The organism is Aliivibrio friggae (genome assembly GCF_057368515.1).
The window spans coordinates 287,463-518,148 of record NZ_CM170648.1; the positions used below are offsets into that span (position 1 = coordinate 287,463).

Genomic DNA, 230,686 nt, shown 5'->3' on the forward strand with positions numbered 1-230,686 from the left:
ATGGTGTCACAGGGGTATCGACTGGCTTTACTGATTTAAATAAAAAAACGGCAGGCCTTCAAGGCTCAGATTTAATCATTGTTGCAGCGCGTCCATCGATGGGTAAAACAACCTTTGCGATGAACTTATGTGAAAATGCGGCAATGGACCAAGATAAGCCAGTGCTTATTTTCTCTCTAGAGATGCCCGCAGAACAACTGATGATGCGTATGTTAGCTTCGATGTCTCGTGTTGACCAAACTAAAATTCGTACCGGTCAGTTAGATGATGAAGATTGGGCTCGTATTTCGTCTACGATGGGCATTTTGACGCAAAAGAAAAACATGTACATCGATGACAGTTCAGGTTTGACGCCAACTGAATTACGTTCACGCGCTCGTCGTGTGGCTCGTGAAGCGGGTGGTCTAAGTATGATCATGGTCGATTACCTTCAATTAATGCGAGTTCCTGGTTTACAAGACAACCGTACTCAAGAAATTTCTGAGATATCTCGTTCTTTGAAAGCGCTTGCGAAAGAGCTGAATGTACCAGTGGTTGCACTGTCTCAGTTGAACCGTTCCCTAGAGCAACGTGCCGATAAACGCCCAATTAACTCGGATCTTCGTGAATCTGGAGCGATCGAGCAAGATGCCGATTTAATCATGTTTATTTACCGTGATGAAGTTTATAACCCTGAGAGTAATCGTAAAGGCATTGCTGAAATTATTTTAGGTAAGCAACGTAACGGTCCAATCGGCTCAGTAAGCCTTACATTCCAAGGACAATTTTCACGCTTTGATAATTACGCAGGTCCTGCGTTTGATGATGAATAAGGCAAATAGTATGAGCTATATGAAAGCGGCGGCTGCCCAAGTTGATATGTCAGCTTTAGCACATAATTTGCAGAAGATTAAGCAGCAAGCACCAAACAGTAAGCTTCTTGCTGTTGTTAAAGCAAATGGTTATGGCCATGGGTTATTGAATATAGCAAAAGGCGCACAGGATGCTGATGCATTTGGTGTTGCTCGTATAGAAGAGGCTTTACAGCTTCGTGCTGGTGGTATTGTTAAGCAAGTATTGTTACTTGAAGGTTTTTACTCTGCTTGTGATTTGCCTATTTTGGTCGCAAATAATATTCAAACAGCGGTACATTGCAAAGAACAATTAGAAGCACTGGAAAGTGCTGAACTTGAAGGCCCAGTAGTTGTTTGGCTAAAAGTAGATTCAGGTATGCATCGTTTAGGTATTCGTCCTGAAGAATATCAAGAGTATGTTGACCGTTTGCATGCATGTAAAAACGTAGCTAAACCATTACGTTACATGAGTCATTTTGGTTGTGCGGATGAATTAGATAACCCGACAACCAATAAGCAAATAGAAACCTTTATGTCGTTAACTCAAGGTTGCCAAGGTGAGCGTTCATTAGCAGCATCTGCCGGACTGTTAGCATGGCCCGATAGCCAGTTAGATTGGGTTAGACCGGGTATTATTATGTATGGTGTTTCTCCTTTTGCTAATCAATCAGCACAAGAGTTAGGCTATTTGCCTACCATGACTCTTACCTCTCATTTGATCGCGGTTCGTGATGTAAAAGCAGGTGAAAGTGTGGGTTATGGTGCAATGTGGACCAGTGAACGAGATACTAAAATTGGAGTGATCGCAATTGGCTATGGTGATGGTTATCCTATTGCTGCACCTAATGGTACGCCGGTTTTAGTTAATGGACGTAAGGTATCAATCGCGGGTCGAGTGTCTATGGATATGCTTACTGTCGATCTAGGACCTGATGCTCAAGATAAAGTGGGTGATGAAGCTGTTTTGTGGGGACGAGATCTTCCTGCAGAAGAAGTTGCAGAACACATAGGAACTATTGCTTATGAGTTAGTGACTAAACTAACATCACGAGTACAGATGCAATATATTTAATGAGATCTACTTTGAATTTGTTTTCACTTAAAAGCGCTACTGGTTTAGCGCTTTTTCTTATTTTGCCTTTTTCTTTTTTGAGTAACGCGATTGCTGAAGAAGATATTTGGCCAACCTCGTTACCTGAAACCTCAGCAGTTCCTTTCATGTTTTCGTCAGAGAGCTTAGGGACTACGATAGGCGCAGCCGTTGTAATGAAGGGGGTAGGCCAACCTCAAGCGACATTATTTGCTGCAGGACTCTATTCAACCAAAGGGTCCTACATGACCTATTTGTCTGCTAATAACTTTCAAATTGGTCATTCATGGCTCGTTGGTGTTAATGCGTATAATGCTAATTTTAAAGATATGGATTATCACCTTGGGGCTGCAGGTAGCAACAGCTCCAATGTAAACGAAGAAGTTTTCACCGACAGTGTTGAAGCTCAATATCATTTAAGTGCTAATTATATCTTACCTATTGGTAATGCAAAGACGATTGGAGCGAGAGCTGCTTATCTTCCTGAGAGAAAAGTAAAAGGTTTTAATCCATTAGAAAGTGGTGTGTCGAGCATTGAACTGAGTCCTTTTTATTATTCTCGAACATTTTCGGATGTGGCTGGTTGGAATGAACCTGAGTCTAACTGGGGCATGAAAGTTAACCTAGATTGGGATAATAGAAATAGTGTAAGAAATACGACTCACGGCTCGCGGACAGAACTAGATTTTACCTATTCACCACAAACCAGTTCACAAGAAGAGTGGTGGACATGGGAGTTTCAGCAAAGTGCCTTTTTTGATTTAGGTAATTTAGGTGACATCATTAATAAGCAAGTATTAGCATTAGATTTCTATATCGCTGATACACCAAGCTGGCAAGATGACGCTCATCAACCACCCGAGTATGCAGGAATAAAACTGGGTGGATTATATCGACTAAGAAGCTACAGCAGTGGGCGTTTCCATGGTCGTTCAGCCATTCATTATTCAGCGGAATATCGAGTAATGCCTGATTGGCAACCTTTGGAAGAGTGGCCTATCTTTAATCTTTATGACGTGCCTTGGTGGCAGTGGGTTGCATTTGTTGATGCGGGTCGAGTTGCGGATGAGTTTTCACTATCAACATTACATGAAGAGATGAAGTGGAGTGCGGGTGGTGCCATACGTTTTCAAGTCGAAGGCATTGTTGTTCGAACAGAAATGTCTAAAGGCAGTGAAGAAAGCCTATTTAGAGTAATGATCAATCAACCATTTTAGTTTTTATAAAGAAAAATGATCTCAACACTAGTGTTCCGTAGTTTTGATAGAGATAATGTTCACTGCTAGAAGTTTAAATGTGACCTAACTCAAGAAGGGTGAGCGTAGTTTTGGTCATAATACCTAAATATAAAGCTCACTAAATAATACCGAGCACCAATTTTTAGATTCGTATAAACGGGGCGTTCAGAAATTCACTTTTGAGCCAACAAGTATATTACACGGGATATTTTCACCATGTTAAAAAACATCAACCCAACAGAAACTCAAGCGTGGGCAGACTTAACTGCACACTTTGAAACAGCACAAGATTTCAGCCTATCTGATCTATTCGCTGCGGATGCACAACGTTTTGATAAATTTTCAACGACGTTTGGCCAAGACATTCTAGTGGATTTTTCTAAAAACTTAGTTACCGAAGAAACAATGAAAAAATTGTTCGCATTAGCAGAGCAGACTGAATTGTCTTCAGCAATTAAAGCGATGTTTAACGGTGAGAAAATCAATAAAACCGAAGATCGTTCAGTACTTCATACAGCACTTCGTAACCGCAGTAATACGCCGGTAATCGTTGATGGTGAAGACGTAATGCCTGCGGTAAATGCAGTATTAGAAAAAATGAAAGGTTTCACTGAGCGTCTGATTTCTGGTGAGTGGAAAGGTTACACGGGTAAAGAAATTACCGATATCGTAAACATCGGTATCGGCGGTTCAGATCTTGGTCCTTACATGGTTTCTGAAGCATTAGCACCATACAAAACACGTTTAAACATGCACTTTGTTTCAAACGTAGATGGCACACACATTGTTGAAACATTGAAGCCTCTAAACCCTGAAACAACGTTATTCTTAATTGCATCTAAAACATTCACAACTCAAGAAACCATGACGAATGCACATAGTGCTCGTGATTGGTTCCTTGCTGAAGCTGGCGATCAAGCACACGTTGCTAAACACTTTGCTGCACTATCAACGAATGCACAATCAGTGTCTGAGTTTGGTATCGATACTGATAACATGTTTGAATTCTGGGATTGGGTTGGTGGTCGTTATTCTCTATGGTCAGCAATCGGTCTTTCAATTGCACTAGCGGTTGGTTTTGATAACTTTGTTGAGCTTCTTGAAGGTGCTCATGAAGTGGATAACCATTTTGCTACTACCGATCTTGAAAATAACGTGCCGGTTATTCTTGCACTTATTGGTCTATGGTATAATAACTTCCACGGTGCTGAATCAGAATCAATTCTTCCATACGACCAGTATCTACACCGTTTTGCTGCGTACTTCCAACAAGGCAACATGGAATCAAATGGTAAATGTGTAGACCGTAACGGTAATCCTGTTGATTACCAAACGGGTCCAATCATTTGGGGCGAACCTGGTACAAATGGCCAACACGCGTTCTACCAATTGATTCACCAAGGTACAAAATTAATTCCTTGTGACTTTATTGCACCTGCAATCAGCCACAACCAAGTGGGTGATCACCATCAAAAACTAATGTCTAACTTCTTTGCACAAACAGAAGCATTAGCATTTGGTAAAACAGAAGAGACGGTTCGTGCAGAATTTGCAGCGGCTGGTAAAACAGAAGCAGAAATGGCTGAGTTGGTTGCATTTAAAGTATTTGCTGGTAACCGCCCAACAAACTCTATCTTAGTGAAACAAGTAACACCTAAAACATTAGGTAACTTGATTGCAATGTACGAACACAAAATCTTTGTACAAGGTGTGATTTGGAATATCTTCAGCTTTGACCAATGGGGTGTAGAACTAGGTAAGCAACTGGCTAACCAAATTCTTCCTGAACTGGCTGACGATAGTGCGGTGACTTCTCACGATAGTTCAACAAACGGCTTAATCAACGCATTTAAAGCATACAAAGCTTAATCGTTAAGTTATAAAATTTATTAATTAAAAGAGCTGATTTCGGTCGGCTCTTTTTGTATTTATTATTTATCGATATTACAGGCAATAAAAAAGGTTGAGATATTTCTACCTCAACCTTTAATTTTCCTGAATCCTAGCTCTTGCTTTTGCTCTTATAGAAGCGCAACGTTCTAGTCTCTGTTACTCAAAACAGATCTCAATAAACGCATTACCCCACTCAGAAGTAAATGGCATGATAATAATCGCACCATCGCATTTATGAGTAATAGTATGACCTTTACCAGAAACAACCATAGGGGTTGCCATACTAAATTCAAAGCCACTTTCAGAAAGAATACGCTTAGCACCACCAGTAACCATATTGGTGATTTCACCTACCATGTCAGTAACTTCTTCATTGATACTGTTTGGGCGCTCACCAAGCATATTTTGCATGATTTGCAGAGCAAGTTGTTCATCAAAAGTAATAGACATTGAGCCCTTACTTTGTGGAGCAACCATACCTATTAAACCTGAAACATCACCACGAGCAATTTCGTCTTTTTTAATACGAGGTTTTTGTGGTTTCAATTCCATCGAAGCCATCGTTTTAAGTACATTCATCAGTGAAGCTAAGAATGGGTTTACAAATTCAGCGCGCATGGTAAATAGTGTCCTTCAAATTAATTTTTATTATCGCTAGTTAAACAAGCTTTGCAGGTACCATGAGTTTCAACAATATGGTTCTCAACAGAAAATCCAATTTGCTCAGCATGCTTGGTTAGCTGCTCTGTAATTTTAATATCATGGAACTCTACAACATCATCGCAAGTGCGACAGATGAATAATTGTGAAAAATGGGCGTGTTCACCGATCACACAACAAGCAATGTAACTATTTATTGATTCAACCTTATGAACAAAACCCTGAGTAACCAAAAAATCTAAGGCGCGATAAATTGTCGGAGGTTTTGCCTGAGGTTCTATTTTTTTTAGTTGTTCTAAAAGATCATAAGCACTAATAGCACCTTGATAGGCAACAATTAGCTCTAAAACAGTTAATCGTTGTGGGGTTAATCTAACACCACGTTGCTGGCATAATTGCTCAACTTTTTGTTTTTGGGTACGATTCAAGGATTATATGTCTTATTTTCTGAACAAGATCCGCAAGTTTAACATAATTATTCCGATGTTTTAGTGACTATTTTTCAGAATCTCATGCTTTTACTGAGTATTTAATCATGGTAATAGGTTGGCTGTTTATGTTCTGGTTATGTTAGAATTGCGGTATTGATCACTGAACGAATTTATTTATGAGCTCTTACCCATTACAACGTTTTTCTGTTGCCCCTATGCTTGATTGGACGGATCGCCACTGTCGTTATTTTCATCGTCAACTATCTGAACATGCTTTGTTGTATACAGAAATGGTGACAACGGGTGCCATTATTCATGGTAAAGGTGATTTTCTTGCGTATAACGAAGAAGAGCACCCACTGGCATTACAGCTAGGCGGCTCAAACGTTAAAGATTTAGTACATTGTGCCAAATTAGCAGCAGAACGTGGTTATGACGAAGTAAATTTAAATGTGGGCTGTCCATCTGATCGTGTTCAAAATGGTCGCTTTGGTGCTTGTTTAATGGCAGAACCGGATCATGTTGCTGAATGTATCGCTGAAATGAAAGCGGTTGTTGATATTCCTGTAACAGTGAAAACACGTATTGGTATTGACGACCAAGACAGCTATGAGTTTTTAACTAAATTCGTTTCAACGGTTCATGAGAAGGGTGGTTGTGATCAATTTACTATTCATGCTCGTAAAGCATGGCTGAGTGGCTTAAGCCCTAAAGAAAACCGTGAAATTCCACCGCTTGATTACCCTCGCGCTTATCAAATTAAAAAAGATTTCCCTCAGTTAATTATTGCAGTCAATGGCGGCATTAAAACATTAGATGAAGCGAAAGAGCATTTAGCGCATTTAGATGGGGTAATGATTGGTCGTGAAGCGTATCAAAGCCCTTATTTATTAGCAGAAGTTGATCAACAACTTTTTGGTAGTGATAAGCCAATTAAAAAGCGTCGTGAAATTGTAGAATCAATGTACCCATACATTGAACGTCAATTAGAGAATGGTGCACATCTTGGTCATATTACTCGTCATATGCTTGGTTTATTTCAAAGTATGCCGGGTGCTCGACAATGGCGTCGCTATATCAGTGAAAATGCGCACAAGCCAGGTTCTGGTATTGAAGTGGTTGAAGCTGCATTAGCTAAAATTCCAGCTGAGTTAGATGTTTAAGCTTTTTTAACTTTAGTGAAATAGCGTTAAATAGAAATAAAAAGAAAGTACATAAATAAACCAGATCGTTTATTATTACTGCATATGAAACAAATAGCGTCGCAAATGGAGACTACGCATGAACAAACTATCCCTTACCGCTGTTGTTGCTTCGGCTGCCTTAGTATTGGCACTACCTGCACATTCAACAGAGAAGGAATTTACCACTAAAGTTGAAATTGATGCGTGGTTCCCTGATGCAAAAGTGGGCTCTAAAGATGATGCTATTCGTAAAAATGATGTAGATGCATCGCAAGCGTTCTCAATCGCTTTTGAACACCCATTTGCTTATGTACCAAATGTTAAAGTGCGTTATACCCCAGTAAAAGCAGATCGCTTTGAGTACGACCAAATTGACTACACCGGTTACTACAAGTTATTAGACACTAACGGTCTTCAGTTTGATGTCGGTTTAACCTTAACGCAGTTTGCTAATGGTGAATTCAATAAAGGTGGCTCTGTTGATTCAGCTCAACCACATGATCAAAGCTTTAGCGAAACAGCAATGAACATGTATGCCGATGCATCGATGCATATTCCAAACACACACTTCCACATTTTTGGTCAATACGATTTTGGTAGCGGTAGTGGTACTCGAACGATGGATGGTCAAGCAGGGGTTAAGTATATTCTTCCCGTTGATGCTGCGGTAGATGTTGAGTTTAAAGTAGGCTATCGCGTAATGGACCATGAGTTTGGTTATTTTGAAGGATTTGATAGCGACCAAGCAAATGTCATGGTTGATGGTTGGTTCGGTGGTGTGTCATTTGATTTCTAATCAAAATAAATAAAAGTTAATAAGATAGCGATTCAGGTGACTGGGTCGCTATTTTTTTATTTTAAATTTGCTCAATCCTTATTTTTTGACCATGCTTATAGAATGGATATTACTATGATATTCATATTTGGTAAGGATGCAGTTATGACGACATTAAGTGAATTGAAATTGATGTACCAAGAAGAGCAATTAGTAGAAGCTGTAATTGAGCCCGTAATGGTTGAAGGCCCTTGGATTGTTGAATTTCGCCATGTGCGTGGAGGCCTTGTCCTGCTTACCGATATGAAGGGAGGAGAAATGAAATACAGGGATTTAGAGTCTGCTTCAAAGAGTGCGCTAGCGGTTGGATTTAATCAAGTCAGGATTAATGATTAATCTCATTTTTAGCTGAATTAATTAACGCAAACATTTCTTTCTTCCAAAAAGTTATAAAACATACCTATCTATTCTTTCTTGTTATAGAAAAGAGTCGCTAATCTAATATGACGCAATGAATAGGGATGTCGTCATGTTATTAAAGGAACTCTCCGCACTCGCTAGTCCACTTAATGATCAACAAATAGGTCAATTACAGCTAGCGGCTTCAGAATTATCTCCACAACAACTTGCTTGGGTAAGTGGTTATTTTTGGGGTGTAAGCCAAACTTCTGGTGCTGCACAACCAATCAATCAAGCCGCTGCGGCGGTATCAAGTGAGCCTGCTGGTAAGCTATCAATCATTTATGCTTCGCAAACAGGCAATGCTAAAGGGGTTGCTGAAGCATTAAAAGCAGAAGCGTCTGCCTCTGGGATCAGTGTTGAGCTATTTGATGCCAGTGACTACAAAGGTAAAAACCTCGCTAAAGAAACTCACGTTGTTATTGTTGCGTCTACTAATGGTGAGGGGGAAGCCCCTGACAATGCCATTGAGTTGCATGAATATCTTCAATCTAAAAAAGCACCAAAATTAGATAACTTAAAATACGCAGTGATTGGTTTGGGGGATTCGAGCTACGAGTTCTTCTGCCAAACAGGTAAAGATTTTGATGCGTACTTATCTAAGAAAGGCGCGACGCCATTTATTGAGCGTATTGATCTTGATGTTGATTATGAAGCTCCAGCGGCTGAATGGCGCAAGCAAGCGTTAGAGAAAGTAAAAGAAACCTTATCAACCGGTGATGATGCTAAAAATGGGCAGGTAGTGCAATTACCTGTGGGTCAAGCCGCGCATAGTCAATCTCAATATTCAAAACAAAACCCTTATACGGCAACGTTATTAGCAAGCCAAAAAATAACGGGCCGAGATTCAGGCAAAGATGTTCGTCACATTGAAATTGATTTGGAAGATTCAGGCTTAACTTATCAACCGGGTGACGCACTTGGTGTTTGGTTTGAAAATAGTTCAGAGTTAGCTGCTGCTATCTTAAAACAAGTAAGCCTTACTGGTGAAGAGCAAGTTGATGTGGATGGAGAGTCAATCTCTCTACAAAAAGCGTTAGTTGAGAAATATGAAATTACCTCATCAAACCCACAGCAAGTAGCTAAATTTTCAGAGTTATCAGGCAGTAAAAAACTAGAAAAATTGGCACAAGATAAAGATAAATTACGTCATTATGCAGCTAACACTCAAGTTATTGACCTGCTATCAGAAAAGAAAACCAAATTAACGGCAGACCAATTAGTTGGTTTACTTCGCCGTCTAACTCCTCGTTTATATTCTATTGCTTCAAGCCAAACAGAAGTGGATGAAGAAGTGCATTTAACGGTTGCTGTTGTTGAATACCAACAAGGTGATGATACTCGATTTGGTGGTGCTTCTAGTTTCCTATCTCATCGTTTAGAAGAGGGTGATGAAGTAAAAGTATTTATTGAACACAATAATAATTTCAAACTTCCTCAAGATGATAATGCCCCAGTGATCATGATTGGTCCTGGTACGGGTATCGCACCATTCCGCTCATTTGTACAAGAGCGTGACAACCGTGATGCAGAAGGTAAAAACTGGTTATTCTTTGGTGATAGAACCTTCACGCAAGATTTCTTATACCAAGTTGAATGGCAAAAATACCTTAAGTCAGGCGTTGTAAATCAATTAGATGTTGCATTCAGCCGTGATCAACAAGAAAAAGTCTATGTACAGCATCGTATCTTAGAGCATTCAGCACAAGTGTGGCAGTGGCTACAAGATGGCGCTTATATTTACGTGTGTGGTGATGCAACTCGCATGGCAAAAGATGTACATGACGCGTTAATTACCATTGTTGAACAGCAAGGCAAGAAGAACAGAGAAGAAGCAGAACAGTTTGTAAATGATCTGCGTAAGGCGAAACGTTACCAAAGGGATGTGTACTAATGAGCGAACAAATTGCAGTAAAAACAATCTTATCAGGCACTGAACTTGGCCCATTAGCGGATAACGAACGTCTAAAACGTGAAAGTAACAACCTTCGAGGTACGATCGTGGAGGATCTTCAAGATCGCATTACGGGCGGTTTTACTAAAGATAATTTCCAGTTGATCCGTTTCCACGGTATGTATCAACAAGATGATAGAGATATTCGTGCTGAGCGTGCAAAACAAAAATTAGAGCCTCTGCATAACGTAATGCTACGTGCACGTATGCCGGGGGGAATCATTACACCAAAGCAGTGGTTGGCGATTGATAAGTTTGCAGAAGAAAATACCTCGTATGGCAGTTTACGTTTAACCACTCGTCAAACGTTTCAATTTCATGGTGTTCTGAAACCAAATATTAAGTTAATGCACCAAACATTGAATAGTATTGGTATTGATTCAATTGCAACAGCGGGGGATGTAAATCGAAATGTTCTATGTACCACGAACCCTGTTGAATCAGAGCTTCATCAAGAAGCCTACGAGTGGGCGAAAAAAATCAGTGAGCACTTATTACCAAAAACGCGTGCCTATGCTGAGATTTGGTTGGATGGTGAAAAATTAGAAACAACTGATGAAGAGCCTATTTTAGGCAGTAATTATCTTCCTCGTAAATTTAAAACGACTGTTGTGATCCCACCGCAAAATGATGTCGATGTGCATGCGAATGATCTCAACTTCATTGCCATTGCTGATAATGGAAAGCTAGTTGGTTTTAATGTTCTTGTGGGTGGTGGCCTTGCGATGACCCATGGTGATACTGCGACTTATCCACGAAAAGCGGATGATTTTGGCTTTGTTTCACTAGAAAAAACGTTAGACGTAGCCGCTGCAGTGGTGACGACTCAGCGTGATTGGGGTAATCGTTCAAATCGTAAAAATGCAAAAACAAAATATACGTTAGATCGTGTGGGTGTGGATGTATTTAAAGCCGAAGTTGAAAAACGAGCGGGGATTCAATTTGAAACTAGTCGCCCTTATGAGTTAACAGAGCGTGGTGATCGAATTGGTTGGGTAGATGGCATTGATGGTAAGTATCATTTGGCGCTATTTATTGAAAATGGGCGTTTATTAGATTACCCGGGTAAGCCATTAAAAACAGGTGTGGCTGAGATTGCTAAGATCCACCAAGGTGATTTTAGAATGACAGCCAATCAAAATTTAATTGTTGCAGGTGTACCTGCTGAGCAAAAAGATCAGATTGATAAAATTGCTCGTGAGCATGGCTTAATTGACGATGGGCATTCAGAGCAACGTAAAAACTCAATGGCGTGTGTCGCGTTTCCTACCTGTCCATTAGCAATGGCTGAGGCTGAGCGTTTCTTGCCTGAGTTTGTAACTGAAATAGAAGACGTACTAAAAAAACATAAGCTACCAGAAGAAGACAATATTATTTTCCGTGTCACGGGATGCCCAAATGGTTGTGGCCGTGCAATGCTTGCTGAAATAGGTTTAGTCGGTAAAGCACCAGGGCGTTATAACTTCCATTTAGGCGGTAACCGTAGTGGTACTCGTGTACCTAAAATGTATAAAGAGAACATTACAGACCGTCAAATCCTATCTGAAATCGATGAACTTGTTGGTCGTTGGGCTACTGAGCGTCAAGGTAATGAAGGCTTTGGTGATTTTACCATTCGAGCTGGCATTGTAGATGAAGTGATAGTATCAAAAAGGGACTTTTATGCCTAAATTGCAATTGTCAGAGCTGTTGCCATTAACTAAAGTTGAGCAAATTTTACGCTTATCTGAAGTTAATGCAGAGCTTGAAGCGCTGACCGCTCAAGAGCGAATTTTGTGGGCGTTAGAAAACTTAGAAGGAAACCCTGCGGTATCCTCAAGTTTTGGAATTCAAGCAGCAGTGATGTTGCAATTAGTCACTGATGCAAAAGCGGATACTCCGGTTATTTTGACCGATACCGGATATTTATTTCCTGAAACTTATCAGTTTGTTGATCAACTCACTGAGCGCCTTAAACTCAATCTGCACGTGTTTACTGCACAAGAGAGTCCAAATTGGCAAGAAGCACGTTATGGTAAATTGTGGGAAAAAGGCGTTGAGGGGATTGAACAATATAATAAGCTAAACAAAGTTCAGCCTATGCGTCGAGCGCTTGATCAGCTTGAAGTCGGGGTTTGGTTTTCTGGTTTACGCCGTGAGCAATCAAGTTCTCGTGCCAATCTGCCAGTACTTAGTATCCAAAATGGGGTATTTAAATTTTTACCTGTATTGGATTGGAGTAACAAAGATGTACATCATTTTTTAGAAGAGCGTGATTTACCTTATCATCCATTGCGTGATGACGGTTATCTCTCTGTCGGTGACACGCACACAACTCAAAAATGGGAACCTGGAATGAAAGAAGAGGAGACTCGATTCTTTGGTTTAAAAAGAGAGTGTGGGTTGCATGAAGATGATGGTGAGACTGCTGGCTCTGGAATATAAATAGTTTGTATGATGATAAAAAGACAGCGTGATAAGCGCTGTCTTTTTATTTACGGCTGAAAAATTATTTCCACAATGAAGTCAGAGAGCTAAGTAGACCTGAGCTTGCGTCTTGTGATGTTAAGTATTGGGTAATTAAAGGGGTAAATTGAGCAATAAGAGCAGGGTCTAGGCCCAGTGCAGAAAAGGCCGTTTTCACACTGTCCATATTCGATATCATGCTGCCTAACCCGCCTGGGATTGCACCTGTTAATGATTCAAGACCTGGGATCATGCTATTTAGTTCAGAGTTTTCAGAACTTGATAAACCATTACCTGCCATTGCCAATAGTGCCCCGGCACCGCCAGCAGCTTGATCCGCAGAAATACCTAGATTATCCGTTAGCATTCCCACCAGTGGATTCGATGCTGTTGCTTGTTCTGTAGTTGCTTCTTCATCGCCGCCGCCAAATAGGTTTGAAAGAAAAGCATTGGCAGGCGCTGCAGCAGTAAGAGAAAGCGCTAGAGTTGATAAGATTAGAGTTTTTTTCATTGTCATTTCCTTTTAACATTATGGTTTTGTTTTTCTAACATATTAACTAGAGTATGACATAAAAAAAAGCGATACCCATAGGCATCGCTTTCTAATTTTATTTTTAATCTTTTTTGAGAAAGATTAGATGATGTCTAGTAGTTCTACTTCAAATACTAGTGCAGCATATGGAGGGATTGCAGCGCCAGCGCCACGTTCACCGTATGCAAGGTCTTGTGGGATAGCAAGCTTCCACTTAGAACCTACAGGCATTAGTTGAAGAGCTTCAACCCAACCAGCGATAACGCCAGTTACTGGGAATTCAGCAGGTTGACCGCGCTCTACAGAGCTGTCAAATACTGTACCGTCAGTTAGCATACCGTGGTAGTGAACACGTACTGTTTTATCAGAAGTTGGAATTTCACCAGTACCTACAGTTAGTACTTCATATTGAAGACCAGATTCAAGTACAGTTACTTCTGAACGAAGAGCGTTATCAGCTAGGAAAGCTTCGCCGTCAGCTGCTGCTGCTTTAGATGCTTCAGCACGAGCTTCTTCAGCACGCATGTGAAGTGCTTGAAGTGCTTCGTTGATAGCGTCAACTTCGATTTCTGGCATGTCGCCAGTTAGTGAAGTAGCGATACCTTTAGCGATAGCTGCAACGTTTAGGCCTTCAAGACCAGATTGTGCAAGTTGTTGACCCATTTGAAGGCCAATACCGTAACTTGCTCTTTGCTCTACTGTTTCTAATTTAACTTCAGACATGCTGTCTCTCTTTCTTTATATGGTATAAACGAAAGACTAAAGGATACAGAGATCTAAGCTTAAGGTAAACTTTTGTACTTCTTTGCACTCTGATATTAGAATAAAACGTGAGCTAACCAGTTTCGCATGAGGCGATGGCATGAATAAAAAGAAAAAAATGAATATAAAACGTCCAGACTTCTCTGAGCAGCTGGCAATTATGAAGGATAAGTGCGAGCCGCTTTTAAAGAAAGTCTCACCTTATTGGCAGCGCTTACCTGCCTTTCATCAAAAGGCATTACAAATTTTAGTTCCTGTTACTTTTGTTTTAATTTTATTGCCAAGTGGTGCAGAAGAAGAGATTGAGAGTATTCAGCCTACAGTGATCCCTGCACCTGAAATGGAGAGGCAAAGTGTCAGTTTGAATCTTGAAGGATTGAGTGAGCAAGAGGCTGCACTTCGTGATGCCCCTTCTGCTTATGAAGTAGAAGTAGAACAAGAAAAAGAAAAAAGAGAAGCAGAGCCAGTAAAGAAAACAGAGGAAGTGAAAACGTCACAACCAACTCAAAGCTCTGCAAAATGGCATGATTATCAAATTCAAGCCGGCGATACGCTTTATCAAGTATTTAGAAAAAATAACCTTCCGCTTACTGAACTAAATAAAGTGGTAAAAATAGAAGGTGCTGATAAACCTCTGAGTAACATAAAAAAAGGTCAGCTATTTCGTTTTAAACTGAATCAACAAGGAGAGCTAGACATTCTTCAGATAGAACGAGATAACCAAGCAATCATGTATTTTAGAATGTCTGATGGTAATTTCGGGCGCAGTAAGTAACGCCCTATTCGAATGTTCTACAATGATTATCTTCCTCTTATTTTCTTTAACCACGTTTTAGGCATAAGAGGGAGGATGATTAATGCAATACCCATTACCGTTAATAAATCCGGCACCTCATCAAACCACATCACTCCAAATAGAACGACAAAAATTAATCCTGAATATTCAGCCAGAGATATTTGGGTTGCTGGTGCTTTTTTATATGCCATGGTTGCTAGGCCATTGTAACTAATAATAAAAGTAGCACTTAATGCGATCCAAAATACTTCATTATGAGTTAATGGCTGCCAGTAAAACCAAGCTAACCCTCCTGATACTGGTAGAGATAATAAGGTTGTCCAAAATAGGGTGGTGATCACCGATTGTTCATTAGGTATTTTTCGAACCAGTATATTATACAAGGCTAAAGTCATTGCCGTTCCTAGTGCAAAAATAGCGGCCCAATGAAATTGAGAGGGACGCAAAATAATAACAACGCCAATAAATCCAACGATGGTTTGAAGTACTTTTTTAGCTGAAGGTCTTTCATTGAGTAACAGCATTGAAAGCGGGATCATCAATAATGGAGCGGTATAAAAAACGGCATTGACAGTAGCAAGAGATAAATAAGTAATAGATACCACCATGCAACAACTGCCAATTAAGAGAATATGAGATCTTAATACCGTTATTTTCGGGTTACTTAAATTTCTTGATGTTGAAGACTGACGTATCCAAAAAGGAAAAAGAAGGGCGAGAGAGACCAGCTGGCGAAGAAAAATATACTGAAAAGGTGACACTCCACCATCAAGAACTTTTACTGCCACATCAGACAGAGATGCCAATAAATTACCTAATACAAGTAAGATAATTGCAAGGTTGACTGGTGTCATCATAGGTTTCATTTTCGTACTACTTAGCTAATCGCATGTCGACATGAGGAATATCATCCTCAAGATACATATCAGAAATAACGTTAAAACCATGTTTTTGATAAAAGTGGCTTAAATGTTCTTGAGCGCCAATATCAATAGTTTCCCCTGGCCATAATTCTTCACATAATATTAGAGCTTGTGAGATAAGCTCATGCCCTAGGCCATTACCTCTGGCTGTTTCTTTTGTTGCCACGCGACCAATACTGACATTGCTATAACTAACCCCTGCTGGCAGTAATCGAGCACAAGCGACCATTTCATTATTTTTAGTCCCAATTAAATGATAGACACCTTCATGGCAATCTTTCCCATCTAATTCAGGATATGGACAGGTTTGCTCTACGACAAAAACATCGACTCTTAAACGAAGCAGTTCATACAATTGTGCGGTAGTTAAGTCATTAAAAAGTATTTTTTGCCAATGGATCATAGAAATTATCTCGTTCAAAAAAGAAGAACATCAAGATACCTATTTTCACTTTTTTAGGCATTAACTTATGTTAACTTTTTTAATTCTATTTTTAATACGACTTAAACTGATGTGAGTGATACCAAGATAAGCGGCTACTTGATAATCACTTAATTGTGAGTGAAGATCTGGATAGTTTTGACAGAAAATTTCGTAACGAGACTGAGGGGAGTAAAGCAACATAAAACGCTCTTTTCTCTCCTTATAAATTAATTGAGTTTCGATCAGTTTCAGATAGAAAGGATGTGGTTGTGCTCGCCATTGATGTATATATTCAATAGGTAAGGATAAGAGTGTTGTTGCTGTTAGTGTTTCTAACGTATAGGGTGACTTCTCATTAGCGATGACGCCTTCAAATCCTACTACCCAATCTCCTTTCCAGTAAAACTCCTTACTAAATTCCTTACCATGCTCAGTTAAATATGAAGCATGACAAAGCCCGTCTAATAAGAAATAGAAAGACGTTGAATTGTCATTTTGTTTTATAACGACGTGTTTTGGTTTTAAATACTCTAATTTACTATTACGGATTAATTTTTCAATCTCATCAGCCGTAAAATTATAGTCTTGAAGTTGGGTAATAAAGTCTGTGAGCATTAGTTATTATCGACCAGAGAATTTGAGTTATCTTGATGCTTTTTAAGGTAGCACATCGCTTCTTCTTTCCCCATGTATTTACTTAATGTTTTGTGTGGCACATTACTCATATCAACTACGATTAATCCATCCAGAGCATCATTGAAATCAGGGTCTACATTAAAGCAGACTAACTTTCCATTTAGCCCTATGTATTGACGTAATAAAACAGGTAACCCTTTTCCTTTCTCAATGCGGCTCAGTACTTTGGATAATAGTTTTAAATCGCCGAGTAGAGACAGCATATCGCCATTCCATAGTTTTTTAATTGCAGGCTTTAGTGGGGTTGTTGCTGAAACGAGTGCTGCTTTTTTATTATCATAATGATGAATGGTAAGCGTTGAGGCGATTAGTTGGCGGGCCGATAGACTGTAATCATTACTGATACTCACAGGGCCAAATAAATGGGTGTATTTAGGTCGCTGATAAACGAATGTTGAAATCCCTTTCCACAATAAAAGTAGAGAGCTGACGTTTCGTTGATATTTTTTAGCCACAACCGATCGTCCAACCTCAATTGAATATTTGAGCGTCTCAATAAACGGCTGTTGATAATTAAAGAGGCTTCGAGAATACAGACCATCTAATCCAAATTCTGCGATTAATTCATCAACGAGGCCTAATCGATAGGAGCCTACTATTTCTTTGTTTTCTTGGTGCCAAATAAATAAATGATAATAGTGTGCGTCATATTCATCTAAGTCGCAATTTAGCCCTGTACCTTCTCCAACGTCTCTAAAAGTGATTTCTCTGATCCGTCCTATTTCTTGCATTATATTAGGGATCGCTTGGCTCTTACTGCAATAAACTGAAAGTCCATTTTGTTCCAACAACTTAGCATTACTGGCTAGTGACTCTATGTCATGTTCTAAAAGTGCAATGTCGATGGGTGCAATGACAGGAGATAAATGTGGAGATGGTATTTCTTTTCGAGTTTCGGTGTCAGTGTTGGTCGCGAGTAAATAAGTATTCAGTCTTAAATAGTTAATCGTTTCAATAGGAGAGCGAAAACCTGAGAGTTCTTTATGAGGGATCGCAGAACCAATAGATAAGTGAATTGTATTTTCTTTTTTATTGAGCATTTCTCGTCCCAGCATTAATGTTCTTAATAGTGGGTGTATTTTTCCGGCAAGATAAAAAGTGTGGCTATTTTTACCATCAATATAGATAGGTATCGTGGTGGCATTGTGCTTCTCAATAAATTTAGCCGCGGAGTAACTCCAACGTTTATCTTCAAGTAATTTTGTTTCTTTGTTATAGGTAGAGACTTCTCCAGCAGGGAAAATAATCAGTCCCCCCTGATTAGCTAAATGTTTATGGGCATCACGTAATGCTTTGGCATTGGTCTTTTTAGCTTGCTGAGTTTCAAAAACATCAACGCCAATAAACAGCTCACTTATCTCAGGAATTTGCTTTAGATATTCATTCGCTAATACTTTTACATCGGGTCGAACACGGCCTACCATTTCCGCTAATATGACACCTTCTAAAGCGCCTAATGGATGATTAGCAACAATCACGACAGGTCCAGTTTTGGGAATTGAATTGAGTTCACCTTGATGAATATCATAAGTTACATTCAAACGTTGAAGGGTGTAACGCATAAACTCAAAACTGGTTAATTCTAGAGGACGGTCTTGATAATGGGCATCTAAACGATGTAATCCTGTAGCCCATTCAGCAAGTATTTCTCCAATGCCAAAAGGGGTGACTCTAGGCAGTCGAAATGGACTTTCAATCATAATTACACTCCTTTAATTAAGTCATTAGCACTCGTCTATTTTTTTAATAATCGAGGCCAATTTTCATTACCTTGTGCAATAAAAGTCGAGATGCTCTCTTCCCATAACGCTTTTATCTGCGCGTCATAATTGAGATACAGTTTTCCATCTACAATTGAATATTGATTCGGATCGCCAGGTGCTCGATCATTTTTTTCAGCGACCGCCCAAGCACAAAAACCACCGTATTGAGGAGCGTATTGTGTTGGGTTTGCGCTAAATAAATCTAAGTTTTCTTGAGAGATAAAATACCAATCAGCATCCATATAAGAGATGACAAATTCAGAGTTTCCTTTTTGTGGTTTATCTGAAGTGAAGTAGCTAACACTGTCATAGCCGTCAATGGCTTTATTGCTAAAAAAGCCGGTATAAATAGCGTCTGCTGCAAACGTAGCGTGGCTAAATAAGAAGATAAATAAACATAATAACTTTTTCATAATCATGACCTTATTGTGTTAATTGTATGAGTGAGTGTTATCGTAAAAATGGAAAGGATCATCATAGGCCAAATACTTTTTGATTTGGCATGGAGAACCTGGGAAATAATGTAGTGAATTATTTTTATTACTTACAATGATGTGAGTAAAGCTGACGGTTTGAGCATCTTGGCGATGCATACAAGGGGAGCGATGCCCTAGTTTTGAGTGATGGTGTTGATGAAATTGATTCAGTGTTTGCCGATTTACCCCTGAGTTTGTTAATTCTTTATAAACTGATAAGCGATGTTCAATCACATTATCGGCATCGACAGAAGAAGAGATCATCGGTGAGCTAGGGTTTATTGATTCAAAGGTTCGTCCATCCCAACGAAATCCATAAACCCTCTCATTTCTTACTGATCCACTCGCGTGAAATATCAATAAAGTAAAAGCGGCAAAGCGAGATAACTCTATGTTGGAAAGCATTTCCTGAATCGAGTCAATGTGTTCGCAGGGGGCTAATTTTTTTATCAGTAGCCCACGACTTAATGCGTTACTGGGAGCCGTTTCTCCTTGATAGTAATTTAAAAGGCAAAGTGAAATGCCATTATTATTAAGTGAAACCCAACTCCCGCCGCCAACAGGGTCAATTGGCATAATGTAATCCACATTATTTTCTTGGAAAACTTGAGGGGTTAAAGCATCTGAGCGCGAACGTTGTTCATCTCGATTAAAAAATAATTCATAGCCTGTAGAGGTAGTAAACCAAGAGACTGTGCACATTAAGCCTCTCCTCGTAAATAGGTTGTTGTCGTTGGAGCTAAACCAAAACTTGATTGAGTATTTATGCCAATTGAAAGGGTTATCACTTTGATTAGGGCGTAATGATGAGAGGTATGGAGAGAAGCAAAAGTAATTTCTCGCTCAATACTTGAAAGCATAATATGGTCTTGTTTTTTATAAGGGCAGACTTCGGTAATTAATGACACTGGAGCCGTGAGGTATTCAAGAGGAAAAAGCTCTAACCAGTGGATCACATCACCAAGCTCTGTAATGGCGAGCGTTTTGTTTGTCTCGATTTCATGACCTCGACGACGGACATTATAATTGATGGGTACATGGTGATCTTTTTGAATAAGGGCTTGAAATAGATCCAATATGTGTCGGAAATGTTCACCGATAGAACTTTCGACATAAGGTAATGCAAGGTGAATATAATCACTGTCGCTAATGGCGTTGAGTAAAGATATTCCTTTTTTCAATTCATCAATACAACCGCTGATCACAGGAGATTGATGTATTTGTTGTGATGTTGATATAGGCATTAAAACTCCTTTTATCTAGTCAGTCGGTGGGTATTGAAGCGTCAGTTGTTTCTCTTCTTTCCATGCAGCCAATAGTTCTTTTATTTTCGGGGAGTTGTGACCTTGTTTTTTTTGTAGGGCACCAATTTCAAATAAGATTTTGTATTGAAGCAATAAGGTTGAAAAAATGGTTTTCAGAGGCGTATTTCTATCCCAAATATGAGCCGCTTCACTGCTCGCGCCATTAATTTCTAAAATGGTAAAATCATCTCCCTTCATTAAAGAGTTAATATCTTTAAATTTCACATCTAGCCTACCGTAGTGAAATCCCTCTAAATCATTAAATATGTGGTCTAGTTGCTCGGCTAATTGCTCAGTGATGTATTGGTTACCATCTCTAAAAATAGATCCTCGACTGTGACTACCTGCAAAGGCGAGTTGAAATTCTTTTCCCTTCTCTAAAATAGTATTTAATTTTTCTTTATGACGAGGCAAATACAAGTGAGCCAATTGACCAGTTCTGCTGTCATTTTCTATTAACTGTTTTAATGTGCTAATCCCATCACCAACAACAAGTGGAGAGTATTTAAGAGTAATAGAAATTATTTTCCCTTTTTTCTGATTAGGGTAGCGAACATAAAAAATCCCAGCCTCTGCTGAGTAAGGCGCTTTCTCTTGAATTAAAAATCGAGCGTTGGTTGGAAAGGAACTAAAATATTCACTTAGTTGATTTGGTGATGTAATTAATTTAACGCCTACCCCACGGCAGCCTAAATCAGGCTTTGCAACGATAGGAAAAAAGAGGTCCTTTTTGTTCATTATCTCAAGGGCATGTTTAGTTTGATCTAATACAGGCTTACTAGTTGTTGTGATTGTCGTAAATGGGGATATCCATTGCTTAGCTATCGGGCCTGCAAGGCTTAAAATATCATGTTTAGATTCTCCAACCATGCCGCTTAATTTAATTGATGGATTAGCTATAAGAGGAAGGGCGAAATCAAAATGTTTTATGCCAAGAAAAAAACTTTGGATAACTACGGGAGTATAAAAAAACCAGCTTGGTAAAAATTCATAAGGGGACACACTGCGATGAGTGTCTGGCTCCAGCTGTGGCATGCCGGCATTGATATGACCGGTTGCAATCGTTTTGATCTGATTATCCATTACGTCAGTTCCTTTGATATTTTCTTTCTTGCTAGTCGATTTGTAGCAAATAAAACGAATGTCATTATTGGGATTAATAACCACTGATGTTCACTGGTTTTAACCCATGAGCTGCTACCCAAAAAGAACACACTAGGAAAAACAATCGCTGTCCACACCGCAGTAGCGCTCATTACAGAGATAAAAAAGGTGCTAATACGAATATGAAATACGCCACTTAATGTAAAGCCTACGGTTCTAAGTCCTGGGATAAATCGAATAATGAATAAATTAAGCATAGGATTAGATTGCAGTTTTTTCCTTATGTAGCGTAAATGAGTGTTAGTTAATGTTTTATATCGGAGTAAACGAAAACGAGTAGATAGGCGACCTAAAAAATATAAGCCGAGATCGCCACTCGCAATACCAATGAAAGCCGCCAGTAAGCCCATGGTGGGCGTAATGACATCTTGAGCAGATAAACTTGCAGCGGTGATAATCGCAAGATCTTCTAATAGGTAAGACAGGAGGATAATTCCGATAAAAATAGAGATTAGAGAGGCCGATTGAATAAAAAATATATTTTGAATCGCGTGAATCATCTCGTTCATGAATCCCCCTTTTATTGGTATTTATTAAGCGTGGCCTTGTGTTGCTAAAATGTAAAGAAATATTCAGTTATTGATTTTTGAGCGTCTGATTAATAAATAGTTCAAATTTAAATCGGGGCGTTATGAATGTATTTTGGTGCCTGAAAATGAGGGTGTATTTATTAAGGAAGGTGTTTTTCAGACTATAAAGAGGGAGTTTGTTTTTGATATAAAAAAATAGCACAGTTAAAGAATAACCATGCTATTTTTGAATTGACTATGTTTTTAGTATAACTAAAACATTATCGTTCGCTGTATTACTTACTTAGATCAATGTTATAAACGGCAAAACCGACTTCATCAGTCGCAACACGTTTCATTGGGTATTGACCCTTGTCTTTAATAAACTGAGCGGCTTTATCACTTGGTGATGTTTCAAAGCGAATGTCTAGCTTCTTATTGCTCTTAATTGGAGCGAAAGACCAGTTGTTGTCTGCTGCTGGCTTCACTTGGCCTTCTTCTTTACTTACACGTGAAATGTAACTAGAAAGAACCGTACGGTTTTCATCTGGTGCATCAAATGCAATGAAGTCAGTACCTGTGCCTGGGAATTTGTTGCTGTAAGCGCGGTAGTTGTTAGTTGCGATAAGGAAGTCTTGCTTCATATCAATCGCTTTACCTTGGTAAGTTAGACCAACAATACGCTCCGAACCTTCGTTAATTACGTTACAGTCACCATCATATTTTGCTGGTTGAGTAACATCGATTTGGTAGTTAACGCCATCAATAACATCAAAGTTATAGGTACGGAAGCCATCCCAATCAATTAATTGTTGTGGCGCTGTGCTATTAATGTCGATTTGTTTAAATTGACCAGCAGAACATTCAAGCCACTCTTTTACTTCGTGACCAGTAACCTTCATTGCCACTAGAGTATTTGGGTATAGGTATAAGTCAGCTGCATTACGGAACGTTAATTGGCCCGACTCAACTTCAGTGAAGTTAGTAGGATCATTGCCACGACCACCTGCTTTAAATGGAGCAGCAGCAGAAAGTACCGGTGTGCCATCTAAATCAGGGTCACCTTGAATGAAGCGTTCTACGTAATCTTGTTGTGCAAGGTTAACGATTTGAACAGTAGGGTCATCTTGCACTAATGCTAAGAAGCTATACATAACATCGTCAGCTTTACCGATAGGTTGGTTAACGAAATTACGGGTGCCTTTATGGTCAGCTTCTAGTGCTTTAACAATGCCTTCATCAGCCGTTGCTAATGATTTTTTCTCTTTCTTATCAAAGATAGGGCGAGCTTCAGATTGGCCTTTTACTACAGCCCATTTACCATCTTTTTGCTCTAGAGTTAAATCCATCACACCAACGTGGCTACCCCAACGTCCAGGCATTACAGCAGCAACGCCATTCATCGTACCATTTTGGTTATCGATGCCTTGCATGTCATCAAACCCTTTACCAGGGAAAACAGCATGAGCATGGCCGAATGCGATAGCATCAATGCCTTCTACTTCAGATAGGTAAAAAGTAGAGTTTTCTTCGCCTTGTTTGTATGGGTCAGTAGATACGCCTGAGTGCGGGATCGCAACAATAACATCAGCGCCTTCTGCTTTCATTTGAGGAACAAGTTCATTGGCTGTTTCGATAATGTCACGAGCAATGACTTTGCCTTCAAGATTCTTTTTATCCCACACCATGATTTGTGGTGGAACAAAACCGATGTAACCCACTTTAATTTCGTGCTCTACACCAGCAGTATCTTTAAACGTATGCGTTTTAATGATGTAAGGCGTAAAGTAATGTTCTTTTGTTTCAGCATCGTATACGTTTGCACTGATGTAAGGGAAGTCAGCGTCGTTAATTGATTCTGCTAAGAAATCTAGACCGTAGTTAAATTCATGGTTGCCTAGGTTAGCTGCATCATAATCGAGTTGATTCATTGCTTTATATGCAGGGTGAACTTCACCCGCTTCAATGCCTTTATCTGCCATGTAGTCTCCCATTGGGCTACCTTGCAGTAAATCACCGTTATCAACAAGAACACTGTTTGTTACTTCACTGCGAGCTTCTTTTACTAGAGTCGCTGTGCGCGCTAAACCAATTTTTTGAGATGGTTTATCTTTGTAGTAATCGTAATCCATTAGGTTGGTATGGATATCTGTTGTTTCTACAACACGTAGCTTAATTACTTCGTTTGTGTCTTCAGTTGTTGTGCAACCAGACAAAGTCAGTAAGCCTAGGCCAGCAAGAACGGCAAGTGATACAGGTTTAGCAGAGAGTTTCATCGTGTTCTCCAAAAGGTGATAATCATAAAAGCGCCAATAAGATAACAGATTGGTTATGTTATAAATGTAACTGGCCTCTTAATCTGTGCGCTTGATCTTCTTTCCGTGTGCTTTACGGTAACAAGATCACAGCTTAAACAGGTATTTACAGGTTGTTTTCTGTGTTTCGTTTTATTTCAGGAAAACTTCGTTAGCATTAAATCGAATAAAAAATGAAATTTTAGAATTTCAGGTAATAAAGCAACCCGTCTATAGTGACTTTATTGGAATGAAAAATAGCCATCGCTAGAAAAGAGCATTGATGCTTGTTAGAGCAATTAATGCCATTAGTGATGTCATTGCCAAATTTAGCCTAAAGGACAAAACACACATGGACGCAAAACGATTAACCCACCTTCAACAGCTTGAAGCTGAAAGTATTCACATTATTCGTGAAGTCGCTGCTGAGTTTGATAACCCAGTAATGATGTATTCGATTGGTAAAGATTCTTCTGTGATGCTGCATCTTGCTCGTAAAGCTTTTTATCCAGGAAAAATCCCATTCCCTCTTTTACACGTTGATACTGATTGGAAATTCAAAGAGATGATTGAATTTCGTGAGAAAACCGCAAAGAAATATGGTTTTGACCTATTAGTACATAAAAACCCTGAAGGTATGGCAATGGGAATTAACCCATTTGTTCATGGTTCATCAAAGCACACCGATATCATGAAAACTCAAGGTTTAAAACAAGCGCTAAACAAATATGGTTTTGATGCGGCTTTTGGTGGCGCGCGTCGTGATGAAGAAAAATCTAGAGCCAAAGAGCGTGTGTATTCGTTTCGAGATAAAAACCATACGTGGGATCCAAAAAATCAGCGTCCAGAGTTATGGAATACCTATAACGGTCAAGTAAATAAAGGCGAAAGCATTCGAGTTTTCCCATTATCGAATTGGACTGAGTTGGATATTTGGCAATATATTTATTTAGAAAATATTGAAATTGTTCCACTTTATTTATCTGAGAAACGCCCTGTGGTTGAGCGTGATGGCATGTTGATCATGGTAGACGATGAACGTTTAGAGCTAGAAGAAGGCGAAGAGATCCAACATAAAGACATTCGCTTTAGAACCTTAGGCTGTTATCCATTGACTGGTGCAGTGGAATCTACCGCAAATACCTTACCTGAAATCATTGAAGAGATGTTGGTTGCTACCTCAAGTGAGCGTCAAGGTCGAGCGATAGATCATGATTCATCTGGTTCAATGGAACTGAAAAAACGCCAAGGTTACTTTTAATATCAAGCATCTAAGGAAGGATTAAATAATGAATAGTGCAGTAGAGCAACAATTAGAAGAGCTTGGTATTGAAGCTTATTTAAAAGAACATCAATACAAATCATTACTTCGATTTTTAACTTGTGGTTCGGTGGATGATGGTAAAAGTACCCTCATAGGCCGATTACTCCATGACTCAAAACAAATCTATGCAGATCAGTTAGATGCCGTTCATGCAGATAGCCAACGCGTAGGCACAACAGGTGAGCGTCCTGATTTAGCATTATTGGTTGATGGCCTGCAAGCTGAGCGTGAACAAGGCATTACTATTGATGTTGCGTATCGTTATTTCTCAACTCAAAAACGTAAGTTTATTATTGCAGATACTCCGGGACATGAGCAGTACACGCGAAATATGGCAACCGGCGCATCTACCTGTAATGTTGCGGTTATCTTGATTGATGCGCGTAAAGGGGTGCTTGACCAAACTCGTCGTCACTCTTATATCGCGAACCTGCTTGGTATTCGTCACTTTGTGGTTGCAGTAAATAAAATGGATTTAGTAGATTACTCTCAATCTCGCTTTGAAGAGATTAAAGAAGAGTACTTAACTTTCTCCAAGAAGCTAAATAATCCAAATCTAGATATTTCTATCCTACCGTTATCAGCCTTAGAAGGAGATAACGTGGTAAATCAGAGTGAGGAGCTATCTTGGTATCAAGGTACGCCGTTATTAGAGGCGCTTGAGAATATAGATATCGATTCAGACAGAGATAATGGAGAGTTTAGATTTCCAGTGCAATATGTGAATCGTCCAAATCTAGATTTTCGTGGTTTTGCAGGAACTGTTTCTGCGGGTGGAATTTCTGTTGGTGATGAGATTGTTGCTTTGCCATCGGGTAAAAAATCAAAAGTGGCGCGCATTGTTACCTTTGATGGTGATTTAGATTCAGCCCAAGCAGGTCAAGCGGTGACATTAACGCTTGAAGATGAGATTGATATTAGCCGCGGTGATTTACTAGTGAAGGCGAACTCTAGCTTACAAGCTACGGATCAATTTAAGGCTGAGATTGTATGGATGACAGAAAAAGGGCTAGAACCAGGTCGTCAGTACGATATTAAAATTGCAGGTAAGAAAACGGTAGGCCAAATTGATGCGATTCATCATCAGGTAAATATTAATAGTCTGGATACGTTTGAGACACAAGAATTGCCTCTAAACGGCATTGGTTTGTGTGATGTCTCCCTGACAGAAACGGTGAGCTTAGATCGTTATCAAGATTGTGCCGATACGGGTGGCTTTATCTTTATTGATCGCTTAACGAATGTCACGGTAGGGGCTGGTATGATCCAAAACCTTTCTGAACTGAGTGATGCGAAACCTATCAATGATAATGTCAGTGCTTTTGAGGTGGAATTGAACGCGTTAGTTCGTAAACATTTTCCTCATTGGAAAGCACAAGACGTTTCTAAACTTTTAAGTTAATGGCTTAAAAAGGAATAGTCTATGGCATGGGAACAAGGATTCGTTCTAGCTTTATTAGCTCTTATTATTGTGAGCTTATTAGCAAGTAAATTAAAACCAAGTGTGATTTTTGCAGGGGCGGCGTTTATTGCTTTTATGCTAGGGATGATTGATTTACCTAGCTTGGCAAAAAACTTTACTAACTCGTCACTGCTAACTTTGGTGTTATTGATTTTAAGTTCTTGTGCCTTAGAAAAAACACGTCTTATCAGTTGGGTAGGGCGCTATATTTCAGAAGGAAGGTTAGGGAGTGTGGTAGGAAAATTGGGTCTATCTACTGCTATTCTTTCTTCTTTTACTAATAATACCGCCGTGGTGGTGTCTTTAATTGGTGCGATAAAGCGTAATCAACGCCACGCGCCTTCTCGTCTGCTTATTCCTCTCTCTTATGCTGCAATCTTAGGTGGCACATTAACCTTAATCGGAACATCAACTAATTTAATTATTAATAGTTTTGTGGAAGATGCGGGTTTACCAAGTTTAAGTTTCTTTGCACCAACAACGATTGGTATCGCGGTACTGCTTGGCGGCCTGTTAATTTTAATTCCATTAAGTTATTTGTTACCTCAATACGATGAGGGGCATCAAGATGAATTGCCCTACTTTTTAGAAGCTAGAGTTCAAGGCGGCTCACCATTAGTTGGAAAGTCGATCAGTGAAAATAATTTAAGAGCATTACGTAAACTCTTTTTAGCTGAAGTGATTAGAGAAGGGAAAACTATCGCTTCGGTTGACCCTGATATGGTGCTCTTAGCTGGAGATAGATTACTGTTTTGTGGTGATATTGAAAGCGTCACGACTCTACAAGAAATTAATGGCTTAACACTGTTTGGGCAGCATCATTTAAATGGTCAGAATTTAATAGAAGTTATTGTCAGTCAATCTGCATCTATTCGTGGAAAAAGTATTAAGTCTTCTAAATTTAGAGATCGTTTTGATGCTGTGGTTGTCGCAATTCGACGAGGCCATGAGCGCCTTGAAGGTGGTTTGGGTAAGATTGAGCTACAGGCGGGTGATACCTTAGTTTTAGTACCAGGAAAAGATTTTGAGCAGAGTAAGCAGCAACTAAAACGTGAATTTGTCATTATTAGTGATCTCGATTCTGCTGCAAAATTGGATGGTGACAAAAGTGCATTGGTTTTATTAGGTTTTGCAGGTGTTATTGCTGCTGAGTTATTGAATGCATTTCCGATTATCAAAGGGCTGTCGGTGTATCTTTTGGCTCTCTTAGCGCTTGGTGTGATTAATATTGGAGAATTACGTCGTCGTTTTCCGATTGATATTGTCGTTATCGTTGGAGCGGCACTTTCGATTGCTCAACTAATGTTGTCATCAGGTTTATCTGTACAGCTTGGCAATATGTTCATGGAGTTATTTAATGGCTGGGGAGTGATGGGAGCCTTGATTGCTGTTTATCTGATTACTTTGGTATTAACGGAATTAATCACCAATAATGCGGCGGCAGCGTTGGCGTTTCCTATTGGCTACAGTATGGCGCTAGGTTATGGCGTCGACCCTATGCCTTTTATTATGGCGGTATTGTTTGGAGCCAGTGCGAGTTTTATTTCTCCTTATGGATATCAAACCAATTTATTAGTATTTAGTGTGGGTAACTACACGCTGCTTGATTACGTAAAAGTGGGATTACCGATGTCGATTATTTATTCGGTATTAGTGCTGACGTTAATCCCTTATTTTTTCCCATTTTAATTCAAGGATGAAACATGACAGTCAAAGACGCAGTGAAAGATGAAAATATTGTTTGGCACCAACATTCAGTAACTAAAGACACTCGCTCTACATTGAAAAACCAGAAGCCAGCAGTACTTTGGTTTACTGGGTTATCTGGTGCAGGGAAATCGACTATCGCTGGGGCGCTAGAAATTAAGTTAGCTGAACTTGGTTATCATACTTACCTATTAGATGGAGATAATGTTCGTCATGGTTTATGTCAGGATTTAGGCTTTTCGGATCATGATAGGCAAGAAAACATTCGACGTATTGGTGAGCTTGCAAAACTAATGGCAGATGCCGGTTTGATTGTATTAAGTGCCTTCATCTCACCGCATCGAGTCGAGCGTCAAATGGTTCGAGAATTATTACCAGAAGGCGAGTTTTTAGAAGTCTTTGTGAATACTTCTCTGGATGAATGTGAAAAAAGAGACCCTAAAGGATTATATAAAAAAGCACGAGCAGGAGAGATAAAACACTTCACAGGAATTGATTCAGAATACCAATCCCCGGTAAATCCTGAGATTGATTTACCGGCCGGAAGTGAATCTATTGATGCGTTAGTTGAGCAGTGTTTAGAAGAGCTGAAAGCAAGAGGAATCATTAAATAGATCTATTTTTACATTTAAGTTAGACCATTGTTTTAAGTCTTTGAATCTTTAAAAAGCCCTTAAATATTGATGTATTTAGGGGCTTTTCTATGTATGAAGCAAAAAATTATGCCGTCGTTGAAATGGTTTTTTTTACGTCTGTTTCAACAATGAACTTTTGACTTAATAACCCTATTAGGTTGTCGTAATAATTTTCGTTAGGCTTATTACCTAATAATTTGCACAGTTCCGCACCTGTAGGACTAAAGCGATAATAGACAAAACGAGATCCTTTTTGCATTGGCTTTATAGCAATGTTCTTTCCTTGATATTGCAGTGGCAATGCGGGTTCAAACTCTATTTCTCCGGATTCTAATTCCGTACCAAGCAACAGGCCTAGTTCAATTAATAGTAATAAACTTGAGTAGGGGAGCTTGTAATTACCTAAATGAACTAATTGTGGGCCATCGGTTTTATACAGATTAAAAAGGGTGCCAGCACACTTATAACCGAGCAGTAATTTCTTACTGTTATCTTGCCCAAAACTACAAGCTAATGAGGCTGCTCGCTGGAACGTTTGTGCTTCACGTTGTGTCATATCTTTCAGCACTTTTAGTGCTTTCATGGATGTTGAGCCGGGGGTAATTACTTCTTGTTTAAAAATTTGACTCCATAATCGCTGCATTGATGGGTCATGAATATCTTTAGCCATTTCAAAGAAACGATGAAGCCAATCAGGATCAGGCTCGCCAGCGGTTTCATCATTACAATAATCATGAGCAAACTTAATAATTTGTTCTAAGTTTTGTTGTTGTTGCTCTCGTAGTAATTTCTCTCGATATAAAGATCGCTTTAAAAGGGTTTCTTCTGGTTTTGGTGCGTGTAGTTTTGCAGCCAAACCTTGTTTTATTGCGATCTCAGTGAGTCGACGAGCACTACTTATCACGTAATGTTCTTTTTTGTGTGTTGGTTGTTCTTTTACATTTTCATCTTTAGGGATGATTTTTTGTGATGAGTTCATTGATTGACCTAGCCCTGAGTAACGGTTCTTCCTTTATATTATCGGTATTAGAAAATAAAAACTTTAATATCAAAACAAGAATTAAGAAAAAATCAAAAAAACAGTAAGAGTAAATATGGCTAAATGCTAAATTTTTGTTAAAATAATGAGTGTTGATTAGTTTTCAAGTCGAGGGATAGAATGAAAGGCTTAGGTTTTAGAAAAATGCTGTTTAGCGTAGTGCTTGCTTCAGGGTATACAGCAACACTGGTCTATCTTTCTCATTATATATAATAATTCCAATAGACCAGTGATTACATTCTAGTTACATTTACTCGTCGTCATACTCTTCTAAACGAACGCCTTCAATAAGATAACCAGTCTCTGCAAGTTCGCTATTAATGGTTTCTGTCTTTAGTTTTCCTACGATATAAATAACATCCCACAATTGCTGTATTGGAGCGCCTTTTTCAAACTTAACATAAATGATTTGGTTTGGCGGTGGTGGTGGTACGTGGATACAAGCGCCAAAGTAAGGCACTAGCAAAAACTCAGTGATCATTGTGTCATCACCTTCTAAAGGAATAACAAATCCAGGTATTTTAACCATACTGCCATTCAACTCTTGTCGAACACCACCTACAAGAGATTGCTGCATTTGAGAGCCATTATGATCAACTTTAGGCATGCCTACCGCATCGAATTGATTTCTTTCTTGTTCAGGAACTAAGTCAATCCAATCGAGTTTTAATACGTCATTACTTATAGCGCTAAAGGGCAGAAGTAATAAAAAACAGAGTAAGAATTTCTTTTTCATATTTATCCTTAAAGTCTAATTGTCATACCGTCACTCAATGAATGTCGATACGCTTGAATTGCTGGAATGACACCAATAATAAAACCAGAGCACAGAACAAGAGCTAACAGTTTTAATTCGTATAAGCTTGGTAAGGTAAGTTCAATGGCGATACCATAATATTGCTGGATGATAGGCTGCAATATAGATAAAGAAAGGTATAAACCGAGTAGGCCTACGATGATCCCAAAGGTTGTTATTACGACCGCTTCACTAATAAGTAGGGCAAAAATGTGTTTAGGTTGAGCTCCCATTGATCTTAGGATCGCCATTTCTCGTCGCCTTTCTTGTAGGCTGGTTAATAAGCTAGTGAGCATTCCCATTAAGCCTGCAATGACAACAAAAACAGAGACGGCCAATAAAGCTTGCTCTGCCATCGACATCATTCCCCATAATTCATGTAATGCAATGCCTGGAAGAATGGCACTTAGTGGCTCTTTACTATAATCATTAATATAGCGTTGTAGCGCAAATGTTTGAATTTTTGAGTTAAGCCCTAGCATGAACGCGGTAATTGCTTTAGGTTCAAATTGATGCTGTTCCAATATTTCTGCATCTGGTGTATTTCCTAAATGAGCACCACTTTCCCAGCCAACATGTATAGCTTCTATTGCACCTAAAGAGACATGTAAGGTTTTGTCTACTGGTGTTCCTGTCGGTGCTAAGATACCAGTGACAGTAAAGGGTAAATTATCATGACGAGTAAAAGACTGATCACTAATTCCATGAGCGATAACCAATTTATCACCGAGTTGGTAGTTCAGTTTATTTGCGACATCGGCACCGAGAACAACATCAAATAAATGTGAGAATGGTTTACCTTCTTTAAAGGTTAATGGTTGTTTTTTTCCGTATTGATAAAAACGAAAATAATCTTGATTAGTTCCCATGACTCTAAAGCCTTTATGGGAATCACCTAGAGAGATTGGAATTGACCATTTTACTGATTTTTGATTGCTGATCTCTTGATAGCTTTTCCAGTCAATATTGTTGGTGGCATTACCAATGCGAAAAACAGAATAAAGCAGTAGGTTGACCTGGCCTGAACGGGCACCAACAATTAAGTCGGTATTCGAAATAGTATTGGCAAAGCTTGTCTTTGCTTGTGTTCTAATTCGTTCAACTCCCATTAATAACATGACAGAAATAGCGATAGTTAATACCGTTAATATGACCGTCGTTTTTCGGTTTCTTAGGCTTTTCCATGCTAACTGAGCAATACCAATCACAGCGTATCTCCTGCATTATTTAATGTTCTTAAATCAATACAACGATCAAAAAGAGACTCCAAACTTGGGTCATGACTCACAAAAAGTAATCCTGCACCACTGCTTTCACATTCCTCCATTAAGAGCTGAATAAAAGCAAAGCGAGTTTCGTGATCTAATGCTGAGGTAGGTTCGTCTGCAATGATCAGTTTAGGTTTACCAATGAATGCTCTTGCTGCTGCGACTCGTTGTTGTTGACCGATACTTAAGTCAGTAATTGGTTTACTAAAGTGAGAACTTGGCAATTGAAGTTGATTTAGTAGGCGCTCTGCTTCTTTTATTAGTTCTGGCTTTGAGAACTCTTTTTTTGATGAAAACTGGTATGGCAAAATAACATTATCAATAACAGAAAGATAAGGCAGTAAATTAAATTGTTGAAAAATATAACCAATATTATCTGCTCTAAATCGGTCTCGTTGATTTGAGGTCAATTGATTGATATCAGTACCATTAATACTCACCGTTCCTTCTGTAGGGGACAAGATCCCAGTAAGCAGGCTAAGTAAAGTAGATTTACCACTGCCACTAGGGCCTTTGATAAATACTTTTGTTCCTTGTTGTTGCTGATAGCTTGATATATCAAGTGTTCGCTCTGTTTGATTTGGCCAGCAAAAAGTCAGGTTTGATAATTCAATAATATTCATAAAAATTATGACGGTGTTGCCACCGTCATACCTAAATTATAGAGCTAAAACTGCTTTTTTAGCGGTTAACGTTGCTGCTTTCTGTCCTGAGTTACCTAAATACTGAACTGTCATTTTTTGAGTATGAGAAAATACACTAAACCACTGTGTTTCTATTTGATTTAATTCCGACATTGTTTCGCAATGATATTCATATTGAGCAGTAAATTCACCATGTTCACCTTGATGAGAATCATCATCATGATGGTCATGGTCATGGTCATCGTGGTCTTCGCTTTTCATATTATGAGAAACATGTATATCCGAAACTTCACAGTTGGCAGACTCAGGTAGAGAGAAAATTGCATTTGGCTTTTTTAGTTTAGCAATAGCTTGCTCTAATAACTGTTCTTGTTCTTTGTTTTTAGGGGCGTGTTCAAATCCTACAACATCAGAGCCAGGAGCTGTGATTTCAAAAAGTAAATGTTCGCCATCTTGAGCTATATTGGTTTCAACTACACCATGAACGTGTGCGTCGTGTTGACGATGCTCTGAGTGTTCAGAATGCTCTGAATGATCGTGTCCATCATGATCGTCATGGTGATCAGCGGCATAAGTCATTAGTGGTACTGAAAATAATGTAGTAGAGATGATTAGTCGTAGTGCATTTTTTTTGTTACAGATAAGCATAATGGCTTCCTATTATCTAAGAGTTATAAATGTGATGTAATTTATTAATGTTAGACGATAGAGAGGGGAGGTGCTCGCGAGTGAACGGTAATTGAAAACGGAGAGCTATTTTCTACAGTAGAGAATTCAAAATGAATAATAACTTGAGGAATAATAGAGGGAGGGCTGACATGAATAACAAGACCAGAGCCAATAGAATGAAATAATTGACAGTGGTGGTGTTCATGATGTTGTGTGTTGGAATCAATTTGATGATAAGCAACCAAGACACTAAATAGCGCTAGAGTAATTGCTAAACTCCAATTTAACCAACGCTGTTTAGTAAAAAAGTACGATTGCATTGTACCACCCGAAAGAAACTTGAGTGGTAAATGTAATAATATAACAATTTATAAGCAAGGCATTTATTTATAGCTGAGCGTGAATTAAGCTAATGACTTGTTTTATTTCATCAGAAGTTAGTTTGCCTTCTTTTACAAAAAGTACATTCCCTTTTTTATCTTGGACAATGATTGCAGAGCTTTCAGGCTGAAGATCCCAAGCTGTAGCTACCTTGCCATTTTCATCAAGAACCATCGATGACCATGAAAATTCTTTTTTGCTTTCCTCAGCAGAAGATTTTACAAACCCACCAGTACCCCAAATAGAATCGTCTTGATTAATAATTGTTGTAGTTTGATATTTTGATTCAGGGAACTTTTCTAAGGTAATGGCACTCATAAGATCAGCGTTCATTGCTTTAGCACCACTTCGACCAGCAATGGCCTGTAATACTCGAACTTTCCCTTTTAATTGTTCACTGTTCCAATTTTGGTATACAGCAGCATCGTTGGCGTAAGTAATTTCACCATATTGTTCAACAGAGACTGAAGGAACGCTTTTGTTTAATGAAATGTTGTGAGCAAAAGAAAGTGATGGTAGTAGGCAAGCGCTAAGGGTAAGTAGTTTTACTATTTTCATTTTTATTATCCTTGGAAATGAGTGTTTGTAGTGTAGTGCAGAGCTTAATAAAAAGCGATTCGACCAGTAGAAAGTGTGCAGTTGCTAATTGTTGCTAAAAAGTAAAATCCAACTTGAGGCATACTGTTTTGTATTCTATAATGTTAATCAAATGTTTCGAACGCATTTTTTAGATAAAACATAATAATAAAATCAGTATGTTTTGATGGACTATGAATGAACACCTTATATGGATTATTGAGGTAATGGCTATGTTTAGAAATTTTAAGGCTTATCGACCACTTCAAGTGGCTCGTTTTGTAAAAACGTTATTTAAAGGGCAGATTCACATTGAAGGTATTGGATCTTTTGAATTTGATGAAGGCAAACTATTGATGCCAAATAAAGAAAATAGAAAAATGTTATCGGTGATGAGTGAAGTGAATCAACATATTCGTCAACTTTCAGCAATGCCAGCTTAAGCAGATTAAATTAAGAGGTGCTCGTTATGAGCACCTTTTTTATTATAAGAAGCACACACCAGTACCACCTAATCCACAGTAACCATTGGGATTTTTAGCTAAGTACTGCTGATGATACTCTTCGGCAAAATAGAAAGGTTTTGCTGGTATTATTTCAGTGGTTATAGGATCTGTAATACCTTGTTTTTCTAATGCCTTTTGATATTGCTGTTGTGTTTTTTGGGCTATTTGCAGTTGTTGGTTTGAATGTGTATAAATTACCGAACGATACTGTGTACCAATATCATTACCTTGGCGCATTCCTTGAGTGGGATTATGGCTTTGCCAAAAAGAATGCAATAGTGTCTCAAGTGAGATAAGGGTAGGGTCAAATACAATTTTTACTACTTCGACGTGGTTTGTCGTTCCAGTACAAACTTCTTTATAGTTTGGGTTTGGTTGTTCTCCACCGGTATATCCTACTGCGGTTGAATACACGCCAGATAATTGCCAAAACAATCGTTCAGCTCCCCAAAAGCACCCCATACCGAAATAGATAACCTCATGATTTAAAGGTACCGTTTCTAAATCAACATGTGAAAGAAAGTGAGGTGATAATGTATTTTGTTTATTCATGGTCATGTCGCATCCTTCAACTGAGTCATTTGGAAGACTTTTACCTTGTGCTACTCTACAAAGCGAGTAAATTACCATTACATAGAACGCATTCATGAATCAATAGAATAATTAATTAAGTATGACAAAGAAGTTACCCCTCTTATTGATGTGCTGCTTGACCTTTTTTTCAACAAGAGTGACAGCACAAACGGAACTAGAGATCGAGGGTTTAGAAGGATCTTTGCTGAGTAACGTCGAAGCGTATATTTCAGCCATACCAGAAGAGGAGTACTCAACTTCGCTTCGTTTCCAGTCTCGCCTTGAAAACAACACTCGTGATGCACTTAAAGCGTTAGGTTATTACCAGCCATTGATGAGTTTTTCTATTGAAGGTGAAAAAGGGGAGCACACCTTAGTGCTGACGGTTAATCCTGGAGAGCCTGTTTATATCTATGTCAGTGATATCTTGATCACCGGTGAAGCGAAAGATGATATTGATTTTATTAATGCGGTTGATAATTCAGGGTTAAATCTGGGGCAAGTGATTAATCATGGTAAATATGAAAGCTTAAAAAGCACTTTGCAAAATCTAGCATTAAGAAAAGGCTATTTTGATGGTGAGTTTACTCTAAGCCGCCTAGAGATTGCTCCTGGTCGTCATCAAGCTTTGGTGCGCTTGCATTATCAGAGTGGTCAACGTTACCATTTTGGTAAAACAAAAATTGATGGCAGCCAAATTGAAGAGAAACGCGTCCGTTCTATTATTCCTTTCAAAGAAGGAGACCCATACTTAGCAAGCCAAATTGGTCTACTAAACCAATCTTTATCTAATACGGAGTGGTTTTCTTCTGTTTATGTTGAGCCAGATCTTGAGGCTGTTGGGTCTAGTCGACAATTGCCAATGAATGTGCATTTATCCCCTCAGGTTCGAAACCAATTGGAAACCAGTATTGGTTACTCTACAGATGTCGGTGTTAGAGGTAAGGTCCGTTGGAAAAAACCATGGCTTAACGATTATGGACATAGTTTAGACACAGGCTTTTCTATTTCAAAGCCAGAACAAGAAGCAACTATATCCTATAAAATCCCTTTAGAGCAGGTACTTAAAGATTACTATATCGTTAAGTATGGTTTAAAGAATGTGGATAATAGAGATACAGACAGTTTAGAGTCAAATTTGGCCGTTGAAAGACACTGGGTATTTGATTCTGGTTGGCATAGAACGCTTTATACCCGTTTTCTTTATGAAGAATTTACCCAAGGTTCTCAAGATGGTACTGCAAGATTAATACTTCCTGGTGTGTCTTTTTCTAAAAGTCGTTCTCGTGGTGGCACTATGCCTATGTGGGGCGATAAAAAAGCATTTACTATTGAGGCGACCGATCAGGGCTTAACTTCTGATGTGAAATTACTTCGTATCTTAGCGCAAGGAGCTATTGTACGGAGCATTGGTGAAAATCATCGCGGAGTTGCAAGAGCTGAGATTGGAGCTATGTATACGGATGACTTCTACAAGCTGCCTCCTTCGATTCGATTTTTTGCTGGTGGTGATAATAGTGTTAGAGGTTATGGTTATGAAGAAATATCCCCTAAAGATGAAGAAGGCTATTTAACGGGTGGTCAATTTATGGCGACCAGCAGTGTAGAGTATCAATATCGAGTGGTTGGTAATTGGTGGTTGGCAACGTTTGTTGATTATGGTGATGCATGGATATCAACACCTGATTGGAAGATGGGAGCGGGTTTAGGTGTAAGATGGGCATCACCTGTTGGACCGGTACGACTTGATTTCGCTTGGGGACTTGATGCTGAGCCGGGAGATGAATTTAAAATACATTTCACTTTAGGGCCTGAAGTATGAGTTCTTTAGAAGAAAATCACGAGCAGAATATCGATAGTAAACAAAAGAAAAGCCGCCGTCTTAGTCGTCATTGTATTTGTTTAGCGCTTTTTTTACCGATGTTAGTTCTTGTGTTTCTCCTGTTGGTTGGAGCGATTGTTTTTACTAATCCAGGTTTAAAGCTTCTTGTATGGGGAGCGGAGAAAGCATTACCCTCTTTATATATAGATAAAGTAGAAGGCAGTTTATTGCCTGAGTTTTCTTTATCTGGAATATCTTACCAAGATAAAGCATTCATCAATGCTAAGATAAATAACTTGCATGTTGCCTCTACTCCCAAATGTTTAATACAACCAGCGCTTTGTATTGATGATATATCGATTGATGGTTTGAAATTAAACTTACCAGAGTTACCTGAAACTCAAGCGACAGAAGAGCCTGAGCCAGCGGAGCAAAAGCTGTTATCTATTCCCATCCCTATTAATGTAACGAATATTAGTTTGAATAACATTGATATGAATATTTTAGGTAATCATATTCAATGGCGCTCATTTAGTACTGGTGTAAAACTACATCATAGTGATTTGATAATAACTCCGCTTGCTTGGAAGAAGATAAGCGTTGAGTTAGCTAAGTCAGCAGTTCCTCAGGAACCACCTGAAAAGTTATCAGAAGAAAAACCAGCATCAAGAATAGTACTTCCTTCGGTTTATATCCCTCTGAATATTAGTATTGAGCAATTTGCCTTACGAGACTTTACCCTTAAACAAGAGACTCCAATTCAAGTTAACCAACTCGATTTTATTGCGAAGGTCAGAGAGCATAACGTTCATATAAAAGATTTTTATTTAGATATGCCACAAGCAACTTTAACGATGAATAATGATATCGAACTTGATGGTGATTATCCGTTAACGCTAGATGCCAGCCTAAAAGTCAAAGATACGGAATTAAAAGGCCATACAGTTATATTGGATGCAAAGGGAAGTGTTGCTGATCTGACTGCTTCACTTCAATTGAGTGGTGGGTTGCAGGCTCATGTTAATACAAGGATAAAACCATTAGAACCGACACTTCCATTCGATATTAAAATTTCAAAAGGTGATGTTTATTGGCCGTTAAGCGGTGATAAAACGATAACGACATTAATACCAAACTTCAGAGCTAAAGGTGACTTAAACCAATATCAATTTTCAAGCTCTCTATATATAGAGGGAAAAGGGATCCCGCAAACGGATATTCGTCTTGAAGGTAAAGGTGATATGGGCTCTGTAAATTTATATGATTTACTTATTGATACCTTGGGCGGACAGATTTCAGGTAAAGCTGAAGTTGATTGGCGATCGCTGGTGCAATGGAAAGGGGATATCAATCTTCAAAATATTCAGCCAGGACTTGAGTGGGAAGCCGCAGAAGGAAATATTAGTGGAAGAATTGTCACTAGTGGCTCGCTTACAAAGAAAGGTGGCTGGAATGCGTTAATACCAAATATCGATATTAACGGTATCTTTAGAAAGTACCCACTAGATATCAATGGTTCTCTCTTTGCTCATGATGAGGATGGTAAGGGAGATATAAACATCAACATTCCAAGTTTAGAGTTACATCATGGTGATAATGGTATTGAAATCTCTGGTGGCGTGAATAAAGAGTTGAACTTGGATGTAGATGTTAACTTCCCGGAGTTGTCTGATAGTGTTCCTGACTTACATGGCAAGTTATTCGGTGATATTGAATTAACCGGAAAATTAACAGAGCCAAAGATAGATCTTGATATAGATGCACTTGGATTAAAGTGGGACAAAGAAGCTACATTAAAAAAAGCCTCGATTAAGGGCTATGTGGTTCCAATGCCAAAGCTGAATGCAGACCTTAGTATTGATTTAACTAAAGGCAAATATAAAAAACAGTTGCTTGAGGCTCTAAATATTAAGTTTAGTGGCAAAGAAGAAAATCACCGCTTGAGCGTAAATTTGGATTCCAACGTTGTTGATTCATACCTAGTCATTGATGGTGCTCTAAATAGAAAGAAAGGTTGGAAAGGTGAGTTATCAAAAGCGGAAGTTAAAACAGAGATTGGTCCATGGAAATTAGATAAAAAAGCAGCACTGGCCTATGACATTCAGACATCAGAAGCATTTATTCAAGCAAACTGTTGGAGCCAAGGAGCCACCTCTATTTGCTTGAATAAAGATTTATTAGCGGGTAAGTCAGGAACGGTTGATTTAAGCATTAATCATTTTGAATTTAGTAAGCTAAAAAACTTTTTACCAGAAGAAACGACAATTAATGGTGAAGCGAATCTAAATGTTATTGCAAAATGGGAGAAGCAAAAGGCTCCTTACGTTAAAGCAACTCTGTATTTACCAACAGGGAGTGTCCAACAGCAGATGGAACAACCGCTTATTATTGGTTGGGATGATATTAACGTTAATGCTGAAATGAAAAATGATGAGCTCAATGCCGATTGGCTCATTGCATTGACCGATAATGGTCAATTAAAAGGACAAGCTGTCATTGATGATTTGACTGGAAAGAAAACAATAAAAGCGACCTCTAATATAGAGGAGCTTTCATTATCTATGTTTCAACCAGTATTAGGTGAATACAGTCAACTTCAAGGCTTCATTAATTCAAGGATTAATTTTTCAGGACCGATACTGCACCCTAAGTCAGTCGGTGACCTTGAGATTAGTAAAGTAATAGTAAAAGGGGAGGTGTCTCCTGTTGATGTTGATAATGGTGACTTTAAAATCAAGTTGAATGGTTATGATGGAGAGCTTGTTTCTAAGATAACGACCCCTGATGGTGATTTACATATTAATGGTTCAGCTGATTGGCGTGATTTGAAAAATTGGAAAGCAGGACTTGATGTTTTTGGTAATGAACTTCAAGTAAACGTCCCACCAATGGTCAAATTGAAAGTTAAGCCAGATATGAAGATCCGCATCATTCCTACATTAGCGAAGATCACAGGCAGTATTGGTATTCCGTGGGGAAGAATTGTTGTGAACGATTTACCCGAAAGCGCAATCGGAGTATCAAAAGATGAAGTGATTTTAAATGATGACCTTCAGCCTGTGGAAACTGAAACTACGCTTCCAATGGATATAGAGACTGACATTAACATATCGATTGGTGATGATGTGCTTCTTTCAGCATTTGGTTTAGAAGCAGGATTGGTTGGCAAATTAAATGTAACCCAAAAGAATAAAGGTCCATTCATTACTGGAGAGGTAAACATTGAAGATGGTACTTATCGCTCTTTTGGACAAGATCTACAAATAAGAAAAGGGAAGATTCTATTTAATGGCCCTGCAGATCAACCTTATGTAGATATAGAGGCGATTCGAAATCCAGAGAATACTCAGGATGATGTGATAGCAGGAGTTAAAGTGAGTGGTCCTGCTGATACTCCTAGAGTTGAAATATTCTCATCTCCGTCTATGCCTCAAGCCAATGCTTTGTCTTATCTGTTAAGAGGACAGGATATAGATAGTGAATCTGGTGGTAATGCCATGACGACGACACTGATAGGCTTAAGTCTTGCGAAGAGTGGGAAGGTTGTTGGTGAAATAGGGCAAGCATTTGGTGTTCAAGACTTACAATTAGATACGGCAGGTTCCGGTGATGAGTCGCAAGTAACAATTAGTGGCTATATAGCGCCAGATCTCCAAGTTAAATATGGAGTCGGTATTTTTAATTCACTGGGTGAATTTACGCTAAGGTATCGAATTATTAGTGATCTCTATTTAGAGGCTATTTCTGGAGTAGACAATGCGGTTGATTTGATTTATCAATTTACATTTGATTAAAACAAAGTAATTGTGGATAACTTTGTGCACAAGCTGTGTCACAGGTAAGGGTAATAAAGTATAAGTTTTCTATCGTTTAAATAGCGCTCAAACGGAAAGAAAACATATAAAAAAACACATTTAAAGCTTGCTAATGTGATCGAACTCCCTATAATGCGACCTCACTGACACGGAGCGCTCAACCAAGAGCAGCAAAGGGTTGGTAGCAGGATGGTTTAGAAATTAAGTTTCAAATAAGTGCTTGACACTGAAACTTAAATCGATAAAATGGCCGTCCTCTTCACAGAAAAGCGAAAACGCTTTGAAAGTAGAAGAAAAGCTCTTTAACAATTTGAAACCTATTAATCTGTGTGGGCACTTGTGAATTGATAATCACTAGTTTGCTTTTACTTTTCGAAGTGAATTCAAACAAAATAATCAATGAACTGAGTGACTACACAAAATTACTTTTATGTAACAATCAGTATTAATCATTGAGCCGGTTTTGTTTCTGCTGAAACAAACCAAAAAACTTTAATTGAAGAGTTTGATCATGGCTCAGATTGAACGCTGGCGGCAGGCCTAACACATGCAAGTCGAGCGGTAACAGAAATTAGCTTGCTAATTTGCTGACGAGCGGCGGACGGGTGAGTAATGCCTGGGAATATGCCTTGATGTGGGGGATAACTATTGGAAACGATAGCTAATACCGCATAATGTCTTCGGACCAAAGAGGGGGATCTTCGGACCTCTCGCGTCAAGATTAGCCCAGGTGAGATTAGCTAGTTGGTGGGGTAAGAGCTCACCAAGGCGACGATCTCTAGCTGGTCTGAGAGGATGATCAGCCACACTGGAACTGAGACACGGTCCAGACTCCTACGGGAGGCAGCAGTGGGGAATATTGCACAATGGGCGAAAGCCTGATGCAGCCATGCCGCGTGTATGAAGAAGGCCTTCGGGTTGTAAAGTACTTTCAGTCGTGAGGAAGGGTGTGTAGTTAATAGCTGCATATCTTGACGTTAGCGACAGAAGAAGCACCGGCTAACTCCGTGCCAGCAGCCGCGGTAATACGGAGGGTGCGAGCGTTAATCGGAATTACTGGGCGTAAAGCGCATGCAGGTGGTTCATTAAGTCAGATGTGAAAGCCCGGGGCTCAACCTCGGAACCGCATTTGAAACTGGTGAACTAGAGTGCTGTAGAGGGGGGTAGAATTTCAGGTGTAGCGGTGAAATGCGTAGAGATCTGAAGGAATACCAGTGGCGAAGGCGGCCCCCTGGACAGACACTGACACTCAGATGCGAAAGCGTGGGGAGCAAACAGGATTAGATACCCTGGTAGTCCACGCCGTAAACGATGTCTACTTGGAGGTTGTGGCCTTGAGCCGTGGCTTTCGGAGCTAACGCGTTAAGTAGACCGCCTGGGGAGTACGGTCGCAAGATTAAAACTCAAATGAATTGACGGGGGCCCGCACAAGCGGTGGAGCATGTGGTTTAATTCGATGCAACGCGAAGAACCTTACCTACTCTTGACATCCAGAGAATTCGCTAGAGATAGCTTAGTGCCTTCGGGAGCTCTGAGACAGGTGCTGCATGGCTGTCGTCAGCTCGTGTTGTGAAATGTTGGGTTAAGTCCCGCAACGAGCGCAACCCTTATCCTTGTTTGCCAGCACGTAATGGTGGGAACTCCAGGGAGACTGCCGGTGATAAACCGGAGGAAGGTGGGGACGACGTCAAGTCATCATGGCCCTTACGAGTAGGGCTACACACGTGCTACAATGGCGCATACAGAGGGTTGCAAGCTAGCGATAGTGAGCGAATCCCAAAAAGTGCGTCGTAGTCCGGATCGGAGTCTGCAACTCGACTCCGTGAAGTCGGAATCGCTAGTAATCGTGAATCAGAATGTCACGGTGAATACGTTCCCGGGCCTTGTACACACCGCCCGTCACACCATGGGAGTGGGCTGCAAAAGAAGTGGGTAGTTTAACCTTCGGGAGGACGCTCACCACTTTGTGGTTCATGACTGGGGTGAAGTCGTAACAAGGTAGCCCTAGGGGAACCTGGGGCTGGATCACCTCCTTAAACGATAGATTACGATTTATGAGTGTTCACACAGATTGATTAGGTTTTAATAAGTTGAAGTGACAGAGCTTTAATTAATGATTTCGATTATTGATTAAAGCTTTTTGCTTTAAGCTCTTTAACAATTTGGAAAGCTGACTGATTTAACTGACTTACGAGTTAGATAAATCAAAATTTAAAAGTTCTTAATATCTTTTGTTTATCTTAGATAAACAAATTAAAAACACATTCAAGTGTTCTTGTATTTTGAATCCGGCGAAAAACCAGAACTCGCAATGACGAGTTCAACCTTGGTTGCTGTTTTGTCTTCACTTTGAAAAGTGAAAGCAAACGGTCCATACGAAACCTCTTGGGGTTGTATGGTTAAGTGACTAAGCGTACACGGTGGATGCCTTGGCAGTCAGAGGCGATGAAAGACGTATTAACTTGCGATAAGCGTAGATTAGGTAGTAAAAACCATTTGAGTCTACGATTTCTGAATGGGGAAACCCACTAGCATAAGCTAGTATCGCTGCGTGAATACATAGCGCAGCGAGGCAAACCGGGAGAACTGAAACATCTAAGTACCCCGAGGAAGAGAAATCAACCGAGATCCCGAAAGTAGCGGCGAGCGAAATTGGGTTAGCCCTTAAGCTTTTAATGAGACAGGTGAAGGCTCTGGAAAGTGCCGCGATACAAGGTGATAGCCCTGTAACCGACATCTCATCATCAGTGAAAACGAGTAAGGCGGGACACGTGATATCCTGTCTGAATATGGGGGGACCATCCTCCAAGGCTAAATACTACTGACTGACCGATAGTGAACCAGTACCGTGAGGGAAAGGCGAAAAGAACCCCTGTGAGGGGAGTGAAATAGAACCTGAAACCGTGTACGTACAAGCAGTAGGAGCATACTTGTTATGTGACTGCGTACCTTTTGTATAATGGGTCAGCGACTTATATTCAGTGGCAAGGTTAACCGTTTAGGGGAGCCGTAGGGAAACCGAGTCTTAACTGGGCGTTCAGTCTCTGGATATAGACCCGAAACCAAGTGATCTAGCCATGGGCAGGTTGAAGGTTGAGTAACATCAACTGGAGGACCGAACCGACTAATGTTGAAAAATTAGCGGATGACTTGTGGCTAGGGGTGAAAGGCCAATCAAACTTGGAGATAGCTGGTTCTCCCCGAAATCTATTTAGGTAGAGCCTCGGACGAATACTACTGGGGGTAGAGCACTGTTAAGGCTAGGGGGTCATCCCGACTTACCAACCCTTTGCAAACTCCGAATACCAGTAAGTACTATCCGGGAGACACACGGCGGGTGCTAACGTCCGTCGTGGAGAGGGAAACAACCCAGACCGCCAGCTAAGGTCCCAAAGTTATAGCTAAGTGGGAAACGATGTGGGAAGGCTCAGACAGCCAGGATGTTGGCTTAGAAGCAGCCATCATTTAAAGAAAGCGTAATAGCTCACTGGTCGAGTCGGCCTGCGCGGAAGATGTAACGGGGCTAAGCTATACACCGAAGCTGCGGCAGTGCAATTTATTGTGCTGGGTAGGGGAGCGTTCTGTAAGCCGTTGAAGGTGGTCTGTAAGGGCTGCTGGAGGTATCAGAAGTGCGAATGCTGACATGAGTAACGATAAAGGGGGTGAAAAACCCCCTCGCCGGAAGACCAAGGGTTCCTGTCCAACGTTAATCGGGGCAGGGTAAGTCGACCCCTAAGGCGAGGCTGAAAAGCGTAGTCGATGGGAAACGGGTTAATATTCCCGTACTTCTTATAATTGCGATGGGGGGACGGAGAAGGCTAGGTAGGCTTGGCGACGGTCGTCCAAGTTCAAGTGCGTAGGCTAAGAGTTTAGGTAAATCCGGACTCTTGTTAGGCTGAGACACGATGTCGAGCACCTACGGGTGTGAAGCTATTGATGCCATACTTCCAGGAAAAGCCTCTAAGCTTCAGATTATAAGGAATCGTACCCCAAACCGACACAGGTGGTCGAGTAGAGAATACTAAGGCGCTTGAGAGAACTCGGGTGAAGGAACTAGGCAAAATGGTACCGTAACTTCGGGAGAAGGTACGCTCCTAGCGGTGATGAGACTTGCTCTCTAAGCTGCCGGGAGTCGCAGATACCAGGTGGCTGCAACTGTTTATTAAAAACATAGCACTGTGCTAAATCGTAAGATGACGTATACGGTGTGACGCCTGCCCGGTGCTTGAAGGTTAATTGATGGGGTTAGACTTCGGTCGAAGCTCTTGATCGAAGCCCAAGTAAACGGCGGCCGTAACTATAACGGTCCTAAGGTAGCGAAATTCCTTGTCGGGTAAGTTCCGACCTGCACGAATGGCGTAATGATGGCCACGCTGTCTCCACCCGAGACTCAGTGAAATTGAAATCGCTGTGAAGATGCAGTGTACCCGCGGCTAGACGGAAAGACCCCGTGAACCTTTACTACAGCTTGGCACTGAACATTGACCCTACATGTGTAGGATAGGTGGGAGCCTTTGAAACCAGTACGCTAGTATTGGTGGAGGCAATCTTGAAATACCACCCTTGTATGCTTGATGTTCTAACGTTGGTCCCTTATCGGGATTGCGGACAGTGCCTGGTGGGTAGTTTGACTGGGGCGGTCTCCTCCCAAAGAGTAACGGAGGAGCACGAAGGTGGGCTAAACACGGTTGGACATCGTGTGGTTAGTGCAATGGCATAAGCCCGCTTGACTGCGAGAATGACAATTCGAGCAGGTGCGAAAGCAGGTCATAGTGATCCGGTGGTTCTGAATGGAAGGGCCATCGCTCAACGGATAAAAGGTACTCCGGGGATAACAGGCTGATACCGCCCAAGAGTTCATATCGACGGCGGTGTTTGGCACCTCGATGTCGGCTCATCACATCCTGGGGCTGAAGTCGGTCCCAAGGGTATGGCTGTTCGCCATTTAAAGTGGTACGCGAGCTGGGTTTAGAACGTCGTGAGACAGTTCGGTCCCTATCTGCCGTGGGCGTTGGATGATTGAAAGGGGCTGCTCCTAGTACGAGAGGACCGGAGTGGACGAACCTCTGGTGTTCGGGTTGTTACGCCAGTAGCATTGCCCGGTAGCTAAGTTCGGGATCGATAAACGCTGAAAGCATCTAAGCGTGAAGCGAGCCTTGAGATGAGTCATCCCTGATACTTTAAGTATCCTAAAGGGTTGTTGAAGACTACGACGTTGATAGGCAGGGTGTGTAAGTGCTGCGAGGCATTGAGCTAACCTGTACTAATTGCCCGTGAGGCTTAACCATACAACACCCAAGGGGTTTTGAACGGATTTGAAGTTGCAAGAAACGTATTGAATGTGATTAAGAACACATACCAGCTTTCCAGATTATTATTTATCTCTTATTGAGGTAGATAGAAAGAATTTGCTTGGCGACCATAGCGTTATGGACCCACCTGATCCCATGCCGAACTCAGAAGTGAAACGTAATAGCGCCGATGGTAGTGTGGGGTTTCCCCATGTGAGAGTAGGACATCGCCAGGCTTGAATTTGAATAAGTGCCCGTTCAATAGAACGGGCTTTTATTTCGCTCCCAGTTTGTCACTGTGAGCCAAGTCAACATAACGTTTTTAAGTCTTTCATAAATAAATGAAAAAGTTGAAAATATTATCTTGACTTTCAAATCAGAAAGCGTATTATACGCAGCCTGAAGCGACGAAGCGGTAACGCTAAGTGGTTGAAAGACAAGCTCTTTAACAATTTAACCAAATCAATCTGTGTGGGCACTTGTGAGTTGATAATCACTAGTTTGCTTTTACTTTTCGAAGTGAATTCAAACAAAAATAATCAATGAACTGAGTGACTACACAAAATTACTTTTATGTAACAATCAGTATTAATCATTGAGCCGGTTTTGTTTCTGCTGAAACAAACCAAAAAACTTTAATTGAAGAGTTTGATCATGGCTCAGATTGAACGCTGGCGGCAGGCCTAACACATGCAAGTCGAGCGGTAACAGAAATTAGCTTGCTAATTTGCTGACGAGCGGCGGACGGGTGAGTAATGCCTGGGAATATGCCTTGATGTGGGGGATAACTATTGGAAACGATAGCTAATACCGCATAATGTCTTTGGACCAAAGAGGGGGATCTTCGGACCTCTCGCGTCAAGATTAGCCCAGGTGAGATTAGCTAGTTGGTGGGGTAAGAGCTCACCAAGGCGACGATCTCTAGCTGGTCTGAGAGGATGATCAGCCACACTGGAACTGAGACACGGTCCAGACTCCTACGGGAGGCAGCAGTGGGGAATATTGCACAATGGGCGAAAGCCTGATGCAGCCATGCCGCGTGTATGAAGAAGGCCTTCGGGTTGTAAAGTACTTTCAGTCGTGAGGAAGGGTGTGTAGTTAATAGCTGCATATCTTGACGTTAGCGACAGAAGAAGCACCGGCTAACTCCGTGCCAGCAGCCGCGGTAATACGGAGGGTGCGAGCGTTAATCGGAATTACTGGGCGTAAAGCGCATGCAGGTGGTTCATTAAGTCAGATGTGAAAGCCCGGGGCTCAACCTCGGAACCGCATTTGAAACTGGTGAACTAGAGTGCTGTAGAGGGGGGTAGAATTTCAGGTGTAGCGGTGAAATGCGTAGAGATCTGAAGGAATACCAGTGGCGAAGGCGGCCCCCTGGACAGACACTGACACTCAGATGCGAAAGCGTGGGGAGCAAACAGGATTAGATACCCTGGTAGTCCACGCCGTAAACGATGTCTACTTGGAGGTTGTGGCCTTGAGCCGTGGCTTTCGGAGCTAACGCGTTAAGTAGACCGCCTGGGGAGTACGGTCGCAAGATTAAAACTCAAATGAATTGACGGGGGCCCGCACAAGCGGTGGAGCATGTGGTTTAATTCGATGCAACGCGAAGAACCTTACCTACTCTTGACATCCACAGAAGAGACCAGAGATGGACTTGTGCCTTCGGGAACTGTGAGACAGGTGCTGCATGGCTGTCGTCAGCTCGTGTTGTGAAATGTTGGGTTAAGTCCCGCAACGAGCGCAACCCTTATCCTTGTTTGCCAGCACGTAATGGTGGGAACTCCAGGGAGACTGCCGGTGATAAACCGGAGGAAGGTGGGGACGACGTCAAGTCATCATGGCCCTTACGAGTAGGGCTACACACGTGCTACAATGGCGCATACAGAGGGCTGCAAGCTAGCGATAGTGAGCGAATCCCAAAAAGTGCGTCGTAGTCCGGATCGGAGTCTGCAACTCGACTCCGTGAAGTCGGAATCGCTAGTAATCGTGAATCAGAATGTCACGGTGAATACGTTCCCGGGCCTTGTACACACCGCCCGTCACACCATGGGAGTGGGCTGCAAAAGAAGTGGGTAGTTTAACCTTCGGGAGGACGCTCACCACTTTGTGGTTCATGACTGGGGTGAAGTCGTAACAAGGTAGCCCTAGGGGAACCTGGGGCTGGATCACCTCCTTAAACGATAGATTGCGATTTATGAGTGTTCACACAGATTGATTAGGTTAAAAAATAAAAGAGATGTTATGTGGGGCTATAGCTCAGCTGGGAGAGCGCTTCGCTGGCAGCGAAGAGGTCTGCGGTTCGATCCCGCATAGCTCCACCATTTTTAAGTATTCTCCTTGAGAGTCTTTAAAAATGGTTTATAAACCTTTAACTAGGTTGAAAAACAATTGCTCTTTAACAATTTGGAAAGCTGACTGATTTAACTGACTTACGAGTTAGGTAAATCAAAATTTAAAAGTTCTTAATATCTTTTGTTTATCTTAGATAAACAAACTAAAAACACATTCAAGTGTTCTTGTATTTTGAATCCGGCGAAAAACCAGAACTCGCAATGACGAGTTCAACCTTGGTTGTTTATGCCATACGAAACCTCTTGGGGTTGTATGGTTAAGTGACTAAGCGTACACGGTGGATGCCTTGGCAGTCAGAGGCGATGAAAGACGTATTAACTTGCGATAAGCGTAGATTAGGTAGTAAAAACCATTTGAGTCTACGATTTCTGAATGGGGAAACCCACTAGCATAAGCTAGTATCGCTGCGTGAATACATAGCGCAGCGAGGCAAACCGGGAGAACTGAAACATCTAAGTACCCCGAGGAAGAGAAATCAACCGAGATCCCGAAAGTAGCGGCGAGCGAAATTGGGTTAGCCCTTAAGCTTTTAATGAGACAGGTGAAGGCTCTGGAAAGTGCCGCGATACAAGGTGATAGCCCTGTAACCGACATCTCATCATCAGTGAAAACGAGTAAGGCGGGACACGTGATATCCTGTCTGAATATGGGGGGACCATCCTCCAAGGCTAAATACTACTGACTGACCGATAGTGAACCAGTACCGTGAGGGAAAGGCGAAAAGAACCCCTGTGAGGGGAGTGAAATAGAACCTGAAACCGTGTACGTACAAGCAGTAGGAGCATACTTGTTATGTGACTGCGTACCTTTTGTATAATGGGTCAGCGACTTATATTCAGTGGCAAGGTTAACCGTTTAGGGGAGCCGTAGGGAAACCGAGTCTTAACTGGGCGTTCAGTCTCTGGATATAGACCCGAAACCAAGTGATCTAGCCATGGGCAGGTTGAAGGTTGAGTAACATCAACTGGAGGACCGAACCGACTAATGTTGAAAAATTAGCGGATGACTTGTGGCTAGGGGTGAAAGGCCAATCAAACTTGGAGATAGCTGGTTCTCCCCGAAATCTATTTAGGTAGAGCCTCGGACGAATACTACTGGGGGTAGAGCACTGTTAAGGCTAGGGGGTCATCCCGACTTACCAACCCTTTGCAAACTCCGAATACCAGTAAGTACTATCCGGGAGACACACGGCGGGTGCTAACGTCCGTCGTGGAGAGGGAAACAACCCAGACCGCCAGCTAAGGTCCCAAAGTTATAGCTAAGTGGGAAACGATGTGGGAAGGCTCAGACAGCCAGGATGTTGGCTTAGAAGCAGCCATCATTTAAAGAAAGCGTAATAGCTCACTGGTCGAGTCGGCCTGCGCGGAAGATGTAACGGGGCTAAGCTATACACCGAAGCTGCGGCAGTACAATTTATTGTGCTGGGTAGGGGAGCGTTCTGTAAGCCGTTGAAGGTGGTCTGTAAGGGCTGCTGGAGGTATCAGAAGTGCGAATGCTGACATGAGTAACGATAAAGGGGGTGAAAAACCCCCTCGCCGGAAGACCAAGGGTTCCTGTCCAACGTTAATCGGGGCAGGGTAAGTCGACCCCTAAGGCGAGGCTGAAAAGCGTAGTCGATGGGAAACGGGTTAATATTCCCGTACTTCTTATAATTGCGATGGGGGGACGGAGAAGGCTAGGTAGGCTTGGCGACGGTCGTCCAAGTTCAAGTGCGTAGGCTAAGAGTTTAGGTAAATCCGGACTCTTGTTAGGCTGAGACACGATGTCGAGCATCTACGGATGTGAAGCTATTGATGCCATACTTCCAGGAAAAGCCTCTAAGCTTCAGATTATAAGGAATCGTACCCCAAACCGACACAGGTGGTCGAGTAGAGAATACTAAGGCGCTTGAGAGAACTCGGGTGAAGGAACTAGGCAAAATGGTACCGTAACTTCGGGAGAAGGTACGCTCCTAGCGGTGATGAGACTTGCTCTCTAAGCTGCCGGGAGTCGCAGATACCAGGTGGCTGCAACTGTTTATTAAAAACATAGCACTGTGCTAAATCGTAAGATGACGTATACGGTGTGACGCCTGCCCGGTGCTTGAAGGTTAATTGATGGGGTTAGACTTCGGTCGAAGCTCTTGATCGAAGCCCAAGTAAACGGCGGCCGTAACTATAACGGTCCTAAGGTAGCGAAATTCCTTGTCGGGTAAGTTCCGACCTGCACGAATGGCGTAATGATGGCCACGCTGTCTCCACCCGAGACTCAGTGAAATTGAAATCGCTGTGAAGATGCAGTGTACCCGCGGCTAGACGGAAAGACCCCGTGAACCTTTACTACAGCTTGGCACTGAACATTGACCCTACATGTGTAGGATAGGTGGGAGCCTTTGAAACCAGTACGCTAGTATTGGTGGAGGCAATCTTGAAATACCACCCTTGTATGCTTGATGTTCTAACGTTGGTCCCTTATCGGGATTGCGGACAGTGCCTGGTGGGTAGTTTGACTGGGGCGGTCTCCTCCCAAAGAGTAACGGAGGAGCACGAAGGTGGGCTAAACACGGTTGGACATCGTGTGGTTAGTGCAATGGCATAAGCCCGCTTGACTGCGAGAATGACAATTCGAGCAGGTGCGAAAGCAGGTCATAGTGATCCGGTGGTTCTGAATGGAAGGGCCATCGCTCAACGGATAAAAGGTACTCCGGGGATAACAGGCTGATACCGCCCAAGAGTTCATATCGACGGCGGTGTTTGGCACCTCGATGTCGGCTCATCACATCCTGGGGCTGAAGTCGGTCCCAAGGGTATGGCTGTTCGCCATTTAAAGTGGTACGCGAGCTGGGTTTAGAACGTCGTGAGACAGTTCGGTCCCTATCTGCCGTGGGCGTTGGATGATTGAAAGGGGCTGCTCCTAGTACGAGAGGACCGGAGTGGACGAACCTCTGGTGTTCGGGTTGTTACGCCAGTAGCATTGCCCGGTAGCTAAGTTCGGGATCGATAAACGCTGAAAGCATCTAAGCGTGAAGCGAGCCTTGAGATGAGTCATCCCTGATACTTTAAGTATCCTAAAGGGTTGTTGAAGACTACGACGTTGATAGGCAGGGTGTGTAAGTGCTGCGAGGCATTGAGCTAACCTGTACTAATTGCCCGTGAGGCTTAACCATACAACACCCAAGGGGTTTTGAACGGATTTGAAGTTGCAAGAAACGTATTGAATGTGATTAAGAACGCATACACAGCTTTCCAGATTATTATTTATCTCTTATTGAGGTAGATAGAAAGAATTTGCTTGGCGACCATAGCGTTATGGACCCACCTGATCCCATGCCGAACTCAGAAGTGAAACGTAATAGCGCCGATGGTAGTGTGGGGTTTCCCCATGTGAGAGTAGGACATCGCCAGGCTTGAATTTGAATAAGTGCCCGTTCAATAGAACGGGCTTTTATTTCGCTCCCAGTTTGTCACTGTGAGCCAAGTCAACATAACGTTTTTAAGTCTTTCATAAATAAATGAAAAAGTTGAAAATATTATCTTGACTTTCAAATCAGAAAGCGTATTATACGCAGCCTGAAGCGACGAAGCGGTAACGCTAAGTGGTTGAAAGACAAGCTCTTTAACAATTTAACCAAATCAATCTGTGTGGGCACTTGTGAGTTGATAATCACTAGTTTGCTTTTACTTTTCGAAGTGAATTCAAACAAAAATAATCAATGAACTGAGTGACTACACAAAATTACTTTTATGTAACAATCAGTATTAATCATTGAGCCGGTTTTGTTTCTGCTGAAACAAACCAAAAAACTTTAATTGAAGAGTTTGATCATGGCTCAGATTGAACGCTGGCGGCAGGCCTAACACATGCAAGTCGAGCGGTAACAGAAATTAGCTTGCTAATTTGCTGACGAGCGGCGGACGGGTGAGTAATGCCTGGGAATATGCCTTGATGTGGGGGATAACTATTGGAAACGATAGCTAATACCGCATAATGTCTTCGGACCAAAGAGGGGGATCTTCGGACCTCTCGCGTCAAGATTAGCCCAGGTGAGATTAGCTAGTTGGTGGGGTAAGAGCTCACCAAGGCGACGATCTCTAGCTGGTCTGAGAGGATGATCAGCCACACTGGAACTGAGACACGGTCCAGACTCCTACGGGAGGCAGCAGTGGGGAATATTGCACAATGGGCGAAAGCCTGATGCAGCCATGCCGCGTGTATGAAGAAGGCCTTCGGGTTGTAAAGTACTTTCAGTCGTGAGGAAGGGTGTGTAGTTAATAGCTGCATATCTTGACGTTAGCGACAGAAGAAGCACCGGCTAACTCCGTGCCAGCAGCCGCGGTAATACGGAGGGTGCGAGCGTTAATCGGAATTACTGGGCGTAAAGCGCATGCAGGTGGTTCATTAAGTCAGATGTGAAAGCCCGGGGCTCAACCTCGGAACCGCATTTGAAACTGGTGAACTAGAGTGCTGTAGAGGGGGGTAGAATTTCAGGTGTAGCGGTGAAATGCGTAGAGATCTGAAGGAATACCAGTGGCGAAGGCGGCCCCCTGGACAGACACTGACACTCAGATGCGAAAGCGTGGGGAGCAAACAGGATTAGATACCCTGGTAGTCCACGCCGTAAACGATGTCTACTTGGAGGTTGTGGCCTTGAGCCGTGGCTTTCGGAGCTAACGCGTTAAGTAGACCGCCTGGGGAGTACGGTCGCAAGATTAAAACTCAAATGAATTGACGGGGGCCCGCACAAGCGGTGGAGCATGTGGTTTAATTCGATGCAACGCGAAGAACCTTACCTACTCTTGACATCCACAGAAGAGACCAGAGATGGACTTGTGCCTTCGGGAACTGTGAGACAGGTGCTGCATGGCTGTCGTCAGCTCGTGTTGTGAAATGTTGGGTTAAGTCCCGCAACGAGCGCAACCCTTATCCTTGTTTGCCAGCACGTAATGGTGGGAACTCCAGGGAGACTGCCGGTGATAAACCGGAGGAAGGTGGGGACGACGTCAAGTCATCATGGCCCTTACGAGTAGGGCTACACACGTGCTACAATGGCGCATACAGAGGGCTGCAAGCTAGCGATAGTGAGCGAATCCCAAAAAGTGCGTCGTAGTCCGGATCGGAGTCTGCAACTCGACTCCGTGAAGTCGGAATCGCTAGTAATCGTGAATCAGAATGTCACGGTGAATACGTTCCCGGGCCTTGTACACACCGCCCGTCACACCATGGGAGTGGGCTGCAAAAGAAGTGGGTAGTTTAACCTTCGGGAGGACGCTCACCACTTTGTGGTTCATGACTGGGGTGAAGTCGTAACAAGGTAGCCCTAGGGGAACCTGGGGCTGGATCACCTCCTTAAACGATAGATTACGATTTATGAGTGTTCACACAGATTGATTAGGTTTTAATAAGTTGAAGTGACAGAGCTTTAATTAATGATTTCGATTATTGATTAAAGCTTTTTGCTTTAAGCTCTTTAACAATTTGGAAAGCTGACTGATTTAACTGACTTACGAGTTAGATAAATCAAAATTTAAAAGTTCTTAATATCTTTTGTTTATCTTTTAGATAAACAAATTAAAAACACATTCAAGTGTTCTTGTATTTTGAATCCGGCGAAAAACCAGAACTCGCAATGACGAGTTCAACCTTGGTTGTTTATGCCATACGAAACCTCTTGGGGTTGTATGGTTAAGTGACTAAGCGTACACGGTGGATGCCTTGGCAGTCAGAGGCGATGAAAGACGTATTAACTTGCGATAAGCGTAGATTAGGTAGTAAAAACCATTTGAGTCTACGATTTCTGAATGGGGAAACCCACTAGCATAAGCTAGTATCGCTGCGTGAATACATAGCGCAGCGAGGCAAACCGGGAGAACTGAAACATCTAAGTACCCCGAGGAAGAGAAATCAACCGAGATCCCGAAAGTAGCGGCGAGCGAAATTGGGTTAGCCCTTAAGCTTTTAATGAGACAGGTGAAGGCTCTGGAAAGTGCCGCGATACAAGGTGATAGCCCTGTAACCGACATCTCATCATCAGTGAAAACGAGTAAGGCGGGACACGTGATATCCTGTCTGAATATGGGGGGACCATCCTCCAAGGCTAAATACTACTGACTGACCGATAGTGAACCAGTACCGTGAGGGAAAGGCGAAAAGAACCCCTGTGAGGGGAGTGAAATAGAACCTGAAACCGTGTACGTACAAGCAGTAGGAGCATACTTGTTATGTGACTGCGTACCTTTTGTATAATGGGTCAGCGACTTATATTCAGTGGCAAGGTTAACCGTTTAGGGGAGCCGTAGGGAAACCGAGTCTTAACTGGGCGTTCAGTCTCTGGATATAGACCCGAAACCAAGTGATCTAGCCATGGGCAGGTTGAAGGTTGAGTAACATCAACTGGAGGACCGAACCGACTAATGTTGAAAAATTAGCGGATGACTTGTGGCTAGGGGTGAAAGGCCAATCAAACTTGGAGATAGCTGGTTCTCCCCGAAATCTATTTAGGTAGAGCCTCGGACGAATACTACTGGGGGTAGAGCACTGTTAAGGCTAGGGGGTCATCCCGACTTACCAACCCTTTGCAAACTCCGAATACCAGTAAGTACTATCCGGGAGACACACGGCGGGTGCTAACGTCCGTCGTGGAGAGGGAAACAACCCAGACCGCCAGCTAAGGTCCCAAAGTTATAGCTAAGTGGGAAACGATGTGGGAAGGCTCAGACAGCCAGGATGTTGGCTTAGAAGCAGCCATCATTTAAAGAAAGCGTAATAGCTCACTGGTCGAGTCGGCCTGCGCGGAAGATGTAACGGGGCTAAGCTATACACCGAAGCTGCGGCAGTACAATTTATTGTGCTGGGTAGGGGAGCGTTCTGTAAGCCGTTGAAGGTGGTCTGTAAGGGCTGCTGGAGGTATCAGAAGTGCGAATGCTGACATGAGTAACGATAAAGGGGGTGAAAAACCCCCTCGCCGGAAGACCAAGGGTTCCTGTCCAACGTTAATCGGGGCAGGGTAAGTCGACCCCTAAGGCGAGGCTGAAAAGCGTAGTCGATGGGAAACGGGTTAATATTCCCGTACTTCTTATAATTGCGATGGGGGGACGGAGAAGGCTAGGTAGGCTTGGCGACGGTCGTCCAAGTTCAAGTGCGTAGGCTAAGAGTTTAGGTAAATCCGGACTCTTGTTAGGCTGAGACACGATGTCGAGCACCTACGGGTGTGAAGCTATTGATGCCATACTTCCAGGAAAAGCCTCTAAGCTTCAGATTATAAGGAATCGTACCCCAAACCGACACAGGTGGTCGAGTAGAGAATACTAAGGCGCTTGAGAGAACTCGGGTGAAGGAACTAGGCAAAATGGTACCGTAACTTCGGGAGAAGGTACGCTCCTAGCGGTGATGAGACTTGCTCTCTAAGCTGCCGGGAGTCGCAGATACCAGGTGGCTGCAACTGTTTATTAAAAACATAGCACTGTGCTAAATCGTAAGATGACGTATACGGTGTGACGCCTGCCCGGTGCTTGAAGGTTAATTGATGGGGTTAGACTTCGGTCGAAGCTCTTGATCGAAGCCCAAGTAAACGGCGGCCGTAACTATAACGGTCCTAAGGTAGCGAAATTCCTTGTCGGGTAAGTTCCGACCTGCACGAATGGCGTAATGATGGCCACGCTGTCTCCACCCGAGACTCAGTGAAATTGAAATCGCTGTGAAGATGCAGTGTACCCGCGGCTAGACGGAAAGACCCCGTGAACCTTTACTACAGCTTGGCACTGAACATTGACCCTACATGTGTAGGATAGGTGGGAGCCTTTGAAACCAGTACGCTAGTATTGGTGGAGGCAATCTTGAAATACCACCCTTGTATGCTTGATGTTCTAACGTTGGTCCCTTATCGGGATTGCGGACAGTGCCTGGTGGGTAGTTTGACTGGGGCGGTCTCCTCCCAAAGAGTAACGGAGGAGCACGAAGGTGGGCTAAACACGGTTGGACATCGTGTGGTTAGTGCAATGGCATAAGCCCGCTTGACTGCGAGAATGACAATTCGAGCAGGTGCGAAAGCAGGTCATAGTGATCCGGTGGTTCTGAATGGAAGGGCCATCGCTCAACGGATAAAAGGTACTCCGGGGATAACAGGCTGATACCGCCCAAGAGTTCATATCGACGGCGGTGTTTGGCACCTCGATGTCGGCTCATCACATCCTGGGGCTGAAGTCGGTCCCAAGGGTATGGCTGTTCGCCATTTAAAGTGGTACGCGAGCTGGGTTTAGAACGTCGTGAGACAGTTCGGTCCCTATCTGCCGTGGGCGTTGGATGATTGAAAGGGGCTGCTCCTAGTACGAGAGGACCGGAGTGGACGAACCTCTGGTGTTCGGGTTGTTACGCCAGTAGCATTGCCCGGTAGCTAAGTTCGGGATCGATAAACGCTGAAAGCATCTAAGCGTGAAGCGAGCCTTGAGATGAGTCATCCCTGATACTTTAAGTATCCTAAAGGGTTGTTGAAGACTACGACGTTGATAGGCAGGGTGTGTAAGTGCTGCGAGGCATTGAGCTAACCTGTACTAATTGCCCGTGAGGCTTAACCATACAACACCCAAGGGGTTTTGAACGGATTTGAAGTTGCAAGAAACGTATTGAATGTGATTAAGAACGCATACACAGCTTTCCAGATTATTATTTATCTCTTATTGAGGTAGATAGAAAGAATTTGCTTGGCGACCATAGCGTTATGGACCCACCTGATCCCATGCCGAACTCAGAAGTGAAACGTAATAGCGCCGATGGTAGTGTGGGGTTTCCCCATGTGAGAGTAGGACATCGCCAGGCTTGAATTTGAATAAGTGCCCGTTCAATAGAACGGGCTTTTATTTCGCTCCCAGTTTGTCACTGTGAGCCAAGTCAACATAACGTTTTTAAGTCTTTCATAAATAAATGAAAAAGTTGAAAATATTATCTTGACTTTCAAATCAGAAAGCGTATTATACGCAGCCTGAAGCGACGAAGCGGTAACGCTAAGTGGTTGAAAGACAAGCTCTTTAACAATTTAACCAAATCAATCTGTGTGGGCACTTGTGAGTTGATAATCACTAGTTTGCTTTTACTTTTCGAAGTGAATTCAAACAAAAATAATCAATGAACTGAGTGACTACACAAAATTACTTTTATGTAACAATCAGTATTAATCATTGAGCCGGTTTTGTTTCTGCTGAAACAAACCAAAAAACTTTAATTGAAGAGTTTGATCATGGCTCAGATTGAACGCTGGCGGCAGGCCTAACACATGCAAGTCGAGCGGTAACAGAAATTAGCTTGCTAATTTGCTGACGAGCGGCGGACGGGTGAGTAATGCCTGGGAATATGCCTTGATGTGGGGGATAACTATTGGAAACGATAGCTAATACCGCATAATGTCTTCGGACCAAAGAGGGGGATCTTCGGACCTCTCGCGTCAAGATTAGCCCAGGTGAGATTAGCTAGTTGGTGGGGTAAGAGCTCACCAAGGCGACGATCTCTAGCTGGTCTGAGAGGATGATCAGCCACACTGGAACTGAGACACGGTCCAGACTCCTACGGGAGGCAGCAGTGGGGAATATTGCACAATGGGCGAAAGCCTGATGCAGCCATGCCGCGTGTATGAAGAAGGCCTTCGGGTTGTAAAGTACTTTCAGTCGTGAGGAAGGGTGTGTAGTTAATAGCTGCATATCTTGACGTTAGCGACAGAAGAAGCACCGGCTAACTCCGTGCCAGCAGCCGCGGTAATACGGAGGGTGCGAGCGTTAATCGGAATTACTGGGCGTAAAGCGCATGCAGGTGGTTCATTAAGTCAGATGTGAAAGCCCGGGGCTCAACCTCGGAACCGCATTTGAAACTGGTGAACTAGAGTGCTGTAGAGGGGGGTAGAATTTCAGGTGTAGCGGTGAAATGCGTAGAGATCTGAAGGAATACCAGTGGCGAAGGCGGCCCCCTGGACAGACACTGACACTCAGATGCGAAAGCGTGGGGAGCAAACAGGATTAGATACCCTGGTAGTCCACGCCGTAAACGATGTCTACTTGGAGGTTGTGGCCTTGAGCCGTGGCTTTCGGAGCTAACGCGTTAAGTAGACCGCCTGGGGAGTACGGTCGCAAGATTAAAACTCAAATGAATTGACGGGGGCCCGCACAAGCGGTGGAGCATGTGGTTTAATTCGATGCAACGCGAAGAACCTTACCTACTCTTGACATCCACAGAAGAGACCAGAGATGGACTTGTGCCTTCGGGAACTGTGAGACAGGTGCTGCATGGCTGTCGTCAGCTCGTGTTGTGAAATGTTGGGTTAAGTCCCGCAACGAGCGCAACCCTTATCCTTGTTTGCCAGCACGTAATGGTGGGAACTCCAGGGAGACTGCCGGTGATAAACCGGAGGAAGGTGGGGACGACGTCAAGTCATCATGGCCCTTACGAGTAGGGCTACACACGTGCTACAATGGCGCATACAGAGGGCTGCAAGCTAGCGATAGTGAGCAAATCCCAAAAAGTGCGTCGTAGTCCGGATCGGAGTCTGCAACTCGACTCCGTGAAGTCGGAATCGCTAGTAATCGTGAATCAGAATGTCACGGTGAATACGTTCCCGGGCCTTGTACACACCGCCCGTCACACCATGGGAGTGGGCTGCAAAAGAAGTGGGTAGTTTAACCTTCGGGAGGACGCTCACCACTTTGTGGTTCATGACTGGGGTGAAGTCGTAACAAGGTAGCCCTAGGGGAACCTGGGGCTGGATCACCTCCTTAAACGATAGATTGCGATTTATGAGTGTTCACACAGATTGATTAGGTTTTAATAAGTTGAAGTGACAGAGCTTTAATTAATGATTTCGATTATTGATTAAAGCTTTTTGCTTTAAGCTCTTTAACAATTTGGAAAGCTGACTGATTTAACTGACTTACGAGTTAGATAAATCAAAATTTAAAAGTTCTTAATATCTTTTGTTTATCTTTTAGATAAACAAATTAAAAACACATTCAAGTGTTCTTGTATTTTGAATCCGGCGAAAAACCAGAACTCGCAATGACGAGTTCAACCTTGGTTGTTTATGCCATACGAAACCTCTTGGGGTTGTATGGTTAAGTGACTAAGCGTACACGGTGGATGCCTTGGCAGTCAGAGGCGATGAAAGACGTATTAACTTGCGATAAGCGTAGATTAGGTAGTAAAAACCATTTGAGTCTACGATTTCTGAATGGGGAAACCCACTAGCATAAGCTAGTATCGCTGCGTGAATACATAGCGCAGCGAGGCAAACCGGGAGAACTGAAACATCTAAGTACCCCGAGGAAGAGAAATCAACCGAGATCCCGAAAGTAGCGGCGAGCGAAATTGGGTTAGCCCTTAAGCTTTTAATGAGACAGGTGAAGGCTCTGGAAAGTGCCGCGATACAAGGTGATAGCCCTGTAACCGACATCTCATCATCAGTGAAAACGAGTAAGGCGGGACACGTGATATCCTGTCTGAATATGGGGGGACCATCCTCCAAGGCTAAATACTACTGACTGACCGATAGTGAACCAGTACCGTGAGGGAAAGGCGAAAAGAACCCCTGTGAGGGGAGTGAAATAGAACCTGAAACCGTGTACGTACAAGCAGTAGGAGCATACTTGTTATGTGACTGCGTACCTTTTGTATAATGGGTCAGCGACTTATATTCAGTGGCAAGGTTAACCGTTTAGGGGAGCCGTAGGGAAACCGAGTCTTAACTGGGCGTTCAGTCTCTGGATATAGACCCGAAACCAAGTGATCTAGCCATGGGCAGGTTGAAGGTTGAGTAACATCAACTGGAGGACCGAACCGACTAATGTTGAAAAATTAGCGGATGACTTGTGGCTAGGGGTGAAAGGCCAATCAAACTTGGAGATAGCTGGTTCTCCCCGAAATCTATTTAGGTAGAGCCTCGGACGAATACTACTGGGGGTAGAGCACTGTTAAGGCTAGGGGGTCATCCCGACTTACCAACCCTTTGCAAACTCCGAATACCAGTAAGTACTATCCGGGAGACACACGGCGGGTGCTAACGTCCGTCGTGGAGAGGGAAACAACCCAGACCGCCAGCTAAGGTCCCAAAGTTATAGCTAAGTGGGAAACGATGTGGGAAGGCTCAGACAGCCAGGATGTTGGCTTAGAAGCAGCCATCATTTAAAGAAAGCGTAATAGCTCACTGGTCGAGTCGGCCTGCGCGGAAGATGTAACGGGGCTAAGCTATACACCGAAGCTGCGGCAGTACAATTTATTGTGCTGGGTAGGGGAGCGTTCTGTAAGCCGTTGAAGGTGGTCTGTAAGGGCTGCTGGAGGTATCAGAAGTGCGAATGCTGACATGAGTAACGATAAAGGGGGTGAAAAACCCCCTCGCCGGAAGACCAAGGGTTCCTGTCCAACGTTAATCGGGGCAGGGTAAGTCGACCCCTAAGGCGAGGCTGAAAAGCGTAGTCGATGGGAAACGGGTTAATATTCCCGTACTTCTTATAATTGCGATGGGGGGACGGAGAAGGCTAGGTAGGCTTGGCGACGGTCGTCCAAGTTCAAGTGCGTAGGCTAAGAGTTTAGGTAAATCCGGACTCTTGTTAGGCTGAGACACGATGTCGAGCACCTACGGGTGTGAAGCTATTGATGCCATACTTCCAGGAAAAGCCTCTAAGCTTCAGATTATAAGGAATCGTACCCCAAACCGACACAGGTGGTCGAGTAGAGAATACTAAGGCGCTTGAGAGAACTCGGGTGAAGGAACTAGGCAAAATGGTACCGTAACTTCGGGAGAAGGTACGCTCCTAGCGGTGATGAGACTTGCTCTCTAAGCTGCCGGGAGTCGCAGATACCAGGTGGCTGCAACTGTTTATTAAAAACATAGCACTGTGCTAAATCGTAAGATGACGTATACGGTGTGACGCCTGCCCGGTGCTTGAAGGTTAATTGATGGGGTTAGACTTCGGTCGAAGCTCTTGATCGAAGCCCAAGTAAACGGCGGCCGTAACTATAACGGTCCTAAGGTAGCGAAATTCCTTGTCGGGTAAGTTCCGACCTGCACGAATGGCGTAATGATGGCCACGCTGTCTCCACCCGAGACTCAGTGAAATTGAAATCGCTGTGAAGATGCAGTGTACCCGCGGCTAGACGGAAAGACCCCGTGAACCTTTACTACAGCTTGGCACTGAACATTGACCCTACATGTGTAGGATAGGTGGGAGCCTTTGAAACCAGTACGCTAGTATTGGTGGAGGCAATCTTGAAATACCACCCTTGTATGCTTGATGTTCTAACGTTGGTCCCTTATCGGGATTGCGGACAGTGCCTGGTGGGTAGTTTGACTGGGGCGGTCTCCTCCCAAAGAGTAACGGAGGAGCACGAAGGTGGGCTAAACACGGTTGGACATCGTGTGGTTAGTGCAATGGCATAAGCCCGCTTGACTGCGAGAATGACAATTCGAGCAGGTGCGAAAGCAGGTCATAGTGATCCGGTGGTTCTGAATGGAAGGGCCATCGCTCAACGGATAAAAGGTACTCCGGGGATAACAGGCTGATACCGCCCAAGAGTTCATATCGACGGCGGTGTTTGGCACCTCGATGTCGGCTCATCACATCCTGGGGCTGAAGTCGGTCCCAAGGGTATGGCTGTTCGCCATTTAAAGTGGTACGCGAGCTGGGTTTAGAACGTCGTGAGACAGTTCGGTCCCTATCTGCCGTGGGCGTTGGATGATTGAAAGGGGCTGCTCCTAGTACGAGAGGACCGGAGTGGACGAACCTCTGGTGTTCGGGTTGTTACGCCAGTAGCATTGCCCGGTAGCTAAGTTCGGGATCGATAAACGCTGAAAGCATCTAAGCGTGAAGCGAGCCTTGAGATGAGTCATCCCTGATACTTTAAGTATCCTAAAGGGTTGTTGAAGACTACGACGTTGATAGGCAGGGTGTGTAAGTGCTGCGAGGCATTGAGCTAACCTGTACTAATTGCCCGTGAGGCTTAACCATACAACACCCAAGGGGTTTTGAACGGATTTGAAGTTGCAAGAAACGTATTGAATGTGATTAAGAACGCATACACAGCTTTCCAGATTATTATTTATCTCTTATTGAGGTAGATAGAAAGAATTTGCTTGGCGACCATAGCGTTATGGACCCACCTGATCCCATGCCGAACTCAGAAGTGAAACGTAATAGCGCCGATGGTAGTTTGGGGTTTCCCCATGTGAGAGTAGGACATCGCCAGGCTTGAATTTAGTTTTTATCTTTTTTAAAGATAAAGATAAAAATAAAATAAAACATATTATGTTTTATTTAAGTAATAGCATTATGCTGAATAGACACTGCGGAGTGGTAGTTCAGTTGGTTAGAATACCGGCCTGTCACGCCGGGGGTCGCGGGTTCGAGTCCCGTCCACTCCGCCACTATACCAAGAAAGCCCTAATCGAAAGATTAGGGCTTTTTTACGTCTATCTAAAAGTAAAATGATGCGGAATAGATACTGCGGAATGATAGTTTAGTTGGTTAGGCTTTCTATTGGAGAGCTTAGCGGCCAGTCACTCCAGGGGACGTGCCGCTCTCAAGGTTAATAGAAAGTCCCGTCCACTCCGCCACTATTTACGTCTATCTAAAAGTAAAATAATGCAGAATAGACACTGCGAAGTAGCAGTTCAGTTGATTAGGCTTTCTATTGGGGATCTTAACGGTAAGTTACGAGTGGAGTATATCGCTACAGAGAGGCTAGAAAGTCCTGTCAACGATAGAGGAAATAAGTTTAAGCTAAATAGTACCAATACTTAATAAGGTATGAGGGAATCAGATTAATGGGTGTTATTAGTGATATAAAAAATGGAGATACATAAGATGCATCTCCATTAAGTAATATATGACGAAAAAGATTAAGTATCTTTTTCTAATTTCTTTGCTTTTTCAATCATTGTTGTAATGGTAGAGCCTTGAACCAAAATAGAGAAAACAACAACAGAATAAGTCATGACGAGGATGATTTCTCTTACATCTATATTCTTATCTGGGATGATGATAATGCCCGATGGGATAGCCAGAGCCATCGCTAAAGCCAATCCTCCTCTAAGACCACCCCACGTTAAGATATTAACGGATAATGGATTATAAGTTCTGAATCGTTTAAAACCAATGTACGAGACGAAAACACTTAAATAACGACTTGCTAATACCAGCGGAATAGAAATAGCCATTAATATCCAATCTTCTTGATGGAATTGGAATAGTAGCATCGACATACCAATAAGAAGAAATAACACGCCATTTAAGAACTCATCAACAAGTTCCCAGAAATGATCTAAATGATCTTCACTCTCTTTTGAAAACCCAATATAACGGGTCCAGTTACCGATCATGATACCCGATACAACCATAGCTAAAGGACCTGAAACATGGATAACTTCAGCAAAAGCATAACCTGATGTAGGGATACCGATGGTTAATAATAACTCCATTGAATGATCATTAGTTGAACTTATGAGGTAATGGAAAATTAAACCCAGAAGGAAACCGTAGATAATACCGCCAATAGCTTCCTGTAAAAACAGTGCCGTTACACTACCAATTGTTGGTGTTTCTGAACCAAAAGCAATGGTAAATAATGTAACGAAAATAACTAAACCAAAACCATCGTTGAATAGTGATTCACCTTCGATTTGGGTAGAAATACGTTGTGGGGCATTCAGTTTTTTTACTATAGCAAGCACGGCAATAGGATCGGTTGGAGAGATAAGTGAGCCAAATAGTAAGCAGTAGATTAAATCAAGATTAATACCGATTAGATTACATATACCCCATAGAGCAAAACCAATAAAGAACGTTGAGAATAAGGTCGCACCTAATGCAAGTACGGTTATTTCCCATTTTTGATCTTTAAGGTTTTGAAGTTTGATCCCTAACCCACCAGCAAACAATAAGAAGCCTAATATTCCCTTCAATAGAAAATCTTCAAAATTTATCTCTGTTAAGGTTTCTGTAGCCACTTCTCTAAGGTTAAACCAATCATTTTGACCAGCGATAATGATCCCAAGCGATAGCATCATTGAACCTGCGGTGATCGCGATTGTTGTTTGCATCTTTCCTATTTTGCTATTAAAAAAAGCAATTAGCATAGCAGCCGCTGCTAAAAAGCAGAGTGTGTTATACACAGACATTGTTTAACCTCTATATATGTTATTTGTGTAACAAAATGTGATAGAGGTCATTTTCCACTCAAATTGATAAATATCAAACTTTATTTCGAATTTGTGAAAATAAAAACATTTTGGACGTCTAGATTTCTATTAGATGTGTGATAGGATTGTAACAGAAACGTATTATGGATGAGGCAGTACCGTGGCAGGAAGCAATAAGAAAACTGAAATAGAAAAGCAGCTTCTGGAACGTATACTTTTAATTGATGGTGGTATGGGTACCATGATCCAAGAGTATAAGTTTGAAGAACAAGATTATCGTGGAGAGCGCTTTAGTGATTGGCATTGTGACTTAAAAGGTAACAATGATCTTCTAGTGCTTTCTCGTCCTCAAATTATCAGAGATATTCATTCCGCTTATTTAGAAGCGGGTGCCGATATCCTAGAAACGAACACCTTTAACTCAACAACGATCGCAATGGCTGACTATGATATGGAAAGTCTGAGCGAAGAAATGAACTTCGAAGCGGCTAGGCTAGCAAGAGAAGTAGCAGATGAATGGACATTAAAAACGCCTCATAAACCACGTTATGTTGCTGGTGTTTTAGGCCCGACGAACCGAACGTGTTCTATTTCTCCGGATGTGAATGACCCTGGTTATCGAAATGTATCTTTCGATGAATTAGTCGAAGCCTACTCAGAATCAACTCGTGCCTTGATTAAAGGTGGTTCTGATTTAATCCTTATCGAAACTATCTTTGATACCTTGAATGCAAAAGCCTGTTCTTTTGCTGTCGAATCTGTTTTTGAAGAAATGGGTATCATATTACCGGTAATGATTTCTGGTACGATAACTGATGCATCAGGACGTACGCTTTCAGGTCAAACAACAGAAGCGTTCTATAATGCTTTACGTCATGTTAAACCAATCTCATTTGGTTTGAACTGTGCTTTGGGGCCTGATGAGTTACGTGAGTATGTAAGTGAGCTATCTCGTATTTCAGAATGCAGTGTGTCTGCGCACCCTAACGCCGGTTTACCTAATGCCTTCGGTGAGTATGATCTTTCTCCAGAAGAAATGGCAGAGCATGTAAAGGAATGGGCTGAAAGTGGTTTCTTAAATTTGATCGGTGGCTGTTGTGGCACGACCCCTGAACATATCCGCCAAATGGCACAAGTGGTTGAAGGTGTTAAGCCTCGTCAATTACCAATCCTTCCAGTTGCTTGTCGTTTATCAGGTCTAGAGCCATTAACGATTGAGAAAGACTCTCTTTTTGTAAACGTTGGTGAAAGAACCAATGTTACTGGCTCGGCTCGCTTTAAACGTTTAATTAAAGAAGAGTTATATGATGAAGCATTGAGTGTTGCTCGTGAGCAAGTAGAAAACGGCGCTCAAATCATCGATATCAACATGGATGAAGGCATGCTTGATGCTGAAGCGTGTATGGTTAAATTCTTAAACCTATGTGCTTCAGAGCCAGAGATATCCAAAGTACCGGTGATGGTTGATTCTTCTAAGTGGGAAGTAATTGAAGCGGGTCTTAAATGTATTCAAGGTAAGGGTATTGTAAACTCAATATCCCTTAAAGAAGGTAAAGAAAAATTCTTACAACAAGCTAAGCTAATCCGTCGCTATGGTGCGGCTGTAATTGTGATGGCTTTTGATGAAGTAGGCCAAGCGGATACGCGTGAGCGAAAAATAGAAATATGTACTAACGCTTATAACATCTTAGTGGATGAAATTGGTTTCCCACCAGAAGACATTATTTTTGACCCAAACATCTTTGCTGTTGCAACAGGGATTGATGAACATAACAACTACGCTGTTGATTTCATTGAAGCCGTTGCTGATATAAAAAGAACGCTTCCCCATGCCATGATTTCAGGTGGCGTATCTAATGTGTCATTCTCATTCCGAGGTAATAATTACGTACGTGAAGCTATTCACGCCGTGTTCTTATATCACTGTTTTAAGAACGGTATGGATATGGGTATCGTAAATGCAGGCCAATTAGAAATTTACGATAATGTACCTGAAGATTTACGCGAAGCGGTAGAAGATGTCGTACTTAACCGTCGTGATGATTCAACAGAACGCTTACTTGATATGGCAACAGAATATCTAGAACGAGCGGTCGGAAAGGTTGAAGATAAATCGGCTTTAGAATGGAGAACATGGTCGGTAGAAAAACGCCTTGAACATTCTTTAGTTAAGGGAATTACAGATTTCATTGTTGAAGATACTGAAGAAGCTCGAGTTAATGCCTCTCGTCCTATTGAAGTGATCGAAGGTCCTTTAATGGACGGCATGAACGTAGTAGGTGATCTATTTGGTGAAGGGAAAATGTTTCTTCCTCAAGTAGTAAAGTCAGCACGAGTGATGAAACAAGCCGTAGCGCATTTAGAACCTTTTATTAATGCAACTAAAGACGTCGGTTCAACCAATGGCAAAATCTTATTAGCAACGGTGAAAGGTGATGTTCACGATATAGGTAAGAATATCGTTGGGGTTGTTCTTCAATGTAATAACTATGAAATCATAGATCTTGGCGTGATGGTTTCTTGTGAGAAAATTCTAAAAGTAGCGAAAGAAGAGAATGTCGATATTATAGGACTTTCTGGTCTTATAACGCCATCACTTGATGAGATGGTTCATGTCGCTAAAGAGATGGAACGTCAAGGATTTGATTTACCACTTTTAATTGGTGGGGCAACGACTTCTAAAGCGCATACAGCGGTGAAAATTGAGCAAAACTACTCTCAACCTGTAGTTTATGTTAATAACGCTTCTCGTGCGGTTGGTGTTTGTACGTCATTGCTTTCTAATGAATTGAAACCAGCATTTATTGAGAAGTTGGATTTAGATTACGAGCGTGTGCGCGATCAACATAGCCGTAAAACACCACGAACGAAACCTGTTTCACTAGCAAGAGCACGAGCAAACAAAGTCGATATTGATTGGATAAACTACACGCCTCCTGCACCTGTAAAGCCGGGTGTGCATATTATTGATGATATGAATGTTGCGACGTTACGCCAATATATTGATTGGACACCTTTCTTTATGACATGGTCTTTAATGGGCAAATATCCTGTAATTCTAGATCATGAAGAAGTGGGTGAAGAAGCGAAGCGTTTATATAAAGACGCGAATGATTTGTTGGATCGTGTAGAAAAAGAAGGTTTACTAAAAGCGCGAGGAATGTGTGCTCTTTTCCCTGCTAACAGTGTTGATGATGATATTGAAGTGTATACCGATGAATCACGTACTGAGGTATTGAAAGTTCTACATAACTTACGCCAACAAACAGAAAAGCCAAAAGGGTTTAACTATTGTCTATCTGATTATATCGCGCCGAAAAAGAGCGGAAAATCCGATTGGATAGGTGGATTTGCTGTTACTGGTGGTATTGGTGAGCGAGAGCTTGCTGATGATTATAAAGCCAAAGGTGATGATTATAATGCCATTATGATCCAAGCGGTTGCTGACCGTTTAGCTGAAGCGTTTGCCGAGTATCTGCATAAAGAAGTACGTAAAGATATTTGGGGTTATTCTCCAGATGAAGACCTTTCAAATGATGATCTGATCCGTGAAAAATATCAAGGTATTCGCCCTGCACCTGGATACCCAGCTTGTCCTGAGCATACAGAGAAAGGAACATTGTGGGAGTTGATGGATGTTGAAGAAGCAATAGGAATGTCGTTGACTTCTAGTTACGCTATGTGGCCAGGGGCATCAGTTTCGGGTATGTATTTCTCACACCCAGATTCTCGTTATTTTGCTATTGCTCAGATCCAAAAAGATCAAGCGGAGAGTTATGCAGAGAGAAAAGGGTGGGATATGTTAGAAACTGAAAAGTGGTTAGGGCCAAATCTAAACTAATATCTTTTTTATAATAAAAATTAAAAATCCCATTAATAATCAATTAATGGGATTTTTTAGTTTAGAGGTTTAAACGTAATTTTTTATTTTTCAAATAGCTCTTTATGTAGAACTTGAACCGCACGTTTGGATTCAGATTCATGCAACAAGAAACATAAATTATGCTGGCTTGCTCCGTAACAAATCATACGTAGATTGAAGTCTTCTAAAGCTCCAAACACTTGCTTAGCATATCCTTTTGAGTCACTCATTTGATTACCAATAAGAGCAATTAGACATAGATTGTTTTCAATTTCTACTGTGCATAGTTTTTCTAATTCTTGTTGGGCTTCAAAAGGCAATTCTGGCGCTTTACCATTGGTATTAGTTTGATCAAGAGTAAGAGCGACACTGACTTCAGAGGTTGTAATTAAATCGACTGAAATCTGATATTTAGCTAAAATTTTAAATACTTCAGCTAGAAAACCATAAGCATGGAACATGTTTGGACTATGTAATGTCACCATCGTTTGATTGCAACGTAAGGTTAGCGCTCTAAACAATGGAGAGCTATCTACTTTTTGTTTTATCCACGTACCGCCTTTTTCTGGTTCTTTTGATGAACCAACAAACACAGGAATTTGATGACGTAGAGCTGGTAATAGTGTTGATGGGTGTAAAATTTTAGCACCATAGTTTGCCATCTCTGAAGCTTCACTAAAGCTAATTTCTGGGATTGGAGATGCAGCAGGTGCAATGCGAGGGTCGGTAGTATAAATACCAGGAACATCAGTCCAAATTTCTAATCCACAAGCATTTACAGATTCAGCTATCAATGCCGCACTATAATCACTGCCACCTCGACCTAATGTCGTTGTATTTCCTTCATTATCAGACCCAATAAAGCCCTGTGTAACGACAATATGCTTCTGGCAAAGAGGAGCGAGTTTAGCTTGAGCTAGTTGAGATATTTCTTCAAGTTGTGGCTCGCCTTTACCAAATTGTGCATCGGTGCGAAGAACGGTTCTGATATCAAAGCGGACGGCAGAGTTACCGCGTTCAATTAATAGTTGAGTAAATAGGTGAGTTGACATGAGCTCACCGCAAGAAACAAGATGATCAGTGAGTTTATCACTTGATTGAAATGAAGCTGCATCGGCCGTTTTTTTTATTTCTTCAAGGATTTCAAGAATAGCTTGCTCTGGATAAATAGGATCAGAGAGTTGATCTAATACAGAAAAGTGAATTGATTTTAACTCTTCAAAAATATCTTTTTTTCTTTGGTTATCTTGTACACCGTTAGCGAGCTCTACCAATAAATTAGTAACGCCAGAACAAGCACTGATAACCACAAGGTGAGTTTTTTGATTTTGCTCGATAACATGAGCGCTGCGGCTCATTGCTTCGAAATTGGCAACGCTAGTGCCACCAAATTTAGCAACATTAATAGGGTTCACTTTCCTGTCTCCCGACTACATCCAATGTGTAAAATAATGGTGAAGGGGTGATAGCAAGAAATAAATAGTTGCTAGAAGCCCTTCACTTAAAAAATAAGTGACAATCGTTAGGATTCAGCCTAAACGACCGACGAATTTTTCCCAATAAAGTTCGTCTCGGCATTACTCTCCCTCACTTAGTTGACTAGGAGTTTGGACTCCACAAATTAAGCTACCTAGGTAATGCTCCTCTTCTTTATGTATTTCAAGGAACAAAATACGTATTAATAATGTGCTTTTTTATGGCTCAAATGTCAATAAGTGGTAACAACTTTATTTGTATTTCTTCTCTTTAAAGTAAAAGTAGGTGCTTTGATGGTATTTTTTCTAGTTTAGTCACTCTAATTACTTCGTCTAATTGAGTTTAATTATTTTTGTGTCTATTCTTTGTGCACCCTATATTTCAAGGAGTGAATAATGCAAAGTTTTATCCCACCAAGAAGAACCCTTATGGGGCCTGGTCCATCAGATATTTCACCACAAGTATTACAAGCTTTAAGCCGACCTACGATTGGCCATCTTGACCCATTATTCATAAAAATGATGGATGAGGTTAAAGAGTTACTTAAATACGCATTTCAAACAGAAAACGAGTTTACAATTGCAGTATCTGCCCCTGGAAGTGCAGGAATGGAAACTTGTTTTGTTAACTTAGTTGAAGCTGGTGAGAAAGTTTTAGTTTGCCGTAATGGTGTTTTTGGCGAACGAATGCGACAAAATGTTGAGCGTTGTGGTGGCACTGCGATTGTTGTTGATGATAAGTGGGGAGAACCGGTTTCGTTAGATAAAGTAAAGCAAGCATTAGAACAGCATCCTGATATTGCTATTGTGGCTTTTGTGCATGCAGAAACGTCTACAGGGGTATTGAGTGACGCTAGATCTATTTCTGAACTTGCACGTAAGCATGGATGCCTAACCATTGTGGATGCGGTGACGTCATTAGGTGGCGTTCCATTATTGGTGGATGAATGGCAATTGGATGCGGTGTATTCTGGTTCTCAAAAATGTTTATCTTGTACACCTGGTTTATCTCCTGTGACGTTCTCGAATAAAGCCGTTGAGAAGATGACATCGAGAAAGACGCCCGTACAGAGTTGGTTTTTAGATCAAAGTTTGGTGTTAGGCTATTGGAGTGGTGAAGGAAAAAGAAGTTATCACCATACTGCACCAGTCAATAGTTTATACGCCTTACATGAAGCATTATTAATGCTAAAAAGCGAAGGGATAGAAGAAGCATGGAGTAGGCATGCTCACTATCATCAAGAGTTAAAACAAGGGTTAGAAGTTCTAGGTATTCAATTTATTGTTGATGAAGCGTCTCGCTTACCGCAACTGAATGCGGTTTATATCCCTGAGGGTGTTGATGATGCTGCGATTAGGTCGCGTTTATTGAATGAATACAATTTAGAAATTGGAGCCGGACTGGGTGAGTTAGCGGGGAAAACATGGCGCATTGGTTTAATGGGCTATGCGGCTAAAAAAGAAAATGTTGCCCTTTGCCTTAAGGCTTTATCTGATGTTCTTTAAGGGTTAACTAAAAAAACCGCTGAATAATCAGCGGTTTTTTATGAATTGTTTATTTGTTTTTCTCTTTTAAAACAGAATTATTTTGGCGAAGTTTTTCATCTAATTCTACTGATTCAAATTTATTGTTTGGAAATAAGAAAATTGCTTCTCTTCTTATGTCTTCTGCATGTTGTTCTTGCCCAAGAGCTTGATAAGCGATGATTAAGTTTTGATAAAAAGCAGGTCTTGGTTTTGTTTTTATAAGCTCTTTTGACCAGCTTATATAAGGTGTAATTAATTCTGGTTTTTTATTAATGATCCCAATAGTTAATTGAGCGGAAAGCACGTCCCAATTAAATCTGTCTTCCCAAACCACAGGATTCGTTACTTGATTCAATATATCAGGATTCATTGGTCGAGTGGTTTCAAATTTAGTTAATACCCAATTGGTATGCAAGGCTGAAAGCATGTAGAAAGCCGTCACAATAGGGATAACTAATGAACTTACTCGTAAAGTAATCTTTGTGATATCACCGATTCGGAGTTTCTTGTATTTACAGCTGAGTTGATCTATCCAAAAGAGAAGAATGATAAAAGTAAACCAATGTATCATTGAGTGATAAAACGGATACTCTAATTGGCTATGAATAAAAATAGGCGCAATTAAGGCAAGCAGGGCAAATTGGGTATCGAGCTTACTTTTTCTTATCTTTAGCAGCACGCCACCAGCGGCAATAAGCAAGCCTAGAATAGCGACGACGCCTCCTTCTACTCCCCAATATAGAACTTCATTGTGAGGGTGATCCATTGAAGGCAGTCCAGGTTTATAGCTAGAAGAGATCTGGTGCTGTTTTGCTGTATATAGCGTGTATTCCGCTTCAAAATTTCCGTAACCATAACCTGTAATAGGTTTCTCTAAAAACATATCGAGAGCTTGAGGAAAGGTGTATCTTCTTGGGCTTTCTAAATCCGCTTTTTGGCTAATTAAAGATACTTTTGATAAATCATCATTTTGAGATAGGTGAAAAAGAACAAAACTACCACTGAAGCCTATAACTAATGCTAGCACCCAAGAAAAAAATCGCTGTTTAGTGCAGTACTTCCACATGTATGGGGTCAGCAAAGCAAGACTAAAAATAGTCGCAATCCAGCCTGTTCTAGAGGCTAATATCACAATAAGCGGCAAAGTGAATATGATAGTTGCGTAAAGTAGAGTAAGTGCAACAATATTCTCTCGATACTTTATCGGTTGACGAGCAAGGAAGTACGAGGCTATTGCAAGGCCAGTAGCTAAGAAGCTAGCCATTACATTCGGTTGTTGAAATATACCGTAAGGGCGATTAGCTATTACGTTATAACCAAATGAATTTCCAGCATCTAAAAATAGATATTGAATGTAACCAAAAAGCGTTTCAATGAGCACTGAACCGATAATACACCACAGTAACCACTGCTTTTGTTTATTGGAAAACGCAAATTGTTGAAGGGCGATGAAAAAGAATAATCCTCCCCACAAGCCTAGAAATTTGCCAATAGCCAGTTGAGGAGATGCGTCGTGATAAAGTAAAGGTAAAGACAGTAGGGTGACTGCAAACAGTAAAATAAGCGTCAGTGTTGAGTATTTAACTAATCCTTGCTTAGCAACATGAAATAAGGCTATCGCAATGGCAATACTTGCAGGGATCCAAGAGGCTGCATTAAAGGCAAGGTGTAGACCTGAGCCGCCAGGGTTTGGTTGGAAGAAGTGAGCACAGACAAAGAAAAGAATACTAAGGCTAAATAAAAACGATTTGGTTAATGGTTTTCTAACCTTTCTTGCTTCTAGTTGCGTTCCTTGGGTAAGTAGCGTTGCCATGGGTTAATCAGTTCCTTGTTGCGAGCATGAATATAAAAGTAAAGCCAGCAAAGTGCTGGCTTTATTCTATCGTATTCGCATTATAAAGTGCGGACTTTATTACTTATTCAGCATCGGCTTTAAGAAGCGTGCGGTATGAGAGCCCTCAACCAATGCAACCTCCTCTGGAGTTCCTTCTGCCACAATTTCACCACCACCTTGACCACCTTCTGGACCAAGATCAATAATCCAATCCGCTGTTTTTACAACATCAAGGTTATGTTCGATCACGACAATGGTATTACCTCGTTCACGTAAGCGATGTAATACGTTCAATAGTTGCTGAATATCGTGAAAATGCAGGCCTGTTGTCGGCTCATCTAGAATATAAAGCGTTTTCCCTGTGTCTCGTTTTGAGAGTTCACGAGCCAGTTTAACTCGTTGAGCTTCACCACCAGATAGCGTTGTCGCAGCTTGTCCTAAACGAATATAAGATAGCCCTACATCCATTAGAGTTTGCAGTTTTCGTGCAATTACAGGGACAGGTTGAAAGAAAGTATGAGCATCTTCAATTGTCATTTGAAGCACTTCATCAATACTCTTACCTTTATATTTTACTTCTAACGTTTCGCGGTTATAGCGTTTACCTGTACATACGTCACAAGGTACATAAACATCTGGTAAGAAATGCATTTCTACTTTAATTACACCATCCCCCTGACACGCTTCACAGCGACCACCGCGGACATTAAAACTGAAGCGGCCCGGCTTATACCCACGAGAACGAGATTCTGGCGTACCAGAAAATAGCTCACGAATAGGGGTAAAGATCCCTGTATAAGTTGCAGGATTTGATCGAGGCGTTCGTCCAATTGGACTTTGATCAATATCGATAACCTTATCAAAGTGTTCAATACCTTTGATCTTTTTATAGGGTGCTGGTTCTGATGTGGTGGCTCCATTTAACTGTGTATGAGCGATCTTAAAGAAAGTATCGTTGATCAGTGTTGATTTGCCAGAGCCTGAAACGCCAGTAACGCACGTAAATAGACCAACCGGTAATTTGAGTGTGACATTTTTTAAGTTATTGCCAGTGGCGCCAATCAGTTCAACTTGTTTTTTAGGATCTGCTTTAATTCGTTCATTTGGAATGGAAATTTCTTTAGCACCACTAAGATATTGACCTGTTAGCGATTCTGGATTTGAAATAATGTCTTGGTAACTGCCTTCTGCGACAATGTGGCCACCATGAATTCCCGCTCCAGGACCGATATCAATAATATGATCTGCACTTCTTATTGCGTCTTCATCGTGCTCTACAACAATAACGGTATTACCTAGATCACGAAGATGGTTAAGGGTTTTCAATAGGCGTTCATTATCTCGTTGATGAAGACCAATGGAAGGCTCATCAAGAACGTACATAACACCAACTAACCCGGCACCTATTTGACTTGCCAGACGAATACGTTGAGCCTCGCCACCAGAAAGAGTATCAGCACTGCGTGATAAATTAAGATAATTTAAACCAACATTGATAAGGAAATGCAGGCGTTCATTAATCTCCTTCATTACTTTATCTGCTATTTGAGCTTTCTGTCCTTTCAACTCTAATGAACTAAAAAAGGCCATTGAATCTTGAATACTCATCTCACAGATTTCAGGTAATGTTGTGTCACCAACAAATACGCTACGGGCTTCTAAACGTAAGCGAGTACCGTGACAGCTTGAACATGATTGAGTTGAAATATACTTTGATAGATCATCACGCACAGAGCTTGATTCGGTTTCTTTATAGCGGCGGTCAAGTGTATTTAATATTCCTTCAAAAGGATGGCGCTTAACGCGTAGATCGCCGCGATCATTGCTGTATTGGAACTCAACTTCTTCCGCTCCTGAACCATTAAGAATGATATTTTGAAATTTCTTTGATAATGATTTAAATGGTGCAAAAAGATCAAATCCATAGTGCTTGGCTAATGAACCTAACATTTGAAAGTAATAATAGTTTTTTTGATCCCAACCTTTAATCGCCCCTTCAGCAATACTGAGCTTATTATCTAAAACAATACGATCAGCATCAAAATACTGCTGAACCCCTAAGCCATCACAAGTACCACAAGCACCTGCTGGGTTGTTGAATGAAAACAGGCGAGGTTCAAGTTCAGACATGCTGTAACCACAATGTGGACACGCAAAATTGGCAGAAAAAATTAGAGGCTCATGATCGGTGCCATCCATATGATCAACAACAGCAATACCACCAGTGAGTTCTAGTGCGGTCTCAAAAGATTCGGCAAGACGTTGTTTTAAATCATCTCGAACTTTAAAGCGATCAACAACGACTTCAATAGTGTGCTTTTTATGAAGTTCTAATGTCGGAGGATCAGAGAGATCACATACTTCACCATCAATACGAGCACGAATAAACCCTTGCGCGGCTAAATTTTCTAACGTTTTAACATGCTCACCTTTACGTTCTTTCACAATAGGTGCTAACAACATCAGCTTTGTGCCTTCAGGCAACTCTAACGCTTTATCAACCATTTGGCTGATGGTTTGTGCTGTTAATTCGACATGATGCTCAGGACAACGAGGTTCACCAATACGAGCATACAAAAGACGTAAGTAATCGTAGATTTCAGTAATGGTACCGACAGTCGATCTTGGGTTATGAGAGGTGGATTTTTGTTCGATAGAAATCGCAGGAGAAAGCCCTTCAATGTGGTCAACATCTGGTTTTTCCATTAATGATAAAAATTGACGAGCGTATGCAGACAAGGATTCAACATAACGACGTTGTCCTTCTGCATACAAGGTATCAAAGGCCAAAGAGGATTTACCTGAGCCAGATAACCCTGTTATAACCGTTAGCTTATCTCGTGGGATCGTTAAGCTAATATCTTTTAGGTTATGGGTTCTTGCCCCTCTAACTTCAATCTTATCCATGGAACTCTCTCTACTTAAAGAATAACTAGAGGATAAGTATTGCACAGAGTGTTAAAACAGCAAAGGGATACTGGGTAAAAAAACAGTGGTTTTATTAGAAGAGAGATTCTATAGGGGATATAAAAATGCCCTGTAATGAATTACAAGGCATTATTCTAGCTAGCAAATTAAGGGTTATTTTTTACCTGTTTTTTGCTTTGCAAGTTCAGCTGATTTTTTGTCTTTTAAATAAACATTCTCATAGCAGTAGTTGGTTGCTTCGATATAACCTTCAACGCTACCACAGTCAAAACGCTTACCTTTAAATTTATACGCAAGAACACAACCTGATTGAGCTTGTTTTAGTAGTGCATCCGTAATTTGGATCTCACCGCCTTTGCCTGGTTCTGTTGTTTCTAGGATCTCAAAAATATCAGGAGTTAAGATGTAGCGACCAATAATAGCAAGGTTACTTGGTGCTGTGCCTGGCTCTGGCTTTTCTACCATGTTATCTACACGGTAAAGATCATCTTTGATCATCTCACCTGCAATAACACCGTACTTATGAGTTTCGTTATCTGGAACTTCTTCAACAGCAACGATAGAGCAGCGGAATTGCTTATACAGCGCAACCATTTGAGAAAGAACACCTTGCTCTTCGTTAACACATAAATCATCCGCAAGTACGACAGCAAAAGGTTCATCACCGACTAGCTCACGACCAGTAAGAATAGCATGGCCTAAGCCTTTCATTTCACGTTGGCGGATATAGGTGAAGTGAGCGGCATCGATTAGTTCACGAACATCTTCAAGTAATTCTTCTTTGTTTGTACCGCTAATTTGGTGTTCTAGTTCGTAGTTTTTATCAAAGTGGTCCATTAATGAGTGTTTACCACGACCTGTTACGACACAGATCCCGTCCATACCCGCATTAATCGCTTCTTCTACGCCATATTCAATCAGAGGTTTGTTTACAACTGGCATCATCTCTTTTGGCATTGATTTAGTTGCTGGTAAAAAGCGAGTGCCGTAGCCTGCGGCAGGGAAAAGACATTTCTTGATCATAACTGAGTCCTAGATAGACGAAATTTTAAATTAGTAGAAAGCTCTTAGAGCATCATCATTATTGTTGCAGTTTAGCGATTAAACATAATGAAATGAAGTGCTTTGATTAAAAGTATCGGCTCGTATCATTATTAATGTGATTTCTCTATTAATATTCATAGAAATTAAACGCAATACTAATGTGGCATAAGCGATTTAAACCAATCCCAAACACCAAATGAAAAGTTATGAAAAATATCGATGCCCATTGCAGATTTAATTAAGTACAAAGCAAAAACAGCCAAGCCTAATATACCAAGTACACCCATCGCAATTAAAAGAGTGAGCATAAATAAGGCAAAAGGGGACTCTTTACGTAATTGCTGACGATAATCACGACCGAGAAGAAGCACAAAAAAGTAACGTTTATTGAAAATCGAAATGCTTTTTCTGATATCAACTCGATTGTTGGAACCTAATCCAGTCGCAATTATTGCGCGTTCAATGGATTTTTTTTGTTCTTCTGAAAGCGAATCAATGACATTTTCATCGAGAGATGAATAGAAATGAGCAAGTAGCTTTTGCTGTTTTTTATCGATCACTTAATTGCCTCTTTTGTGAGTGCATTTTGATAAACCCCCATTGTTTGAGCTGCAATTTTACCCCAATCATAATGTTCAAGATAGGACGCATAGCTAACTTGAGAGTGTGAGCTATTCGTATGTTGAATTAATTGTTCTCTTAATTTATTTATATTTCCAACAGGAAAGTAAGTCTCAGGCTTTAACTTTACCTCTAAGTTGGCAGGGATATCACTGACAATTGCAGGTAACGAATAAGACATCGCTTCAAGAAGAGCAATAGGTAAACCTTCGTGATAAGAAGGCATTACAAAGGTTTTGGCTTGAGAGAAAATAGCTTGTAGTTGCTCACCTTTTAGAAAACCAGTAAGGATGACACCATCAACTTTACGCGCTTGTTCTTTTAGCTTGTCGCTATAAGAAGTTGGGTGATCGGTATCTCCCATTATAACCAATGGCATATCTATATTGGCTTGTTGATAAGCTTCAATAAGATCGTGAAATCCTTTCTCTTCCACAAATCGTCCAACAGCAACAAAATAATGACCAGAGGTTAATGAAAACTCACTTAACGTTGAGTCTATTTTATCTTGTGTTAATGGGGTTGGTAGTTCTACACCATTATAGATAAGATGGGCATCATGACGATTGTATTTATCTTTTATAATGTCATTAATTACTTCTGAAATAACAATCACTTCATTTGCGTAAGTAGCCGCTAACTTTTCTCCAAGTTGAAGAATACGTTTAGCAAAACCTCCCCATTTTTGGCGATCATAATCAGGACCATGGTGAGTAAAAACGACTTTTTTTCCTAACAAGCGAAGTAATGGCACAACAAGACCAGGACCAATGGCGTGTACGTGTACAATTTTCGATTTATCAAAAAGTGTAGAAAAAGAAGCGAGAGTTGAATGAATAATAGCTTCTAATGATTTCTTTTTTGGTGCCCAAACAGATTTTGTATTAACCCCTTTGTAGCTTGATTTTTTATAGTCGACATAAGGTGAGCGAGCGATAACGCAAACCTCACTACCAAATTGACGATGAATTTCAGGATAAAGGTGCTGACAATGGGTTTCTACGCCACCCAATACATTTGGGATCCCACGAGTGCCTATGACGGTAATTTTATCTGTCATCTTGTTATCCTTTTAATAGTTCTTGATATAGGCTTAATAGATCGTGCTTATGTTTAGTTAGTGTGTACTTACTTAAAAAGCGTTCTCTTGCATTATTTCCCATATCAATGGTTTTATTTGGTTCTTTTACTAGCAAATCTAATGTATTAGCAAGGACTTGTGCATTCCCTGCTTCAAATAAATAGCCATCAATACCGTCTCGGATCTGTTCAGGAATGCCACCAATTTTAGAGCCGATGACAGGTTTGCCATAAGACATCGCCTCGATAACTGACATTGAGCAATTTTCATAGCATTCCGATGGCACTATTACCGCTTTAGCTTCCTTAATCAGAGTAAGTAGTCCCTCACCGCTTTTAAAGCCTAGTAATTCCGCGCTTGGGTAAGTCGCTTTTAATTGATTAAATTCTGGGCCATCCCCCACAATTTTCAAACCTGCTTTTTCAGACATTAATTGATGAGCTTTCGCTAAGGTAGGGACGCCTTTTTCTTGGCTTAATCGACCAAGGTAAAGGAAGTAACCTTGGTCACTTGTTCCTTCTAAAGAAACGTCTTCATCAATACCATTTACAATTACTTCGATGCGGTTATCGGGCAGTTTTTGCTGAATAAAGCGACTAAGAAAGCGACTTGGAGATACGATCGCATCCAGTTGTTGATAGTTTTTACTGACTTTTTGATAGGTCGCTTCAGCTGAAAGTAGAAAGCTTTTTATTAACGAACCTTCTTGGCAACGATGTTTTGTCGCATTCCACACAGAACCATGCACACATTCTTCACAAGTATGGCCATCGCGATACATGGTGTAGCTTGGGCAGGCAATTTTAGTATCGTGAGCGGTAAGTACGGTTTTGCAACCAAACCGTTTGGCTACCTTGATAATGGATGGCGTTAATTGATGGTAAATATTATGAAAATGGACTAGATCTGGTTTTTCTTGTTCTAGTAGTGCAGTGAGCTTCTCGCAAGCTTGGGCATTGTGAATAAAATTAATTGCGGTTTCAATTTTATCTTTAATGGATTGCTCTTGGTAATAATCTACATTTGGTACAAAAAAATCGGCGTAGTCAGATTCAATGTTCTTTTCATGTTGCATTGAAAATTCAACGATCTCAACACCTTCAGAAAGTAACATTTCACGCTCTTGAAAGTAGACGGTTTCTGCACCACCTTTCATAAAGAAAAATTTATTAACTAATAGAACTTTCATTTTTTAGCCTCACTAATCACTTTATGCGGTGGTGGTTGTTTTGGATCTTTTAATGGTAAGAACAATCCTCGAATAAGTCCTGCAGAGAAGACGGAGAGATTGATTACACTGTGCAATGCGTCCTTTAGCGAGCGATTCTTAACGGCTTTTAATCCAATGAATGCAAGCAATGGTAATAAGGCACAGCCAACAATAAATGGATTTACAGTAACTAAACTAATAAACAGTATTATTAAATAAAGCGTGAAAATGGCTTCATTTTTGATCGTACCTAATGCTTTTTTAAATAGTGGTGTTCCAAACGAGCCTTTAAGTAGTTCGCCTGATGCAAATAAATAGCCACCTTTCCAACGATGTTTCATGAGCTCTAATGAGGACATGGTATAAGAAGTATGAGAGAAGTAGGGTACTTCAAGTCGATGTAGCTTATAACCCGCCAAACCTAAACGCATACCCAGCTCTGATTCTTCATAAGCGTGAAGATTACGATTGGTTAAATAGCCAATATCATCAATGGCACTTTTACGATATAAGCCACCGCCACCTAAATGAGAACAATCCCCTAGTGGGTATATTTGGTGAAGTCGTTGTTTTCGAGATTTGAATTCATAACTGTCAACATCATCCATTTCTACAACGCCAGCAACGCCAGCGTAATCAGGGTGTGTTGAAAGGAAATTAATACCATGGCGGATGAAGCCTTCTTCTAGTTCCATATCCCCATCAAGAAGAAGTAAATACTCGCCTTTACTATGAAGATAGCCAAGTTGATGGCCTACGCCGCAGCAACGATCTGAAGCATTAGTCAAGGATACAACGGTGACCCCTAATGCAGTCGCAATTTCTTGGGTTTTATCTGTTGATAAGCTATCTGCCACAATGATTTCGTGATGAAAATCGCCTATATGTTGTTGAATGCTACTAATGGTTTTAGCTATACCTGCTTCTTCGTTATAGGTTTTAATAATAACCGAGATGAAAGAGTGATCAGTCATGGTGTTTAGCCGCCGTAATTAGAGATTTTCGGATCACTAGATTAGATCCTAGCGATAGATAAAAAAGAAATTGAAGCATAGGAACTAGCATTAATATTTGGCTATATGGCAGACTTAATAAACAAGCAATTGCAAACGCGTTAAATGCAGGAGGATAGCTCATCAACCTAATATCTTCTGTTGCCACATCATCTCGATTAAATAGAGGTGTAGGTTTACAGACTCGGAGAATATAAAGTGTCATTGAAATGAAAAATAAGGTACCAATAATCCCTAATTCCCACAAAAGAACACTTAGCGCAGTAGTATCGAGAATGACATTAAAAAGGATATTTAGAAAACCAGGAGAGACCGCACTACCGTGGTTTGTGGTATTTAATCCATAACCAAATAGTACATTGGGAAGACCATAAAAATCATTGTTGTCTAGCCAGAAAAAGATGGTGGTCATTCGACCTAATTCACCTGTCGGCATAATGTAGTTTGGATCAAATATATACTCTAAAGAATCGATGAAAATATCTAACGGTCCTTTGCTTGGATCGCTGCCAAAAGCGGAAGAGTAAGAGAGTGAGAGTAATAAAATAGCGATGCTCATTAGAACTAACATCCCCCCAATGATGGCGAGAATAATTTTAATATCATAACTCTTCATTCCCTTGATGTAGCTAGGCGCTAGCCATACGTAAGCTAGTAGGATAGGAGATAATAAAATCACAAATTTAACTTCACCTAAGATACAAAGAGTGAATGCGGTACCAATATGTAAAATAGTCGATTTTAATGAACAGAGTCCATGTTTGTATTCTGAGAGTTTAAGCAACATGATAAGTAGGCAAAACAGTCCCATCGCAGCGGTATTCCCGCCTCCCATAGGGTCCCCGCCAAAAGTACCCACGACAGAATCCCATTTTTCAAATTCACCATGGGCAGCTACTCGCTTAGGCAGGATGACAAAAATTTGGAACAGGACCACTGGAAATTGAGCGTAAAAAATCCAATAGAGTGTTTTTGTTACTCGGTATATTTGGGATTCTCGGCAAAACCTTAGTAATAGGCAGAATAAAATTAGAGAGAGTGCGAGCTCATTTTTTAAGCCTACGATAGTGGTGGTCACCCCATTTTGCAGAAAGGTACTCAGCACCGCTTGAACGAAAAAACCACTAAACAAGACGAGTATAATAATTTCTTTATGATCAAGATCGAGTGGCGTATATCGATTCTGTAAAAAGAGTAGGCCGGTCATGGTGAAGGCTAATAAGAATGGCAGCCATAAAATAGCGGAAATACCCGTGAAGTATTGAGTTAACCCGCAAAGAACAAGGCTAATAGCTGCATATAATTGTAAAAATAAACCGGTATTCAATGGCATCATTTATTATTTTCCTGTGCTAATAAATGAGCTCGTTTATTAACCTTTCTATAGATAAATGCGTAACGAACAAAAGAAAGGACGGCAAATAAAAGAACAGAATAGGCGTAATCTTTATGGAAATAAGGGAGTACGACAAAAGCAACGGTGATAACCAGTAGCTGTTCAATTTGAATACGTAAGAAATATTTTGGTGAACCAAATACCAACTCAATGACCGTTAAAGGACAAATAGCCAATGCAGGGAACAGGTAAGGCAGCATATAGCGAGAGGTTGGTACTGAGCTTAACCATTCATCATTGAAGCCTAATTGCATAACTAAAGGATAAAAAATCAACACGCCAACGGTCGCTATCAATCCTAGAACAAAAAGCATTAATCGTACTTTTTTAAATTCTTGGAAGTTAAAGGTGTTGTTTCTAAAATCGATAGACCATTTAGAGAAGATAGAGTTACGAACGGCATTACCAACAATCGTAACAGGGGCTAAGCAGAAGCGATTTACCACAGCAAAATAACCTGCGATGAGTGGAGAGAACCAGAAATTAATTAGTAATGTGGGTAAATTATTATTAGCCATTGCCAAAACTTCTGCGCTACCAATACCGCTAAGATGAGCTCGATTCTCTTTGATAAATTGAAGGTTATTCGACAAAGATAAATGTGACAATGTGATCTTTGAAAAAGAGACTGAGTGGAAAAGCCAAGCAGAGATAAGGGCCAATAACCCCATAGCCCAACTTAGATAGAACTGTTCAGTTGTTGGTGTTAGAAATACAGCGGCGATGACTAACAGCGAGATTGAAATACGTTGAAATGCCAACAAGCGAATATTTTCGACTCTAAGTAACAAGTTCTCTGAGACAAGGATCCAAGCATGACAAAGCGTTAAGACATAAAGCAAAATTCCATTTAACTCAAAGAACTGGGTCATTATAAAGCTATAAGGAAGAGCAATAATTAAACTTTGCAATAATGAAAAAATAATATTTTGATTTAGTTTGTCATCGTCTTGTTTTGGTAGTAATAACTGAGAAGCAAAGGTACTAATTTGAGCGCCAATTAACACAATGCTGTATACCAATGCATAAGTTCCCACTTGTGCCATATCGTACTTATGAGAAATAAGCCAAATAGAAATAGCCCCGATTACTTGAGAAATAACCGATGCACCCGCAATGGTAGAGACGCTTTTAAATAAACTCATCAGTAACCTAGCTTAATAAATCTTCATTTTGATGAATTAGTTGCTGTTGTGCTTCCTCTGTCTCTAACTCATCATCTGCGACATTATTTAATACGACGCCGATGATAGGGGTTTGTAGTTGCGTTATCTTGTCAACATTAGCAAGAATGTGGTTTGCACTTAACCCTCCAGCTTGAACGGTATAGATCACGCCAGATAAATAACGAGCAATAAGTTGAGCGTCTTTACTTTCTGATAATGCAGGTAAGTGGACAATCACCTGTTCAAACTGCTGATTTAGCTCTTTCAGTGTTAATTCTAGTTCAGCGGAAGACAGCGTCAGCAAAGGCGTTGAAGTTAGTGTTCCCCTTGGTAAAAAAGAAAAATTATCAGCTAATGAGATTAAACAATCATTAATAGGATGATTCTTTTCAAGAACTTCAGCCATCCCCATTACTGTGAGTGTAGGTAATACTTCTGAAGTATCACTCTCTTTTTTAGTGGTTGTCGATTTCTTATCTAAAGGATAAGTTGTTAAAATCTCTTCGGTTAGAGAGACTTCTTTTCTAAAATCTAAATCGATTAATAAGGTCGAATGATCTTGTGATAAAGAGTGAGCTAGAAGATAGCTGCTTAATTCATTACCTTCTTTAGAGTCGGTTGAAACCAAACCAATAGAAGGCCAGGAGGTTTCATCTAAAAGGATACTTGTTCTTATTGCATGAACTGTTTCACCTGAATAAGTATTAGCAAAAAATCCTTTAGTAAATAGAGATAATTCTTCAATGTAATTGAATGGACGCAGTTCACCGATGGCTTGTAAACCTAAGCGAGTGTTCACTTGTGTTAGGTTATTGATTGATTTATTCAGAGCGGACTTAATAATAATGAAAAGCAAACTTAAGATAAATGTCATCACGAAAATCATAATAACAAATAGCGCTTTATTAGGTTTACTTGGCTTATGTGGTGGTGTTGCAGGATCGAGTAAGGTAGCAGCAGGCTCTCGGTATAGCACCGTTAATTCTTGCTCTTTACTGCGAGTAAAGATCTTTTCATACAACTCTTGCGTCTTATCTAAATCCGCTTTCATTGTGTTGTAGGTATCTCTTTTTGAAGCGAGTTGAGTAAAGTTTTCTTTTTGAACTTTCAACAAAGCTTTGTATTTATTTTCACGCTCAATAGATGCTTGGTATTCTTTATATAGCCCTGTTTTAAGCTCTTTTAATAGAGACGTTGTTTGTAGTTCAATTGCATGAATTTGAGCATTAGCCTCAATAATAATTGGGTTTTTAGGGCCGTATTTCTCTTGAAGATCAAATAAGTTACGTTTTGCCTGAATAAGAGCAATGCGTAAATCTTGTAACTGAGCATGATTTGAAATAGAGGGTAGAGTTGCAACATCTTCGAGTGAGTAACCAAGAGCTTCACTTATGGTGTTATAACTGGCTTTTGCTGTAATTCTTTTCTCTTTTGCGGTCGCTAAACGATCATTAACTAGCGCTAACTGTTCAGTTTCAAAGCCATCAATACCTTGGTAGGTTAATAAACCATTATCTTTAAGGAATTTATCTATATCTGCTTTTTGTTGTGTGATCTTCTCTTTTAGCTCAGCCATTCGAGTGTTATTCCACTCTTGAGCTTGCTTGGTTTTCTCTATTTTTCGCTCTTCTTCTAGCTGAATATAAGCTTCAATAACAGCATTTGCTACTGTTGCTGACATTTCAGGAGATGTTGATTCATAAGAGACTTTAATCAGTTGGCTAAAACGAACTGGCGCAATAGAGAGCTTTTTACCAATCGCTTTTACTATTTGACGAATATGCTCATCTTCAGAAATGGCTTTGTCAGTGTCTTTTATTTCAAACAATGAGTCATGCTGTAAGTCTAATTGACGGACAGCTGCTTCGATAACTGCTTTGGATTGTAATACTTCAGCTTGAGTTGGGTAATACTCAGCCTGAGTAGCGTCAAAATCTTCAACCTGATCGATAGGGGTTGAATTATCTGATTGTGCTTTTAATACCATCGTCGCTGTTGCTGAGTATTGAGGTGTCATTGAATAAATTAATGGTGTAGCAATTAAGGTTACACCTAAGACGGTCAGCAGAACTCGCAGGCGATACTTTTTAAATTCTTTTAGGAAATTAGAAAAATCGATCGTACTTTCTAGCTTTTTGCCATTTTCAATAATTGACTGTGCCATAATTTAGAAAAAACTCTGTTCAATAATAACTACATCACCCGGACCTACAGGATAGGTTGGACCTACATCTTCAATTAATTCATTTGTTGCGGCTAAGCGAATATTTATCGCGTCTCTGTCAGATCTATCTGTAAATCCGCCAGCCATCGCTATCGCTTGTTCTACTGTTAAGCCTGGCTGAAATTCGTAACCATTAGGGTTGGCAACTTCACCACTAATAAAGAACTTTCTAAATTCTTCGATACTGACGGTTACCATGGGTTGCATGATATAGCCATCTTCGAGCTTAAGTTCTATGTCTTTTTCAACTTGTGCGGGTGTTCTGCCTAGAAGTTGAACATCTCCAAGATAAGGAAAGTTTACAAACCCACCACGGTGAATTTTTAAACGTAAAGTCATCTCTGGCTCTTTAAATACTGAGATTTGAATACTGTCACCAGCACCTAGTACATAACCTAATTCATCTTTTGGAAGAGCGGATTCTGATTGTTGACTTTTAGTATCTTCTACAGGTGGTGTATCTGATGCGTAGACCTGAGAGATCACCGAGATGAATAAGCAAAAAGACATAAAGAGGGATTTCATCTAAATTTGCACCTTAGTTGTAAACATTATAATGGATTTGTTATAGCCGACTTGTTGGGTTACGGATGTAAAACCACCTTTCATATCGGGGATAGTAAAGTCGTCAGAGTCTTTATTTGATTTACTGATAAGTTGTTGGTAACTAAGCTCAAATAAAACTGAAGGCCTAAATTTGTATTTTAGGGCGATAATAGCATCAGTATCTGTGGTTACTTTATCGTCATCCTTATTTTTATCAGCACTGGTTTTATAATTAAAGCCTAGATTTGTTGAGAGCCTATTAGACCACCAAAAATGCTCCCAGCGTGTCCCATATGTGGTATTTAAAACATATCCACCGACTTCTGTCGGGTCTTCAACGTTTTGGTCAGTAAATAGATGAAACGTTGAATGTTTTACAGGGCTCCAAGCTAAATCTATATCCCAGTTAAGACCGGAGAACTCTTGGTAATCAGGCTGATTTGGAAAAGTTTTATATAGCCAAGCAATATTGGCATCAATCGTTGTTTTTCCTGTTTGCTGAGTTTTTATCCCTGCAATAAAGAAGGTCTCATTAGTATCTTTGAGGCTATTTTCATCATAGTTTCTAAGATTACTGACAATAGAGTAGCGGAATCGAGTTCGGCTAGATGCCTGATCAAATAACTCAAGCGTAAATGTCGTTTGATCCCAGTTCTGGTCTTTTACATAGAGATTAAAGCTATCTATATTATGGTTGCCAGTATTGGTTGGTCTATCATCATAGTTAAACTCTTTATATTGAACGGCAAAGCTTAATTTACCAATACTATCTTGTTTATCAATACTATAGCGTAATGATGTGTTAAACGTATTGGTTTTTAATACTTCATCTATTCCATATTTCTCAAAACTACCTGAGTTATTCGTAGGGTCATTCGGGTCGTCTGTATTGTAAGTAGTGAAACCATCAGTAAGACCTTCACCTCTGTTTTCATGACCAAATTGATTTTCAATAGTAAATAATAAGTCACTATTGAAGCCTTTTTTCCAGGCGCCAATAAACTTAATTGTGTGATCATCATAATCGTCAGAAGTGCTTTCTTCTTGGTATTGGCGATAATCTCCAGAATATTGAAGAGTATAAACGTCAGCGCCACGAACGCCTTTTAATTGAATAAATGGTTTTACATTAAAGAAATCAGACTCTACTTGTGTTGTTTTTTCAGATTGAAAATTCACATTATCGTCATAGCCATAATCAAGGTCGACGTTGCTTTGAAACTCAATACCGGCAGGTCCAATATGAGGTTTTGGTGTTAAATAGGCGTAAGCAGTACTGCCAAACATATAAAAGTTTAGCAATAAAAGGCTTAAGGTGTACTTAGGTTTAATAAGCGGTATCACTTACAAACCCTTTAAATACGGTTAAAAAGATGATTTTAATATCCAGAGGAAGCGACCAATTTTGAAGATATTTAATATCATACTCAACTCGCTTTTCCATTTTATCTAATGTATCTGTTTCACCACGGTAGCCATTAATTTGTGCCAAACCTGTAATGCCTGGTTTGATTTTGTGCCTTACCATATAGTTATCAACCAATACACGATATTCCTCATTATGGGCAACAGCGTGAGGTCTTGGTCCTACAATTGACATACTGCCTTGCAGTACATTAATAAATTGAGGCAACTCATCTAAAGAGGTTCTACGAATAAAGCTCCCAAAGCGAGTCACACGCGGATCGTTTTTGGTTGCTTGAGTTACTATTTCTGAATTTTCCATGACTCTCATGGAACGAAACTTCCAAACCTTAATCTTCTTCCCACCTAAACCATAGCGATCCTGTTTGAATAGGATAGGACCTGGAGAGCTTAATTTCACCCCTAAAGCGACAATACATAAAACAGGTAAGATTAATAATGTAATAAGAGAGCCAACGACAATGTCTTCGATACGCTTTGTTATTGCTCCTAATCCTTCAAAAGGAGAGCTGAAAATACTGAATGTGTGTACATTACCAATACGTGAAATTTGAGAAACACTTAAGTTATAAGTGTATAAATCAGGGACAATATAAGCATTAACTGTTGAGTTTGATAATTGCAAGATAGCGGCTTTAATGCGGTCTTTTGCTACCATAGGTAGTGCAATATAGACGTCTTTTATTTCATTGTTTTTTACTTTTTCAATTGCTGCTGATACTTTGCCTGCATATTCACTTTTTGCGACATAACTAAAGCGCTCATCAGAACGATCATCGTAAAACTTAATGTTAACTTTTTGATTTTTATACTTTTCAATTAACGCTTTCTCAATTGAAAGCCCAGCAGGAGTTAACCCTATGATAGCAATATTTTTAATTTCCATCTTCGGTAGAATGAATAATCGATAGAAGCAAGTACAGACAATGCGAGATAGCGATAAAGAGCCAAATACTATTAGGTACCATTGTAAGTATATTGAAGGTGATAGGTTGCTGATATTAATCCCTTCAAATTGAAGAAATCTCAGTTTTAGAAAGGAGAACGCAGCAATAGTAAGAGTTAATGAAATTATTACTTTTAAAAGGTATTTAGCTAGTTCTCTTTTAGGGTTGATCGTGTATAGACCAATATACTCACTGACTAAAAGGTAAAGAGTTGAAAATAATAACCCAGCACTAAGATCAATCGCAGTTTCTGTTGGGATAATAAAAGAAAGAACAGCATTAATAATTATAAAATCAAATGTCTTTATTAGGGTGCGATAGCTATTCGTCAGCACTTGAATATTTTGTTGTTTCATATCGCTCCAATTTAAGCATTTAAATTATTGTATTCATTATAAAGGATGGATTGCTGATTAAAGTTAGCTTTTCGTCAAAAAAATGACATCCTACTCTTTTTTATTTGCGGAGGGTGTCTCATATTTTTGAGTAACTCAAAGTTTTTAGTCGTTTAAGGGGTGAAGCCTGCTTTAAAGGCTGTTCAATTGTGATGCTTTATGAAATGGATCCTATTTTTAGGGGTATCAGAAATAACCTTGAACGTGTTAGACTGAAGACTACTGTATATATAACCGGGTGCTATGAATGCGCCCCTAATCTATCTGGAGCAAACTATGGCCAGCCGTGGTATTAATAAAGTTATTCTTGTTGGTAACTTAGGGCAAGATCCTGAAATCCGTTACATGCCAAGTGGCGGTGCGGTAGCAAACATTACAATTGCAACGTCTGAATCATGGCGTGATAAAGCAACTGGCGAACAACGTGAAAAAACAGAATGGCACCGTGTGTCTTTGTTTGGTAAGTTGGCGGAAGTTGCGGGTGAGTATTTACGTAAAGGCTCTCAAGTTTATGTTGAAGGTCAACTTCAAACACGTAAATGGCAAGACCAAAATGGTCAAGATCGCTTTACTACAGAAGTTGTTGTTCAAGGCTTTAATGGCGTAATGCAAATGCTTGGTGGTCGTGGTCAAGGCCAAGGCGCTCCAGCTGGTGGTCAACAACAGCAAGGAAATTGGGGTCAACCTCAACAGCCTGCTCAGCAAAATAATTTTGCACCAAAGCAACAGCAGCAAGCCCCTCAACAACAAGCACCACAGGCTGCTCAGCCTCAATATAATGAGCCGCCAATGGACTTCGATGACGACATTCCGTTCTAATCATAGAATGTAGATGTTGTTATAAATAAAAAAGCCTCGAATTTATCGAGGCTTTTTTTATCGGCGTATCCTGGTATTACTTGCTGAACTTTAAGGTTAAATTTGGAAATTGCTCAGCAATGTAACTACTGGCGGTATAAATTAGAAAAGCGATACCAAGCATCTCTAATGTTTCTTCAATGGTATAGCTAACGGCATAATTTAATGAGTTAATACCGTGTAACTGAGAGATTTTACCCCCAATCAGCTCAAATCCTAATGCCCCTGAAACGTAAATAACACCAGATAAGATAAGAAGATTGCGGGTTTTGGTTGGCAGTCTAAACAAGAATTTAAAATAGGTTAACGTAAAAATGAGCAGTAAGGCCGCATAAGGAATTACCCAAGCAAAATAAAGCACACCGCTTGTATTTAAAGAATTACGAACAGGGCCTACTAACATTTCATGAAGCTCTGTCATTTCATCGAGAGCAAGAAAAAGAAATATGCCACTTAAGCCAGCCCAAGCCAAATAGGCGTCATGCTGTTTTGCATGAATATGAGCAACAAGACCGAGTAAAAGGCTGGCAACGATCATTGCACAAGAAGAGTACAGTGTTGGGATATTCATTTCTTTATCGACATTAAATAAACGGATAATTGTTTCAATGTGAGAATACGTTAAGTAATGTTCGGAAAAGATAGCAAAGGAGTTTGCCACGAAAAGTAGAGTAATAATGGAGAGGAAAAAAGTTAATAATTTTTTAGCATTGAATTCAATATTCACGTATCTACCTTGTATGATCTAGGGTTTGTGCAGATTTATAAGTGTTCTGTTACTGACTTTGGGCATTGTATAGAGATGTTGGTGAAATATTTGTATTATATCTAATACGCATTTAGAGATAGTTCTAAATCTTACATGTTTAATTGTGGCATTATTCACAATCAGATTTTTTCAAGGAAGAAAAGTTTAATGAGAAAGACCCCAAGTTTACGCCTAAGCAATCGCTTAATATCATTTGTCACATTAATGGTGTCAGCTGCAATCTTCATTTTGTTTATTGGTGGAACCATCTCATTTAAGCAAATTGGTAATGAATACCTTGAGCATTATTTGACTGGTGTAGTGAATGTTGTAGATGAAGAGTTACTACATCCAGAAGAAGCAGAATCAATGGCTAAGTGGCTACCTAAACTATTGAAAGCAAGTAGTGTAGTGAGTATGGAATTATCTTCTCCTACTGGTGTTGTTTATTCGTTTCAAACATTAGCGGTTATCCCTGATGGCAGTTTACTCTCTACAAACACGCTACCTCTTCAGATGAATAAAGGGTATTCAATTACCTTTAAATCAGTACCTCCCTATAGTGCATTTGCCTACTCTTTAGGTGCTCTATTTTCAATAACAGCAGCTATTGCTGTCATTATCGTCTCATTATTATGGGGAGTGGTCTGGTTAAGGAAACAACTGCATGGTTCTGAATTATTAGAAGAACGAGGCAGAATGCTATTAGCTGGGAAGTTAGATGATTATGCTGTTGGTAACGAAGAAGAATGGCCAGCAACGGCTAGTTTAGCGCTTGATAGTGTGATCACTGAATTAAAAGACGCACGAAAAGAGCGCAGTCGCTTCGATACGTTTATTCGTACCCATACTTTTTTAGATCAATTGACAGGCTCTGCGAATCGAGTTTTATTCGACAGTAAACTCGAATCGACATTACAAGAATCAGACAGTCAAGGTGTTCTTTTATTATTGAAAATAAATGGTTGGGAAGACTTAGTTGAAGAACAAGGGAAAGCGGTTGGTGATGAACTCATTGTTGAAGTCGGTAAGCAACTGAATAATTTAATCCAGCGTTACAGTGATAGCGTTCTCTCTCGTTATTATCAATCTGATTTTGCATTACTTATCCCTCAGCAATCTCTTAAAGAAGCAAAAGTAATCGCGGCTCAATGTTTAAAAATTGTAGAGAAAATATCGCCGCCAAAAAGCTTGGATTCTGATAATTGGTGTCACATAGGCGTCAGTATGTACGTAAGTTCAGAAAGAAGAGGTCGCTTAATGGATGAGTTAGATATGGCTCATCGTAGTGCACTATTACAGAACAATAACAGTTGGTCTCTATTTAAAAAGCAACAACAACTGACTGAGAGCTTAGGTAGTGTTCGTTGGAGAAACCTATTTGATGCTATTTTTGAGCAAGAACAATTAGTGCTGTATAAGCAATCAACTTTTCTTTTTAAAGATAATGGGCTTGAGACTCTTCACTTTGAGCTTTTTTCTCGGATAAAAGATGAAAATGGAGTGCAAATTAAAGCCTCTCGTTTCTTACCCGCGATAGAACAAGTTGGTTACCAAATAAAGTTAGATATTGCAGTATTGAAGCAGGTATTCCCGTTGCTTGCTGATCCTGATTTTTCTCAACATCATTTTTCTGTACACCTACAAGTTAAGAGTTTACAAAATCCTGTATTTGTACGACAGCTTAAAAATAGGTTATTACAAACTCCTAGAGCTCAACTTCAACGACTGAGTTTCGAGTTAACTGAAGGTCAGGTAGTGACGTATTTAGATGCGGTAAGACCTATCGCTAAGTTATTAAAAGGATTTGGCTGTCAATTAGTTGTCGAACAAGCAGGAAGAACAATAGTAAGCACTCACTACATTAAAGACTTGAAGGTTGATTATATTAAGCTTCACCGTAGCTTAATGAAAGATATTCACCAGCGATATGAGAATCAGTTATTTGTACGTAGTTTATTGGGCGCGTGCGAGAATACCGGCGCTAAAGTATTGGCAGTGGGAATTGAAAGTAAGAAAGAACTTAAATTATTAAAAGAGTTAGGTGTTGAAGGAGGGCAAGGCCGAATTTTTGAAGCAGAAGTTGCTCTATTCCACCAACAGGAAAAAATATCAATACCAAAAAGAAGAAATCGATGGGGAAAGTAGGAACTTTCTTAATTTGTAGATAATCTCATATCAGACAGGAATAGAATGTTGTATTATCTTGCGCTATATGTCTTGGCTTGTTAATACCATTGAAATAACGCAGTAGAGAAATGAGCAATATAATGAATATGATGGATGCATTAAAAAAACTGAAGCTATCTCGTTCAGTAAAGACAACAACATCGATTGTGATATTGCAAGGTGGTATTTATATCGCAAAAAGTGATGCTAATGATGAACTTAAATCACATCACTTTACTCCTGTTGAACAATCACATAATTGGAAAGAAGCTCTAATTAGTGCTTGTCAGGATATGGCTATATCAGATTGTAATGCGAATATTGTGATAGGTTCGCATTTATACCAATCTTTCCAAATTGATAACCCGAATCTACCAAAAGAAGAGTTGGTTGGCGCTTTACCTTTTTTAGTTAAGGATCTGATCTCTGATCGTGTTGCAGATATTGTCGCTGATGGAATCGAGACGATTAATGGCAAGATGCAAGTATACATTTCTCAATTAGCTACGATTCAAGCCCTACTTGAGTTACTAAAGCCGCTTTCAATTAATATCGTCAATGTCACCCCTGATGAATTGGTTTGGGGGCACGCCAAAAAAGAAGACGATAGCTTCATGCTATTAACCCACAATAAATCAGCTGAATTTAAGTTACTTGCTTTTAGTGAAGAGCGTTTGCACCTCAACCGTTCTTTACGTGGAATTATGGCTCCATTAACGGGTGATAATGCAAATAGCTTTCAATTAGATAGCTTAGCATTGGAATTACAACGCTCATTGGACTATCTCAGTGCTCAGCTGCATAGCGTTAATATTAACCACTTATACTTTCGTTGTGATGATGAAGACGATGCGATTTTAGCATCAGAATTACAGAATCGTTTAGGTGTGAAAGTTGCTTCACTTTTGGTTGATGAACCACGAGTATTTCGATCTGGAGAATTGCTAGCTTGGCTTGGATTATTTAATCAATCAAGTGTCAATTTATACAGTGATAGATTAAAACCGAAAGCGGATTATTTCACTCTACAAAATGTAATGATTAGCTGGGGTGTAGGCCTTGTTATTGCGGCGATGATTGTTGGTTTTTATCAGTGGAAATTAATCAATTTAGAAGAACGCACGCAATTGCTCGCATCTCAAGAAAGTCGCCATAAACAAGAATTGTCAGTATTAAATAAAAAACTAGAAGGGCATAAACCTTCTGCTGCAAAATTAGCGGCAATTAAGCGCTTAAAAGAAGACATTGAATCGAAACGTGCATCGTTGAAAGTGATTGATAATTTTGATGAGGGAATGCAGATCGGTTATTCCGGTGTTATGAGTAACTTAACTCAACTCGGAAAAGGAAATATCTCTCTGACAAAAATCTATATTTCAGGTGAAGATGTTAACTTTACGGGTTATGCACGAACGCCAGATGTTATCCCTAATTGGGTGCAAAGCTTTGAAAGTGAACTGCACTTAGTGGGCAGAACCTTCGACCAATTAGAAATCAAAACAGATGAGAAAGGCTTAGTGTCATTTATCTTAAACACTAAAGTGGCAAAGGAATAATCATGGAACATTGGATTAAAGCCAAAGAGGCATTCTCTGCACTTTCGCAAAGAGAAAAAATACTAATTACTTTAGTTGGTTGGGTTGCTGTGATTTTTATTTCATTAACCTTTCTTGTTGAACCTAAAATCGCCCAATATCAAAAAGTGGAACGAGATATTACCCGTTTAAACAACTCGATTTCATCGTTAAAGCAACAAATTGAATTGGCTCAATTTAGGCTACAAAAAGATCCAAATGTAGAGATTAATGAACAATACCAAGCGTTAACGCTAGAGAGTCAAGATCTCGCAGAATTGCTTTCAAATCGAGTGGCTGCTTTAGTATCGCCTAGTCAAATGGCTCAGCTGCTGGAAACCGTGCTACAAGAATCATCAAAGTTAACCTTACTTTCAATGAGTACGCTACGTTCAGAGCGTTTATTGGATGAAAATAATGTTGCTGGCTATTACATTCATCCTGTGAAGTTGGTTTTATCAGGAAACTATTTTGATATAGAAGCTTATTTATCTAGTTTAGAAGCGTTGCCTGTGAAGTATTATTGGCGAAATTTTAACTATGAAGTTAAAAAATACCCAATAGCAGAACTTAGCATAGAGGTTTATACGCTAGGTTCGAGTAAAGGATTTATTGGCGGCTAATATGAAAAATATTTTTTTAGTTTTATTGCTATTCTCAGCTTCGTCTTACGCATCAGATGCTACGGTTGGGCATGATCCTACTGAGCCTCTAAGTTGGATAAAACCAGAACCAGTAAAGAAAAAAGTGGTTAAGAAACGCCAGTATTTTCCTTCATTACAAGCAATCAGTTGTACTGGGCAGTCAAATTGTTATGCCGTGCTGGATGATAAGTCAGTGACAAAAGGCGACAAAATATCAGGTTACACTTTATTAGCGATTAACGAAGAAAGCGTTTCGATTGGCCGTTCTGGTAAGCAGTGGCAACTTTCTCTATTTTCACAAGATATTAAGAATTAAGGTTTGTAATAATGAAAGTACGTAATGTCATCATTAGCTTCATGGTAGCGTCATTAGCGGGCTGCTCAATGGGGCACCGTGATCCCGTTGAAATTAAACAGACTTTAGATCAATCTATTAATGAAAATGGTGGCCAGTTATTAGCTGATTTGCCAGCTTCAGTACAGGCTGATTTAATGCCTGATTTGAATGCGCCGAGTATTGAAATAGATGAACCAGTTAAACGTTTTAGAGTAAAAGCTAACGGAGTCAGCGCTAAAGCTTTCTTTACTAGTCTCGTTAAAGGCACTGAATACAGCGTTGTAATACATCCTAAAGTTTCTGGTCGTATAACAATGAATGTTAATGATGTTACCTTAGACGAAGTTTTATCTTCGGTTGAAGATTTGTATGGCTATGAAATTGTAAAGTCAGATAAAATATTACAAGTTTATCCAGCGACAATCCGCACAGAAACAATCCCTATTGATTATTTGCAGCTTACTCGTAAAGGTCGCTCATTAACGACGATAACAACGGGCTCTATTACTAATTCTGATAGCAATTCATCATCAAGTAATAGTGATAACTCAAATTCAAGCGGTAATTCGTCTTCATCATCTTCTGCTACTGGCGGAACTGAAATTGAAACCACCAGTGAAAGTGACTTCTGGACAGAATTAGAGAAAGCAGTATCAGTGATGATCGGAAATGGTTCAGGTCGTAGTGTTGTAACCTCTCCACAAGCGAGTGTTATTACTATTACCGCCTCTCCTGATGAGTTACGTAAAGTTAAACAATTTTTAGGTGTTTCTCATAAACGCTTGCAACGTCAGGTTATTTTAGAAGCTAAATTGCTTGAAGTAACATTAAGTGACGGCTATCAGCAAGGTATTAATTGGTCAAATTTAACCGGTTCAATTGGTGGTACGGATATTATCTTCGGCCAAACTCCAGGAACAACAGCTGGGGCTTTACCGGGTATGGATGCGATTGGGTCCTTATTAGGAGGCCAAACTAACATCACTGTTTCAGATGGGAATTTTGAAGCGGTTCTTAGTTTTATGGATACTCAAGGTGATTTGAATGTACTTTCGAGTCCTCGTGTTACTGCTGCAAATAATCAAAAAGCCGTAATTAAAGTCGGTCGTGATGAATATTTTGTTACTGACGTATCAAGCGTTACAGGCAGTGGTGATAATTCAAATGCATCACCGGAAGTGACTCTAACTCCATTTTTCTCTGGTATTTCATTAGATGTGACTCCTCAAATCGATGACAAAGGCAATGTAATGTTGCATGTACATCCTTCTGTTATTGATGTTGAAACTGAAATTAAAGAGATCGGTTTGGGTGATGTAGGTGGTGTGCTTCAGCTACCGCTAGCGAAAAGCTCAATCCGTGAGTCTGACTCTGTTATCCGTGCAAAAAGTGGCGATGTGGTGGTTATTGGTGGTTTGATGAAATCTCAAACTGTTGACCAAGTATCTAAAGTTCCATTCTTAGGTGATATCCCTGCATTAGGTCATTTATTCCGTAATGTAAGTCAACTTACTCAAAAAACAGAACTGGTTATTTTATTAAAACCAACGGTTGTTGGTGTTGATACTTGGCAAGAAGAGTTAGAGCGTTCTCGTGATTTATTGCAAGAATGGTTCCCTGACGAGTAATCACAACGTTTATGTATGAACAACATTTCGGTTTAAAGCAGTTACCTTTTACCTTAACGCCGAATACCTCTCTTTTTCATGGATTATTGCCTCATTATGAGGCGATAAAAATGGTATTGTCTGCCATCTCTATGGGAGAGGGAGTCATTAAAGTTACTGGTGAGATTGGCACGGGTAAAACGCTAGTTTGTCGAATGTTGATGAGTCAGTTACCTGCGAATGTTGAGTTACTTTATCTTCCAAATCCGATGATGAATGGTCATGAGTTACGTCAAGCATTAGCTAAAGAGCTATGGATTGATCAAGGCGGTGATGGTGTCGCATTGACTGACCGCATTCATGATCGGCTGATTGATTTACAAGCGGAAGGAAAAACCGCTGTTGTTTTTCTTGATGAGGCACAAGCACTCAGTGATGACGCTCTAGAAACCTTGCGTCTATTTGGAAATCTTGAAACTGACTATACCAAGTTATTGCAAATTGTTTTGTTTGGACAGCCAGAACTAGATGAGAGATTACAGCAATACCACTTACGTCAGCTTAGACAGCGAATTACTTTTTCTGCATCGCTACGCACATTAAATGTGAGTGAAACCGTAGCCTACATTAATTATAGAATGTCTGAATCTGGCTGTGAGAATAACCCCTTTACGCTTTCACTGATGAAAGCTATTTGGCGAGCAAGTGGTGGCGTACCACGATTAATTAATCAACTATGCCATAAAGCGCTACTTATTTCTTTTTCTGAAGAGTTAGAGACAGTATCAGCTAAGTCCGTATTTAATGCCATTTTAGATACGACTGATACCGCCAAACCTACGTATTATTTCCCCACATTTTGGGGTTGGAGAGCATAGTGAGTGCCACTAATAAAGCCTTGTTGAATATTACTAAACAAGATGTAAATGAAGGTGTTCAAAAGAGCATTTCTCCAGCACATATTCCAAATGTTGAATCTAAATTTAAAGCCTCTTTCTTTTTTGCTATTGGAGTGATTAGTTCACTCTCTCTTATTGGCTGGGCGAGCTTAGGTGATACTTCAAACCCTATTCAAGAAGAGGTGCCCGCTACACGAGTATTGACAGGAGCACCTATTTTATCTCTCTCGCCTACGCAAAAAGTAGCCAATAAAGAGATCAGCTCTATTTATAAAGATAAAGCACTTGAGCCCATTTCTATTGCGAGAGAACAGAAATCAGAAAATAGAGAAGCGCAGCCTGCAAAAGTTACTACATCGGCTGTTAGCTATACCGCGAATACAAAAACAGCATCAGTAACACCTAAAAAAGAGTCGGTCATCCCCAAGACCCCACAAGAGAAGGCAACAGAAGATTTTTTTGTGGAAGAAGTTGAATTATTACCATCAGATTTAGCTCAAAAAAGTCGTGAAGTTGCTAAGAATGCTTTAGGTAGATCTGATTTTAAAGAGGCAATGAAAGCGTACTATACGGTTTTAAAATATCAGCCTAGTGATGAGGAATCACGAAAGAAACTCGCGGCATTATTGTATGGCAAGCGAGAAGTACAAGAATCTGCGGCGGTATTACAACAAGGGATTAAGCTTGACCATAACAGTGTCTCTTTGCGTTTAGCGTTGTCGAGTTTATTGCAAAAAGAAAAACAGCCTGAAGCCGCTTTGTCAGTGTTAGAGTTCATACCTGTAGAGGCCGATGTTGATTATCTTGCTACTCGTGGCGGATTGGCTCAACAGCTAAAGCTGATGGACTTGGCAAAAGAAAGTTACCAAATGCTAGTAGAGAAAGAACCCGATAATGGTCGCTGGTGGCTTGGCCTAGCGATAGTTTATGAAAGAGAGGCGCAAGTAAAGAAAGCGTACGAGACTTATCAAGCCGCATTGATTAAACCTGGATTATCTCGCTCATCTCAGGTGTTCATAAGAGATAGAATTAAATTATTAGCAACAATGGAAGGAAATGAATAATGCGTCTTAAGTTAAGAAAAAGACTTGGTGATCTATTAGTCGAAGAAAACATTGTTACTGAACAGCAGATAGAGCAAGCCCTGTTAGCACAGAAGAAAACAGGACGAAAACTGGGTGGTACGCTAATACAGTTAGGCTTCTTATCTGAAAAGCAAATGTTGGCCTTTCTATCTCAGCAATTAGATGTTCCTTTGGTTGATTTAAACCGTGCAGATATTGATGCTGCTGCAGTACAGCTATTACCAGAGGTTCATGCTCGTCGATTACGAGCACTAGTGATCAGTCAAAAGGGAGATACCATTCGTGTAGCAATGAGTGATCCTGCCGATCTCTCCGCTCAAGAAGCACTGTTTTCGCAACTTCAGCGCTATCAAATTGAAATGGTTATCGCATCAGAAAGACAATTAGTTGATAGCTTTGACCGTTTTTATCGTCGAACTAAAGAGATCGCCTCTTTTGCTGAACAATTACAATCTGAACATCAAGATACCAATGACTTTAATTTTGGTATTACAGATACCGATAATGATGAAGTTACCGTTGTTAAATTAATTAATTCTTTATTTGAAGATGCAATTCAAGTTGGTGCATCGGATATTCATATCGAACCTGATGATAAAGTATTACGTTTGCGTCAGCGTATTGATGGTGTTTTACACGAAACGCTACTTAATGAAGTCAATATCGCTTCTGCTTTAGTACTTCGTTTAAAGCTTATGGCTAACTTGGATATTTCTGAAAAACGTTTACCTCAAGATGGGCGCTTTAATATAAAGTCCCGTGGTCAATCGGTTGATATTCGTCTCTCAACCATGCCAGTACAATATGGCGAATCAGTAGTAATGCGTTTACTTAACCAAACATCAGGTATTCGTGAATTAGAATACTCAGGCTTACCTGAACATCTTTTAGTTCGATTACGTAAACAACTACGTCGCCCTCACGGTATGATCTTAGTAACAGGGCCTACAGGTTCTGGTAAAACGACAACGCTATATGGTGCGTTGAGTGAGCTTAATCAGCCAAGTAAGAAGATCATTACTGCGGAAGACCCAGTAGAGTATCGTCTACCTCGAATTAACCAGGTTCAAGTAAATAGTAAGATTGATTTAACGTTTGCTAAAATTTTAAGAACCTTCCTACGTCAGGATCCTGATATAATTCTTATTGGTGAAATGCGTGATCAAGAAACCGTAGAGATTGGATTGCGAGCAGCCCTAACCGGTCACCTAGTATTATCAACATTACATACCAATGACGCGGTAGACAGTGCGTTGCGTATGATGGATATGGGCGCGCCTGGGTATTTGGTAGCGAGCGCGGTTCGTGCAGTATTGGCTCAACGACTCGTTAAGAAAATTTGTCCGGATTGCTCTGGGGTTGATAATTTAGATGACGCTCGTAAACAATGGGTGCAGACACGTTTCCCAAATCAAGTTTCAGTCCCATTTCAGAGGGGGCATGGTTGTCAAAGCTGTAATTTAACTGGCTACCGTGGGCGTATCGGTGTTTTCGAACTACTGGAATTGGATCAACCCATGATGGATGCATTAAGAGCTAATGATGCTGTGGGTTTTTCTCATAAAGCACGAGAAAATGCAGATTATAAACCATTATTAGCATCAGCCATGGAGTTAGCCATGAATGGCATCATCAGTCTTGATGAAGTGATGGTTCTAGGGGAAGGAGATAATGCCGCTTCCCATCAGCCAATATTGATGTAGGCATAGAGCATGGCAATATTTAAATACAGCGGGCGTAACAGACGCGGAGAGCAAGTATCAGGCTCCGTCGAATCGGTATCACAAGAAGCCGCCGCTGAACAGTTGATGAATGATGGAGTGATCCCGACCTCTATTCGAGCAAGTAAATTTGGTGGTAATTCGAGTGCTTCTGATTGGAAAAAATGGTTTCAACCTAATATTCCTTTAGAAGTATTAGTGATTTTTTGTCGCCAAATGTATAGCTTAACAAAGGCAGGGGTACCATTGTTGAGGGCGATGAATGGTTTGTCGCAAAACAGTAATAATAAACTGCTCAAAAAAGCATTAGAAGAAGTGACTACTGATTTAACTAATGGTCGAAGCTTATCGGTATCAATGCAGCAGCATCCACAGGTATTTAGCTCTTTATTTGTTTCAATGATCCATGTTGGTGAAAATACTGGTCGTTTAGATCAGGCATTATTACAGCTTGCAAATTATTATGAACAAGAGATGGAAACACGTAAGCGAATTAAATCAGCGATGCGTTATCCTATTTTTGTGTTGAGTTTTATTTTCTTAGCGATGTTAGTACTGAACGTTAAAGTTATTCCACAATTTACCTCAATGTTTGCTCGTTTTGGTGTTGAACTGCCATTACCAACGCGGATTTTAATGGCGACATCGAGCTTCTCTGTAAATTATTGGCACTTTATGCTCGGTGGAATGGCCGGAATGTTTGTTGCTTTTCAATCTTGGATCAGTGGCGATGTCGGGCGTGAAAAATGGGATAAATTTCGATTACGAATTCCTATTGTTGGCGATATTGTTACACGAGCGCAAATGTCACGTTTCTCAAGAACCTTTGCTCTGATGCTAAAATCAGGGGTGCCATTAAATCAATCTATTGCTCTTTCTGCGGAGTCTCTGGGTAATAAGTACTTAGAAAACAGATTGCTTGAAATGAAAAATGGAATTGAATCGGGCACCAGTATGTCAGCAACCGCAGCACAAAGTGGAATTTTCACACCGCTTGTTCAACAGATGATTGCGGTAGGTGAAGAGACCGGGCAAATCGATGACTTACTATTGGAAGTGTCTGACTTTTATGACCGTGAAGTCGATTATGATTTAAAAACCTTAACAGCAAGAATAGAACCGCTGTTGTTGGTGATTGTATCGGGTATGGTTCTGATATTAGCACTAGGTATTTTCTTGCCTATGTGGAATATGTTAGATGTGGTAAAAGGCGGTTAATTATGTCTGCAACCCGAATCATATGGGGGGCTCTGGTGATTATTTTACTTGCTGTTATTTTATACCAGTGGGAGATAATAGAGCCTGAAGTTGAAGATACTGCATTGACGATGACCAGTCGGGAGATATTATCCTCAGCGAATGAATTCAAAAATTACTGGGTGGTGAATGGACAGCCTCACTCCATGATAAAAGATGGTATAGATGTAAAATTTTCATCATTAGGCTGGCCAGTAGTGCTTAGTGATAATGATGTGGATTGTCAGGCATGGTTAGCTCTTTTATTACCAAATAAAGACAAGGTTTATGCGGACCGTATCGAAATAAATAAAAATACTAGCATGAAAGAACAATATCGCTGTGATTATAGAATACCGAATGGTAAGGTGTTTTCTGTAATGTTATCGAATGGTGTTTTTAAAGTTAATGTCGGTTTTTTGAATTAAAAATTAATGGGCATTTTTTTGACGAACACTGTGTTTTTTTTTGTATAATCCCTTACAATTCAGAACGAAAATAAGAATAGAGAGAGAAGCATTACGATGAAGCACCAAAAAGGTTTCTCACTGGTTGAGCTAGTGATTGTGATTGTTGTAATAGGTTTGCTGGCAACAGTGGCATTACCTCGATTTTTAGATGTTAGCCTTGAAGCAAAAAAAGCCAGTATTGAAGGCGTTGCAGGTGGTTATGCAACGGCGGTGCTTTCTGCAAGAGCACAATGGGAAGCGGAAGCTCGTCCAAGAACAGATAGCTACAATGCGGTTAGTTATGATGGCACTGAGTTTTGGCTAACAGATCCATCTCAGGCAAATCAAGTGGATTTTCGTCCTGGTTACCCAATTTCACCACGTGAAGATTTAGATGGTAATGATACTGGGAGCTACCCAACGTCATTAACGGCAAAAGAATGTATCTTGTTGATGGAAATGTTATTGCAAAATGCGCCATACGTGACAGATGACAGCAATGACAATAAAGCGAAATACTTAGCAGAAGTGATTAGCGAAAATAGTCGCAATCAATGTAAATATACGCAACAAGAAAACGAAGGGCACTTCTTTACCTATGAGCCTGAATCTGGCCGTGTGGTAGTGACTCTGCAATAAAGAATTAATGCCTTTATGATCGTGTTGTTCATAAAGGTGCTAAATGAAAACTGCTTAAACCAGTGGCGTATAGCAGTAACTGTTTTAACAATAATGGTGGCAACGATTAAGTTCCATCACTTTTTATAATAAAAGAGAGTAGTAACATGAAAAGACAAGGTGGTTTCACCCTTATTGAGCTAGTAGTAGTAATCGTTATTCTAGGTATTCTTGCAGTAACTGCGGCACCTAAATTCCTTAACCTACAATCAGATGCACGTGCATCATCACTGCAAGGCCTAAAAGGCGCAATGTCTGGTGCTGCTGGTATCGTTTATGGTAAAGCGGCGATTGATGGTAATGAAGCGACAGGTAATCCTAGTGCTCTTCCTGCTACTGCATCTGCTGCTGGTGTAACTATCAGTTTTGGTTATCCAGTAGCTGCAAGTGGTGGAATTAATGTTGCTGTTGTAGGCCTTAATGACGATTGGAGTGTAATTAGTGGTGGTAAGACTACTGATAGCTCTGTTACTTATGGCTTTAAATCAGGATCTAAAGATTCTTGTAGCGTGACATACACTGAAGCTGCTGACAAAGATACCCCGCCAGTAATTACTGCTGCAGGTGTTGATGCTTGTTAATAGTTAAAGCTAAATAATCAAAAGCCAGCGATCTCCGCTGGCTTTTTTGTATCAAAAATTAACAAACTCTCGCTATCTCTATAAATTACTTTATCCTAGTAACAGGAAGCAATAAGGTAACGGATGATGACTTTTCCTCTCAATAAAAACAGCTTGAAACAACAAACCCAAATTAGTGGTTTTACTCTGGTGGAACTGATCGTTGTGATAGTGCTGCTCGCTATTATTGGTGTCTATACATCCACTAAATACATGGGGGCGAGCCGTTTCTCTTCGGCGGCAGCACAAGAGCAAGTACTCTCTATTCTGCGTCAAGTTCAAATCACAGCGATGCAAACCAATACTGCAATTGATAGTACTAGTTGTCGTTCAATTATCATGTCACCTACACAATTTGGTGTCGCTCAGTCGTGCCAAAATCAGGGTATGAACAGCGCGGTACTTTCTGATTATTCAAAAGAGACAAATCAGCAAGAATTAGAGTTAATCAAATTAAAATATGTGTTTAATTCAGTAAACGGCACAGTCTCTGAGTTATCGTTTGATTTACTTGGAAGACCTGCAATAGTTACTTCATCCGCAACCACCACTCTTTGTACCGACAGTGATTGTCGCATCACCATAACGTCACCTTCTTCAAATGAAAGCCGCTCTGTGTGCATTAATAGTGAAGGCTTTATTTATCGTTCAGTTCAAGATGAAGGATGTGGGATATGAGTCGAATGAGAGTAAACCAAATTGGTTTCACACTAATAGAGTCCATCGTTGGAATTGTAATTCTAGGTTTCGCTCTGTCAGTCTTGGTTTCTGGTGTATTTAGCTCTTCAACTAAATCGCATCAAGCTACTTATCAAGCTCAAGCTGCTGCGCTAGGTCATTCAATTATGACCGATATCTTAAGTCGTCAATTTGATGAACACAGTGATCCTAATGGGGGAGCGTATCGCTGCGGAGAAGTTACGGCACCTGATGTGTGTTCAAGTCCTAATGAACTTGGGCGAGATAGTGTTACAGAAAAAAATACAACTAGCCATTCTACTATTTTTAATGATGTTGATGATTTTATTGGATGCTGGGGAGAGGCTGCTCAATGTACTTCAGGGTTAGCTAATTACTCGTTAAATCGTTTAATAGATCAAGACAGTGCCGCTGAATATAAAAATTTTACGGTTGAAATCAATGTCGCTTATGCAGATGTAGATAATAGTGCAACAGCAATAACTCAGTTCAAAAAGATCGATATTACCCTGTATGCAAGCAGCCATGCTCAATATACTTTTAGTGCTTATCGAGGGAATTATTAATGAAGCGCATTCGTGGTTTTACCCTTATCGAGTTGATCTTAACTATTGTGGTGGTCGGGATTGTTGCCCTCGCAGCCAGTAATACCTTACTACTGGGTTTTCAAAGTTATAACGACAGCATTGATCGTCAAGATAACCAAATGCAGGCAAAGTTTGTCATTGAAAAGTTGAGCCGAGAACTGCGTCATGCAGTACCAAATAGCGTAGAAGTCTCAGGAAATGGTAATTGCGTCAGTTTTATTCCTGTTGAGGCAAGCGCTTTCTATTTGGCATTACCAGCATTTGGTCAAAAGCACATTGATACTGTATTACTTTCTAATGCGACGTTTAATCTCAATGGTCATAGGTTGGCCATTAACCCAAGCTCTCAAGCTGATTTAATTAATGAAAGTAACCACCGATTTGTGAGCATTGAATCAATGACGCAATCTGGAAGTGTTTCTACAATTAACTTTCCTAACGCACTTAATAACCCTGCTTTTATTTCAAGTTCAATCTCTGAACGTGCATTTATTTATAGTCCAAATCCTATTGAATATTGCATCCAACTTGGTGGCGTATTCCGCAGTGGGATTCAATTAGCAAATCAAGTTTCTTCAGGCGATTTCACTACGCAAAGCGCATCGGTAAATCGTAATAGTACTATTAAAATGACCTTAATTTTTGAAAATGACTTAGGTGAAACAACTCAATATCAACATGATGTGCAGGTGATCAATGTACCATAATCAAGCAAAGCAAAAAGGTAACCTGTTGATCATGTCTGTTGTTGTCATGGTTGTTGTTGGCTACCTATCATTAAATTTATTGAAAGTCGAAACTAGCAATCACGATACGGTATCTAAAGAAGTATTAGGTACTCAAGCGTGGTTTTTAGCGCACTCAGGAGCGGAGTGGGGATTAGTGCAGCTGTTTCCATTAGGGATGTCGGGAGCCGATGATTCGATTTGTGATGGCAGTGTTAGAAGGCCAAATATGCAGCTTGATGGCAGTGGTTGTCGTACGACGCCGCAAGTAGAGTGCGAGCAAACCCAAGTGCGCTATCAAGATAATGATATTCACTACTTTAAAATCATTAGTACGGCTAGCTGTGGTTCAGGAATAAATGAAGTGACACGAGTTCAAGAAGTATGGGCAAAGGAGATAGGGCAATGAGAATATGTTTGAAATGGCTGTTTTTTATTTGTTCACTATTAGTAAGTCCTCTTGTTTTAGCTGACTCGTATTTATCTTGTGATGTGTCTAGTGAACGTGACTTTTCGGTTCAATTTACCATTGATGACAATGAAAATGATCTTTATATAAGTAAACCTAGTTTATTTGGGATAGATAGGTTGTGGTCAGCGGAAAATAGACTATCAACTATTATTTATGATGGCGCAATTCAAGAGGATGAAGATTATTATCTTGCACTAAGTTATGAATATTCTGGAAATTGGCTCACTTCTGGCGTTATTACTTATTATAAAAGTAGCGACGGCAATATTTGGAATGAGATACAAAAAGAGAATGTGAACTTTTATGCTCTTTTAGGTAGTAATTTAAAAGTATGGGCGGAAGCTGATGAAGATATAACTTCTCTGTCTTGCTCTGATTCACAATTTATACCAAATCCTGAGATTAATAGAGATCCACAGTTTGAATTCGGTCGGTTAAGCGCATCTGAATGCCCAATTGATTCAGAAGGTAATGTAAATTGTACATTAACGTTTAAAAATACATACGAGGCAGACAAACCTGCACCTTTGGTTTTTGTTATGCCAACAATTGAGAGAGAAAATACAAATAAATCGCAATCAATTACAGAGTTACCTTCATCATTACGTGTATCTAACGTTACTCATCAAGGTGCTAATGTAGTGCAAGTAATTGCTCCTCATGAAAAAGCCGCTCATTGGGTTAAGTTTAAGCAAGCACCAATGCAAGATATTGACTATTTTGTAATGGAACCAGGAGTCTTAGAGCTAAGTAATGGCTCTAAGATCGTTGCTAATTCATTATTTACATCAAGGACAATCTCCAAAGGTGACAATGAAGGTAGCACTGGAGAAATTATTGATTTTAGTCAGTATGGTTTGTCATCAGATTTCACTTCAGTTCCTGGGATTTTAGTTGAGCCACAAACGAAGAATAATGCGACAGCTTGGTTTACTGGTTACGCAGGGGCTGTGGAAAAAAAACAGTTTCGTTTAGCTCTCGAGCGCTCCGAAGTAACGAGCAATAATTCAGTTGATAATAATGAGAAAGTGGCATTTGTGGCTGGACAAGGTGCGGGGTTTGTTAATGGTAAGAAATTTTGGCTTGGTCAAGCTGAAACAACAAATACAACAAAAAATGAAACAGATAAAATTTTCAACCCTGTAACTAAAGGTTGTAAGCTTGCATATACAGATATATCTGAAGGGAATTTTGATAGTCCGCCAATTTTAGTTGCGACTAAGAACTCAAGAAATGGAGGTAATGGCGGATGGCTTCGCCGTTGTGATATTCAAAAAGATAAAGTGTCTTTTATTGTTGAAGAGGATATGAATAAAGATTCTGAACGAGCTCACGCAGCTGAGAAAGCAGGATTCTTTATGTTTGAAGAACCAATCAGTTCTCCTGTTTGTGATTTATTCCCAAGCCCAGTTCAAACATGGAAAAATAATTCATTAGCAAGCTTATCTATTTTAAAAAGAGCGAAGATCACAGGATCTCCTTTGATTTCTGGCCGTCGTTTTGTTGGTTTTTTAGATGGCGATATTCATGATGACAATAATAAAATAGCTTGTGATGGAACGGAGTGTTTTCCGGAATCTGGCTTAATGGTTGATAAATTATCATTGGAATCCTTTAGACCTCCGACACCTGATTTTGAGACCGTTATTGTAGGAAAAGATGAAACAAAAACGTATGAATCTGATGAGATTATGGGCTCTTTGACGATAGATAAAAAAGGCAAAGCAATTTTTAATACGGGTACTTATTGGATTGATAGCATTAACCTCCTTGGTGAATTAATTATTCCGCCGGGTGAGAATGTGATTATTCACACTAAGGGTTTTTCTTTAAGTAACAGTGCTTTTTTTGGTATTCAAGGTGATGCTCAACTACTTGTGATTGTTCATGATCTACCATATACCTATGGGAATATTTTTAGTTGGGTGAATCTTGCAAATCACTCAAATTTTAAGGGGTTATTATATAGTGAAAAAGAGGTATTAATTAATAATCATGCGGTCTTAACTGGAGCAGTAACTGCGTCGATTATTACTGTCTATCATGATGCTCAGATTGTAGGCTCTAACCAATGCTTTGATCCTCCTAAAAACTACACACTAAAAGTCACTCCACAAATTGATTACAGTTTAACTTGTGAGCGGATCCCTGTAACTTTTACGGTTGAAGATGATAATGGTCCTGTTTCTGGCTTCAATAAATCTTTCTCAGCTGTAATTAACGCAAAAGATAATGGAGCTGCATGTTGGTCTACCTTTGCAGATAAGTCAGTCGCTGCTGATTGTGCAATAACTGGCTCAACATTTGTCGATGGTGAGAAAACGCTATACCTAGATAGCGCTGACTTGGATGTGTTTGATGTTACCGCTTCTAGCGAAAACTTGAATGAGACAGAGCAAGAACACTTTGAGTTTGTGCCATTTAAGTTTGAAGTCGATACGGTTCAGGTTATTGCCAATAAATCACAGAGTTTTGATATTAACGTTCTCGCTTGTAATGATGGAACTCCCGATGTAGTTCAAGATTATAATGGCAGTAAAACGTTAGAGGTATCCTCATACATACTGGATTCGCCGAATCCTACAGAAGGGGAAAGGACGGATTTAGAGTTAGCCGGCAGTATAAATCCAGGCCAAATAGACCTTACTTTCAATCAAGGTATAGCTACAACAAGTTTAACCTACCAAGAAGCAGGATCTGCCCATTTTACATTGAGTGACCCAAACTTTACTTGTCCTTTAGGTTTTGATTGTAATGATTATCCTGTTGATTCTGGCTTGTTATCTGCGGTAGTAAATATTGAATCTAGGCCATGGAAGCTTGAAATTTGTAGTGATGTTGCGATTGATGGTGATAGCAGAGGAGGTTCAGCACTCGTTGCTGCAGGTGACGTATTTTCTCTAAAAGTGAAGCCTGTAAGGTACGGTGTTGCTACTGATTTCTGTAATTTACCGGTAACACAAAACTTCTTTAAACCATCGGCACCTTTTTCATCTATATATCCATCATACGAGTTAAGTACTCCAACGGCTGGAGTGAAAGGTATTCTAGCGCCACTAGCTCCTATCGATAATGATGTTTACGTAGATGTCGGCAGGAATAGCTATTATGAATTCAATAATATGGCCTATTCAGAGGTCGGAAGCCTTTTATTTAAATCTGAGGCGTTAAGTCCTACTTTTTATGATGGGATTCAAGGTGGGATTGAATTTGGAACTAAATCGATAGGCCGTTTTTATCCTGCAAAGTTTAAGTTACTAATGGACTCTATTACTTATCCCACTAAGCAGTCGTTTGCTTATATGAATCAACCTTTTCAGCAAAATTTCATTATTGAAGCTCGAAATGTAAATGGAGAGCCAACAAATAACTATGGGCTATTTACTAATAACTTAATTGCAGATGTAATTTATTCTGCTCAGTATAATGGTTCTAGTTTACTTAACGATCGGGTTGTTGATGGAAGCTTATTTAATTGGAGTGAGAGTAGCTGGAAAGAAAACGCAGAAGGAAAGTTTGAATGCTTCATAAATGGCCCTCAGTATAATTCATCTCAATTATGCGTATGGATTGATACTTTTGAGATAACTAAATATATATCTAAGGTAACTCCAATCTCAACAACACCAGATGGTCCAATCATTGGAGGTAGCTCAAATACATTATTTTCTTTGAGTGTCACTGGAGGAGACAATGTTAAATTTTCTAACGGCACTAATAATATTGAATTTGAAAACCAACCAGACGTTCGCTACGGCCGAATGGTATTAGACAGTGTTGGAACGGCTGTCGGTCAAAGTGTCACTGTCCCACTGCGCGTTGAGTATTGGAATGGTAATGATTTTGTTATTAGTGATACTGATAATGCGACAACATTTAATGGTGCTAATTATTGCAAACAAACTATTTGGCCAGATCCGAGTTCATCAAGTGGTTCTTCATTGTCGGGATCTAACTTAAATGGTATTGATTCTGGTGTTGATAGAAGTAATTTAGAAGCTATCGCAGATTCCAGTAATCCAGATTTACGAGAGCAAGTGCGCTTTTGGTTGAGATTAGCGAGTACCTCTCCACAAACAAGTGAAACGAATGTCGCTTGTGAATCAGGTTATGAGGACCAACCTTGGTTACAATACAACTGGCGAGGGCAAGGTGATGAAGATCCATCGACAGTCGTGACCTTTGGTATTTTCCGTGGCAATGATCGAGTCATATTCCGCAGCGAAAGTAACATTATTGGTACTTCTAACTAAAAATTGAATAAAAATCCTGATTTGCTTCAGGATTCTGTAGCAATGCCTTGCTGATTAGGCTAGGCATTGGTACATTTAGTAAAATTTATCTTATTCTCACGTTTTCAGGAAATACGAAGATTATGTTTAAAAAACTTCGTGGCATGTTTTCAAACGATCTTTCGATCGATCTAGGTACTGCCAACACACTTATCTATGTAAAAGGTCAAGGGATTGTTCTTGATGAGCCGTCTGTAGTTGCTATCCGTCAAGACCGTAATGGTTCAACGAAAAGTGTTGCAGCTGTTGGCCATGATGCGAAGCAAATGCTAGGTCGTACTCCTGGTAACATCTCAGCTATTCGTCCAATGAAAGATGGCGTTATTGCTGACTTTTATGTGACAGAGAAAATGCTTCAGCACTTTATTAAACAAGTGCATGACAACAGCATTTTGCGTCCAAGCCCTCGCGTATTAGTTTGTGTTCCTTGTGGCTCTACACAAGTTGAACGTCGTGCTATCCGTGAATCAGCACAAGGTGCAGGCGCTCGTGAAGTTTACCTAATTGATGAGCCAATGGCGGCTGCGATTGGTGCTGGTTTGCCAGTATCAGAAGCGACAGGTTCTATGGTTATCGATATAGGTGGCGGTACAACAGAAGTTGCTGTTATCTCGCTTAACGGTGTTGTTTACTCTTCATCAGTACGTATTGGTGGCGATCGCTTTGATGAGGCTATCATTAACTACGTTCGTCGTAACTACGGCAGCTTAATTGGTGAAGCAACCGCAGAGCGTATAAAGCACGAGATCGGTTCAGCTTATCCTGGCGATGATGTCTGTGAAATTGAAGTTCGTGGTCGTAACCTTGCAGAAGGTGTACCTCGTAGCTTTACATTGAACTCAAACGAAATCTTAGAAGCGCTTCAAGAGCCTCTATCAGGTATCGTTTCAGCAGTAATGGTTGCACTAGAACAGTGTCCACCAGAACTGGCTTCTGATATTTCAGAGCATGGTATGGTATTGACTGGTGGTGGTGCACTTTTACGTGATTTAGACCGCCTTCTAACTGAAGAAACAGGGATTCCTGTTGTTGTTGCTGAAGAACCACTAACTTGTGTGGCTCGTGGCGGCGGTAAAGCATTAGAAATGATCGACATGCACGGTGGCGATCTGTTTAGTGAAGAGTAATAACAAATAACGGGTGAGTGGATATGACTCCAATCTTTGGTAGAGGCCCTTCTCTACAGTTTCGCCTGTTTATTGCTGTAATGGTATCGGCTAGCCTTATGCTAGCCGATAGTCGCTTGAATGCCTTTTCCGACGTACGTTACCTATTAAATAGCTTTGTAGCTCCAATCCATTATGCGGCAAACCTTCCTCGTACCATGTTTGATGGTATGTATGACCGGTTTAATAGCCGTAATACTCTCATGCTTGAAAATCAAAAGCTTAAACAAGAAATGTTTATGCAGAGTAGTAATTTACTGTTAATGGAACAACTTAAGCAAGAAAACAGCCGTTTACGTAACCTATTAGGGTCTCCATTTATTCGTGATGAAAGAAAAATGGTAACAGAGGTAATGGCGGTTGATTCTGCACCATACACGCATCAGGTAATGATTGATAAAGGCCAGGTTGATGGCGTTTATGAAGGCCAACCAGTGATCAGCGATAAAGGTATTGTGGGACAGATCAACTATGTTGGTGCACACAATAGCCGCGTTTTATTATTAACCGATCCAAATAACTCTATTCCAGTCCAAGTAGAACGAAATGATATTCGAGTGATAGCATCAGGAAAGGGGTATTTAGATACCATGCAACTAGAGCACATACCAACCAATACAGATGTAGAAGTCGGTGATAGATTAGTGAGTTCTGGCTTAGGTGGACGCTACCCTGAAGGATACCCTGTGGGTTATATTTCAAATATTGATAATGATAATAAACGTCCTTTTGCTTCTATTGATTTAAAGACAACGGTTGAGTTTGATAAATTACGTTATCTATTATTAGTTTGGCCTACAGAATCAGAAGTTAATACCGAGGAGACGGCAAATGGCCAGTAGTCATTTAATGCGCGGTCGAATCATCATTTGGCTCTCTTTTTTAATTGCATTAACCTTGCAAGCTGCTCCGTGGCCTGGAGCCCTAGAGGTATTGAGACCTTCTTGGATTATTTTAGTTACCTTTTATTGGGTACTGGCACTGCCTCATCGAGTCAATGTTGGGACGGCAATGTTACTTGGTATCTTGTGGGACCTTTTATTGGGCACGACATTAGGGATCCGTGGCATGACAATGGCTATTTTAGTCTATCTTGTCGCCGCCAATTTTAAGGTATTGAGAAACTTAGCGTTATGGCAACAAGCAGCTATTTTTTCCGGATTAACCTTACTTGGTAAAATATTAGAGTTTATGGGTGAATTTTTAGTTCATGATGTGGCTTTTAACGCACATTTTTTATGGGCTGGCGTGTTAAACTTCATTCTTTGGCCATGGTTGTTTTTATTGATGCGCAGGGTGCGTCGTCATTGGTCAATTCGATAGGGAAATAAAATGACTACTCAAGTTTTCTTAGCTTCTGGCTCTCCACGAAGAAAAGAATTATTAACTCAACTAGGGTATCAGTTTGAGATTTTATCTATAGACGTTGAAGAGGTGCATCAGTCACATGAGACGCCTCTTATGTATGTAGAACGATTATCAAAAGATAAAGCACAAGCTGGCGTAAGAGTATTAGAACTAACAAAGAATAAATATGTCCCAGTATTGGGCTCTGACACCATCGTTGTAATCGATGGTGTTATTTTAGAAAAGCCGAAAGATTTTGAAGATGCTAAAAGAATGCTTTTAGCACTGTCTGGTCGTCAACATCAAGTAATGACTGCCGTAACACTAGCAACACCTGATGAAATTAGAACCAAAACAGTAATAACACAGGTGTGGTTTAAAACACTTTCAGAACAAGAAATAGAACAATATTGGGAAAGTGGAGAACCTTGTGATAAAGCAGGGTCATACGGTATTCAAGGTAGTGGTGGGCGATTTGTCTCGCGTATTGATGGCAGCTATCATGCTGTCATGGGACTGCCTTTGATGGAAACAGATCAGCTCTTACACCAATTTTTGTAAAAATTAGTGAGGTGCTCCAATGAGTACAGAGTTGTTAATAAACGTAACGCCGAGCGAAACTCGTGTTGCGATGATTGAAGCAGGTGTGCTTCAAGAGATCCATGTAGAAAGAGAAGCAAGACGCGGTATTGTGGGTAATATATACAAAGGCCGAGTAAGCCGAGTATTACCGGGGATGCAAGCTGCGTTTATAGATATCGGTTTAGATAAAGCCGCATTTCTGCACGCCTCAGATATCGTTCCTCATACGGAATGTGTGTCTGAAAATGAAAAACGTCAGTTTCAAGTGAGAGATATTTCTCAGCTAGTACACCAAGGACAAGACTTGGTGGTGCAAGTTGTTAAAGACCCACTTGGAACTAAAGGCGCTCGTCTAACCACGGATATTACCCTTCCTTCTCGCTATTTGGTATTTATGCCAGGGGCAAGTCATGTCGGTGTATCACAACGCATTGAAAGTGAAAAAGAACGTAATCGTTTAAAGAATACGGTCTCTGATTATTGCGATGAGTTTGGTGGTTTTATCATTCGTACTGCTGCAGAAGGCGCAAGCGAAGCTGAGATCTCACAAGATGCTGCTTTCTTAAAGCGTCTATGGCACAAGGTGATTGAGCGTCGTAAAAAAAGCAAAACTAAATCAATGCTGTACGGTGAGCTAGGTTTAGACCAGCGTATTCTGCGTGATTTTGTTGGAACAGAGCTTGATTTAATTCGTGTTGATTCAAAACTTGCTTTTGAAAAGTTAAAGCAATTTACAACAGAATTCGTACCAGAGTTAACCAAGAAACTTGAGTATTACTCAGGCGATAAGCCTATTTTTGATATGTACGAAACAGAGAACGAAATTCAACGTGCTCTTGATCGTAAAGTAGAATTAAAGTCAGGTGGTTACCTGATTATTGATCAAACAGAGGCGATGACCACTGTTGATATCAATACTGGTGCATTTGTTGGACGACGTAATTTAGAAGAAACCATTTTTAATACCAATATTGAAGCCACACAAGCGATTGCTCGTCAGTTACGTTTACGTAATCTTGGCGGCATCATCATCATTGATTTTATTGACATGATGAGTGAAGAGCATCGTCGCCGAGTGTTACAAGTACTTGGTGCTGCGTTAGATAAAGATCGAGTTAAAAGTAACGTTAACGGGTTTACTCAGCTTGGTTTAGTTGAAATGACTCGAAAACGAACTCGTGAAAGTATTGAACATATCTTATGTGATCAGTGTCCAACCTGTGAAGGTCGAGGGGCAGTTAAAACGATTGAAAGTGTGTGTTATGAAATATTACGTGAAATCACACGAGTAAACCGTGCTTATGATTCAGATAAGTTTGTTGTATATGCTTCTGTTGCAGTAGCTAATGCGCTTGAAGGCGAAGAGTCACATGCACTCGCAGAACTCGAACTTTTCATTGGTAAACAGGTAAAAATTCAAGCTGAACCTCTTTATATTCAAGAGCAGTTTGATGTCGTAATGATGTAGAGAATAATAATACGTGACCACTAAGTTAATTCGTTTTGAACGTTGCTTGATGGGATTATTGCTGCTGGTATTTTTACTAGCAGCATTAGTCATTACAAGCTTGCGCCTTTTCCTTCCTTCGTTGAATAAATATCAACCTGAAATTGAAGGTTTTCTTTCCCAAGCAACCGGTTTTTCAATTTCAATTGGCGAGCTAGATGGTCGCTGGCGAAATACTAATCCCTCTTTAAATCTTCGAAAGCTTACTGCTATTGACCCTGCGACTGGCGATGAAATCATTGCAGTTAAAGAAGTCGAGATCCAACTGAATATTCTCTCTTCGCTTTGGGCTGGACAACCTCAATTTGCGGATCTACGAATTGATAAATTAAGTGCGGATCTTACCTCATTAGGCAAGCGCACTTCTGATGTAGAGGAGGAAGAATCGGATCCAAAAAATCAGCAAGCTGATAAATCGTTGGGTAAACGTCTCGAAGATATATTTTTAGTTCGGTTAAATCATTTCTCATTAAAAGATTCTCAAGTCGCTTTTGTGGCACTTGATGGAACGGATAAAACAGTACAAATTGACTCATTACAATGGCGCAACGAGCGCAGAAAACATCTAGCTGAAGGTGTTGTTAGTGTCATTGGTAGTGAGATAAACCAGCTTAAAGTCATCGCTAACTTTAAAGAGAAGGGCACATTTAAAAGTTTAGATGGCCATTTTTATGTAGAAGCTAAAAACATTCAAGTAACTCCGTGGATCACAGAAGAACTTCAGAATGAATATGGTATTACTCAAGGTGAAGTCTCAGCTAATGCGTGGTTATCTTTTAAAGATGGGCAACCGATTGATGCTCTTGTCGAAGCTTCACCTTCTTATGTTAACTGGTTAGAAGGTAAAACAGTCCATCAAGCGAGTGTTGAAGGTGGCGTGTTTGAGCTTCAGCCAGATAGAGAAGGATGGAAGGTTTCTGCTTCTGATATTCAAGTTAAACATCAAGCAGAGCTATGGCCTGAGATCTCAGGAAATTTCACTTGGCAGCCGGAAAAGTGGATTTTAAATCTAAGTCATGTTGATTTACAGAGTGCATTGGGTTTAAAAACGTTATTGCCAGCTTCTCAAGATAATATTACCGACCTTCTTACTACTTTGGATCCTGAAGGGAGTATTAATGATATTCGAGTTGAGTATGATCATTCTCTTGGATTGAGTTACTCTGCATCGATCCATGAAGCAAAAATTAATCAATGGGAGCTACTGCCAGGTTTTCATAAATTAAACGTTTTGATTGCTGGTGATGCTGAAAAGGGTGAAGCTAAATTATCATTAGTGGATGATACTCTGCCTTATGGTGAGGTATTCCAAGCTCCATTAAATATAAAAAATGGTGATGTCACTGCGTATTGGGAAGTGAATGATAAAGGTTGGCGTTTATGGTCTGATTACATCAATGTATCGACACCTGACCTGCAAGCAAAAGGGGAGTTTCGATTAGATTTTCCTAACGATAAGCCTTCAGTTCTCTCTTTTTATGCTGAAGCAGATGCCTTTAATGCCGATCAAACTTGGCGTTATTTACCGACCTTAGCATTAGGACAAGATCTGACAGATTATCTATCTGCTGCAGTTCAAGGTGGTAGTGCTAAAACGGTACAGCTACTTTGGTATGGGGAGTTAGCTGATTTTCCTTATACTAAGTATGACGGTATTTTCCAAGTAAAAGTGGGATTAAAAGACGCTCAGTTCTCATTTGATACCGCGTGGCCGCCTCTGACTAATTTACAGTTAGATTTAATGTTCCAAAACGCTTCTATGTTCTTAAGCTCTCACTCTGCAGACTTAATGGATGTGCATGCAACTCGTGTTACGGGACGAATTGCCAATTTAGCGGAAGACGGTAAGTTAACGATTCGTGCTACGGCAAATGGTTCAGGTAAAGCGGTTCGTGAATACATGACAGCAACACCTTTGGTCGATTCTGTTGGTGCGGCGCTTAATAGCATACAAGTAGATAATCGAGTTGATGCATTATTACGATTAGATATCCCATTTACGGGTGAAGAGGTCGGTGCATGGGGTTATGCGGACCTTGCTAATAATCATATTGAATTACAATCTCCGAATATCGTATTAACTAATGCAAAAGGGCGAATCGAGTTTGATAATGATGTAGTGAAGGCTTCAGGAATTAAAGCGTCATTATTAGGACAGCCAATCTCTCTTTCATTTAATGGCGAAGCACAGTCTGACTTTTACAGTGTTGCAATTGAAACAAAAGGTAAATGGAAAATCTCACCATTAAGAGAATATATAGATTCTCCAATGATGGAAAAAGTGAGTGGTGTTTCTACATGGAATTCTGATATTAATTTACAAGTTGCAGATGTTGGTTTTACTTATCAAATAGGAGTGAATGCTTCATTAGATAGCATGACTTCTACTCTGCCTTATCCGTTGGCTCTTGATAAAGGTACGGCAACAAAAGCGTTGCTGCAAGTATCTGGCAACTCAGAAAAATTATCAGGTCGTTTGACGCTACCAGATGCTAAGTATCAAGCTGAAATTAATATTACTGAAACAACACCCGTAATAGCAGCAAGTCATGTTGTGGTTGGGCGTGGTAATTTTAAAGTGAGTCCAATTGTTGGGCAATCAGCTTCGATTAATACAAAGTCATTAGATCTGGATGCTTGGTTATCAGAGCCTATTTTGAATCATGATAAGTCAGCGAAAAAAGGAAAAGCGACGGCGAGTCATTTTCCAACGATCCCTGTGCCAACTCGCATTGATGCCAATGTGAAGTCATTACGATTAGCGACATTAGATTGGAACGATGTAAATACAGATGTACGTAAAAAATCTCAAGGCTGGTATATACAAGTTAACAGCCAAGAAGTGGATGGAAAAGCGAGCTGGAAAGGCAATGATGATTTATTGGTGCAATTGGATAATCTTCATATCTTTATTCCAAGTCTAGATAAGCCTGAAAATCAAAAGCGTTTAAATCAAGCTAATGATAATGAACCTGTTATTTCTGATTTTGACCGTGAATTTTTCCGTTTGATGCCGAATTTAGAACTGACCATTAATGACACATGGGTTCAAGGCTACAAGCTAGGTAAAGTGGATACTAAACTGCATAAAAAAGCGAATACCTTTTATTTAGATAAGCTAAAGATCACGAGTGGTGAGAATAAATTAGCGATGTCTGGGGATTGGTTATTAGATAAAGATACCAGTCATTCAGAATTTAAGGTTAAAGCATCAGGGGAAGATAACTCTGAATTGTTAGCTCGTTTTGGTATTAGTTCTGGTATTCAAAAAGCCAGTTATAGTATGGATGGAGATCTTCAATGGGAAGGCGCACCTTGGAGTATTCAAATTAATACACTCTCTGGTGATTTAGCTTCCACATTAGGTGAAGGTGTGATCACTGATGTGAAAGGGGCGGCACGCTTCCTAGGCTTATTTAGTATTGATTCTATTATCCGTAAAATGAAATTAGATTTCAGAGATGTATTTGATGATGGGATGGCATTTAACTCCATCAAAGGCAGCGGTAAAATGCGTAATGGTGTATTTGTTAGTAATAACTTAACCATGGATGCGGTTGCTGGTGAGATGAATATCAAAGGTAAAGCGAACTTAAACACACGTCTAGTGGATGCTGAAGTAAGTTTTACCCCAGATTTAACATCAGGGATCCCTATTATTACTGCTTTTGCTGTTGCACCACAAACAGCAATTATTGTACTTGCAGTCGCAACGGCTATTGCGCCGGTTATTGACGTTATTACGCAAGTTAATTATAAAGTAGAAGGGCCGCTTGAGTCTCCAACAGTAAAAGAGTTATCTCGTAGTCAAGGTGAGTATCAATTGCCGGAGAAAACCGAAAAATAAGCCTAAGTTAGCCGTTTTACAGTGAGTAAGAATCAAATAAGGAAGTGTGATGAGCAAAGTTGGCGTAGTTCAAATGAACTCAGGAGCGACTCCTGAAGAGAATATTAAACAGCTAAGTCTTAAGCTAAAAGGATTGCAACAACAAGGGGCAAAACTCGCACTAACGCCTGAAAACTGTATCGTATTTGGTCAAAAAGAAGACTATGAAGGCTATGCAGAACCGTTAGGACAAGGGGAGTTACAAGATACGCTTTCAGCTCTTGCTAAGCGTTATCAGATTTGGCTCGTGATTGGTTCTTTTCCAATTAGAAATGTGGATGGTTCTCTATCGACCACCTGTTTGGTATTTGATGCTAATGGTGTTCTAGTTGAGCATTACCATAAATTACATATGTTTGATGTTGAGATTGAAGACGGCCATCATAGTTATCGAGAATCAGACACTTTTACACCGGGCAATGAAGTTAAAGTAGTTGATACACCTTTTGGTAAATTAGGACTCTCTATTTGTTATGACGTTCGTTTTCCACAATTATACAGCGAGCTTCGCCGGCAAGGGGCTGAGATTATCGCTGTACCAGCTGCGTTTACTAAGGTGACGGGTTATGCTCATTGGGACATTTTATTACGCTCAAGAGCGATTGAAACACAGTGCTGGGTGTTAGCTGCTGGTCAATGGGGCTCTCATGGCGCTGAGCGTGAAACATGGGGACACTCAATGATTATTGATCCATGGGGAAATAAAGTCGCGACTCAGCGAGAGGGGACTGGGGTTATTATTGCTGATATAGATAAATCACAATTAGCGATGATCCGTAAGAAAATGCCGGTGGCTCAACACGCAAGGTTAGAGTGTAAATTGAGTTAAGCTCAGAATAGCTGTCGCTTTATTTGATATAAAGAGTGAATTTCACTATAAAACACACACTTTTTTATTCATAATTAGATCTTAAATTCTTAACAAGAGTATCTCGAATGATTTTGCAAGAAGTAGAACAATCCTTATTAAGCCAAGCAGGGATCGGTCAGCAGGAACTGTCTCAGACCTTAAGCACCATTGCAAAAAGAGACGTAGACTATGCTGATATCTACTTTCAATCTTGCTGGCATGAATCATTAGTACTCGAAGACAGCATTATTAAAGACGGCTCGTTTAATATCGACCGTGGTGTTGGTATCCGTGCGGTTGCAGGTGAAAAAACAGGTTTTGCTTATTCAGACCAAATTAACCTTGAAGCATTAACCCAAAGCGCAAAGGCGGCTCGTGGTATTGTTCAGCAAGGTGGTGAAGGCCGAGTAAAAGCATTTGCTTCTCAAGCAATGCCTCAGTTTTATGCGCCAATTAATCCACTTAATAGTTTGGATAAGAAACAAAAAATAACATTGCTTGAAGAAGTCGACGCTTATATCCGAGCAAAAGAACCTTTAGTTCAAGAGGTATCAGCAAGTATCAGTGGTGTTTACGAGCAGATGTTAGTTGCTGCCCTTGATGGTACGTATGCTGCGGATATTCGACCATTGGTTCGTCTTTCTATCAGTGTATTAGTCCAACGTGGTGATAAGCGCGAACGAGGCAGTGCTGGTGGTGGTGGTCGTTATGGCTATGATTATTTCCTAACTGAAGTTAACGGTAAATCAATCGCACTTGAATTCGCAGATGAAGCAATTCGTCAGGCTCTTGTTAATCTTGATGCTGATGCAGCCCCTGCGGGAATGATGCCAGTTGTTCTTGGTTCAGGTTGGCCTGGTGTTCTATTGCATGAAGCTGTAGGTCATGGTCTTGAAGGTGACTTTAACCGTAAAGGGTCATCAGTATTCTCAGGTAAAATTGGCGAGAAAGTAACCTCTTCTGTATGTACTATTGTTGATGATGGCACGATGCCTGATCGTCGTGGTTCTTTAAGTGTCGATGATGAAGGTGTTGCAGGTCAATACAATACATTAATTGAAAATGGTGTATTAAAAGGTTACATGCAAGATAAGTTGAATGCCCGTTTAATGGGTGTTGCTCCGACAGGTAATGGTCGTCGTGAATCTTATGCTCATTTACCAATGCCACGTATGACGAATACTTACATGCTGCCTGGTGAATATGCACCAGAAGAGATTATCTCAACAGTGAAGAAAGGCATTTACGCGCCAAACTTTGGTGGTGGCCAAGTTGATATTACTTCGGGTAAGTTTGTATTCTCAGCATCAGAAGCTTACTTAATTGAAGATGGTAAGATTACCCGACCAGTAAAAGGCGCAACACTGATTGGTTCTGGTATGGAAGCTATGCAGCAGATCTCTATGGTTGGTAATGACTTGTCGTTAGATCGTGGCGTTGGTGTTTGTGGTAAAGCAGGACAAAGTGTACCAGTAGGTGTTGGTCAACCAACATTGAAGTTAGATGCATTGACTGTTGGCGGTACAGAATAGTTCGGTTAGTTTGAATTAATTAACTGATATAAAAAGAGCCAAGCATTGTCATAATGCTTGGCTCTTTTTTTACCTCAACCTAAATTATAGGTCTTGGTCTAAGTATAGATCTTTTAATACTTGGAAAATTTCACGATACGCCTTTGGCGGTTTACTCGCTGCTTTTTCTTTGCTTGCTTGGCGAGCAAGTTGACGGAAGCGTTGACGATCAGCTTCTGGGAATTTCACCATTACTTCTTCAATCACTGCATCAGGCGTTTCAATCATACGGTCACGTAGGACTTCTAACTTTTGAAGCGCAATTGTTGCTTGTGAGTGCTTGTTACGTACTTTATCTAGAGCCAATTGAATTGGTTCTGGATCTTCAAGACGCATTAGCTTACCAATGTATTGTAATTGGCGACGTTTTGCTTCGTTTTTAAAACGCTGAGCATCGGAAATTGCCACTTGCAGAGTTTCTGAAAGTGGAAATTTAGCAAGAACGGCTGGCTTTAAACCAACTAACTCTTCGCCTAGTTTTTGTAGGTCTTCCATGTCGTTTTTCATCTCGGTTCTACTTACCCAGATGATCTCTTCTTCTTCTTCCCAAGGAGCTTTTTGATTTTTGCGTGCCATGATCTTCATTCTTTAATGGGTGATTATCTCTATTTTAGCAAGATAAATGGATAATTGGGCGCAAATTTATCACATAGAGTGTTATTCTAGTAAAAATGTTTATATTCAGTCAGATGTTATGGATGCAAAAGCCCAAATGATGAATCAAAAAATAGAACTTGAAGCAGCAGTAGCCAAAGCGTTAGAAATGGCAACAAAACACGCAAGTGCAGCAGAAGTTGCGATTACTAAAACAACAGGTATTAGCGTCTCTACTTTAATGGGAGAGGTTGAAAACGTTGAATTTAATCGTGATGGCGCACTAGGAATTACAGTTTATCGCGGCCATCGTAAAGGCAGTGCATCTACGTCTGATTTAAGTGATAAAGCGATTCAACAGACGGTAGCTGCGGCATTAGATATTGCAAATTACACTTCTGAAGACCCATTTTCTGGACCTGCACCAAAAGAATTAATAGCTCAAAATATTCCTGATTTAGATTTGTTTCATCCCGATGATCCAGAACCAGATTACGCAGCACAAAAAGCAATTGAAGCAGAGCAAGCCGCTTTAGAGTACCACTCTTCAATTAAGCAGAGTGACGGCGCGAGCTACGATAGCCACTACGGTATTAAAGTTTACGGCAACAGTCATGGGATGTTGGCAAGTTACCCATCAAGCCGTCATAGCATTAGCTGTAGTGTTATTGGTGTCGATAAAAATGGTGATATGGAGCGCGATTATAGTTATACAGTTGCTCGTCATCGTGATGATTTATGGGATGCTAAAAAAGTAGGGTTAGAAGCTGCTGAGCGTACAGTAAGTCGTTTAGATGCTAAAAAATTGGATACCATGAAAGTACCAGTTATGTTTGCAGCAGATGTAGCAACAGGCTTGTTAGGACATTTGGTGATGGCGATCAGTGGTGCAAACCTTTATCGCAAATCTACTTTCATGTTAGATAAGCTGAACGAGAAGATCTTACCTGAATGGTTTAATGTGAGTGAGCGTCCACATATCCTAAAAGGCTTAGCAAGTAGCCCATTTGATAGTGAGGGTTTATACACACAAGATCGTGAAATCATTACTGATGGTGTATTAGCTACGTATTTATTAACAAGCTATGCAGCACGTAAATTGAATATGACACCGACAGGTCATGCTGGTGGTATTCATAACTGGTTTGTTAACTCAACTGGTCAAAGTTTTGATCAGATGCTAAAAACCATGGGAACAGGCCTTCTTGTGACAGAGCTTATGGGACAAGGCGTAAATACGGTAACTGGTGACTATTCTCGTGGAGCAGCTGGTTTCTGGGTGGAGAATGGTGAAATCCAATACCCTGTTTCAGAGATCACCATTGCGGGTAATTTGGCTGAAATGTACCAAAATATTATTGCAGTTGGTAGTGATGTCGAAATGCGTTCACAAATTCAGACTGGTTCAATCTTAATTGAATCGATGAAGATTGCTGGCCAGTAATTAATCCTAAATTAAATAAATAATAAAAAGCGCGCTGTCATTAAATGAGAGCGCGCTTTTTTATTAAAGAGATTTTTGATTACATTAAAACAGTGGCAAGACCTAAGAAAGCAAATAGACCAATAATATCTGTGATGGTGGTTAAGGCCATTCCACCAGCTAATGCTGGGTCGATATTCATTTTCTTTAGGATAAGAGGGATAGTTACCCCTGCAATTCCGGCAACGGTTAAGTTAACGAGCATAGCCGCGGAGATGATGGCTCCAAGCATGATGTCGCCTTTCCAAACCATGACGATACCACCAATGATAGAAGCCCATAAAATACCATTAAGTAGGCCTATCCCTGCTTCTTTGAATAATAATTCTTTTTGGTTACTGTCACCGATATGACCAACCGCTAAACCGCGGATAACAAGAGCAACAGTTTGATTTCCGGCAACACCACCCATTGAAGGGACAATCGTCATTAGTACGGCAATTGATGCCATTTGTGCTAATGTGGCTTCGAACATATTAGAAACCGATGCGGCAGCAAGAGCGGCTAATACATTCATACCTAGCCAAACACTACGACGGCGAGCTGATTTAACCACGGGAGCAAAGGTATCTTCTTCGTCATCCATACCCGCCATACTCATCATTGAGTGTTCAGCGTCTTCACGAATAACATCGACAACATCATCAATGGTAATACGACCAAGCAGCAAGAGGTTTTCATCAACAACAGGCGCTGATACCCAATTACGACGCTCAAATAGATTAGCAACTTCACCATCGTCAGTATTTACTGGAATGGCCTCATCAGCATCATCCATGACTTCACTAACCAGAATATCGGGTTGAGTCGTTAATAGAGTCGCTAAAGATAAATGGCCAATGAGTCGACTTTCTTCATCAAGGACATACAGGGCATCGGTTGAGTCGGGAAGCTCACTTTTCATGCGTAAATAACGCAATACAACATCTATTTCAACATCAGCACGGATGGTGATGAAATCGGTATTCATCATCCCACCGGCGGTATCTTCTGGATAAGACAGTGCTGTTTCGACACGGAATCGATCAACCGTGTCCATCTGGCTTAATATTTCACGTGAGACGTCATGAGGTAAGCTACGAAGAACGTAAGCGACATCATCTGTCTCCATACCTTCTGTTGCTTCTACAATGCTCTGTGGAGCCATTTGTGAAACAATTCCGTCTTTTACGCCTTCGGAAAGTTCGTCAAGGATCTCACCGTAATCTTCAGGATCGGTCAGTTGCCATAATACATTACGGCTTTTTCTGGGTGAGGCTTCTAATAGATGGGCAATATCCTCGGGTTCCATGTCTTGTAATAAACGACGTACATGGACAAACATCCCACTATCAAGCGCATTAGATACTTCTTGAAGAGTTTGATGGGTTTGATCGAAATCTGGTTGTTCTTGCATTCTCTCCCCCATAAAAGACTGATTAACTGAGTATAGTCAATCTAAATAATGGGCAGAATAGTAACGCAATTTTAGAAAGGAAATAAGATAAATTTGTGAAGATTAGGTCAAAGAAGAGAGGCGATGAGTAAATACTCACTCATCCTCATCAAAACCGGCTTCAATAAGCTCACAAATAGCAGAAAGTGCTTGTTCTGCATCTGGCCCATCAGCGGAAACATCGACGTATTGACCTTGCGCTGAGTCCAGCATAAGTAAGCCCATTACACCATCTGCCGTTGCTTGTTTATTTTCATCATTGGTTAATGTAATGATGGCATCAAAGCTTTGCGCCATCTCAACCAATTTGATCGCCGCTCTTGCGTGTAAACCAAGGCGGTTTTTTATCAATAGGTGACGAGATGAGATAGGCATGATTAATGTCTCTCTAATGTTTTATGACGGATCTGAACTTGTTGCCCTTGCTGCTTAAAATACTCACCGAGTTGTTGAGTGATGTAAACTGAGCGATGCTGACCGCCAGTACAACCAATCGCGACGGTTAAATAGCTGCGATTGTTTTTTTCTAAGGCAGGTAGCCAAGTAGTAAGAAAGGTTTGAATTTGTTCTTTTAATTGAATCACATCATCGTGTTTTTCTAAATAATCCGCTACGGGTTTATCTAAGCCTGTCATAGGCCTTAAACTTGGTTCCCAGTGAGGATTAGGTAAGAAGCGCACATCAAATACATAATCAGCATCTGTTGGTAAACCGTGTTTAAAACCAAAAGATTCAAACACCATGACTAATTCTTTTGATTCACGACCGAGAATTCGAGATCGCAGTGTTTCACTTAAATCATGGATGGACTTTGTGGTGGTATCGAGAACTAAATCAGCTTCTTCTTTAAAATCACTTAAAATGTTTTTCTCTAGAGCGACCGCTTGCTCTAATGAGCATTGTTCTTCAGTTAAAGAAAGCGGATGTAAACGGCGAGTTTCACTATAGCGTTTAATCAACTCTTTATCTTCGGCGTCGAGGAAAATCACGGTCACGTCGTGGCTTTGTTTTAATTCACTTAAGGTGTTTGTTAATAGTGAGGGATCTTTTGGTAAATTACGGATATCGACACTAACAGCGACATTTTGAGTACTGTGCTGAATTGACTCTACAAATTGAGTAAGTAGGTCAATGGGTAAGTTGTCGACGCAATAATAGCCTAAATCTTCCAATACTCGTAGTGCAACAGATTTTCCTGCCCCTGAATTACCACTAACAACCATGAGTTTCATTTTACGACCTTAGAATCTTTAAGAGGTGAATATTTGATACAGTTCTTGGTCATTTTCGGCGTGGCGAAGTTGACGTAAAACTTGCTTGTCATTGAGTTTTTCTGCAACACTAGAAAGTGTTTTTAAGTGCAATTTACACTGCTCATCAGGGACAAGTAAGGCAAAAAGAACATCAACAGGGCGATTATCTATCGCATCAAATTCAATAGGTTCTTGGCACTGAAGTAAAACCGCGACGGCATTATCACAGTTAAAAATACGACCATGAGGAATGGCAATACCATTACCAATGCCGGTACTTCCCATTTTCTCTCGGTTTAATAAACTTTCAAATAACTCTTGAGGGTTTTGACCAATGTGAGGGGCTGCAATTTCACTAATAAGTTCTAATGCGCGTTTTTTGCTTGTGCATTGGACTGCACTTTTGGTGCAATCCAATGAAAGAATGGTGCTTAATTGCATGTTAATGACTACTTAGTTTTTCTTTATGTTTATTGAGTTGGCGAACGAGTTTATCCACCAAACCATCAATGGCTGCATACATATCTTCTGCGTCAGAATGGGCGTGTATGTCACCTTGATTTACATGAAGAGTTGCTTCTGCGATATGAAGTACTTTTTCTAATTTTAATACTACATGGACATTATTAATGTGTTCAAAAAAACGGTCTAACTTTTGGAATTTGGTATCGACGTACTCACGTAGGCTATCGGTTAGTTCGACGTTTTGACCTGTAATGTTTATTTGCATAACACTTCCTTTCTGTTAATTAAAGTAAACGCTTACGCTGATTCGATGGGGAAATACCCAGAGATTCACGATATTTAGCTATGGTACGTCGTGCAACTTGGATCCCTTGCTCAGCTAATAAGGTTGCGATTTTACTGTCACTTAACGGTTTGGCTTGATTCTCAGCCGCGACCAACTTTTTCACTAGTGCCCGAATTGCAGTTGATGAGCATTCACCACCATTGTCCGTACTAACATGACTAGAGAAGAAATATTTTAATTCAAAAATACCGCGAGGGGTATGCATGAATTTTTGTGTTGTTACACGAGATATAGTGGACTCATGCATTTCAACATCCAAAGCGATGTCATTGAGTACCATCGGTTTCATCGCTTCTTCACCATATTCGAAGAAATCTTGCTGATGTTCAACTATACAACGTGCAACTTTGAGCAGCGTCTCGTTTCTACTCTCTAAGCTCTTAATTAACCACTTTGCCTCTTGCAAATTGGTTCGAATAAATTGTCCGTCAGGGCTGTTACCTAAACCTTTACCTAGTGCGGCATATTCTGCGTTTACTTTTAGGCGAGGGACACTGTCTGGATTAATCGTTACTACCCATTTCCCATTATGCTTAAAGACCGAAACGTCTGGGATTACATACTCAGTGTCTGTATCAATGACACGGTTACCAGGTCTTGGGTCAAGCTGATGAATTAGCATCATGACTTGCTTTAAGTCATTTTCTTTAAGCTTAGTCTCTTTTGCTAACTGTCGGTAGTCACGATTACCTAATAAATTGATGTGTTTGGTTAAGATCAATCTTGTTTCTGGTAGCCATGGGGTATTTTCTGGGTAGGTTGCGAGTTGTAACATTAAGCATTCTGCAAGATCGCGAGAAGCAACACCTAATGGATCGAACTGTTGGATGCGTTTTAATACCGCTTCAACTTCATCCATTTCAACATCATCATTACCGACACTCTCTAACACATCATCAAGGCTGATTGTTAGATAGCCATAATCATCTAATGACTCAATGATAGTGGTTGCAATAGTACGGTCAATGTCACTGAAAGGGGTTAAATCCGCCTGCCACATTAAATAGTCTTGCAGACTTTCAGTCGTTTCACCTTGATATAATGGCGTATCGTCATCAATAGCTAACCCTGTACTGCCACTGTTTGCGCTATAAACGTCATCCCAGCTCGCATCCATTTCAAGCTCTTCTGAAATATTATTACTATCAATAATATCAGTGCTGTCAGTGACAGGATCTTCTTGTTCTGCTGTTGCGGTTTCTTTTTCTGGTGTCGGCTCTGGAGATAATAAACTTTCAGGCGTACTTAATTGCTCTTCTTCAACATCAAGGAGAGGATTAGAGTCGAGAGCTTCTTGAATCTCTTGCTGTAGGTCAAGGGTCGACAACTGTAATAATCGAATTGCTTGCTGCAACTGAGGCGTCATAGCAAGTTGTTGGCCCATTTTTAACTGAAGAGATGCTTTCATTATATAGTGATACCTTTATATAAATTACAACTTAAACTGATCACCAAGATAAACGCGTTTAACGTGTTCATCATTTAATACATGGTCAGGAGTCCCATTGGCAATCATATGGCCTTGGCTTACGATGTAAGCGTGCTCACATACATCAAGTGTTTCACGAACGTTATGGTCTGTAATTAACACACCTAAACCGCGATCTCGTAAATGTTGAATGATTTTTTTGATATCGATTACAGAAATAGGATCGACACCAGCAAAAGGTTCATCAAGTAGAATGAACTTTGGATTTGCAGCTAGTGCGCGCGCAATTTCAACTCGACGACGTTCGCCACCTGAAAGCGCCATACCATTACTGTTACGAATATGCTGAATATTGAACTCATCTAATAACTCTTCAAGCTTATCTAAGCGCTCTGCTTTTGATAAATCTTTACGAGTTTGAAGTACCGCCATGATGTTATCAAAAACAGAAAGCTTTCTGAAAATAGAGGCTTCTTGAGGTAGGTAGCCTATCCCCATTTTTGATCTGTTATGCATTGGCTGTAATGAAATATCAACACCATCAATAGTGATCGACCCTTCATCACGAGAGACAAGACCAACTATCATATAGAAAGAGGTTGTTTTACCTGCACCATTTGGTCCTAGTAAGCCAACAATTTTCCCTGATTCAACCGTTAAACTTACATCGGAAACCACTTTACGGCTGCCGTAGGTTTTTGCGAGATTTTTCGCTTCTAATATAGCCATAATTATTTATTGTTTAATTGAGTTGGTTGAAGAATAGTAGTAACACGTTCGTCTTTACCACCATCAGCAATTAATTTTTGAGTTTTCATATTATAGGTAATCACTTTACCCTTAATGATACTGTCGTCCTGCTTTAGTTCAGCTTTGTTGGTCATCTTTAGAAATTCTTTTTCTAATTCGTAACGGAGCTTATCAGCTTTACCTTTTAAGGTTTTACCGTCATCGGTTAGCTGGCTAAAACGAGCAGGATTGCCATAAGCTTCTAATATTTCACGACCTTCTTGTCCTTGAGGACGGATAACGATTAACTTATCAGCGAAGATCTCAATACTGCCTTGCTTTAAAGTAACATCACCAATAAACGTAACTTGGTTGCTTTGCATATCAAAACTTTGTGAATTTGAATTAATGTGAATTGGTTGCTCTGTGTCGCTGCTTAGCGCCCAACTTGGCGAGCTTAATAGTAAGCCAGCAAGTAGACTAATGTGTGAAAGCTTCATAGATACCTTGTACATTCTCTAATAGGGTCGTTTGTTGGGTGGTAAAATTACCTTTCATTCCAACGCCTGTTGTTTCAAACGTTGGGCCAACAAGGTTAACGACATCCTCTGTCGTGAAATCTTTAGTTGATAGTTGTATTGTTATACTGTCTGTTGTCATGGTGTCAAAGGCGGCTTCAGGCAGTAAATTTTTAACGATTACATTACCACTCAAATAAAGCTCATGCTGTTTATTGAGTACGCCAGTGTCAGAAATTATTTCCCACTCTTTTAATTCGCCATCTTTAAAAACAAAAAGATGCGGAATGGTAAAGTTAGTCTCTCCTGTTTTTGCAAAACGAGCGAGAGCTTTAGCATTAATCTGATAATTACGAACACCGCTTTCATCATAATTATTATTGCTTACGTTACTGCCAGTAAAAACAGGAACTTGTTGATCAGGCACTATTTGTTGGTCACTTTGAGCATACTCATAATATAAGTAATAGCCTGACCAACTGGAGATCATCAATAATATTGTCATGAAAAGGTGTTTTAAGGTCATATACTTAGACCTTTATGCTGCTCTAATTCACCTTTCGCTTCTAGGATTAGATCACTCACTTCACGAACGGCACCATGACCACCTTTAATCGTAGTCACATAGTTTGCGCGTTGCACCAGTAATGGATGTCCATCAGAGACGCAGACTTTTAAAGCGACCTTTTCCATTACAGGCCAATCAATTAGGTCATCACCAATATAACCAGTATGTTCTGGCGCTATATTGAGTTTAGTTAAAATATCTTGGTAGGCTTGCAGTTTATTGTCTTGTCCTTGGTAAATTAATTTAATACCAAGTGCTGTCATACGGTTTTCAACAATTTTAGAATTACGGCCCGTGATGATGGCAATTTCTACGCCTGCAGACATTAAAGACTTAACGCCGTAGCCATCACGAGTGTGGAAGGTTTTTAGTTCTTCACCGTCGTTGCCCATATAGACAAGACCATCAGAAAATACGCCATCAACATCGCAGATCAACAACTTAATGTTTTTTGCAATATTGAACACAGTTTCGTCGACATTACCGTAGAGTGTTGAAATGAATTTAGTCGTCATTACATTACTCCTGCTTTTAGTAAATCATGCATATTAAGGGCTCCGACTAAACGATGGTTTTCATCGCATAGCAATAGGCCATTAATCTTCTTATCTTGCATTAAGTTCAAGCCTTCAACCGCCAGTAGATTTGGGTTAGCAACCGCTGGCGAGTGCGTCATGACTTCACCAATCGTTTGAGTATGAATATCAATGCGGTTATCGAGCAGGCGACGTAAATCACCATCAGTAAAGATACCAATGACTCTTTGCTCACCATCAACAATTGCTGTCATACCAAGTCCTTTTTCAGAGACTTCCAGCAATGCCGTTTTAATTAAAGCGTCTTCAGTTACCATTGGTAGCTCATCATCTTTATGCATGATATCAGACAATAATAGCAGTAATTTACGACCTAGAGCGCCACCGGGATGGGATAATGCAAAATCATCAGCGGTAAAGCCTTTCGCTTGTAAAAGAGCGACAGCAAATGCATCCCCCATCGCTAAGGTTGCCGTTGTGCTTGATGTTGGTGCTAGGCCTAGTGGGCACGCTTCTTGAGGAACGGTAATTTGTAGATTTACATCAGCGACTTTTGCCATGCTTGAATCAGGATTGCCTGTCATTGTAATCAATGTAATACCAAGGCGTTTAATTACAGGTAATAAGGCTAAAATCTCACCAGCTTCACCTGAGTTTGAAATAGCAATCACAACATCACCTTTTTCAATCATGCCTAAATCACCATGACTTGCTTCGCCTGGGTGCACAAAAAAAGAAGGAGTACCAGTGCTTGCTAATGTAGCCGCTATTTTATTACCAATGTGTCCCGATTTCCCCATTCCCATTACAACGACTTTACGCTTACATTCCAACATTAATTGGCATGCTTTAGTGAAATCATCATTGATGTAGTTGTTTAGCTGGGTGAGTGCATCTATTTCAATTTGAAGTACATTTTTTCCTGCAGTGCAGAAATCAAACTGAGTTGCCATCGGGGTACCACCTTTATTTTGGTTATAACAGATGTATGATTTAGATGAGTAGCGTATACAATTATTATGCCATATACCAGAGGTAGTTCAAGGTAACAGGAGCTGTTATGGGAAGGAAGTGGATGAAAATAGATAGGTTGTTAATTAATAAAGTGTTTTTTACTAATTAACAAGCCTATATTTTTTATTTAAACGGACATATTTTTAAATTGTGTAGAAAAGGTAGCCTTGATATACCAAGAAGCATGTCACTAAGATACCACCTTCAATTCGGTTAATGCTGCGACTCTTACCTAGCGCCATAAATAGCAGTAAGATTGAAACACCCATCATGACATAAAAATCACGGCCCATTAAATCAGGGCTAATTGCTGATGGGTTGATAAGGGCAGGGATGCCCATTACTGCAAGGATATTAAAGACGTTTGAGCCGATAATATTACCAGCAGCCATATCATCTTCACCTTTTAATACACCAGCAACAGACGCTGCAAGCTCTGGCAGACTAGTACCTAAAGCAATGATGGTCAGACCGATAACCAGATCACTCATACCGAAGTGTTTTGCGATAACCACGGCGTTATCAATCAGCATATTAGCGCCAAGAGGAAGTAAAATAAGTCCGACAACCACCCAGAATAAGGCTATTTTGTTTTCTACGCCTTCTGGTATTTCTGATTCTTGCTCATCAAGCAGAATGTCCCCGTTCTTTTGCTCACTCTTACTGATGTAAAGCATAGCAACAATAAATGCAGCGAAAAGAACAATCAATAACACACCTTCATAAAAGCCAAGGTAGTTGTTATACATGATTGCCCCAGCAAGCAAGGTTACAATCAACATGAGAGGTAATTCACGGCGGATAATGCCAGAACTGATCGCAAGCGGTTTAATTAACGCGGTAATACCTAAAATTAACGCAATATTTGCAATGTTGGAGCCTATTACATTGCCTACTGCAGTATCGGTTTTTCCATCAAGTGCAGCAGCGGCAGATACCATCATTTCTGGTGCTGATGAGCCCATCGCTAAGATAGTCATACCAATAACAAGGGGAGAGATACCGTAGTTTTTCGCTAACGCGGCAGAACCAAATACCAGTTTATCTGCGCCCCAAACAAGTAGAGAGAGGCCGACGATAAGAAGTAGAGTTGGCATGAGCAGCTCTGTCATTGTGCTAATTTCCTTTTGTAAAAGATGTTTTTATAGTTGAGTTGGGTAATTTTGACGCTTCTCTGACAAAAAGGAAAGAGAAAAGGAGGGCTTTACTTAAGGATATTCGTAAGAATGTTAAAAAAAAGAAATTGAATGGGGAACTTAACGTATACTTATAGCGGAGTTGTTAGGAAACGGTTTTGGATGAATAGTATTGATATGAAAAGACAAACAACCTTAATAAAAGTAGAAAACCTGACTTTTAAGCGTGGTGAGCGAGTTATTTTTGATGACATTAGTTTGTCTGTTCCAAAAGGAAAGATTACCGCCATCATGGGGCCATCAGGGATCGGAAAAACAACCCTACTAAGGCTGATTGGTGGGCAAATCTTACCAGAGTCAGGTGATATTCATTTTGAAGAATGGAATATCCCTAAGTTAGGGCGTAAAGCCTTGTACCTTGCTCGAAATAAAATGGGGATGTTATTTCAATCAGGCGCTCTATTTACTGATATGAGTGTGTTTGATAACGTTGCTTTTCCACTACGAGAGCATACGGAATTATCAGAAGCTTTTATCCGAACGCTCGTATTATTAAAGCTTGAAGCGGTTGGACTAAGAGGTGCGTCAGAGTTAATGCCGAGTGAACTCTCTGGCGGTATGGCTCGTCGTGCTGCTTTGGCTCGTGCTATTGCTCTGGATCCCGATTTAATTATGTATGACGAACCTTTTGTTGGTCAAGATCCAATAACCATGGGCGTTCTCGTGGATCTGATCCGCAACTTAAATGATGCGTTGGGTTTGACTTCGGTTGTCGTCTCTCATGATGTTCCTGAAGTGATGAGTATTGCTGATCATGTATATTTGCTTGCCAATGGTAAGGTGATTGCACAAGGCTCCCCTCAAGAGTTGGAGAATAACCCTGATCCTCAAGTTCGACAATTTTTGGATGGACGATCCGATGGACCTGTTCCTTTTCGTTTTCCAGCTAAACCATTAGATGAGGTGCTATTTTCTCATGAGTAACTTTTCCCTTATTTCGTCCATTGAGCAAATAGGTAAGCGAGCATTATCGATTTGTGAAGTGTTTGGACGAGCCACTTTTATGTTACTTGGGGCGATAGTTTCAAAACCTCAACCAGTGAAGATGTTTCCATTATTGTTAACGCAATTATATTCAGTGGGTGTTCGCTCTTTAGTTATTATTATCGTTTCAGGTTTGTTTATCGGTATGGTGATTAGCCTACAGGGTTATATCATTTTGGTTGATTACGGTGCTGAAACCAGCTTAGGACAACTTGTCTCTTTATCACTTTTAAGAGAACTTGGTCCAGTAGTCACAGCATTATTATTTGCAGGGCGTGCAGGCTCAGCATTAACGGCAGAAATCGGATTAATGAAAACAACTGAGCAACTTTCTAGCATGGAGATGATGGCAGTTGATCCACTGCGTCGAATTATTGCTCCACGCTTATGGGCTGGAATTATCTCAATGCCATTGTTAGCCATGATATTTATGGCTGTGGGCATATGGGGTGGTCAGATTGTTGGTGTCGAGTGGAAAGGCATTGACTACGGTAGCTTTTGGTCATTAATGCAGTCATCGGTTGATGTGCGTTATGACATCGTAAACAGTCTTATTAAATGTGTGGTGTTTGCCTTTATCGTTACTTGGATTGCCTTGTTTAATGGTTACGATGCAACACCAACCTCTGAGGGGATCTCACTGGCAACAACACGAACGGTAGTGCATTCGTCACTGGCGGTATTAGGAATTGATTTTGTGCTGACAGCACTGATGTTTGGGAATTAATTATGCAACAGACTCGTAAAGTAGAATTTTTTGTCGGCCTTTTTGTTTTAGCAGGAATGGCAGCGTTATTGATGTTATTGCTAAAAGTAGCAGACGTTCGTAGTGGGGGCAGTGGTGAGTATTACACGCTAAATGCTCAATTTGATAATATTGGTAGCTTGAAATCACGATCGCCAGTGAAAATTGGTGGTGTTGTGGTTGGTCGAGTGGAAGGGATCACGCTAGATACTGAAAGTTACTTACCTATTGTCAGTATGGAAATTGATAAGCAATTTGGCTCTTTTCCTGAAACCTCTGCAGCACAAATTTTAACGTCAGGATTAATCGGTGAGCAGTATATTGGTATTGTTCCAGGGTTTGTGGATGAAGATATCGATATGTTAGGCAATGGTGATTACATTGAAGATACGAAATCAGCCTTAGTATTAGAAGATATGATTGGCCAGGTGCTGTATAGCATTGGTGGTGATTCGTCAGATAAAAGTGAGGAAGAGTAATGAAACAGTGGATTAGCGTTTTTACTATTATCATTGGTGTATTTACGGGGGCGGTTCAAGCCCAAGAAATCGATAAAACTAAACCCTATGACATGATGGCTCAAGTATCTGAAATGACATTTGCGCGCTTAAAAGCAGAGCAAAGTGCGATTCAGGCAAACCCTAATATATTAAAAACGGTCGTTGATGAAGAGTTGATGCCGTACGTCAATGTGAAATATGCCGCTTATAAGTTGTTAGGTACACATTTAAAGAAAACGTCAGCGGAAGAACGCACTGAATTTGTTACTGCGTTTCGTGGTTATTTAGTGTCGTCTTATGCTCAAGTATTAACGCTATATACAGACCAAAAGATTGTATTAGAAAAAGCGAAAAAAATTCCTGAGGGGAAAAAGATCATCAGCGTGCGAGTAGACATTTTAGATTCTGCTCGTCCCACGGTAAAAGTTGATTTTAAATTACGTAAAAATAAGAAGACGGGAGAGTGGCAAGCTTTCGATATGGTTGCTGAGGGGGTAAGCCTTTTATCGACTAAACAGTCAGAGTGGAATGGTAAAATTCGTAAAGAAGGCATTAGTTCAGTAAGTAAAGAATTAGCCTCTTTAGCGAAGCAACCTATTCGCTTAGAAGGGAGTAAATAATGCCAATAATGGATTTATGTGAAGCGAAAGCGGATGAAATTCATTTAAATGGGCCTCTTGATCGTGAGACTGTGCCTAATATTTGGAAAAAATTGACAGTATGGAAACCTAAAGTCACTCAAGTAAAGGTAGACTTAGGTCACGTTAATCGTATTGACTCTGCAGGGGTAGTGTTACTTTTACACCTAATAGAGCATGCAAAAAATCAAAACTGTCATATAATGCTAGCTTTCGTCCCTGATCAGCTCATTACGTTAATTCAATTAAGTAATGTGGAATCATTGTTTGCTGATCACTTAATAACGCAAAAGGTAGAGTAATGGAAAGCGCCGAGATTAAAGAATTATTAGACGCAGCACTTCAACTTCAAGAGATTCACGTTAAAGGTGAAGGAAGCCATTTTGAAGTTATTGCTGTGGATGAATCGTTCAATGGAATGAGCCGAGTTAAAAAGCAACAAACCATCTACGGACCTTTGATGGAACACATCTCAACAAATACCATTCACGCTCTATCAATAAAAGCGTTTACTCCGGAAGAGTGGGCACGTGATAAAAAATTAAATAGCTTATTCTAAGAGGCCCTTTGAATGTATAAGTTTCGAATTCAAGGAAGTGAAAAACCACTTTCTGGAGAGGTTACGATTTCTGGTGCAAAAAATGCTGCACTGCCAATTTTATTTGCTGCATTACTTGCTGAAGAGCCAGTAGAAGTTGCAAATGTTCCAAAACTTCGCGATGTAGATACAACCATGGAGTTGTTACAACGCTTAGGCGCTAACGTATCACGTAATGGTTCAGTTCATATTGATGCAAGTGGCGTTAATGATTTCTGTGCTCCTTATGATCTTGTAAAAACGATGCGTGCATCAATTTGGGCGTTAGGTCCTCTTGTTGCTCGCTTTGGTAAAGGCCAAGTGTCTTTACCTGGTGGTTGTGCTATCGGTGCTCGTCCTGTTGATCTTCATATTCACGGACTTGAGCAGCTTGGCGCAACGATTAAGCTTGAAGAAGGTTACGTTAAAGCGGAAGTTGATGGTCGTCTAAAAGGCGCTCACATCGTTATGGATAAAGTCAGTGTTGGTGCAACAATCACTGTTATGTGTGCTGCAACATTGGCTGAAGGTAAAACTATTTTAGAAAACGCAGCGCGTGAACCTGAAATCGTAGATACTGCTAACTTCCTAAATGCGATTGGTGCGAAAGTATCAGGCATGGGTACAGATACCATTACGATTGAAGGCGTAGAACGTCTTGGTGGTGGTTATCATGAAGTGGTTGCTGACCGTATTGAAACGGGTACGTTCCTTGTTGCTGCTGCGGTATCTGGCGGTAAAGTAGTATGTAAGAATACTAAAGCACACTTACTTGAATCTGTTTTGGCTAAGCTTGAAGAAGCAGGTGCTAAAGTTGAAACGGGTGAAGATTGGATCAGCTTGGATATGACAGGGCGTGAGTTGAAGGCGGTAAATATCCGTACTGCGCCACACCCAGCATTCCCAACAGACATGCAAGCACAGTTCACTTTACTAAACATGATGGCGAAAGGCTCAGGTATCATTACTGAAACGATCTTTGAAAACCGTTTCATGCATATCCCTGAACTGCAACGCATGGGCGCTCACGCTGAAATCGAAGGTAATACTGCTATTTGTGGTGATACTGATGGTTTAAGTGGTGCTCAAGTGATGGCTACGGATTTACGTGCCTCTGCAAGCCTTGTTATCGCTGGTTGTATAGCAAAAGGTGAAACAATTGTTGATCGAATTTATCATATCGACCGTGGTTATGATAAGATCGAAGATAAGTTAACCGCATTAGGTGCGAATATCGAAAGAGTTCGTAGTAGCGATTTATAATCTTACTGATTATTTTGCTGCAAAGCTAAGCGGAAACCGGGTATATAATGACCCGGTTTTTTATTGTTTGTATGTAGGAGAAACACTTATGATCGCATTGTTACGCCTAGTTGCTCTGGCTATCTTTGCTGTCTTTACGTTTGTATTTGGTTGCGGCTATTGTTTACTTAGTCCGCGAAATCCAAAACACGTTTATACTTTTGGCCTTTGGTTTGCTCGAATGTCTCGAGTGTTTGGTATTAAACTTGAAGTTCGCGTTCCTGAAAGTGTTAAAAATGCAGGGCCAAGTTTGTACATTGCTAACCACCAAAATAACTGGGATTTATTCACTGTTTCTGGTGCAATTCAACCTCGTACAGTAACGGTAGGTAAAAAAAGCTTAGCGTGGATGCCACTGTTTGGTCAGTTGTATTGGATCACTGGTAATATCTTGATTGACCGTAACAATCGCAGCAAAGCGGTAGGTACGATTGCTCAAGTTGCTGATAACATTAAGAAGCGTAATGTTTCTGTTTGGATGTTCCCAGAAGGTACTCGTTCTCGTGGTCGTGGTTTATTACCATTTAAAACGGGTGCGTTTCATGCAGCCATTGCGGCTGAAGTTCCGGTAACTCCGATTGTGTGTAGTAATACAGAAGGCGTAAAATTAAACCGTTGGAATAATGGTGTTGTGATTGTTGAGATCTTACCACCAGTGAGTCTTGATGGTTACGATAAAACAAACGTTCGTGAACTAGCGAATGAATGCCGTGAACAAATGAAAACTAAGCTAGAAGAATTAAATAAAGAAGTTGCACAACGCAACCAAGCTTAAGTTTTGATGATTATTTTTAAGGGTATATAGCTTGCTATATACCCTTTTTATACCAATATAACTAATTAGGTGATCTATTTATTACGCAGGAAAATCACTTAAGAGTAAGGCAAAATTCTTATAAGTAGTTATTCTACAATAATTATTTTTAACGCAACTATTGAGTTATTTAACCAGTAATAATGATTAGATAATTAATGGAATTGGTATTATTTAGTGTGTAGATAAAATGAGTGAACAAGTTGTCCTTGTAAATCAACAAGGTGAAACCATAGGAACAATGGAAAAATTAGAGGCCCATGAAAAAGGGTTACTGCATTTGGCTTTTTCAGTTTTACTGTACTGTAAAATAGAAAATGAGTATCAATTTCTACTACAGAAACGTGCCGAGTGTAAATATCACAGTAAAGGGAAGTGGAGTAACACTTGTTGTTCACACCCGAGAATCAATGAGTCGGTTGAATTAGCCGGTGAACGCCGATTAGCAGAAGAGATTGGTATTGTTGATGTTACTGCAGATAGATTTGAAAACCTAGGCTGGTTTATTTATCAGGCAGAGCTCGAAAATGGCTTGAGTGAGCATGAGCAAGATTACATATTACTTGCTAATACTCCTGATGTTGAATTTACGATGAACCCTGATGAAGTTAGTGACATACAGTGGTGGAGTGAGAGTCAAATTAAGCAAGAATTAGTAAATAATCCGACCTTGTTTTCGGTTTGGTTTAATACTGTTTTTTCTAAAGCAATACGATACTTATCTACATTAGATAAAAAATAAGGCAGAGATCAGTAATACTAATATCTGCCTAGCTTCATTTCTAACGGTGTATAATTATTATTTACGAACAGCAATTGCTTCGATTTCAATACCAACATCTTTTGGAAGACGAGCAACTTCAACACAAGAACGTGCAGGGTAGTTTGCTACATTGTGCTCATCAAAGAAGTTGCCGTACACTTCATTCACTGTACCAAAGTCATTTAAGTCTTTTACAAAAACCGTTAATTTAACGATATCAGCAACCGTTAGGCCAGAAGACTCTACAACGGCCTTAACGTTCTCTAAAGATTGGCGAGCTTGTTCTGCAATATCATCAGACACTTCACCAGTTGCTGGATTTACAGGAATTTGGCCTGAAGTTAGTACCATATTACCAAGGTCAACACCTTGAATGTATGGACCAATTGCTGCTGGAGCATTGTCTGTATGAAGAACTTTAGTCATTGTAATGATTCCTTTTTGAATGGTTGAACGTCAGGTTCAATAAACCCAATATAAAACAAACCTCACCAATAAAAAAGCCCCAGAAGATCTGAGGCTGAAAATTATTGAATCAAATGTGATATTAATTTAAATCAGTGACAACTTCGCGTGAATAAACCTTTTCACAATACTTACACTTTAAGTGAATATCTTCGTTTTTTGTAATGACCTTAAAGCTACTCTCAACTGGCTCACCATGGGTAATACAGTTACTGTTCGGGCATTCAAACACACCAGTAATTTGTGTCGGTAACTGAAGAGGGATCTTTTTCGCTACTTCATAGTTTTCAATTTGGTTGACCGTTGCGTGTGGTGCGTAGAGTGCTAACTTACTTGCTTGCTCTGGTGTTACAAAGGTATTTTCAATTTTCAATAAATCTTTAGACCCCAGCGCTGAAGAAGGCAAGTTTAAGCCAATCGTTACACGCTCTGCCGTTTTGTCCATTTGAAATAGCTTTAAGACTTTAACACCAATATTTGCAGGGATATGGTCGATTACCGTACCGTTGTTGATTGCTTCAACACGTAATTGAGTTTTGTTAGGCATCATTTTTTCTCCCTAAAGTGTTTCGTTAAGAACTAAAGCCAGTAGAGCTTGGCGGGCATAGACACCATTCTCAGCTTGTTGGAAGTAGTAAGCGTGTGGTGTTTTATCAACATCGATATCAATTTCATCTACGCGAGGCAACGGGTGAAGGACTTTTAAGTTCTCACGAGCAGGTGCTAACGTTTCAGCTGAAAGAATATAGGCTGACTTAATATGCGCGTATTCAGACTCATCAAAACGCTCTTTCTGAACACGAGTCATGTAGAGAATATCTAACTCAGGAATGGCTTCATCCATCTCATTTAACAGTTGATATTCAATGCCTAACTCATCTAATTCTTCACAGATGTAATCAGGCATCGCTAATACTTCTGGAGCAATAAAGAAGAACTTAATGCCATTAAATTTAGCTAACGCTTGAGTTAATGAATGAACGGTACGACCGTATTTTAAATCACCAACAAAAGCGATGTTTAGATTATCTAAGCGCCCTTGAGTTTCGTAGATGGTATATAAATCCAATAGCGTTTGAGTTGGATGTTGATTCGCACCATCGCCAGCATTGATGACTGGTGTGCCATTAGAGAACTCTGAGGCTAGACGTGCAGCGCCTTCTTTTGGATGACGCATAACATATGCATCAACGTAAGAGGTAATCACTTGAACAGAGTCTGCCAGTGTCTCGCCTTTTTGAGCAAGAGACGTATTACCTGCAGAATCAAATCCAATAACAGAGCCACCTAAGCGTTGAATTGCGGTTTCAAAAGATAAGCGGGTACGAGTTGAGGCTTCAAAAAAACAGCTCGCAATGACTTTATTTTTTAATAAGTCAGGTTGAGGTTCTTTTTTAATATTACCAGCTGTTTCTACAATCAGTTCTAACTCTTGACGAGAAAGCTCTGGAATAGAAATGATGTGCTTTTGATATAGCGAGTTAGCCATAGTCTCTCTTCCCTTTTATTTATCATATTGAAATCAAAAAAAAGCCCCCTATCAAATAGGAGGCTTTAAAAATATCGGTAATTAGGAAACTCAAAAAATAGGGGACCACCGCACGCTGTGAGTGCAGAATCTCGGTCGACCGCTGTATGAAGATAAGTTAATAACATCATAATTTCCTAGTAAATTGCGCGAAATTATACTCGTATCAAAATCCTAAGCAAGCGTTTGCATCAAATTTTCTTTTGATTACTCTTTTAAAACAAGAGAGATTAACTTCCTAGTGTCGCTACCATTATTGCTTTAATCGTATGCATGCGATTTTCAGCTTCATCAAATACGATAGAGTAGTCAGATTCAAAAACTTCGTCAGTGACTTCTAAACCGTTCATGCCATACTTTTCTGAGATTTCTTTTCCAATGGTTGTTTCATTATTATGAAAGGCGGGTAAACAGTGCATGAATTTCACGTTTGGATTTTCGGTTGCTTTAATCACATCCATATTGACTTGATAAGGCGTCATTAATGCGACACGCTCATCCCATGCTTCTGGTGCTTCACCCATAGAAACCCAAACATCTGTGTATAAAAAGTCACAGCCTTTTACGCCTGTTTGTACTTCTTCCGTTAGGATGATTTTGGCGCCAGTTTGGGCTGCTATTTCTTGGCATTGAGCGACTAATGTTTCTTCTGGCCAAAACTGTTTTGGTGCAATAAGACGGATCTCCATGCCCATTTTTGCTGCGCCAACCATCAGCGAGTTGCCCATGTTATTGCGAGCATCACCAAGGTAGGCAAAAGTAATTTGATTTAACTGTTTACCATTTGCATATTCTTGCATTGTTAGAAAGTCTGCCAGAATTTGTGTTGGATGAAACTCATCAGTTAATCCATTCCAAACTGGAACACCAGCATACTTACCGAGCTCTTCAACAATAGACTGCCCAAAACCACGATACTCAATGCCATCGTACATACGACCAAGTACACGAGCAGTGTCTTTCATTGATTCTTTTTGGCCAATTTGAGAACCTGAAGGACCAAGATAAGTGACTTTAGCACCTTGGTCAAAAGCAGCAACTTCAAAGGCACAGCGAGTACGAGTAGAGGCTTTTTCAAAAATAAGTGCAATGTTCTTACCTGAGAGGCGAGGTTGTTCATACCCAGCGTATTTTGCTTTTTTTAAATTAGCAGAAAGTTCAAGTAAGTGTGCGATCTCTTTTGGAGTAAAATCCAAGAGTTTTAAAAAGTTTCTATTACGTATATTAAAAGCCATAATGTGCTCCTAGCTGGGCATATCAAATCCGATAAATTTCATTTAAACATATAAATGCGTATTTTGTGAATATATATTTAATTTTTTATTATTGTGTTTGCCGTGTTAAATTCCATCTCTTTCTATTGGGCAACTCATACATCTTGCTCCACCACGGCCACGGCCAAGTTCATCTCCCGTTATTGGAAGAACAGTAATGCCAGCTTTATCATACTTTTCATTAGTGTAAGTATTACGCTCATAAGCCACAACAACACCAGGCTTAATCGTTAATACATTATTAGCGTCATGCCATTGCTCTCGTTCTGCTTCGTAGCTGTCACCACCAGTCGTGATGATATTGAGTTCATCTAACTCTAATGCAGATTTTAATACCTGCTGAAAGTTTGGCATTTCTTTAATCGCTAATTGTTGTTCACCACAAGGGGTAATTGACCAACACGGCATGTCTTTATTTATGACTCTTGGATAGACAGAGAATACGTTATGGTCCATATGAGTCATTACCGTATCTAGATGCATACATGATCGATCTTCAGGTAGCTTAATCGCGATAACTTGCTTGGCTTGATGAGTTCTAAATAATTGCTTTGCTAGATTCTCAATCCCTTGGGGAGTGGTTCGCTCAGAGATCCCAACTAACACATTGCCTTTACCGATCACTAATACATCGCCACCTTCAATAGTTGCATTGTCGTAATCTCGGTTTTCATCTTCAAAATATTGCGGGAATACCTGTTGAGAAAATAGAGGGTGCCAGCGATAAATTGCACGTAAATGATTTGATTCTCTTTTTCTTGCCGCTTTTGCCATTGGGTTGATAGAGACACCACCATAGATCCAACATGAAGTATCACGAGTAAATAAATGGTTTGGTAATGGGTTAATGACAAAATCAAACGGGTCACTCAATTGCTGCAACATAGAAGGCGCTTTAAATGGCAGCTCAATAAAGGCAAGGCCACCTAATAAAATTGAGGCAAGTTCTTTGTTACTTTTTTCAAGTAAAAAGGCTCTGATTTGGTTGGCAAAGGTAGGGCCAAAACGATAGTGAGAGATTTGATGCTTTAACAGCCATTGTTTTGCTTCAGGGTGCTGTAGTGTCTCTTCGAGTAAGTCTTGTAAGAGAAGCACTTCAACATCTTGAGATTGTAATGTTAAAACAAACTGATCGTGCTCAAGAAGTGCTTTTTCAACCGATAATACATCATCAAAGAGTAAGTCGTGACAGTTCGTCGGTGTTAAGTGGCTTAGTGCTCTTTCTGGGCGGTGAAGAATAACTCGACGAAGTTGACCAATTTCAGAGCCAACAAATAGCTTATTCATAAGATTCCTTTCTAATATCTACTGCTATAAGAGAAATAATACCGTATAGCAGCTAAATATTCTTTAATTATTGAAGTGCTAGGGAATTTGGTTTGAGCAGGCTATAATGCCTGAGTTAATTTCTATTATTTTATACAGTGTGGAGCCTTACTATGTCTCAAGAAGATGAATATCTATCGGTTGAGCAATTTCTTGAATTGCAAAAAGCGGAAACGCGCGAAATTATTGAATCACTAAAAGCCGATGGTAGTGAGCCGGATGCACTGTATGCTATCGAACACCATTTAATGGCGGAAGACTTTAAAGCGTTAGAAAATGCAGTAGTAGAAGCATTTAAAATGGGTTTTGAAGTATTAGAAGCTGAAGAACTAGAAGACGAAGACGGTGCTAAAATCTTATGTTGTGATGCCGTGATGGACTCAATATTAGATGCAGACGTTATCGATGCTCAAGTTGAAAAATTAGTTCAACTAGCTGAGAAATTCGACATTATCTATGATGGTTGGGGTACATACTACGAAGGCGAAGACGCTGAGTATGACGTTATCGAAGATGGCGACGAAGAATAAAAATATTGTCAAATAACGACAATTGAGAGACTGTGCCCTAGGCTTGTAATACAAGTGTAGGGCATTTTTTTAGGGATGAATATATAAATGAACTCAAGAATCATACTTAATGGTGAAGAAGCGTTATGGCAACTTTCACCGTTAACAGACACTGCATTGCCGATTAAAGACATTCCAATTCAACAAGGTGTCGCTTCAGCTTATGAAGCACTTTCTGTTGCAGAGGCGAATAATCAAGAATGGCATTTAATGCGTTTTTTTGAAGTGGATGAAACATTACTGAATTATCCTGCGATTGAATTAGTGATGAGTGGAATTTCTCGCTATGCCGAAGTGAGAATTAATGGTGTTGCTGTATTTGATTGTACTGAAAAAATGACTCGCTACCGTAAAGACATCAAAGAGTTTTTACAATTAGGCGGTAACCGTTTTGAAGTTCTCTTTTTAGAAGAGGATGACGATGATTGGTTGTTGGATGAAGAGTTAGACAATCAAGTATGCGAAATTAATCAAGCCTATCATCGCCGCTTTGGTGCAGTTCAAGAGATTGATATAAAAGATGATATTGGTGTATTTGGTGTCTGTTTTTTCCAGCCTATTCCCCATCTTTCTCTAAACCATATTAGTGTAGAGCAAATTTGGCATCACGGTTGTGAGCTTAAAGTCGATGTTCATTTCAAGATGTATAAACCCAATTTAATTTCAGCTAGCATTAAATTTGATGGCATGACATTAACGCTTCCTGTTGATGTAAGAGGCGATCATGTATCTGCATTATTTCAGGTTGAAGCGCCAAAATATTGGAGTGATAACTCTCAAAGTCCTGATGATTTGTATTTGATTGTAGTGACATTAGATGGACAGCAGCATGAGCTTGAAATTGGTTTATGTCGTACGGAGAATGTAATTCATTTCCCACTATAGTTAATAGTGTTCTTAGTGTATTTTCTTTAGATAACAAAAAGGCCGATGTATTAACATCGGCCTTTTTTATGCATTACGATAATATCAACCTAATAAAAGATAAAAGGCTTACTTACAGTGCTGCGATTGTTTCTTTTTGCGCTTCTAGCTTAACTAATGTTTCTTTATAGCCTTCTAGTTTTTCACGCTCTTTAGCGATAACAACTTCAGGTGCTTTAGCAACGAAACCTTCGTTACCTAATTTACCTTCGATACGTTTAATTTCGCCTTGGATTTTCGCTACTTCTTTATCTAAACGAGCAAGCTCTGCATCTTTATCGATAAGACCCGCCATTGGGATCATCAACTCAGACTTACCAACAAGAGAGGTTGCACATGCTGGCGTCTCTTCATTGTCTGCAAGTACTTTGATGCTGTCTAGTTTTGCTAGAGAAGTAAGAACAATCTCGTTAGCTTGAATACGTGCAGCGTCTTTTTCGTCAGCCACTTTAATCATCACATCTAAGCCTTTGCTTGGTGCGATATCGTATTCAGCACGTAAGTTACGAATGCTAGTAATGAATGCTTTAACCCACTCAAGATCAGCAACAACATCAGCGTTGAAGTTTTCTTCATTAAACTGAGGTAATGCTTGAGTCATGATTGTTTCACCTTCAACACCATCAACTAGTGGCTTAACGCTCTGCCAGATAGATTCAGTGATGTAAGGAAGAACAGGGTGAGCAAGACGTAATGTTTTCTCAAGAACCGTAATTAGCGTGTAACGCGTTGCACGTTGTTGTGCTTCAGTGCCTTTCCATAGAACGGGTTTAGTTAGCTCTAAGTACCAGTCACAGAATTGGTTCCAGATGAATTCATACAGTGTGTTTGCTGCCATATCTAGACGGTAGTTGTCTAGGTGAGCATTAAACTCTTTAGCGGCAACTTCAAACTGAGATGCGATCCATTGGTCAGCCAGTGAGAACTCAAGTTCTGCACCTTCAGCCATACCACAATCGTGCTCTTCTGTGTTCATTAATACGTAACGGCTTGCGTTCCATAGTTTGTTACAGAAGTTACGGTAACCTTCAAGACGCTTCATATCCCAGTTGATATCACGACCTGTTGATGCCATTGCTGCAAGAGTGAAACGTAGGGCATCAGTACCGTATGGTTCGATACCGCCTTCAAACGTTTTACGCGTTGCTTTTTCGATCTTCTTAGCAAGTTGAGGTTGCATCATGTTGCCACAACGCTTTTCAACAAGCTCTTCAAGGCCGATACCATCGATCATATCGATAGGGTCAAGTACGTTACCTTTAGACTTAGACATCTTGTCACCGTTTTCATCACGGATAAGGCCCGTCATGTAAACTGTCTTAAATGGTACTTGTGCATTGCCTTCTTCGTCTTTAACGAAGTGCATGGTCATCATGATCATACGAGCAACCCAGAAGAAGATAATATCAAAACCAGATACTAGAACTTCTGATGGGTGGAATGTTTTTAGTGCGTCTGTGTTTTCAGGCCAGCCTTGTGTGCCGAACGTCCAAAGTGCAGAAGAGAACCATGTATCAAGCACATCGTCGTCTTGGCGAAGCACGATAACTGGAGAAAGGTTGTTTTTCTCACGAACTTCTTCTTCAGTACGACCAACGTAAACTTTACCGTCGTTGTCATACCATGCAGGAATACGATGACCCCACCAAAGTTGACGAGAGATACACCAATCTTGTACGTCACGCATCCACGCAAAGTACATGTTTTCGTATTGCTTAGGAACGAATTGGATTTGACCATCTTCAACTGCTTTAACTGCTGGAGCAGCTAGAGGTGCAGTACGTACATACCATTGGTCAGTTAGCATTGGTTCGATAACAACACCACCACGGTCACCGTAAGGTACAGTTAAATCGTGATCTTTGATCTCTTCAAGAAGACCCAGTTCATCAAACTCAGCAACGATAGCTTTACGAGCAGCAAAACGCTCCATACCATGGTATTTAGCTGGAAGCTCAGCGCTGTATACGTCGCTTTCTTCGCCGTTCGTTGTGAATACTTCAGCAGAATCACGGATATCAGCGTTGAACGTTAGGATGTTGATCATTGGTAGGCTATGACGTTTACCTACTTCGTAATCGTTAAAGTCATGAGCTGGAGTGATTTTCACACAACCCGTGCCTTTTTCCATGTCCGCATGCTCATCGCCTACGATAGGAATTAAACGACCAACGATAGGCAGTTCAATGTTTTGACCGATCAGATCTTTGTAACGAGGATCTTCTGGGTTTACAGCAACACCAGTATCACCAAGCATTGTTTCTGGACGAGTCGTAGCTACAACAATGTAGTCTTTGCCGTCAGCAGTTTTAACGCCGTTCGCTAGTGGGTAGCGGAAGTGCCACATGAAGCCTTTTTTGTCTTTGTTTTCAACTTCAAGATCAGAAATAGCAGTGTGCAGTTTAGGATCCCAGTTTACTAGACGCTTACCACGGTAGATAAGATCTTCTTCGTATAAACGAACAAACACTTCTTGAGTTGCAGCAGATAAACCATCATCCATAGTGAATCGTTCACGATCCCAATCAACAGAGGCGCCTAGACGACGAAGTTGCTTGGTAATTGTGCCGCCTGATTCTGCTTTCCATTCCCAAATTTTGTCGATGAAAGCGTCACGACCGTAATCGTGTTTTGTTTTGCCTTCTTCAGCCGCAATCTTACGCTCAACAACCATTTGAGTTGCGATACCTGCGTGGTCGGTACCGACTTGCCAAAGGGTGTTTTTGCCTTTCATACGTTCAGCACGGATAAGTGTATCCATGATCGTATCTTGGAAAGCGTGACCCATGTGTAGGCTACCAGTGACGTTTGGTGGCGGGATCATGATGCTATAAGCTTCTTTTGATGTATCGCCATGAGGCTTAAAGTAGCCTTTTTCTTCCCAAGTCTGGTACAGAGCTTGTTCTATTGATTGCGGGTTATATGTCTTTTCCATAGTGTTCGTCACGAATATCTCTATTAAAAAGTGGAATGCCAAATATCATAATTAATGGCTCAATCTGAAAATAGACTTTCAGTTGAGTTACTTAGCTATGATGATTGGCACTATTTTAATGTCTCGGTTTGCATGGCTCGGCCTGCATTTCGGTATATTTTATACCTTTCTCGAGCGTGTTGTTTGCTTTTTTCTTCACAGGGTACGAAGTCTACCACTTGAGCAAAGGAAACCGCAAAACTTGCGACCTCTTGTGCTAAATTTATTAATACATGTCGGCGGCCTGATGAGCGTAATGTTCCCCAACCAATTTCAATGGGGGAGCCAGATTGTGGCCCTTCACCAATTAAATTATGTGGTGTAAATTCAGAGATCTCATTTTGCCAGAGTGCTTCATCAATCAGTAGAGCTTGCTCTTTGTCTTGAGCTAATACATACACTCGTGCATTTTGAGAATAATAATAATGAGCAAGCTGACACACAAATTTTAACAGCCCATCTGGAGTAGCTGTTGGTGATGTGGGTTCAAGAACGTAAAACAGTGCTTGGCTCATAATCTCTCTTAATTTACATAAATGGCAAAAAGAAGCTAAATAGAATGTATTAAAAAAGGGCCATTTAAAGGCCCTTTATATCATAAAACGAAGTGGTTTATTCTACGATTTCTTGGCCTGAACGATTCAGTAAGAATTGGACAAGCAATGAGACAGGTCGGCCGGTTGAGCCTTTATTTGCACCCGAAACCCAAGCAGTACCCGCACTATCAATGTGAGCCCAATGATATTTCTTAGTAAAACGCGCAAGGAAGCAACCAGCAGTGATTGTACCTGCGGCTTTTCCGCCAATATTAGCCATGTCTGCAAACGGGCTGTTTAGCTGCTCGTTATATTCGTCAGCCATAGGTAAGCGCCACGCTCTGTCACCAGATTGCTCTGATGCATTAATGAGTTCATGAGCTAATGGATTATGGTTCGCAATTAATCCATTGATGTGATGACCAAGAGCAACCACACATGCACCTGTTAATGTAGCAACATCCACAACGCACTCTGGGTTATAGCGCTCTACGTATGTTAGGGCATCACAAAGAACTAAACGGCCTTCAGCATCGGTATTTAATACTTCAACAGTTTGACCTGACATGGTTGTTAAAATATCACCAGGACGGTATGAATTACTGCTTGGCATGTTTTCACAACCAGCAAGAATACCAACAACGTTCAGAGGAAGGTTTAATTTAGCTAATGCTTTCATTGCACCAAATACAGAAGCAGCACCACACATGTCGTACTTCATCTCATCCATACCGTCACTTGGTTTGATAGAGATACCGCCTGAATCAAAAGTCAGACCTTTACCAATAAGTACGATAGGTTTTGCCTCAGGATTAGGATGACCTTTGTATTCCATCACTGACATCATAGATTCATTATGAGAACCTTGACCTACAGCTAGGTAAGAAGTCATGCCTAGTTTCTTCATCTCTTCTTCACCGATTACTTTAGTAGTAACGGTTTCGTAGTCATCGGCTAGGCGACGAGCTTGAGAGGCAAGGTACGCAGGGTTAGCAACGTTTGGTGGCATATTGCCTAAATCTTTTGACGCTTTAACGCCAGAAGCAATAGATAAACCATGGTTAATTGCCTTTTCACCTAAGTTAAGCTCACGGCGAGTTGGTACATTAAATACTAACTTGCGTAATGGGCGACGAGTCTCAGGTTTATTACTCTTGAATTGGTTAAAGGTATATAGACTGTCTTTAGTCGATTCAACCGCTTGGCGAACTTTCCAGTAAGTGTCTCGGCCTTTAACGTGAAGCTCTGTAAGGAAACATACCGCTTCCATAGAGCCCGTTTCATTTAGTGTGCTGATGGTTTTCTTGATGATTTCTTTATATTGACGCTCACCAAGTTCACGCTCTTTACCACAACCTACTAATAAAACACGCTCAGAAAGAATATTTGGTACTTGATGCAATAACAGCATTTGGCCTGGTTTACCTTCAAGGTCACCACGGCGAAGTAACGAACTAATGTACCCGTCACTGATTTTATCGAGCTGTTCTGCGATTGGAGATAAACGGCGCGGCTCAAAGACACCTACAACGATACAAGCGCTGCGTTGTTTCTCTGGACTGCCACTTTTTACACTGAACTCCATGCGTACTCCTACATCCTAAAGACAAATAGAACTAAATGTTAGATAATGAGCAAAATCTAGTTAGATACTATACTATTAGTGTTCCGATTTCGCAGGCTAACATTTAGCCAAAGATTAAAAAATAAATGGTTTACACGGAAATTATAGTGATTCTGGCAAAAATACAAGTTTTCTATAGGTAGATTCGACGTGATTATTATTAGATATTTGATCAAGGAAACATTAAAGAGTCAATTTGCGATCTTTTTTGTGCTTTTTTTGATCTTTATGAGCCAAAAATTTATTAGCATTTTAGCTGAAGCATCTGATGGGGATATCCCTGGTGGTTTGATCTTATCTTTGGTGGGGTTAAATATGCCTGCCATGGGTTTATTGATGCTGCCTCTCAGTATTTTCATAGGTATTCTTCTGACTTTTGGACGTTTATACGCGGAAAGTGAAATTACCGTAATGAATGCAACTGGAATGGGTAACTCAATACTTATTCGTGCTGCATTGTATTTGGCTTTAATTACTGGTGCAGTAGCTACTTTTAACTCACTATGGCTGTCTCCTTGGAGCCAAGAGCAAAGTACTAAGTTAATGGAAACCGTGGAGTCTGATTCTGGGGTCGAGCTATTACAAAAAGGTCAGTTTAGAAATTCTCCCGATGGAAAGGGTGTTGTCTTTATTGATGATATTAGTGATGAAGGCGGCAAGCACCTTGTTAATATTTTCTTAGCACAACCCGTTCCTCATGATTCATTACGCCCTAGTGTGTTAGTCGCTGATAAAGGGGTTGTAAAGCAGCTTAATGATGGCCGTCAGGTATTAGTTCTTGAAGATGGTACTCGTTATGAAGGTATTCCGACGCGTTTAGATTACTTAGAAAGTAACTTTGAATCTTATGAAGTCCTGATTGGACAAAAAGAGGTTAAGGCGAAACGAAGAGATTGGGATGCACTGCCGACACTAGAGCTAATCAAACGAACAGAGTTAGAAGCGAAAGCAGAACTGCAATGGCGTATTTCTTTGATTTTGTGTATTCCTTTATTAACTATGGTGGTTGTTCCGTTATCTGCAGTGAACCCAAGACAAGGGCGATTCGCGAAACTTGCACCGGCAATTTTATTGTATTTAGCTTACTTCTTATCATTAAGTGCTGGTAAGTCAGCAATAGAAGAGGGGAGCCTACATCCATCAGTTGGACTGTGGGCAATTAATGCCATCCTGCTTATTATCGGCATTATATTAAACTCAATGGACAGTGTTTTTGTGAGAAAATTAAAAGACAAAATGCGGAGAAAACCAAAGCATGTTTAAGATTTTAGATTGGTATATTGGCCGTACAATCATCGCAACCTCTGCGTTATGTTTAACAACGCTAGTTGGACTCTCTTCAATTATTAAATATGTAGAGCAGTTACGTAAAGTTGGTAAAGGAACATACGATCTTTTAGATGCTCTCTATTTTGTTATCTTAAGTATGCCACGTGATATTGAGATGTTTTTTCCAATGGCAGCATTGCTTGGGGCATTGATTGGGCTGGGCATGTTAGCGGCAAGCTCTGAACTTGTGGTTATGCAAGCGGCAGGTTACTCAAAATTAGACATCGGTTTATCAGTATTAAAAACAGCAATACCTTTGATGCTAATGGTTATGGCATTAGGTCAATGGGGTGCACCTCAAGCTCAAAAGATGGCTCGTGATCTACGTGCATTTGAAACTTCTGGCGGTAATATTGCAGCCGTAAGAGCAGGGGTGTGGGCTAAAGATGCTAACGACTTTATTTATTTGGGTCGGGTTGATAATCAAGAAAAGCTGTATGGTGTAACAGTATGGCAATTTGATGATAATCATAAACTGGATAATATTTTATTTGCGCGTAAAGCGGATTACCAATCTAAAGAAGCAGGCTGGATGTTGAGTGATGTTTCTATTACTCAAATGCAAGATGAAGCTAAAATCAGTGAAAAGAAAATGGATACCTTAAACTGGTCAACAACGCTTACTCCAGATAAATTAGCAGTGGTAACCGTTAAACCTGAAGAGCAATCTCTTTCTGGCCTGTATGATTACGTGAATTACCTGAAAGATTCAGAGCTAGATGCCGCACGTTATGAGTTGGCTTTTTGGCGTAAAGCCTTACAGCCTATCTCAGTTGCAGTAATGATGTTATTGGCGCTCTCATTTGTTTTTGGACCATTACGTAGTGTAACTATGGGTGCGAGAATTCTTTCTGGCGTGATCGCCGGATTTAGTTTCTATATTTCTAATGAGGTGTTTGGGCCAATGACTTTGGTTTATAACATACACCCCATATTTGGTGCGTTAGGGCCAAGTTTTGTGTTCTTATTGATTACCTTAGGGTTACTTAATAGAAAGCTTTAAACACATACCGTGAAAAAAGAACAAATAAAAAGGAGATACTGCAGAGTATCTCCTTTTTTCTCTTCGTAGCTTTAATAATCGCTTAAACCGCTTTATCTAAAACTATAACGCGAGTCTTTGCCCAGGTATCTTGAAATGCTGCATTATCACTTGAGATGAAGACCAATAGATTACCCAAACCAAAGGCAGACGTAGACATACGGATAATAGCTTGAGTTAATGTGATTGGTGAGCCATCAAGTTGTTGTACTTGAAGCTTCCAAGCGCGCATTCCCAGAGTTTGACCTTTACACCAAAAGTAAGCAAAGAAGCCAGCAAACACAGAAACAAGAGTAACTGGGTAAAGGTTGCGCCATAATGGATCATGATTTAAATAGCTACTCACATCAGGATACTGACCGTAACTGATGATCCCCGCACCATAAAGCATTTCAAGGGTCGCGACGATAGCACCACCAGTTAGCATCATAATTGCGCTGATAATTAATGTGTCGTAGACCCAAGCTCCCATGCGACGCATAAAGCCGGCTTGTTGTTGTGTTTTCATTTTTTCTTCCATAAATTAAAAAACTGACAGCAGTATAACGATAGATGCAGTAAAAATGAAAATCAGATTGTAAATAACTGTTGAATATTTCAGCAAACAAATATCTTAGAGTAATAAAGAGCTTGCGCCATGATCATCTCTGAGTATAATCAACCACATCAAGCAGCAATGCTGATAAAGCCGGTATGGTGAAATTGGTATACACGAGGGATTCAAAATCCCTTTCCGAAAGGAGTGGCGGTTCAAGTCCGCCTACCGGTACCACATTTAAATGATAAAGCCTCGATGAAAATCGGGGCTTTGTTGTATCTGGGATATAGAGTTTTTTCTAATCTTGAAAAATAAATACAAGAAAGCCCTAACAGACTAGGGCTTTTAAAAATTTCTAATTTATCTTAAAGATTCTGTTACTGATTCTCTTCAAGCTTTGCTTTTGCTTCTTCTACTTTAGAGAAATCTAATCCTAATTCTTCAACTGCTTCTTTAATTAAGCTTGGATTTGTCATCACTTGCATCATTAGTGGTTGTAGTTTTTCTTGTGGAATGCCTAGACTTTGAATAATAGCCATTGCCGCTAATGGGTTTTGAGTTAGCGTTTGAAATACTTCTGCAATTTTTTCATCGCTAACATTGTGTTCTTTTAGTGTTTGAATAATAGGGTTCATTAAAATAGTCCTTATAAATAATTAAAGATAGTTGCTGCCTAGGATCATTAACCAAGTAAAGCCAGCAAAGCACAGAGCGACAAATACAGCGGCTGAACCAATATCTTTAGCTCTGCCACTTAATTCATGATGTTCAGGGCCTATACGGTCTACCACAGCTTCTATTGCTGAATTTAAAAGCTCAATCATAAAGATCAGAACAAATACGCCGACCAATAAAATCTTTTCTACTACAGTCACATCCAAAAGAAGTGCGATAGGGGCAGCAATAACTAACATTGCTAACTCTTGACGAATAGCAGCTTCATGTTTAAACGCAGCTTTAAGACCTTGAATAGAAAAGCCAGTTGCTTTGATTACACGCTTGATACCAGTATTGCCTGGTTTTCCTGATGGTGTTTCAGTCATGGTTTAACTCTAAATGAAGAACTGATATGAATGGAGGTTATGGTAGTGTCGCATTCGTTAAATGACAAGCATAAAAAAAGCCTCATCAAAATGATGAGGCTTTTAATATGGCTCCCTTTGCTGGACTTGAACCAGCGACATACGGATTAACAGTCCGGCGTTCTACCAACTGAACTAAAAGGGAATTGTATGGTGCCTCGAGGCGGAATCGAACCACCGACACGAGGATTTTCAATCCTCTGCTCTACCGACTGAGCTATCGAGGCAAAAAAATGGTGCCGACTACCGGAGTCGAACTGGTGACCTACTGATTACAAGTCAGTTGCTCTACCTACTGAGCTAAGTCGGCACACTTATTTTTTTGCTATTGCTGGATAAACCAACAACCTTGAACCTTTATAAAAACAGGCTCTTTAATATGGCTCCCTTTGCTGGACTTGAACCAGCGACATACGGATTAACAGTCCGGCGTTCTACCAACTGAACTAAAAGGGAACAGGTTTTGTGTTCTTCTTACAAGGAAGAAATGGTGCCGACTACCGGAGTCGAACTGGTGACCTACTGATTACAAGTCAGTTGCTCTACCTACTGAGCTAAGTCGGCACTAATTTTTTATTAATCTTTAAAAAGATAAAGACTAAATTGTATGGCTCCCTTTGCTGGACTTGAACCAGCGACATACGGATTAACAGTCCGGCGTTCTACCAACTGAACTAAAAGGGAATTGTATGGTGCCTCGAGGCGGAATCGAACCACCGACACGAGGATTTTCAATCCTCTGCTCTACCGACTGAGCTATCGAGGCAAAAGAATGGTGCCGACTACCGGAGTCGAACTGGTGACCTACTGATTACAAGTCAGTTGCTCTACCTACTGAGCTAAGTCGGCACACTAAATTCTTTTGACTATTCGTGATCTAGCATTTAATAAATAAATCTAGAACTACACCAACAATCTTATTGTATGGTGCCCGGAGGCGGAATCGAACCACCGACACGAGGATTTTCAATCCTCTGCTCTACCGACTGAGCTATCCGGGCAACGAGCGCTATTAAACGGATTTTTGCCCCTACCGTCAACTTTTTTTTTCAAAATAGGCTGTTTTTTTGATTGTTTGATTGATAATTCATCGAATAGGCGATTTTATCGCTAAATCTTCCCTGAATTAAACTCTTTTTTAAAGGCAGTTACCTTTTCTAAATAGCGACGAGCTTCTGCATTTTTGTGTTTTTTGGTTAAAGCCCAGTACACTTGATTAGGATTTAGGCTATTAATCTCTTTAATTGCACGGCTGCGGTTGCTATTGAAGGTCGTTAGTACGCCGCCAGCGCCGCCATTGTAAGCTGAGATCATGCTGTATTGTTTAGATACAGGGTTTCGGATGTCTTTTAAATAGCGTGTTTTTAGAATATGAAAGTAGGCGGTTCCTGTATCAATGTTGTTATGTGGATTAAAAAGATACTCAGGTGTTGGATCACCAGATTTATTCTTTACTAACTTAAAGACATCACGGCCAGCGGTTTTAGGTACAACTTGCATCAAGCCATAAGCATTTGCCCAACTAACAGCGTAAGGATTAAAACTACTTTCGGTTCTAATAATTGAATAAATTAGATCTTCTGGAATGTTGTAGCGTTGAGAAGCACCACGAACAATATCGGCATATTGGTACTCTCGTAATTGGGTGTGGTTTTTTACCATAGGAATATCGACATAAAGGGCTTTTTTATAATCGATATTTTTTGTCTTTAAATTATTAGCAATTAAATAGTCAGCATAACGACTAGCACGCCATGACCATTCAATCGGCTTTTTATCTTGATCGACGACTTGCTGGTATAAAAAGGGTTTGCCACCAAGAGCAACATCAGCATCAGAATAAAGATCGACACCAGCGGGATCATCAGGTGTAAGTAGGGTGGTGATAATAGCTTGGCGTAAATGGGCTTTAGGATCCGTCCCTGCGACAGTTTCTACGGTAACTCGGCCAGTAGAAAAATCGACTTGAGATCGACTTAAATAGCCATCGGTGTATTTTACATATGAGCGTTTACTGGCGATAACGAGATTCTTTTTACCCCAACGCTTTTCAATGTTGCCATTAAAGCTGCTAATTAACGAGTCGAGGGCTTTAATGTCTTTAGTAAATTGGCCAGGAAGAGGTGCTAGATTTTTAGCAAAACGGTTAGTGGTATCGTAATTAATACCAAAAGTAGACTCTATTGATTCTCGGCTACAACTGGTGAGAAAAAGACAAGCAGAGGCAATCAGGATAATTTTTTTCATAAAGACAATATAGATTAGAACTCGATAATAATGTTAACGGCAGAATGCCATTGAACTAAAAAAAGAATAAAAATAAAGCAGCCATTAGACTGCTTTATTTACAATAACTTATTCGCTTGGTGGTGTATAACCATCAATGATGACTTCTTTGCCATCAAATAGGAAACCTTCCATTTCTGTTTCCAGTAGCTTGCGGTGCTCTGGATCCATCATGTTCAGTTTCTTTTCATTAATAAGCATAGTTTGCTTATGTTGCCATTGGCCCCATGCTTCTTTGGAGATGTTGTCAAAAATACGCTTACCTAGTTCACCTGGGTAAAGTTGAAAATCTAGGCCATCGGCTTCTTTATTTAAAAGAACGCAAAATACAGTGCGACTCATGGTTATTCTCCATTAGAAATTTCGAACGGTAAGGCATCTAACAGTTTTTGAACTGGAGCTGCTAATCCTACCGTCATTGGTTGAGATAAGTTATACCAAACTCCACGCGTTCCTTCCATCACCATATCAGGTTTCTTACTCAGAGTGATAAGTACAGGAGTGATATCTAAGTGGTAATGGCTAAAGGTATGACGAAAAGCAATTAATTGCTGGCTTGATTTCACATCCATACCATAGTGGTCGGATAAATCATTTAAGGTGTTTTCTGGTTGTTCAGGAAAACAGTATAAGCCACCCCAAATTCCCGTTTGAGGTCGTTGCTCTAGTAATACATCACCATCGTGATAGTAGATAGCAAACCATGCTTCTTTAGTTGGCTTGTCTTTTTTGGGTTTTTTAGTTGGGAAGTCTAATTGGCGATCTTGCGCTTTGGCTTGGCAAAGCTCATTCACTGGGCAAATCTCACACTTAGGCTTAGAACGAGTACAGACCATCGCCCCCATATCCATCATGGCTTGATTGTAGCGTTCAACGCCTAACTCTGGTGTATGTTCTTCTGCTATTTCCCACATGGAATTTTCGACCGATTTCTTACCAGACCATCCCTCAATGGCAAAGCAACGAGAAAGGGTACGTTTTACATTGCCATCTAAAATAGGGTGACGTTGCTTGAGAGAAAGTGACAGCACAGCACCCGCAGTAGATCGGCCTATTCCCGGAAGAGCGATGACTTCTTCAATCGTTTCAGGGAATTTACCATTATATTGCTCAGCGATGATCTGTGCTGTTTTATGTAAATTTCGAGCTCGAGCGTAGTAACCAAGTCCGGTCCATAAATGCAGCACTTCATCTTGCTCTGCGTTTGCTAAATCAACAACGGTTGGAAAGCGAGCCATGAAACGTTCGAAATAAGGGATAACGGTAGTTACTTGGGTTTGTTGAAGCATTATTTCAGATAACCATACTTTATAAGGCGTTTTTTCTAATTGCCAAGGTAACGTCTTACGGCCGTAATTGTCGTACCACTCTAAAATGGCGTGAGAGAAAGAAGTCATGACATGCTCGATTACATTTTTATAATTAAGAATGGATCACATCATACTGTGATGGTTTTGTACACCCGATAGAAAATAGGGTTATTAGTTCAGGTAAAGAATTGCCTTAATTAAGCTTGTTTATAGAGAAAAGCAAAGATAATACTTGAACACTGGGCTAAACTTTGGATAATGCCGGATCCACAATCCTTGTTCAGAGAATAACCAGGTTATCCAATCATGACTGAAGTGACTAAAAACGACTTTACCGAAGAAGGTAAAATCGTTCGTAAAATTCGTAGCTTTGTACGCCGCGAAGGACGTTTAACGAAAGGCCAAGAAGGCGCTATTACTGAGTGCTGGTCTACCATGGGCATCGATTTTGTTGAGCAAATGCTTGACTGGAACGAGGTGTTTGGTAATAACAACCCTGTCGTTTTAGAAATCGGTTTTGGTATGGGTGCATCTTTGGTTGAGATGGCGCAAAAAGCACCAGAGCTTAATTTCCTTGGCATTGAAGTTCACCGTCCAGGTGTTGGCGCATGTCTTGCAGCAGCAAAAGAAGCAGGCGTAACGAACTTACGTGTAATGTGTCATGATGCGGTTGAAGTATTTGAATCAATGATCCCTGATTCATCTGTACATACATTACAACTTTTCTTCCCTGACCCATGGCATAAAGCGCGTCATCATAAGCGTCGTATCGTTAAAGCAGAGTTTGCTGAGATGATCCGTCCTAAGCTAAATTCTGATGGTATTTTCCACATGGCAACTGACTGGGAAAATTACGCAGAACATATGATCGAAGTAATGAACGTCGCTCCGGGTTACGAGAATATCGCAACTGATGGTGATTACATTCCTCGTCCAGATGAGCGACCATTAACAAAATTTGAAGCGCGTGGTCATCGTTTAGGCCATGGCGTATGGGATATTAAATTCCGTCGTAACGCATAAGTCGTTTATTTTAAACGGGATGACAGCGCACGATAAGCGCTGCATGGCTCTGATGCCAATCTAAATAAATACTAAAGCCAACCTCTGTGTTGGCTTTTTTGTCCTTGCGCTCAAAAGGGAATAGAAATAATGAAGCCAACAAAACAGATATTAGATGATATTTTGAATGAAGTGCGTCCTCTTATTGGACAAGGAAAAGTTGCCGACTATATTCCCGCGCTTGCTTGTGTACCAAGTGATAAATTAGGTATTGCCGTGTACACCAACGATGGTGAGATGATTACCTCTGGTGATGCAAATGAGCGTTTTTCAATTCAATCGATCTCCAAAGCACTGAGTTTGACCCTTGCTATGGAGCTATATCAGCCAGAAGAATTATGGCAACGAGTAGGAAAAGAACCTTCAGGGCAAGCATTTAATTCTCTTATCCAGCTTGAAATGGAGCAGGGGGTTCCTCGTAATCCGTTCATTAATGCGGGTGCAATTGTTGTTGCCGATATGTTGTTTAGTCGTTTTTCTGCTCCTAAGCATAGATTATTAGAATTTGTGCGAAAGCTCTCGGGTAATGATCATATTATCTATGATCGTGTCGTGGCTAATTCGGAAATGGACCATAGTGATCGAAATGCCTCGATTGCCTATTTAATGCGTTCATTCGGTAACTTTGACAATGAAGTTATGCCAGTATTAAAGAACTATTTTCATGCTTGTGCGTTGAACATGAGCTGTGTTGATTTAGCAAGAACGTTTGGTTATTTAGCCAATAAAGGCATTCAACCTGAGACAAATGAGTTCATCGTAACGCCAATGCAGAGTAAACAAATTAATGCATTAATGGCAACTTGTGGCTTATATGATGGCGCCGGAGAGTTTGCTTATCGTGTTGGTATGCCAGGGAAATCAGGTGTCGGTGGTGGGATTATTGCCATTGTGCCGGGTGAGATGACGATTGCAGTATGGTCTCCAGAATTAGACCCATCAGGTAATTCTCTAGCAGGAACGCAAGCATTAGAATTGCTTTCAGAACGTATTGGTCGTTCGATATTTTAAGATAAGAGCAGGTTTCAGGAAAAGCAGAGTCGTGAAATGTTCGATTTTATCACTAACAACCCCCTCTAACTCCCCCTTCTATTAATATCATCGATCTCAATGGTTGGTCGATAAAGGGGGAGAATTTTCTTTGATGCTGGTATATCAACGATCACAATACTGTTCCTCCCCTTGTTCACCGCTGTTACTTGGTAGTCAGTATTGATATAAGGGGAGGCTAGGAGGGGTTGCTGGTTGTTTAATTTAGAGTTTCGATTCTTTGCTCTTACTGAAACCTTTAAGCGAAGCGATCTGAACCCTGCTCTTAGTCCTCATCACTCACAAACGCTTCCAGCAAATCATTCAAAAACAACTTGCCGTGCTCAGTGATCTGCCAATGCGTTTCGGTTTCATTTAGATATTTTTTTTCTTTCGCCCAATCAATCGTCTCTTGAATCGACTCAAAACCTAATCCGGTCTTATCAATGAAATCTTGCTTAGGGCACGCTTCTAACAGACGAAAACGGTTCATAAAAAACTCAAAAGGTCTATCGTGATCCGCAACCTCTTGTTCGTCAATTAAGTAAGGTTTCATTAAATCTAAAAAGCCGCGTGGGTGCTTGATTTTAGTGGTTCGAACAATACGACCATCAGCAAAACTCAGTTTGCCATGAGCTCCACAACCAATGCCTAAATAATCCCCAAAGCGCCAATAATTCAAATTATGTCGGCATTGATAACCGACTTTACTGTAGCCTGAAATCTCATATTGAACATAACCGGCGTCAGCAAGAATTTGGTGGCCTTGTTCAAAAATATCCCATAAATCATCGTCATCTGGCAAGGTTGGTGGCTTATAGTAAAACACCGTATTTGGTTCAATAGTCAGCTGATACCACGATAAATGTGGAGGGCTAAGCGCTATCGCTTGTTTTAAATCGGATAACGCATCATCAATACTTTGGTTCGGTAGGCCATGCATTAAATCAAGATTAAAACTGTTTAATCCGGCTTCATGAGCAAGGCGAGCTGCGCGAATCGCTTCATCTTTACCGTGAATACGTCCCAGCTTTTCCAATTTCTCTTGCTGGAAGCTTTGTACGCCAATAGAGATACGGTTAACACCCGCTTCACGGTATTCAATGAATCGACCTGCTTCTACGGTTCCAGGGTTAGCCTCCATCGTGATTTCAATGTCATCAGCAAAGGGTAAGCGTTTTTCAACTTCGATCAGTAAGCGTTTAATTTCAGGAGCAGTAATTAAGCTTGGTGTACCACCACCAATAAAAATAGAGTGCAGCTTACGGGATTCGTTTTGCATATCATAACGTGCAAGATCGGTATCAAGATCGTCAATTAACGCTGAAATGTATTGTGCTTCAGGGATTGTCGTTTTCAAAGCATGAGAATTGAAATCGCAATATGGGCATTTTTGAATACACCATGGAATATGAATGTATAAGCTAAGTGGTGGTGGAACTAGCATCAATTATTGACCTTCTTTTAATGCTGAAAACAGTTTCTTAAGCGCCTGTCCACGGTGAGAAAGCTGCTTTTTACGAGCAGGTTCAAGCTCTGCAGAAGAACAGTTATCTTCACTTACCCAAAAGATTGGATCATAACCAAAGCCATTCTCACCTTGCTGTTCAGTGGTAATGTGGCCTTCCCATGAACCGTGGCAAATTAATGGCGTAGGATCGTTCTCATGCTTCATTAGAACTAAAACACAATGAAAGCGTGCAGTACGTTTTTCTGCTGGGATACCTTCCATTGCCGCCAGCATCTTATCAATGTTCTTTTGGTCGGTAGCGCCTTCACCTGAATAACGAGCTGAATACACACCAGGAGCCCCATTTAATGCGTCGACCTCTAGGCCTGAATCATCAGCAATCGCAGGTAATCCTGTTTCTTTAGCCGCATGACGCGCTTTAATAATGGCATTCTCAATGAAGGTTGTACCTGTTTCTGCTACGTCAGAGACGTTGAATTCACTTTGTGCAACCACATCAAACCCAAAGTCAGACAGAACATCTGCCATTTCACGAACCTTACCTTGGTTGCCTGTTGCTAATACGATTTTGCTCATAATGATTCTCTTACTCTTCTACGTAAAATTTTTGATTGAATTTTAATTTACCAGCGCCTTTGGTATCGGCAGATACATCGATATTAAAGCGAAATGTCTCTTCGTTAGTAATTGGCAGCTCTGCAATGTAGTAAATTGCATTTTGCTCTTTAATTTCACGGAAGGTTAACGTTTTTGTTTGGCCGAGTAAATTCTTAGCGCTGCCTGTAATCTTTGCAGGGATAGCAGGCTTACCAGCTTGTGATATATCTAAGACGCTAATATTAATTAAGGCATTGTAACCTGAGCGTTTTAATTGATAAGCACGAGCTACTTTTGGGGTAAGAAAGGTTGAGTTAAACGCAGAGTAATGAACCTCTACATTTTTAATTTGTACAAATTGTCCTGCAAAAGTGGGTAAGCTAAAAAGAAATAGGGACAAAAGTAAGATTATTTTTTTCATAACGATCCTCATATAAAAAGATTTTCATATAAAAAAGCCGAGGGTTAACTCGGCACTAGTATTATTTTGATGGTAACAGCTGCTTAATTGCTTCTGGAATAATGTCTGGTGAATGAATTCGAACTTGCTTGTGACGATTCAGTTCTCCTTTTTCTACCGTAATTTTTCCTTTAGCGACTTTAAACAGTTTGGAGAAGTACTTAATTAAATGTGCGTTCGCTTTTCCATCAACTGGAGGGGCGGTAATCGCTATTTTGAGCTCTTCACCATGTATTCCTACAATTTGATCTCGACTGGCTTTAGGTTGCAAATACAGTCGTAAGATCAAATCATCATTATCGTATTTAACTGGCATAGCTAGATTACAAGCTGTACCAAATAGGACCAATTAAATCGCCCATTAAGAAGTTAGCAAATTGAAGTACGATAAACAGCACTAATACGCTTAAGTCGAGTCCGCCCATTTGAGGAAGAATTTTACGAATAGGCGCTAACATTGGTTCTGTTAATTGGTGCATAACGTATTCAATTGGGCTGCGGCCTTGGCTCACCCAGCTTAAGATAGCGCGTACTAATAAGATCCAGAACAGCAAACCACCAGCGGCCTTAGCAAGGGCAATCAAACCAATGAATAAAAACTCAGGGCCAAAAGCAACACCGCCTGATACAACTAATTGTAGAGCAACGAACTTCACAACACACAGTACATAAGCAAATAATACAGTGGCTAAGTCTAAGCTACCAATTGATGGGATAACACGACGTAAAGGAGAGACGATTGGTTGTGTCGCTTTTACGATAAATTGTGAAAATGGATTATAGAAGTCAGCGCGGGCAACTTGTAACCAAATTCGTAGAATCACGACCATGATGTATAAATCAAAAACGGTCGAGATTAAAAAGCTCATTGCATTCATAGTTTATTAACCTTAAAAATCATTGGTTTTGTAAATAGAGTAATTGAGTAGAGAAGGTTATCTTAAAATAACGATTCCATCTCTTCTGCACGAGAGACTGCGGCTTGCATTGCTTTAGCGACAATATCTTGCAGGTTGTGTTCATTAAACGTGCGTAGTGCTTCTGCGGTAGTGCCACCTTTTGAAGTGACTTGCTCACGCAGTGTTGATAGTTCTGTTTCAGGGTTTGCTACCACCATTTCAGCAGCACCAAGAGCCGCTTGTTGTACTAATAGGCGAGCTGTTTCTTCATCAAAACCTTGTTTAATTGCTTCTGTTTGCATCGCTTCCATAAATAAGAAGAAATACGCTGGAGCGCTTCCTGCTGCTGCAATAACAGAGTTAATGCCTGATTCTTTCTCAACCCAACAGATTTCACCGACTGCTGAAAGTAAGTTACCAGCATAGATTTTGTCTTGTTCTGAGATATGTTCTACTGCAAACAGACCACTCATGCCCTTGCCCACTAATGCAGGAGTATTTGGCATGACTCGAACTAGGTTTAATGTTGTGACAAACATTTCGTTTAAACGCTGTGCTGAAATACCTGCGGCAATTGAAATTACCAACTTATCCGAGAAATCGACAGTTTGCAGAGGCTCTGCAGCGCTGGCCATCATTTGTGGTTTTACCGCAAGAACAACAACATCTGCATTTTGAGTTGCAGTAAGATTGTCTGTGCTGGTATTGATGCCATAACAGGTTTTCAAATGCTCAAGTTTCTCTGTACTTGGATTTGTTGCTGTAATTTTTCCTTTTGGATAACCACTGCTAATTAAACCGGCGATAATAGAGCGGGTCATGTTGCCCGCACCAATAAAAGCAATATTGCGATGTTCCATTCGTCTTCCTTACTTTATACCTATCGTTGTATCGAGATTGGTATCATTCTAGTTGAGGTTATTTTTTATTTTTATAATGCCTGGCGCTAAAAATTTAGTCTCTAGTACCAAAAATAGCAGTGCCAATTCGAACCATTGTTGAGCCAGCTTCAATTGCAGCATCCATATCACCGCTCATTCCCATTGATAGGGTATCCACTTGAGGATATTGTGCGCGTAATTGATTTTGAATGGAAGTAAGTTGTGTAAATGCAGCCAGTTGTTCATCGTAATTAGAGACATTCGCAGGGATCGACATCAATCCGCGTAATGTTAGGTTTGGCATCTCATTGATAGCAGCAGCCAGTTCCATAACTTCTTCAGAAGTAGTTCCTGATTTACTCTCTTCTGAGCTGATATTGACCTGAATAAGAACATTTAGTTCACCAAGGTTATCTGGACGTTGCTCATTAAGGCGTTGTGCTATTTTCAGGCGGTCAACAGAGTGAACCCAGTCAAAATGCTCGGCGATAGGGCGGGTTTTATTTGATTGAATTGGACCAATAAAGTGCCACTCTAATGCGATATCAGCATGATTGCTTTGGAAGTATTGAACCTTTTCAACTCCTTCCTGAACGTAGTTTTCACCAAATGCGCGTTGACCTACATCCATTGCCTGTTCGAGTAATTCGATAGGTTTTGTTTTGCTTACAGCCAGTAATTGCACTGAATCTGGGCGTCGACCACACTTTTGAACGCTATTCTCTATCTGAAGGGTGATTTGATTGATATTTTGCTTAATACTAGTCATAGAAACGATTACCGAGGAAAATTATGGATATCACAGAACTACTGGACTTTAGTGTAAAACAAAACGCGTCAGATCTACACCTATCTGCAGGAGTTCCTCCTATGGTACGTGTTGATGGGGATGTTCGTAAACTGACATTACCTGATTTTACACACGCAGAGGTTCATCGTTTAGTGACTGACATTATGAATGATGCTCAGCGCAGTGAATTTGAAGAGAAGCTTGAAGTCGACTTCTCATTTGAGCTACCGAATGTTGGCCGTTTTCGTGTTAATGCGTTTAACCAGTCTCGTGGGTGTGCGGCTGTGTTTCGAACCATTCCAGTTGAGATCCCATCATTAGAACAACTTGTGGCTCCTGAGATTTTTACTAATATTGCCAATTATCAAAAAGGCCTAGTATTAATTACAGGCCCAACAGGTTCAGGTAAATCAACAACGCTTGCAGCAATGGTTGATTACATCAATGAGAATCACAATAAGCATGTATTGACGATTGAAGATCCGATTGAATTTGTTCATAAAAATAAAAAGTGCTTAATTAACCAACGTGAAGTTCATCGTGATACGCACAGTTTTAAAGCGGCGTTACGTTCAGCGTTACGTGAAGATCCTGATGTCATTTTAGTAGGGGAGCTTCGAGATCAAGAAACGATTAGTTTGGCATTAACCGCCGCTGAAACGGGTCACTTGGTATTTGGTACTTTGCACACGAGCTCTGCTGCAAAAACCATTGACCGTATTATTGATGTGTTCCCTGGTAGTGAAAAGTCTATGGTTCGTTCAATGCTTTCTGAATCACTTAAAGCCGTTGTCGCTCAAACATTATTAAAAAGAACTGGTGGTGGCCGTGTTGCGTGCCATGAAGTGATGATTGCGACGCCTGCGATTCGTAACTTGATCCGTGAAGATAAAGTCGCACAGATGTATTCGATAATTCAGACGGGTTCTTCTTTTGGTATGCAGACCATGGAACAAAACGCCAAGAAAATCATTGCTCAAGGTTTGGTTGATCCTGATGAAGTCGCAAAGAAAGTTGATATCAGTAGTGTTGGATTTTAATTATGGAGTTAGATCAACTTCTGGATCAAATGGTTACACAAAAAGCGTCAGATATTTACTTAACTGTAGATGCGCCGTGCCTATTACGCGTTCACGGTGAACTGCAGCCAGTAGGCGAAAAACAAACGTTTGATTCTATCACGGCGTTATTAGCTGAAATGATGGATGATGAGCGTCAAACAGAATTTCATCAAAAGCTAGAGGCCAATTTTGCGATAGTGAAAGAGAGCGGTCGTTTTCGTGTGAGTGCATTTTGGCAACGTGAGCAGCCGGGCGCGGTGATCCGTCGCATTGAAACTAAAATACCGTCAATGGATTCGTTGAATTTACCTGATGTAATGAAGGATCTTGCAACCTCTAAGCGTGGTTTAGTTCTTGTAGTTGGGGCTACTGGCTCGGGTAAATCTACCTCAATGGCGGCAATGACTGGATACCGTAATGATAATCGCAGTGGTCATATTCTAACGGTGGAAGATCCAATTGAGTTTGTTCATCCGCATAATAAATGCATTGTGACTCAACGTGAAGTTGGGCTCGATACTGAAAGTTATGAAGTCGCATTGAAGAATTCGTTACGCCAAGCACCAGATATGATTTTGATTGGTGAAATTCGAAGTCGAGATACAATGGAATACGCCATGACGTTTGCGGAAACCGGTCATTTATGTATGGCGACTCTGCATGCGAACAATGCCAACCAAGCATTAGAGCGAATTATTCACTTGGTACCTAAAGATCGTAAAGAGCAGTTTTTGTTCGATTTATCAATGAACTTAAAAGGTATTATTGCTCAGCAGCTTGTACCAGATATTAATGGTAATGGACGTCATGGTGTCTATGAGGTGCTATTAAATACTCCTCGAATTTCAGATTTGATCCGTCGTGGTGATTTGCATGAGCTAAAAGCAACCATGGCTAAATCACGAGAATCAGGCATGCAGACGTTTGATCAGTGTTTGTTTGATTTAGTTATCGCAGATAAGATCTCAGAAGATGAAGCATTACACAGTGCGGATTCAGCCAATGATTTGAGGTTGATGTTGAAGACGAAGCGTGGTGATTCATTTAGCTCGTCGAAGTTTGATAAAGTGTCGATATCGTTAGACTAAAAGCGATACGCTTTGCTAACTAGAATGCTACGCTCTAGAAACTATAAGAGCAGTAATACGTAAATGATTACTGCTCTTAATATCTGCTTTTGATCTTATAGGAGCGAAGCGTTCTAGTCCCTAGTTTCTAGTTCTTAGCCCCATTGACTCTCAAACCAGCTTTCTAAAATAACCACTGCTGACTGACAATCAATATTACCTTTCGATAACGCTTTATAGCCACCAAACTCAAATAAATCCGCACGAGCTTCAGCCGTTGATAAGCGCTCGTCGTGTAGCTCAACTTGATTACCAAAACGGCCATGTAGACGATTAGCAAATTTCTTTGCTTTTGGTGTGATGGTTTCTAGCTCTTTACCATGAAGATCGGTTGGTAGGCCAACAACGATTAAATCGGGTTGCCATTCTTTAATCTGTTTTTCAATATCATCCCAGTTAGGGGTACCATCTTGAGCTTTAAATGCTTTTAATGGACTTGCAGTACCTGTGATCTCTTGGCCAATGGCAGAACCAATGCTCTTGGTGCCAAAATCAAATGCCATGATGGTACGTGAACTCATGCGTGTCCAACCTCGCTAGATAGATTGGCAGGGTTAATGCCTAAAATTTCAATCGCTCTTCGCCAGCGATCAGGAATTGGGGTATCAAAAATAACAGAATGATCAGCTTCTAACACCAACCAACTGTTTTCAGAAAGCTCTTCTTCAAGCTGTCCAGCATCCCACCCTGAATACCCAAGTGCCACTAGGTATTTACGTGGCTGAGATTCAGTGCCAAGCGTGGCTAGAATGTCTTTTGATGTTGTGACTGAAAGTTCGTTAGTGACTCGGATACTTGATATATAACTGTCTTTCACTGAATGTAAGACAAAGCCTCGGTCATCAGAAACTGGCCCACCATTGAGTACTGGTTGGGTTAAGGTCTGTGGAAAAATAACCGGTGATGGCTTATCTAGTTTTATTTGGTCAAGCATACCTTCTAATGAAATAGGAACAGTTTCATTAATACGTAGGCCCATAGTCCCCTCTGAATCATGCTCACAAATGTAGATGACACTTCGGTGAAAAAATGGGTCTTTCATACTTGGCATTGCTACCAAAAAATGGTTTTTTAAATCCACAAAGCCTCCTAAAAAATTCAGTTTAATAAAGGGAACAATAGGCTCCCTTTATTATAGCTGGCTCAATTAAGCGTTAATGCGACGCTCGATTGCATCCATTAATTTACCCGTAATTGAAACATCAAATGCGGCTTCAATCTCTTTAATACATGTAGGGCTTGTTACGTTAATTTCTGTGAGCTTGTCACCAATAACATCCAGACCTACAAAGATTAGACCTTTTTCTTTCAATGTTGGAGCTACCGCATTAGCAATTGCCCAGTCAGTCTCACTTAATGGACGCGCTTCACCAGTACCGCCAGCAGCCAAGTTACCACGAGTTTCGCCTTTAGCTGGAATACGAGCTAAGCAGTAAGGCATTGGTTCACCATCAACAACAAGAATGCGTTTATCACCATTGCTAATATCTGGAACAAACGTTTGTGCCATACAGTAATTTTGTTCGTGATTAGTCAGTGTCTCAATGATCACAGATACGTTTGGATCGCCAGCTTTAACACGAAAGATTGATGCGCCACCCATACCATCAAGTGGTTTAAGGATAATATCGCCATGCTCTTCACGGAATGCTTTAATTTTTTCCGCTTTACGAGTCACTAAGGTTGTTGGTGTTAGTTCAGGGAACCAAGCCGTAAATAGTTTCTCGTTACAATCACGTAAGCTTTGTGGTTTATTTACAATTAAAGCACCTTGAATTTCTGCGCGTTCAAGAATGTAGGTCGCGTAGATGTATTCAGTATCAAACGGAGGATCTTTACGCATTAATACCGCGTCAAGATCAGCAAGGTTGATGGTTTGCTCTGATTTAAATTCGTACCATCCAGTAGGGTCTTCTTTTAATTCAACGACTTTGGTATCTGCAACTGCTTTACCTTGATCTAGGTGTAGGTCAGCCATTTCCATGTAATGGATTTCCCAGCCACGTTTTTGTGCTTCAAGCATCATGGCAAAGCTAGAGTCTTTTTTGATGTTAATGGATGAGATAGGATCCATTACGATACCGAGTTTGATCATTGTGTTTCTCCAGTTAACCAAGATCGCCAAAACGAACTTGTAGGGCAGTAATTGCAGTAAGTGCTGCGGTTTCGGTTCTAAGAACACGGGGACCTAGCAACGTTTCTTCAAATTTGTATAGTTCTGTCATGCTAATTTCATCAGACGATAAACCGCCTTCAGGGCCTATTAACAAGCGTACATTAGTGACAGGCTCTGGTAGCGTATTGATAGAGTATTTTGCTCTTGGGTGAAGGTTTAGTTTTAGTCCTTCATACTCTTCAGCACACCACTCTTCTAATGACATGATCGGGCGAATTTCAGGAACAGTATTACGTCCACACTGTTCACAAGCTGCAATTGCAATTTTTTGCCATTGGTCGAGTTTCTTCTCGAAGCGTTCTTTATTTAATTTAACACCACAACGCTCTGAAATTAGAGGAGTAATGACATTAACGCCTAATTCAACCGATTTTTGAATGGTGAATTCCATTTTATCACCACGAGAAACCACTTGGCCTAAATGTAAATTTAGCGGTGATTCACTGCTACGCTCAACACGTTCACTGATTTCAACTTCAACGCTTTTTTTAGAGGCTGAAGTGATCACAGCAGGAAACTCCGCACCACTGCCATCAAACAGTAATACTGACTCGCCTTCTTTCATTCGCATTACACGACCAACGTGGTTGGCTGCATCATCACTTAAATTAATTTTCCCTTGTGATGGAAGGGCATCTGGATGATGAATTCTTGGTATTCTCATGGTCTACTTTTCTTTAACTATCTTATATTTAAGGATGGAGGCTAAACGGTACTTTTTCAACCTCTATTTAGAGTCTGTTGAGTTATTTAGTACACGCTTTGAAGACGAATTGATTGTGATTACCTTGGATCTTGGCAATACGCTTATCTCGTTCACATTCCCAAGCTGAAACTGGATATTGTTTATCCCATGCTTCCATTAGTTGGCGCTGTGCTTTAGATAAGTTAAAGCGATACTCTTTATTCATATACATATAGGTACGGGCAATCGCACCTCGTGATTGTGCAGGTGGCTCAGCAACGCGTCCTTTAAAATCGACTTTAAAGCTACATTGACCATAATTAGCCCCTTTACTGCCATTCCATTGTGAAAACCTAAAATTAGAACGGTCACCATTAACTTCACCAACAGCGGGAACTAAGTTATGTAAATCGGCTTCCATCATTTTGAACTGTTTATCTTTTCGGGTGCAATTTTTACGTCCACCATCTTGCCAACATTGGCGTTGATGACCAAATTGCCAAGCAGGGACTACGTGTTCCCATTCTATACGGCTAGCGCGTTTTTCTTGTTTACGCACTTCATAGCCACAGCTTTCTAAGTCAGGAATGCCTTTCTTTTTATCTTTCCATGTAATGTCACAACCACAATAGAAAGAGGTAGGGTGATCAAGATAGATTTTTACGGCTAATTTTTTAGCTTTAGAAAATGAAGAAGGGGGAGCGGAAAGTGCACTGAAACTAAAAGTTATAGCGATAATGCTGATAACTAAGCGAATTAATGTCATGGTAAACCTACTGATTATTATATTAATACAGTAAGGGTAGCTTATTGTTAATTCGCATTATAGATAAATTAATTACTAGAGTGAGAAAGTGGGTGTTTTCTATTTTTCTGTTGTTTGTAAACGACGTCTAGAAAGCTTTAATGGTGACTGACACGCTTTACAAAGGTATTGGGTTTCTTTACGTTGAACTCGATTATGGCGGCGAACAGTAAGTTCGTGTGTTGTGCATTTACAACGATAAGGAAAGGTTTTTCCCTTTACCGAATCAACGCTAAAGCTGTGTGTGGTTCTTGCCGGTAAATTGAAAACTTGATTCATTACACCTTGCCACTCTTTTCCGTGTGGTCTCACTCGACCATACAGTTTAAATGTAATCAAATGGGCGATTTCATGGGGGATCACTTCATTAATAAAAGTCTGTTGATTCTCTTCTAATAATACGGGATTAATTCTGATTTCCCATCCTTGAAGGCGAGCTGTACCTGCAATTTTCCCACGCTGAGTAAAATTAATCTCTGGTAGAGAAAAAGGGCGATTAAAAAAGGCTGATGCTTGTTGAATACATTGTTGAGCTTTAGCAATGGAGGCTTGTTGAAGTGGGGTCATTGAATCTCTTTATTTTGAATGCCGATATCGAATCATAAATATAAAAAGTATATGGGGGTAAAAAACAAAAAAGGAAGCCGAAGCTTCCTTTTAGTGTCAGTTTAAGTAATAAATTACTTAATACCAGCGAAATCACGAAGGATTTCAGCTTTGTCTGTCGCTTCCCAAGGAAACTCTTCACGACCGAAGTGACCGTATGCTGCCGTCTTCTTGTAGATTGGCTGAAGAAGGTTAAGCATTTCTTGTAAACCGTATGGACGTAGATCGAAGTGCTGACGAACCGCTTCAATGATGATGTCGTGAGATACTTTTTCAGTACCAAACGTTTCAACCATGATTGATGTTGGATCAGCAACACCGATAGCGTATGAAAGTTGGATTTCACAACGATCAGCCATGCCAGCAGCAACAATGTTTTTCGCTACGTAACGTGCAGCATATGCTGCTGAACGGTCAACTTTTGATGGATCTTTACCAGAGAATGCACCGCCACCGTGACGAGCTGCGCCGCCGTAAGTATCAACAATGATTTTACGACCAGTCAGGCCACAGTCACCCATTGGGCCACCGATAACAAAACGACCTGTTGGGTTAATAAAGAATTTAGTCTCTTTATTTAACCATTCTGCAGGAAGTACTGGCTTGATGATTTCTTCCATTACCGCTTCACGAAGATCAGGCGTTGTTACTGAATCACAGTGTTGTGTTGAAAGAACAACAGCATCGATACCAACGATTTTACCTTGGTCGTATTGGAAAGTTACTTGAGATTTAGCATCTGGACGTAAAAAGTCTAGTTTACCACTCTTACGTACTTCTGCTTGTTTTTGCATAAGTAGGTGAGAGTAAGTAATTGGAGCTGGCATTAAAATTGGTGTTTCGTTTGTTGCGTAACCAAACATGATACCTTGGTCACCAGCGCCTTGATCTCTTGGGTCTGCTTTATCAACACCTTGGTTGATGTCAGGAGATTGCTTACCAATCGTATTTAATACGGCACAAGAGTTCGCATCAAAACCCATGTCTGAATGAACATAGCCAATATCACGAACGGTTTCACGAGTGATTTCTTCGATATCAACCCATGCTGAAGTAGTTACTTCACCACCGACCATAACCATGCCAGTTTTTACGTACGTTTCACAAGCAACACGTGCTTTTGGATCTTGTTCTAAGATCGCATCAAGTACTGCATCTGAAATTTGGTCTGCAATTTTATCTGGATGACCTTCTGATACTGACTCAGAGGTAAATAGGTGCTTAGCCATGATGAGCTCCACTTCTATAGGTAATAAATTTTAAGAAAATACCCACAGACTATGTAAGTCTATACGTTTAACAGTGTAGGTGTTTTTCCATCTAGACGGCTATAATAGAGAATAATTGATTAATTACAACTCATTTCCGTTAAGAAAATTAATATAAGACATAACCAATCGTTTGCGTTAAGGGCTAATAATTTCCTATAAAAAGACAGTTTTCTTTCAAAATCGTGAAAAAAAGCCTCTTATTTATTAAGTAATCGTTTGCAGTGCAGATAAGCCTTTGCGACAATATGGCGCTGCAAATTTAAGTTAATCCATATTTATGGATAACTAATCAAGAGTTAACTAGCTCAATAAACATATAGTCCTTCGAATTTTCAGGAGCAGGCATGTCTTCACGTAAACATCTAGCAAATGCAATCCGCGCTTTAAGCATGGATGGTGTTCAACAAGCAAATTCTGGCCATCCAGGCGCACCAATGGGTATGGCAGACATCGCTGAAGTATTATGGCGTAGCCACCTAAATCATAACCCACAAAATCCAGAGTGGGCTGATCGTGACCGTTTCATTCTTTCGAATGGCCACGGTTCAATGCTGATTTATTCTCTGCTTCACCTTTCAGGTTACGACCTGTCTATCGAAGACTTAAAGAACTTCCGTCAACTGCATTCTAAAACTCCAGGTCACCCTGAGTACGGTTATGCACCGGGCATCGAAACTACTACAGGTCCATTAGGCCAAGGCATCACTAACGGTGTTGGTATGGCGATGGCTGAAAAAGCATTAGCGGCACAATTTAACCGTGAAGGTCATGACATCGTTGACCACAACACATACGTGTTCATGGGCGATGGCTGTTTAATGGAAGGTATCTCTCACGAAGCATGTTCTCTAGCGGGTACATTAGGTCTTGGTAAGCTGGTTGCTTTCTGGGATGACAACGGTATCTCTATTGATGGTGAAGTTGAAGGTTGGTTCTCTGACGACACACCTAAGCGTTTTGAAGCATACGGCTGGCACGTAATTCCGGCTGTAGATGGTCACGATGCTGACGCAATCAATGCTGCAATCATCGCAGCAAAAGCAGATCCTCGTCCGACTTTGATTTGTACTAAAACTATTATTGGTTTTGGTTCTCCAAACAAAGAAGGTACGCACGATTGCCACGGTGCTCCACTAGGTGCTGATGAAATCGCAGCAACTAAAGCGAAGCTTGGCTGGGAATACGCTGCATTTGAAATTCCTGCTGATGTTTATGGCGAGTGGGATGCAAAAGAAGCAGGCACAGCAAAAGAATCTGCTTGGAATGCAAAATTTGATGCATACGCAGCTGCTCACCCAGAATTGGCTGCTGAATATAAGCGTCGTGTAAACGGTGGCTTGCCAGCTGAGTGGGAAGAGAAAGCAAATGCAATCATTGCTGATCTTCAAGCGAATCCTGCAAACATCGCATCACGTAAAGCTTCTCAAAATGCATTAGAAGCGTTTGGATCTATGTTACCTGAGTTCATGGGCGGCTCTGCTGACCTTGCACCATCTAACTTGACCATGTGGTCTGGTTCTAAATCTCTAACGGCTGGAGATTTCTCTGGTAACTACATTCACTACGGTGTTCGTGAGTTTGCTATGACAGCTATCATGAATGGTATTGCTCTGCACGGTGGTTTCGTACCATACGGCGCGACTTTCCTAATGTTTATGGAATACGCACGTAACGCAATGCGCATGGCTGCTTTGATGAAAACTCAAAACATCCAAGTGTACACGCATGATTCTATCGGTCTTGGCGAAGATGGTCCGACTCACCAACCTGTTGAGCAGATCGCTTCTTTACGTCTAACACCAAACATGAGCACATGGCGTCCATGTGACCAAGTTGAATCTGCTGTTTCTTGGAAACTAGCGATTGAACGTCGTGATGGCCCATCAGCACTAATCTTCTCTCGTCAAAATCTTGCACAACAAGATCGTAACGCTGAGCAAGTAGCTAACATCGCGAAGGGTGGTTACATCCTGAAAGATTGTGAAGGCCAACCTGAGCTTATCCTTATTGCAACAGGTTCTGAAGTAGAACTAGCGGTTGAAGCTGCGGCTCAACTGACTGCGGAAGGTAAATCAGTACGTGTTGTTTCTATGCCATCTACTGATGCATTTGATAAGCAAGACGAAGCGTACCGTGAAGCGGTTTTACCGTCATCAGTAACTAAGCGTATCGCTGTTGAAGCCGGTATTGCTGATTTCTGGTACAAGTACGTTGGTTTCGGTGGCAAGATCATCGGCATGACAACGTTTGGTGAATCAGCACCTGCTGACGAGCTATTCAAAATGTTTGGTTTCACTACTGAAAATGTAGTAAACACAGCAAAAGAGCTTTTAGCTTAATCAAAAGTCATTCGCTTAATAAAAGTGAATAACTGAATAAAAAGCGAAGTTATCGAGAGGTGGCTTCGCTTTTTTGATCCTTTAAGAAAAAAGCGAAAAGAGTACAATAGGTAGCAAATAAATCTGAGTGAATGGAATTATGTTAAGAGTGGCGATAAATGGATTTGGCCGAATTGGTCGCAGTGTTCTTCGTGCTTTATATGAAAGCGGAAAACGTGATCAAATAGAAATTGTTGCGGTGAATGAATTGTCACAACCAGAAGGGATGGCACATCTTCTTCAGTACGACTCTACACATGGACGTTTCCAGCATAAAGTCACCCACGATCAAGAATATCTTTATATCGACTTACCTGATGGTACTCAAGATAAAGTACGGATTCTGCATCAAGCTGATATTTCTCTTTTACCATGGAGTTCATTAAACGTTGATTTAGTTCTTGATTGTACTGGTGTTTATGGCTCAAAAGCGGATGGTGAAAAGCATATCGAAGCGGGAGCTAAGAAGGTACTGTTTTCGCACCCTGGCAGCACAGATTTAGATAATACGATCATTTATGGTGTTAACCACGATACGTTATTACCTGAACATAGAATTGTTTCCAATGGCTCATGTACTACCAATTGTATTATACCTATTATTAAAGCCATTGATGATGCGTTTGGGATTGATTCTGGAACCATAACAACCATTCACTCATCGATGAATGACCAACAAGTGATTGATGCTTATCATCCTGATTTACGTCGAACTCGCGCTGCTAGCCAATCTATTATTCCTGTAGATACCAAATTGCATAAAGGTATTGAACGAATTTTCCCGAAATTTTCCAACAAATTCGAAGCTATTTCCGTGCGAGTGCCGACAGTAAACGTCACTGCGATGGATTTAAGTGTAACAATTAATACAAATGTGAAAGTTAATGACATAAATCAAACCATTGTTAACGCATCTCGGTGTACATTACGTAACATTGTTGACTATACTGAAGCGCCGCTTGTTTCTATCGACTTTAATCATGATCCCCACAGCGCCATTGTCGATGGTTCACAAACAAGAGTAAGTAATGGGCATTTAGTTAAAATGCTAGTCTGGTGCGATAATGAATGGGGATTTGCTAATCGGATGTTAGATACCGCATTAGTAATGAGAAAATAAAAGCATCAATCAAACAATTTGTGATGGAAAGAGAAAAAAGATTAATTTTCACCTTGAAAAAAGTGAACTCCATCCCTATTTACTGAATAATGCAGTAAGAATTTAATCGGTTTGGCAATGATGCCGAGCTTGAAAACTTTTTATTATTTAATTGAGAGGACAAAACATGTCTGTAATCAAGATGACTGACCTGGAACTTGCAGGTAAACGCGTATTTATCCGTGCTGACCTAAACGTACCAGTTAAAGATGGTAAAGTAACTTCTGATGCTCGTATCCTTGCATCTCTACCAACTATCAAGCTTTGCTTGGAAGCTGGCGCTAAAGTAATGGTTACTTCTCACCTAGGTCGTCCAACGGAAGGCGAATACAACGAAGAGTTCTCTCTAGCTCCTGTAGTTAACTACTTAAATGACGCACTAGATTGTGACGTTAAACTAGCGAAAGATTACCTAGATGGTCTTGAACTAAACGCTGGTGAGCTAGTTGTTCTTGAAAACGTTCGCTTTAACAAAGGCGAGAAGAAGAACGAAGAAGAGCTTTCTAAAAAATACGCAGCATTATGTGACATCTTCGTGATGGACGCATTTGGTACTGCTCACCGTGCTCAAGCGTCAACTCACGGTGTTGGCATGAACGCTCCTGTAGCGTGTGCTGGTCCTCTTCTAGCTGCTGAACTTGAAGCACTAGGTAAAGCAATGGATAAGCCTGCTCGTCCATTAGTTGCTATCGTTGGTGGTTCTAAAGTATCTACTAAACTGACTGTTCTTGAGTCTCTATCTAAAATCGCTGACCAACTTGTTGTTGGTGGTGGTATCGCGAATACATTCATCGCTGCTGAAGGCCACAACGTAGGTAAGTCTTTATACGAAGCTGACCTAGTTGAAACTGCTCAAAAACTAATGAAAGAGTGTGCAATCCCAGTAGCTACTGACGTTGCATGTGCAAAAGCATTTGATGAAAACGCTGAAGCTGAAATCAAGCACGTTTCTGAAGTACAAGACGACGACATGATCTTCGACCTTGGTCCAGATTCAACTGCTGCTCTTGCTGAAATCATCAGCAACGCAAAAACAATTCTTTGGAATGGCCCAGTTGGCGTATTTGAATTCAAAAACTTTGAAGCAGGTACTGCAGGTATTTCTAAAGCAATCGCTGATTCTGAAGGTTTCTCTGTAGCAGGTGGTGGTGATACGCTAGCAGCTATCGATAAGTTCGGTATCAAAGCTGACGTTTCTTACATTTCTACAGGTGGCGGTGCATTCCTTGAGTTCGTTGAAGGTAAAGTACTTCCTGCTGTAGCAATGCTTGAAGAGCGTGCTAAAGCATAATTATTTGAAAAGCGGGGATTTTTGATTCCCGCTTTTTGCGTTTGTTGATGACCATGTTTATTGATACAATAGCAAAAGTTGTGAGCAAACGTTTGCAAAAATTTGAACGTAAGTTTTTTAATTTTAAAACGATAGAATAAATAGGACTATTTCCATGTCTAAGATCTTCGATTTTGTAAAACCTGGTGTGATTTCTGGCGACGACGTACAGAAAGTATTTGAAGTTGCAAAAGAAAACAAATTTGCTCTTCCTGCGGTAAACGTAGTAAACACTGATTCAATCAATGGTGTTTTAGAAGCAGCTTCTAAAGTTAAAGCTCCAGTTGTTGTTCAGTTCTCTAACGGTGGTGCTGGTTTCTTCGCTGGTAAAGGCGTTAAACTTGAAGGTCAAGGTGCACAAATCCTTGGTGCTGTAGCTGGTGCAAAATATGTACACGCTGTTGCTGCTTCTTACGGTGTTCCAGTTATCCTTCATACTGACCACGCTGCTAAGAAACTTCTTCCATGGATCGACGGTCTACTAGACGCTGGTGAAGAATTCTTCGCACAAACTGGTAAGCCTCTATTCTCTTCTCACATGATCGACCTTTCTGAAGAGTCTCTAGAAGAAAACATCGAAATCTCTGCTAAATACCTTGCGCGTATGGCTAAGATGAACATGACTCTAGAAATCGAACTAGGTTGTACTGGTGGTGAAGAAGATGGCGTAGATAACTCTGATATGGACGAGTCTGAGCTTTACACTAAACCAGAAGACGTTGCATACGCATACGAGAAACTAATGGCTGTTAGCCCACGTTTCACTATCGCTGCATCTTTCGGTAACGTACACGGTGTTTACCAAGCTGGTAACGTTGTTCTTACTCCTAAGATCCTACGTGATTCTCAAGCTTACTGTGCAGAGAAATTCGGTATTGCACCTAACGCTCTAAACTTCGTATTCCACGGTGGTTCTGGTTCTTCTGAAGCAGAAATCCAAGAGTCTATCGGTTACGGTGTTATCAAAATGAACATCGATACTGATACACAGTGGGCTACATGGGACGGTATCCGTACTTACTCTGCTGAAAACTTTGAATTCCTACAAGGTCAAATCGGTAACCCAACTGGCGAATCTGCGCCAAACAAGAAGTACTACGATCCACGCGTATGGTTACGTGCTGGTCAAGCTTCTATGGTTACTCGTCTTGAGAAAGCATTTGCTGACCTTAACGCAATCGACGTACTATAATTTTTATTATAGACCGCTCGAATTGAGTTAATAAAAAACCCGCTAATAGCGGGTTTTTTTATGTCTGTAATCAGGGAAGAGCAGGGTTCAGATCGGTCGCAAGCTCCCTTAAAGGGTTCAGAGGTGTTTGTGGTAAGTATTATGATTTCTTAGTGACTTTCTATGTGAGTAGATCATCTAATTTAAAGGTGTAGGTGTTATGATAATTTAGATGCAGTATCTATTTTCTACAGAAAAATAGCGCGTACTTCTGAATTCTTCAAGCGAAGCGATCTGAACTCTTTCTTTTTAAAATAAAAAAACAGCCTGTAAATACAGACTGCTTTTATCGTTTCTAGCGCGTAGCGTTCTAGCTAGCGAAGCGTATAGAAATTACTTTTTCTTTTTCTTCTTCGGTGCAAGTTTCTTCGCTAAAGCCGCTTTTTTCTTCGCGTTCTTTTTCTGCTTATTCTTAAATACCGCTTTTTTATGTTGTGGTTTTAATCCTTCAACAAAGCGTTCTTTAATGATTTCATCTTCTTCTTTAACGTAACGACCAACGCGTTCCATCATCTTTTGGTCATGCGCTTCGATTAAAGAAACCGCGTTACCTTTTTTACCTGCGCGAGCAGTACGGCCGATACGGTGTAAATACACATCAGCGGTACGAGGCATATCAAAGTTAATTACATGACTAACATCAGGTAAATCGATACCACGAGCCGCTACATCGGTAGCAATCAACACGTTAACTTTACCATCACGGAAACGAGTAATCGCGTTATTTCGGCTTTCTTGAGGCATTTCACCTTGCAACCAAGCACATGAGATCTTTGCGGTTTCTAAGTGACCACGAAGTTCAGCAAGACGCTCACGAGTTTTTACAAACACAATAGCGCGCTCAGTTTGGTTTGTTAGAATACTTTTCAGTAGTTCTATTTTATGCGGCAAGCTATCTGCACGGTGATACCACTGAGTGATTTTTTTACGTTCACGACGAGAGGGATCTGCAATGATTTTTGCTGGTTCATTTAGTAGATCAGCAGTAAAACCATCAACGCCACGGCCTTCTAATGTTGCAGAGAATAAGAAGGTTTGTTTACGCCAGCGACACTCTTTTGAAAGACGGTCAACGACAGGACCAAAGCCCATATCTAACATACGGTCAGCTTCATCTAGGATCAGTGTTTCAATAGCACGACAGTCAAAGCGTTCAGCTTCGATGTATTCCATTAAGCGTCCTGGAGTTGCCACAACGATATCTTGAGTTCTTGCAAGAATATCAGCATGTTCTTGATAACTAATACCACCAGTAATTGTGAATACTTTATGGTGAGTATATTTTGCTAGCTCACGAGCTTCATCTGCGACTTGAATAGCAAGCTCACGAGTTGGAGTTAGGATTAATACGCGCGCAGGACCAGGATCACGACGAGGGAAATCGTCAAGATGCTGTAGGGCTGGCAATAAGAAAGCTGCAGATTTACCAGTACCAGTTGGAGCAGAAGCAAGGATATCTTTACCTTCTAATGCTTCAGGGATAGCCATAGCCTGAACTTGAGTTGGACGTTGATAACCAATCTCCTCAAGAGCGCGCAGTAGGTTAGGGGATAGATCGAGATCAGCAAACGTTTTGATCACTGTAGATTCTCCGTTCAGGTCTAAAGAGTATAAATATGATGTTAGCCAGACATTATAATGATTTATTAGAGATGGATCACCGATCTTTTAATCCATATTGAGATAAAAGCCTTTTGTTAACTCAATAAAGGTACCACTATAGCCATTTTTACTATGAATTATTAATGTATTCTCTTGAAAGTTATAAGGAAAAAGAGAAAGCTCAATCAATAAACGAGAAACTTCTTTTTTTTCTGTTGTTTTCACATTTGTCAGTTTAGTTAAGTTAAAACCGTCATTTTTAGCTATTTCAATAAATTTAGTGCCTTCAAAGAGCGGAAGAATGAAACTAGCTCGTCCTTTTGGTGAGAGTAATTTCTTGCTTTGGGATAAAAGATCACCAAATGATAAAGAGTCTGTGTGGCGGGCAAAAGAACGCTCTCCTTTTTTGGACTGCTCTCCATTATTGAAATAAGGCGGATTACAAATAATCGCGTCGTATTTTTTTTCAGGCAGATACGAAAGAATGTCCTGATGAAATAATTGAATTCGATCATGCCATGGGCTGCGGTCAATATTTTTTTGTGCGACTTTAGCGGCAGCAGGCATTAATTCAACAGCATCAATATGACTTAGAGCCTCTCTTTGAGCGCACATTAAGCTAAGTAGGCCTGTTCCACAGCCTATATCTATTATAGATAAGCTATTTGTAATACTGGCCCACGCCCCCAATAAGACGCCATCAGTACTGACGGGCATCCCACAATCACCAATATCGATATGGAACTGTTTGAAAGTGAAGCTTTTATTCATAGTTGCCCTTTAAATGGTAATGGTTGTTAATGTTGTAATTTTAATGTTAATTAGTGTGATGTTCTATTCTTGATCTTTTGTTGATTCTTTTAATGTTAATTGATCACTCTTTTATAAAAGCGATTAATAGATGATTACACTGCTTTTTGGACCTGTGGCAATTTGATTATGGTGTTTTTATCTAAGCTATTGCGAATTATTGATAATTTGTTCATTATTCTTACATAAATATCAAAAAAGATATAAAACACAACATTTAATACACACAACATTATACAAGGGTTTCTTATGAAACAATCATTAAAACTCACCGATATCATTGCCGTTGGCTTTATGCTTTTTGCCTTCTTTTTAGGCGCAGGTAATATCATCTTTCCACCAATCGCAGGTCAAATGGCGGGTGAGCACGTATACAGTGCAATGGGTGGCTTTCTAATTACAGCGGTCGGGTTACCATTATTAACAATCATTGCTATTGGTATTGCTGGCGGTTCTTGGCAGCAGCTTACTCGTGATTTACCACCAAAAGTCGCGATGATCATGGCAATCCTGATGTTTGTGATTATTGGCCCTGCATTTGCTGCACCACGTACAGGCTTGGTTGCTTATGAGATGGCTGCAAAACCATTTATGTCAGCAGAAGCTGGACAGTTATCATTAACTCTATTCTCAATTGCCTTCTTTTCAATCGCAATGTTTTTTGCATGGTCTCAAGGAAAGCTTATCGATACGATTGGTAAATTTCTAACACCTGCATTATTTGTCGGTTTAATCATTTTAGCGATTGCGGTATTTGTAAACCCACAAGGTGACATTGTGGCAGCAACAGGCAACTATATCGATCAACCTTTAACGACGGGCTTCTTTGAAGGTTACAACACCATGGATACGTTTGGTGCGTTAATGTTTGGTATTTTAATTATTGATGCATTAAAAAAGAAAGGCATTACAGAGCACAAAGCAACAACTAAGTATTTAACAATGGCGGGCTGTATTGCTGCTCTTGGTTTGGCGTTTGTATATATTTCTTTATTCTACTTAGGTGCGACATCAAGTACGGTTGCAGCCGGTGCTGAAAATGGTGGTGCAATTCTAACTGCTTATACTCATGCATTATTTGGGTCTTCTGGCCAAATCGTATTATCAGTTATCGTATTAATTGCATGTCTAACCACGGCTATTGGTCTTATCTCTGCATGTGCAGATTACTTTAGCTCTATCTGTAAAGTAACGTACAAAACATGGGTTATTGTGGTTGGTGTTGCGTGTGCAGTAGTTGCTAACGTAGGATTAACTCAATTGATTACACTGTCTGTTCCTGTGTTATTTTTACTTTACCCAGTGGCAATTGCATTAGTTGCGTTAGCATTTACTCGCAAATTTATGCCTAATCCTCGTCTTGCATACCGTGTTGTGATTTTAGTTGCGACCTGTTTTGCGGTATTAGATGCAGCGAAAGTGGCGGGTGCAGATATGTCAGCATTCTCTATGCTACCAATGTTTGAGCATGGTATGGCTTGGGTTATCCCAACGTTTGTGTCGATGATTGCTGTTCGTTTTGTTGGTAAGAAAGAAGACGAACTAGTAACTGAAAACGCATAATTCTAGAAACTAGAAATTATAAGAGCGAGTGTAACTGTTTAAGTTTACTCGCTCTTTTCTTTTATAGGAGCGAAGCGATCTAGTTAGCAAAGCGTATCGTTTCTAGTTTTAAAGTGAATCGTGATATTCCACTAACACTTGTTCACACCACTGCTCAATACGCTCATCACTTTTATCGTATTGGCTGTCTTCATCTAACGCCAAACCAACAAAGTGAGATTCATCTTCAGTCAACGCTTTTGATGCATCAAACTGATAACCTTCATTTTTCCAATAACCGATAAACTTAGCGTTTGTTGCTTTTAATTCATCGTGCAATAGACCCATTGCATCTAAGAACCATTCGCCATAGCCTTCTTGATCTCCTAGACCAAATAGAGCAATAGTTTTACCTTCTAGAGAAAGACCATCTAACTCTTCCCACACGGCTAACCAGTCTTCTTGAATTTCACCAAAATCCCACGTTGATATCCCAAGCAATAGCAGATCGTAATCATTCATTGTTGCTACTGATGTCTCTTTAATATTGTAGATATCAACCAGTTCTTCACCCATGATTGCTCTGATTTTTTCAGAAGCCATTTCGGTATAACAAGTGGAAGAGCCGTAAAACAGACCAATTTTCATTTTAACTACCATATTAATGAGGACGAAAGCCTAGTGTACCGCAAATGATTCTTAAAATTAAACTTGCAATGAAAGCAGTGATAATTGTTTAATACTGTAATTCTAACCAGTATTTTTTGGTTTTCAGTAAATGGTGATGGCAATGAACAATGATATGGCTTTAATTGAACGTTTTTTAGATACCATGTGGATGGAGCGTGGCTTATCAGAAAATACCTTGGCTTCGTATCGAAATGATTTGGTGAAATTACTGCAATGGCTAGAAGATAATCATTATAAATGTGCCTCTATTTCAGCAATGGGATTAAATGAATATCAAGCGTACTTGGTAGATAAAGAATACAAACAGACTTCACGAGCTCGTATGTTGTCAGCACTTCGTCGATTCTTTCAGTATTTACATCGTGAGAAAATTCGTGGTGATGATCCAACCGCATTATTGATGAGCCCTAAGCTACCGCAACGATTACCAAAAGATTTAAGTGAAGAGCAAGTAAACGATTTATTAGAAGCGCCAAATGTAGACGATCCATTAGAGCTTCGAGATCGCGCCATGTTAGAACTGCTTTATGCAACAGGCCTACGTGTAACTGAGTTAGTTAGCTTAACCATGGAAAATTTGAGCCTTCGCCAAGGTGTTGTTCGTGTTACTGGTAAGGGTGATAAAGAGCGTTTGGTTCCAATGGGGGAGAATGCGGTTGATTGGATTCAAACTTTTTTAGACCAAGGGCGCCCAGCCTTACTTGGTGAAAAGAGTTCAGATGTGGTATTCCCAAGCAAACGCGCAAGACAAATGACAAGACAAACCTTTTGGCATCGTATTAAACATTACGCAGTGATCGCCGGTATTGATACTGACAAATTATCGCCTCACGTTTTACGGCATGCGTTTGCGACACATTTACTAAACTATGGTGCAGATCTACGTGTCGTACAAATGTTGCTAGGACATAGTGATCTTTCGACAACACAAATATATACTCACGTAGCAACGGAACGTTTGAAACAGATCCATCAAGAACACCACCCTCGTTCATAAGTGAAAGGGAACTTCTTGTTGGTTTACTACTCTAAAATTTAAACCTTCTATTATTACTTTTTTTATAGGTACTTTTATGTCATTTATTCGCCGTACTAGCGCGATGTGTATTGCTTTATTAAGTGTTATTTCTTTTACCGCGTGTTCTGATGAGCAAGCAAAAGAAAAAGCAGCGTCACCATCAGTGGTTGAAGCTTCTCAGACTGATTCAGAGCAAGCGATTACTCAGCGTTTAACGACATTAGGCTTGCCTGTTGAAGCAATTCACGATTCTGAAGTGGATGGATTTAAACAAGTAGAAACGCCATTTGGTATTTTTTATGTATCAGGTGACGGTAAACATTTTATTCAAGGTCGTATTTTTGAGTTTGATGAAAATGGCAACATGAAAGATTTATTAGCGGCTCGTTTTGCTAAATTAGTTGATAGTCAAAGCGAAAACATGATCGTGTTCCCTGCGAAAAATGAAAAGCATGTCATTACAGTTTTCACTGATATTACTTGTGGCTACTGTACTAAGTTACATAAAGAGATGAAAGACTATAATGATGCTGGCATTACTGTACGTTATTTAGCATACCCTCGCCAAGGTTACCAAGGTTCTGTTGCTGATAAAATGGCTCAGATTTGGTGTGCTGATGATAAGCAACAGGCGATGGAAGATGCAAAATCAAACCGTGCAATTAATGGGTCAAAACCAGCAACCGCTCAGTGTAAGAACATCATTAAAGAACAATACTTATTAGGCCGTAAAATGGGTGTAAACGGTACACCTGCGATTGTACTGCCTAATGGTGATCTCGTTCCTGGTTACAAACCAGCACAAGAGCTTTTGAAAGACTTAGAAAAATAATTCTTTCTTAACCGAATTTAAATCCCCGCAATACTTATTTAAATTAAGTATGCTGCGGGGATTTTTTTATCTTTATAAATCTAACCTTGGGCCATTATCATGATTGAAGTGAAACGTCGTCTTATTCCAGAAATACCTGCACTTCCGAGTTCAATTCCTTCAATCTTACAACGGATTTATGCTGCTCGTGGCATAACATCAAACGCTCAGTTAGACCGTGGGGCGAGATCGCTGCTGTCATTTCAATCTATGCATGGCATTACTAAAGCCGTTGATATTTTAGTTGAAGCGATAGCAAAGCAAACTCGTATTATTGTCGTGGGTGATTTTGATGCCGATGGCGCGACGAGTTCGGCACTATCTGTAATGGCATTTCGAATGATGGGCAGCAGTAATGTCGATTACTTAGTGCCAAATCGCTTTGAAGATGGTTATGGATTAAGTCCTGATGTTGTCGATCAAGCGAAGGCGATGGGCGCTGAAATCATCATGACGGTGGATAACGGCGTTTCATCCATTGAAGGAGTAGCGGCAGCTAAAGCTTACGGAATGCAAGTGGTTGTAACCGATCACCATCTACCGGGGTCTTCTTTGCCTATTGCTGATTCGATTGTAAATCCAAACTTAGAAGAGTGTGCTTTTCCGTCTAAATCTTTAGCGGGTGTTGGCGTCGCGTTTTATTTGATGTTAGCGATTCGTGCACGTTTACGTGAAAACAATTGGTTTGAAACTCAAAATATTCCTATTCCTAACTTGGCCGATTTATTAGATTTAGTCGCACTTGGAACCGTCGCTGACTTGGTGGCATTGGATGAAAATAACCGCATTTTGGTGCATCAAGGTATTCAACGTATTCGTGCAGGAAAATGCCGTCCGGGTATTCAGGCGCTAATTGAAGTAGCGAATAAAGTTCCTTCTCGAATTGTTGCTTCTGATTTTGGTTTTGCGCTTGGGCCAAGAATTAATGCCGCTGGCCGATTGGATGATATGTCGTTTGGCGTTGAATTGCTGATGTCTAATAATATTCACGCTGCGCGCCGCATGGCTTCAGAGCTAGATGCTTTAAATCAAACTCGTAAAGAGATAGAGCAAGGCATGAAAGATGAAGCAATGGCGATTTGTGAGCGACTTGAATTTGGTGCACAGACAGAATTGCCTTTTGGATTGGTGTTATTCCAACGCGATTGGCATCAAGGTGTCATTGGCATTCTCGCTTCTCGCATTAAAGAAAAATATCACCGTCCAGTGATCGCTTTTGCTGATGGTGGCGATGGATTCATTAAAGGGTCATGCCGTTCTATCCCTGGTTTTCATATGCGTGATGCATTGGATTTGATTGATACTCGTAACCCAGGATTGATTTTAAAATTTGGTGGTCATGCAATGGCGGCAGGCTTAACCATTAAAGAGGTTGATTATAAGAAATTCAGCCAAGCTTTTGATGATGTGGTTCGAGAATCCGTAGAAGAAGAGGCGCTAAATGGGATTGTATTATCTGATGGAGAATTAACGCCAGAAGAGTTTACCTTAGGCACTGCTGAAATTATTCGAGCTGGTGGCCCGTGGGGACAAGCTTTCCCTGAGCCTATTTTTGATGGTGAATTTAAAGTATTGAATCAGCGTTTGGTTGGTGAAAAACATCTTAAATTAATGTTAGAGCCAATTCATAGAGATTTCCCTACCAATAAAATGGTTGATGCCATCGCCTTTAATATTGATATTCGTCGTTGGCCTGATGCGTCGGTACAAAAAGTGAAGTTGGCTTATCGCTTAGATATCAATGAATTTAGAGGCAATCAAACATTACAATTAATGGTTGAATACATAGAACCAATGTAAAGCGCCCCTTCTATAACGTGAAAAGGTTAATTTATACTAAACGAGCCGTTAAGAAATACCTAATGAGATGTTGCGTTCTTGTTTTGTATGAAAATAGAAAGGCTTGTATTCCGAGCAGAGGTTAAATAAAAAGAAATTTGGTGTGATTAAATTTACACCATTTTCTCAATCCTTATTGTTCTTGCTTTCAGAGGTTGAAATACCTCGATTTCTATCACACTTTTCGTTAAAATCTCTCGGTTATTTTTTATTCGGCGATGATAAAACACCATGTTCGAAATTAATCCTATTAAAAACCGTCTCCAGGATGTGTCTGAACGCACAAATATCCTGAGGGGGTACCTTTGACTATGATGCTAAGAAAGAGCGTCTAGAAGAAGTCAATGCAGAGTTAGAGCAACCAGAAGTATGGAATGAACCTGAGCGTGCACAAGCGCTAGGTAAAGAACGTGCTTCACTGGAAGCGATTGTTGAAACAATTGACCAATTAGATCTTGGCGGCGAAGACGTTGAAGGTTTACTTGAGTTAGCTGTGGAAGAACAAGATCAAGAAACATTTGATGAGATTGAACCTGAGCTTGCTGAGTTAGAAGCTAAACTAGCGACATTAGAATTCCGTCGTATGTTCTCAGGCGCACATGATGCATCTGATTGTTATATTGATTTGCAATCAGGCTCTGGCGGTACAGAAGCGCAAGATTGGACATCAATGATGTTGCGTATGTATTTGCGTTGGGCGGAAGCCAAAGGGTTTAAAACGGAAGTTATCGAAGTTTCTGACGGTGATGTTGCAGGCCTAAAAGGGGCAACTGTACGCATCTCTGGTGAATACGCTTATGGTTGGTTACGTACTGAAACTGGTGTACACCGTTTAGTTCGTAAGTCGCCATTTGACTCAAGTGGTCGTCGACATACCTCATTTGCTTCAGCGTTTATCTATCCTGAAATAGATGACAACATTGAAGTAGATATCAACCCTGCTGATTTACGTATTGATGTATACCGAGCTTCTGGCGCGGGTGGTCAGCACGTAAACACCACTGAATCTGCGGTACGTATTACTCACGTTCCGACAAATACAGTAGTGCAATGTCAAAATGATCGTTCTCAGCATAAAAACAAAGCACAAGCGATGAAGCAGTTGAAAGCAAAACTGTTTGAACTTGAGCTTCAGAAACAAAACGCAGAGAAACAAGTAAACGAAGATTCTAAATCCGACATTGGGTGGGGCAGTCAGATTCGCTCATACGTATTAGATGATTCGCGCATTAAAGATTTGCGTACCGGCATTGAAAATCGTAATACGCAAGCCGTATTAGACGGTGATTTAGATAAATTTATCGAAGCCAGCTTAAAATCTGGATTATAAGAAAGGGTTCATTATGACTGACCAAGTACAACTAGATGAAAACAAACTGATTGCTGAACGTCGTGGTAAATTAGACCATATCCGTCAAGCATGTAAGGCTAATGGCCACCCGAATGACTTCCGTCGTGACAGCCTTGCGAGTGACCTTCAAGCAGAGTTTGGTGAGAAGACCAAAGAAGAGCTAGAAGAATTAAACCATATCGTTGCTATCGCAGGCCGTATCATGGCTAAGCGCGGTCCTTTCTTATTGATCCAAGAAGTGTCTGGCAAGATCCAAGCTTATGCAGCAAAAGATGTGCAAAAAGAGCTTAAAGAACAATACCAAGGTTTAGATATCGGTGACATCATCGGTGTTAAAGGTGCACTACATAAATCAGGTAAAGGCGATCTTTACGTGAATATGGAAGAGTATGTATTGCTAACAAAAGCATTACGTCCATTGCCTGAAAAATTCCACGGTCTAACAGACCAAGAAATGCGTTACCGTCAACGTTATGTTGACCTTATCGTAAATGAAGATTCTCGTACTGCATTTATTATCCGCTCTAAAGTGGTTTCTGCAATTCGTAACTTCATGGTTGATAAAGGCTTCATGGAAGTAGAAACACCAATGATGCATGTTATTCCTGGTGGCGCTTCTGCTCGTCCATTCGTAACACACCATAATGCACTTGATGTTGATATGTACCTACGTATCGCCCCTGAACTTTACCTAAAACGTCTAGTTGTTGGTGGTTTTGAGCGTGTGTTCGAAATTAACCGTAACTTCCGTAATGAAGGTCTATCTCCTCGTCATAATCCAGAATTCACAATGATGGAATTCTACATGGCGTATGCTGATTACAACGATCTAATGGATCTAACAGAAGCAATGCTATCTCAAGTAGCTATCTCTGTTCTAGGCAGTGATAAAATGCCTTACGGTGAATATACCGTTGATTTTGGTGGCAAATACGCACGTATGAGCATGCTAGACGCGATTAAACTATACAACCCAGAGCATGCTGAGATTCAAGCGTTAACGTACGAAGGCGTTCAAGATCGTGACTTAATGGTTTCTATCGCGAAATCAGTTCATGTTGAAGTTGAAAGCTTCTGGACATGTGGTCAGCTTCTTGAGGAAATCTTTGGTGAAACAGCTGAACCTAAGTTAATGCAACCTACGTTCATCACTGAATACCCAGCAGATATCTCACCATTAGCGCGTCGTAACGACAACAATGATTTCATTACAGACCGTTTTGAGTTCTTTATTGGTGGTCGTGAAGTAGCAAATGGTTTCTCTGAGCTTAATGATGCTCAAGACCAAGACGAGCGTTTTAAAGCGCAAGTTAATGCAAAAGAGTCTGGCGATGATGAAGCAATGTTCTATGATGCTGATTATATTACAGCACTTGAGCATGGTTTACCGCCAACAGCTGGTCAAGGTATTGGTATTGACCGTTTAGTGATGCTATTTACTAACACTCACACAATTCGTGATGTTATTTTATTCCCTTCTATGCGTCCTCAAGCATAATTTAGAATAAAATTAGTATATTAATGAAAGAGCAGTGTTTAAAACTGCTCTTTTTTTTGACTAATTTCTGATAAAAAAGTAAATAATAAGAATCCAATAACACTTTTTAATCAATTGACTTAACTTTTACAATTCTATTGCGTCTCTTCTTATCTACTAAAAAGGAATATATTCCCTTTTTTTTATAACTAATTTACCGTTAAATCTCACTAATGAACCATTTTTTTATCTAATATGTTAACTGTCATTTGTTATTTATGGGTTTATTGTGGTCTTTTTGTTAAAAAGATGACGAGCATCTCACTTGTGAGACTGTGAGTGGTCTTAAAACCTGTATAGTTGGCTTATAACGATTTTTCAGTTGGTTAATTAAAGAATTTAGAGGTAAGGCTTATGGGTACTCAGTTTCGTATGGATTCTGTTCCAGGTTCATTAGTGGTTGTTGGCGGAAGTTATGAACCTTGGTTAGCAGTATTAGAACAGGTAGGTTGGCGTTGTCATCGCTGTTATGATCTTCGTGCAGCACAAACATTGTTTGACGAAATTGGGCCTTGTATTGGTATTGTTGATTTAAGCCAAGATGATTTCAGCCTTAATGGTATAGCAACGTTAGTAAATAATAATAAACAAGTTCGTTGGATGGCATTCATTCGTGAATCACAATTAAGCTCTGATACTATTTGCCAGTTTATAGTGAATTTCTGTATTGATTTCTTTACCGCTCCAATTCCTGATGCTCAGTTACTGAGTACGATTGGTCACCAACTTGGCATGCTTAAACTAGAGCGCAAAGTTTGGCCTAATATGGGTAAGAAATCGGATCTCGGTATTTTAGGCGAAGCACCTATCGTGAAGCGCTTACGTGATCAAATTCGTCGAGTGGCACCTACTGACGTTTCTATTTTAGTCTCTGGCGAAAGTGGTGTTGGTAAAGATGCAGTAGCAAAAGCAGTGCATGACTCTTCTGGCCGTAATAAAGGTCCATTTATCTCTTTGAATTGTGGTTCGCTATCTGAATCAAAAATAGAGCAAGAGCTATTTGGTTTACATATTTCTGAATTCGAAGATTCAAAGTTATACCAAGCCAATGGTGGAACTCTATTTTTAAATGATATAAATGACTTACCAGTAAGTCAGCAGCAGCATTTATTACGATTCCTACAAGAAGGTAATATCGAAACTTCTCAAGGTTTTGTTGATCTTGATGTTCGTGTCATTGTGGCAAGTCATATTGATTTAGAAAAAGCGATTGAAGAGGGAGACTTTAAAGAGGAGCTGTATTACCGTTTAAATGTTCTTCGAATTCATGTGCCTTCTTTAAAAGAGAGAAGTTCTGATATTTCGATCTTAGCGGATCACTTTCTTCAGCGCTACGCAAAAGAATATAATACTCAAGCACGCACTTTCTCTGAAGAAGCGATGCAGACTATGCTTCATTATCAATGGCCAGGAAATGTTCGTGAACTTGTGAATCAAGTAAAACGAGCGGTACTTCTTGCCGATAGTATGACGATTGATCTTGAGCATTTAGATCTTCCTCAACGCAGCGATACAAAACGTAGTTTACGTGTTATTCGTGAGAATTCTGAACGAGATGCACTACTGATGGTATTAGAATCCCATGATGGTCAGGTTTCTTCAGCAGCGAAAGAACTCGGCGTATCACGTGCAACCATGTATCGTTTGTTGAATAAGCATAATTTAATTTCTGAACCAAGAAGCTATAGTTAATAGAGACTACAGTTAACAAAAAACTTTATTTAACAAGATATTAGTTAAATGAAAAGTGACAGTAAAAGAGGCTTATCTCGTTTGAGGTAAGCCTCTTTTTTACTTAAAAAATGATGTCAAAATAGAATGAGTAAAATGGGTTTTTAAATAAAATCCTCTAGGTAAGGTTTTAATCGGTTGACCATTCTCTCCATAAGCCTCAGTAAGGGCTCGGCTATTTGCGGCTTTAGGTCTAAGCTGTAAGACTTCACCGTGCTTTGCGGTTATAGATTCCACTTTTCCCAGTACAATGAGATCCATTAACTCTTCCCAGTCCTGTTTAAGCTGCTGCTCTTCTTCTGGTGAAGGTTGCCATAAAACAGGATATCCAACGTGTCGATCTCCTACAGGGATCTCTCGTTCGCCTTCTACCGGGATCCACAACACATGGGCTAATTTATGGCGTACATGAGACTCTTCCCATTTTAAGCTATGCACCCCAGTTAAGGGAGCAACAGAGACAAAAGTCGTTTCGAGTGGTTTGCCACTATGGCTAATAGGGATCGTTTTGAGTTCAATATCAAGATCAACAAAATCAGGTAGAGGTTTACTGCCTGCTGATGCGCCTAAGTGTAATTCTAATAATTGCCCAACCCATCCTTTATCTCGCTTTAGGTTTTCAGGAACAGGAACACCTGCCATCTCAGCAAGCTCTGATAATGTATAGCCAGCAATGGCTTCAGCTCGTGTTAATAGCTCAGTAATTGATGTTGGAGGCAGTCGTTTCATAATGGCTCATGCATGGTATTGAGAGGGTAAGATTATCATAAAATAAACCTTTTTAAGTAGTCAGAACAAGATCCAAATAAGTTATCCACATTCATGGTTGTTTTTTATGCGTAGTTTGTTTTTATGGATCCATATACAGTGCTTTATTTATGAATAAGTTATTGACTTTTGGTGTTGTACCTCATATTTAGGGCTGTAATTGTGGGTAACCATCAAGTTGTTCGATCTTTAACCGATCTGTGTTTTTATTACTCACGCTTATTTTTTCAAAAAAGATCTCTGCAAGGATCTTGTTCTTAACTTTATGTTTAATATGATTTTTATGAAGATATGATTTTTTTGATAATTCTTAGCTCAAATAGATTTTTAACTCTCTTTTTGATTTGTTTTAATCTTCTTCACAAAGTTATACACAGAAAAGGTGAATAAATGTGGGGTAGCTCTCATTGTTATGTTGATAACTAGCCTTGTGATTAAAACTTATTCAAGAAAAGAGGTTATTTTAATAAAACGTGACAAGAAAGCGTGATCCTGTTTGCTCAAAGAGGCGATCTGTGAAAAAATCAAAGGTAATATAAGTTTAAGATGAGGTCATCCAGTGATAGATGGCGATGGTTTCCGCCCGAATGTCGGGATAGTGATATGTAATAGCCATGGTCAAGTATTCTGGGCGAAACGATATGGACAACATTCTTGGCAATTTCCCCAAGGTGGCATTGATGACGGCGAGACGCCAGAACAAGCAATGTACCGAGAATTGTATGAAGAAGTTGGTCTGACAAAAAATGATGTACGTATTTTAGCGAGTAGCCGACACTGGTTGCGATATAAACTACCGAAGCGTTTAGTTAGATGGGATTCAAAACCTGTCTGTATTGGGCAAAAACAGAAGTGGTTTTTGCTACGCTTGGAATGTGATGAATCCAAGGTGAATATGCAAAGAGATCGCACGCCAGAATTTGATGGTTGGCGATGGGTGAGTTATTGGTACCCAGTTAGACAAGTGGTTTCATTTAAGCGTGATGTTTATCGTCGAGCCCTCAAAGAGTTCGCGGTAATTGCTATGCCGTTTAAGGAACGAAAATTTAAAAGGAAAGGTAAAAAAGGTTAAGCGGTCGATACCTTATAACCTTAAGGATTACCTCTTATGCTTACTCAACTCAGGGATATAGTTGATCACGTCGCTAAAGCAGAGTCATTAGATGATGCTTTAGCGCTACTGGTTAAAAACACTCGAAATTCTATGCACACAGAGTGTTGTTCAGTTTACTTGATGAGCAATGATAATCTGCGGCTAGAACTAATGGCAACGGAAGGCTTAAAAGCCAAACCTAATACCGTGTCATTAGGCATTGATGAAGGACTAGTAGGTCTTGTTGCTCGCAGTTGTGAGCCACTAAACCTTGCTAACGCATCGGTGCACCCATCATATAAATACATTCCAAGTATTGCTGAATACAAATTTAACTCTTTTTTGGCGACTCCGATTATATATCGTCGTCAAAATTTAGGGGTGTTGGTTGTTCAGCAAAAAGAAAAGCGCCAATTTACAGAAGTCGAAGAATCCTTTTTAGTCACACTATCAGCTCAGCTTGCCGTGGTGTTAGCGCACGCAAAAGCGCATGAAAGTTGGTCGACTCATTTACAAACCTCCTCAACAGAGCAGAAGCAATTTAAAGGTATTTCAGCCTCTAATGGGGTTGGGATTGCACCGCTATGGTTTGATGACGCCCAACCTAAAATTGAAGCTATTTTACCAAGTTCATGCCTTGATTCTGAGACAGAAAAAGATCGCTTAGGCACAGCTATTGAACAAGCCTTAAAAGACTTTAGACGATCGAAAAAACGTTTTGAACAAGAGTTGAATACAGAAACACTCGCAATCTTTGATCTGTTTACTCACTTATTGAATGATCCAATGTTAAAAGCGGATCTGAAAAAACAGATCGATAAAGGGGATTCTGCTGAATGGGCACTACGCCAAGTCATTGAGTCTTATGCTGGACGCTTTGAACGAATGAGTGACTCTTATTTGAGTGAGAGGGCGAATGATGTCAGGGAGTTAGGGCAGAGGTTACTTTATTTTCTGAACTATGAAGATAATCTTGATATTGACCTTTCGCATCCGGTTATTTTGGTGACGGCTCAACTAACCGCATCAATGTTGGCGAGTATTCCAAAAGATAAGCTAAAAGGCGTTATCTCTCTAGAAGGGGCGGCGAACTCTCACGCGGCAATACTATCAAGAGCATTGGGTATTCCGGCGATTATGGGAGTAGAGTTTAACCCTGCTCATTATCATAAATCATTAGCCATTGTTGATGGTTATAGTGGTTTGCTTTATATCAAGCCAACTGATGCTTTAACTCAAGAATATATAGAACTACAGAATGAAGAGATCGCACTCTCTGAATTGATTACACAAGATCTTGATAAGCCAACATTAACGTTAGATGGTCATCTAATGAAGATCCACCTTAATGCCGGATTAAGTGCCGATTCAAGTATTGCGGTTAACCAAGGGGTTGATGGTGTTGGTTTGTATCGAACAGAAATACCGTTTTTATTGCATCAACGATTCCCTTCTGAAGAAGAGCAATATTTGCAATATAAGGCAATTTTAGAAACCTATCCTCAAAAACCAGTAATCATGAGAACCTTGGATATTGGTGGGGATAAGCCGTTACCTTATTTGCCAATCGAAGAAGATAATCCATTTTTAGGTTGGCGCGGTATTCGATTTACTTTAGATCATCCTGACATCTTTTTATTGCAACTAAAAGCCATGGTAAGAGCCAATATAGGCAATGAAAATTTGTCTATTATGCTACCCATGATTTCAGGGATCCCAGAATTAAAGCAAGCAAGAGTTTTTATCAATCAAGCTTATGAAGAAGTGCTGAGTGAGGCTGAAACACACTTTGCAAAACCTCGCATTGGTATGATGGTAGAAGTGCCTTCTATGCTTTATCTCTTACCAAGAGTCGCAGGGTTAGTTGATTTCATTTCTGTAGGAACGAACGATTTAACTCAGTATTTATTAGCCGTCGATAGGAATAACTCACGGGTTTCTCATGTCTATGAGTCTTATCACCCTGCGGTATTGTTAGCATTAAAGCAGATTATCGATACGGCAAATCAGCATAATTTACCCGTCAGTGTCTGTGGTGAATTAGCGGGTGATCCTATTGGTTGTTTATTATTGATGGGGCTTGGCTATCACAGTTTAAGTATGAATACTTCTAACGTTGCAAAAGTTAAGTACATTATTAGGCAAGTTACGCTGGCTGAAATGGAAGCGACAATAGAAAAACTTTTACACCATGATGATGCAGAGCAAATTTTAGCTGATATGATGACGTTTTTTGAAGCGAAAGAACTCTCCGGATTTATTCGAGCAGGTAAATAAATGTCAGTGGATTTTTGGTCTATTTTTGCACTATATCTTGCATTAGGTAGTGTTGTTGGTGTTATGGCTGGTCTACTAGGGATTGGTGGTGGTTTACTTGTTGTACCTGCACTGCTGTGGTTACTTCCACAAGCTGGTATTGATGCGAGTATAGCAATGCAAATGGCACTTGGGACATCACTCGCAACCATTATATTTACCTCAAGCTCATCGGCATTGAACCATTTACGCTTAGGTAATGTCGAAGTGGGGTTAATTAAAAGTTTAGCACCAGGCGTTGTCATTGGCGGCTTTATTGGTAGTTATCTTACTGAATTAATACCAACCCAATATTTACCTAAAGTCTTTGGTATTATCGTGCTTTTATTAGCTCTACAGATGTTATTAGCACTTAAATTTACAGCAACAAGAACAATGCCATCGCCTCTTAAAACAGCAGCCTCTGGTGGAGTTATTGGTGTTGTATCTAGTTTAGCGGGTATTGGCGGTGGTTCACTTACGGTACCTTATTTAAGTTTTCATGGTATTGAAATGAGAAAAGCCATTGGCAGTTCCTCATTATGTGGCACATTAATCGCGATAGCTGGCATGATAGGGTTTGTCATACATGGTGTGAATGTAGAAAGCTTGCCTGCGATGAGTTTAGGTTATGTTTATTTACCGGCGTTATGCGGCATAAGCGTCACTTCTATTTTAACCACTAGAATAGGGGCTAAGTTAGCATCGCATTTACCAACACAAACATTGAAAAAAATCTTTGCCGTATTTCTAGTATTTATTGGCAGTAAAATGTTCTTAGGATAAGAGAGTAGTCATGAGTCAGGGGTATTTAAACTTCCCACATATCGATCCGATATTATTTGAAATTGGTCCATTAGCAGTACGTTGGTACGGTTTAATGTATTTATTCGGTTTTATGTTTGCCTTATGGCTTGCAAATAAACGTGCTGATAAGCCGAACAGTGGCTGGACTAGAGATCAAGTGAGTGATCTTCTGTTTGCTGGCTTTTTAGGGGTAGTGATTGGTGGGCGAGTTGGTTATGTCTTGTTTTATAACTTTGGTTATTTCTTAGATAACCCACTGTATCTATTTGAAGTATGGACAGGCGGAATGTCTTTCCATGGTGGATTACTGGGCGTGATCACCGCAATGCTTTGGTACGGTTATAAGAATAATCGTAGCTTTTTTACCATTGCTGATTTTGTCGCACCATTAGTGCCATTTGGTTTAGGGGCTGGTCGTCTTGGTAACTTCATGAATGGTGAACTATGGGGCCGTGTTACTGACGTGCCGTGGGCGATGGTATTCCCAACAGGCGGACCTTTCCCTCGTCACCCATCGCAGCTGTATGAATTTGCACTTGAAGGCGTTGTTTTATTCTTAATTCTAAATTGGTTTATTCGTAAACCTCGTCCATTAGGCGCAGTCTCTGGCTTATTCCTATTTGGTTACGGTACATTCCGCTTCTTAGTTGAGTATGTTCGTCAACCGGATGCGCAATTAGGTTTATTTGGCGATTGGATCTCAATGGGGCAAATACTGTCATTACCGATGGTTATTGGTGGTCTATTAATGATGCTTTGGGCATTTAAGCGTAATCTTTTTGCGGCAGACTTACAGAAAAAACCAGCAAAAGAAAATAGCTCAAAACAGAAAGCAAAATAAGCTAGAATAGCGATAATAACGATTTATAGTAATGGCCTCTTCGTTTGAGGCCATTTTTTTAAACCAATTTTAGAGAGCATGACCGTGAAGCAGTATTTAGATTTATGCCAACGCATTGTTGATGAAGGTCACTGGATTGAAAACGAGCGCACTGGAAAGCGCTGTTTGACGGTGATTAATGCCGATTTAACCTATGATGTTGCCAATGGTGAATTTCCATTAGTAACGACACGTAAGAGTTTCTGGAAATCAGCCGTTGCTGAAATGATTGGTTATATTCGCGGTTATGATAACGCAGAAGATTTCCGCAAAATAGGTACTAAAACTTGGGATGCGAATGCGAACCTAAACGACGTTTGGCTTAATAGCGCTCACCGAAAAGGTGAAGATGACATGGGCCGAGTATATGGGGTTCAAGGGCGTTCGTGGGCAAAACCAAATGGTGAGTTTGTCGATCAACTGAAAAAGATCATTGATGATTTAAGCGCTGGTATTGATGACCGCGGTGAGATTTTAAATTTCTACAACCCAGGTGAGTTTGATATGGGCTGTTTACGTCCGTGCATGTACTCACACCATTTTTCATTATTAGGTGATACATTGTACTTAAATAGTACTCAACGCTCGTGTGATGTTCCGCTAGGCCTTAATTTCAATATGGTTCAAGTCTATTTTCTGTTGGCTATTGTGGCTCAAATTACAGGGCATAAAGCAGGTAAGGCCTATCATAAGATCGTTAATGGTCATATCTATGAAGATCAGCTTGAATTGATGAAAGAAGTTCAGTTAAAGCGTGAGCCATTGAAAGCCCCAATCTTTAAAATAAACCCTAAGATTAAATCATTAGAAGATTTAGAAACCTGGGTAACTATGGATGATTTTGAAGTGATTGGCTACGAAAGCCATGAAGCGATTAAGTATCCTTTTTCTGTGTAATACCTATTCCAGTAATAATATCTACTTAATTACATTTGTATAAGACATAAAAAAGCCCCAAAGCATTGACTTCGGGGCTTCCTTTATCTGTTTATCACTCTTAAACCGTTAGTGCTAATACACTGCCTGGTAGAATAATGAACACAAAGCTTAGGTAACCAGCAACAACACCTTTGTTACGGTTTGCCATCTCTGCAATCCACTCTGCGCCTTTCAATGGTAGTTCACGTAGGAATGGAGTACCAAAGATAACTAGAGTCGCAATCACATTGAAACATAAGTGAACCAGTGCAATTTGTAGAGCAAATACAGCGTATTCACCAGATACTGCTGTTGCTGCTAGCAATGCAGTCACACAAGTACCGATGTTAGCACCAAGAGTAAATGGATATACATCACGAACCTTAAGAACACCAGTACCAACTAATGGAACCATTAAGCTTGTTGTTGTTGAAGATGATTGTACTAATACAGTAACAATTGAGCCTGAAGCGATGCCATGAAGTGGACCGCGACCAATAGCACTCTTTAGAATGTCACGAGCACGACCAACCATTAGGCTCTTCATTAGTTTACCCATTAAGGTAATTGAAATTACAAGAATAACAATACCTAAAGCAATCATTAGTAGACCACCAGTCATGCTACCTAAATTAGATAGAGGCTCTTGGATTGCACCGATTACAGGCTTTGTAATTGGTTTAATGAAATCAAAGCCCTTGATGCTCATATCACCAGTGCTTAATAGTGGAGAGACTAACCAAAGTGATAGTTTTTGGAAAATGCCAAACATCATTTCTAATGGTAGGAAGATAGCTACCGCTAGAAGGTTAAAGAAGTCATGTACTGTCGCACAAGCAAATGCACGTCTAAATTCAGTTTTACAACGAGCGTGACCAAGACTTACAAGTGTATTGGTTACTGTTGTACCAATGTTTGCACCCATCACCATAGGAATTGCGGTTTCTACTGGTAAACCACCAGCTACTAATCCAACAATAATAGATGTTACTGTAGAAGATGATTGAATTAATGCTGTCGCAACTAGGCCGATCATTAAGCCTGCGATTGGATGAGAAGCAAATTCAAATAGAACTTTAGCTTCTTCACCTACAGACCATTTGAAGCCTGTTCCGACCATTGCAACAGCTAAAAGAAGAAGGTAAAGCATAAATGCTAAGTTTGCCCAACGCAGCATGCGAGAGGTATTGCTCATTGGTGCTGCAGAAATTGATTGGGTATTCATAGTAAAGCTCCGTACCGAAATAGTATGTTGTCGGTTTATTTAATCTGCAGCGATAGTAGATAACGAATATTTCAGAAATATTACAGTGAAGGCAAAAACTGTAATAAATTCGTCATATTTATTTTTAGTGTGATATTAGGTAATTGGGTTTTAGTTAAGCAATTGAATTAAAAGGATTTTTATTGGTTATTTTAAAATGGAATATAAAATATTTTTTGAAACGATTTTGTTCTATATTGCTATCGTATGACACTTTTAAGAACCTGAATGCGGAAAATTCGAGGTTTTAGTGAAAAAGTTATGGTTTTTACGAAGTGTTTGCTATTACTGTCATAAATGGCGTATCTTCTCTCTTTCTATCATTTTTAATTATTAACGTTCATCCGTGAATCGAAATTAACAAGGATTGCTATGTCTCATTTAAATTATAATCACTTGTACTATTTTTGGATGGTATGCAAACAAGGCTCAGTAACAAAAGCGGCAGAAGCTCTGTTTCTTACACCCCAAACGGTGACCGGTCAAATTAAAGCGCTAGAAGAGCGAGTTGATGGCAAACTAACTAAACGTAATGGACGCAACGTAGAGCCGACAGAACTAGGGCAGTTAATTTATAAGTATGCAGATCGTATGTTTGGTCTAAGTTATGAAATGCTAGATATCGTTAACTATAGTCAGCAATCTAATGTGCTATTTGACGTTGGGGTTGCTGATTCCTTATCTAAGCGCTTAGTTAGTAAAGTTCTTTCAACCACGGTGCCTGAAGATGCTTCTATTCACCTTCGTTGTTTTGAATCCACCCATGAATTGTTACTCGAACAATTATCTCAGCATAAATTAGATATGATCTTGTCTGATTGCCCTGTTGACTCAAGCCAAAACTCAGGCTTGTTTAGTAAGAAGCTAGGCGAGTGTAATATGAGTTTTTTTTGCTCTAAAGAGATGACGGATTTTCGTTTTCCTGAAGTATTAGAACAAAAGAAATTATTGATCCCTGGTAGTCGAACCTCAATGGGTAGAAAAGTGATTCAATGGTGTGATCAACAAGGTATTAAACCAAATATACTTGGAGAGTTTGATGATGTTGCGTTAATGAAGGCGTTTGCTCGCGAAAATAATGCAGTATTTTTAGCGCCAACGGTATATATGAATGAAGCGGATTCTGACCTTTCATTGCATAGAATTGCGGATGTAAACGACTTAAAAGAAGAGTATTACGTTATTTTTGCAGAGAGAATGATCCAACACCCAGCAGTAAAAAGCATCTGTACCGCTGATTTCTCACATTTATTTGATTTTCATTTGCAATAATAAAGCTGACTAAGCTAAATTAGAGGGAGCTAAATTAGAGGTCTAAAGTGATGAACTTACAAATGATGGAAGAAAATGCACCTCAAGCGGTAGCATTATTAAAAGCGATGGCGAATGAACGTCGCTTATTTATATTATGTTTGTTACTTGAAGGGGAGTTATCGGTAGGTCAAATTGCCGATAAATTAGAATTGAGTCAGTCAGCGCTATCGCAACATCTAGGTTGGCTGCGTAAAGATGAATTAGTGTCGACGAGAAAAGAATCTCAAACTGTTTTTTACTCTCTTAATAGTGAAGAAGTAAAATCAGTGATTCAATTATTGCATGATCTTTATTGTCCAAAGAATTAAAAGATAAAAGATAAAAGATAAAAGATAAAAGATAGATAGAGAGGTTAGTCCTTCTCTTTTATCAAATTTCAGATATAAAAAAACCGACCTAAGTCGGTTTTTTCTTATTTCTAACTGAGAATCAAATTTCTATTAAAGAGCTTTGATTGCAGCAGTGAAACGCGCTTTATGACGTGCAGCTTTATTCTTATGAATAAGGCCTTTAGTCGCCATGCGGTCTAGAAGAGGAACAGCTGTTGCTAATGCAGCAGTTGCAGCTTCTTTATCACCAGCTTCGATAGCTGTGATAGTTTTTTTCATGTAAGTGCGCATCATTGAACGACGGCTAGCGTTGTGCTGGCGACGTCTTTCAGATTGAGTTGCGCGCTTCTTAGCAGATTTACTATTTGCCAAGGGTCTAACTCCCAAAAACGTAGTTCGGTGACAATTTAAGGTCGGGAAATATGCACCCATTGAACCCAAATGTCAAATGATTTGTGTAAAAACCAAGCTGTCTCAAACAAAAGTTTGATGAGAATGGCAAAACACGGTTAAGATGGCGTGCATTCTAACAGCATTTTTTCCAGTTAGTAAGCTATTTATGGTCATCATTACCATCTTTGTGAGGTTTTTTTGTGAGTAAACGACTTTTACGTTCTGGCTTAATCGTCAGTATCATGACTTTAGTGTCTCGAGTACTCGGTTTAGTCCGTGATGTAGTAGTAGCAAATTTAATGGGCGCAGGGGCATCTGCGGATGTTTTTTTCTTTGCGAATAAAATTCCCAATTTTTTACGTCGCTTGTTTGCAGAAGGGGCTTTTTCGCAAGCCTTTGTGCCTGTACTGACGGAATATCATGCCAGCGGAGATGATAATAAAACCCGAGAATTAATAGCTAAAGCATCAGGCACGCTCGGGGTGCTAGTTACCATAGTGACTTTCTTTGGCATTATTGGTTCGGGGGTTGTGACTGCGCTGTTTGGAGCCGGTTGGTTTATGGACTGGCTTAATGATGGTCCTAATGCGCCTAAATTCGAGCTTGCTAGCTTTTTATTAAAAATTACCTTCCCTTATTTATGGTTTATCACCTTTGTTGCGCTCTCTGGTGCCATTTTAAATACATTAGGTAAGTTTGCTGTTTCTTCTTTTACACCTGTTTTTTTAAATATTGCCATTATTGCTTGTGCGTATTTTATTTCCCCAAATTTAGAACAACCTGAAATTGGCTTAGCGATTGGTGTATTCCTTGGCGGCTTAATTCAATTTTTATTTCAATTGCCATTTCTTTATAAAGCGAAAATGCTCGTTCGTCCTAAGTGGGGTTGGAATGATCCCGGCGTAACAAAAATCAGAACATTAATGATCCCAGCATTATTTGGTGTGTCGGTAAGTCAGATTAACCTATTATTTGATACTTTTATTGCAAGTTTCCTAGCGACAGGATCGATCAGTTGGCTCTACTACTCTGATCGTTTGTTGGAATTTCCCCTTGGTTTATTTGGGATTGCCATTGCGACCGTAATTTTACCTGCGCTTTCACGCCAACATGTCGATGCAAAAGGAACTGGTTTTTCACAAACAATGGATTGGGGGGTGAGAATGGTGATCTTACTTGGGATCCCGGCGATGCTTGGTTTGATGGTATTAGCAAAACCAATGTTGATGGTGCTATTCATGCGTGGTGAGTTTTCACCACACGACGTAAACCAAGCTTCTCTTTCTTTACTTGCATACGCATCTGGTTTACTTAACTTTATGTTAATCAAAGTATTAGCTCCAGGATATTACGCACGACAAGATACTAAAACACCGGTTCGTTACGGCATCATTGCTATGGTTACGAATATGGTTTTTAATGCTATTTTTGCGTCTTTCTATGGTTATGTAGGGCTAGCAATGGCGACCGCGCTATCTGCTTTGGTTAATATGGCGTTACTTTACCGTGGTCTTCACTTAGCCAATGTGTATAAGTTGTCAAAGGAAACACTGGTTTATATTGGAAAGTTAATCGTTTCTGGCGGCGTAATGGTCACCGTATTAATTTGGTTTATGCCATCAATTAGCGTATGGCTAGAGTGGGATCTGATGAAACGAATGATCATGCTGATTGGCTTCATCGGCCTAGGTGCACTGAGTTATTTGATAACAGCGGTACTCTTCGGTTTACGCCTTCGTCATTTACGAGTTTCAGTCTAAAGTAAGAATTACGTTGTTCAGTGGTTTGGTTGGACACATTAGTATATAATTCGTCAGTTTTTTTAATCAAATAACTTGATATTGAGATAATGGAATTAATCCGAGGCATTCATAATATTACGCCTGACCATAACGGTTGCGTAATGACTATTGGTAATTTTGACGGTGTGCATTTAGGACATCAACAAGTATTACAACAAGTTAAGGCTAAAGCTAAGCAATTAGGTTTGCCTTCTGTTGTGATGACATTTGATCCACAACCAATGGAATTTTTTGCTAAAGAGAAAGCACCTGCTCGATTGACTCGTTTACGAGATAAGTTTGTTCAGCTTGATAAATTGAATATAGAGCGTCTGCTTTGTATTAATTTTAATCATAAATTTGCACAGCAAACGGCAGATGAATTCGTTGAGCACTTGTTGGTTAAGCTATTGGGTGTTAAGTTTCTGGTTGTTGGTGATGATTTTTGTTTTGGACAACATCGCCAAGGTAACTTTGAAATGCTACAAAAAGCAGGTAAAAAATACGGCTTTGAAGTAGTAAATACACAAAGCTTTTGTCTGCAACAACAACGAGTCAGTAGTACTGCTATTCGTAATGCTCTTGCTGAAGACCGATTAAAAGATGTCGCCACGATGTTAGGGCGAAATTATAGTATTACAGGCCGTGTTTCACATGGTCGAAAATTAGGGAGAACGATAGGTTTTCCCACTGCGAATATCCCATTAAAACGTTGTGTTTCCCCTGTGTCTGGCGTTTATGTTGTTCAAGCCAAAGACAGTAATGGTAAACAATTAGGCGGTGTCGCCAATATAGGTAACCGTCCAACGGTAAATGGCGTTCGTCAACAACTGGAAGTTCACTTCTTCGATTACAAAGGCAATTTATATGGCCAGCAATTGGATGTGGAGTTACTTTGTAAGTTGCGTGATGAGCATAAATTTGAGTCATTTGACGCATTAAAACAACAAATAGAATTAGATTCTCAGGCAGCACGGGTGTGGCTGTCTGAAAACAGATAACATTTCATTTCGCCCAAGTAACGGAATTAAGAATCAATGAGTGACTATAAAGATACCTTGAACCTGCCAGAAACAGGATTCCCAATGCGTGGTAACCTGGCTAATCGTGAGCCAGAAATGCTGAAGCGTTGGTATGATGAAGATCTTTACGGTGAAATCCGTAAAGCAAAAAAAGGTAAGAAATCGTTCGTATTACACGACGGTCCTCCTTATGCAAATGGTGACATCCATATTGGTCACGCATTAAACAAGATTCTTAAAGACATTATTATTAAGTCAAAGACACTTTCTGGCTTTGATGCGCCGTACATTCCTGGTTGGGATTGTCACGGTCTACCAATTGAATTAATGGTAGAGAAGAAAAAAGGCAAACCAGGTCAAAAAATCTCTGCGGCTGAATTCCGTGAAGAGTGTCGTAAATACGCGGCAGGCCAAGTTGAAGGCCAAAAAGAAAGCTTTAAGCGTTTAGGTATCATGGGCGAGTGGGACAAACCATACCGCACTATGGATTTTGGTACTGAAGCAAACATTATCCGTTCACTGGGTAAAATTGCTGACCAAGGTCACCTACTTAAAGGTTTTAAACCTGTTCACTGGTGTACAGATTGTGGTTCAGCACTTGCTGAAGCAGAAGTTGAATACCAAGATAAAGTATCTCCATCTATTGATGTGCGTTTTATTGCGGCAGACGAAGCAGCAACATTAGCAAAATTCAGCACACCTGAAGGTCATCAAGGTGAAGGTGAAGTATCGGTTGTTATCTGGACAACGACACCTTGGACTCTTCCTGCTAACCGTGCAGTAGCATTACATGCTGATCTTGAATACGTATTAGTTCAAGTTGAAGCACATGGTGAGCAAAAAGCACAACGTCTAATCCTTGCATCTGAGCTAGCTAAATCTGTAATGGATCGTGCTGGTATCGAGCATTTCCATAACTTAGGTTTTGCAAAAGGGTCTGATTTAGAGCTTCTTCAATTCAATCACCCATTCTATGGCTTTACGGTTCCGGCTATTTTAGGCGAGCACGTAACGACAGATTCAGGTACAGGTATCGTTCATACTGCCCCTGGTCACGGTCAAGAAGATTTCGTGGTTGGTAAGAAATACGATCTAGAAATTGCAAACCCAGTAGGTTCAAACGGTGTATACCTTCCTGATACTGAACTGTTTGCTGGTCAACACGTATTCAAAGCGAACGATTCAGTTCTTGAAGTGTTAAAAGAGAAAGGTGCATTACTGCATCACCACGCGTACGAGCACAGCTACCCACATTGCTGGAGACACAAAACGCCAATTATCTTCCGTGCAACACCACAATGGTTCATCTCAATGGATCAAGCGGGTCTTCGTGCAAAAGCATTAGAAGAAGTGAAGAGTGTTGAGTGGATGCCAGAGTGGGGTCAAAACCGCATCGAAGGTATGATCGAAGGTCGTCCTGAGTGGTGTATTTCTCGTCAACGTACTTGGGGTGTGCCAATCGCTCTATTCGTTCACAAAGAAACCTCTGAACTACACCCTAATTCACTAGAGCTAATTGAAAAAGTAGCTAAGCTAGTTGAAGAGAAAGGCATTCAAGCGTGGTGGGATGTAGATGCCGCTGAGCTTATGGGTGAAGATGACGCTGCTAAATACGAAAAAGTATTAGATACATTAGACGTATGGTTTGACTCAGGTGTTACTCACTTCTCGGTTGTTGATTCTCGTGAAGAGTATGACTTCCCAGAAGAAAAAGAAGAAAGAACACACAGTGCTGACCTTTACTTAGAAGGTTCAGATCAACACCGTGGTTGGTTCCAATCATCACTGATCTCTTCTGTTGCAATGAAAGGTAAAGCACCTTACCGCCAAGTACTAACACACGGTTTCGTGGTAGATGGTAATGGTCGTAAGATGTCTAAATCTATCGGTAACGTAGTTGCACCAAAAGACGTAACGAACAAACTAGGCGCAGATATTCTTCGTTTATGGGTTGCTTCAACGGATTACACTAACGAAGTTGCGGTTTCTGATGAAATCCTAAAACGTTCAGCTGACGCATACCGTCGTATTCGTAACACAGCACGTTTCTTCTTAGCTAACCTAAACGGCTTTAACCCAGAAACAGACATCGTTCCTGCTGAAGAAATGGTTGCTCTGGATCGCTGGGCTGTTGGTCGTGCATTTGCTGCACAAGAAGAGATCATTAAGTCTTTTGAGGAATACAATCTTCATGAAGTAACTCAGCGTTTGATGCACTTCTGTTCAATCGAAATGGGTTCTTTCTACTTAGACGTAATTAAAGATCGCCAATACACAGCGAAGCAAAGTGGTCACGCTCAACGTAGCTGTCAAACTGCGCTTTACTACATTGTAGAAGCTCTTGTTCGTTGGATGGCACCAATCATGTCATTCACAGCAGATGAGATCTGGAATGAAATGCCAGGTGAGCGCGAGAAATTCGTATTCACAGGTGAGTGGTACCAAGGCCTGTTTGATCTTGCTGAAGGCGAAGAATTTAATAATGAATTCTGGACTGAAATCCAAGCGGTTCGTGCGTCAGTAAACAAACTGCTAGAAACTGCTCGTAGTGAGAAAGTTATCGGTGGTTCACTTCAAGCTGAAGTTACGCTATACGCAGACGATGCACTAGCGGCTAAAATTAATAAACTTGAAGATGAGTTACGTTTTGTTCTTCTGACATCAAGTGCGACAGTGAAACCACTAAGCGAAAAAACAGAATCAGCAAAAGCAACAGAACTTGAAGGTCTGTTTGTAGATGTTGCCGCTTCTGAAGCTGCGAAGTGTGAGCGTTGTTGGCACCATGTTGCTGATGTAGGTACTATCGAAGGTCACGAAGAAGTATGTGGTCGTTGTGTATCTAACGTTAGCGGCGAAGGCGAAGAGCGTAAATTTGCATAATGACTAGCGATAATAAGACATTACCGCTGCTTAAAGAATCAGGACTTCGCTGGCTATGGCTGGCGGGGATCATCTTTATGGCAGACATCAGCATCAAATTATTTGTGATGAAAGAGATGGGTTATGGTTGGGCAAACCGCATTGAGGTATTGCCATTCTTTAATTTTCTTTATGTTCATAACTATGGTGCTGCATTTAGCTTTTTAAGTGATCAAGCAGGTTGGCAGCGTTGGTTCTTTACTGGTATTGCTGTTGCTGTGTGTAGTTTATTAGGTTATTGGATGCGTAAAGCGCCGCAAACTGACAAACTGAATAACATGGCTTATGCACTGATCATTGGCGGTGCGATTGGTAATGTGTTTGATCGCTTGGTTCATGGCTTTGTCGTGGATTACCTTGATTTCTATTGGGGTAATTATCACTGGCCAGCTTTCAATTTAGCAGATGCTGCAATTTGTATTGGTGCGGGACTTATCATTCTAGATGGTTTTCGTACTAGTAAAAAAGCACAGTAAATAAAAAGAAAGTAAATTAACGCTGCCCGTGAACTCGAGGTGGCGTTTTTTTTAAGTACTAAATTAAGATATCTAGGGAAAGAAAATGTCAAAAATTGAAAGCAATAGCGAAGTCACTCTACATTTCACAATCAAACTAAAAGATGGTTCAGTTGCAGACAGTACGCATACTGGAGGAAAAGCGGCAAAATTCACCATGGGTGATGGCAGCATTAGTGATAACTTTGAGAAGTGTTTATTAGGTTTAGAAGCCGAGCAATCAAAAAGTATTGAGCTTGGCGCAGAAGATGCTTTTGGTTTGCCTAACCCTGATAATATTCATCATATGGACAAAAGTCGTTTTGTCGGAGATGCAGCCGCTGAGGTGGGTACCATTATGGCATTCAGTGGGCCTGATGGCGTAGATATTCCAGGGATTATTACCGAGATTGCTGGCGATTCAGTTACGGTTGATTTTAATCACCCATTAGCGGGTCAAGATGTTATCTTTGACGTAGAAATTGTAGCGGTTGGTTAAACCAACACTAAATAGAGATAAAAAATGAAAATAGTATTAGCTAACCCTCGTGGATTTTGTGCTGGCGTCGATCGTGCCATTAGTATTGTTGAGCGAGCTCTTGAATTGTATGAAGCCCCTATTTATGTACGTAATGAAGTGGTACATAACCGCTTTGTTGTTGAGGGTTTAAAACAGCGTGGTGCTATTTTTATTAAAGAGTTAGATGAAGTACCTGACGATAATATCGTTATTTTTTCAGCTCACGGTGTTTCTCAAGCGGTACGTAAAGAAGCAAAAGATCGTGCATTAACCGTGTTTGATGCAACTTGCCCATTAGTAACAAAAGTTCATATGGAAGTTGCTCGTGCTAGTAAGAAGAATATAGAAGTCGTATTGATTGGTCATGCAGGTCATCCTGAGGTTGAAGGTACGATGGGGCAATATACTAGCGAAGCGGGTGGAATGTATTTAGTTGAAACACCAGCGGATGTTGAAAAGCTGAGTGTTCGTGATGAAAGCAACCTACATTACGTAAGTCAAACAACACTGTCTGTTGATGAAACAGCAGACGTCATTGATGAACTTCGCCGTGTATTCCCTGAGATTCAAGGCCCACGCAAAGATGACATTTGTTATGCAACACAAAATCGTCAAGATGCGGTGCGAGATATGGCTAACCAAGTCGATATTATGATAGTCGTAGGCTCTAAAAATTCATCGAACTCAAATAGGCTTCGTGAATTATCAGAAAAATTAGGCACAACCAGTTATTTGATAGATTGCCCTGAAGATTTAAAAGAAGAATGGTTAACAGAGAAAGCTAAAATTGGCGTCACCGCGGGTGCATCTGCTCCTGAAGAGCTTGTTAATCAGATTATAGAGAAAGTAAAAGCACTTGGTGGCACGACGGTTGATGAATTAGCTGGACGTGAAGAAAATATGTTCTTTGAAGTACCAAAAGAATTACAAATAAAAACGGTGTCTTAGAACTTCATATAGTCGAACTAGAAGAATTAAGATAGAGTGCAAGGATAAGCATTTAAAGGAGCAAGAAAAATGGTAAGAGTAGCAATTGCTGGCGCAGCAGGAAGAATGGGCCGTAACCTAATTAAAGCAGTCAATGGCTCTCAGTTTGCTGTACTTGCAGCCGCAAGCGAGCATCCAGAATCAAGCTTAATCGGTGTTGATGTTGGTGAGATGGCTGGATTAGGAAAATCGGGCCTTACCATTGTTGATGATTTAGCAAAAGTCGTTGATGACTTTGATGTGATTATTGATTTTACTCTTCCTATTTCGACGCTTAAAAATATCGAATTGTGCCAAGAGCATAAAAAAGCGATTGTCATTGGTACAACAGGCTTTAGTGAACCAGGTAAAGCGCTTATCGATCAAGCTTCAAAAGATATTCCTATTGTTATGGCTCCTAACTACAGTGTTGGTGTTAACCTTGTCTTCAAGCTGTTAGAAAAGGCAGCAAAAGTGATGGGTGATTATTGTGATATTGAGATTGTAGAAGCGCATCACCGCTATAAAGTAGACGCGCCTTCAGGTACTGCTATTGGTATGGGAGAGGCGATAGCAGGTGCAATGGGTAATAAGCTTGATGATGTTGCCGTGTATAGTCGTGAGGGCATTACCGGTGAACGAACTAAAGATGAAATTGGTTTTGCTACCATTCGTGCGGGTGATATTGTCGGAGAGCATACTGCTATGTTTGCAGATATTGGTGAACGTGTCGAAATTACGCATAAAGCAACGGATAGAATGACGTTTGCTAATGGTGCAGTGAGAGCTTCCCACTGGCTTCATCAGAAATCCCCTGGTTTTTATACCATGCATGATGTATTAGAGTTGGATCAACTATAATATTTATATTAAGCCCGAATCGTTATTGATTCGGGCTTTTTTTTAACTATAAATACTGCAACGACCTGTTAATCATGCTTTATGCACGAATGGCGAACCGTATTAAACGGTTTGGCTATTTGATGTCGTTGCTTTTCTTTTATAGAACGACACATATTTATTAAGTTTATATCTTGTTTTGTTTGCTATGGCTGATTTTTTGTATAAAGCCTCTATTTTTTACTGTTAACTTGGTGTTTTAACGTTTGCTATATTTTGAACAGTAATTTCTTATGGTGAAAAAAGATTGAATATGCAGGAAATCATTTTAAGGGTAAATAATCATCATATTAGATGGTTAAAGTGATTGTTTTGCTATTGAAATGACTTTTTTGTAGTGAGTTGCCTAAAAAAATCATTTTAAGATGTGTTTTTTGTTGACAGGAATCTCATAGATCTCTAGAATTTCGCCAATTTGTCAAAATTCGTACTTGAAGTTAGAATTTTGGGTCTAAAAAAACAGTTTTGCATTAATATTTGTAAAAACTGAATGTTTATTATGTTTGGAGGTTGTCTTGAGTAAATCAGCGCTGTTAGTCCTAGAAGATGGGACAGTGTTCCGCGGTCAATCGATTGGAGCAGATGGCTCGGCCGTTGGTGAAGTCGTTTTTAATACCTCGATGACGGGGTACCAAGAAATTCTTACTGATCCTTCCTATTCTCAACAAATCGTTACTCTTACTTATCCTCACATTGGCAATACCGGAATCAATTCCGAAGATGAAGAATCTTCTTCTATCCACGCTCAAGGCCTTGTGATTCGCGATCTTCCTCTTCTAGCTTCAAACTTCCGCAGTGAACAAACTCTTTCTGAATATCTTAAATCTCAAAACATTGTCGGCATTGCTGATATCGATACGCGTAAGCTGACTCGAATTTTGCGTGAAAAAGGTGCTCAAAACGGTTGTATCTTAGCGGGTAACAATTTAGATGAAGCATTCGCACTTGCTCAAGCAAAAGAGTTCCCAGGTCTTAAGGGAATGGATTTAGCGAAAGAAGTAACAACTTCTGAAGCTTACCAATGGAAGCAAGGTTCTTGGACACTGACTGGCGGTCTGCCAGAAGAAAAAGCAGACAGTGAATTACCATTTCACGTTGTAGCTTACGATTTCGGTGCTAAACGTAACATCCTGCGTATGTTAGTAGACCGCGGTTGTCGCCTAACAGTAGTTCCTGCACAAACTTCAGCTGAAGAAGTGTTAGCAATGAATCCAGATGGCGTATTCCTATCAAATGGCCCTGGTGATCCAGCGCCGTGTACTTACGCAATTGAAGCAACGAAAGTGTTCTTAGAAAAAGGTCTACCAATCTTTGGTATCTGTCTTGGTCACCAAATTCTTGCTCTAGCATCAGGCGCTCAAACAGTAAAAATGAAGTTTGGTCACCACGGTGCAAACCACCCTGTTAAAGATTTGGATCGTGATGTAGTTATGATCACTGCACAGAACCACGGTTTTGCGGCAGATGAAGAAACACTTCCAGAAAATTTACGTGCAACACATAAATCATTGTTTGATGGCACTCTGCAAGGCATTCATCGTACAGATAAGCCAGCATTTAGCTTCCAAGGTCACCCTGAAGCAAGCCCAGGTCCACATGATGCAGCGCCATTATTTGACCATTTCATTGAATTGATTCAGCAGCATAAAGCTTAATTCGGAGTAGTAATAAGATGCCAAAACGTACTGATATTAAAAGCGTTCTAATTCTAGGTGCAGGCCCAATCGTAATCGGCCAAGCATGTGAATTTGACTACTCTGGTGCACAAGCGTGTAAAGCACTTCGTGAAGAAGGCTACCGCGTTATCCTTGTGAACTCTAACCCAGCAACAATCATGACTGACCCAGACATGGCTGATGCAACGTACATTGAACCTATCCATTGGGAAGTGGTTCGTAACATCATCGAAAAAGAGCGTCCAGATGCAGTTCTACCTACAATGGGTGGCCAAACAGCATTGAACTGTGCGCTTGATTTAGAAAAGCACGGTGTGCTTGCTGAATTCGGTGTTGAGATGATTGGTGCAACGGCTGATGCAATTGATAAAGCAGAAGACCGTTCACGTTTCGATAAAGCAATGAAGTCAATTGGTCTTGAGTGTCCAACGGCTGATACTGCAAAAACAATGGAAGAAGCTTACAGAGTTCTAGAGATGGTAGGCTTCCCTTGTATTATTCGTCCATCATTTACGATGGGTGGAACGGGCGGTGGTATCGCTTATAACAAGGAAGAGTTTGAAGAAATTTGTCGCCGTGGTTTGGACTTATCTCCAACCAACGAGCTTCTAATCGATGAATCATTAATCGGTTGGAAAGAGTATGAGATGGAAGTGGTTCGTGATAAGAACGACAACTGTATCATCGTATGTGCGATTGAAAACTTCGATGCAATGGGCATCCATACAGGTGACTCAATCACTGTAGCTCCAGCTCAAACGCTAACAGATAAAGAATACCAATTAATGCGTAATGCTTCTCTAGCAGTACTGCGTGAGATTGGTGTTGAAACGGGTGGTTCAAACGTACAGTTTGGTATTAACCCGAAAGATGGCCGTATGGTTATCATCGAGATGAACCCACGTGTATCACGTTCATCTGCGCTTGCATCTAAAGCTACGGGTTTCCCTATTGCTAAAATTGCAGCGAAACTTGCGATTGGTTATACACTTGATGAGTTAATGAATGATATTACAGGTGGCGCAACACCAGCATCATTCGAACCAACAATTGATTACGTTGTTACTAAGATCCCTCGTTTTAACTTCGAAAAATTCGCAGGGGCAAATGATCGTCTAACAACACAGATGAAATCAGTTGGTGAAGTTATGGCTATCGGCCGTAACCAACAAGAATCACTACAAAAAGCACTTCGTGGCCTAGAAGTTGGCGCGGATGGTTTTGATGAAATGGTTGATCTTGATGCTCCTGATGCATTAACTAAGATCCGTCACGAATTAAAAGACGCAGGTGCAGAGCGTATCTGGTATATCGCCGATGCATTCCGTGCTGGCATGTCAGTAGATGGCGTATTTAATTTAACAAACGTTGACCGTTGGTTCTTAGTTCAAATTGAAGATTTAGTAAAAGAAGAAGAAGCAGTTAAAGCGGGCGGTTTCGCTAGCTTAACAGCGGATAGCCTTCGTAAACTTAAGCGTAAAGGTTTTGCTGATGCGCGTTTATCTAAATTATTAGGTGTTGCAGAAAGCGAGATCCGTCGTCTTCGTGACCAACATGATATTCACCCTGTTTACAAGCGTGTAGATACCTGTGCGGCTGAGTTCTCTTCAGATACGGCTTACATGTACTCATCTTACGATGAAGAGTGTGAAGCAAACCCAACAGATAAAGATAAGATCATGATCTTAGGTGGCGGTCCAAACCGTATCGGCCAGGGTATTGAGTTTGATTACTGTTGTGTACACGCATCGTTAGCACTTCGTGAAGATGGCTACGAAACTATCATGGTTAACTGTAATCCTGAGACTGTTTCTACTGATTACGATACGTCTGACCGTCTATACTTTGAACCAGTAACTCTGGAAGATGTACTAGCTATTGCTCGTATTGAAAAACCAAAGGGCGTTATTGTTCAGTACGGTGGTCAAACACCACTTAAACTGGCTCGTGCTCTTGAAGCTGCTGGCGTTCCAATTATTGGTACAAGCCCAGACGCTATCGACCGTGCAGAAGACCGTGAGCGCTTCCAAGTTGCTGTAGACCGTCTAGGCCTTCTACAACCAGAAAACGCAACCGTAACGACAATGGAACAAGCTATTGAGAAATCTCGCGAAATAGGCTTCCCATTAGTTGTTCGTCCTTCTTATGTTCTTGGTGGTCGTGCGATGGAAATCGTATACGATGAGCAAGACTTACGTCGTTACTTCAACGAAGCAGTAAGCGTTTCAAATGAATCTCCAGTACTTCTTGATAGCTTCTTAGATGATGCAATCGAAGTTGATGTAGATGCAATCTGTGACGGTGAGCAAGTGGTTATCGCTGGTATCATGGAACACATCGAACAAGCGGGTGTTCACTCAGGTGACTCAGCGTGTTCTCTTCCTGCTTATACGTTAAGCGAAGAAATCCAAGATGTGATGCGTGATCAAGTACGTAAGCTAGCATTCGAGCTAGGTGTTCGTGGCTTAATGAATACACAGTTTGCCGTTAAAGATAACAAAGTTTACTTAATTGAAGTTAACCCTCGTGCTGCACGTACGGTTCCATTCGTATCTAAAGCGACAGGTGCGCCAGTTGCTAAGATTGCTGCACGTGTAATGGCGGGTCAGTCTCTTGAGTCTCAAGGCTTTACAAAAGAGATTATCCCACCTTACTTCTCTGTTAAAGAAGTCGTATTACCGTTCAACAAGTTCCCTGGTGTTGACCCACTGTTAGGCCCTGAAATGCGCTCAACAGGTGAAGTTATGGGTGTTGGTGCAACGTTTGCTGAAGCATTTGCAAAAGCAGAATTAGGTTGTAGCAAAGAGTACCCAGAAGGCGGTCGAGCATTACTTTCTGTTCGTGAAGGCGATAAGAAACGTGTTGTAGATTTAGCAAAACACCTTGTTAAATTGGGTTACCAACTAGATGCTACTCATGGTACAGCGGTTATTCTTGGCGAAGCGGGTATTAACCCTCGTCTAGTAAACAAGGTACACGAAGGTCGCCCTCACATTCTTGACCGTATCAAGAATGGTGAATACACCTACATCGTAAATACTGCAGCAGGTCGTCAAGCGATTGAAGATTCTAAAGTATTACGTCGTGGTGCATTGGCTGAAAAAGTGAACTACACAACAACGCTAAATGCAGCGTTTGCGAGTTGTTTAGCGCATGAAGCAGATGACCGTAACACGGTTAACTCTGTTCAAGAGCTACACGCTAAAGTAGCAGCTAAATACGCTTAATTACGAAACTGGCTAAGTAACAATATTAGTTAAGTAATAAAAATCCCGAAGAATGAGAGTTCTTCGGGATTTTTTCATTTATCTTTTCTAGTTAATCTAATGCAGTCAATTAGAGACATAAAGCCCTAATCTTTTGAGAGTTCAATTAACTCTTGGTAAAAGCTTTTCTCAAAGGTATCAATAGGGCGTTCAACCGGTGTCGATCCTTTCTTTGCTGCAACAGGGTGGTAATCTGCAACAAATTGAACAAACAGTAGAGGCTCCTTGTTTTCTAGGCCGACAAATCCTGCCATATTATAGCTACCAAACAACGAACCACTTTTAGATTTCATTCCGCCTTTAACTGGCTCTTTACGCATGCTGTTACGATATTTTAGTGTGCCATCAATACCTGATGTCGGTAATAGTTCGATCAAACCTAATTCATTATCGTATTTATAGAGATACTGCAGGATTGATTTCATTTGATTTGCGGTCATTCGGTTATTACGAGATAAACCAGAGCCATCAACCAGTACTGCATTGCTCAAATCAATATTCGCTTGTTTTAATAAGATATCTTTAATTGCTGCGGTGCCATTGGTGAAGCTACCTGCTTGTTGGTAATTCAAATGACCTAGCATCTTGGTTAAGTTATCAGCGTAGTGGTTATCTGATTTTTTAAGCATGTGATCCAACAATTCCATTAATGGCTTTGAGCTGTGCATTGCTAATTTATTATTAGTAATAAGTGGCGTATCTGGTTTTCCAAAACGCACCTCGCCATTAAGTTTAATATTGTGTTCATTTAAAATCTTAAGCACCGTTTGCTCGGTGAAATCTTGTGTGTCTTGCACTGCAAACTTTAGAGGAAGCGGTTTATTACGATTAACCAAGCAGCCATTTAGCTCATAATGGTTACCTTGAGTGGTTAGTTCTAGATCGCAGAAGGTCGATTTTTGTTCTTCTCTACTCACACTTTTAGCGTAGCTAGAAAAAGAGATAGGTTGATGAATAGGAACAAAGACTCTGGTACTTCCATCATCATGAGTTGTGATCGAAGCTTGCACACAGTTCTCATCAATACTTAATGCACTTGATGGGGCACTATAACACACGCCTAGAATATCCCATGGCCAACCAACAGCTCGCTCATAACCTGTGAAAATCGTGCCGTCGATCCATAAATCGCCTTGAATAGCTTTGATATCACTTTCATCAAATAGAGAAGAGAGCTGCTTACGTGATAGAGATGGATCACCAGTGAAAGTCAGCACTACATCTTTATCGGCTTTATATAGAGAGGTTGTAAAGGTGAACTCTTTTCCTAATGCGAGTCGAGCCGCTAATGCAGTGGCAACTTTTAAGGTACTCGCAGGGGGCAGAAGTTCATCTTGCTTTTGTTGATATTCAATATCCTGTGAAGATATTTCTTCAACCACAATGGCGGTTCGACTTCCTGCAGGGAGGGTATTAAGCGAGTGTTGAATGCTAGCAAAGCTTGAGCATGAGAATAGGGCAAGGCCCAATAGAGTAAAACGAGAAAAAGACATGATGCACTCAATATAAAGATAATTGAGAGTATCTTAGCGCTTGCAGCGTTTGATGTGTAATGAATAGGGAAAAATTAATGGAATGTCACAAATAAAAAACGCCCACCGAGGTGAGCGCTTTATTTAAGTAAGAGTTAGGACTGATTAGAAGTCGTAACGCATACCTAGAGCTAGAGAATCTTCAGTCATTGATTTAGTGATGCCTTTTTTGCCATCAGTATCAAGTAGGTTGAAGTTGTATGATGCGTAAGTACGGAAGTTAGCATTGAAGAAGTAAGTTGCATCAAATGCTAAGTTATCAGCGCTTAGGTTATTGTCTCCACGAGTAGCATTAGCTACAGAACCATCGTGGTCAGCGTTGTTATACGTTGATGTGAATACTGTCTTACCCATAGTGTATGCAGCTGCAACTTCGTAACCAGTGTAGTCTTCTTTAGATACTTCACCAGTAGTGAAAGTACCAGCGAAGTATAGGTCACCCATTACCATAGATGCTGCTAGCATTGCTTCGTTGCTATCAGCTTGGTCTGCGTAGCCGCCACCTAGTTTAAAGCCTGAATCGCCAAATGCGTAGATACCAGATAGTGCGTAACCATCGTTAGATTCAGTGTTTGCTGAATCATCAAAACGGTAGTTTACTTTAGCAGAGAAGTCACCAAATGTGCCTTTGTAGCCAAGGTTGTTATCTGTACGGTCAGCTACTGCAATTTTAGTTGCTGCTGAGTTACCGTGGTAAGCCATGATATCGGTAAAGTCAGTGATAACACCTAGTGCGCCGTCGTTTTTACCGTAAGTTACTTCACCGAAGTTACCGCCGATACCTGCGTATGTGTAACGGTTATCAAGATTTGAACCACCAGCAGTGTCAACACCACCTTGTTCGTTGTTAGTGAATTCACCTTCGTAGAAACCAACACCGTATAGGCCGTCAGAGATTTGAGTCGTGCCTTTAAAGTTTAGACGTACACGAGTGTTATCAGAAACGTCACCATCTTGAGCGAATAGACGAGCTTCAGCACGGCCGCCCATTTCTAGAGTTTGGTCTGCGCCTTTGTAGATTTCTGCTGCGTTTACTGCGCCAGCTGAAGTAATTGCTGCTACTGCTAGAGCTAGTACTTTTTTGTTCATCATTATTCTAATTCCTATAAGGGTGGAGGAGATTATGTCCATTTTAAATGAAGTACATGATGAATAACTTCTTATGTTTAAGAATAGTTATCATCCTGCTTCACTGTTTCAATAGCTATATTTTCAGGGGTATTGCGGCTAAAAGGTTAGTAAAACAATCTAAAAACTGCAATTGAACGCTGTTTTTAATTATTTTTTTGTGATCCTTATCATTAAAAATCAGATGTTTATAAATTTAGTGATAAGTTTGTATAGAATTTGAGCCAAAGCTTATTTTATGTTTTTTTTAGTTTTAGCTATAAAAATAATGTGATGAATCTCTCAATTTATATTTAATAATATCTTGTTTTAAGAGGTGTTTTTATTTTTGAGACGAACTTCTTACTTCTGTTGCGGTCCTTCTAGCAAACAAATATCAGAAACAAGCAACAGAATAGGTGATAAAAGCCATTTCTTTGTTTACACTAGAGCAAATTAAACTTAAACAGATACACTTAGGATTATGTTCTTATTCGCAAATTGTTGCAGTAAGTCAGCCTTGGTGGGATTTTTATTTGCTGAATTTGTAATTTCAGCTTTAGAGGTAGAAAATATGAATAAGGTACCAATGACGGTACGTGGCGAGAAGCTACTGCGTGATGAACTAGACGTATTATTAAAGCGTCGCCCTTTGATTTCAAAAGCAATTGGTGAAGCTCGTGAGCTTGGTGATTTGAAAGAAAACGCGGAGTATCATGCAGCTCGTGAAGAGCAAGGTATTTGTGAAGCACAGATCCGTGATATCGAATATAAGCTATCAATGGCGCAAGTTATTGATGTAACCAAAATGACCAATACTGGTAAGGTTATTTTTGGTGCGACAGTAATGCTGATCGATGTGAACACTGATGAAGAAGTAAAATATCAGATCGTTGCAGATGATGAAGCAAGTATTAAAGAAGGTCGTATTTCTGTAAATTCTCCGATTGCTCGTGGTTTAATTGGCAAAATGGAAGGAGATGAAGTGAACATTCAGACTCCTGGTGGCACTAAAGAGCTTGAAATAGAAAAAGTAGAGTACATTTAAGTGTTACTACGATAGAAAATATAAAGGCCGCGTAGTTATCTTTAAAAGAAGAAAACTAAGACGGCCTTTTTAATTTCTTACAGAATTAGTGTAGAAATTATTTTCTAGGGATCTCGATTTTACGAGCTTCACTAGCACGGAATAGAACAAGAGTCTTACCGATAACTTGTACTTTTTCAGCTTCTGTTTCACGAATGATTGCGTCAACAATCAATAGTTTAGTTTCACGATCTTCAGAAGCGATTTTAACTTTGATTAGCTCGTGGTGGTTAAGAGCAATCTCAATTTCAGCTACTACAGCTTCAGTAAGACCATTTGAGCCCATCATTACAACGGGTTTTAAATTGTGAGCAAGGCCTTTAAGGTGTTGCTTCTGTTTTGTGCTTAGGTTCATATATACCCGATTTTTTCTATATTAAGGGTTGAAAACAGCCTATTCTAACGCCATCTATCCCTGAAGACTATTTTTTGTTTCAGTCTTCTAATTTAAATTAAGTATTTTTAGGTAATGCATGAGTAAGAATAAACTTTCAGCAAGCTCTGGCCGCTGGTTAAAAGAACATTTTGATGATAAATACGTTCTTGAAGCGCAGAAAAGAGGCTATCGCTCTCGTGCTATTTTTAAGATTGAAGAAATTCAAAATAAAGACAAGTTATTAAAGCCTGGAATGACGGTGGTTGACCTTGGTGCTGCTCCTGGCGGGTGGTCACAATACGCGGTTGAACAAGTTGGTGATTCTGGACAAGTAATTGCTTGTGATATTTTAGCTATGGACTCAATCGCAGGTGTGAGCTTTTTGCAGGGGGACTTTAGGGAAGAAGCAGTACTAGACGCATTGCTTGAGCGCATTAAACCGAATATGGTTGATGTAGTAATGTCTGATATGGCTCCAAATATGGCGGGTAACCCAGCAGTAGATCAACCAAGAGCTATGTATCTTGTTGAGCTTGCGCTGGATATGTGCCGTCAAGTATTGGCGCCTAACGGCAGCTTCACAGTGAAAGTATTCCAAGGTGAAAGCTTTGATGCATACTTACAAGAAGTGCGTGCTATGTTCAAAGTTGTTAAGATTAGAAAACCAGATTCATCACGTGCACGTTCTCGTGAAGTGTATATTGTAGCCACTGGTTACAAAGGATAATTCGTACGTAGTAGCTACAGCTTATAAACTGTAGTACTCTATCTTTCATCTATTTAGTTAACGCGGGGTTAACACCTTGAGTGACATGGCAAAAAATCTAATATTATGGCTAGTTATTGCTGTCGTTTTAATGTCAGTATTCCAAAGCTTTGGACCGAGTGATAGCTCTGGTCGTTCGATTGACTACACCACCTTTGTAAAAGAAGTGGGTAATAGTCAGGTACAAGAAGCAACCTTTAATAATCGTGAAATAAAGGTAATGAAGCGTGACGGTACTCGTTATGTGACATACATGCCTGTATTCCAAGATCCTAAATTGCTTGATGACCTTATTAACCAAAACGTAATCGTTAAAGGAACACCGCCTGAAGAGCAGAGCTTACTTGAGTCTATCTTTATTTCGTGGTTCCCAATGATTCTTCTTATTGGTGTTTGGATCTTCTTTATGCGTCAAATGCAAGGCGGCGGTGGCAAAGGGGCAATGTCCTTTGGTAAAAGCAAAGCCAAGATGATGACTGAAGAGCAGATCAAAACAACGTTTGATGATGTTGCTGGTTGTGATGAAGCAAAAGAAGACGTTAAAGAGTTGGTTGATTACTTACGTGAACCAAGTCGTTTCCAAAAGTTGGGTGGTAAAATCCCAACAGGTGTTCTTTTAGTCGGACCTCCTGGTACGGGTAAAACACTGATTGCAAAAGCGATTGCTGGTGAAGCTAAAGTACCGTTCTTCTCAATTTCAGGTTCTGACTTCGTTGAAATGTTCGTTGGTGTTGGTGCATCTCGTGTGCGTGACATGTTTGAACAAGCGAAGAAATCATCTCCTTGTATTATCTTTATCGATGAAATCGATGCTGTAGGTCGTCAACGTGGCGCTGGTGTTGGTGGTGGTAATGATGAACGTGAACAAACACTAAACCAAATGTTGGTTGAGATGGATGGTTTTGAAGGTAACGAAGGTATTATCGTCGTTGCTGCAACTAACCGTCCTGATGTTCTGGATGCGGCGTTATTACGTCCAGGCCGTTTTGACCGTCAAGTTGTTGTAGGTTTACCGGATATTCGTGGTCGTGAACAAATTCTTCAAGTTCATATGCGTAAAGTGCCATTAGCGGGTGGTGTTGAACCATCGCTTATTGCTCGTGGTACACCGGGTTTCTCTGGTGCTGACTTAGCAAACTTAGTGAACGAGGCTGCGTTATTCGCTGCTCGAACTAATAAGCGTGTTGTATCAATGGTTGAGTTTGAGCTTGCGAAAGACAAAATCATGATGGGTGCAGAGCGTAAATCAATGGTAATGACAGAAGAGACGAAAGCCTCGACTGCGTATCATGAAGCGGGTCATGCTATTGTTGGTCGTTTAGTTCCTGAACACGATCCAGTGTATAAAGTATCAATCATTCCACGTGGCCGTGCGCTAGGTGTAACGATGTACTTACCTGAGCAAGACCGAGTAAGTATGAACCGTCAGCACTTAGAATCTATGATTTCAAGTCTATACGGTGGTCGATTGGCTGAAGAGCTTATCTACGGTGTTGATAAAGTATCAACTGGTGCATCAAATGACATTGAACGAGCAACTGATATTGCACGTAAAATGGTAACCCAGTGGGGTTTCTCGGATGCGCTAGGACCATTATTATACGCAGAAGACCAAGGTGACCCATTCTCAGGTCACGGCGGTTCTCACCAGTCAAAACATGTATCACCAGAAACATTGAAGCTTATTGATGCTGAAATCCGTACCATCATTGATCGTAACTATGCTCGCGCTAGACAGATCCTTGAAGATAATATGGATATCATGCATGCAATGAAAGATGCACTGATGACATTTGAAACGATTGATGCAGGTCAGATTGATGACTTGATGGACCGTAAAGCAGAAATTCGTGAACCACAAGGTTGGGGTGATGACAATCAACCTCAAGCGAAAGAAGAAAAACCTGCGCAAAAAGCGGAAGAAGAATCAAAAGTAGAAGAGAAGGTTGAGGAAGAAAAAACAACGCAACCAACTGAAGATACTAAGAGTGATTCAGATTCATCAGAAAAATAAGATGAATTAAGTTAAAAATAAACCCCGAGTTATGCTCGGGGTTTTTGTATTTAAAAAGGACTGATCATGAAATTGATAAGTAAAGATAAGACGCTAATACTGGATCGCTCTCATGTAATGGGGATCCTTAATGTTACGCCGGACTCTTTTTCTGATGGTGGTAAATTTACTCATTTAGATGCTGCGTTAAAACAAGCGGAAAAAATGGTAAATGCAGGTGTCAGCTTTATTGATATTGGTGGTGAGTCAACAAGGCCAGGTGCGCCTGAGGTAGATCTTCAACAAGAGTTAGATAGAGTTCTTCCAATTATTGAAGCAATACACCAACGATTTGATACGTGGATATCGATCGATACAAGTAAAGCCGTTGTGATGGAGGAAGGGGTTAAAGCCGGCGCTGATTTAATTAATGATGTACGCGCATTGCAAGAGCCAAACGCATTGGAAGTTGCAGCGAAAGCAAACGTACCTGTTTGTCTAATGCATATGCAAGGCCAACCACGCACAATGCAATCTAATCCTATCTATAACGATCTATTTACTGATGTATCTACGTTTTTAGAAGAGCGAATTGTTGCTTGCCAATCGGTTGGTATCGCAAAAGATAAGTTAATTCTTGATCCTGGGTTTGGATTTGGTAAAACCTTAGCGCATAATTACCAATTGCTTGCAAATTTAGAACGTTTCCATCAATTAGGTCTTCCTATCTTGGCGGGAATGTCGCGTAAATCAATGATTTTTAAACTACTGGATATCGAGCCTACGCAGGCAGTATCTGGAAGCTTGGCATGTGCAAGCATTGCTGCAATGAAAGGTGCTCAGATTATTCGTGTGCATGATTTTGAGCAGACAATGGATATCGTTAAAGTATGCCAAGCAACATTAGAACAAGTATCTTAACTAATACCTCTGGTATTATATTTAAATAAATTATTAGAATTAAAACATGGAGTACAGCATGGCTGAGCGTCAATATTTTGGAACCGATGGTGTTCGTGGGCTTGTAGGCCAAGCACCTATCACCCCTGATTTTATTATGAAACTGGGTTGGGCGGCTGGACAAGTTTTAGCTAAGCAAGGCACAAAAAAAGTCATTATTGGTAAAGATACGCGTATTTCAGGCTATATGTTGGAATCAGCCTTAGAGGCTGGTTTAGCTGCAGCTGGGTTACAAGCGAAATTTACGGGTCCAATGCCAACGCCAGCTGTGGCTTACCTTACTCAGACGTTTCGTGCTGAAGCCGGTATCGTTATTTCAGCATCTCATAACCCATATTACGACAACGGCATTAAATTTTTCTCATCAGAAGGAACTAAACTTCCTGATGATATCGAAATGGCGATTGAAGCTGAACTAGATAAACCTATGACGTGTGTAGAATCTGCATTATTAGGTAAAGCATCTCGCTTAAATGATGCTGCTGGGCGTTATATTGAATTTTGTAAAAGTACCTTCCCTAAAGAGCTGAGCTTAGCGGGAGTTAAAATGGTTGTCGATTGTGCTCATGGCGCAACGTACCATATTGCACCTAATGTATTTAAAGAGCTAGGCGCAGAGATCATTACTATTGGCTGTGAACCAAACGGCACCAACATTAACCATGAAGTAGGTGCTACAGATGTACGTGCTTTACAAGCTAAAGTGTTAGAAGAAAAAGCCGATTTCGGTGTTGCTTTTGATGGCGATGGCGACCGTATTATCATGGTTGATGAGTTTGGTGCAAAAGTTGATGGCGACCAAATTGCTTATATTATCGCACGTGACGCATTACGTCGTGGTGAGCTAAAAGGCGGTGTTGTTGGCACATTGATGACGAATATGGGAATGGAAGTGGCATTGCGTCATTTAGGTATCCCATTTGTTCGCTCTAATGTCGGTGACCGTTATGTGATGGAAAAACTATTAGAGAACAATTGGTTAATTGGCGCAGAGAACTCAGGCCATGTTATTCTATTGGATAAAGTAACTACGGGTGATGCCATTGTCGCGGCACTTCAAGTAATCGCTTCTATTGTCGGTAGTAAAATGTCATTACAAGAATTATGTAATGGTATGACTATGTTCCCTCAAGTGTTGGAGAACGTTCGCTTTACTGGCGATAATAATCCTCTTGATTCTGATGCAGTTAAAGCAGCTCAAGCTGATGTTGAATCAAAATTGGGTGACAATGGTCGTGTTTTATTACGTAAATCAGGAACTGAACCATTAATTCGCGTTATGGTAGAAGGCGAAAATGCTGAGCTTGTTCAGCAATATGCGCTTCAAATCGCGAATGCAGTAAAAGAAAGCTGTTAATTTAAGCAATTAAATGAAATTGAACGTTTTTTGTTAATTTTAACTTGTCATAGTAGCCTAGTTTAGTTAATATCCTCCGGCCTCTTAATTGAGAGGGCGCTGGTGTTGCCAATGGGCTACCGGTACATTAATTAGATACATAGGTGACGGAATGCATACGATTCTACTTGTGATTTATCTGATTGCCGCAGTCGGTGTAATTGGCCTAGTATTGGTACAACACGGTAAAGGCGCAGATATGGGAGCTTCATTTGGAGCTGGGGCATCAAATACAGTATTTGGCTCTGGTGGCTCTGGAAATTTTTTAACCCGAATGACCGCACTTTGTGCAACAGTATTTTTTATTATCAGTTTAGCACTAGGCAATATGTCTACGCATAAATCTGAAGGTTTTGATCTTAAATTAGATCAACAAGCTACAGAACAAGTAACTGATAATGTGAGTGACGTTCCTGCTACTGAAAACAGCGACGTACCTCTTTAAACGACTTTAGCCGAGATGGTGAAATTGGTAGACACGCTAGCATGAGGTGCTAGTGCTCTAGGGCATGAGGGTTCAAGTCCCTCTCTCGGCACCATATTCAGACAAGAATTTGATTCTTGTAATAAAAGGATAAAGAAACTATACTTTCTTTGTTCTTTTCGGACGCGGGATGGAGCAGCTTGGTAGCTCGTCGGGCTCATAACCCGAAGGTCGTCGGTTCAAATCCGGCTCCCGCAACCAATTATCTAATAAAAGTAATTGCTCTTATTAGATAAGCTACGCAAGTGGCATTCAGGGTCCAGCAGTACTAAACCCCGCAATTATCGGGGTTTTTTGCTATCTGAAACAGACTGTTTTTTAAAAAATTGGGCCTTTAGTGCCCTTTTTTTGTTTTCAGGGGATATCAATGACAGGATTAGAAAGACAACTAACAGAAATGCTTGAGGCTCCTGTTGGTGCTTTAGGTTATGAATTGGTCGGTTTAGAATTTATTCGTGCGGGTGAACACTCAACGTTACGTGTATTTATCGACCATGAAAATGGCATCTTTGTGGAGGACTGTGCAGAAGCCAGTCGTCAAATCAGTGCAGTAATGGATGTAGAAGATCCAATTACAGTAGCATATAACCTAGAGGTTTCGTCTCCAGGTCTTGAACGTCCACTGTTTAAAGCCGCACATTATCAACAATTTGTTGGTCACGAAGTCAGCCTTGTATTAAAAATGCCGATGAATAACCGTCGTAAATGGAAAGGAGATATCCTAGACATTAACGGTGAAATTGTTACGGTTACAGTTGATGGTAACAATGAAGAATTTGCGTTAAGCAACATTTCAAAGGCGAACTTAGTTCCTAAATTTTAAGGCTGAATAGAGGCTAAAATGAACAAAGAAATCTTAGCTGTTGTAGAAGCAGTATCAAATGAAAAAGCTGTTCCTCGTGAGCGAATTTTTGAAGCATTAGAAATCGCGCTAGCAACAGCAACAAAGAAAAAATCTGAATTAGAAATTGAAGTACGTGTAGCGATTGATCGCAAAACAGGTGCTGTTGAAACTTTCCGTCGTTGGGAAGCAGTTGCTCAAGTTGAGAATCCAACATTAGAAATTTCTATTGAAGCGGCACAATTTGAAGATGAAACGATCGAAATCGGTGGTTTTGTTGAAGATGATATCGAATCAGTAACGTTTGACCGTATTACTACACAAACAGCGAAGCAAGTTATCGTACAGAAAGTACGTGAAGCTGAACGTGCAATGATTGTTGAACAATTCATTGATAACGAAGGTGAGCTAATCACTGGTATCGTTAAAAAAGTAAACCGTGATGCTATTATTGTTGATCTTGGTAACAACGCTGAAGCGGTAATTTTACGTGAAGACCAACTTCCTCGTGAAAACTTCCGTCCAGGTGACCGTGTTCGTGGTCTTCTATACGCAGTGAAACCAGAAGCTAAAGGCTTCCAGTTATTCATGACTCGTTCAAAAGGCATCATGCTGACTGAATTGTTCCGCGTAGAAGTGCCAGAAATTGGTGAAGAGCTGATTGAACTTAAAGCGGCTGCTCGTGATCCAGGTTCTCGTGCTAAAATCGCAGTGAAAACTAACGATAAGCGTATTGACCCAGTTGGTGCGTGTGTTGGTATGCGTGGCGCACGTGTTCAAGCTGTATCAAACGATCTTGGCGGTGAGCGTATCGATATCGTGCTTTGGGATGATAACCCAGCGCAGTTCGTTATCAATGCAATGGCACCTGCTGAAGTAGCTTCTATTATTGTTGATGAAGACAACAATACTATGGATATTGCTGTTGAAGCTGATAACCTAGCACAAGCTATTGGCCGTAGTGGTCAAAACGTACGTCTAGCATCTCAACTAACTGGTTGGGAACTAAATGTAATGACAGTTGCTGATCTTAACAAGAAGCACCAAGAAGAAGCTCAAGGCTCTATTGATGCATTTGTTAAGCATTTAGACATTGATGAAGACTTCGCTCAACTACTTGTTGAAGAAGGTTTCACAACACTTGAAGAGATCGCTTACGTTCCTGTAAATGAATTACTTGAAGTTGAAGCGTTAAACGAAGAAACAGTAGATCTTCTTCGTACTCGCGCTAAAGAAGCATTAACAACACTTGCACTAGCGCAAGAAGAATCTTTAGATGGTATTGAACCAGCTGAAGACTTGCTTGCTCTTGAAGGTTTAGAACGTGAGCTAGCGTTCAAACTTGCAGCTAAAGGTGTAATTACACTGGAAGACCTTGCAGACCAAGGTGTTGATGAGCTGTCTGATATTGAAGACTTAACAGAAGAACGCGCTGGTGAATTAATCATGGCAGCACGTAACATTTGTTGGTTCAGCGACGAAGCATAATTATTTCAGCAAGGAGAAGCGGTATGACAAAGCTTACGGTAAAAGCACTTAGTGAAGAAATTGGAACTCCGGTTGACCGCTTACTTCAGCAATTTTCAGATGCTGGTATTAATAAAAAAGATGGAGACTCTGTTTCTGAAGGTGAAAAGCAATCATTGCTTGTTCATCTAAAGAAAGAGCATGGTAGTGCTGATGAAAGCGCTTCACCAACCCGTCTAACTCTTCAGCGTAAGACTCGCAGCACATTAAGTGTTGCTGGTTCAGGCGGAAAAAGTAAAGATGTGCAAATTGAAGTACGTAAAAAACGTACTTATGTAAAAGCAAGCACACTTGAAGAAGAGAAAAAGACTGAGCAACTGAAAGCGGAAGCTGAAGAACAAGCAAAACGTGATGCAGAGGATGCTGCAATTCGCGAACTTGAACAGAAAGCACAACGTGAAGCGGAAGAAAATGCTAAACGTGATGCTGAAGCAGAGGTTAAAGCAAAGCGTGACGCTGAACAAAAAGCGAAGCGTGCTGAGACTGAAAAGGCTAAAAAAGAAATGACTACTAAAAACGATCAAGCAAAAAAAGAAGCTGATGAACTAAAACTTCGTCAAGAACAAGAAGCGACTCGTAAAGCAGAAGCAGAAGCTGCAAAACTAGTTGAAGATGCTCGTAAACTAGCTGAAGAAAATGAAGCTCGTTGGAAAGAAGAAGAGCAGAAAAAATCAGCAGCTGAAAAAACTGCAGATTATCACGTAACAACTTCATCTCACGCTCGTGAAGCAGAAGATGCTGCAGACCGTAAAGATGAGCAACAGCCTCGTCGTCGTAAGAAAAAAGCAAAACCTGCTGAAGCATCTCGCGGTGGTCGTAACCAACGCGGCGGTCGCAACAAGAAGCCTCTAGTAAACAAACCTACTTCTATGCAACACGGCTTTGATAAATCAGCAACTGTTGCTAAGCAAGATGTTGCAATTGGTGAGACGATTGTTGTTTCTGAACTGGCAAGCAAAATGTCAGTAAAAGCAACTGAAGTAATTAAAGTTATGATGAAGATGGGCGCTATGGCGACTATCAACCAAGTTATTGACCAAGAAACAGCAGCTCTAGTTGCTGAAGAAATGGGCCATAAAGTGGTTCTTCGTAAAGAAAACGAATTAGAAGAAGCGGTACTGTCTGATCGTGATAACAATGCAGCGGTTGAAGGCCGTGCTCCTGTTGTTACTATCATGGGTCACGTTGACCACGGTAAAACTTCAACACTAGATTACATCCGTCGTGCACACGTTGCTGACGCGGAAGCTGGTGGTATTACACAACATATCGGTGCATACCACGTTGAAACTGACAACGGTATGATCACTTTCCTTGATACTCCTGGACACGCAGCGTTTACTGCTATGCGTGCTCGTGGTGCTCAAGCGACAGATATCGTTGTACTTGTTGTTGCTGCAGATGATGGTGTTATGCCACAAACAATCGAAGCTATCCAACACGCAAAAGCGGCTGGTGTACCTCTGATTGTAGCGGTAAACAAAATCGATAAAGAAGGCGCTAACCCAGATAACGTTAAAAATGAGCTTGCTCAATACGACGTTATTCCTGAGGAGTGGGGCGGCGAGAACATCTTTGTTCATATCTCTGCTAAGCAAGGTACAAACATCGAAGGTCTTCTTGAAGCAATCCTTCTTCAATCTGAAGTACTTGAATTAACTGCGGTTAAAGAAGGTATGGCATCAGGTGTTG

The 230,686-nt window shown here is 40.4% G+C and carries 188 protein-coding genes, 14 tRNA genes, 12 rRNA genes and 1 riboswitch (2 of these 215 only partly in view); of the genes, 117 read left to right on the forward strand and 97 right to left on the reverse strand.

Features of this window, described 5'->3' with window-relative positions; all coding sequences use genetic code 11:
* The 4 genes from AC2INI_RS01320 to pgi all read left to right on the forward strand — a co-directional run.
* Positions 1-812 carry the 3' portion of a replicative DNA helicase gene (locus AC2INI_RS01320; RefSeq protein ID WP_122032901.1) on the forward strand. Its footprint begins 586 nt before the window's first position, so 812 of the gene's 1,398 nt are visible here — the last part of the coding sequence; the start codon falls outside the window, past its left edge; the stop codon is at positions 810-812.
* Positions 813-822: 10 nt separating this feature from the next.
* On the forward strand, positions 823-1,905 hold the full coding sequence (gene alr, locus AC2INI_RS01325; RefSeq protein WP_122032902.1) for an alanine racemase: 1,083 nt from the start codon (positions 823-825) through the stop codon (positions 1,903-1,905).
* On the forward strand, positions 1,905-3,140 hold the full coding sequence (locus AC2INI_RS01330; protein WP_486305186.1) for a BamA/TamA family outer membrane protein: 1,236 nt from the start codon (positions 1,905-1,907) through the stop codon (positions 3,138-3,140). Before alr ends, AC2INI_RS01330 begins: the two co-directional genes overlap by 1 nt.
* 237 nt (positions 3,141-3,377) lie before the next feature.
* Entirely contained in the window at positions 3,378-5,030 is a 1,653-nt protein-coding gene (pgi, locus tag AC2INI_RS01335) for a glucose-6-phosphate isomerase (protein ID WP_122032904.1), read from the forward strand.
* A 180-nt stretch (positions 5,031-5,210) separates the two neighbouring features.
* On the opposite strand, the gene AC2INI_RS01340 is transcribed toward pgi, so the two are convergent.
* Together AC2INI_RS01340 and zur are read right to left on the reverse strand one after the other, a co-directional pair.
* On the reverse strand, positions 5,211-5,672 hold the full coding sequence (locus AC2INI_RS01340; protein WP_122032905.1) for a chemotaxis protein CheX: 462 nt from the start codon (positions 5,670-5,672) through the stop codon (positions 5,211-5,213).
* Positions 5,673-5,692: 20 nt separating this feature from the next.
* Positions 5,693-6,142, reverse strand: coding sequence for a zinc uptake transcriptional repressor Zur (gene zur / locus AC2INI_RS01345; RefSeq protein ID WP_122032906.1), 450 nt, complete (start codon positions 6,140-6,142; stop codon positions 5,693-5,695).
* 179 nt (positions 6,143-6,321) lie between these two features.
* Between zur and dusA the strand changes: the two genes are divergently transcribed.
* The 6 genes from dusA (at position 6,322) to AC2INI_RS01375 (ending at position 12,941) form a co-directional block, all read left to right on the forward strand.
* Positions 6,322-7,308, forward strand: a complete 987-nt coding sequence (gene dusA / locus AC2INI_RS01350) for a tRNA dihydrouridine(20/20a) synthase DusA (RefSeq protein WP_122032907.1) — start codon at positions 6,322-6,324, stop codon at positions 7,306-7,308.
* A gap of 118 nt (positions 7,309-7,426) precedes the next feature.
* On the forward strand, positions 7,427-8,125 hold the full coding sequence (locus AC2INI_RS01355) for a TIGR04219 family outer membrane beta-barrel protein (protein WP_486305187.1): 699 nt from the start codon (positions 7,427-7,429) through the stop codon (positions 8,123-8,125).
* Between the two features lie 144 nt (positions 8,126-8,269).
* On the forward strand, positions 8,270-8,500 hold the full coding sequence (locus tag AC2INI_RS01360; RefSeq protein WP_122032938.1) for a hypothetical protein: 231 nt from the start codon (positions 8,270-8,272) through the stop codon (positions 8,498-8,500).
* A gap of 133 nt (positions 8,501-8,633) precedes the next feature.
* On the forward strand, positions 8,634-10,457 hold the full coding sequence (locus AC2INI_RS01365) for an assimilatory sulfite reductase (NADPH) flavoprotein subunit (protein WP_122032909.1): 1,824 nt from the start codon (positions 8,634-8,636) through the stop codon (positions 10,455-10,457).
* Entirely contained in the window at positions 10,457-12,187 is a 1,731-nt protein-coding gene (gene cysI, locus AC2INI_RS01370) for an assimilatory sulfite reductase (NADPH) hemoprotein subunit (RefSeq protein WP_486305188.1), read from the forward strand. The genes AC2INI_RS01365 and cysI overlap by 1 nt, the downstream gene beginning before the upstream one ends.
* On the forward strand, positions 12,180-12,941 hold the full coding sequence (locus AC2INI_RS01375) for a phosphoadenylyl-sulfate reductase (protein WP_122032911.1): 762 nt from the start codon (positions 12,180-12,182) through the stop codon (positions 12,939-12,941). The genes cysI and AC2INI_RS01375 overlap by 8 nt, the downstream gene beginning before the upstream one ends.
* A gap of 64 nt (positions 12,942-13,005) precedes the next feature.
* Here AC2INI_RS01375 and AC2INI_RS01380 read toward each other — a convergent pair whose 3' ends face one another.
* On the reverse strand, positions 13,006-13,473 hold the full coding sequence (locus AC2INI_RS01380; protein ID WP_486305189.1) for a DUF2780 domain-containing protein: 468 nt from the start codon (positions 13,471-13,473) through the stop codon (positions 13,006-13,008).
* Positions 13,474-13,596: 123 nt separating this feature from the next.
* Positions 13,597-14,217: a BamJ family beta-barrel-assembly machinery protein gene (gene bamJ / locus AC2INI_RS01385; protein WP_122032913.1), complete on the reverse strand. Its 621-nt coding sequence runs from the start codon at positions 14,215-14,217 to the stop codon at positions 13,597-13,599.
* A 139-nt stretch (positions 14,218-14,356) separates the two neighbouring features.
* Here bamJ and AC2INI_RS01390 point away from each other — a divergent pair, with 139 nt between their 5' ends.
* Positions 14,357-15,031, forward strand: coding sequence for a LysM-like peptidoglycan-binding domain-containing protein (locus AC2INI_RS01390; RefSeq protein ID WP_486305190.1), 675 nt, complete (start codon positions 14,357-14,359; stop codon positions 15,029-15,031).
* Between the two features lie 26 nt (positions 15,032-15,057).
* Here AC2INI_RS01390 and AC2INI_RS01395 read toward each other — a convergent pair whose 3' ends face one another.
* The 10 genes from AC2INI_RS01395 to AC2INI_RS01440 form a co-directional block, all read right to left on the reverse strand.
* On the reverse strand, positions 15,058-15,906 hold the full coding sequence (locus AC2INI_RS01395) for a DMT family transporter (RefSeq protein ID WP_486305678.1): 849 nt from the start codon (positions 15,904-15,906) through the stop codon (positions 15,058-15,060).
* A gap of 19 nt (positions 15,907-15,925) precedes the next feature.
* On the reverse strand, positions 15,926-16,378 hold the full coding sequence (locus tag AC2INI_RS01400; protein ID WP_045102984.1) for a GNAT family N-acetyltransferase: 453 nt from the start codon (positions 16,376-16,378) through the stop codon (positions 15,926-15,928).
* Positions 16,379-16,438: 60 nt separating this feature from the next.
* Positions 16,439-17,014, reverse strand: a complete 576-nt coding sequence (locus AC2INI_RS01405; RefSeq protein WP_486305191.1) for a Crp/Fnr family transcriptional regulator — start codon at positions 17,012-17,014, stop codon at positions 16,439-16,441.
* A complete protein-coding gene (locus AC2INI_RS01410; protein WP_486305192.1) occupies positions 17,014-18,795 on the reverse strand; it encodes a bifunctional lysophospholipid acyltransferase family protein/GNAT family N-acetyltransferase in 1,782 nt (593 codons plus the stop codon). Before AC2INI_RS01410 ends, AC2INI_RS01405 begins: the two co-directional genes overlap by 1 nt.
* A 35-nt stretch (positions 18,796-18,830) precedes the next feature.
* Positions 18,831-19,271, reverse strand: coding sequence for a YHS domain-containing (seleno)protein (locus tag AC2INI_RS01415; protein ID WP_486305193.1), 441 nt, complete (start codon positions 19,269-19,271; stop codon positions 18,831-18,833).
* 18 nt (positions 19,272-19,289) lie between these two features.
* Complete coding sequence (locus tag AC2INI_RS01420; protein WP_486305194.1) at positions 19,290-20,036, reverse strand: NRDE family protein; 747 nt, start codon at positions 20,034-20,036, stop codon at positions 19,290-19,292.
* Positions 20,036-20,578, reverse strand: coding sequence for a hypothetical protein (locus AC2INI_RS01425; protein WP_122032920.1), 543 nt, complete (start codon positions 20,576-20,578; stop codon positions 20,036-20,038). Before AC2INI_RS01425 ends, AC2INI_RS01420 begins: the two co-directional genes overlap by 1 nt.
* Positions 20,579-20,593: 15 nt before the next feature.
* A complete protein-coding gene (locus AC2INI_RS01430; RefSeq protein ID WP_486305195.1) occupies positions 20,594-21,721 on the reverse strand; it encodes a D-alanine--D-alanine ligase in 1,128 nt (375 codons plus the stop codon).
* A complete protein-coding gene (locus AC2INI_RS01435) occupies positions 21,721-22,311 on the reverse strand; it encodes a DedA family protein (protein WP_486305196.1) in 591 nt (196 codons plus the stop codon). The genes AC2INI_RS01430 and AC2INI_RS01435 overlap by 1 nt, the downstream gene beginning before the upstream one ends.
* A gap of 296 nt (positions 22,312-22,607) precedes the next feature.
* Entirely contained in the window at positions 22,608-24,587 is a 1,980-nt protein-coding gene (locus AC2INI_RS01440; protein WP_486305197.1) for a bifunctional 2',3'-cyclic-nucleotide 2'-phosphodiesterase/3'-nucleotidase, read from the reverse strand.
* Between the two features lie 370 nt (positions 24,588-24,957).
* Here AC2INI_RS01440 and cysD point away from each other — a divergent pair, with 370 nt between their 5' ends.
* From cysD to cysC, 4 genes are read left to right on the forward strand one after another with little or no spacing between them, the layout of a single operon-like run.
* On the forward strand, positions 24,958-25,866 hold the full coding sequence (gene cysD / locus AC2INI_RS01445) for a sulfate adenylyltransferase subunit CysD (RefSeq protein ID WP_122032939.1): 909 nt from the start codon (positions 24,958-24,960) through the stop codon (positions 25,864-25,866).
* A 28-nt stretch (positions 25,867-25,894) separates the two neighbouring features.
* The gene (gene cysN, locus AC2INI_RS01450; protein WP_486305198.1) at positions 25,895-27,331 is read left to right on the forward strand and encodes a sulfate adenylyltransferase subunit CysN; all 1,437 of its coding nucleotides are present in this window, start codon (positions 25,895-25,897) and stop codon (positions 27,329-27,331) included.
* Positions 27,332-27,352: 21 nt separating this feature from the next.
* On the forward strand, positions 27,353-29,080 hold the full coding sequence (locus AC2INI_RS01455; RefSeq protein WP_486305199.1) for an SLC13 family permease: 1,728 nt from the start codon (positions 27,353-27,355) through the stop codon (positions 29,078-29,080).
* A gap of 14 nt (positions 29,081-29,094) precedes the next feature.
* Entirely contained in the window at positions 29,095-29,712 is a 618-nt protein-coding gene (cysC, locus tag AC2INI_RS01460; RefSeq protein ID WP_486305200.1) for an adenylyl-sulfate kinase, read from the forward strand.
* A gap of 106 nt (positions 29,713-29,818) precedes the next feature.
* On the opposite strand, the gene AC2INI_RS01465 is transcribed toward cysC, so the two are convergent.
* The 7 genes from AC2INI_RS01465 to AC2INI_RS01495 all read right to left on the reverse strand — a co-directional run bounded on the left by AC2INI_RS01465 (position 29,819) and on the right by AC2INI_RS01495 (position 35,088).
* Positions 29,819-30,712 (reverse strand): TIGR03899 family protein, encoded by an 894-nt coding sequence (locus tag AC2INI_RS01465; protein ID WP_486305201.1) that lies wholly within the window; start codon positions 30,710-30,712, stop codon positions 29,819-29,821.
* A gap of 310 nt (positions 30,713-31,022) precedes the next feature.
* Positions 31,023-31,508, reverse strand: coding sequence for a DUF3299 domain-containing protein (locus AC2INI_RS01470; protein ID WP_486305202.1), 486 nt, complete (start codon positions 31,506-31,508; stop codon positions 31,023-31,025).
* 8 nt (positions 31,509-31,516) lie between these two features.
* Positions 31,517-32,776, reverse strand: coding sequence for an ABC transporter permease (locus AC2INI_RS01475; protein WP_122032929.1), 1,260 nt, complete (start codon positions 32,774-32,776; stop codon positions 31,517-31,519).
* Positions 32,773-33,459, reverse strand: coding sequence for an ABC transporter ATP-binding protein (locus AC2INI_RS01480; RefSeq protein WP_122032930.1), 687 nt, complete (start codon positions 33,457-33,459; stop codon positions 32,773-32,775). The genes AC2INI_RS01475 and AC2INI_RS01480 overlap by 4 nt, the downstream gene beginning before the upstream one ends.
* Positions 33,460-33,495: 36 nt before the next feature.
* Positions 33,496-34,128 (reverse strand): zinc uptake protein ZrgA, encoded by a 633-nt coding sequence (gene zrgA / locus AC2INI_RS01485; protein WP_486305203.1) that lies wholly within the window; start codon positions 34,126-34,128, stop codon positions 33,496-33,498.
* Positions 34,129-34,178: 50 nt separating this feature from the next.
* On the reverse strand, positions 34,179-34,469 hold the full coding sequence (locus tag AC2INI_RS01490) for a DUF2607 family protein (RefSeq protein WP_486305204.1): 291 nt from the start codon (positions 34,467-34,469) through the stop codon (positions 34,179-34,181).
* A 67-nt stretch (positions 34,470-34,536) separates the two neighbouring features.
* On the reverse strand, positions 34,537-35,088 hold the full coding sequence (locus tag AC2INI_RS01495; RefSeq protein WP_122032933.1) for a YtfJ family protein: 552 nt from the start codon (positions 35,086-35,088) through the stop codon (positions 34,537-34,539).
* A 251-nt stretch (positions 35,089-35,339) separates the two neighbouring features.
* On the opposite strand from AC2INI_RS01495, the gene AC2INI_RS01500 reads away from it, so the two are divergent.
* Complete coding sequence (locus tag AC2INI_RS01500; RefSeq protein WP_122032940.1) at positions 35,340-35,549, forward strand: DUF1107 domain-containing protein; 210 nt, start codon at positions 35,340-35,342, stop codon at positions 35,547-35,549.
* A gap of 42 nt (positions 35,550-35,591) precedes the next feature.
* On the opposite strand, the gene msrA is transcribed toward AC2INI_RS01500, so the two are convergent.
* The gene (msrA, locus tag AC2INI_RS01505; protein WP_486305205.1) at positions 35,592-36,170 is read right to left on the reverse strand and encodes a peptide-methionine (S)-S-oxide reductase MsrA; all 579 of its coding nucleotides are present in this window, start codon (positions 36,168-36,170) and stop codon (positions 35,592-35,594) included.
* Between the two features lie 115 nt (positions 36,171-36,285).
* Between msrA and tamA the strand changes: the two genes are divergently transcribed.
* The 16 genes from tamA to AC2INI_RS01585 all read left to right on the forward strand — a co-directional run bounded on the left by tamA (position 36,286) and on the right by AC2INI_RS01585 (position 63,839).
* The gene (gene tamA, locus AC2INI_RS01510) at positions 36,286-38,007 is read left to right on the forward strand and encodes an autotransporter assembly complex protein TamA (RefSeq protein ID WP_486305206.1); all 1,722 of its coding nucleotides are present in this window, start codon (positions 36,286-36,288) and stop codon (positions 38,005-38,007) included.
* Positions 38,004-41,801 carry an autotransporter assembly complex protein TamB gene (gene tamB / locus AC2INI_RS01515; protein ID WP_486305207.1) on the forward strand — a complete coding sequence of 1,266 codons (3,798 nt, stop codon included), beginning with the start codon at positions 38,004-38,006 and terminating at the stop codon, positions 41,799-41,801. Before tamA ends, tamB begins: the two co-directional genes overlap by 4 nt.
* A gap of 514 nt (positions 41,802-42,315) precedes the next feature.
* Positions 42,316-43,858: ribosomal RNA gene (locus AC2INI_RS01520) — 16S ribosomal RNA — on the forward strand.
* A gap of 361 nt (positions 43,859-44,219) precedes the next feature.
* Positions 44,220-47,110 (forward strand): 23S ribosomal RNA (locus tag AC2INI_RS01525).
* A gap of 123 nt (positions 47,111-47,233) precedes the next feature.
* A 5S ribosomal RNA gene (rrf, locus tag AC2INI_RS01530) occupies positions 47,234-47,349 on the forward strand.
* Between the two features lie 400 nt (positions 47,350-47,749).
* A 16S ribosomal RNA gene (locus AC2INI_RS01535) occupies positions 47,750-49,292 on the forward strand.
* A 69-nt stretch (positions 49,293-49,361) separates the two neighbouring features.
* Positions 49,362-49,437: transfer RNA gene (locus AC2INI_RS01540), tRNA-Ala, on the forward strand.
* A 285-nt stretch (positions 49,438-49,722) separates the two neighbouring features.
* Positions 49,723-52,613: ribosomal RNA gene (locus tag AC2INI_RS01545) — 23S ribosomal RNA — on the forward strand.
* A gap of 124 nt (positions 52,614-52,737) precedes the next feature.
* Positions 52,738-52,853 (forward strand): 5S ribosomal RNA (rrf, locus tag AC2INI_RS01550).
* Between the two features lie 400 nt (positions 52,854-53,253).
* Positions 53,254-54,796, forward strand: a 16S ribosomal RNA gene (locus AC2INI_RS01555).
* Positions 54,797-55,127: 331 nt separating this feature from the next.
* Positions 55,128-58,018: ribosomal RNA gene (locus AC2INI_RS01560) — 23S ribosomal RNA — on the forward strand.
* A 124-nt stretch (positions 58,019-58,142) separates the two neighbouring features.
* Positions 58,143-58,258: ribosomal RNA gene (gene rrf, locus AC2INI_RS01565) — 5S ribosomal RNA — on the forward strand.
* 400 nt (positions 58,259-58,658) lie between these two features.
* Positions 58,659-60,201, forward strand: a 16S ribosomal RNA gene (locus tag AC2INI_RS01570).
* Positions 60,202-60,532: 331 nt separating this feature from the next.
* A 23S ribosomal RNA gene (locus AC2INI_RS01575) occupies positions 60,533-63,423 on the forward strand.
* A gap of 124 nt (positions 63,424-63,547) precedes the next feature.
* Positions 63,548-63,663: ribosomal RNA gene (rrf, locus tag AC2INI_RS01580) — 5S ribosomal RNA — on the forward strand.
* The 16S, 23S and 5S rRNA genes sit together here with 2 tRNA genes alongside, the layout of an rRNA operon.
* Before the next feature lie 99 nt (positions 63,664-63,762).
* Positions 63,763-63,839: transfer RNA gene (locus AC2INI_RS01585), tRNA-Asp, on the forward strand.
* 474 nt (positions 63,840-64,313) lie between these two features.
* On the opposite strand, the gene AC2INI_RS01590 is transcribed toward AC2INI_RS01585, so the two are convergent.
* The gene (locus tag AC2INI_RS01590) at positions 64,314-65,591 is read right to left on the reverse strand and encodes a cation:proton antiporter (protein ID WP_486305208.1); all 1,278 of its coding nucleotides are present in this window, start codon (positions 65,589-65,591) and stop codon (positions 64,314-64,316) included.
* A 181-nt stretch (positions 65,592-65,772) separates the two neighbouring features.
* Here AC2INI_RS01590 and metH point away from each other — a divergent pair, with 181 nt between their 5' ends.
* Positions 65,773-69,453: a methionine synthase gene (metH, locus tag AC2INI_RS01595; protein WP_486305209.1), complete on the forward strand. Its 3,681-nt coding sequence runs from the start codon at positions 65,773-65,775 to the stop codon at positions 69,451-69,453.
* Positions 69,454-69,536: 83 nt separating this feature from the next.
* Here the strand turns inward: metH and lysC are convergent, their stop codons facing one another.
* Positions 69,537-70,889 (reverse strand): lysine-sensitive aspartokinase 3, encoded by a 1,353-nt coding sequence (gene lysC, locus AC2INI_RS01600; protein ID WP_122036532.1) that lies wholly within the window; start codon positions 70,887-70,889, stop codon positions 69,537-69,539.
* A gap of 67 nt (positions 70,890-70,956) precedes the next feature.
* Positions 70,957-71,130, reverse strand: a riboswitch (Lysine riboswitch).
* 215 nt (positions 71,131-71,345) lie between these two features.
* On the opposite strand from lysC, the gene AC2INI_RS01605 reads away from it, so the two are divergent.
* A complete protein-coding gene (locus AC2INI_RS01605; RefSeq protein ID WP_122036533.1) occupies positions 71,346-72,455 on the forward strand; it encodes a pyridoxal-phosphate-dependent aminotransferase family protein in 1,110 nt (369 codons plus the stop codon).
* A 49-nt stretch (positions 72,456-72,504) separates the two neighbouring features.
* Here the strand turns inward: AC2INI_RS01605 and AC2INI_RS01610 are convergent, their stop codons facing one another.
* The 13 genes from AC2INI_RS01610 to AC2INI_RS01670 all read right to left on the reverse strand — a co-directional run bounded on the left by AC2INI_RS01610 (position 72,505) and on the right by AC2INI_RS01670 (position 90,267).
* Positions 72,505-74,289: a PglL family O-oligosaccharyltransferase gene (locus tag AC2INI_RS01610; RefSeq protein ID WP_486305210.1), complete on the reverse strand. Its 1,785-nt coding sequence runs from the start codon at positions 74,287-74,289 to the stop codon at positions 72,505-72,507.
* Between the two features lie 99 nt (positions 74,290-74,388).
* Entirely contained in the window at positions 74,389-77,217 is a 2,829-nt protein-coding gene (gene uvrA, locus AC2INI_RS01615; protein ID WP_122036535.1) for an excinuclease ABC subunit UvrA, read from the reverse strand.
* A gap of 174 nt (positions 77,218-77,391) precedes the next feature.
* Positions 77,392-78,261, reverse strand: a complete 870-nt coding sequence (gene galU / locus AC2INI_RS01620; protein ID WP_122036536.1) for a UTP--glucose-1-phosphate uridylyltransferase GalU — start codon at positions 78,259-78,261, stop codon at positions 77,392-77,394.
* A gap of 176 nt (positions 78,262-78,437) precedes the next feature.
* Entirely contained in the window at positions 78,438-78,842 is a 405-nt protein-coding gene (locus tag AC2INI_RS01625; protein WP_122036537.1) for a hypothetical protein, read from the reverse strand.
* Complete coding sequence (locus tag AC2INI_RS01630) at positions 78,839-79,963, reverse strand: glycosyltransferase family 4 protein (protein WP_486305211.1); 1,125 nt, start codon at positions 79,961-79,963, stop codon at positions 78,839-78,841. The genes AC2INI_RS01625 and AC2INI_RS01630 overlap by 4 nt, the downstream gene beginning before the upstream one ends.
* A 4-nt stretch (positions 79,964-79,967) precedes the next feature.
* On the reverse strand, positions 79,968-81,173 hold the full coding sequence (locus tag AC2INI_RS01635; RefSeq protein ID WP_486305212.1) for a glycosyltransferase family 4 protein: 1,206 nt from the start codon (positions 81,171-81,173) through the stop codon (positions 79,968-79,970).
* Positions 81,170-82,168, reverse strand: coding sequence for a glycosyltransferase family 2 protein (locus tag AC2INI_RS01640; RefSeq protein WP_486305213.1), 999 nt, complete (start codon positions 82,166-82,168; stop codon positions 81,170-81,172). The genes AC2INI_RS01635 and AC2INI_RS01640 overlap by 4 nt, the downstream gene beginning before the upstream one ends.
* Positions 82,161-83,540 carry a capsular biosynthesis protein gene (locus AC2INI_RS01645; RefSeq protein ID WP_486305679.1) on the reverse strand — a complete coding sequence of 460 codons (1,380 nt, stop codon included), beginning with the start codon at positions 83,538-83,540 and terminating at the stop codon, positions 82,161-82,163. Before AC2INI_RS01645 ends, AC2INI_RS01640 begins: the two co-directional genes overlap by 8 nt.
* Entirely contained in the window at positions 83,540-84,748 is a 1,209-nt protein-coding gene (locus AC2INI_RS01650; protein ID WP_122036541.1) for a lipopolysaccharide biosynthesis protein, read from the reverse strand. The genes AC2INI_RS01645 and AC2INI_RS01650 overlap by 1 nt, the downstream gene beginning before the upstream one ends.
* Positions 84,749-84,755: 7 nt before the next feature.
* The gene (locus tag AC2INI_RS01655) at positions 84,756-86,933 is read right to left on the reverse strand and encodes a GumC family protein (protein WP_486305214.1); all 2,178 of its coding nucleotides are present in this window, start codon (positions 86,931-86,933) and stop codon (positions 84,756-84,758) included.
* Between the two features lie 3 nt (positions 86,934-86,936).
* Positions 86,937-87,518, reverse strand: coding sequence for a polysaccharide biosynthesis/export family protein (locus tag AC2INI_RS01660; RefSeq protein WP_122036543.1), 582 nt, complete (start codon positions 87,516-87,518; stop codon positions 86,937-86,939).
* Complete coding sequence (locus tag AC2INI_RS01665) at positions 87,519-88,883, reverse strand: outer membrane beta-barrel protein (RefSeq protein WP_122036544.1); 1,365 nt, start codon at positions 88,881-88,883, stop codon at positions 87,519-87,521. It lies immediately after the preceding gene.
* The gene (locus AC2INI_RS01670; protein ID WP_122036545.1) at positions 88,867-90,267 is read right to left on the reverse strand and encodes an undecaprenyl-phosphate glucose phosphotransferase; all 1,401 of its coding nucleotides are present in this window, start codon (positions 90,265-90,267) and stop codon (positions 88,867-88,869) included. Before AC2INI_RS01670 ends, AC2INI_RS01665 begins: the two co-directional genes overlap by 17 nt.
* Before the next feature lie 315 nt (positions 90,268-90,582).
* On the opposite strand from AC2INI_RS01670, the gene AC2INI_RS01675 reads away from it, so the two are divergent.
* The gene (locus AC2INI_RS01675) at positions 90,583-91,125 is read left to right on the forward strand and encodes a single-stranded DNA-binding protein (RefSeq protein WP_122036546.1); all 543 of its coding nucleotides are present in this window, start codon (positions 90,583-90,585) and stop codon (positions 91,123-91,125) included.
* Positions 91,126-91,201: 76 nt separating this feature from the next.
* On the opposite strand, the gene AC2INI_RS01680 is transcribed toward AC2INI_RS01675, so the two are convergent.
* Positions 91,202-91,891, reverse strand: a complete 690-nt coding sequence (locus AC2INI_RS01680; protein WP_122036547.1) for a hypothetical protein — start codon at positions 91,889-91,891, stop codon at positions 91,202-91,204.
* A 189-nt stretch (positions 91,892-92,080) separates the two neighbouring features.
* Between AC2INI_RS01680 and csrD the strand changes: the two genes are divergently transcribed.
* The 25 genes from csrD (at position 92,081) to tldD (ending at position 122,576) form a co-directional block, all read left to right on the forward strand.
* Complete coding sequence (csrD, locus tag AC2INI_RS01685) at positions 92,081-94,060, forward strand: RNase E specificity factor CsrD (protein ID WP_486305215.1); 1,980 nt, start codon at positions 92,081-92,083, stop codon at positions 94,058-94,060.
* Positions 94,061-94,182: 122 nt separating this feature from the next.
* Entirely contained in the window at positions 94,183-95,637 is a 1,455-nt protein-coding gene (locus AC2INI_RS01690; RefSeq protein WP_122036549.1) for an MSHA biogenesis protein MshI, read from the forward strand.
* 2 nt (positions 95,638-95,639) lie between these two features.
* Positions 95,640-96,278 carry an MSHA biogenesis protein MshJ gene (locus tag AC2INI_RS01695; protein WP_122036550.1) on the forward strand — a complete coding sequence of 213 codons (639 nt, stop codon included), beginning with the start codon at positions 95,640-95,642 and terminating at the stop codon, positions 96,276-96,278.
* 1 nt (position 96,279) lies between these two features.
* The gene (locus AC2INI_RS01700; protein WP_122036551.1) at positions 96,280-96,615 is read left to right on the forward strand and encodes a type IV pilus, mannose-sensitive hemagglutinin D (MSHK); all 336 of its coding nucleotides are present in this window, start codon (positions 96,280-96,282) and stop codon (positions 96,613-96,615) included.
* An 11-nt stretch (positions 96,616-96,626) separates the two neighbouring features.
* A complete protein-coding gene (gene mshL / locus AC2INI_RS01705) occupies positions 96,627-98,264 on the forward strand; it encodes a pilus (MSHA type) biogenesis protein MshL (protein WP_122036552.1) in 1,638 nt (545 codons plus the stop codon).
* 11 nt (positions 98,265-98,275) lie between these two features.
* On the forward strand, positions 98,276-99,121 hold the full coding sequence (locus tag AC2INI_RS01710; RefSeq protein ID WP_486305216.1) for an ExeA family protein: 846 nt from the start codon (positions 98,276-98,278) through the stop codon (positions 99,119-99,121).
* Positions 99,121-100,206 (forward strand): tetratricopeptide repeat protein, encoded by a 1,086-nt coding sequence (locus AC2INI_RS01715; protein ID WP_486305217.1) that lies wholly within the window; start codon positions 99,121-99,123, stop codon positions 100,204-100,206. Before AC2INI_RS01710 ends, AC2INI_RS01715 begins: the two co-directional genes overlap by 1 nt.
* The gene (locus tag AC2INI_RS01720) at positions 100,206-101,930 is read left to right on the forward strand and encodes a GspE/PulE family protein (RefSeq protein ID WP_486305218.1); all 1,725 of its coding nucleotides are present in this window, start codon (positions 100,206-100,208) and stop codon (positions 101,928-101,930) included. The genes AC2INI_RS01715 and AC2INI_RS01720 overlap by 1 nt, the downstream gene beginning before the upstream one ends.
* A 9-nt stretch (positions 101,931-101,939) precedes the next feature.
* Positions 101,940-103,166 (forward strand): type II secretion system F family protein, encoded by a 1,227-nt coding sequence (locus tag AC2INI_RS01725; RefSeq protein ID WP_122036556.1) that lies wholly within the window; start codon positions 101,940-101,942, stop codon positions 103,164-103,166.
* Positions 103,167-103,168: 2 nt separating this feature from the next.
* Positions 103,169-103,612 (forward strand): type IV pilus, mannose-sensitive hemagglutinin protein MshF, encoded by a 444-nt coding sequence (locus AC2INI_RS01730; protein WP_486305219.1) that lies wholly within the window; start codon positions 103,169-103,171, stop codon positions 103,610-103,612.
* 96 nt (positions 103,613-103,708) lie between these two features.
* A complete protein-coding gene (locus AC2INI_RS01735) occupies positions 103,709-104,272 on the forward strand; it encodes a prepilin-type N-terminal cleavage/methylation domain-containing protein (protein ID WP_122036558.1) in 564 nt (187 codons plus the stop codon).
* Positions 104,273-104,418: 146 nt separating this feature from the next.
* Positions 104,419-104,892: a prepilin-type N-terminal cleavage/methylation domain-containing protein gene (locus AC2INI_RS01740; RefSeq protein WP_486305220.1), complete on the forward strand. Its 474-nt coding sequence runs from the start codon at positions 104,419-104,421 to the stop codon at positions 104,890-104,892.
* 123 nt (positions 104,893-105,015) lie between these two features.
* The gene (locus tag AC2INI_RS01745; RefSeq protein WP_486305221.1) at positions 105,016-105,609 is read left to right on the forward strand and encodes a type II secretion system protein; all 594 of its coding nucleotides are present in this window, start codon (positions 105,016-105,018) and stop codon (positions 105,607-105,609) included.
* Positions 105,606-106,196 (forward strand): type II secretion system protein, encoded by a 591-nt coding sequence (locus AC2INI_RS01750; RefSeq protein WP_486305222.1) that lies wholly within the window; start codon positions 105,606-105,608, stop codon positions 106,194-106,196. Before AC2INI_RS01745 ends, AC2INI_RS01750 begins: the two co-directional genes overlap by 4 nt.
* Positions 106,196-106,924, forward strand: a complete 729-nt coding sequence (locus AC2INI_RS01755) for a PilW family protein (RefSeq protein WP_486305223.1) — start codon at positions 106,196-106,198, stop codon at positions 106,922-106,924. Before AC2INI_RS01750 ends, AC2INI_RS01755 begins: the two co-directional genes overlap by 1 nt.
* Positions 106,914-107,351, forward strand: coding sequence for an MSHA biogenesis protein MshP (locus AC2INI_RS01760; protein ID WP_486305224.1), 438 nt, complete (start codon positions 106,914-106,916; stop codon positions 107,349-107,351). Before AC2INI_RS01755 ends, AC2INI_RS01760 begins: the two co-directional genes overlap by 11 nt.
* Positions 107,348-111,667, forward strand: coding sequence for a DUF6701 domain-containing protein (locus AC2INI_RS01765; protein WP_486305225.1), 4,320 nt, complete (start codon positions 107,348-107,350; stop codon positions 111,665-111,667). Before AC2INI_RS01760 ends, AC2INI_RS01765 begins: the two co-directional genes overlap by 4 nt.
* 122 nt (positions 111,668-111,789) lie before the next feature.
* Positions 111,790-112,833 (forward strand): rod shape-determining protein, encoded by a 1,044-nt coding sequence (locus tag AC2INI_RS01770; RefSeq protein WP_122036565.1) that lies wholly within the window; start codon positions 111,790-111,792, stop codon positions 112,831-112,833.
* A gap of 23 nt (positions 112,834-112,856) precedes the next feature.
* Complete coding sequence (gene mreC, locus AC2INI_RS01775) at positions 112,857-113,714, forward strand: rod shape-determining protein MreC (protein WP_122036566.1); 858 nt, start codon at positions 112,857-112,859, stop codon at positions 113,712-113,714.
* On the forward strand, positions 113,704-114,195 hold the full coding sequence (gene mreD / locus AC2INI_RS01780; RefSeq protein WP_122036567.1) for a rod shape-determining protein MreD: 492 nt from the start codon (positions 113,704-113,706) through the stop codon (positions 114,193-114,195). Before mreC ends, mreD begins: the two co-directional genes overlap by 11 nt.
* Before the next feature lie 9 nt (positions 114,196-114,204).
* Positions 114,205-114,780, forward strand: a complete 576-nt coding sequence (locus AC2INI_RS01785) for a Maf family protein (protein WP_486305226.1) — start codon at positions 114,205-114,207, stop codon at positions 114,778-114,780.
* A gap of 19 nt (positions 114,781-114,799) precedes the next feature.
* Entirely contained in the window at positions 114,800-116,269 is a 1,470-nt protein-coding gene (gene rng, locus AC2INI_RS01790; protein WP_122036569.1) for a ribonuclease G, read from the forward strand.
* A 13-nt stretch (positions 116,270-116,282) separates the two neighbouring features.
* Positions 116,283-120,155 (forward strand): YhdP family protein, encoded by a 3,873-nt coding sequence (locus AC2INI_RS01795; RefSeq protein WP_486305227.1) that lies wholly within the window; start codon positions 116,283-116,285, stop codon positions 120,153-120,155.
* A 49-nt stretch (positions 120,156-120,204) separates the two neighbouring features.
* Positions 120,205-121,023, forward strand: a complete 819-nt coding sequence (locus AC2INI_RS01800; protein WP_486305228.1) for a carbon-nitrogen hydrolase family protein — start codon at positions 120,205-120,207, stop codon at positions 121,021-121,023.
* A 107-nt stretch (positions 121,024-121,130) separates the two neighbouring features.
* On the forward strand, positions 121,131-122,576 hold the full coding sequence (gene tldD, locus AC2INI_RS01805) for a metalloprotease TldD (protein ID WP_486305229.1): 1,446 nt from the start codon (positions 121,131-121,133) through the stop codon (positions 122,574-122,576).
* A gap of 84 nt (positions 122,577-122,660) precedes the next feature.
* On the opposite strand, the gene yjgA is transcribed toward tldD, so the two are convergent.
* A complete protein-coding gene (yjgA, locus tag AC2INI_RS01810; RefSeq protein ID WP_486305230.1) occupies positions 122,661-123,191 on the reverse strand; it encodes a ribosome biogenesis factor YjgA in 531 nt (176 codons plus the stop codon).
* A 118-nt stretch (positions 123,192-123,309) separates the two neighbouring features.
* Between yjgA and pmbA the strand changes: the two genes are divergently transcribed.
* Positions 123,310-124,653 (forward strand): metalloprotease PmbA, encoded by a 1,344-nt coding sequence (pmbA, locus tag AC2INI_RS01815; RefSeq protein ID WP_486305680.1) that lies wholly within the window; start codon positions 123,310-123,312, stop codon positions 124,651-124,653.
* Positions 124,654-124,732: 79 nt separating this feature from the next.
* Here pmbA and mgtE read toward each other — a convergent pair whose 3' ends face one another.
* The 12 genes from mgtE to AC2INI_RS01875 all read right to left on the reverse strand — a co-directional run bounded on the left by mgtE (position 124,733) and on the right by AC2INI_RS01875 (position 134,097).
* Positions 124,733-126,088 (reverse strand): magnesium transporter, encoded by a 1,356-nt coding sequence (gene mgtE / locus AC2INI_RS01820; protein WP_486305231.1) that lies wholly within the window; start codon positions 126,086-126,088, stop codon positions 124,733-124,735.
* 135 nt (positions 126,089-126,223) lie between these two features.
* On the reverse strand, positions 126,224-126,502 hold the full coding sequence (locus tag AC2INI_RS01825) for an HPr family phosphocarrier protein (RefSeq protein ID WP_122036575.1): 279 nt from the start codon (positions 126,500-126,502) through the stop codon (positions 126,224-126,226).
* A 2-nt stretch (positions 126,503-126,504) separates the two neighbouring features.
* Positions 126,505-127,359, reverse strand: coding sequence for an RNase adapter RapZ (gene rapZ, locus AC2INI_RS01830; RefSeq protein WP_486305232.1), 855 nt, complete (start codon positions 127,357-127,359; stop codon positions 126,505-126,507).
* Between the two features lie 18 nt (positions 127,360-127,377).
* A complete protein-coding gene (gene ptsN, locus AC2INI_RS01835; protein WP_122036577.1) occupies positions 127,378-127,821 on the reverse strand; it encodes a PTS IIA-like nitrogen regulatory protein PtsN in 444 nt (147 codons plus the stop codon).
* Between the two features lies 1 nt (position 127,822).
* Complete coding sequence (gene hpf / locus AC2INI_RS01840; protein WP_122036578.1) at positions 127,823-128,110, reverse strand: ribosome hibernation promoting factor; 288 nt, start codon at positions 128,108-128,110, stop codon at positions 127,823-127,825.
* A 19-nt stretch (positions 128,111-128,129) separates the two neighbouring features.
* On the reverse strand, positions 128,130-129,599 hold the full coding sequence (locus tag AC2INI_RS01845) for an RNA polymerase factor sigma-54 (protein WP_486305233.1): 1,470 nt from the start codon (positions 129,597-129,599) through the stop codon (positions 128,130-128,132).
* Positions 129,600-129,623: 24 nt separating this feature from the next.
* Positions 129,624-130,349: an LPS export ABC transporter ATP-binding protein gene (lptB, locus tag AC2INI_RS01850; protein WP_065594106.1), complete on the reverse strand. Its 726-nt coding sequence runs from the start codon at positions 130,347-130,349 to the stop codon at positions 129,624-129,626.
* Between the two features lie 2 nt (positions 130,350-130,351).
* Positions 130,352-130,849 (reverse strand): lipopolysaccharide transport periplasmic protein LptA, encoded by a 498-nt coding sequence (gene lptA / locus AC2INI_RS01855; protein ID WP_122036580.1) that lies wholly within the window; start codon positions 130,847-130,849, stop codon positions 130,352-130,354.
* Entirely contained in the window at positions 130,830-131,393 is a 564-nt protein-coding gene (gene lptC / locus AC2INI_RS01860) for an LPS export ABC transporter periplasmic protein LptC (protein WP_122036581.1), read from the reverse strand. Before lptC ends, lptA begins: the two co-directional genes overlap by 20 nt.
* Entirely contained in the window at positions 131,390-131,950 is a 561-nt protein-coding gene (kdsC, locus tag AC2INI_RS01865; protein WP_122036582.1) for a 3-deoxy-manno-octulosonate-8-phosphatase KdsC, read from the reverse strand. Before kdsC ends, lptC begins: the two co-directional genes overlap by 4 nt.
* A complete protein-coding gene (gene kdsD, locus AC2INI_RS01870; protein WP_122036583.1) occupies positions 131,950-132,924 on the reverse strand; it encodes an arabinose-5-phosphate isomerase KdsD in 975 nt (324 codons plus the stop codon). The genes kdsC and kdsD overlap by 1 nt, the downstream gene beginning before the upstream one ends.
* 204 nt (positions 132,925-133,128) lie before the next feature.
* A complete protein-coding gene (locus AC2INI_RS01875) occupies positions 133,129-134,097 on the reverse strand; it encodes a calcium/sodium antiporter (RefSeq protein WP_486305234.1) in 969 nt (322 codons plus the stop codon).
* 201 nt (positions 134,098-134,298) lie between these two features.
* Here AC2INI_RS01875 and mlaF point away from each other — a divergent pair, with 201 nt between their 5' ends.
* The 9 genes from mlaF (at position 134,299) to idi (ending at position 140,483) form a co-directional block, all read left to right on the forward strand.
* Positions 134,299-135,105 (forward strand): phospholipid ABC transporter ATP-binding protein MlaF, encoded by an 807-nt coding sequence (mlaF, locus tag AC2INI_RS01880; RefSeq protein ID WP_486305681.1) that lies wholly within the window; start codon positions 134,299-134,301, stop codon positions 135,103-135,105.
* A complete protein-coding gene (gene mlaE, locus AC2INI_RS01885; protein ID WP_122036586.1) occupies positions 135,098-135,892 on the forward strand; it encodes a lipid asymmetry maintenance ABC transporter permease subunit MlaE in 795 nt (264 codons plus the stop codon). Before mlaF ends, mlaE begins: the two co-directional genes overlap by 8 nt.
* A gap of 2 nt (positions 135,893-135,894) precedes the next feature.
* Entirely contained in the window at positions 135,895-136,389 is a 495-nt protein-coding gene (gene mlaD, locus AC2INI_RS01890; protein WP_486305235.1) for an outer membrane lipid asymmetry maintenance protein MlaD, read from the forward strand.
* Positions 136,389-137,030, forward strand: coding sequence for a phospholipid-binding protein MlaC (gene mlaC / locus AC2INI_RS01895; RefSeq protein ID WP_486305236.1), 642 nt, complete (start codon positions 136,389-136,391; stop codon positions 137,028-137,030). The genes mlaD and mlaC overlap by 1 nt, the downstream gene beginning before the upstream one ends.
* A complete protein-coding gene (locus AC2INI_RS01900; RefSeq protein WP_122036589.1) occupies positions 137,030-137,350 on the forward strand; it encodes an STAS domain-containing protein in 321 nt (106 codons plus the stop codon). The genes mlaC and AC2INI_RS01900 overlap by 1 nt, the downstream gene beginning before the upstream one ends.
* Entirely contained in the window at positions 137,350-137,607 is a 258-nt protein-coding gene (ibaG, locus tag AC2INI_RS01905) for a BolA family iron metabolism protein IbaG (protein WP_122036590.1), read from the forward strand. Before AC2INI_RS01900 ends, ibaG begins: the two co-directional genes overlap by 1 nt.
* A gap of 12 nt (positions 137,608-137,619) precedes the next feature.
* Positions 137,620-138,888 carry a UDP-N-acetylglucosamine 1-carboxyvinyltransferase gene (gene murA, locus AC2INI_RS01910; RefSeq protein WP_122036591.1) on the forward strand — a complete coding sequence of 423 codons (1,269 nt, stop codon included), beginning with the start codon at positions 137,620-137,622 and terminating at the stop codon, positions 138,886-138,888.
* An 88-nt stretch (positions 138,889-138,976) separates the two neighbouring features.
* Positions 138,977-139,702 carry a 1-acylglycerol-3-phosphate O-acyltransferase gene (locus AC2INI_RS01915; protein ID WP_486305237.1) on the forward strand — a complete coding sequence of 242 codons (726 nt, stop codon included), beginning with the start codon at positions 138,977-138,979 and terminating at the stop codon, positions 139,700-139,702.
* A gap of 229 nt (positions 139,703-139,931) precedes the next feature.
* Positions 139,932-140,483, forward strand: a complete 552-nt coding sequence (gene idi, locus AC2INI_RS01920; protein ID WP_486305238.1) for an isopentenyl-diphosphate Delta-isomerase — start codon at positions 139,932-139,934, stop codon at positions 140,481-140,483.
* Positions 140,484-140,540: 57 nt separating this feature from the next.
* Here idi and AC2INI_RS01925 read toward each other — a convergent pair whose 3' ends face one another.
* From AC2INI_RS01925 to arcA, 5 genes are all read right to left on the reverse strand, one after another.
* A complete protein-coding gene (locus AC2INI_RS01925) occupies positions 140,541-140,930 on the reverse strand; it encodes a RidA family protein (protein ID WP_045102910.1) in 390 nt (129 codons plus the stop codon).
* A gap of 121 nt (positions 140,931-141,051) precedes the next feature.
* On the reverse strand, positions 141,052-141,516 hold the full coding sequence (gene pyrI / locus AC2INI_RS01930; protein ID WP_122036755.1) for an aspartate carbamoyltransferase regulatory subunit: 465 nt from the start codon (positions 141,514-141,516) through the stop codon (positions 141,052-141,054).
* Positions 141,517-141,528: 12 nt separating this feature from the next.
* Entirely contained in the window at positions 141,529-142,458 is a 930-nt protein-coding gene (gene pyrB, locus AC2INI_RS01935) for an aspartate carbamoyltransferase (protein ID WP_045102909.1), read from the reverse strand.
* A gap of 269 nt (positions 142,459-142,727) precedes the next feature.
* The gene (argF, locus tag AC2INI_RS01940; protein WP_486305239.1) at positions 142,728-143,732 is read right to left on the reverse strand and encodes an ornithine carbamoyltransferase; all 1,005 of its coding nucleotides are present in this window, start codon (positions 143,730-143,732) and stop codon (positions 142,728-142,730) included.
* A 105-nt stretch (positions 143,733-143,837) separates the two neighbouring features.
* Positions 143,838-145,058: an arginine deiminase gene (gene arcA, locus AC2INI_RS01945; protein WP_486305240.1), complete on the reverse strand. Its 1,221-nt coding sequence runs from the start codon at positions 145,056-145,058 to the stop codon at positions 143,838-143,840.
* Positions 145,059-145,210: 152 nt separating this feature from the next.
* Between arcA and rraB the strand changes: the two genes are divergently transcribed.
* Entirely contained in the window at positions 145,211-145,627 is a 417-nt protein-coding gene (rraB, locus tag AC2INI_RS01950; RefSeq protein WP_446714045.1) for a ribonuclease E inhibitor RraB, read from the forward strand.
* Between the two features lie 87 nt (positions 145,628-145,714).
* Positions 145,715-146,551 (forward strand): glycosyl hydrolase 2 galactose-binding domain-containing protein, encoded by an 837-nt coding sequence (locus AC2INI_RS01955; protein ID WP_486305241.1) that lies wholly within the window; start codon positions 145,715-145,717, stop codon positions 146,549-146,551.
* Positions 146,552-146,663: 112 nt separating this feature from the next.
* Here the strand turns inward: AC2INI_RS01955 and AC2INI_RS01960 are convergent, their stop codons facing one another.
* The 3 genes from AC2INI_RS01960 to pepA all read right to left on the reverse strand — a co-directional run bounded on the left by AC2INI_RS01960 (position 146,664) and on the right by pepA (position 151,685).
* Positions 146,664-149,525, reverse strand: a complete 2,862-nt coding sequence (locus AC2INI_RS01960) for a valine--tRNA ligase (RefSeq protein ID WP_486305682.1) — start codon at positions 149,523-149,525, stop codon at positions 146,664-146,666.
* 110 nt (positions 149,526-149,635) lie between these two features.
* The gene (locus AC2INI_RS01965) at positions 149,636-150,079 is read right to left on the reverse strand and encodes a DNA polymerase III subunit chi (protein ID WP_486305242.1); all 444 of its coding nucleotides are present in this window, start codon (positions 150,077-150,079) and stop codon (positions 149,636-149,638) included.
* A gap of 97 nt (positions 150,080-150,176) precedes the next feature.
* Positions 150,177-151,685, reverse strand: coding sequence for a leucyl aminopeptidase (gene pepA / locus AC2INI_RS01970; protein ID WP_486305243.1), 1,509 nt, complete (start codon positions 151,683-151,685; stop codon positions 150,177-150,179).
* A 189-nt stretch (positions 151,686-151,874) separates the two neighbouring features.
* Between pepA and lptF the strand changes: the two genes are divergently transcribed.
* Positions 151,875-152,987 (forward strand): LPS export ABC transporter permease LptF, encoded by a 1,113-nt coding sequence (gene lptF, locus AC2INI_RS01975; protein ID WP_122036601.1) that lies wholly within the window; start codon positions 151,875-151,877, stop codon positions 152,985-152,987.
* Positions 152,980-154,056, forward strand: coding sequence for an LPS export ABC transporter permease LptG (gene lptG, locus AC2INI_RS01980; protein WP_122036602.1), 1,077 nt, complete (start codon positions 152,980-152,982; stop codon positions 154,054-154,056). Before lptF ends, lptG begins: the two co-directional genes overlap by 8 nt.
* Positions 154,057-154,138: 82 nt before the next feature.
* Here the strand turns inward: lptG and AC2INI_RS01985 are convergent, their stop codons facing one another.
* Positions 154,139-154,603, reverse strand: coding sequence for an RDD family protein (locus AC2INI_RS01985; RefSeq protein ID WP_162922572.1), 465 nt, complete (start codon positions 154,601-154,603; stop codon positions 154,139-154,141).
* A gap of 179 nt (positions 154,604-154,782) precedes the next feature.
* Here AC2INI_RS01985 and AC2INI_RS01990 point away from each other — a divergent pair.
* Positions 154,783-154,867, forward strand: a tRNA-Leu gene (locus AC2INI_RS01990).
* 143 nt (positions 154,868-155,010) lie between these two features.
* Here AC2INI_RS01990 and AC2INI_RS01995 read toward each other — a convergent pair.
* From AC2INI_RS01995 to mutY, 14 genes are all read right to left on the reverse strand, one after another.
* Entirely contained in the window at positions 155,011-155,268 is a 258-nt protein-coding gene (locus AC2INI_RS01995; RefSeq protein WP_045102898.1) for a DUF2999 domain-containing protein, read from the reverse strand.
* A gap of 21 nt (positions 155,269-155,289) precedes the next feature.
* Entirely contained in the window at positions 155,290-155,676 is a 387-nt protein-coding gene (locus tag AC2INI_RS02000; protein ID WP_122036604.1) for a diacylglycerol kinase, read from the reverse strand.
* A gap of 108 nt (positions 155,677-155,784) precedes the next feature.
* Positions 155,785-155,860 (reverse strand) — tRNA-Asn (locus AC2INI_RS02005).
* A 6-nt stretch (positions 155,861-155,866) separates the two neighbouring features.
* A tRNA-Phe gene (locus AC2INI_RS02010) sits at positions 155,867-155,942 on the reverse strand.
* Between the two features lie 7 nt (positions 155,943-155,949).
* Positions 155,950-156,025: transfer RNA gene (locus tag AC2INI_RS02015), tRNA-Thr, on the reverse strand.
* Between the two features lie 70 nt (positions 156,026-156,095).
* Positions 156,096-156,171, reverse strand: a tRNA-Asn gene (locus AC2INI_RS02020).
* 32 nt (positions 156,172-156,203) lie between these two features.
* Positions 156,204-156,279: transfer RNA gene (locus tag AC2INI_RS02025), tRNA-Thr, on the reverse strand.
* 44 nt (positions 156,280-156,323) lie between these two features.
* Positions 156,324-156,399 (reverse strand) — tRNA-Asn (locus AC2INI_RS02030).
* Between the two features lie 6 nt (positions 156,400-156,405).
* Positions 156,406-156,481: transfer RNA gene (locus AC2INI_RS02035), tRNA-Phe, on the reverse strand.
* A 7-nt stretch (positions 156,482-156,488) separates the two neighbouring features.
* A tRNA-Thr gene (locus tag AC2INI_RS02040) sits at positions 156,489-156,564 on the reverse strand.
* A 76-nt stretch (positions 156,565-156,640) separates the two neighbouring features.
* A tRNA-Phe gene (locus AC2INI_RS02045) sits at positions 156,641-156,716 on the reverse strand.
* 109 nt (positions 156,717-156,825) lie between these two features.
* Positions 156,826-157,962 carry a membrane-bound lytic murein transglycosylase MltC gene (mltC, locus tag AC2INI_RS02050; RefSeq protein ID WP_486305244.1) on the reverse strand — a complete coding sequence of 379 codons (1,137 nt, stop codon included), beginning with the start codon at positions 157,960-157,962 and terminating at the stop codon, positions 156,826-156,828.
* A gap of 108 nt (positions 157,963-158,070) precedes the next feature.
* Positions 158,071-158,343, reverse strand: a complete 273-nt coding sequence (locus AC2INI_RS02055; RefSeq protein ID WP_060992501.1) for an oxidative damage protection protein — start codon at positions 158,341-158,343, stop codon at positions 158,071-158,073.
* A gap of 2 nt (positions 158,344-158,345) precedes the next feature.
* Positions 158,346-159,398, reverse strand: coding sequence for an A/G-specific adenine glycosylase (gene mutY / locus AC2INI_RS02060; protein ID WP_122036606.1), 1,053 nt, complete (start codon positions 159,396-159,398; stop codon positions 158,346-158,348).
* Between the two features lie 219 nt (positions 159,399-159,617).
* Between mutY and trmB the strand changes: the two genes are divergently transcribed.
* Both trmB and glsB read left to right on the forward strand, forming a co-directional pair.
* Positions 159,618-160,334: a tRNA (guanosine(46)-N7)-methyltransferase TrmB gene (trmB, locus tag AC2INI_RS02065; RefSeq protein ID WP_122036607.1), complete on the forward strand. Its 717-nt coding sequence runs from the start codon at positions 159,618-159,620 to the stop codon at positions 160,332-160,334.
* A 129-nt stretch (positions 160,335-160,463) separates the two neighbouring features.
* The gene (gene glsB / locus AC2INI_RS02070; RefSeq protein ID WP_122036608.1) at positions 160,464-161,384 is read left to right on the forward strand and encodes a glutaminase B; all 921 of its coding nucleotides are present in this window, start codon (positions 160,464-160,466) and stop codon (positions 161,382-161,384) included.
* 304 nt (positions 161,385-161,688) lie between these two features.
* On the opposite strand, the gene hemW is transcribed toward glsB, so the two are convergent.
* The 7 genes from hemW to AC2INI_RS02105 all read right to left on the reverse strand — a co-directional run bounded on the left by hemW (position 161,689) and on the right by AC2INI_RS02105 (position 166,479).
* The gene (hemW, locus tag AC2INI_RS02075) at positions 161,689-162,849 is read right to left on the reverse strand and encodes a radical SAM family heme chaperone HemW (protein ID WP_045102892.1); all 1,161 of its coding nucleotides are present in this window, start codon (positions 162,847-162,849) and stop codon (positions 161,689-161,691) included.
* A gap of 3 nt (positions 162,850-162,852) precedes the next feature.
* Positions 162,853-163,449 (reverse strand): XTP/dITP diphosphatase, encoded by a 597-nt coding sequence (locus AC2INI_RS02080; RefSeq protein WP_122036610.1) that lies wholly within the window; start codon positions 163,447-163,449, stop codon positions 162,853-162,855.
* 10 nt (positions 163,450-163,459) lie between these two features.
* Complete coding sequence (locus tag AC2INI_RS02085; protein WP_486305245.1) at positions 163,460-163,891, reverse strand: DUF4426 domain-containing protein; 432 nt, start codon at positions 163,889-163,891, stop codon at positions 163,460-163,462.
* A gap of 61 nt (positions 163,892-163,952) precedes the next feature.
* Positions 163,953-164,246, reverse strand: a complete 294-nt coding sequence (yggU, locus tag AC2INI_RS02090) for a DUF167 family protein YggU (RefSeq protein WP_045103359.1) — start codon at positions 164,244-164,246, stop codon at positions 163,953-163,955.
* Positions 164,247-164,253: 7 nt separating this feature from the next.
* Positions 164,254-164,808: a YggT family protein gene (locus AC2INI_RS02095; RefSeq protein WP_122036612.1), complete on the reverse strand. Its 555-nt coding sequence runs from the start codon at positions 164,806-164,808 to the stop codon at positions 164,254-164,256.
* A 62-nt stretch (positions 164,809-164,870) separates the two neighbouring features.
* Positions 164,871-165,689, reverse strand: a complete 819-nt coding sequence (proC, locus tag AC2INI_RS02100) for a pyrroline-5-carboxylate reductase (protein WP_486305246.1) — start codon at positions 165,687-165,689, stop codon at positions 164,871-164,873.
* 94 nt (positions 165,690-165,783) lie between these two features.
* Positions 165,784-166,479 carry a YggS family pyridoxal phosphate-dependent enzyme gene (locus tag AC2INI_RS02105; RefSeq protein ID WP_486305247.1) on the reverse strand — a complete coding sequence of 232 codons (696 nt, stop codon included), beginning with the start codon at positions 166,477-166,479 and terminating at the stop codon, positions 165,784-165,786.
* A 23-nt stretch (positions 166,480-166,502) separates the two neighbouring features.
* On the opposite strand from AC2INI_RS02105, the gene AC2INI_RS02110 reads away from it, so the two are divergent.
* Both AC2INI_RS02110 and AC2INI_RS02115 read left to right on the forward strand, forming a co-directional pair.
* Positions 166,503-167,540: a type IV pilus twitching motility protein PilT gene (locus AC2INI_RS02110; protein ID WP_122036615.1), complete on the forward strand. Its 1,038-nt coding sequence runs from the start codon at positions 166,503-166,505 to the stop codon at positions 167,538-167,540.
* 2 nt (positions 167,541-167,542) lie between these two features.
* Positions 167,543-168,649: a PilT/PilU family type 4a pilus ATPase gene (locus AC2INI_RS02115; protein WP_122036616.1), complete on the forward strand. Its 1,107-nt coding sequence runs from the start codon at positions 167,543-167,545 to the stop codon at positions 168,647-168,649.
* 134 nt (positions 168,650-168,783) lie between these two features.
* On the opposite strand, the gene ruvX is transcribed toward AC2INI_RS02115, so the two are convergent.
* The 7 genes from ruvX to metK all read right to left on the reverse strand — a co-directional run bounded on the left by ruvX (position 168,784) and on the right by metK (position 174,189).
* The gene (gene ruvX, locus AC2INI_RS02120; protein ID WP_045102885.1) at positions 168,784-169,209 is read right to left on the reverse strand and encodes a Holliday junction resolvase RuvX; all 426 of its coding nucleotides are present in this window, start codon (positions 169,207-169,209) and stop codon (positions 168,784-168,786) included.
* Entirely contained in the window at positions 169,206-169,769 is a 564-nt protein-coding gene (locus tag AC2INI_RS02125) for a YqgE/AlgH family protein (RefSeq protein ID WP_486305248.1), read from the reverse strand. Before AC2INI_RS02125 ends, ruvX begins: the two co-directional genes overlap by 4 nt.
* A gap of 66 nt (positions 169,770-169,835) precedes the next feature.
* Positions 169,836-170,783, reverse strand: coding sequence for a glutathione synthase (gshB, locus tag AC2INI_RS02130; RefSeq protein WP_486305249.1), 948 nt, complete (start codon positions 170,781-170,783; stop codon positions 169,836-169,838).
* Positions 170,784-170,796: 13 nt separating this feature from the next.
* On the reverse strand, positions 170,797-171,528 hold the full coding sequence (gene rsmE, locus AC2INI_RS02135) for a 16S rRNA (uracil(1498)-N(3))-methyltransferase (RefSeq protein ID WP_122036619.1): 732 nt from the start codon (positions 171,526-171,528) through the stop codon (positions 170,797-170,799).
* Positions 171,529-171,610: 82 nt separating this feature from the next.
* The gene (gene endA / locus AC2INI_RS02140; protein WP_122036620.1) at positions 171,611-172,315 is read right to left on the reverse strand and encodes a deoxyribonuclease I; all 705 of its coding nucleotides are present in this window, start codon (positions 172,313-172,315) and stop codon (positions 171,611-171,613) included.
* 99 nt (positions 172,316-172,414) lie between these two features.
* The gene (locus tag AC2INI_RS02145) at positions 172,415-172,921 is read right to left on the reverse strand and encodes a SprT family zinc-dependent metalloprotease (RefSeq protein WP_486305250.1); all 507 of its coding nucleotides are present in this window, start codon (positions 172,919-172,921) and stop codon (positions 172,415-172,417) included.
* A gap of 113 nt (positions 172,922-173,034) precedes the next feature.
* Entirely contained in the window at positions 173,035-174,189 is a 1,155-nt protein-coding gene (gene metK, locus AC2INI_RS02150) for a methionine adenosyltransferase (protein ID WP_122036622.1), read from the reverse strand.
* A gap of 386 nt (positions 174,190-174,575) precedes the next feature.
* Here metK and tkt point away from each other — a divergent pair, with 386 nt between their 5' ends.
* The 4 genes from tkt (at position 174,576) to fbaA (ending at position 180,290) form a co-directional block, all read left to right on the forward strand.
* Positions 174,576-176,570 (forward strand): transketolase, encoded by a 1,995-nt coding sequence (gene tkt, locus AC2INI_RS02155; RefSeq protein WP_486305251.1) that lies wholly within the window; start codon positions 174,576-174,578, stop codon positions 176,568-176,570.
* A gap of 139 nt (positions 176,571-176,709) precedes the next feature.
* Positions 176,710-177,729, forward strand: a complete 1,020-nt coding sequence (gene epd, locus AC2INI_RS02160; protein ID WP_122036624.1) for an erythrose-4-phosphate dehydrogenase — start codon at positions 176,710-176,712, stop codon at positions 177,727-177,729.
* A 166-nt stretch (positions 177,730-177,895) separates the two neighbouring features.
* Complete coding sequence (locus AC2INI_RS02165) at positions 177,896-179,059, forward strand: phosphoglycerate kinase (RefSeq protein WP_105054003.1); 1,164 nt, start codon at positions 177,896-177,898, stop codon at positions 179,057-179,059.
* Positions 179,060-179,213: 154 nt separating this feature from the next.
* Positions 179,214-180,290, forward strand: coding sequence for a class II fructose-bisphosphate aldolase (gene fbaA / locus AC2INI_RS02170; protein WP_122036625.1), 1,077 nt, complete (start codon positions 179,214-179,216; stop codon positions 180,288-180,290).
* 372 nt (positions 180,291-180,662) lie between these two features.
* Here the strand turns inward: fbaA and srmB are convergent, their stop codons facing one another.
* Together srmB and AC2INI_RS02180 are read right to left on the reverse strand one after the other, a co-directional pair.
* Positions 180,663-181,910, reverse strand: coding sequence for an ATP-dependent RNA helicase SrmB (gene srmB, locus AC2INI_RS02175; RefSeq protein ID WP_122036626.1), 1,248 nt, complete (start codon positions 181,908-181,910; stop codon positions 180,663-180,665).
* Positions 181,911-181,997: 87 nt separating this feature from the next.
* Complete coding sequence (locus AC2INI_RS02180; protein ID WP_122036627.1) at positions 181,998-182,702, reverse strand: tRNA1(Val) (adenine(37)-N6)-methyltransferase; 705 nt, start codon at positions 182,700-182,702, stop codon at positions 181,998-182,000.
* 288 nt (positions 182,703-182,990) lie between these two features.
* On the opposite strand from AC2INI_RS02180, the gene brnQ reads away from it, so the two are divergent.
* Positions 182,991-184,304, forward strand: a complete 1,314-nt coding sequence (brnQ, locus tag AC2INI_RS02185; RefSeq protein ID WP_122036628.1) for a branched-chain amino acid transport system II carrier protein — start codon at positions 182,991-182,993, stop codon at positions 184,302-184,304.
* A 108-nt stretch (positions 184,305-184,412) separates the two neighbouring features.
* On the opposite strand, the gene fldB is transcribed toward brnQ, so the two are convergent.
* The gene (gene fldB, locus AC2INI_RS02190; protein WP_375321774.1) at positions 184,413-184,931 is read right to left on the reverse strand and encodes a flavodoxin FldB; all 519 of its coding nucleotides are present in this window, start codon (positions 184,929-184,931) and stop codon (positions 184,413-184,415) included.
* 142 nt (positions 184,932-185,073) lie between these two features.
* Here fldB and xerD point away from each other — a divergent pair, with 142 nt between their 5' ends.
* The 6 genes from xerD to AC2INI_RS02220 all read left to right on the forward strand — a co-directional run bounded on the left by xerD (position 185,074) and on the right by AC2INI_RS02220 (position 193,281).
* The gene (xerD, locus tag AC2INI_RS02195; protein WP_060992475.1) at positions 185,074-185,970 is read left to right on the forward strand and encodes a site-specific tyrosine recombinase XerD; all 897 of its coding nucleotides are present in this window, start codon (positions 185,074-185,076) and stop codon (positions 185,968-185,970) included.
* A 76-nt stretch (positions 185,971-186,046) separates the two neighbouring features.
* Positions 186,047-186,823 (forward strand): bifunctional protein-disulfide isomerase/oxidoreductase DsbC, encoded by a 777-nt coding sequence (gene dsbC, locus AC2INI_RS02200; RefSeq protein WP_122036630.1) that lies wholly within the window; start codon positions 186,047-186,049, stop codon positions 186,821-186,823.
* 99 nt (positions 186,824-186,922) lie between these two features.
* The gene (recJ, locus tag AC2INI_RS02205) at positions 186,923-188,662 is read left to right on the forward strand and encodes a single-stranded-DNA-specific exonuclease RecJ (protein WP_122036631.1); all 1,740 of its coding nucleotides are present in this window, start codon (positions 186,923-186,925) and stop codon (positions 188,660-188,662) included.
* A 270-nt stretch (positions 188,663-188,932) separates the two neighbouring features.
* Positions 188,933-190,031, forward strand: a protein-coding gene (prfB, locus tag AC2INI_RS02210; RefSeq protein WP_122036632.1) for a peptide chain release factor 2 whose coding sequence is annotated in 2 segments (ribosomal slippage) — positions 188,933-189,007 and positions 189,009-190,031 — 1,098 coding nt in all. Because the reading frame shifts where the segments join, the coding sequence is not laid out codon by codon here.
* Between the two features lie 13 nt (positions 190,032-190,044).
* Positions 190,045-191,550, forward strand: coding sequence for a lysine--tRNA ligase (lysS, locus tag AC2INI_RS02215; protein WP_122036633.1), 1,506 nt, complete (start codon positions 190,045-190,047; stop codon positions 191,548-191,550).
* A 393-nt stretch (positions 191,551-191,943) separates the two neighbouring features.
* Positions 191,944-193,281 carry a sigma-54-dependent transcriptional regulator gene (locus AC2INI_RS02220; protein WP_122036634.1) on the forward strand — a complete coding sequence of 446 codons (1,338 nt, stop codon included), beginning with the start codon at positions 191,944-191,946 and terminating at the stop codon, positions 193,279-193,281.
* 99 nt (positions 193,282-193,380) lie between these two features.
* On the opposite strand, the gene mutH is transcribed toward AC2INI_RS02220, so the two are convergent.
* Positions 193,381-194,049 (reverse strand): DNA mismatch repair endonuclease MutH, encoded by a 669-nt coding sequence (gene mutH, locus AC2INI_RS02225; protein WP_122036635.1) that lies wholly within the window; start codon positions 194,047-194,049, stop codon positions 193,381-193,383.
* Between the two features lie 598 nt (positions 194,050-194,647).
* On the opposite strand from mutH, the gene rppH reads away from it, so the two are divergent.
* The 5 genes from rppH (at position 194,648) to AC2INI_RS02250 (ending at position 200,060) form a co-directional block, all read left to right on the forward strand.
* Complete coding sequence (rppH, locus tag AC2INI_RS02230) at positions 194,648-195,160, forward strand: RNA pyrophosphohydrolase (RefSeq protein ID WP_122036636.1); 513 nt, start codon at positions 194,648-194,650, stop codon at positions 195,158-195,160.
* 36 nt (positions 195,161-195,196) lie between these two features.
* Entirely contained in the window at positions 195,197-197,458 is a 2,262-nt protein-coding gene (gene ptsP, locus AC2INI_RS02235) for a phosphoenolpyruvate--protein phosphotransferase (protein WP_122036637.1), read from the forward strand.
* Entirely contained in the window at positions 197,459-198,262 is an 804-nt protein-coding gene (locus tag AC2INI_RS02240; protein WP_122036638.1) for a sulfite exporter TauE/SafE family protein, read from the forward strand.
* 10 nt (positions 198,263-198,272) lie between these two features.
* On the forward strand, positions 198,273-199,124 hold the full coding sequence (gene lgt, locus AC2INI_RS02245; protein WP_486305252.1) for a prolipoprotein diacylglyceryl transferase: 852 nt from the start codon (positions 198,273-198,275) through the stop codon (positions 199,122-199,124).
* Positions 199,125-199,208: 84 nt separating this feature from the next.
* A complete protein-coding gene (locus AC2INI_RS02250) occupies positions 199,209-200,060 on the forward strand; it encodes a thymidylate synthase (RefSeq protein ID WP_486305253.1) in 852 nt (283 codons plus the stop codon).
* Positions 200,061-200,160: 100 nt separating this feature from the next.
* Here AC2INI_RS02250 and AC2INI_RS02255 read toward each other — a convergent pair whose 3' ends face one another.
* Positions 200,161-201,306 carry a Na/Pi symporter gene (locus tag AC2INI_RS02255; protein ID WP_122036654.1) on the reverse strand — a complete coding sequence of 382 codons (1,146 nt, stop codon included), beginning with the start codon at positions 201,304-201,306 and terminating at the stop codon, positions 200,161-200,163.
* A gap of 411 nt (positions 201,307-201,717) precedes the next feature.
* Between AC2INI_RS02255 and nhaR the strand changes: the two genes are divergently transcribed.
* Positions 201,718-202,617 carry a transcriptional activator NhaR gene (nhaR, locus tag AC2INI_RS02260; protein ID WP_122036655.1) on the forward strand — a complete coding sequence of 300 codons (900 nt, stop codon included), beginning with the start codon at positions 201,718-201,720 and terminating at the stop codon, positions 202,615-202,617.
* A 50-nt stretch (positions 202,618-202,667) separates the two neighbouring features.
* On the forward strand, positions 202,668-202,967 hold the full coding sequence (locus tag AC2INI_RS02265) for an ArsR/SmtB family transcription factor (protein WP_122036656.1): 300 nt from the start codon (positions 202,668-202,670) through the stop codon (positions 202,965-202,967).
* Between the two features lie 132 nt (positions 202,968-203,099).
* On the opposite strand, the gene rpsT is transcribed toward AC2INI_RS02265, so the two are convergent.
* On the reverse strand, positions 203,100-203,360 hold the full coding sequence (gene rpsT / locus AC2INI_RS02270) for a 30S ribosomal protein S20 (RefSeq protein ID WP_122036657.1): 261 nt from the start codon (positions 203,358-203,360) through the stop codon (positions 203,100-203,102).
* A 221-nt stretch (positions 203,361-203,581) separates the two neighbouring features.
* On the opposite strand from rpsT, the gene murJ reads away from it, so the two are divergent.
* From murJ to carB, 9 genes are all read left to right on the forward strand, one after another.
* Positions 203,582-205,141, forward strand: coding sequence for a murein biosynthesis integral membrane protein MurJ (gene murJ / locus AC2INI_RS02275; RefSeq protein ID WP_122036658.1), 1,560 nt, complete (start codon positions 203,582-203,584; stop codon positions 205,139-205,141).
* 89 nt (positions 205,142-205,230) lie between these two features.
* A complete protein-coding gene (ribF, locus tag AC2INI_RS02280; RefSeq protein ID WP_122036659.1) occupies positions 205,231-206,163 on the forward strand; it encodes a bifunctional riboflavin kinase/FAD synthetase in 933 nt (310 codons plus the stop codon).
* A 36-nt stretch (positions 206,164-206,199) separates the two neighbouring features.
* Positions 206,200-209,064 (forward strand): isoleucine--tRNA ligase, encoded by a 2,865-nt coding sequence (gene ileS / locus AC2INI_RS02285; protein ID WP_486305254.1) that lies wholly within the window; start codon positions 206,200-206,202, stop codon positions 209,062-209,064.
* Positions 209,064-209,579 carry a signal peptidase II gene (gene lspA, locus AC2INI_RS02290; protein ID WP_045102851.1) on the forward strand — a complete coding sequence of 172 codons (516 nt, stop codon included), beginning with the start codon at positions 209,064-209,066 and terminating at the stop codon, positions 209,577-209,579. The genes ileS and lspA overlap by 1 nt, the downstream gene beginning before the upstream one ends.
* Positions 209,580-209,664: 85 nt before the next feature.
* Complete coding sequence (gene fkpB, locus AC2INI_RS02295; RefSeq protein ID WP_486305255.1) at positions 209,665-210,096, forward strand: FKBP-type peptidyl-prolyl cis-trans isomerase; 432 nt, start codon at positions 209,665-209,667, stop codon at positions 210,094-210,096.
* Positions 210,097-210,120: 24 nt separating this feature from the next.
* A complete protein-coding gene (gene ispH, locus AC2INI_RS02300) occupies positions 210,121-211,065 on the forward strand; it encodes a 4-hydroxy-3-methylbut-2-enyl diphosphate reductase (protein ID WP_045102849.1) in 945 nt (314 codons plus the stop codon).
* 69 nt (positions 211,066-211,134) lie between these two features.
* A complete protein-coding gene (gene dapB / locus AC2INI_RS02305; protein ID WP_122036662.1) occupies positions 211,135-211,944 on the forward strand; it encodes a 4-hydroxy-tetrahydrodipicolinate reductase in 810 nt (269 codons plus the stop codon).
* Between the two features lie 554 nt (positions 211,945-212,498).
* Positions 212,499-213,638 carry a glutamine-hydrolyzing carbamoyl-phosphate synthase small subunit gene (gene carA / locus AC2INI_RS02310; RefSeq protein WP_486305256.1) on the forward strand — a complete coding sequence of 380 codons (1,140 nt, stop codon included), beginning with the start codon at positions 212,499-212,501 and terminating at the stop codon, positions 213,636-213,638.
* A gap of 17 nt (positions 213,639-213,655) precedes the next feature.
* A complete protein-coding gene (gene carB, locus AC2INI_RS02315) occupies positions 213,656-216,886 on the forward strand; it encodes a carbamoyl-phosphate synthase large subunit (protein ID WP_122036663.1) in 3,231 nt (1,076 codons plus the stop codon).
* A gap of 125 nt (positions 216,887-217,011) precedes the next feature.
* Here the strand turns inward: carB and dacB are convergent, their stop codons facing one another.
* On the reverse strand, positions 217,012-218,418 hold the full coding sequence (gene dacB, locus AC2INI_RS02320) for a serine-type D-Ala-D-Ala carboxypeptidase (RefSeq protein WP_486305257.1): 1,407 nt from the start codon (positions 218,416-218,418) through the stop codon (positions 217,012-217,014).
* Positions 218,419-218,562: 144 nt separating this feature from the next.
* Positions 218,563-219,546: a porin gene (locus AC2INI_RS02325; RefSeq protein ID WP_486305683.1), complete on the reverse strand. Its 984-nt coding sequence runs from the start codon at positions 219,544-219,546 to the stop codon at positions 218,563-218,565.
* Between the two features lie 592 nt (positions 219,547-220,138).
* Between AC2INI_RS02325 and greA the strand changes: the two genes are divergently transcribed.
* Entirely contained in the window at positions 220,139-220,612 is a 474-nt protein-coding gene (gene greA, locus AC2INI_RS02330; RefSeq protein WP_122036758.1) for a transcription elongation factor GreA, read from the forward strand.
* 97 nt (positions 220,613-220,709) lie between these two features.
* Here the strand turns inward: greA and yhbY are convergent, their stop codons facing one another.
* Positions 220,710-221,006 (reverse strand): ribosome assembly RNA-binding protein YhbY, encoded by a 297-nt coding sequence (yhbY, locus tag AC2INI_RS02335; protein WP_122036666.1) that lies wholly within the window; start codon positions 221,004-221,006, stop codon positions 220,710-220,712.
* Positions 221,007-221,124: 118 nt separating this feature from the next.
* On the opposite strand from yhbY, the gene rlmE reads away from it, so the two are divergent.
* The 10 genes from rlmE to infB form a co-directional block, all read left to right on the forward strand.
* Positions 221,125-221,754 carry a 23S rRNA (uridine(2552)-2'-O)-methyltransferase RlmE gene (gene rlmE, locus AC2INI_RS02340; protein WP_486305258.1) on the forward strand — a complete coding sequence of 210 codons (630 nt, stop codon included), beginning with the start codon at positions 221,125-221,127 and terminating at the stop codon, positions 221,752-221,754.
* 85 nt (positions 221,755-221,839) lie between these two features.
* Complete coding sequence (gene ftsH / locus AC2INI_RS02345) at positions 221,840-223,807, forward strand: ATP-dependent zinc metalloprotease FtsH (protein WP_122036668.1); 1,968 nt, start codon at positions 221,840-221,842, stop codon at positions 223,805-223,807.
* A gap of 66 nt (positions 223,808-223,873) precedes the next feature.
* Positions 223,874-224,707 carry a dihydropteroate synthase gene (gene folP, locus AC2INI_RS02350; RefSeq protein ID WP_486305259.1) on the forward strand — a complete coding sequence of 278 codons (834 nt, stop codon included), beginning with the start codon at positions 223,874-223,876 and terminating at the stop codon, positions 224,705-224,707.
* A gap of 58 nt (positions 224,708-224,765) precedes the next feature.
* The gene (glmM, locus tag AC2INI_RS02355) at positions 224,766-226,103 is read left to right on the forward strand and encodes a phosphoglucosamine mutase (protein WP_486305260.1); all 1,338 of its coding nucleotides are present in this window, start codon (positions 224,766-224,768) and stop codon (positions 226,101-226,103) included.
* 151 nt (positions 226,104-226,254) lie between these two features.
* Positions 226,255-226,587 (forward strand): preprotein translocase subunit SecG, encoded by a 333-nt coding sequence (gene secG, locus AC2INI_RS02360; protein WP_122036671.1) that lies wholly within the window; start codon positions 226,255-226,257, stop codon positions 226,585-226,587.
* Between the two features lie 9 nt (positions 226,588-226,596).
* A tRNA-Leu gene (locus tag AC2INI_RS02365) sits at positions 226,597-226,681 on the forward strand.
* Positions 226,682-226,750: 69 nt separating this feature from the next.
* Positions 226,751-226,827, forward strand: a tRNA-Met gene (locus AC2INI_RS02370).
* Positions 226,828-226,993: 166 nt separating this feature from the next.
* Positions 226,994-227,449 carry a ribosome maturation factor RimP gene (gene rimP, locus AC2INI_RS02375; RefSeq protein ID WP_012549404.1) on the forward strand — a complete coding sequence of 152 codons (456 nt, stop codon included), beginning with the start codon at positions 226,994-226,996 and terminating at the stop codon, positions 227,447-227,449.
* An 18-nt stretch (positions 227,450-227,467) separates the two neighbouring features.
* Positions 227,468-228,955 (forward strand): transcription termination factor NusA, encoded by a 1,488-nt coding sequence (gene nusA, locus AC2INI_RS02380; protein ID WP_122036672.1) that lies wholly within the window; start codon positions 227,468-227,470, stop codon positions 228,953-228,955.
* Positions 228,956-228,978: 23 nt separating this feature from the next.
* Positions 228,979-230,686, forward strand: partial view of a translation initiation factor IF-2 gene (gene infB / locus AC2INI_RS02385; RefSeq protein WP_122036673.1) — the 5' portion only. It continues 968 nt past the right edge of the window; the window shows 1,708 of its 2,676 coding nt (coding positions 1-1,708); its start codon is at positions 228,979-228,981; its stop codon lies off the right edge, out of view.

What these genes read in the sequence shown, in the direction of transcription:
- alr (WP_122032902.1), top strand. Translation starts at nt 823, where the DNA reads ATGAGCTATATGAAAGCGGCGGCTGCCCAAGTTGATATGTCAGCTTTA.
- AC2INI_RS01330 (WP_486305186.1), top strand. Translation starts at nt 1,905, where the DNA reads ATGAGATCTACTTTGAATTTGTTTTCACTTAAAAGCGCTACTGGTTTA.
- pgi (WP_122032904.1), top strand. Translation starts at nt 3,378, where the DNA reads ATGTTAAAAAACATCAACCCAACAGAAACTCAAGCGTGGGCAGACTTA.
- AC2INI_RS01340 (WP_122032905.1), bottom strand. Translation starts at nt 5,672, where the DNA reads ATGCGCGCTGAATTTGTAAACCCATTCTTAGCTTCACTGATGAATGTA.
- dusA (WP_122032907.1), top strand. Translation starts at nt 6,322, where the DNA reads ATGAGCTCTTACCCATTACAACGTTTTTCTGTTGCCCCTATGCTTGAT.
- AC2INI_RS01355 (WP_486305187.1), top strand. Translation starts at nt 7,427, where the DNA reads ATGAACAAACTATCCCTTACCGCTGTTGTTGCTTCGGCTGCCTTAGTA.
- AC2INI_RS01360 (WP_122032938.1), top strand. Translation starts at nt 8,270, where the DNA reads ATGACGACATTAAGTGAATTGAAATTGATGTACCAAGAAGAGCAATTA.
- AC2INI_RS01365 (WP_122032909.1), top strand. Translation starts at nt 8,634, where the DNA reads ATGTTATTAAAGGAACTCTCCGCACTCGCTAGTCCACTTAATGATCAA.
- cysI (WP_486305188.1), top strand. Translation starts at nt 10,457, where the DNA reads ATGAGCGAACAAATTGCAGTAAAAACAATCTTATCAGGCACTGAACTT.
- AC2INI_RS01375 (WP_122032911.1), top strand. Translation starts at nt 12,180, where the DNA reads ATGCCTAAATTGCAATTGTCAGAGCTGTTGCCATTAACTAAAGTTGAG.
- AC2INI_RS01380 (WP_486305189.1), bottom strand. Translation starts at nt 13,473, where the DNA reads ATGAAAAAAACTCTAATCTTATCAACTCTAGCGCTTTCTCTTACTGCT.
- bamJ (WP_122032913.1), bottom strand. Translation starts at nt 14,217, where the DNA reads ATGTCTGAAGTTAAATTAGAAACAGTAGAGCAAAGAGCAAGTTACGGT.
- AC2INI_RS01390 (WP_486305190.1), top strand. Translation starts at nt 14,357, where the DNA reads ATGAATAAAAAGAAAAAAATGAATATAAAACGTCCAGACTTCTCTGAG.
- AC2INI_RS01395 (WP_486305678.1), bottom strand. Translation starts at nt 15,906, where the DNA reads ATGACACCAGTCAACCTTGCAATTATCTTACTTGTATTAGGTAATTTA.
- AC2INI_RS01400 (WP_045102984.1), bottom strand. Translation starts at nt 16,378, where the DNA reads ATGATCCATTGGCAAAAAATACTTTTTAATGACTTAACTACCGCACAA.
- AC2INI_RS01405 (WP_486305191.1), bottom strand. Translation starts at nt 17,014, where the DNA reads ATGCTCACAGACTTTATTACCCAACTTCAAGACTATAATTTTACGGCT.
- AC2INI_RS01410 (WP_486305192.1), bottom strand. Translation starts at nt 18,795, where the DNA reads ATGATTGAAAGTCCATTTCGACTGCCTAGAGTCACCCCTTTTGGCATT.
- AC2INI_RS01415 (WP_486305193.1), bottom strand. Translation starts at nt 19,271, where the DNA reads ATGAAAAAGTTATTATGTTTATTTATCTTCTTATTTAGCCACGCTACG.
- AC2INI_RS01420 (WP_486305194.1), bottom strand. Translation starts at nt 20,036, where the DNA reads ATGTGCACAGTCTCTTGGTTTACTACCTCTACAGGCTATGAATTATTT.
- AC2INI_RS01425 (WP_122032920.1), bottom strand. Translation starts at nt 20,578, where the DNA reads ATGCCTATATCAACATCACAACAAATACATCAATCTCCTGTGATCAGC.
- AC2INI_RS01430 (WP_486305195.1), bottom strand. Translation starts at nt 21,721, where the DNA reads ATGGATAATCAGATCAAAACGATTGCAACCGGTCATATCAATGCCGGC.
- AC2INI_RS01435 (WP_486305196.1), bottom strand. Translation starts at nt 22,311, where the DNA reads ATGAACGAGATGATTCACGCGATTCAAAATATATTTTTTATTCAATCG.
- AC2INI_RS01440 (WP_486305197.1), bottom strand. Translation starts at nt 24,587, where the DNA reads ATGAAACTCTCTGCTAAACCTGTATCACTTGCCGTTCTTGCTGGCCTA.
- cysD (WP_122032939.1), top strand. Translation starts at nt 24,958, where the DNA reads ATGGACGCAAAACGATTAACCCACCTTCAACAGCTTGAAGCTGAAAGT.
- cysN (WP_486305198.1), top strand. Translation starts at nt 25,895, where the DNA reads ATGAATAGTGCAGTAGAGCAACAATTAGAAGAGCTTGGTATTGAAGCT.
- AC2INI_RS01455 (WP_486305199.1), top strand. Translation starts at nt 27,353, where the DNA reads ATGGCATGGGAACAAGGATTCGTTCTAGCTTTATTAGCTCTTATTATT.
- cysC (WP_486305200.1), top strand. Translation starts at nt 29,095, where the DNA reads ATGACAGTCAAAGACGCAGTGAAAGATGAAAATATTGTTTGGCACCAA.
- AC2INI_RS01465 (WP_486305201.1), bottom strand. Translation starts at nt 30,712, where the DNA reads ATGAACTCATCACAAAAAATCATCCCTAAAGATGAAAATGTAAAAGAA.
- AC2INI_RS01470 (WP_486305202.1), bottom strand. Translation starts at nt 31,508, where the DNA reads ATGAAAAAGAAATTCTTACTCTGTTTTTTATTACTTCTGCCCTTTAGC.
- AC2INI_RS01480 (WP_122032930.1), bottom strand. Translation starts at nt 33,459, where the DNA reads ATGAATATTATTGAATTATCAAACCTGACTTTTTGCTGGCCAAATCAA.
- zrgA (WP_486305203.1), bottom strand. Translation starts at nt 34,128, where the DNA reads ATGCTTATCTGTAACAAAAAAAATGCACTACGACTAATCATCTCTACT.
- AC2INI_RS01490 (WP_486305204.1), bottom strand. Translation starts at nt 34,469, where the DNA reads ATGCAATCGTACTTTTTTACTAAACAGCGTTGGTTAAATTGGAGTTTA.
- AC2INI_RS01495 (WP_122032933.1), bottom strand. Translation starts at nt 35,088, where the DNA reads ATGAAAATAGTAAAACTACTTACCCTTAGCGCTTGCCTACTACCATCA.
- AC2INI_RS01500 (WP_122032940.1), top strand. Translation starts at nt 35,340, where the DNA reads ATGTTTAGAAATTTTAAGGCTTATCGACCACTTCAAGTGGCTCGTTTT.
- msrA (WP_486305205.1), bottom strand. Translation starts at nt 36,170, where the DNA reads ATGACCATGAATAAACAAAATACATTATCACCTCACTTTCTTTCACAT.
- tamA (WP_486305206.1), top strand. Translation starts at nt 36,286, where the DNA reads ATGACAAAGAAGTTACCCCTCTTATTGATGTGCTGCTTGACCTTTTTT.
- tamB (WP_486305207.1), top strand. Translation starts at nt 38,004, where the DNA reads ATGAGTTCTTTAGAAGAAAATCACGAGCAGAATATCGATAGTAAACAA.
- AC2INI_RS01590 (WP_486305208.1), bottom strand. Translation starts at nt 65,591, where the DNA reads ATGTCTGTGTATAACACACTCTGCTTTTTAGCAGCGGCTGCTATGCTA.
- AC2INI_RS01605 (WP_122036533.1), top strand. Translation starts at nt 71,346, where the DNA reads ATGCAAAGTTTTATCCCACCAAGAAGAACCCTTATGGGGCCTGGTCCA.
- AC2INI_RS01610 (WP_486305210.1), bottom strand. Translation starts at nt 74,289, where the DNA reads ATGGCAACGCTACTTACCCAAGGAACGCAACTAGAAGCAAGAAAGGTT.
- uvrA (WP_122036535.1), bottom strand. Translation starts at nt 77,217, where the DNA reads ATGGATAAGATTGAAGTTAGAGGGGCAAGAACCCATAACCTAAAAGAT.
- galU (WP_122036536.1), bottom strand. Translation starts at nt 78,261, where the DNA reads ATGATCAAGAAATGTCTTTTCCCTGCCGCAGGCTACGGCACTCGCTTT.
- AC2INI_RS01630 (WP_486305211.1), bottom strand. Translation starts at nt 79,963, where the DNA reads ATGACAGATAAAATTACCGTCATAGGCACTCGTGGGATCCCAAATGTA.
- AC2INI_RS01635 (WP_486305212.1), bottom strand. Translation starts at nt 81,173, where the DNA reads ATGAAAGTTCTATTAGTTAATAAATTTTTCTTTATGAAAGGTGGTGCA.
- AC2INI_RS01640 (WP_486305213.1), bottom strand. Translation starts at nt 82,168, where the DNA reads ATGACTGATCACTCTTTCATCTCGGTTATTATTAAAACCTATAACGAA.
- AC2INI_RS01645 (WP_486305679.1), bottom strand. Translation starts at nt 83,540, where the DNA reads ATGCCATTGAATACCGGTTTATTTTTACAATTATATGCAGCTATTAGC.
- AC2INI_RS01650 (WP_122036541.1), bottom strand. Translation starts at nt 84,748, where the DNA reads ATGAGTTTATTTAAAAGCGTCTCTACCATTGCGGGTGCATCGGTTATT.
- AC2INI_RS01655 (WP_486305214.1), bottom strand. Translation starts at nt 86,933, where the DNA reads ATGGCACAGTCAATTATTGAAAATGGCAAAAAGCTAGAAAGTACGATC.
- AC2INI_RS01660 (WP_122036543.1), bottom strand. Translation starts at nt 87,518, where the DNA reads ATGAAATCCCTCTTTATGTCTTTTTGCTTATTCATCTCGGTGATCTCT.
- AC2INI_RS01670 (WP_122036545.1), bottom strand. Translation starts at nt 90,267, where the DNA reads ATGAAACAACAAAATATTCAAGTGCTGACGAATAGCTATCGCACCCTA.
- AC2INI_RS01675 (WP_122036546.1), top strand. Translation starts at nt 90,583, where the DNA reads ATGGCCAGCCGTGGTATTAATAAAGTTATTCTTGTTGGTAACTTAGGG.
- csrD (WP_486305215.1), top strand. Translation starts at nt 92,081, where the DNA reads ATGAGAAAGACCCCAAGTTTACGCCTAAGCAATCGCTTAATATCATTT.
- AC2INI_RS01690 (WP_122036549.1), top strand. Translation starts at nt 94,183, where the DNA reads ATGAATATGATGGATGCATTAAAAAAACTGAAGCTATCTCGTTCAGTA.
- AC2INI_RS01695 (WP_122036550.1), top strand. Translation starts at nt 95,640, where the DNA reads ATGGAACATTGGATTAAAGCCAAAGAGGCATTCTCTGCACTTTCGCAA.
- AC2INI_RS01700 (WP_122036551.1), top strand. Translation starts at nt 96,280, where the DNA reads ATGAAAAATATTTTTTTAGTTTTATTGCTATTCTCAGCTTCGTCTTAC.
- mshL (WP_122036552.1), top strand. Translation starts at nt 96,627, where the DNA reads ATGAAAGTACGTAATGTCATCATTAGCTTCATGGTAGCGTCATTAGCG.
- AC2INI_RS01710 (WP_486305216.1), top strand. Translation starts at nt 98,276, where the DNA reads ATGTATGAACAACATTTCGGTTTAAAGCAGTTACCTTTTACCTTAACG.
- AC2INI_RS01720 (WP_486305218.1), top strand. Translation starts at nt 100,206, where the DNA reads ATGCGTCTTAAGTTAAGAAAAAGACTTGGTGATCTATTAGTCGAAGAA.
- AC2INI_RS01725 (WP_122036556.1), top strand. Translation starts at nt 101,940, where the DNA reads ATGGCAATATTTAAATACAGCGGGCGTAACAGACGCGGAGAGCAAGTA.
- AC2INI_RS01730 (WP_486305219.1), top strand. Translation starts at nt 103,169, where the DNA reads ATGTCTGCAACCCGAATCATATGGGGGGCTCTGGTGATTATTTTACTT.
- AC2INI_RS01735 (WP_122036558.1), top strand. Translation starts at nt 103,709, where the DNA reads ATGAAGCACCAAAAAGGTTTCTCACTGGTTGAGCTAGTGATTGTGATT.
- AC2INI_RS01740 (WP_486305220.1), top strand. Translation starts at nt 104,419, where the DNA reads ATGAAAAGACAAGGTGGTTTCACCCTTATTGAGCTAGTAGTAGTAATC.
- AC2INI_RS01745 (WP_486305221.1), top strand. Translation starts at nt 105,016, where the DNA reads ATGATGACTTTTCCTCTCAATAAAAACAGCTTGAAACAACAAACCCAA.
- AC2INI_RS01750 (WP_486305222.1), top strand. Translation starts at nt 105,606, where the DNA reads ATGAGTCGAATGAGAGTAAACCAAATTGGTTTCACACTAATAGAGTCC.
- AC2INI_RS01755 (WP_486305223.1), top strand. Translation starts at nt 106,196, where the DNA reads ATGAAGCGCATTCGTGGTTTTACCCTTATCGAGTTGATCTTAACTATT.
- AC2INI_RS01760 (WP_486305224.1), top strand. Translation starts at nt 106,914, where the DNA reads ATGTACCATAATCAAGCAAAGCAAAAAGGTAACCTGTTGATCATGTCT.
- AC2INI_RS01765 (WP_486305225.1), top strand. Translation starts at nt 107,348, where the DNA reads ATGAGAATATGTTTGAAATGGCTGTTTTTTATTTGTTCACTATTAGTA.
- AC2INI_RS01770 (WP_122036565.1), top strand. Translation starts at nt 111,790, where the DNA reads ATGTTTAAAAAACTTCGTGGCATGTTTTCAAACGATCTTTCGATCGAT.
- mreC (WP_122036566.1), top strand. Translation starts at nt 112,857, where the DNA reads ATGACTCCAATCTTTGGTAGAGGCCCTTCTCTACAGTTTCGCCTGTTT.
- mreD (WP_122036567.1), top strand. Translation starts at nt 113,704, where the DNA reads ATGGCCAGTAGTCATTTAATGCGCGGTCGAATCATCATTTGGCTCTCT.
- AC2INI_RS01785 (WP_486305226.1), top strand. Translation starts at nt 114,205, where the DNA reads ATGACTACTCAAGTTTTCTTAGCTTCTGGCTCTCCACGAAGAAAAGAA.
- rng (WP_122036569.1), top strand. Translation starts at nt 114,800, where the DNA reads ATGAGTACAGAGTTGTTAATAAACGTAACGCCGAGCGAAACTCGTGTT.
- AC2INI_RS01800 (WP_486305228.1), top strand. Translation starts at nt 120,205, where the DNA reads ATGAGCAAAGTTGGCGTAGTTCAAATGAACTCAGGAGCGACTCCTGAA.
- tldD (WP_486305229.1), top strand. Translation starts at nt 121,131, where the DNA reads ATGATTTTGCAAGAAGTAGAACAATCCTTATTAAGCCAAGCAGGGATC.
- yjgA (WP_486305230.1), bottom strand. Translation starts at nt 123,191, where the DNA reads ATGGCACGCAAAAATCAAAAAGCTCCTTGGGAAGAAGAAGAAGAGATC.
- pmbA (WP_486305680.1), top strand. Translation starts at nt 123,310, where the DNA reads ATGGATGCAAAAGCCCAAATGATGAATCAAAAAATAGAACTTGAAGCA.
- mgtE (WP_486305231.1), bottom strand. Translation starts at nt 126,088, where the DNA reads ATGCAAGAACAACCAGATTTCGATCAAACCCATCAAACTCTTCAAGAA.
- AC2INI_RS01825 (WP_122036575.1), bottom strand. Translation starts at nt 126,502, where the DNA reads ATGCCTATCTCATCTCGTCACCTATTGATAAAAAACCGCCTTGGTTTA.
- rapZ (WP_486305232.1), bottom strand. Translation starts at nt 127,359, where the DNA reads ATGAAACTCATGGTTGTTAGTGGTAATTCAGGGGCAGGAAAATCTGTT.
- ptsN (WP_122036577.1), bottom strand. Translation starts at nt 127,821, where the DNA reads ATGCAATTAAGCACCATTCTTTCATTGGATTGCACCAAAAGTGCAGTC.
- hpf (WP_122036578.1), bottom strand. Translation starts at nt 128,110, where the DNA reads ATGCAAATAAACATTACAGGTCAAAACGTCGAACTAACCGATAGCCTA.
- AC2INI_RS01845 (WP_486305233.1), bottom strand. Translation starts at nt 129,599, where the DNA reads ATGAAAGCATCTCTTCAGTTAAAAATGGGCCAACAACTTGCTATGACG.
- lptB (WP_065594106.1), bottom strand. Translation starts at nt 130,349, where the DNA reads ATGGCTATATTAGAAGCGAAAAATCTCGCAAAAACCTACGGCAGCCGT.
- lptA (WP_122036580.1), bottom strand. Translation starts at nt 130,849, where the DNA reads ATGAAGCTTTCACACATTAGTCTACTTGCTGGCTTACTATTAAGCTCG.
- lptC (WP_122036581.1), bottom strand. Translation starts at nt 131,393, where the DNA reads ATGACCTTAAAACACCTTTTCATGACAATATTATTGATGATCTCCAGT.
- kdsC (WP_122036582.1), bottom strand. Translation starts at nt 131,950, where the DNA reads ATGACGACTAAATTCATTTCAACACTCTACGGTAATGTCGACGAAACT.
- kdsD (WP_122036583.1), bottom strand. Translation starts at nt 132,924, where the DNA reads ATGGCAACTCAGTTTGATTTCTGCACTGCAGGAAAAAATGTACTTCAA.
- AC2INI_RS01875 (WP_486305234.1), bottom strand. Translation starts at nt 134,097, where the DNA reads ATGACAGAGCTGCTCATGCCAACTCTACTTCTTATCGTCGGCCTCTCT.
- mlaF (WP_486305681.1), top strand. Translation starts at nt 134,299, where the DNA reads ATGAAAAGACAAACAACCTTAATAAAAGTAGAAAACCTGACTTTTAAG.
- mlaE (WP_122036586.1), top strand. Translation starts at nt 135,098, where the DNA reads ATGAGTAACTTTTCCCTTATTTCGTCCATTGAGCAAATAGGTAAGCGA.
- mlaD (WP_486305235.1), top strand. Translation starts at nt 135,895, where the DNA reads ATGCAACAGACTCGTAAAGTAGAATTTTTTGTCGGCCTTTTTGTTTTA.
- mlaC (WP_486305236.1), top strand. Translation starts at nt 136,389, where the DNA reads ATGAAACAGTGGATTAGCGTTTTTACTATTATCATTGGTGTATTTACG.
- AC2INI_RS01900 (WP_122036589.1), top strand. Translation starts at nt 137,030, where the DNA reads ATGCCAATAATGGATTTATGTGAAGCGAAAGCGGATGAAATTCATTTA.
- ibaG (WP_122036590.1), top strand. Translation starts at nt 137,350, where the DNA reads ATGGAAAGCGCCGAGATTAAAGAATTATTAGACGCAGCACTTCAACTT.
- murA (WP_122036591.1), top strand. Translation starts at nt 137,620, where the DNA reads ATGTATAAGTTTCGAATTCAAGGAAGTGAAAAACCACTTTCTGGAGAG.
- AC2INI_RS01915 (WP_486305237.1), top strand. Translation starts at nt 138,977, where the DNA reads ATGATCGCATTGTTACGCCTAGTTGCTCTGGCTATCTTTGCTGTCTTT.
- idi (WP_486305238.1), top strand. Translation starts at nt 139,932, where the DNA reads ATGAGTGAACAAGTTGTCCTTGTAAATCAACAAGGTGAAACCATAGGA.
- AC2INI_RS01925 (WP_045102910.1), bottom strand. Translation starts at nt 140,930, where the DNA reads ATGACTAAAGTTCTTCATACAGACAATGCTCCAGCAGCAATTGGTCCA.
- pyrI (WP_122036755.1), bottom strand. Translation starts at nt 141,516, where the DNA reads ATGCCTAACAAAACTCAATTACGTGTTGAAGCAATCAACAACGGTACG.
- pyrB (WP_045102909.1), bottom strand. Translation starts at nt 142,458, where the DNA reads ATGGCTAACTCGCTATATCAAAAGCACATCATTTCTATTCCAGAGCTT.
- argF (WP_486305239.1), bottom strand. Translation starts at nt 143,732, where the DNA reads ATGGCTTTTAATATACGTAATAGAAACTTTTTAAAACTCTTGGATTTT.
- arcA (WP_486305240.1), bottom strand. Translation starts at nt 145,058, where the DNA reads ATGAATAAGCTATTTGTTGGCTCTGAAATTGGTCAACTTCGTCGAGTT.
- rraB (WP_446714045.1), top strand. Translation starts at nt 145,211, where the DNA reads ATGTCTCAAGAAGATGAATATCTATCGGTTGAGCAATTTCTTGAATTG.
- AC2INI_RS01955 (WP_486305241.1), top strand. Translation starts at nt 145,715, where the DNA reads ATGAACTCAAGAATCATACTTAATGGTGAAGAAGCGTTATGGCAACTT.
- AC2INI_RS01960 (WP_486305682.1), bottom strand. Translation starts at nt 149,525, where the DNA reads ATGGAAAAGACATATAACCCGCAATCAATAGAACAAGCTCTGTACCAG.
- AC2INI_RS01965 (WP_486305242.1), bottom strand. Translation starts at nt 150,079, where the DNA reads ATGAGCCAAGCACTGTTTTACGTTCTTGAACCCACATCACCAACAGCT.
- pepA (WP_486305243.1), bottom strand. Translation starts at nt 151,685, where the DNA reads ATGGAGTTCAGTGTAAAAAGTGGCAGTCCAGAGAAACAACGCAGCGCT.
- lptG (WP_122036602.1), top strand. Translation starts at nt 152,980, where the DNA reads ATGTTTAAGATTTTAGATTGGTATATTGGCCGTACAATCATCGCAACC.
- AC2INI_RS01985 (WP_162922572.1), bottom strand. Translation starts at nt 154,603, where the DNA reads ATGAAAACACAACAACAAGCCGGCTTTATGCGTCGCATGGGAGCTTGG.
- AC2INI_RS01995 (WP_045102898.1), bottom strand. Translation starts at nt 155,268, where the DNA reads ATGAACCCTATTATTCAAACACTAAAAGAACACAATGTTAGCGATGAA.
- AC2INI_RS02000 (WP_122036604.1), bottom strand. Translation starts at nt 155,676, where the DNA reads ATGACTGAAACACCATCAGGAAAACCAGGCAATACTGGTATCAAGCGT.
- mltC (WP_486305244.1), bottom strand. Translation starts at nt 157,962, where the DNA reads ATGAAAAAAATTATCCTGATTGCCTCTGCTTGTCTTTTTCTCACCAGT.
- AC2INI_RS02055 (WP_060992501.1), bottom strand. Translation starts at nt 158,343, where the DNA reads ATGAGTCGCACTGTATTTTGCGTTCTTTTAAATAAAGAAGCCGATGGC.
- mutY (WP_122036606.1), bottom strand. Translation starts at nt 159,398, where the DNA reads ATGACTTCTTTCTCTCACGCCATTTTAGAGTGGTACGACAATTACGGC.
- trmB (WP_122036607.1), top strand. Translation starts at nt 159,618, where the DNA reads ATGACTGAAGTGACTAAAAACGACTTTACCGAAGAAGGTAAAATCGTT.
- glsB (WP_122036608.1), top strand. Translation starts at nt 160,464, where the DNA reads ATGAAGCCAACAAAACAGATATTAGATGATATTTTGAATGAAGTGCGT.
- hemW (WP_045102892.1), bottom strand. Translation starts at nt 162,849, where the DNA reads ATGCTAGTTCCACCACCACTTAGCTTATACATTCATATTCCATGGTGT.
- AC2INI_RS02080 (WP_122036610.1), bottom strand. Translation starts at nt 163,449, where the DNA reads ATGAGCAAAATCGTATTAGCAACAGGCAACCAAGGTAAGGTTCGTGAA.
- AC2INI_RS02085 (WP_486305245.1), bottom strand. Translation starts at nt 163,891, where the DNA reads ATGAAAAAAATAATCTTACTTTTGTCCCTATTTCTTTTTAGCTTACCC.
- yggU (WP_045103359.1), bottom strand. Translation starts at nt 164,246, where the DNA reads ATGCCAGTTAAATACGATAATGATGATTTGATCTTACGACTGTATTTG.
- AC2INI_RS02095 (WP_122036612.1), bottom strand. Translation starts at nt 164,808, where the DNA reads ATGAATGCAATGAGCTTTTTAATCTCGACCGTTTTTGATTTATACATC.
- proC (WP_486305246.1), bottom strand. Translation starts at nt 165,689, where the DNA reads ATGGAACATCGCAATATTGCTTTTATTGGTGCGGGCAACATGACCCGC.
- AC2INI_RS02105 (WP_486305247.1), bottom strand. Translation starts at nt 166,479, where the DNA reads ATGACTAGTATTAAGCAAAATATCAATCAAATCACCCTTCAGATAGAG.
- AC2INI_RS02110 (WP_122036615.1), top strand. Translation starts at nt 166,503, where the DNA reads ATGGATATCACAGAACTACTGGACTTTAGTGTAAAACAAAACGCGTCA.
- AC2INI_RS02115 (WP_122036616.1), top strand. Translation starts at nt 167,543, where the DNA reads ATGGAGTTAGATCAACTTCTGGATCAAATGGTTACACAAAAAGCGTCA.
- ruvX (WP_045102885.1), bottom strand. Translation starts at nt 169,209, where the DNA reads ATGAGTTCACGTACCATCATGGCATTTGATTTTGGCACCAAGAGCATT.
- gshB (WP_486305249.1), bottom strand. Translation starts at nt 170,783, where the DNA reads ATGATCAAACTCGGTATCGTAATGGATCCTATCTCATCCATTAACATC.
- rsmE (WP_122036619.1), bottom strand. Translation starts at nt 171,528, where the DNA reads ATGAGAATACCAAGAATTCATCATCCAGATGCCCTTCCATCACAAGGG.
- endA (WP_122036620.1), bottom strand. Translation starts at nt 172,315, where the DNA reads ATGACATTAATTCGCTTAGTTATCAGCATTATCGCTATAACTTTTAGT.
- AC2INI_RS02145 (WP_486305250.1), bottom strand. Translation starts at nt 172,921, where the DNA reads ATGACCCCACTTCAACAAGCCTCCATTGCTAAAGCTCAACAATGTATT.
- metK (WP_122036622.1), bottom strand. Translation starts at nt 174,189, where the DNA reads ATGGCTAAGCACCTATTTACCTCTGAGTCAGTATCAGAAGGTCATCCA.
- tkt (WP_486305251.1), top strand. Translation starts at nt 174,576, where the DNA reads ATGTCTTCACGTAAACATCTAGCAAATGCAATCCGCGCTTTAAGCATG.
- epd (WP_122036624.1), top strand. Translation starts at nt 176,710, where the DNA reads ATGTTAAGAGTGGCGATAAATGGATTTGGCCGAATTGGTCGCAGTGTT.
- AC2INI_RS02165 (WP_105054003.1), top strand. Translation starts at nt 177,896, where the DNA reads ATGTCTGTAATCAAGATGACTGACCTGGAACTTGCAGGTAAACGCGTA.
- fbaA (WP_122036625.1), top strand. Translation starts at nt 179,214, where the DNA reads ATGTCTAAGATCTTCGATTTTGTAAAACCTGGTGTGATTTCTGGCGAC.
- AC2INI_RS02180 (WP_122036627.1), bottom strand. Translation starts at nt 182,702, where the DNA reads ATGAATAAAAGCTTCACTTTCAAACAGTTCCATATCGATATTGGTGAT.
- brnQ (WP_122036628.1), top strand. Translation starts at nt 182,991, where the DNA reads ATGAAACAATCATTAAAACTCACCGATATCATTGCCGTTGGCTTTATG.
- fldB (WP_375321774.1), bottom strand. Translation starts at nt 184,931, where the DNA reads ATGAAAATTGGTCTGTTTTACGGCTCTTCCACTTGTTATACCGAAATG.
- xerD (WP_060992475.1), top strand. Translation starts at nt 185,074, where the DNA reads ATGAACAATGATATGGCTTTAATTGAACGTTTTTTAGATACCATGTGG.
- dsbC (WP_122036630.1), top strand. Translation starts at nt 186,047, where the DNA reads ATGTCATTTATTCGCCGTACTAGCGCGATGTGTATTGCTTTATTAAGT.
- recJ (WP_122036631.1), top strand. Translation starts at nt 186,923, where the DNA reads ATGATTGAAGTGAAACGTCGTCTTATTCCAGAAATACCTGCACTTCCG.
- lysS (WP_122036633.1), top strand. Translation starts at nt 190,045, where the DNA reads ATGACTGACCAAGTACAACTAGATGAAAACAAACTGATTGCTGAACGT.
- AC2INI_RS02220 (WP_122036634.1), top strand. Translation starts at nt 191,944, where the DNA reads ATGGGTACTCAGTTTCGTATGGATTCTGTTCCAGGTTCATTAGTGGTT.
- mutH (WP_122036635.1), bottom strand. Translation starts at nt 194,049, where the DNA reads ATGAAACGACTGCCTCCAACATCAATTACTGAGCTATTAACACGAGCT.
- ptsP (WP_122036637.1), top strand. Translation starts at nt 195,197, where the DNA reads ATGCTTACTCAACTCAGGGATATAGTTGATCACGTCGCTAAAGCAGAG.
- AC2INI_RS02240 (WP_122036638.1), top strand. Translation starts at nt 197,459, where the DNA reads ATGTCAGTGGATTTTTGGTCTATTTTTGCACTATATCTTGCATTAGGT.
- lgt (WP_486305252.1), top strand. Translation starts at nt 198,273, where the DNA reads ATGAGTCAGGGGTATTTAAACTTCCCACATATCGATCCGATATTATTT.
- AC2INI_RS02255 (WP_122036654.1), bottom strand. Translation starts at nt 201,306, where the DNA reads ATGAATACCCAATCAATTTCTGCAGCACCAATGAGCAATACCTCTCGC.
- nhaR (WP_122036655.1), top strand. Translation starts at nt 201,718, where the DNA reads ATGTCTCATTTAAATTATAATCACTTGTACTATTTTTGGATGGTATGC.
- AC2INI_RS02265 (WP_122036656.1), top strand. Translation starts at nt 202,668, where the DNA reads ATGAACTTACAAATGATGGAAGAAAATGCACCTCAAGCGGTAGCATTA.
- ribF (WP_122036659.1), top strand. Translation starts at nt 205,231, where the DNA reads ATGGAATTAATCCGAGGCATTCATAATATTACGCCTGACCATAACGGT.
- ileS (WP_486305254.1), top strand. Translation starts at nt 206,200, where the DNA reads ATGAGTGACTATAAAGATACCTTGAACCTGCCAGAAACAGGATTCCCA.
- lspA (WP_045102851.1), top strand. Translation starts at nt 209,064, where the DNA reads ATGACTAGCGATAATAAGACATTACCGCTGCTTAAAGAATCAGGACTT.
- fkpB (WP_486305255.1), top strand. Translation starts at nt 209,665, where the DNA reads ATGTCAAAAATTGAAAGCAATAGCGAAGTCACTCTACATTTCACAATC.
- ispH (WP_045102849.1), top strand. Translation starts at nt 210,121, where the DNA reads ATGAAAATAGTATTAGCTAACCCTCGTGGATTTTGTGCTGGCGTCGAT.
- dapB (WP_122036662.1), top strand. Translation starts at nt 211,135, where the DNA reads ATGGTAAGAGTAGCAATTGCTGGCGCAGCAGGAAGAATGGGCCGTAAC.
- carB (WP_122036663.1), top strand. Translation starts at nt 213,656, where the DNA reads ATGCCAAAACGTACTGATATTAAAAGCGTTCTAATTCTAGGTGCAGGC.
- dacB (WP_486305257.1), bottom strand. Translation starts at nt 218,418, where the DNA reads ATGTCTTTTTCTCGTTTTACTCTATTGGGCCTTGCCCTATTCTCATGC.
- AC2INI_RS02325 (WP_486305683.1), bottom strand. Translation starts at nt 219,546, where the DNA reads ATGAACAAAAAAGTACTAGCTCTAGCAGTAGCAGCAATTACTTCAGCT.
- greA (WP_122036758.1), top strand. Translation starts at nt 220,139, where the DNA reads ATGAATAAGGTACCAATGACGGTACGTGGCGAGAAGCTACTGCGTGAT.
- yhbY (WP_122036666.1), bottom strand. Translation starts at nt 221,006, where the DNA reads ATGAACCTAAGCACAAAACAGAAGCAACACCTTAAAGGCCTTGCTCAC.
- rlmE (WP_486305258.1), top strand. Translation starts at nt 221,125, where the DNA reads ATGAGTAAGAATAAACTTTCAGCAAGCTCTGGCCGCTGGTTAAAAGAA.
- ftsH (WP_122036668.1), top strand. Translation starts at nt 221,840, where the DNA reads ATGGCAAAAAATCTAATATTATGGCTAGTTATTGCTGTCGTTTTAATG.
- folP (WP_486305259.1), top strand. Translation starts at nt 223,874, where the DNA reads ATGAAATTGATAAGTAAAGATAAGACGCTAATACTGGATCGCTCTCAT.
- glmM (WP_486305260.1), top strand. Translation starts at nt 224,766, where the DNA reads ATGGCTGAGCGTCAATATTTTGGAACCGATGGTGTTCGTGGGCTTGTA.
- secG (WP_122036671.1), top strand. Translation starts at nt 226,255, where the DNA reads ATGCATACGATTCTACTTGTGATTTATCTGATTGCCGCAGTCGGTGTA.
- rimP (WP_012549404.1), top strand. Translation starts at nt 226,994, where the DNA reads ATGACAGGATTAGAAAGACAACTAACAGAAATGCTTGAGGCTCCTGTT.
- nusA (WP_122036672.1), top strand. Translation starts at nt 227,468, where the DNA reads ATGAACAAAGAAATCTTAGCTGTTGTAGAAGCAGTATCAAATGAAAAA.